Source organism: Vibrio albus (assembly GCF_003144035.1).
Classification (GTDB): Bacteria; Pseudomonadota; Gammaproteobacteria; order Enterobacterales; family Vibrionaceae; genus Vibrio; species Vibrio albus.
In genome coordinates this window covers 1-230,686 of the sequence record NZ_QFWT01000004.1, presented here as the reverse complement: position 1 = coordinate 230,686, position 230,686 = coordinate 1, and the positions used below count along the sequence as shown (strand labels likewise).

The following is a 230,686-nucleotide window of genomic DNA, read 5'->3' as shown; positions in this document are numbered from 1 at the left end:
GTTCTTATCTCTCCACACGTTAACAAGAAAGCTCGTGACCAGTACGAAATCCGTACTCACAAGCGTCTAATCGACATCGTTGAGCCAACAGACAAAACTGTTGATGCTCTGATGCGTCTAGACCTTGCTGCAGGCGTTGACGTTCAAATTAGCCTAGGTTAAGGGAGATTAGAAGAATGATTGGTCTAGTCGGACGTAAAGTGGGTATGACCCGCGTATTTACCGAAGAAGGCGTTTCTATCCCAGTAACAGTTGTTGAAGTAGAAGCTAACCGTGTTGCTCAAGTGAAAACTCTTGAAAGCGATGGTTATGCAGCTATCCAGGTAACTGCTGGTGCTAAGAAAGCTAGCCGTGTATCTAAGCCAGAAGCTGGTCACTTTGCGAAAGCAGGTGTTGAAGCTGGCCGCGGTCTTTGGGAATTCCGTTTAGAAAACGGCGAAGAGTTCGAAGTTGGTGCTGAACTGACTGTTGAACTGTTCAACGAAACTACAAAAGTAGACGTTACTGGTACATCTAAGGGTAAAGGTTTCCAAGGTGCTGTTAAGCGCTGGAACTTCCGTACTCAAGATATGACTCACGGTAACTCATTGTCTCACCGTGCTCCTGGTTCAATTGGTCAGTGCCAAACTCCAGGTCGCGTATTTAAAGGCAAGAAAATGGCAGGTCACATGGGTGCTGAGCGTGTAACGACTCAAAACCTAGAGATCGTACGTGTTGACGCTGAGCGCAATCTGCTTCTTATCAAAGGTGCAGTACCAGGTTCAACTGGCGGCGACGTGATCGTTAAACCAGCTGTTAAAGCATAACGTCTAGGAGTAAGTAATGGAATTGATGGTTAAAGGTGCTGACGCACTAACTGTTTCCGAAACTACTTTCGGACGTGAGTTCAACGAAGCTCTTGTACACCAAGTAGTTGTTGCATACGCAGCAGGTGCTCGTCAAGGCACTCGTGCTCAAAAAACTCGTTCTGAAGTATCTGGCGGTGGTGCTAAGCCTTGGCGTCAAAAAGGTACTGGCCGTGCACGTGCTGGTACAATCCGTAGCCCGATTTGGCGTACAGGTGGTATTACTTTTGCTGCGAAACCACAAGATCACAGCCAAAAAGTAAACAAAAAAATGTACCGCGGTGCTATGAAGAGCATTCTTTCTGAGCTTGTTCGTCAAGAACGTCTAGTTGTTGTTGACAACTTCTCAGTAGAAGCTCCAAAAACTAAAGAGCTAGTAGCTAAGCTTAAAGAACTTGAGCTTAACGATGTTCTAATCGTGACTGGCGAAGTAGAAGAGAATCTATTCTTAGCTGCTCGTAACCTATACAAAGTTGACGCACGTGACGTTGCTGGTATCGACCCAGTAAGCCTGATCGCGTTCGACAAGGTTCTAATGACAGCGGATGCTGTTAAGCAAGTTGAGGAGATGCTGGCATGATCAATGAAGAGCGTCTACTAAAGGTTCTACGTGCTCCACATATCTCTGAAAAAGCAACTATGGCTGCAGAGAAAGCGAACACTATCGTTTTCAAAGTAGCAAAAGATGCAACTAAAAAAGAGATCAAAGCAGCTGTAGAAAAGCTATTTGAAGTTGAAGTTAAGTCTGTAAATACTCTTATCAACAAGGGTAAGACCAAACGTCAGGGTCTACGCGAAGGTCGCCGCAGCGACGTTAAGAAAGCGTACGTGACTCTGAAAGAAGGTCAGGATCTTGACTTCATTGGCGGTGCAGAATAACAGGAGTAGTTGAGAAATGGCTATTGTTAAATGTAAGCCGACTTCCCCTGGTCGTCGTCATGTAGTTAAAGTTGTTAACGCTGACCTGCACAAGGGTAAGCCATACGCACCTCTTCTAGAGAAAAACTCTAAGAACGGTGGTCGTAACAACAACGGTCGTATCACAGTACGTCATATCGGCGGTGGTCACAAACACCACTACCGTGTAATTGACTTCAAACGTACTAAAGACGGTATCCCAGCGAAAGTTGAGCGTCTAGAATACGATCCAAACCGTAGCGCAAATATCGCTCTAGTTCTGTACGCAGACGGTGAGCGCCGCTACATCATTGCACCAAAAGGCATTCAAGCTGGTGATCAGATCCAGTCTGGTGTTGATGCGCCAATCAAAGCAGGTAACACTCTGCCAATGCGCAACATCCCAGTAGGTTCTACTGTTCACTGTGTTGAACTGAAGCCTGGTAAAGGTGCACAAATTGCTCGTTCTGCTGGTGCATACGTACAAATCGTCGCTCGCGACGGTGCATATGTAACCCTTCGCCTACGTTCTGGTGAAATGCGCAAAGTTCTTTCTGAAGGCCGTGCAACAATCGGTGAAGTTGGTAACTCTGAGCATATGCTACGTGAACTGGGTAAAGCTGGTGCTAGCCGCTGGCGTGGTGTTCGTCCAACCGTTCGTGGTGTTGTGATGAACCCAATCGATCACCCACACGGTGGTGGTGAAGGTCGTACTTCGGGTGGTCGTCACCCAGTATCTCCTTGGGGTATGCCAACTAAAGGCTTCAAGACCCGTAAGAACAAGCGCACTGACAAGTACATCGTACGTCGTCGTAACAAGTAATCTATTTAAGAGGATAAGCCATGCCACGTTCTCTCAAGAAAGGTCCTTTTATTGACCTACACTTGCTGAAGAAGGTAGAGAAAGCGGTGGAAAGCGGAGACAAGAAGCCTATTAAGACTTGGTCCCGTCGCTCAATGATCATTCCTACGATGATCGGTTTGACCATCGCTGTCCATAATGGTCGTCAGCACGTTCCAGTATTCGTAACCGAAGAAATGATCGGTCACAAACTGGGTGAATTTGCACCAACTCGCACTTACCGTGGCCACGCTGCGGATAAGAAAGCTAAGAAGAAATAAGGAGTAGATAATGGAAGCTATCGCTAAACATAACTTTGCTCGTATTTCTCCACAGAAAGCTCGCTTAGTTGCAGATCAAATTCGTGGTAAATCTGTTGACCAAGCTCTAGAAATTCTGACTTTCAGCAACAAAAAAGCTGCTGCACTGGTTAAGAAAGTTCTAGAGTCAGCAATCGCTAACGCAGAACACAACGAAGGTGCAGATATCGACGATCTTAATGTTGCTAAGATCTTCGTAGATGAAGGCCCAATCATGAAGCGTATTATGCCTCGTGCTAAAGGCCGTGCGGATCGTATCTTGAAGCGTTCTAGCCACATCACTGTTGTTGTAGCAGACGCTTGAGACTAGGAGAGTAAGCAATGGGTCAGAAAGTACATCCAAATGGTATTCGTCTTGGCATCGTTAAGCCTTGGAATGCTACATGGTTTGCTAACACCAAAGAATTCGCTGACAACCTAGACGGCGACTTCAAGGTACGTCAGTTCCTAACTAAGGAACTACAAAAAGCGTCTCTATCACGCATCGTTATCGAACGTCCTGCTAAGAGCATCCGTGTGACTATTCACACTGCTCGTCCAGGTGTTGTTATCGGTAAGAAAGGTGAAGACGTAGAGAAGCTACGCACAGCTGTAGCTAAACTTGCAGGTGTACCAGCGCAAATTAACATCGCTGAAGTACGTAAGCCTGAGCTAGACGGTCAATTAGTGGCTGATAGCATCGCGTCTCAGCTAGAGCGTCGTGTTATGTTCCGTCGCGCTATGAAGCGTGCAGTACAAAACGCAATGCGTCTGGGTGCTAAGGGTATCAAGGTTGAAGTAAGCGGCCGTCTAGGCGGTGCTGAAATCGCGCGTACTGAATGGTACCGTGAAGGCCGTGTGCCTCTACACACACTACGTGCTGACATTGATTACGCAACTTCTTCGGCTCACACCCAGTACGGTGTGATCGGCATTAAAGTTTGGATCTTCAAAGGTGAGATTCTGGGCGGTATGCCAGCTGCTAACGCAGTAGAGCCAAAAGGCGATAAGCCTAAGAAGCAGCGTAAAGGCCGTAAATAAGGAGTCGACTGATGCTACAACCTAAACGTACTAAATTCCGTAAGGTTCAGACTGGTCGCAACCGTGGTCTTGCTAAAGGTACAGACGTAAGTTTTGGTACTTACGGCCTTAAAGCTGTTGGCCGTGGTCGTATCACTGCTCGTCAGATCGAAGCGGCTCGTCGTGCGATGACGCGTCACGTTAAGCGTCAAGGTCAAATCTGGATTCGTATTTTCCCAGATAAGCCTATCACTGAAAAACCACTAGAAGTTCGTCAGGGTAAGGGTAAAGGTAACGTTGAGTACTGGGTAGCCCAAATCCAACCTGGTAAGGTTATGTACGAAATGGGTGGTGTACCTGAAGAGTTGGCACGTGAAGCGTTCCGCCTAGCGGCACGTAAACTGCCAATCAAAACAACATTTGTAACCAAGCAGGTGATGTGATGAAAGCACAAGATCTACGCGAAAAAAGCGTTGAAGAGCTTAACGAAGAGCTAATGAACTTGCTGCGCGAGCAGTTCAATCTGCGTATGCAGAGTGCAACTGGTCAACTACAGCAAACTCATACTCTGAAAGCTGTACGCCGTGATATCGCACGTGTGAAAACTGTTTTGAATGAGAAGGCAGGCGCATAATGAGCGACAAAATTCGTACTCAGCAAGGTCGTGTAGTTAGCGACAAGATGGACAAGTCTATCACTGTTGCAATCGCACGTTTCGTGAAGCACCCTATCTACGGGAAATTCGTAAAACGTACGACTAAACTACATGTACATGACGAAAACAACGAGTGTGGCATTGGCGACACTGTTGAAGTTCGTGAATGTCGTCCACTGTCTAAGACTAAGTCTTGGACACTGGTACGCGTTGTAGAAAAAGCGAAAAGCTAATTTTCCTTTAGATACAACAACCGAAGCGGCTCCAAATTTTTTTTGGAGCCGCTTGTTTTTTGTCTACCCAATTTAAAAAAAGGGTGGTACAATTCGCAGCCCTTATAAAAGGCAGCCCGACCCGAGAGGGTCTAGTTTTATAATATTTAGCGGAGCACTAACATGATCCAAATGCAAAGCACACTCGAAGCCGCGGATAACTCCGGCGCTCGCAGAGTGATGTGTATTAAGGTTCTGGGTGGCTCACACCGCCGTTATGCACACATCGGTGATATCATCAAAGTTACTGTTAAGGAAGCGATTCCTCGCGGTAAAGTTAAGAAAGGTGATGTCCTGAAGGCGGTTGTAGTGCGCACCCGTAAAGGCGTACGTCGCCCTGACGGTTCTGTCATTCGCTTCGACCGTAATGCTTGCGTATTGTTGAACGACACTACTGAGCAACCAGTCGGCACACGTATCTTTGGTCCAGTGACTCGTGAACTTCGTAACGCGAAATTCATGAAGATTGTTTCACTGGCTCCAGAAGTTCTGTAAGGAGCGGCAAACAATGGCAGCTAAAATCCGTCGTAATGACGAAGTAATCGTTCTTGCTGGTAAAGACAAAGGCAAGAAAGGTAAAGTAACTAAGGTTCTGACAACCGGTAAAGTTATCGTTGAAGGTATCAACCTTGTTAAGAAACACCAGAAGCCTGTACCGGCTCTTGGCGTACAAGGTGGCATCGTTGAACAAGAAGCAGCTATTGATGCTTCTAACGTTGCAATTTTCAATGCGGCTACTGGCAAAGCAGACCGTGTAGGTTTCCGTATCGAAGATGGTAAGAAAGTTCGTTTCTTTAAGTCTAACGGCGAAACCATTTCTAACTAATAGAAGTAATTTGGAGTTCTACTATGGCGAAACTGCATGATTACTACAAGTCGTCTGTAGTTGCTGAACTGACCAAACAGTTCGGTTACTCAAGCGTCATGCAAGTCCCTAGGATTGAAAAAATCACCCTAAACATGGGCGTTGGTGAAGCCATCAACGATAAGAAACTGCTAGAAAACGCAGCTGCTGATATGGCGATCATTTCTGGTCAAAAGCCACTTATCACTAAAGCGCGTAAATCTGTTGCAGGTTTCAAAATTCGTGAAGGCTACCCAATTGGTTGTAAAGTAACCTTGCGTGGCGAACGTATGTGGGATTTTCTTGAGCGTCTGATTTCAATCGCTCTTCCACGTGTACGTGACTTCCGTGGTGTTAGCGCTAAGTCTTTTGACGGACGCGGTAACTACAGCATGGGCGTTCGCGAGCAAATCATCTTCCCGGAAATCGACTACGATAAAGTCGATCGTGTGCGCGGTCTTGATGTCACTATCACGACGTCTGCTGCAAACGATGAGGAAGGCCGTGCTCTGCTGGCTGCCTTTAACTTCCCATTCCGTAAGTAAGGTGAAGGGTTACTGTTATGGCTAAAGAATCAATGAAGGCACGTGAAGCAAAGCGTGCAAAGCTAGTTGCTAAATACGCTGAAAAGCGTGCAGCACTAAAAGCTATCATCAGCGATGTTAACGCATCTGAAGAAGAACGTTGGAACGCAGTGCTTAAGCTGCAAGATCTTCCTCGTGATTCAAGTGCATCACGTCAGCGCAACCGTTGCAACCAAACTGGTCGTCCACACGGTTACCTGCGTAAGTTCGGTCTGTGCCGTATTAAGGTTCGTGAATCTTGCATGAAAGGCGAGATCCCGGGTCTTCGTAAGGCTAGCTGGTAATAATTGCCACTTAATCATTTGGAGAGAAATCTATGAGCATGCAAGATCCGATTTCGGATATGCTGACCCGTCTTCGTAACGGTCAGGCAGCAAACAAAGTTGCTGTTAAAATGCCTTCTTCAAAGCTTAAAGTTGCAATCGCTACTTTGCTAAAAGCTGAAGGTTATATCGCTGATTTCGCTGTTGAAGGCGAAACCAAACCAGAACTGGAAGTGACTCTTAAGTACTTCCAGGCTAAACCAGTAATTGAGCAAATCCAACGTGTTTCACGTCCTGGTCTGCGCGTCTACAAGAAAAAAGACGAGCTGCCATCAGTGATGGGCGGTCTTGGTATTGCTGTGGTATCCACTTCCAAAGGTCTTATGACCGATCGTGCTGCACGTAAAGCCGGTCTTGGTGGTGAAATTATCGCCTACGTAGCGTAATAGGAGTAGAATATGTCTCGTGTTGCTAAAGCACCTGTCGCTATTCCAGCTGGCGTTGAGGTGAAATTAAACGGCCAAGAAGTTACCGTTAAAGGTGCAAAAGGCGAACTATCTCGCGTTCTTAACGAAGCGGTAGTCGTTGCACAGGAAGAAAACAACCTTACTTTTGGTCCTAAAGAAGGTGTTGCTAACGCTTGGGCACAAGCAGGTACTGCACGTGCACTAGTAAACAACATGGTTGTTGGCGTTACTGAAGGCTTTACTAAGAAGCTTACATTGAAAGGTGTTGGTTACCGTGCTGCTGTTAAAGGCAACGCTGTTTCTCTGACACTGGGCTTCTCTCACCCTGTTGAGCATGCGCTTCCAGAGGGTGTTAAAGCTGAATGTCCAAGCCAAACTGAAATCGTGATCACTGGTTGTGACAAGCAAGTAGTTGGTCAGGTTGCGGCTGACATTCGTTCTTACCGGGAGCCTGAGCCTTATAAAGGTAAAGGTGTTCGTTACGCAGATGAATATGTGCGTACTAAAGAAGCTAAGAAGAAGTAAGGTAACACTATGGATAAGAAAGCATCTCGCATCCGTCGTGCTACACGTGCACGTCGTAAGATTGCAGAACTTCGCGTAAATCGCCTAGTTGTACACCGTACTCCTCGTCATGTGTACGCGCAGGTTATTGCAGCGAATGGCTCTGAGGTTATCGCAGCAGCTTCTACTGTAGAAAAAGCGATCCGTGAGCAAGTAACAAATACTGGTAACGTTGACGCAGCTAAAGCAGTAGGTAAAGCTATTGCTGAGCGCGCTATCGAAAAAGGCATTTCTGATGTTGCATTCGATCGTTCTGGTTTCCAATACCACGGCCGTGTTGCTGCGCTGGCAGATGCTGCTCGCGAAGCTGGTCTGAAATTCTAAGGTAGGGTTTGGAAGATGGCTAAAGAACAAGCACAAGCACAAGCTACAGATCTGCAAGAAAAGTTGATCGCTGTAAACCGTGTATCTAAGACGGTTAAAGGTGGTCGAATCTTTACTTTTACTGCATTGACTGTAGTTGGTGATGGTAATGGTCGCGTTGGTTTCGGTTACGGCAAAGCTCGTGAAGTACCAGCGGCTATTCAAAAAGCAATGGAAAAAGCGCGTCGTAACATGGTTACTGTTGCGCTTAACGACGGTACTCTTCACCACGCGGTGAAAGGTCGTCACACTGGCTCAAAAGTTTACATGCAGCCAGCTGCAGAAGGTACAGGTATCATCGCCGGTGGTGCGATGCGTGCAGTACTTGAAGTTGCAGGTGTTCACAACGTACTTTCTAAAGCATATGGTTCTACGAACCCTATCAATATCGTACGTGCGACAATTGATGGTTTGAGTGGCATGAAATCTCCAGAGATGGTTGCTGCTAAACGTGGTCTAACTGTTGAGCAAATCCAGGAGTAAGATCATGGCAACTATTAAAGTAACTCAAACTAAAAGTTCAATCGGTCGACTACCAAAGCACAAAGCTACTTTGCGTGGTCTAGGCCTTCGTCGCATCAACCACACTGTTGAGCTTGAAGACACACCATGTGTACGTGGTATGGTCAATAAAGTTCAATACATGGTTAAAGTTGAGGAGTAATCAGAATGCGTTTGAATACTCTATCACCGGCTGCTGGCTCTAAACCTTCTAAGAAGCGTCTAGGTCGCGGTATCGGTTCAGGCCTTGGTAAAACAGGTGGCCGTGGTCATAAGGGTCAAAAGTCTCGTTCAGGCGGTAAAGTACGTCCAGGTTTCGAAGGTGGTCAAATGCCTCTGAAACAACGTCTGCCTAAATTCGGCTTCACTTCTCGTAAGAGCCTAGTGTCTGCTGAAGTTCGTCTAGCTGAGCTAGCGAAGGTAGAAGGTGACGTAGTTGATCTGAACAGCCTGAAAGCTGCTAACGTTATCACTAAGAACATCGAGTTCGCTAAGATCGTTCTTTCTGGTGAAATTAGCAAAGCTGTGACTGTTAAAGGTCTACGCGTGACTAAAGGTGCTAAAGCTGCAATCGAAGCTGCAGGCGGTAAAATCGAGGAATAATCTCGAGGAACGAGGTACAGGTACAGATGGCTAAGAAACCAGGACAAGATTTTCGTAGTACTCAGAGCGGCTTATCTGAATTAAAGTCGCGTTTACTCTATGTTGTAGTAGCGTTATTAGTATTCAGAGCCGGTTCTTTTGTACCGTTGCCTGGGATTGATGCAGCTGTACTTGCTGATTTGTTCGAACAGCAAAAAGGTACCATCATTGAAATGTTTAACATGTTCTCTGGTGGTGCTCTTTCGCGTGCATCTATATTTGCACTGGGTATCATGCCGTATATTTCGGCATCTATTGTTATCCAGCTGTTGACTGTAGTTCATCCCGCGTTAGCTGAACTCAAGAAAGAGGGTGAAGCAGGGCGTCGTAAGATTAGCCAATATACGCGTTATGGCACACTTGTATTAGCAACTTTCCAAGCTATTGGTATTGCAACAGGTTTACCGAATATGGTCTCTAATCTGGTCGTTATCGACCAAACCATGTTTACCCTGATTGCTACCGTCAGTCTAGTAACCGGCACCATGTTTTTGATGTGGTTAGGTGAACAGATTACTGAGCGTGGAATTGGTAATGGTATTTCCCTGATTATTTTCTCGGGTATCATTGCCGGGTTGCCTTCAGCGATTGGTAATACCATCGAACAAGCGCGCCAAGGTGAACTGCATGTACTTCTTCTGTTGTTAATTGCGGTATTATCTTTTGCTGTTATTTATTTCGTTGTTTTCATGGAGCGTGGCCAGCGTCGTATCGTTGTAAACTACGCGAAGCGTCAACAAGGTCGTAAAGTATTCGCAGCACAAAGCACGCATTTGCCTCTTAAAATTAATATGGCAGGTGTTATTCCAGCGATTTTTGCATCAAGTATTATCCTGTTCCCAGGAACACTGGCGCAGTGGTTTGGTAACTCCGGTGGTGAGGACAGCGCGTTCAGTTGGTTAACTGACGTGTCTTTGGCCCTTAGCCCTGGTCAGCCTCTGTATGTAATGCTTTATGCAGCAGCAATTATTTTCTTCTGTTTCTTCTATACAGCGTTGGTATTTAACCCTCGTGAAACAGCAGATAATCTGAAGAAGTCTGGTGCATTCGTACCCGGCATCCGCCCAGGTGAACAGACGGCGAAGTACATTGATAAAGTAATGACAAGGCTAACCCTTGCTGGTGCGCTTTATATTACCTTTATCTGTCTGATTCCCCAATTCATGATGACCGCGTGGAACGTACGTTTCTACTTCGGTGGTACATCACTGCTTATTGTAGTGGTTGTTATCATGGATTTTATGGCACAGGTACAGACTCATCTGATGTCTCAACAGTATGATTCTGTGTTGAAAAAAGCGAACCTGAAAGGCTACGGTCGCTAATTAGCGGCAATAGACAGGTTCTCATTTACGGAGTTTAGCAATGAAAGTTCGTGCTTCCGTTAAAAAAATCTGCCGTAACTGCAAAATCATCAAGCGCAACGGTGTTGTTCGCGTGATCTGCAGTGAGCCAAAGCACAAACAGCGCCAAGGCTAATTAAGCAGAAATTTTTACTTGAAATATAGAGGTCGGTCGAGTATATTGCTCGGCCTACCTTTTGCGTGCAAAAGAAGTAGTATCCCGCAGCGTATCCTCGACGGGCTTTGCTGCGGATAATTCTTTATTAAAGTACTAGGAGTGAATAGTGGCCCGTATAGCAGGCATTAACATTCCTGATCAGAAACATGCTGTAATCGCACTGACTGCGATCTACGGTATCGGTAAAACTCGCTCTCAAGCTATCCTGGCTGAGGTGGGCATTGCTGAGAATGTTAAGATCAGTGAACTAACTGAAGAGCAGATTGATCAACTGCGTGATGGTGTTGCCAAGTACACCGTGGAAGGCGATCTACGTCGTGAAGTGTCAATGAACATCAAGCGTCTTATGGACCTTGGTTGTTACCGTGGCCTTCGTCACCGTCGCAGTCTACCACTACGTGGACAGCGTACTAAAACCAACGCTCGCACCCGTAAGGGTCCGCGCAAGCCGATCAAGAAATAATCGGATAAGGTAGAGAGTACAATGGCAAAACAACCAACTCGCGCTCGTAAGCGCGTACGCAAGCAAGTAGCAGATGGCGTAGCGCACATTCATGCTTCTTTCAACAATACAATCGTGACCATTACTGACCGTCAAGGTAACGCTTTAGCTTGGGCTACTGCAGGTGGTTCTGGTTTCCGTGGTTCTCGTAAATCTACTCCGTTCGCTGCACAGGTTGCTGCTGAGCGTTGTGGTGAAATGGCTAAAGAATATGGCCTGAAGAATCTGGAAGTTATGGTTAAGGGTCCTGGTCCAGGCCGTGAATCAACAATTCGCGCTCTGAATGCTGCAGGTTACCGCATCACTAACATTGTTGATGCGACTCCTATCCCTCATAACGGTTGTCGTCCACCTAAGAAACGTCGCGTATAACGTTTCGTTTCTAGGAAGATTGGAGAAGAAACATGGCAAGATATTTGGGTCCTAAGCTGAAGCTTAGTCGCCGCGAAGGTACTGACTTATTCCTTAAGTCTGGTGTTCGCGCGATCGATACCAAGTGTAAAATCGATAACGCTCCAGGCGTACACGGTGCTCGTCGCGGCCGTCTGTCTGACTATGGCGTTCAGCTTCGTGAGAAGCAAAAAGTTCGTCGTATGTACGGCGTACTGGAAAAACAATTCCGTAACTACTACAAAGATGCTGCACGCCTGAAAGGCAACACAGGTGAAAACCTGCTTCAGCTTCTTGAAGGTCGTCTTGATAACGTAGTTTACCGCATGGGCTTTGGTGCAACTCGCGCAGAAGCACGTCAGCTAGTTAGCCACAAGGCTATCCTGGTTAACGGTAAAGTTGTAAACGTTCCTTCATTCAAAGTTGCGGCTGACGATGTTGTTTCTATTCGCGAGAAAGCTAAAAAGCAAGCTCGTGTTAAAGCAGCTCTAGAAGTTGCAGAACAACGCGAAAAACCAACTTGGATTGAAGTAGATGCTGGCAAAATGGAAGGTACATTCAAGCGTATGCCTGAACGTTCTGATCTGTCTGCTGACATCAACGAACACCTGATCGTCGAGCTTTACTCTAAGTAAGGTTTAAACTAAAGAGAGGACACAATGCAGGGTTCTGTAACAGAATTTCTTAAGCCACGTCTTGTTGATATCGAACAGATTAACACGACACACGCAAAAGTAACTCTAGAGCCGTTAGAGCGTGGTTTCGGTCACACTCTAGGTAACGCGCTTCGTCGTATTCTTCTTTCTTCTATGCCGGGTTGTGCCGTAACAGAAGTCGAGATTGAAGGCGTTCTACACGAGTACAGTACGAAAGAAGGTGTACAGGAAGATATCCTTGAGATTCTTCTTAACCTGAAAGGTCTGGCTGTACGTGTGGCTGAAGGCAAAGATGAAGTGTTTATTACACTGAATAAGTCAGGCTCAGGCCCTGTTGTTGCAGGTGACATCACCCATGATGGTGATGTAGAGGTCGTTAACCCGGATCACGTAATCTGTCACCTGACAGATGATAATGCTGAGATCGCTATGCGTATCAAAGTAGAACGTGGTCGTGGTTATGTTCCGTCTTCTGCCCGTATCCATACTGATGAAGATGAGCGTCCAATTGGTCGTTTGCTTGTCGACGCTACTTACAGCCCAGTAGACAAAATTGCCTACGCGGTTGAAGCAGCTCGTGTTGAGCAGCGTACCGACCTGGACAAGCTGGTTATCGATATGGAAACCAACGGTACTCTTGAACCTGAGGAAGCTATCCGTCGTGCAGCAACTATCCTTGCTGAACAACTGGATGCATTCGTAGATCTACGTGATGTACGAGTTCCTGAGGAGAAAGAAGAGAAGCCTGAATTCGATCCGATCCTACTGCGTCCTGTAGACGATCTTGAACTAACAGTTCGCTCTGCTAACTGTCTGAAAGCAGAAGCGATTCACTACATCGGTGATCTGGTACAGCGTACAGAAGTTGAACTTCTGAAGACGCCTAACCTTGGTAAGAAATCACTTACTGAGATTAAGGACGTACTTGCATCTCGTGGTCTGTCTCTGGGCATGCGCCTGGAAAACTGGCCGCCAGCATCTATCGCTGAAGATTAATCGAATTAGTTAGAAGGATTAGGTCATGCGCCATCGTAAGAGTGGTCGTCAACTCAACCGCAACAGCAGTCATCGCAAAGCGATGTTCAGCAATATGGCTAGCTCTTTGGTACGTCACGAAGTTATCAAGACAACTTTACCAAAAGCAAAAGAACTACGCCGCGTCGTTGAGCCTTTGATTACACTAGCTAAGACTGACAGTGTTGCTAACCGTCGTCTTGCATTTGCTCGCACTCGTGATAACGAAGTTGTAGCAAAACTATTTAACGAACTAGGTCCACGTTTTGCTGCTCGTCAGGGCGGTTATACACGTATCCTTAAGTGCGGTTTCCGCGCTGGTGATAAAGCTCCAATGGCTTACATTGAGCTTGTAGATCGCCCAGAAGCATCTGAAGAAGCTGCTGCTGAGTAATCGTCAGTTCGTAAGAATAAAAAAGCCGAGCGTAAGCTCGGCTTTTTTGTGTCTATAGAAAGGAAACAAGAGGCCTAGAGGCTATACCGCTTTGCGGCTAGAAACTAGAGACTATAACCCCTTATGCCTTCATCCTCCTTCCCTAAGTGTCAAAAGCTTAAAAAGCCCGCCGGTCTATTAAAACCAGCGGGCTTTATCATCTTTTCTAGTTTCTAGTTTCTAGTTTCTAGTCTCCGGATTATGCGTTCAGCGCTTGTTCCAGATCTTCCAGAATATCGTCGATATGTTCGATACCCACAGAAAGACGGATCATTTCAGGGCTTACACCAGCCTGCTTTTGCTCTTCTTCCGTCAATTGACGGTGGGTTGTAGAAGCTGGGTGACAAGCCAGTGATTTAGCATCACCAATATTCACCAGACGTTTAAACACTTTCAGTGCATCGTAGAAGCGCACACCCGCGTCATAGCCGTCTTTAAGACCGAAAGAAAGAATCGCTGACGGTTTGCCTTTCATGTACTTCTGTGCCAACGGGTAGAATTCTGAATCTTCAAGGCCGGCATAGCTTACCCAGCTTACCTTGTCATGTTTTTTCAGGAATTCAGCTACTTTTATAGCATTTTCACAATGACGCTCCATCCGTAGGGATAGGGTTTCCAGTCCCTGCATCAGCAGAAAGGCATTCATTGGCGACAGGGCTGAGCCGGTATTGCGCAGAGGCACGGTTCGTGCGCGGCCGATAAAGGCTGCCGGACCGAAGGCTTCGGTATAGATAACATCATGGTACGAAGGTTCCGGACTATTCATCGTCGGGAAACGCTCTTTGTGTTCCGCCCATGGGAATTTGCCTGAATCAATAATCATTCCACCCAAGCTGTTTCCATGTCCACCGACGTATTTTGTCAGAGAATGAACCACGATATCAGCACCAAATTCGATAGGCTTACAAACGGCCGGCGATGCGACGGTATTATCGACAATAACTGGAACGCCCTGAGCGTGAGCCAGTTCTGCCACTTTTTCCAAATCAATGATATTACCCGCCGGGTTACCGATAGATTCGCAATATACGGCCTTAGTCTTCTCATCAATCAGCTCAGCCAGGCTTTCAGGCTTGTCATCTTTAGCGAAACGGACTTCGATGCCCATATTCGGGAACATATGCGCGAATAGGGTATAGGTGCCACCGTATAACTGAGGGGTGGAAACAATATTGTCACCGGCTTGAGCAAGGGTCAGAATGGCGTAGTGAATTGCAGAGCTTCCCGCACTAACAGCAAGGCCAGCGATACCGCCTTCCAGCGCTGCCATACGCTTTTCCAGCACATCGTTGGTCGGGTTCATAATGCGCGTGTAGATATTACCCGGTACTTCCAGGTTGAACAGGTCGGCTCCGTGCTGAGCGTTATCAAACTCATAGGCAACGGTCTGGTAAATGGGGGTCGCTACAGATTTGGTTGTCGGGTCTGTTTCATAACCGAAATGGATGGCTAAAGTTTCGTCTTTCATTCGTTTTATACTCGTCCATGGGAAAAGATAAAGAATCGCATAGGGGAAGAGAGGAAACAAGAGAATAGAGGCTGCATAATGACTAAGCCCACATCAGGGGCTCAGTCACGGTTGTGTTTTTATTGCCATAGTGACGTTAGTGAACTCAGCAACCCGGAGGAGGCTCCTTGGCCTGTTAGGTATTGCAGGATAATAGGGGCAAACTGACTGACCATTGAGGAATCCATGCCTAACTGACCGAATATGGTATTAACGGCGTCCATACTGGTACTCAGACTACTGAGACCGGGAACTGAGGATTGTAAGCTATCCATACCGGGGATCAGTGAGGCGAGTTCCGAATTCTCTGAACTGGATAATGAGCCGGACGCGAGAGAGAGCAGTGCACCTGCGCCACCTGTGGCCTGAGAGGGTGTGACATCCAGAGCTCCGGTCAGTGCGCTGACAATAGGGGAGTCATTTTGTGCCACAACCTGGCTGGTTAGTCCGCTTGCCAGAGAGGTGAGTGATTCCGTGTTTATCTGGTTATCAGAATCATCAGAGTCACCGAAACCAAAAAGGGCATAGCTGGGCGTAGTAGTTAAAAGAAGGGATAATGTAAAAACTGAGAGTCCTGTTTTCATGAGTGTCTTCCTTATTGCTGAGCGTATCTTAATTCGCTTATGGTGTTTTTATTATAAGAGGAAAAACAAAAAAGCGACGCTGTTGCGCCGCTTTTAGCATAGTTCTCAATGGCAGACGGTGTGTCAGCCAATGGTCAGAATTAAAGAATATCCAGAAGCTCAACTTCGAATACAAGGGCCGCAAAAGGAGGGATTGCAGCACCGGCACCACGCTCGCCGTAAGCCAGATCGTGTGGTACGTATAGTTTCCATTTAGAGCCAACAGGCATCATCTGAAGGGCTTCTACCCAGCCTTTAATTACGCCAGTTACCGGGAATTCAGCTGGTTGGTTACGAGCAACAGAGCTGTCAAATACAGTACCGTCAGTTAGCTCACCGTGGTAATGAACACGAACCTGGTTGTCGGCAGTTGGTTTCTCACCAGTACCTTCGGTCAGTACTTCGTACTGAAGACCAGAATCAAGAACAGTCACTTCTGGACGTAGTGCATTATCTTTCAGGAAAGCTTCACCATCTGCTGCCGCTGCTTTTGCTGCTTCAGCGCGTGCTGCTTCAGCACGGGTATGGATTTCTTGCAGTGCTGCGTTGATATCATCAACGGCAATCTCAGGCATATCGCCAGACAGTGCAGTTGCGATGCCTTTTGCAATCGCATCAACGTTCAGTCCTTCCAGACCGCTACCTGCAAGTTGCTGGCCCATTTGCAGACCAATACCATAGCTCGCTTTTTGCTCTACAGTTTCTAATTTGATGTCAGACATGATGTCTCTCTTTATTTTGCTGAATAAAGGCGACAGAATAACAGTTATATGGCAATGAAGAAACCGCCGTACTTTACTATGTTTACTGTGAGCTTGCCGGAATTGAAATCCCGGCCATCCTTATGGGAAAATTGATAACCGTGTCAGTCTGAGTCGAATAAAGGAATCCGTGTCGATGAACCGTCGAAACCGTAAAAAAAAGCAGAGCAGTCCTTGGGAAGAATTGATTAATCGCCTGAAACAGGCCGACTTTACACGATTGACGGCAGATAAGTTGACATTCTGGCACAATTTACCGACATTTCACCGGCGGGCTTTACTCGTCCTGATCCCTGTTTTGCTGATATTGTTTGTGATTCCTGTTCCCGAGCCAGAACCAGAACCCGAACCCGAATATGAGCCAGACACACCTTCCAGAGTGGAAGTCAGTGTGAATACAACCAGTCTGAGTGAGCAGCCGAATACCCTGGAGACCTCTCAGTCTCCAGGCACTCAGGTGGATAGCGGTGATCTACCTGCCAAACGCGTGGTCACCAGAAACGGCTCTTGGAAAGAGTATACGGTTCAAACGGGTGATACGCTGGCCAAAGTCTTTCGTGCGAACGAACTTTCTATGTCGGATTTGAATGAGCTGGTCAAAATTGAAGGTCTGGATAAGCCATTGAGTAAAATTCAGGCCGGGCAACTGATTCGCTACAAATTGACGGCTCAGGGACAACTCGACATCCTGCAACTGGAAAAAAATGGGGCATCAGTCATGTTCTTTCGTCTGTCTGATGGCGGGTTTGGTCGCAGTAAGTAGCTAGGGCGCGCCCTGGTATTTATACGATATGATCAACCGAATGAGTCACTTCTGTATGCAGAATGAATTTCTGGCCCAGCAGCGCCACCAGTTGGTCGTAGTATTTCATGTTCGGCTTATTTCCGAGTAGCCTGCACAGTTCATTGCCGGTAGGGCTAAAGCGGTAATAAATCAACCGGGTGCCTTTGCTCATAGGTTGCAGAGACAAGGTTTTCCCCTGGTAATCCAGGGCTAAAGCGGGTTCAAAATCGATTTCACCTGATTCTAACTCAGTGCCAAGAATCAGTCCCAGTTCGGTCAACAGCAGCAGGCTGGAATAAGGTAACTGATAATTACCCAAATTTACCGTGTTGGTTTTATCCCGGCGGTTCAGGCTGAAAATTCCTGCTGGCGTTCTGAAGCCAAGCAGCAGCTTTTTACTGTGATCATGACCAAAACTACAGGCTAGTGCCGCCGCACGTTGCAGGTTATGCGCTTCTTTGGGCGTCATATCCTTCAGAACCTGTAGAGCCTTCATTGAGGTGGATCCCGGGTTGGTGACCTCCAGCTTTAAAACCTGTGCCCATAACCTTTGCATTGAGGCATTGTGAATATCCTGAGCCATATCAAAGAAGCGGTACAACCAATCCTGATCCGGATCGCCGGCGGTCTCATCTTTACAGCTGGAAAAAGATAATTTTATTATCTGCTCGAGGTTTTTCTGCCGTTGTTCCCGGCGTTGCTTTTCTCTTCTGAGAGCTCTGTCCAACAGGGAGTTTTCCGGAGATGTCTTTCTCAGAAGGGCATCCAGTCCATAGGTTTCTGCTATATACGTTACCTTACTGGCACTGTCTTTGATATAGCTGGATTTCCGTTTGCTATGTTGTGACTGTTTCGGGGAGTCGGTCTGATCTATTGTCACAGGTTTGCGTTTTTGGTCCGCCATCGGGTGTCATCCTGTATTACCGATTTGAATAGCAATGTACCCTTAAAACAGGCAATTAGCCACTAAATCGGGTTGATATTCTCTGAGTTTGGGGGCTATACACAGTACATATCGTGATCTTTATTCCAAAAATAAAATGGACAACTATTGGTCCTACCTAAGTGTTGCATAATTGTAACGAAAATTAACCAGCACATTTGTTATTAGTCAATATTCATAACAAATGTGGTGGTAAAATGCCCGATGAATTGACAGCGGTATGATCAATTGGGAGTAAATGACAGATTGTATTGATAATGAAATCATTAAATTTGGAGACACTTACATCATGACTGGGTCGCACGGACGCAAGCTGAGACGACAACTTTCGACGACTGCTCTGTTAATGTTATATATCGGTATACTGGCTTATTTGTCTCAGTATGCGGTATGAAACAAAAAAGCCAGATATCAGACCAAAATTAATATTCTTCGTACTCTTCCAGAGCCGTTCCCTCGATGACATAACCGACTTCAGCCAGGTCATGGCTCACGGCTTCGGTTTTCAGGGTACCGATAATATACACGACATCCCATAACTGCTGTATCGGGGCACCGTCTTTAAACCGGACATAGATAATCTGGTTTGGCGGTGGGGGTGGTACGTGGATGCAGGCTCCGAGAAAAGGGACCAGAAGAAACTCAGTGACGGTTTTATCATCGCCTTCCAGAGGAATAACAAATCCTGCAATTTTTACGGTACTGCCATTCAGTTCCGGACGCACACTGCCTATGGTCGACTGGGCGGGTGCATCACCGCTGTGGTTAAGCGGGACAGGCTGGCCCATTCCCCCCAACACATTTCTCTCCTGTTCCGGGATGAGGTCAAGCCATTCCAGTGTCAGAATATCGGTATCCGTTGCTTGCTCTTCTGCGTAGCCCGGCAGAACAAAACCAGCAAAAAAAATAAATAAAACCAGTATCTTCCTCATTATCGATCCATTTCCTAGATTTTAATTGTCATTCCATCAGACAGAGACTGACGATAGGCTGTGACAGCCGGTATAAAGCCGATCACCGTACCCGCGAGTTGTATCAGACAAAGCAGAAGCCATTCATAACGACTGATGGCTGACAGGCCAATACTGATACCATACATTTGTTGGATAACAGGTTGTGCGATGGCGAGTAAGCCATAAAGTACGGTCACCCCAACGAGAATCCCCGCAAAAGTTAACGCACTCGCTTCACTCACCAGAAGGATAAAAATATGCTTTGGCCGTGCGCCCATCGCTCTGAGAATCGCCATCTCTCGCCGCCTTTCCTGCAGGCTGGTCAGCAGACTGCTTAACATGCCCAGCAATCCGGCTATCACCACAAATACCGATACCGTCATTAAGGCTTGCTCTGCTACTGACATCATTCCCCACAGCTCGTGTAAGGCAATGCCGGGTAAGATGGCACTTAATGGCTCTTTGTTATAGGTATTTATCTGTCTTTGTAAAGCAAAAGTATGAATCTTTGATTTCAGCCCCAGTAAAAATGCCGTAATTTGTTCGGGGTGGATGTTTTGTCCTTGCAGCCAGTTTACATCAGGTGTGCCACCAAGGTGTGCACCGGACTCCCACCCGACATGAATGGCTTCAATCGCGTTGAGTGAGACATGAACGGTTTTGTCGACCGGTGTGCCGGTCGGTGCCAGGATGCCGGTGACGGTAAAGGGCAGGTTGTCGTGCCTGCTGAAACCTACATCACTGAGCCCGTGAGCAATAATGATTTGCGATCCAACATGATATCCCAGTTTTTTGGCAACATCGGAACCGACAACAGTATCAAACAGGCCGGAGAATGGCTTTCCCTGCGCCATTTGTAAGGTTTGTTTATGGCCATAGCGGAAATATCGAAAATAATCGCTGTTGGTCCCCATGACCCGAAAACCCTTGTGTGAATCCCCCAGAGAGATAGGTATCGCCCATTCTACCGAACGGTTCTGCCTGAACTCCTGATAACTTTTCCAGTCGATGTTGTTGGTGGCATTCCCGATGCGGAATACGGAATACAGCAGGAGGTTCACTGAGCCGGAACGGGCTCCGACAATCAGATCGGTGCCGGAAATGGTGTTGGCAAAACTGCTTTTCGCCTCGGTGCGGATGCGTTCTACGCCCATTAGCAGAACGACGGAAATCGCCACGGTCAAAATAGTCAGTATTGCGGTGGTTTTGCGATTAGACAGGCTCTTCCAGGCCAGATGTGAAATAGCGCTAGGACTCATAGGGCTCCCCTTTATCTGCGGCCTGGCCCCGATTCAGGTCGGTTAGGTTGATCGTTCGGGTAAACAGGTTCTCTAATGATGCGTCATGGCTGACGAAAATCAGGGTTGAATTGCTCTGACGAACTTCTTCCATGAGTAACTCGATAAAAGCGGTGCGGTTATCCTGGTCAAGAGCAGACGTTGGCTCATCGGCAATCAGTATCTCTGGATGCCCCATCAGAGCTCTTGCCGCTGCCACCCGCTGTTGCTGACCGATACTGAGTTCTACTACCGGCTTATACAGCAGGGTATCATCCAGACGCAGTCGTTTCAGTAGCTTGATTGCCGTAGATTTAGGCGCATGACCCGCTTTATTTTTGCGGGGAACAGAAAAGTGGCAGGGCAGGATGACATTGTCAATAACCGATAGGTAGGGCAGCAGGTTAAATTGCTGAAAGATATAGCCGATATGGTCAGCCCGGAATCTGTCTCTCTGGTTCTGTTTCAGTTGGTTCAGCTCAGTATTCAGAATAGAAACCTGGCCTTCCTGGGGGGAAAGAATACCGGTCAATAACCCCAGTAAGGTTGATTTCCCACTTCCGCTCGGACCTTTGATAAATACGTGCTCGTTATGTTTGATATTGAGCTGACTGAAGGATAACACCGGAGCCTGAGCCTGACGCCAGGCGAAAGAGATATCCGAGAGTGTTACTATGTGTTCTGATTTGTCAGAAAGTGAATCCATCTGCTTAATCCATTAGCTCAGTGGCGTCACCGGACGCCACTCGATTGTATGTCTTGTATTACCAACTGACGGTATGATTACTGGCATCCAGTTCCGTGGCCAGCATTGCCGAATCCGTGAGAAGGTTAACTTCAATCTCTGCGGTAGCCGGAAAATGTGTAAACCAGTGAGTTTCAATGGCATCAAGTTGATTAACCCGCTGACACTCAAAGTGATATTCAACGGTAAATGCACCATGTTCAGCGGAATGCTGGTGTTCATCGTGCCCGTGATCAGTATGCTGCTCATGCTCATGCTCATGCTCATGCTCATGCTCATGCTCATGCTCATGCTCATGCTCATGCTCATGCTCATCATCGTGACTATTCAGATTATGCCGGACGTCCTGATGTTCAACATGGCAGTTTGCGGCAGCAGACAGTGTCAGAATATTGTCGGCTTGTTGCAGGATTTTTACAGCCTGCGCCAGTTTTTCTTTTTGTTGCGTGTTTTCCGGCGCATGCTCGAAGCCGAGTATATCGGCTCCCGGTGCTGTGAATTCAACCAACAGTTCGTCGGCATCCTGAGCGATGTTCAGTTCAACATGTCCGTGAACATGGGTCGAATGTTGACGAAAATGCTCATCAGCCAGAGAGTAGGTTGACAGGATCAGGCTACTGGTAAGTAGTGAATATTTAAAAAAATTACCCATGCTTTTGCCTCGGTCAGATAAAAAACATAATGTAATAACATAACATGTTATAGGCAAGATAAAAATAATAGTAATTATCAACTGCAGGCTGATCTGTCACTTAACCACCAGCCGTTTGATATTGTTCAATGTCACAAAAACAGTGTCTCATGAAAGAGTTACAGTTATTTTACCTGGTGATGGAATTAAATTTGCTTAAATCCGACCGGTTTTAACAAAAGTTGAATATTTTTCCGTTACAATGCGCGCGTTTGCTCAGGTCTCTGATGCACAGAGACGTAATACATAGCATCGTTGGTTCAGAGAAGGTTTTTATGCTTAAGGAATTCACCACATACCGTCCTCTTCAGGTTGCGAAGTTTGTCAAAACCTTATTTAAAGGGGAATTTTTGATTGCCGGTATAGGGATGTTTTACTTTGATAAAGGTAAGGTGTTGCTTCCAGACGTGACAAATAAACAAATGTTGTCTGTAATGAAAGAAGTTAATATAGCGATAGACTCACTATCCGCTCAGCCCGTCTGAGGCGTTTATTTTTCCGGGGCGGGGTGAGTATTTTAATTCCCGATACCGTCAATGTGCTCCGAGAAGAATGATAAAACGACGACTTTTCTGTCTGCTCTTCCTTCAGTGTATTCCCGCTGCGCGGGCAGATACCTCTTTGACTATTAATGAGTTAGAGGGGGGCTTACGAAGTAATGTGGATACTTACCTGTCCGCTATTAATCCTGAAGAATACTCTACGTCACTCCGATTCCGCTCCCGTCTGGAGAAACGCATTAAACAGGCGCTCCGGGCTATGGGGTATTATCACCCTGATATCCGTTTTCATACTGAAGAGGACGGTTTAGTCGTCACCATTACGTCAGGAGAGCCCGTTATCATTGAGGAGATAGACATTGTTCTGAGCGGGGAGATGACATCTGATGACGATGTCGCTGCGCTTCTGGAACAGTCTGCCCTGCAGCCGGGGAGCGTGCTTAATCATGGGGATTATGAGGCGCTGAAATCCGGTATCCGCAACCTGGCACTGGCGAAAGGGTATTTCGACGGCAGTTTTAGTCTGGCTGAATTGAGGGTCGCTCCGGAGCTCAACCAGGCTTTTATTCATCTGCACTATAATAGTGGAGACAGGTACCACTTTGGTGCAACCAGCATTAAAGGCGGTCAGATAGAAGAAAGCAGGGTGCGCTCCCTGATCCCCTATCAGCAGGGAGATCCTTACCGCGCGTCTGGTATCGCTCAGCTCAATCATAATTTGTCCGACACTGGCTGGTTCTCTTCCGTGTCGGTGGAACCGGATCTGCAGGATATCAACGGTGATGGTGTACTACCGATGCGAGTGACTCTGGTACCGGCAGCCAGAAATCAACTGGAAACGGGGATAGGTTATTCAACAGATGTGGGGCCTCGAGCATCAGTAAACTGGAAGAAACCGTGGGTGAATCCGAGCGGACACAGCTTTGATTCCAGCCTGTCGGTCTCCGCGCCTGAGCAGATCGCTACTTTTGGCTACCAGATCCCACTGGAAGATGCTCTGAACGAGTATTACCGGGTTGAGTTGGGGATCAAAAAACTGGATGACAATGATACACAAAGCCTGGAAAGCAACCTGAAACTGGAGCGGCACTGGCTCCTGGAGTCGGGCTGGAACCAGACTATGTCTGTCCGCTACCTGTATGAAGATTATAAGCAGGGTTCCGAGGAAGATGAGCTTCAGATGGTGTTACCGGGCATCGCTTACTCGCGGACCCGGATCTATGAGAAAGACGGTATGTTGCCTATGCGGGGGAATAAACAGTCGGTATCTGTTGAAGTGGCCGACGACAGTCTGATCTCTCCAGCCTCGTTACTCCGAATGCAGGGCCAGACCGCTTGGATCGGCAGTATCGGGCAGAACCACCGGGGATTTGCCCGTCTGGGCATCAGTGCAAACCTGGTGGATAATATTGAGGATATCCCCCCTTCACTACGTTTTTTCGCCGGTGGTGATAACAGCCTGCGTGGCTATGACTACCAGTCAGTTTCTCCGGTTGATGAAGACGGGGAGCTGATCGGTGCCAAATATATGGCTACCGGAACTCTGGAGTACCAGTACCGCCTGACCGGAAACTGGTGGTTGGCAACCTTTGTCGATGCCGGCGATGCCTGGAGTGAAAGTTCACCTGAATTGAAAAAAGGCCTTGGTGCCGGTATCCGTTGGGTGTCTCCTGTTGGACCGGTACGCCTGGATTTTGCCTGGGGACAGGATGAGTTTGCTGACCATCAGCTTAAGATCCACTTCACTCTCGGGCCAGAACTATGAGCATGGGTAAGCGTCTGATACTGTCCGGGCTCCTGTTACTTAGCCTGCTGGCTGGGCTGCTGTGCACTACTGGCGGGTTGCGTCTGATGGTGTGGGGGGCTGAGAAAGCCGTACCTGAACTGAAGATAGAAAACCTGCAGGGCAGTGTGTGGTCCGGATTTACTCTGCAGCGTGTTCGCTATCATGCTCCCGACGGGCAGCTGGATATTGATTTGCAGCAGGTGGCCCTGACACTGGATCTGGCCTGTCTGTTAAGGCCTGAGCTCTGTATCCACAGCCTGGAGCTTGATGATGTGAAGTTAGTACTGACTCAGCCTGAGAGCCAGGAAGAGAAAAAGGAAGTGAAAGCTGACCCCGTCCCCTTGCCGGAGATCTCTCTGCCCATACCAGTGGATCTGACCCGGTTTGTGCTGCGAGACTTCAGGTTTCTGTCGCAGCCGGGACAAGCTCCGCTGGTCATCAACCAGCTCCATACCTCTGTTCACGCCAGTGGCCATGATATAACCCTCCGGCAATTTGTTCTGGATATGCCTCTGCTGGATGCTGAATTGTCCGGAGGGGTTAGCCTTGAAAGTGATTACCCACTAACACTAAAAGCACTGACTAAGCTGAAGCAAACGGCACTGGCTGGGCAGGAAGTCTCTCTGACAGCGACAGGCAGTGTGGATAAACTGCAGTTTATGTCTCGCCTGTCGGGTCCGGTCTCTGCGTCGGCTCAGGGGGAACTGCAACCGCTGCATACTGACTTGCCATTCGCACTCCGGGTATCGGAAGGCCGGTTACAGTGGCCGCTGGAGGGAGAGGCTGAGTATCAGGTACAGTTGTCTGAGCTGCAGGTTGAAGGGACTTCGGAAAGATATCGTCTTACTGCTCTGGCGGATTTGTCCGGTAAACCGGTGCCGGATGCCCGGATAAGCCTATCCGGGCAAGGGGATCAGCAGCAACTAAATCTGGCCGATATGCTGGTGAATACGCTGGGGGGAGAGATCCGCGGGCAGGTTCATGCGGACTGGAGCGGCCCTGTCAGCTGGCAGGGGCAACTGACACTGCAGCACATTCAGCCCGGGCGGCAATGGGCGCAGGCGGAAGGAGCGCTCAGTGGCTCACTGGCTACTTCAGGCAAGCTGCTGGACTCGGGCGGCTGGCAGGTTGACATGCCAGCGCTGGATATACAGGGGATTATTCGTGAGTACCCGCTTACGGTTAAAGGCAGGCTAACCGCTGAAGACAAAAGTGGTCAGGGGGATATTCACCTGATAACCGACGGGCTGAGTCTGCGTCATGGACGTAATGGGATTAGCCTGACCGGCAGCATGAATGAGGAGCTGGATATTCGGGCCCGTGTTGATATTCCTGATCTGCAGCATTCACTGTCTGATGCCAGCGGACGTATTACCGGTACCCTCGCTTTACAGGGGGCAAGGGATAAGCCTGAGCTGGTGTCCAGCCTGCGGGCAACTCAGATCCGCTATGGTGAGTTCCTTGTCGGAACCGCCAGTTTCAATGCGGATATCGCTGCACAACCGATGATACAGGGTCAGCTTGATTTGCAGGCCGAAGGTGCCCGCTATAACGACCAGGCGATCGACTCATTGTCTCTCGCTCTGTCTGGTCAGCAGGATAATCACCGGTTAAATCTGGATGTGTTGTCTGAGATTGCTGACATCCATATGCAGGTCAGTGGTGGCATTGAAACAACCGATGCCGGCTTTTCTCCGGACAACGTCACCTGGCAAGGTTCGCTGGATAGCGCTCAGGTGGCTAGCCGACAGGGGAAATGGGATCTCGGGCAGCCAGCAAAGCTGGCCTATTCCGGGACAGCACAGCAGGTTTCAGTTCAGGCTCATTGCTGGAAACAGGCGGGCTCCCGTCTGTGTCTTACTGAGGATATGCAGGCCGGTGCTTCTGGTAACGCGCATGTGGCGTTGCAGTCATTTGACTTTAAACAGATAGCCATTTTACTACCTGAGGATATTCAACTGGAGGGTGGCGCGGATCTTACGGGCAGGCTCTCCTGGCTGCCGGGGCAACTTCCTGCTGCACAAGTGGCACTGATTCTGCCTCAGGGTCGCGTTTTGATGAAGGGCAAAAAGGCTATCTCCCAGGGGTGGGAGCAGGCTCAGCTGAATGCCTCTATGAATGCTGGAGGATTAGAATCCGACTGGCAGATACAACTGACGGATAATGGCGATGTCAGCGGAGCACTTGCGGTGACGGACTTACTTTCCGAGAGTAAGGAGGTGTCGGGGCAGGTGAAAATCAATAACATTGATTTAGCAATACTGGATGCCTGGTTGGGTGACTATAGCCATCTGGGGGCCATCGTTAATTCCGATCTCTCGCTGAGCGGGCCTTTGCTGCACCCGATGGTACATGGCAGGCTGCTCATCGACGATATTCTTGCTCAGGGGGAGTTTACTCCGGTAGAGATTAATGCTGGTCAGGTAACACTCGAGTTTTCCGGTTATCAGGCAGAGCTGGCGGCAGAGCTGCAATCGGCCGACGGTACATTATCGGTCAGCGGCGACGGGCAGTGGCAAGATCTGGATGCCTGGGCCAGCCGGGTGAGTATTCATTCTGATGAACTGCAGATCAGTCTGCCACCGACAGCGGAGATAAAAGCCCGGCCGGATTTGCAGATAGAGGCATCTCCCGGGCTGGCAAAAATCAGCGGGGACATTTACCTGCCATGGGCGAGGTTAGAAGTAGAAGAACTGCCGGAAAGTGCTGTCAGCGTATCTTCTGATGAGGTAGTGCTGGATAAAAACCTGAACCCTGTTAAGGAAAAAAAACCGATGACTCTGACAGTGGAAACGGATGTCCGGGTCCATATCGGTGATGATTTCCGGCTCTCCGCTTTTGGTTTAGAAGGGTATCTGAACGGGCTGCTGAATATCAGTCAGAAAGATCAGGCACCTTTTGTAGTAGGAGATGTTGAGATCCGTGATGGTACCTACCGTTCTTTCGGTCAGGATCTGATCATCAATGAGGGCAAGATACTGATGAACGGGCCGGTGGACCGGCCTTATGTCAGCATTAAGGCGATACGTAATCCGGAAAACATTCAGGATGAAGTGACGGTCGGGATCGCCGTCACCGGTCTGGCAAGCCAACCGGAAATCGAGGTTTTTTCGGATCCGGACATGCCACAGGCGAATGCGTTGTCTTATCTGCTCAGAGGGCGGGATCTGGATACCGAATCCGGAGACAACAGTATGACCATGACCTTGATTGGACTGAGTCTGGCACAAAGCGGTAAGATCGTCGGCGAGATTGGCGAGGCGTTCGGGGTGTCGGATCTGCAACTGGATACCGCCGGATCCGGTGATGATTCTCAGGTCACGGTTAGCGGGTATATCTTGCCTGGACTGCAAGTGAAATACGGCGTCGGGATCTTTAATTCTCTCGGCGAGGTCACTATCCGTTACCGGCTGATGAAAGATCTGTATCTGGAAGCCGTATCCGGCCTCACCAGTACGGTGGATCTGCTGTATCAGTTTGAGTTTGACTGAGAGGGAGACTACAGAGCGCTTCGCTTGAGAATATAGAAATAAAAAGGATTAAGGCCTCAATCCCTCTGCCTTAATCCTCTGTTCTCTTAAAGCTAAGCACTTTTGTTAGTTATCCGAAAACGTTTCCAGAAACTCATGTAATTTCTGCATCATATTCTTCGAACCAGCAAAGAAAGGGACTCGCTGGTGGAGTTCTGTTGGTTCCAGATCCAGTATCCGTTTTTTGCCATCAGTCGCCACTCCGCCAGCCTGTTCGGCAAGGAATGCTATCGGGTTAGCTTCATACAGCAGGCGTAATTTTCCTTCCGGGTAGCTCTGGCTGCTCGGGTAGAGGTAGATTCCACCTTTTATCAGATTGCGATGGAAGTCTGCGACCAGTGAACCGATATACCGGGAAGTATAAGGGCGTTTTTCATTCGGTACATTTTCCTGACAGTATTTAATGTACATTTTTACGCCCATCGGGAAACGAATATAGTGGCCTTCGTTGACAGAATAAATGGTGCCGGTTTCTGGCTGACGCATACTTTCATGGGACAGACAGAAAGAGCCCAGTGACGGGTCATAAGTAAAACCGTGTACTCCATTACCTGTGGTGTAAACCAGCATGGTAGAGGAGCCATAAATAACATAGCCGGCCGCCACTTGTTTGTTACCCGGCTGCAGGAAATCTTCCTCAGTCGGAGGCGTACCAATAGGAGAAATGCGGCGATAAATCGAAAAAATGGTCCCAACAGACACGTTTACATCAATGTTTGAAGAGCCATCCAGCGGATCCATCAACACGACATATTTGGCATTTTTATTCAGTTGCTTATTAAAGACAACGGCCTCATCATCTTCTTCGCTGGCAACACCACATACCTGATCCCGGGCTTCCAGCGCTGCCTTAAATTTGTCGTTGGCGTATACGTCCAGTTTCTGCTGATCTTCGCCCTGAACATTTTCTGTACCGATGGCTCCGGTGATATCCACCAGTCCCGCTTTATTGATTTCACGATTAACAATTTTAGCGGCCAGCTTTATTGAGCCAAGTAATGAAGAAAGTTCACCACTGGCATGGGGGAAATCATTCTGTTTTTCAATGATGAATTCACCGAGAGTGCGAGGTTCTCTCATGTTTTGTCCTTAATTAGCATTATATTGAGTGGGTTACCCGTTAATTCCTGGTTTTTTGTCAATGGTGTTTCATTAACTTATGGGGAGTTTTAATTATTAAGTTCACTGAAACTTTTACCACTGTAAACTCTAAATCTTTTTTTTGGAAGTAAAGTAACCAAAAAGTTAACAGGTTGTTTCCTGAGTAAGGGCGCTTTTTTATCGCTGATGATTGGGTTTCAGTACAAGGTGTGATAAGTAAGGGAACAGTAAGAAGAAAAGACCGGATTGAGGTCAGGATACAGTTAGTTATGCATATTCATATTTTAGGTATTTGCGGAACCTTTATGGGGGGCGCAGCCATGCTGGCACGCCAGCTAGGGCACAAAGTGACGGGCAGCGATACGAATGTTTACCCACCCATGAGTACCTTGCTGGAAGAGCAGGGCATTGACATTATTGAAGGGTTTGACCCAAAGCAGCTGGAGCCGAAGCCTGATCTGGTGGTTATCGGTAATGCGATGAGCCGTGGTAACCCTTGTGTGGAATATGTTCTGAATCACAATCTGAAATACACATCGGGCCCGCAGTGGCTGCAGGAATTTTTGCTGCATGACCGTTGGGTATTAGCCGTTTCCGGAACCCATGGCAAAACCACGACCTCCAGTATGCTGGCCTGGATTCTGGAAGCCTGTGGATATGCCCCCGGCTTTCTGGTTGGCGGCGTTCTGGGTAATTTTGGTGTTTCTGCCCGTTTAGGTGAAAGTATGTTCTTTGTGGTGGAAGCGGATGAATATGACAGCGCTTTTTTTGATAAGCGTTCTAAGTTTGTTCATTATCACCCGAGAACGCTGATCATGAATAACCTGGAATTTGATCATGCAGATATCTTCGACGATCTTGAGGCGATCAAGCGACAATTTCACCACTTGGTGCGTACTGTGCCGGGGAATGGCCGGATCATGTTACCGGCAGAAGACAGTGCTCTGCAGGACGTATTAAGCCGGGGATGCTGGAGCGAAATCGAATTTTCCGGTGAGAATGGCGACTGGAAAGCGGAAAAAAATGCCAAAGATGGCAGCAGTTTCCGGATTCTGTTTAAAAATAAGCTGGTCGGAGAAGTTAACTGGGATCTGGTTGGTGATCATAATGTTCAGAATGCACTGATGGCGGTGGCGGCTGCAAGACATGTTGGGGTGGTTCCGGAACTGGCGTGTGAGGCACTTGGACGCTTTATTAACACCAAGCGGCGTCTGGAACTGAAAGGAACCGTTAATGATATTGCGGTATATGATGATTTTGCCCATCACCCGACAGCGATTCACCTGACTCTCGGCGGGCTGAGGAATAAAGTTGGTGACACCAAGATTATCGCGGTGCTTGAGCCCCGTTCCGCTACGATGAAAATGGGGGTACATAAAGAGACCCTGGCGAATTCTCTGCAGGCCGCTGATTCTGTGTATCTTTATCAGCCCGCTAATTTGTCCTGGTCGGTCGGTGAAGTCGCTGAGCATTGTACTCAGGCGGCGTATACGTCCGGCAATATAGATGAGCTGGTCAGTCAAATCGTCGATGAGGCGCAACCGGGAGACACGATTCTGGTGATGAGTAACGGTGGGTTTGAAGGGATCCACGGGAGATTGTTGAATGCCTTAGAGACTAGAGACTAGAGACTAGAGACTAGAGACTAGAGACTAGAAATCAGAAGAATGCTTCACACAAAAATGCTGAAATGAGAAAAATGAGTAAACATACAAAAGCCATCACTCTTGCTTTTACCGGAGCCTCTGGGGCTCCTTATGGTCTGCGGCTGCTGGAATGTCTGCTGGCGGCGGATTATCAGGTTTTTCTGCTGATTTCTTCAGCGGCCAGGGTCGTGTTGGCAACGGAAGAAGAATTCCAACTGCCGGCGGGAACCGATGCCGCTAAGGCAAAACTGGTGGAACGCCTGGGATGTGATCCGGACAAGCTGACTGTTTGTGGTAAAGAGGAATGGTTTTCTCCGGTGGCATCTGGCAGTGCGGCACCGAAACAGATGGTGATCTGCCCTTGCTCTGCCGGCAGCGTCGCAGCCATTGCGCATGGTATGTCAGACAATCTCACGGAGAGAGCGGCTGATGTCGTGATCAAAGAACGCGGGCAGTTACTGCTGGTGGTTCGTGAAACGCCATTCTCCACTATTCATCTGGAAAATATGCATAAGCTGTCTCAGATGGGGGTGACGATCATGCCAGCGGCTCCGGGCTTCTATCATCAGCCGCAGAGCATCGATGATCTGGTCGACTTTATGGTTGCCCGAATTCTGGATCACCTGGGGATAGAACAAGGGTTAGTGCCACGTTGGGGATACTCGGGGAAATAACTGACAGAGACCAATAAAAAGATTACAATTTCTGCTCTCAACACTCATCGGGGTGCTGGTGTGATCACCGGCTGAGACTGGGCATTTGTCCGGAACCCGTGGACCTGAACCAGATAATACTGGCGTAGGAATTGAGTCAGGATTTTTGCTCAGAATTATCCTCCTCAACCCTGTGCCGCTCATAATAAGGAGAGCGACCAGTGAAGAAACTGTTACCCCTAACCTCGCTGGCATTAGCCGTTTCATCTTCCGCCTTTGCCGCAGACAACACCCTGACCGTGTATACCTATGATTCCTTTGCTTCCGACTGGGGCCCGGGCCCGGCGGTAGAAAAGGCTTTTGAAGCTGAATGTGGCTGTGACCTTAAGTTTGTGACGCTGGATGATGGTGTTTCGATCCTGAACCGTCTGCGACTGGAAGGCGGCAGCACTAAGGCTGATATCATTCTGGGGCTGGATAACAGCCTGATTGAAGAGGCGAAAAAAACGGGGCTGCTGGAAACGCATCATGTTGATACCTCTGCAGTTGCGATTCCCGGTGGCTGGAAAGACGATACCTTTGTTCCGTTTGATTACGGATATTTTGCCTTTGTCTATAACAAACAGAAGCTGACTCATCCGCCGAAAAGCCTGAAAGAGTTAGTGGAACAGCGTGATGATCTAAAAGTGATTTATCAGGATCCTCGTACGTCGACTCCGGGACAAGGTCTGTTACTGTGGATGAAATCCGTATACGGAGACGATACCGCAAAAGCGTGGCAACAGCTGGCGGAGAAAACGGTGACGGTGACCAAAGGCTGGTCTGAAGCGTATTCTATGTTCCTGAAAGGGGAATCGGATCTGGTTCTGTCGTATACGACATCACCAGCTTACCACCTGATTGCGGAAAACGATGACAGTTATGCGGCGGCAGATTTTTCTGAAGGCCATTACACTCAGGTTGAAGTGGCGGCTAAAGTCAAAGGCAGTCAGAACCCTGAATTGTCAGAACAGTTTATGCGCTTTATCCTGACGGATAAGTTCCAGTCGGTGATGCCGACGGGTAACTGGATGTATCCGGTGACGGGCGTGGCACTGCCGGAAGGGTTCGAGTCTTTGATTGTCCCATCTAAAGCGCTGTCGTTCAGTTCGGAAAAAGTGGCACAAAACCGCAGAAGCTGGATCCGTGAGTGGCAGGCGGCACTGGCAGAATAATAGACAGGTTATGAACAAAACCCCAAAAGCTGGTTTGGTCGTTGCAGTCTTTATTCTGGCCTTTGTGGGATCAGCTCTGGGGGCATTACTGTTACATGCCCCCAGTCTCAATATTAGCTATATTCTGTCCGATCCGTACTACCGGCATGTGACGGCATTCAGTTTTTATCAGGCTTCCCTTTCTACCTTTATTAGTGTCGGACTGGCGGTTCCGGTGGCGCATGCTCTGTCTCGCCGGGAGTTCAAGGGGAAATCCCTGCTGCTGAAGCTCTTCTCCATGACACTGGTGCTGCCGGTGCTGGTGGGGGTGTTTGGCCTGCTGGCTTTATATGGCAACAGCGGGTTACTGAGTCAGGTATTCAACTGGCTTGGAAGTGAACTGCCTTTTTCCATCTATGGGCTGAACGGTATTCTGCTGGCTCATGTTTTTTTCAACCTGCCTTATGCCAGTCGTTTATTGTTGCAGTCACTGGAAGGAATACCGCTGGAACAGCATAAGCTCTGTGCCCACCTGGGGATGAGCCACTGGTACAAGTTCCGCTGGGTGGAGTGGCCACGACTGCGTCAGCAGCTTCCGCATGTAAGTGCGTTAGTTTTTATGCTCTGTTTTACCAGCTTCGCTACGGTGATGGCTCTGGGGGGCGGGCCAAAGTCCACAACTATTGAACTGGCAATCTATCAGGCGATTAAGTTTGATTTTGACCTGCAGGCTGGGGCTATTCTGGCGTTGTGGCAGATGCTGCTGTGTGGTGTGCTGGCGATGAGTATGCAGAAGCTGGCCAGACCGCTGACGACTGCGGTGAACAGCTCTGACTATACTGCCGCGCTGATCCGCGATGACCGCAAAGCCCGGTTATGGGACGGAAGCTGGATTGGTCTGAGCATTTTTCTGGTGTTGCCGCCGTTGGCAATGGTGGTGTTCAGTGGCGTAAACCGTCAGACGATAGACGTAGTGACCGATGCCCGTTTCTGGGCTGCTCTCGGAGCCTCTTTAAAAGTGGCCGCACTGGCGGCAAGTATCGCGTTGTCTGCTGGTGTCGCGGTTCTATGGTCCAGCCGTATGCTGCGCCTGAAAGAACAACCGGGACAGGCAGATAAAGTGGAGCTTATCGGAACGATTATCTTGGTGACTCCGGGGCTGGTGATCAGTACCGGGTTGTTTCTGCTGCTGCGTAGTGTCACGGATGTGTTTAGTCTGGCACTGGTGATCGTAGTAGCGGTAAATGCATTGATGGCTCTGCCTTATGTGATAAAGACACTGTCTCAGCCAATGTTGCAACTGGGGCAGCAGTATCATCTGTTGTGTGCCAGTCTGGGGGTTCGCGGTTGGTACCGTCTGCGGCTCATCGAGTGGCGGGCGTTGAGAAAGCCGTTCGCTCACGCTTTTGCTATCAGCTTTATGCTTTCCATGGGCGATCTCAGTGCCATCGCCCTGTTCGGCAGTCAGGATTTTCGCACCTTACCTCTGTATCTGTATCAGTTGCTGGGCAGCTATCAGATGGAGGCGGCCGCAGTGGTCTCTTTATGCCTGCTGCTGTTTAACGTAGGCTGTTTTGCCTTAATTGAGAAACTATTTACCCGTAGCAGGAAGGCCCTATAGTGTTAGATATACAAGACGTCAGCTACCGCTATCATCAGGAAGAGTTCCGTTTTGACCTGTCTGTGCAGCAGGGCTCAATTACCGCTTTGATGGGGCCGAGCGGAGCGGGAAAATCGACCCTGCTGGCGCTGATCGCCGGGTTTATTCAGCCTCATGGCGGGGATATTCTGGTGGGAGGAACGTCTCTGCTGAATATGGAACCCTATCAGAGGCCGCTTTCTATGCTGTTTCAGGAGCATAACCTGTTTACTCACCTGACGGTCAGGGAAAATATCGGCTTGGGGTTGCACCCGGGCCTCAAACTCAATAAAGCGCAGAAAGAGCAGATAGAGTATGCGGCTAAGCAGGTCGGTGTTGAGGGCTTTTTAGACCGCCTGCCTGACCAGCTTTCCGGTGGTCAGAAACAGCGGGTTGCGCTGGCCCGCTGCTTTGTCCAGCCGCACCCGATATGGCTGCTGGACGAGCCTTTCTCTGCGCTGGATCCGATTCTGCGCGAAGAGATGCTGGCGCTGGTAAAAACGCTGGCCAGTGAGCGCAATATCACCGTCGTAATGGTGACTCATCATCTTAGTGATGCCAGGGCGATCGCCACTGATTTTGCTTTTATGGCACAGGGGGAGGTACTGGTTAGAGGAAGTATTAATGAACTGAGCGCCACCCACCCGGACGCACAACTGAGTGCGTTTGTCCGGGCGGGGGAGTGAGTGCTTTACAAATTCTCTTCCGCAAACTCTGCCAGACGGCTTCTTACTACGCCATTCAGGTGAATATTGGCGCTGCCTTCAAAGTTCTTAAACCGTTCCACCATGTAGGTCAGGCCGGAGGTCACCGGGGTCAGGTATGGAGAATCAATCTGGGCCAGGTTACCGGAGCAGACCAGCTTGGTGCCCTCACCGCAGCGGGTGATGATGGTCTTGATCTGCGAAGCGGTCAGGTTCTGGCATTCATCCAGTAAGACGAACGCGTTTTGGATAGAGCGACCGCGCATAAAGTTGATCGACTTAAACTGGATATTGGCTTTTTCGCAGATGTATTTCAGCGAGCCTTCCGTGCAGTGATCATTTTTATGCAGGGCCTCCAGCGTGTCGGTCACGGCTGCCAGCCAGGGCATCATTTTTTCTTCTTCACTGCCAGGCAGGAAACCTATCGACTCACCGATATCCGGGGTATTACGGGTGACGATGATCTTATCGAACCGGTTCGTTTCAATTGACTGTTCAAGGGCTGTGGCCATCGCCAGTAATGTTTTACCGCTACCGGCAGAACCGGTCAGGATGACCAGGTCGATCTGTGGATCCAGCAGGGCGTCAATCGCCATCGCCTGATAGATATTTTTCGGCCGGATATCCCAGGCCTGGCGGTTCATGATCCGTTCCCGGCTCAGATCGCGGATCTGCACGCTGTCATTGTCGCTATTGATATAATCAACGCGTCCGGCAAAGTCACTCTCTTCATCGATCACATACTGGTTAATGTACGTCGGTGCCAGTATGGACTTGTTCAGCGTGTGAAAGGTTTTACCTTCAATATTCTGGGTATCGACCCGGTCGATAGACTGCCAGAAATCACCTTCGTAGGTATGGAACCCTTTGGTCAGGTAGCGCACATCATCGATTAGCTGGTCGGTGCGGTAGTCTTCGACATAACGGACACCGGCTCCTTTCGCCCGCAGGCGCATATTGATGTCTTTAGTGACCAGCACGACCTCTCGGGGAGAGCGTTTGTTTTGCAGGTACAGAACCGCATTAAGGATCCGGTTATCGCCGGCCTTATCCGCGAAGGCTCTGACGGTTTCCTGTAGCTCAAAATCAGCGAGTATCGCGAGGCTACCGGTTGCGGCCTGTTCTTTATTGAAGGCAATGCCTTCCGAAATCTGATCTGGCGTGGCATCACGGAAGATATCTTCCAGAGCACGGATAGCAACACGGGCATCGCGGGCAACATCCCGTTTGCTGTCTTTGATTCTGTCGAGTTCTTCGAGGACGGTCATAGGGATGACCACGTCGTGTTCTTGGAAGGAGTAAATTGCGAAAGGTTCGTGCAGAAGAATGTTCGTGTCTAAAACAAAGATTTTCCGGTCAGTATCGCCCATAAGCGTCTCCTTTTTTGTCCGCAGATACAGCATCATTTCCATCTGATACCAGATTTAGTGTCAGTTGCTGTACTCTAAACCCTATATCTATTATAGATGACAGATGTTCTTTCGTTATCTAGATGTCTCATACCTTGTTTACCGTTTTATGTCAGCCGAAAAAAATGGGAAAAACTCTGGGTTTTGAGCGTGATCTCTCTGGCTGCTTCAAGTAAGATTAGCGCCCCCTAAAACCCGAGAAATATTCTAAGATTGGTACAATACTTATATTGATACTCGTCACTCCAACCAAGAGGTATTCCCCCCTATGACATTTGCTTTGGGACAACGCTGGATCAGCGATACAGAGAGCGATTTAGGACTAGGAACTGTTGTTGCAATGGATGCAAGAACCGTCACCCTGATGTTTGCCGCATCAGAAGAAAACCGTTTGTATTCGAGAACGGATGCACCGGTGACTCGGGTAGTCTTTAATGTTGGGGATGTGGTGGAGTGCCAGGAAGGCTGGTCACTGAAAATTGCTGAAGTGCTTGAAGAAAATTCTCTATTTACCTATATCGGCACCCGGCTGGATACCGAAGAAGACGGTGTGGTTCTTCGCGAAATCTTCCTCAGTAACCAGATCCGTTTTAATAAGCCTCAGGACAAGCTGTTTGCCGGTCAGGTAGACCGTATGGACAACTTTGTGCTGCGCTACCGTGCTCTGCAGAACCAGTATCAACAGCACAAAAGCCCGATGCGTGGTTTGTGTGGTATGCGTGCGGGCCTGATTCCGCACCAGTTGTTTATCGCCCATGAAGTGGGCCGTCGTTATGCTCCGCGAGTGTTGTTGGCGGATGAGGTTGGTCTGGGTAAGACCATTGAAGCCGGTATGATCATTCACCAGCAGGTATTGTCCGGCCGCGCGGAACGTATTCTGATCATCGTGCCTGAAACCCTGCAGCACCAGTGGCTGGTGGAAATGATGCGCCGCTTTAATCTGCACTTCTCTATCTTTGATGAAGAACGCTGCGTTGAGGCGTATGCGGAAGCCGACAACCCGTTTGATACCGCGCAGTACGTGCTCTGCTCGCTGGACTTTATCCGCAAGAGCAAGAAGCGTTATGAACAGGCGCTGGAAGCGGAGTGGGATCTGCTGGTCGTGGATGAGGCCCATCACCTGGAGTGGAGCCCGGAAAAACCGAGCCGTCAGTATCAGGTGATTGAAGGACTGGCTGAACAGACCCCGGGTGTACTGTTGCTGACAGCAACGCCGGAACAGCTGGGCCACGAGAGCCATTTCGCCCGTTTACGCCTGCTGGATTCCGACCGTTTCTATGATTATGAAGCCTTTGTACAGGAAGAGCAGCAGTATGCGCCGGTGGCCGATGCCGTATCTTCCCTGTTTTCCGGTGAGAAGCTGACCAATGATGAGAAGAATCTGATCACTGAACTGTTGTCTGAGCAGGACGTAGAGCCGCTGTTCCGCATTATCGAAGGCAATGTGGATGAGGAAGACAAAGCCAAAGCCCGCCATGAGCTGATTGACGACCTGATGGACCGCCACGGTACCGGCCGGGTGCTGTTCCGTAATACCCGTGCGGCAATAAAAGGATTCCCGAAACGTAATGTCCACCTGCTGCCGATGGAGATTCCTAAGCAGTACACCACCGCGATGCGGGTTGCGGGCATGCTGGGCGGCAAAATGCCGGCAGAAGCCCGGGCGATGAAGATGTTGTATCCGGAAGAAATCTTTCAGGAATTTGAAGGTGATGCCGGCTCTTGGTGGCAGTTTGACTCCCGGGTTGACTGGTTGATCGAAAAAGTTAAAGAAAAACGCAGCGAAAAGATTCTGGTCATTGCTTCCCGCTCTGCAACCGCGTTGCAGCTGGAGCAGGCACTTCGTGAGCGAGAAGGTATCCGGGCAACGGTATTCCACGAAGGCATGTCTATTCTGGAGCGCGACAAAGCGGCGGCTTACTTCGCTCAGGAAGAGGGCGGTGCACAGGTGCTGCTCTGTTCTGAAATTGGCTCGGAAGGGCGTAATTTCCAGTTTGCCAATCAGCTGGTGATGTTTGACCTGCCGTTTAACCCGGATCTGCTTGAGCAGCGTATCGGTCGTCTGGATCGTATCGGTCAGCTGCGTGATATCGATATCCATGTTCCGTATCTGAATGGTACGTCTCAGGGTATTCTGGCCCGCTGGTTTAACGAAGGCCTGAACGCCTTTGCCGAAACCTGTCCGACAGGCCGTTCAGTGTACGATAAGTTCTCTGATTCCTTAATTGAACTGCTGGCGGCAAACAGTGACGAAGGGCTGGATGAGATTATCCATGACTCCGCTGAGCTGAACCTGCTGCTGAAATCTCAACTGGAGCAGGGCCGGGATCGTCTGCTGGAAATGCATTCCAATGGCGGTAAAGAAGCCGAAAAAATCGTAGACGACATCGCCGCGACAGACGGTGATACCAATCTGGTGACCTTTGCGCTGAGCCTGTTTGATACCATTGGCCTGAATCAGGATGACAAGGGTGAAAACGCGCTGGTGGTAACGCCGTCTGAGCATATGATGGTGCCGAATTATCCGGGCCTGCCTTATGAAGGGGCCACCATTACCTTTGACCGTGAAACGGCGCTTTCCCGTGAGGATATGCACTTTATCAGTTGGGAACACCCGATGATTCAGGGCGGTATCGACTTGCTGCTGAGTGAAGGGGTGGGCACGTCAGCCGTTTCTCTGCTGAAAAACAAGGCCCTGCCGGTCGGTACTATCCTGTTGGAAATGGTGTATCTGGTGGACGCTCAGGCTCCGAAACGAAGCGGTATCAGTCGCTTCCTGCCACAGACACCGATCCGAATGATGATGGATGCCCGTGGTAATGACCTTTCCGAACAGGTAGAGTTTGAAAGCTTCAACCGTCAGCTCAGTCCGGTTGGCCGTCATATTGCGACTAAGCTGATCGCCTCGGTACAAAAAGAGGTGCATACCCTGATTGAGGCTGCAGACGCCAGTGTTGAGCAGAAGCTGCAGGCGGTACGTCAGCAGGCTCAGCAGGATATGCAAGCCAGCCTGAACAGCGAACTGGAACGCTTACAGTCGCTGAAAGCGGTGAACCCGAATATTCGTGATGAAGAACTGGAAGTGATCGAAGAGCAGATAACAGAACTGAGCGGTTATATCGCTCAGGCTCAGATCCAGCTGGACTCTCTGCGCCTGATTGTGGTGAGTCACAATTAATCTTATGGCCCTATTAGAGTATACCCCACCTACCGATCCCTGGCTGGATATCACCTATCAGGATGACCATATCCTGATAGCCAATAAGCCCGCCGGCCTGCTGTCTGTGCCCGGGCGTTTGCCTGAGCACTACGACAGTTTGTGGAGCCGGGTCGTGGAAGAGTTCCCGGAAAGCCAGGTGGTGCACCGTTTGGATATGGCGACATCCGGGCTGATGCTGTTTGCCCTGCATAAGGACGCTGAGCGGCATCTGAAGAAACAGTTTCAGTATCGGCTGACTCATAAAATCTATTATGCCCGGGTATGGGGTCTTGTTGAGCAGGACGAGGGGATGATTGATCTGCCTTTGATCTGCGATTGGCCTAACCGCCCACGACAGAAAGTCTGTTATGAGCATGGCAAGCCTTCCCAGACCCGCTTTCGGGTGGTCTGCCGGGAGGCGAATACCACCGTTGTACAGTTATTCCCTATTACCGGCCGTTCTCACCAGCTCCGGGTACATATGATGGAGCTTGGGCATCCGATTCTGGGGGATGAGTTTTATGCTCATGAAGACGCTCGTGAGCAGTCTGACCGTTTGCAACTCCATTCTGCGGAGCTGAGTTTCTATCATCCGCAGAATGGGGCACTGACCGATGCCTTTGTTCCCTGCGATTTTTACCCGCAGGCCAAGCCGGAGATCCTCAGCCACTTCTCCCCTGAAGAGGCCTTACCGGACTATAAGTTACTGCCAAGAGCCTGAAATAAACAAGGTTCTGAAATAAATAGTACAGAGCGCTTCGCTTGAGATGACAGAATACAAAAGTGTATTCTGTAATCTTCAGGACGCTTGCGTCCGCTCTGTATTCTATTATTCATAAGGCACGGACAGCATGACTACACCAAAGATCGTTTTTCTTGACCGGATCACCATTCCTGAACACGTCAATATACCCTCTCCTTCCTTTGACCATGAGTGGATCAACTATGATCTCACTTCCCCGGATCAGGTCGCTGAACGGATAAAAGATGCGGATATCATTGTGACGAATAAGGTGCCGCTGAACGCCGAAACGCTTGCTGGCCATGAAAAACTAAAGCTGATTGCCCTGACGGCAACGGGGTTTAACAATGTAGATACGGCATACTGCCGGGCCAATAATATCGCAGTGACGAATATCCGCGGCTATGCCACGCAGTCTGTGCCGGAACATGCCATGGCGATGATCTTTACCCTGATGCGTAACCTGCGCGGCTATCAGCAGGATATTGAGGCCGGTGAGTGGCTGCGTCAGGGACTGTTCTGTTTCTTTACCCACCCAGTTAAAGATATTGCCGGTGCGACCATTGGTCTTGTGGGGTCTGGTGCATTGGGACAAGCGATGGCTGAGCTGGCCAGAGCGGTGGGGATGAATGTGATCTTTGCTGAGCGCAAAGGGGCGAAAGACTGCCGGGAAGGCTATCTGCCGTTCGAAGAGGTTCTGGCTGTAGCGGATGTTATTTCTCTGCACTGTCCTCTCAATGATGACACCTGCGATCTGATTGCTGAACCGGAACTGAAAGCCATGAAATCCAGTGCTATCGTCATTAACACCGGTCGTGGTGGTCTGGTGAACGAGCTGGCGTTGGTTGAAGCATTAACACGTGGAGAGATAGCCGGGGCTGCAACGGATGTATTTACTCAGGAACCGGCGGACAAGAGTAACCCGCTGATAGCGAATGCCGGTTTGCCAAATCTGATCCTGACGCCTCATATTGCATGGGGAAGTGATTCTGCTCTGGAAAAGCTGGTGAAGATATTAACAAACAATATTGATGCGTTTCAGCGCGGGGAAGCGCTGAATAGGGTGGTATAGAAGTATAAAGAACAAGAATACAGAACGGTCGCATGCTCCCTGACAGATTACAGAGGTGGAATTTGTTACCCTCTGTATTCTAGAAGCGTAGCGCTCTGAATTCTAAGAAACAAAAACCCGCTGGCGTATCAAGTACAACGGGCTTTATCGTCTAGTCTTAGCCCTGCGGCTTCACCACCAGTACATTTACCGGCGATTTTTGTACCACTTTGTTGGCGACTGAGCCGAGAAGAACCTTATCAACCTTTGAGCGTTTGTGGCTTGGCATAACAATCAAATCGGCACCAAGCTGAGAAGCATACTTAAGAATCATGCTGGAAGGCTTACCTTCCGCTACGTGTGTTTTGTAGACCACGTCATCTGGAATATGCGCCTCTGCGAACTTATCTAACTGGTGTTTTACATCTTCTTTCATTTGATGCGCGGCATCTTTTGGAAAGTAAGTGGCGACCATCGACATATGGATCCCCGGAAGTACTTTCAACAGATGTATTTCAGCGTTGGCGTGTCTGGCGTGCCAGACAGCTTGTTCTACGGCTTTATCTGAAAAGCCTTTTTCGTTTAAGTCTACTGGAACCAGGATCTGCTTATACATACTTTTCTATTCTCCACTGTGCACGTCGGGGAAGAGAGCGGCCCCTTATTGTGCGTGAACCTGAAATCCCTTTCTGGTTAATACTCTCTCTGTCGAGATCAGATAAAGACAGAGAGAGCGGTCTGTTATGCGCCGATGCCTTCCTGACGAGCGCGACGTTTCTGATTAAAGCCTAGTCCAATTAGCAGTAACAGGGCAGGGACAAATACCCATTCTTTCATCGGTCTGTCCGCATCAACGATGATCGATTGGATCTCCCAGTCAAAGTCGATACCCGATGTTTCTGCCGGGCTGCCAAATTCAACCATATCGACGATCATCTTGTTATCAACCTGATTCAACATCAACCCCATAGAGTCTATGCGATCCTGGCCTGTTTTGGCTCGCTCATCGAAAGGCAGACGTACGGTTTTTTCTACAAAGTCACCTTCCAAGGTTTCACCTGATACCCGAAGCTTTAGTGACTCTCCGGTGTGGAGTCGCTCAGCCATCTGAGTAATTTCAGTGCCTGGATGAAGTTCTTGTGCCGGATAAATCATGTCCCACCAGAAACCAGGGCGGAAGAATGAGAATGTCAGCAGAAGCAACAGAACGGTTTCCCACCATTTGTTGCGGGTAAACCACCATCCCTGTGTTGCAGCTGAAAATATCAGCATCGCCAGAACCGCGGAAATCACTGTGAGAGCCAAATGCCACCAGGTATCAATACCGATCATTAGCAATTGGGTATTGAAGATAAACATAAACGGCAGAATTGCGGTACGTATATCGTAGGTAAAGCCCTGAATACCGGTACGAATCGGATCGGATTTCGCGATAGCGGCAGCAGCAAACGCCGCCAGACCCACCGGAGGGGTATCATCGGCCAGAATTCCGAAGTAGAACACAAACAGGTGGACAGCAATCAGCGGAATGATCAGCCCGTGAGCGGCTCCCAGTGTCACGATAACCGGAGCCATCAGAGTGGATACTACAATATAGTTTGCTGTAGTCGGCAGACCCATCCCCAGCACCAGACTGATCACTGCGGTGAACAGCAGCATCAGAATAACGCTACCACCTGAGATGAATTCAACGAAGTCGGTCATAACCAGACCGATACCGGTCAGTGTCACGACACCAACAACGGTACCAGCCGCCGCAGTCGCGACACCAATACCAATCATGTTCCGTGCGCCGGAAACCAGACTTTCTGCCAGATCAACGAAGCCTTTTTTGACCTCTTCACTGATAGTGCCTTGTTTCGACATGAGTGCCAGCAGAGGGCGCTGAGTGATCAGGATAAAGATCATAAACACGGTTGCCCAGAAAGCGGACAGGCCCGGAGAAAAACGCTCGACAGTCAGACACCATACCAATACCACTATCGGCAGCAGAAAGTGCAGACCGGATTTGATCGTCGGACCCGATTCCGGTACCTCTGTCAGCTCTTCATCAATCGCCATACCCGCGTGTTCCTGATATTTCGCTGAGATACTTACCAGACCGATATACACCAGCAGCAGAAGAACAGTAACGATTGGTGTTGCGGCAGCGCCAAATACATCTTTTGTCCAGCCCACACCGTAGTAGACAATGGCGCTGATGACACACAACCCAACGATAGTACCGGTAAAGGAAAGCAGGCTGTTGACCAGTGATGGTTTTACCCGACGGGGCAGACCTGTCATGCCCGCTTTACAGGCTTCTAAGTGAACGATGTACAGCAGTGCTACGTAAGAGATCAGTGCAGGAAGCAGAGCTGCTTTAATCACTTCAACATATGAAATACCTACGTATTCCACCATCAGAAATGCGGCAGCACCCATGATTGGCGGAGTCAGCTGACCGTTGGTCGATGCGGCAACTTCAACCGCACCCGCTTTTGTGCCAGGGAAGCCAACCCGTTTCATTAGCGGAATCGTAAAAGTACCGGTCGTCACTACGTTCGCAATAGATGAGCCAGAGACCAGACCAGACAAGCCTGATGCAACCACAGCGGCTTTTGCAGGGCCTCCGCGCATATGACCGAGCAGAGAGAAGGCGACTTTAATAAAGTAAGCCCCGGCTCCGGCTCGTTCCAGCATGGCACCGAACAATACAAACAGGAATACAAAAGAGGTGGATACCCCAAGAGCCACACCAAATACCCCTTCTGTCGTCAACCACAGGTGAGACATGGCCTTATTCAGGCTCGCTCCTTTGTGGGCAATAACATCCGGCATATAAGGGCCGGCAAAGGTATAAGTCAGGAACACGGCGGCGACAATCATGAGTGGTGGACCCAGAGCCCGTCGTGTGGCTTCCAGAAGCAGTAACATGCCCATAGAGGCTGTCACGATATCAAATGTGGTCGGTGCACCGGCCCGCCCCGCCAGATCCGCGTAAAAAATGTAGATATAGGCGGCTGAGAAGCTCCCCGCGAGTGCCAGTATCCAGTCGATAACCGGAACGTGATCCCGTGGTGAATGGGTTAACGCAGGGTAGGCGGTAAAGGCCAGGAAAATGGCAAATGCCAGGTGAATGGATCTGGCTTCTGTGTCATTAAGTACGGCAAAATCAAAAATGAACGGAAGTGGTGATGCGTACCAAAGTTGGAATAATGACCAGCAAAGAGGCACAAACCATAAAATGCGCCCTGGGATGCCTGAAGGGTTGCGGGCTCCTGTATCGGCCTGCGCCACCATGTCCTGCACATCTTGAGACGGTGTATTTGTCTGCGTCATGTACTGTTATCCTTATTATTGATGGTCGTGTTAAACAAAAAACCTGGAGAAACCACAAGCAAAATCAGGTATGAGCCTGCTTTGTCTGGTCGCTTATTTTCCAGGTGAGTCACAGCAAACGTATATCAAATTGTTAAACAACAAAAATAGCCCGCTTATTATTTTTATTTAATTTCAGAAACTACTAAGGAGGCTTTCGCCTCCTTAGTTATGAAGATTAAGCGAGTCATTATGCTTATCTTACTTAAGAAGACCTACTTCACGGTAGTATTTCTCTGCTCCCGGATGAAGAGGGATAGACAGACCAGCTTTCACCATGTCTTCTTTCTTCAGGTTAGCGAAGGCTGGATGCAGGCGTTTGAAGGTATCAAAGTTTTCAAACACAGCTTTTGCTACATTATAGGCAACGTCATCGGAAACATCGGTTGTGGTTACCATGGTAGCGGCAACGCCGAAGCTATTTACGTCATAATCGGTACCGCGATACATGCCCGCTGGAACGGTGCTGTAAGCGTAGTAAGGGTTCGCCGCTACGATCTTATCGATTTCCGGCCCGGTTGCTGAAACCAGTTTAGCATCACAAGATGTGGTTGCTTCTTTAATGGAACCGTTTGGATGGCCGACCATATAAATGAAGGCATCAATCTTGTTATCACACAGAGCTTGTGAGCGTTCAGAACCTTTCAGTTCAGATGCCAGTTTAAAGCTGTCGTTCGTCCAGCCAAAGGCATCCATGACTACGCCCATGGTTGCACGGTCACCAGAACCCGGGTTACCGATATTCACGCGTTTGCCTTTCAGATCGGCTACGTTTTCGATACCCGAATCGGTACGAGCGATGATGTTAAATGGTTCAGTATGCAGAGAGAACATTGCGCGCAGTTTTTTATACGGGCCCTGTTCTGCGAATTTACTTGTACCGTTATAGCCGTGGAATTGCCAGTCAGACTGAACAATACCGAAATCCAGCTCGCCAGCACGGATGGTATTGACGTTGTAGATAGAACCACCTGTAGATTCAACTGAACAACGAATGTTATGTTCTTTACGGCCTTTATTCACTAGTTTACAGATTGCACCGCCTGTAGGGTAATAAACACCTGTAACTGAGCCAGTACCGATAGTAATGAAATCTTGAGCCTGAACAGAACCCGCTCCCATTACAGCTGCGGCAATAGCACCTATCTGGACAAGTTTTTTAAATGCCATGAATTTCCCTTCCTTTTATTAATTGTTGTTCGGTATCAGTATAGTACGAACCGAAATTTCCTAAGTTAGAAACGGCATCTTTTCCGGTTCTGCGACCTGGAAAAGTGGCTGAATAATACCAAAAAAATGGTACATAATTATATAAAAGTCCTTTTTTGCAGGGTAAAAGGCTATCGAAATAAAGAGAAAATAGGATGGCGTAAGGATAAAATGGTTTTAAAATCAGCCAGTTATCAGGCTGGCTGATTTTTGCATTAATTTTTAATAAAGTGTGATATATATCACAGAATTATTACTCTATTCTTTTCTGCAATCTTAGTTACTGGGCGTATTCAAACAGAGTACAGACTGATTTAAAGAGCTCTTCCGTAGAGACGTGTAACGTTGGCGTGATAAAGATGGTATCGTCACCCGCGACAACCCCCAGAATCCCTTCCGATTTACCCAGAGAATCCAGTAACCTTGCTATTAATTGTGCGGCACCCGGGCCGGTGTGGATAACGACGACCGCATTATTATGATCAATATCCAGAACCAGCTCTCGCAGTGGGCTGGATACCGTTGGAACGCCCAGCTCAGCCGGCAGACAGTAGACCATTTCCATCTTTGCATTACGCGTGCGTACGGCACCAAATTTAGTCAACATGCGGGAAACTTTCGACTGGTTGATATTTTCAAAGCCTTCCAGCTTTAACGCGTCAACAATTTCACCTTGTGAGCCGAACCGCTCTTCTTTTAGCAGGGCTTTAAATGCACGGACTAGGCTGTCCTGTTTTTCTGAATTACGCATGATCTTCATATTCGTATAGAAACATATAGAGCAGGCATTTTCTCATATATGACATAACTGCGCCAAGTCATCCCCTGAAAAATGTAAGAGGTATCACTTGGTTCGAGCCGAAAACCTCATATTGGGGAAACATATATGAGGCTGTTTTTTAAGGCTAACATTATGAAAATTAGACGAATAATTGAGTTTTTAACTTGTGCGTTGCGCTAAGTCTCAAAGCTGACGTTAAATAATTGTAATCAAACAAGGCATCAACTAACGTGGAGACATGTTGTTTATAAAATATCCAAAAATAATCGTGAAATTTATATAAAAGCTTAAACTTACTCTTAAAAGGAGAACTACTATGAAAGTAGCTGTAATTGGTGCCGCCGGAGGCATAGGACAGGCTTTAGCCTTACTATTGAAACTCCGCTTACCGGGTCATGCAGAGCTGGCTCTGTATGATATCGCTCCTGTTACTCCTGGTGTTGCCGTGGATCTGAGCCATATACCGACAACGGTATCAATTACAGGTTATACGGGGGATGATCCCAGCCCGGCACTGGAAGGCGCAGACGTAGTTCTCATTCCGGCCGGCGTCGCCCGCAAACCGGGGATGTCTCGGGCCGATCTGTTTAATGTTAATGCATCAATTGCAAAATCAGTGATCGAAAAGGTGACTGAGGTATGCCCGAATGCTTTGGTGGCGATTATTACCAATCCGGTTAATACCCTGGTACCTATTGCTGCGGAAATCATGAAAAAAGCCGGTGTTTATGACAAGCGTAAACTATTTGGTGTTACCGCGCTGGACGTGTTGCGTGCAGAAGACTTTGTTGCAGAATTGAAAGAGGTCGATGCTGACAAAGTGTATGTTCCGGTTGTTTGTGGCCATTCTGCTACCACAATTTTACCGCTGTTGTCTCAGGTGGAAGGGCTGTCTTTTACTGAAGAGGAAATTCTTTCTCTGACTCAGCGTGTCCAGAATGCGGGTACAGAGGTAGTTGAAGCTAAAGCGGGTGGGGGCTCGGCGACACTTTCCATGGCAGAAGCCGGTTGTGAATTTGCTTTATCTCTGGTTAACGGCCTGATGGGAAAAGAAGATGTGCTGTGTGCCTATGTGGAAGGAAATACTCAATATGCTCGCTTTTTCTCCCAGCCAGTCAGGTTAGGTAAAAATGGTATTGAGGAATTTATGGATCTTGGTCCGCTTAGCGATTATGAATCCGCTGAACTGGACAAGATGGCAGATATTCTACAAGCAGATATCCAGAAAGGGGTCGATTTTATTGAGTAGCCGTTTCTGAAAGTGGAGACAGAGATAAAAAGCAGATGAATGATGCTCATCTGCTTTTTTTATCGTTATTTATTCCGCTTTACGGCAAGGTGTGCCAGTGCAATCAGCGCCTCTTTATATTCCGAATCCGGAATAATAGTCAGTTCAGCAATGGCTTTATCTGCTTCTTCAAGTGCTTTTTGTGTGGTGTATTCCAGCGCACCAGTGTTCTTCAAAATAGTCAGTATCTGATCCAACTTATCCATACCATTGGCTTTCTCTATGGCTTCACGGATTATTGCCGATTCTTCTTCATTACCGTTCTGCATAGCATAAAGAAGGGGAAGGGTAGGTTTTCCCTCTGCCAGATCATCTCCGACATTTTTTCCCATCTCTTTGCCGTCAGCGGTGTAATCGAGCACATCGTCGATCAATTGAAATGCGGTACCCAGGTATTTACCATAGTTCTGCATTGCCGTTTCGATCTTTTCAGGTGACTCTGTCAGCAGTGCTCCCATTTGTGTCGCAGCTTCAAACAGGCGAGCCGTTTTCGAGTAGATAACCTGCATGTAGATCGCTTCAGTGGTATCAGGATCGTTACAGTTGATCAACTGCTGTACTTCACCTTCAGCAATGACATTCACTGCGTCACTCATGACCTCAAGGATCTTTAACGATCCAAGGCTGGTCATCATCTGAAACGAGCGGGTGTAGATAAAATCGCCGACAAGTACGCTGGCCGCATTGCCAAACATTGCATTCGCAGTCGCTTTACCTCTTCGCATGTCAGATTCATCTACTACGTCATCATGCAGCAGAGTGGCGGTATGCAGAAACTCGATAAACGCAGCGGCGGTAGTGTGCTTTTCTCCCTGATAACCTAAAGCTCGGGCAGATAATACCGCCAGAAGAGGGCGCAGACGCTTTCCGCCTCCGCTTATAATATAAAAACCTAACTGATTGATTAAGCTAACATCCGAATCCAGTTGAGCGAGGATCGTTTCATTCACTTTTGTCATATCATCAGCGGTAAGAGCCTGGATGGCTTTAAAATCCATGATAAATCCAGTCAAGGTTAGGCCTGGTAAAGGCTATAAGTTTGTAATTATTGATAGAGCGCAAAGATAATTACGCCCTCATATTAGACTAAAAATTATTGCCAAATGCACCACCAAAAGGCATGATCCAACCACTTTTCTTTGGCGATTAGGTTTTCGCCAATTTTTTAAAAATATGGCTTGTCATAGGACACTCATTCGAGTAGAATCTGCGCCCTATTGATGATTAGTTTAGCGCACACCCGAATTGCATGACATTGCTAAGGCTGTGCGGAAAAAGCGGAGTAAAAAATGTACGCTGTTTTCCAATCTGGTGGTAAACAACACCGTGTAAGCGAAGGTCAAACTCTTCGTTTAGAAAAATTAGACGTTGAAACTGGTTCAACTGTTGAATTCGACAAAGTTCTTCTTGTAGCTAATGGTGAAGAAATCACTGTTGGTGCTCCTCTGGTAGAGGGTGGCAAGGTAACTGCTGAGGTGGTTAAGCACGGTCGTGGCGATAAAGTTAAAATCGTTAAGTTCCGTCGTCGTAAGCACTCTCGTAAGCAACAGGGTCACCGTCAGTGGTTCACAGAAGTGAAAATCACTGGCATCAACGCTTAATAGTTAGTTAGGAGAGTTTAACAATGGCACACAAAAAAGCTGGCGGTTCTACTCGTAACGGTCGTGATTCAGAAAGTAAACGCCTAGGTGTTAAGCGTTTCGGTGGTGAATCAGTTCTGGCGGGTAACATCATCGTTCGTCAACGTGGTACTAAGTTCCACGCTGGTAGCAACGTTGGTATCGGTAAAGACCATACTCTTTTCGCTCTATCTGACGGTAAAGTGAAATTCGAAGTTAAAGGTCCTAAGAACCGTAAATTTGTAAGCATCGAAGCTGAGTAATTTTAGTTTCTCGCTGAATTCAAAAGCCCTGCCGATTCGGCAGGGTTTTTTATTTATGGGTAAAAAAGAGGCTAGAAACTAGAACGCTTCGCTTCTAGAAGCTATACATTCATATACGCCTCAGTATTTCTGTGCTGACAGGAAATTGGGGTAGAATATCGATTATGTTAAGTCGATCTCTGCCTTGGTAGGGATGGCAAGATAGTTTTAGCCTCTAGTCTCTAGTCTCTAGTCTCTAGTCTCTAGCTGGCTGGTGAGAGTAGTAGATGAACATTCGCACTAAACGCGGAGTAAAAAATGAAGTTTGTTGATGAAGCGGTAGTGAAAGTAGACGCTGGTGATGGCGGTAATGGCGTTGTTAGCTTCTGGCGTGAAAAATTCGTTGCTAAAGGTGGTCCGGACGGTGGTGACGGTGGTGATGGTGGTGATGTCTATATTGAAGCCGACGAGAACCTGAACACCTTGATTGATTACCGCTTTCAGCGCTTTTATGCAGCTGAACGTGGTGAAAATGGCCGTGGGGGTAACTGTACCGGTAAGCGTGGTAAAGATAAAATCCTGAAAGTGCCGGTTGGTACACGTGCCGTCGACATTCACACCAATGAAATTGTGGGTGAAGTGGCTGAACATGGTAAGCGGATCATGGTTGCCAAAGGTGGCTGGCATGGCTTGGGGAATACCCGTTTCAAATCATCCGTTAACCGTGCACCACGCCAGAAGACATTAGGTACGAAAGGTGAAGTACGCGAACTGCGTCTTGAGCTACTGCTGCTTGCTGACGTTGGGATGCTTGGCCTACCAAATGCTGGTAAATCTACCTTCATTCGTTCAGTGTCTGCGGCGAAACCTAAAGTCGCTGATTACCCGTTTACGACTCTGATCCCAAGCCTTGGGGTAGTCAGTGTGGTACCGGAAAAGAGCTTTGTTGTGGCGGATATTCCTGGTTTGATCGAAGGTGCGGCTGATGGTGCTGGTCTGGGCATTCGCTTCCTTAAACACCTGGAACGCTGTCGGGTGCTTCTGCATATGATCGATATTTTACCGATTGATCAAAGTGATCCAGTGCAAAATGCTTTAACTATTATCGATGAGCTGGAGCAGTACAGTGAGAAACTGGCAGAAAAACCACGCTGGTTAGTCTTTAATAAGACCGATCTTCTGCCGGAAGATGAGGCGGATGAAAAAATCCAGGAAATCCTGGATGCGCTGGGCTGGGAAGATCGTTATTTTAAGATCTCTGCGATTAACAAGCAGGGAACCAAAGAGCTTTGTTATCAGTTGGCCGATTTCATGGAATCACTGCCAAGAGAACAGATCGAACAGTCTGAAGAGGATAGAGTCGACTTTATGTGGGATGATTACCATAAAGATGCGATGTCCGGTAAAGATGTTGTGACGGAAGACGACTGGGACGATTGGGATGATGATGATGACGACGATGATGACGATGGACACGTTATTTATGTGAGGGAGTAAGTGGAAAGCAAGCAAAGGATGATATCCCGTCTGATTGCTCAGGCGGGTCAGATGTTGCTGGCGCATGGCGCGGAAAGTGCTCTGGTTGGCGGCATTATGCATAGAATTGGTTTGGCGGCTGGCATGGATGAAGTCGAAGTGTCTCTCTCTTCGAATTCACTGGTGGTGACGACGCTGGCTGACGGGCACTGTATTACTACCGCCCGACGGTGCGCGGATCGTGGGATCAATATGTGGGTTGTCACAGAAGTACAACGTACCTGCATCATGATGGAAAAAGGGATCTTTAATTATAAGATGGCGCAGGATCGCCTGAATCAGATCTCTCCTAAACGTTATAACCGCTGGCTGGTTGTTTTTATGATCGGCCTCTCTTGCGCCTCTTTCAGCCATCTTCAGGGAGGGGACTGGACGATTTTTGCTGTAACCTTTATCGCTTCAGCTTGTGGGATGATTGTCCGGCAGGAGGTTGGTCACCGGCATTTTAATCCAATGCTGAACTTTGCGGTGACGGCATTTGTGACGACATTAATTTCCTCTCAGGCCATGATTTATGGCTGGGGAAACCAGCCCTTTATTCCGATGGCATCAGCAGTATTGATGCTGGTCCCCGGTTTCCCTCTGATTAACTCCGTCGCCGATATACTTAAAGGCTATATCAATACGGGGATCGCTCGTTTTGTTATGGCCAGCATGCTGACTTTGGCAACCTGCCTTGGTATTGTCGGGGCGATGACGGTTATGAATGTCTGGGGGTGGGTAAGCTAATGGAACTGTTATTCGCACTGTTAAATGATATGTTTTTTGCGGCCATTCCTGCCGTTGGGTTCGCGCTGGTGTTCAATGTTCCACACAGGGCATTAATCTATTGTGCTGTCGGGGGCGCGTTAGGACACGGTAGCCGTTTTCTGTTTATGAAGTTCGGTATTCCTATCGAATGGGCTACCTTCTTTGCTGCTACCACTGTTGGTACGATTGGTATTCACTGGTCGCATAAGTTCCTGGCGCATCCTAAGGTGTTTACTGTTGCTGCTTTGATCCCTATGGTGCCCGGTGTGTTTGCTTATAAGTCAATGATTGCGCTGGTAGAGATTAATCATATTGGGTATTCACCTGAACTGGTGTCTACTATGGCCGAGAACTTTCTGAAAGCGATGTTTATTATCGCGGGATTGGCTCTTGGGTTGGCATTCCCCGCCATGATTTTCTATCGACGTAAGCCAGTGATTTAAGACTTCAGAAGACAGAGCGCTTCGCTTTGAGAATACAGAAAAGGGCACCTCTGGGTGCCCTTTAAAATACAGAATAGCTGTTACTGGTTTCGTTCAAGGATCACAAAGTGCATATCGTAAGGGTTTTTTTCGTCAGCCTGATAATCTTCCGTATGAGAGCATTGCCACCCTTCTGAGCCCCATGACGGGAACTTAGTATCACCGTCAATATCTGCCTCAATAAAGGTTAGATATAAACGATCGGCTTTTGGTAAGCAGTATTCGTAAATAGAGCCACCACCGATAATCATCAGTTCTTCACATTCACCTGCGGCAGAAATCGCTTCGTCCACAGAAGTGACAGTGGTTACCCCTTCAATGGCGAGATCTTTATCTCTGCTAATCACTATATTCAGACGGCCAGGCAGCGGGCGACCAATCGATTCATAGGTTTTTCGTCCCATGACCACAGGTTTGCCCATAGTCTGCTTTTTAAACCAGATAAAGTCAGCAGGTAAGTGCCACGGCATCTGATTGTCGTTACCAATAATCCGTTTACTTGCTTCTGATGGATAAAATTTCTGATCTTTATCGATCTTCCCACCATGAGCCATTGCGGCAATCATACTGATTTTCATTACTGCAACCTTATTTGTTAATGATGCTTTATGCGTCATCCCTGCGAAGGCAGGGATCCGGTTAACCGTTATCGACTAGAAGGCAAGATTCCTGCCTTCGCAGGAATGACGAGAGTCTTTCTGTATTCTTTCTCTAGTCTCTAGTCTCTAGTCTCTAGTCTCTAGCGATGCCTGAGTAAAATACTGCTTATCTTCCCAGCGCAGCATGGTCAGTTCTCCGCCCCAGACGCACCCGGTATCCAGTCCGATAAAGTTTTTACCATGGTAACCGTTTAATGCCGCCCAGTGACCAAATATAATGGTTTTATCACAATGCTGCCGGTTTGAAAGCTTAAACCACGGAAGCAGTTCTTTTTCATCAACTTCTTCCGGAGGGAGTTTGCATTTCATATCCAGACTACCGTCAGGAAAACAGAACCGCATACGAGTGAAAGCGTTGATAGTATAGCGGTAACGCTCGATACCACTCAGGCTGTCCTGCCAAAGCACCGGGCTGTTGGCGTACATTTCTTCGATAAGCCATTGCCATTCATTACTCTGCAGAATCGTTTCGACTTCGCGGGCAGCGGATAAGGCCTGTTTTCGATCCCATTGGGGAGAAATCCCCGCATGGCAGACAATAAATTCTTCATGTTCTGCTATCAGCGGCTGGTGGCGTAACCAATTCAACAGTTCGTCCCGGTCTGGGGCGTTGAATATATTGGCGGTCCGGTCTTTTTTCTTGAGTGGATGGACTCCCAGGCCGACAGCCAGCAGGTGCAGGTCATGGTTACCCAGAACGGTTACGGCCGACTTTCCAAGAGACTTTACCAGTCTCAGTGTTTCAAGGGATTTCGGACCTCGGGCCACCAGATCACCTGCGAACCAGATGGTATCCTTAGCCGGATCAAATTGTACGATGTCCAGCAATTGCTGTAATTCATCAAAACAGCCCTGAATATCGCCAACAATATAGTTTGCCACTTTTCTCCCCGGTTAGTTCAGAACGTTAGGAACAGCAAGACGAAAAGGATCAATTTCTGTAATGAATTCATTGCCCTTTTCATCTTGCATTATATATTGGCCCTGCATGACCCCGACAGGAGTTTCCAGTGCTGTCCCACTGGTATAGGTATACTCATCGTTACTGTTTATGACGGGTTGTTTGCCAACAACACCGTCACCTTCGACACTCATTTGTTTACCATTAGAGTCGGTGATCAGCCATCGACGTCCCATCAGTTGTACCGTTTGGGTACTCAGGTTCTTGATAGTAATCACATAGGCAAAAATATAACGATTGTTCTCCGGTTGGGACTGTTCAGCGACATACTTCGTATGGATCTGACATTTAACACAGGGTTGAGATACATCCATGTTCATCTCCTTCCGGTTGAGTTATCCGTTAACTATGATGCTTATCCAGCCAGTTTGCCATCGCAACAAACTGTTCCAGAGCCAGGTTTTCCGGGCGCATCGATGGGTTGATGCCGAGCTCTTCCAGTTCTTCGGCTGTTAACAGGCTTTTATAGCAGTTTCTGACCGTTTTCCTGCGCTGGTTGAAGCCTTCCCGGCATACCCGGTCCAGCCATTTCAGGCTTGTTGCCGGATGCGGCAGATCTTCATAAGGCACCAGACGTACGACGGCCGAATCCACTTTCGGTGGTGGTACAAACGCGGTTGGCGGCACTTCCAGTACAGGAACGATTTTACAGAAATACTGAGCCATTACGGTAAGGCGGCCATATGCTTTGCTGCCAGGTCCTGCAGCCAAGCGGTTTACCACCTCTTTTTGCAGCATAAAGTGCATGTCCAGAATGTCTTTATGAAACTCGAACAGGTGGAACATCAATGGCGTAGAGATGTTGTATGGCAGATTACCGAAAATGCGCAGTTTATTGTTTGGCTTCACCAGTTGAGTGAAGTCAAACTGCATGGCATCACCTTCATAAATGGTCAGTTTACTGCCCAAATCAGGGTGGTTACGCAGTCGCTCGGCAAGGTCCCGGTCAAGCTCGATAACCGTGAACTTATCAACTTCACGGCCGACAGGCTCGGTCAGAGCGGCCAGGCCTGGTCCAATCTCGACCAGATTCTGCCCCGGTCTGGGATTAATCGCTGAAACGATTCCATCGATAATATATGGGTCATTCAGGAAGTTCTGACCAAAACGTTTACGCGCTTTGTGTCCTAAGTGGACATCATTTCTCATTCTATATTCTCTACTAAGTCTATTGCGTATTGCAGAGCAGTGCGGAGGCTTCCTGTATCCGCCACGCCTTTACCTGCAAGATCTAATGCTGTGCCGTGATCGACAGACGTACGTATAAAAGGCAGTCCCAGGGTGATATTCACCGAGCGGCCAAAGCCTTTATATTTTAGTACAGGCAGTACCTGATCATGGTACATACCCAGAACAGCATCAGCATCACGCAGGTATTTATCATTAAAGATAGTATCTGCCGGTAATGGACCGATAAGCTGCATATCGTCGTCATTCCGGAGCTTTTCCATGGTCGGAATGATGGTGTCGATCTCTTCTGTGCCCAGGCAGCCATCCTCTCCAGCGTGAGGGTTAAGGCCACAGACGTAAATTTTAGGCTTGTCTATGGCAAATTTTGTGACCAGGTCCTGATGCAGGATGCGGATTATACTCTCCAGACGTTCTTCTGTAACGGCTTTTGATACGTAAGCCAGAGGAATATGGGTCGTGACCAGTGCGGTTCGCAATCCTTCTGTCGCCAGCATCATGACAACCAGTGGGGTGTCAGATTTTTCGGCAAAGAACTCAGTATGGCCGCTGAAGGCAACGCCAGCTCGGTTGATAATGCCTTTATGTACCGGGCCGGTGACAACCGCATCGAACTCGCCCTGCATACAGCCGGTTGCCGCTCTTTCCAGTGTGTTCAGCACATAATGGCCATTTGCAGGGTTAAGCTCGCCTGCAACCACTGGCTCAGCAAGAGAGATATGGTCTACCAGCAGAGTCCCTGCTTTCTGTTTTACCGGAGGCTGGCTGGCATCGAATTCCTGGATATCAATATCCATTTGTAACTCTACGGCCCTTTCTGCCAGCAGGTGTTTGTCTGCACAAACGACAATCTGATGTGCCCAGTCGTGCTGAGCAATCGAAAGGACTAAGTCAGGTCCGATACCTGCCGGTTCGCCCGCGGTGACGATGATTCTTCTGATTGACTCAGTCATTACCTGTCTCACTTGTCATGTCTTCGATAAACGCACTGGCTCGCATTTCCTGAATCCATGCTCCAGCTTCTTCGTTGAATTTCCGGTTAAACAAAATCCGGTAGGCTTTATTCTTAAGTGCTGCATCGGTTTTGTCGATCTGACGGCGATCCAGTACTTCGACGATATGCCAGCCATGTACCGTTTTAAAAGGCTGACTGATCTGACCCACAGGGAGTGTTTCTACCTGATGTTTAAACTCCGGAACATACAGATCAGGGGTCTGGTAGCCCAATTCACCATTTTGTGATGCAGAGCCCGGGTCCTGGCTGTACTGACGAGCCATTTCTGCAAAGCTGGCATCACCATTCTTAATTTTTGCGGTGATTTCGCGCAGAAGGCGCTGTGCACCTTCGTCACTCATAATAACCGAGGTATTGAGCAGTATATGCCGGGCATTGACTTCGGTCACCGCGACCGTTTCCAGGCCTTTTACATCGGTAATTTTCAGAATATGATAGCCGACGCCGCTTCTGAAAGGACCGATAATAGCGCCCTTACTCTGGGTGCTGATCTGATCGGCAAAAATGGTTGGCATCTCTTCTTTGCGCATCCATCCCCAGTCACCGCCACTGAGTGCTTTCGGGCCTTTTGAATAGGTGATGGCCATTTCAGAAAAATCGGCACCTTTGTTCAGTTTATCAGCCAGTTCATCCGCTTTTCGGGCGACGGCCTCTTTACTGTCGGCATCGTCAAAACGCAGTTGAATATGCTGGATATGATACTGAACGGTGGCGTTGGATTCATTGGCCAGCATTTTTGCCAGGTTGTCGACTTCAGCGGGAATGATATTGATACGTCGACGTACCATGGCATTGCGCACTTCGGATATGGCCATTTCTTTACGAATTTGCTCACGGAATGTGGCATAAGTAAGGTCGTTGTCTGCCAGTTCAGCCTGCATCTCTTCCTGTGTTTGCTGGCTTTCTTTTGCAATATTACTAATGGCGCTGTCCAGGCGGTTATCGTCGATCTTTACTCCAATGCGATCCGCTTCCTGTAGCTGGATGGTATCCAAAAGCAGCTTTTCGATGACCTGATCTTTTAACACAGATTCATCAGGAAGAGACTGATGTCTTTGGTTGGCGTTCAGTTTTAGCATTTTTACTGCGGTATTGATATCGCTTTGCAGAATAACACCATCATTCACGATAACGACCACTTTATCCAACTCAACCGGAGCGGCGATAGCGGATGCCACATTGAAAAATAGAAAAAAGCTAAGAAGAGTGTGTTTCCACATGTTCATTTATATATCCAAATCCGTATTTCATGATTGAAGCCCCGCTCATTTCAGGCGGGGAGTGTAGAGCCTTAGTTATTCAGGTAGAACGGACGGCTGTATCCCAGCGCATTGTCAGAACTGTTGATATCTGTTGCCGGTATCGTGTTGGTGGCCAGTCCCACGAGACCAAAGTTCAGGCTGAAGTTTCTTTCATAGTCAGGGTTACCGTTACCTATAGTCTGCCAGTCATAAATCTGGTTACTGTAGGTAAAGCCAATGTACCAACAATCACTGACATAGGTTAGCCGGGTAAACCATTCCAGGTTTTGGCTTTCCCGGGTATCATAAAAATACTGACCGCTGGCTTTCCAGTTTCTGTTGATATCGTAGCTGGTAATAAAACCTAGCTGGGAAATACCATAGCGAGTGTATGAGCTGCTGTCCTGATCGCCGAAATCGCGGTTCTGCTCAATATAGTCCAGTGAAACATAGCGGTAGTTTAGCTGGCTAAAGCCATTCGGATAGCGGTACTCAAAGGTGCTGTCTGCCAACTGAACCTGATCTGACGCCGTATCAAACTGTATGCCTCCTTGGTAGAAGAACGTATCGTCGTAGTTAAATTCACTCTCAATCGCCCAGGCAGAAAAAGAAGAAGGCGAATCGCTTGATGCGCTTTCTGAATATGAAGAGTCGATATAAAAAATTTGCCCGAAGGAAAGATTCATCCGCTCACGGTAATTGCCATCATAGAATCGGGTTGTTGCCCCATAGCTGACCTGATTCGCGGGGGCGATATAGTCGATGCTGCTGTATTTGTCGCTGCGGAACAGGCCGTAGTAATCCAGCTGCAGGTTTGTCGTGTCATAACCGCTGTAGATGCCAGACTGGTCTTCTTCGGCGATATAAAGGTATTGGACCTGAGGCTCGAGGGTATGCGTATAGCCTTTCAGGCTATCCAGAATAGCGGTATCTCTTTCCAGAAATAATCCTGAATGCAGGCGGAACTGAGGTATGGTGCGATCAACGGTCTTGTCATACTCATTCGTCCCGATGATATGGTCGGTATCCTGCTGATAGTGCGTATAGTACAGCTTACTTTCCGCTGTAAAGGTTCCCCAAGTGCTGGTCAGAGGCAGAGCCAGAGTCGGCTCTATGTGTGAACGAAGCGCATTGGGCAGTGAATCCGAATCGGTTTCAAACTGGCTGAACTGACTGTGCAGGTTAAACTCTAAATTAGAGTACAGCTCTGGAGAGTAATAGTTAAATTCCAGCTGAGGCATCAGGCGGTATGGGTAGCTGTCTTCAGACAGAACCTGAAAGTCTTTCACCTGCAAGGAGGTATCCCACGTTTTACTTCGATAAGCCACTGAGCCGGCCTGCAGCAACTGGCCATCTTCCCGGCTGCCGATGTCAGAATCCAGATTTTTAAAATACTCGATATCACTGACTTTGGAATAATCGGTTGTAAATTTCCAGGTTTGGTGATAAATGCCATTATGGCTCCAGTTAACGCCCCAGCGCTCTTTCAGCTCTTCGTAATCCCGGTCTTCAGGCAGATACTCAAGATTAACCGAGCCGCTGCTGGTTGTAGTCAGGTAGCGGAACTTATTGTTTATCTGAGTTCCTCGTTTTTCCATATAATTGATGGTCGTCAGCAGATCGTAATTAGGGGCCAGGTTCCAGTAAACCGGCACCTCAACACTGACGCCATCGCGGGTGTCTACCGATACGGTCGGATATAGCATCCCGGTTTTTCTGGTGTCACCCACAGGAACAATCAGGTACGGCATATAAAAAACCGGGACATCCAGAACTTCGATTCTGGAGTTGTACAGGGTTGCCTGTTCTTCGTTCTGATCAAGCGTGATTGAGGAAGCTTTCAGTCGCCAGGAGTTATCGCCTTCCGGGCAGGAGGTCAGTGAGCCGTCTTCCATCTCATAAAATGCTTTTCCCGAACGATGAATGTATGCGGCCTCCCCGCGACCGGGAGTGCAAATAAACCGGTATTCCGTTTGTTCTAACGTTGTTTCGTCCGTATCCATCTTGGCGGTGATTTTGTCTGATGTCGCTTTGAACTGGCCATCAGACAAGCCCACATGGCCTTCAGCAATGATGGTCTTCTCTTTTTGATGAAGGGTCAGGTTATCAGCGGTAATACGTCGGTTGCCCTGAGTCACCACCACATTGCCCTGGTAGGTGGTTTTCTCGCCATTAATACCTTCCACACTATCCGCCTCAACCTGAACGGGAAGTTGAGAGTTATCCTGACGGTTACCAGCAGAGTTATCGACCAGGCATTGATCTGAACCGGGCATTTCCTGCACACTAGTAGTGCTTTCTGAGGTTTCTGCCTGTGCTACTGACATAAAGAGCGCTGCACTGATTGATGTGGCTAAAAAAGTGCGAGGAAAATGTGACATCGAGTTGTACTATCCTGTTAACTTGATTCATTCGGTGTAATATCAAGCCGAATTTAGCAAAAGATTCCTTATCATAAAGGAAATTAGCGCGTCCGACACTATCAGACCATCAGACACAATAAAAATTCATAGTAGAGAACACAATAATGCATATTTTTGGCAAAATCTTGGGGTTATTTTTTGGATTTTTGTTTGGAGGACCATTTGGTGCCATTCTGGGATTAATTCTTGGGCATCAGTTTGATAAGGCTCGTCGTTTAAGTCAGGCCGGGTTCCGGGCATCCAGTGCCTTTGCTGGAGGGCCAAACCAGGCGGAGAGACAGGCTGAGTTCTTTAAAACTGCGTTTGCAGTGATGGGGCATGTGGCCAAAGCCAAAGGGCAGGTGACCAAAGAAGAAATTCAGCTTGCCAGCACCATGATGGAAAGAATGAACCTGCACGGAGCTCAAAAGCAAGCGGCACAGGAAGCCTTCCGTAGCGGGAAGTCGGCAGGTTTTCCTCTGGAAGAGACTCTGGAGAAAGTACGTATTTCAGCGGCAGGACGGTTCGATTTGTTGCAGTTCTTTCTGGAGCTGCAAATTTCGGCGGCATTTGCTGATGGCAGCCTGCATCCAACAGAAAGAAGTGTACTGCATACTATTGCTCGTGGATTAGGCTTTTCGTCAGAACAACTTGAGCAACGTTTACAGATGCAGGAAGCGGCATTCCGGTTCCACCAGGGCGGGGGTAGTTTTGGTGGTCGTCAGGGGTCTCAAAGGGGGCAGAGTTATGGGGGCTGGCAACATCAGCAAGCTGAAGATAGTCTGGCTGATGCTTATAAAGTCTTGGGGATCAGTGATGATGCCGATGCTAAGGAAGTAAAGCGAGCTTACCGGAAGCTGATGAACGAGCACCACCCGGATAAACTGGTCGCAAAAGGGTTGCCTCCTGAAATGATGGATATGGCAAAAGAGAAGGCCCAGGAAATCCAGGCTGCCTATGACCTGATAAAAAAAGAGAAAGGATTTAAATAAAGGCGTGATTTTTTGTGGCAGGAGGCACAGTCTTTAATAGTAAACTGAGTGCTTATTGGTGTGTTTGTTCTTCATATCCAATTGATTTTTATTGATTTATTGGTTGGTTCGCGAGTTGGCTTTTTAGTGGCCTTTTTGTTTAAAAAATAGCTTATTCTTTGCTAGAATAGCCAACCCTTGTGTATGCTCTTTATAGTAATGTGTGTTCTTTGTAGTGGGTCATAATGGTTAATAAGCACTGGATTGGCTATCTATTAGCTGTATGCCTGTTTTTAGGGGCCGTTGTGGTGCTCTTCTACATGGCAAAATATGAGAACATTTATCAGAAGAATGTCTCGGCCATTACTGAGCGGGCGAAGACCCAGATTGCCTATACCAGACACCAAATCACTCAGTCTGAAAACGAAATCGATGCCATGCTCGAGCTACTGAGCCAAAGCCACCTGTTGCATGACTTTGTGTCAGATCCCACTGATGCCAATCGTCAGACTGTGGAGGCATCGTGGAGCACATTTCCAGCAAGACAGTACTCTTTAGAACAAATCACATATATTGATGCAGATGGTCAGGAGATGGCGAAAGCGTCCTTTCTGCACCATGCTTCTGTCACTCAGAATCAAGCCTATCAGGACGTGAGTGAAGCCAGCTATTTCATAAGGGCACGTCAGTGGCCGGATAAAACTCAAAGCCCAAGGCAGCTAGAGCTTCAACAAATGGGGGAAGAATATATTCCCCACTTATATACCGTACATCCGTACTCTATGCACGGCGTACTTCAGGGGTATCTGGCGGTTCGCAGAAATTATGCAGATATACAGTCTGATAGGGAGAGTGCGCTCAAACAACAGTACATCGTGAGCATTATTACAGCCGATGGAGATTTTCTTCAGGGGCGGTATCGTGAACGATTGTATGGCTTTGCGTTAAAAGAAAGACACAAATATAACCTGAGTAAAACGCATCCTGCGCTCTGGAAGAAAATGCATGACAGAGAGTCAGGTGTATTCTTGTCTGAAAACGGGAGCTTACATATATACAGTACGGTAAAGGTTAATTATATCGAAGACCTGTTTCTGCTGATCAGCTTTCCCCAGTCAGAGTTGGTGGCTCAGGTCGAAGACGACCGGTCCAGTGCCGTACAACATGCTCTGGTCATGATTATCCTTATCGTGCTGTGTGCATTACCCACCGCTTATCTTATTTTTATCTATCAGAGACGCAGTCTGGAAAGCAAGCTGGCAACGGCGGCACTGAATGGTATGTCAGCCGTTCTGATTACCGATAAAAATCATCATATGGTGAAGGTTAACCGGGAGTTTGAAAGTATGACCGGCTATACCGAGCACCAGATCCGTTATGGCAATGTCCGTAAGCTTCTGTTTGATAAGCGGGATCCTAGTGGGTGGTTTAATATCTGGGAGCACGTCTCCCGGGAGCATCTCTGGGAAGGTGAGCTTAAAGTGCATGGTCGTGCAGGGGTGGAGCTTACGACGATTACCCGAATTCAGGCCTTGTGTGATCAGGATGGAAAAATAACCAATTATATTATTTCTCTGGTCGACATCACTGAACGGAAAGAGCTGGAAGAGAGGTTACGTTATCTGAGCGAGCGTGATGGACTGACTCATTTATGGAACCGGAGAAAGTTCGAAGAAGAGCTACGGAATGAAACGGATCTGATACAACGTTATCCGGAGAACCATATCAGCTGTCTGGCGCTGGTGGATATCGATAACTTTAAACGTATTAATGATGAAAGAGGGCATGATGAAGGGGATAGAGTTATCCGCCTTGTTTCCCACCTTTTGTCCGAGAATACGCGAACCACGGACTTTGTTGCTCGTATCGGAGGAGAAGAGTTCGCGATTATTATGCCGCATACCGGACTTAGCGAAGCTGAGCGGGTGTTAAACCGAATTCGCTCTTGCATCGCGACAGACCCAAGGGTTTTTACCACGATCAGTATCGGGGTTACGGATCTGACTTCTGATGGTACCCGTTCTTATAAATGTGCGGATATTGCACTGTATGAATCGAAAGCGATAGGCCGAAACCGAACCTCGGTTTGTCACAGTAGCGATGAGATTGCCTAGCAAGGAAGAGCACGGTAGAGATGTGATGACGAATAAGCCTGAATGACAGGCAATAAAAAAGAGGGCTGACGCCCTCTTTTTTGATCTTAGTACTTAAACAGAGTCTTACAGTACGTGTACAGATGCTGTGTTAGTTGTACCAGAAGCAACCAGCGCACCAGATACCATTACTACGATATCGCCTTTCTTACCAAGGCCAGTGCTTAGTGCAATTTCTTTACCGTTACGGTAGAAATCATCAGTGCTGTCGATAGAATCAACAACGATAGGACGAACGCCTTTAGTCAGTACCAGCTGAGCAGCAGTTTTCTTGTTGGTAGTCAGAGCAAGAATGTTTGCAGTTGGGAAGTACTTACGTACAGAACGTGCAGACTTACCACCTTCAGTAGCAACAACAATCAGAGGAGCAGCCAGTTTTTCAGCTGTATCTACCGCGCCTTTACATACCGCTTCTGTGATGCGCAGACGAGGGCTGTCAAGACGAGAGCCAAGTTCTGCTTTCAGAGCCGCATCAGTACGATTAGCGATTTGAGCCATGATAGTTACCGCTTCAACTGGGTATTTACCTTTTGCTGTTTCGCCAGAAAGCATTACTGCATCAGTACCATCCATTACGGCGTTCGCAACGTCACCCGCTTCAGCACGAGTTGGACGAGGGTTTTTGATCATAGAATCCAGCATTTGAGTCGCAGTGATAACCATCTTACGTGCACGGTTACATTTCTCGATCATCATTTTCTGAGCGAAGATTACTTCTTCAGCTGGGATTTCAACACCAAGGTCACCACGAGCAACCATGATACCGTCAGAAAGCTCAAGGATTTCGTCAAAGTTGTCCACACCTTCTTGGTTCTCAATTTTTGAGATGATGTGGATGCTTTCGCCGCCGTTTGCGTTTAGCAGTTCACGGATTTCTTTAACATCAGCTGCTTTACGGATGAAAGAAGCAGCAACGAAGTCAACGCCTTGCTCACAACCGAACTTAAGGTCAGCTTTGTCTTTTTCAGAAAGCGCTGGAAGCTGAACAGAAACGCCAGGTAGGTTAACACCTTTGTTTTCGCCCAGAGCACCGTTGTTAAGTACTTTACACTTAACTTCAGTTTCTGTTTTAGAGATAACTTCCATTTCAATCAGGCCGTCATCAACAAGGATAGTGTTACCTTCGTTAAGGTCTTTTGCAAAACCTGCGTATGTAACAGCAACGATATCTTTGTTACCAACTACAGTTGCGTCTGTAGTGAAAGTGAATTCTTGACCAGCAACCAGATCAACGTCATCGCCGTTTTCCAGTTTGATAGTACGGATTTCAGGGCCCTTAGTATCAAGAAGGATAGCAAGTTGCTTGCTTTTCTCTTCCATTACCTGACGGAAGTTTGCAATACGAGTACCGTGTTCTGCAAAGTCGCCGTGAGAGAAGTTTAGGCGCATTACGTTCATGCCAGCGTCTACTAGCTTGCCTAGCATCTCTACAGATTCAGTTTTAGGGCCAATCGTACATACGATTTTGGTCTTTTTCATGGGAAAATACTCTCCGGTAAGTATGGTTACAATTTTAAATCAGTTTTGTTTCGGCAGAGGAACATAAGAAAGAAAATGACAACATTTTTTCATTGTGACGTTTTTCTTTCAGTGTCGTTTATCTCCGCCTGTCTATAGTCAATTTTATTAGAAAGCCCAGTATAGCTGCTGTTGGGCTCTATTTCTCTGTCTACAAATCTACCAACTCAGTACAGTATAACTCGACAAAGTTGCAAAAAAATAACGGTGATTTCTGTAATTTTTTTTCTTTTCGGCGCGAATTCTACCACTGAATGTGTTCAATATCACGGTCAAGAATTGTTTTAGGACAAGATTTTCTCTTAAAAATTTTATTTTTTGGACTGAAATAAATAGACAAACAAGTTTCGTATTGAATATAATTCTTTCGTTTCGAAATTTATATCTTTCATATTATGTCCAAAAGAAATACACAGCTAAGACGCCATATGATTTCCAAACTGGTGGATGAGTTAGGAGAGGTCAGTGTTGACGAGCTGTCTCACAAATTTGATACCTCAGAAGTCACCATTAGGAAAGATCTTGCCTCTTTAGAGGCGAATGGCTTGTTATTACGTCGATACGGCGGGGCTATTGCGCTGCCAAAAGAGGTTGTTAATGACGAATTGATGGCTGATGTTTCGAATCGAAAGAAAATGCTTGCGAAGTCTGCCGCAGAGCTGATCCGGGATCATAATCGTATTGTGATAGACAGTGGCAGTACCACCGGAGCCATGATCCCAGAGCTGAATAATAAACATGGCCTGGTTGTCATGACGAACTCTCTCCATGTCGCTAATGCTCTGAATGCATTAGAAAATGAACCAACACTGCTGATGACTGGCGGAACCTGGGATACACGTTCAGAGTCGTTTCAGGGGCAGGTGGCGGAATCCGTACTGCGTTCTTATGACTTTGACCAGTTATTTATCGGCGCTGACGGGGTTGATCTCGAGAGAGGAACGACGACATTTAACGAGTTGGTAGGGTTAAGCAAAGTGATGGCTGAGGTATCGCGGGAAGTCATTCTGATGATCGAATCCGATAAAGTCGGACGTCGTATCCCGAACCTGGAACTGTCCTGGCAGCAGATTGATGTTGTTGTGACGGATGTCCGCCTGACTGACGAGCAAAAACAGCAAATTGAATCTAAAGGCGTGCGGGTGATCCGCGCTCCTGAGTAACATCATTCAGATACTTACCAAAAGGGCATTGCTTGCAGCCGGTAAGTTGAAATACAGATAACAGTGGAGAATACCATGTGTGGAATAGTTGGCGCGGTTGCACAGCGTGATGTAGCAGAAATTTTAGTGGAAGGATTACGTCGTCTGGAATACCGGGGTTATGACTCAGCGGGTGTTGCTGTCGTCGATGCCGATAAAAATCTGACCCGGGTGCGCCGTCTGGGTAAAGTTCAGGAACTTGCTGATGCGGTTGAACAAGCCAACGTCACCGGCGGTACTGGTATCGCACACACTCGCTGGGCTACCCACGGTGAACCGTCTGAAGCGAATGCGCACCCCCACGTTTCTGGTGATATTGCCATCGTACACAATGGTATTATCGAGAACCATGAAGAGCTGCGTGCTCTGCTGCAGAGCCGTGGTTATGAATTTGTGTCTCAGACCGACACTGAAGTTATTGCTCACCTGGTAGAGTGGGAACTGCGTACCTCTGATTCTCTGGTTGAAGCTCTGAAAAAGACCGCAGCACAACTGGAAGGGGCTTATGGTACTGTTGCTTTGGATCGTAATGATCCTGACCGTATTGTCGTCGCTCGTTCAGGCAGCCCGATTGTTATCGGTCTGGGCATTGGTGAAAACTTCCTGGCATCGGATCAGCTGGCTCTTCTGAGTGTGACTCGCCGCTTTATGTTCCTGGAAGAAGGAGATGTGGCTGAGATTACCCGTCGCGACGTGACTGTTTATGCGGAATCTGGCGAACAGGTTGAGCGTGAAGTGATCGAATCCAGCATCGAACATGATGCTGGTGATAAAGGTCAGTACCGTCACTTTATGCAGAAAGAGATTTTTGAACAGGCAACGGCACTGAAAAGCACCATGGAAGGCCGTGTGACGCAAGATTCTGTGATCACGGAAAGCATTGGTGTCAACGCGGTCGAGATCCTGAGTAAAGTGGAACATGTGCAAATCATCGCGTGTGGTACCTCTTATAACTCTGGTATGGCCGCCCGTTACTGGTTTGAGGACATTGCTGGTGTTAGCTGCGATGTCGAAATTGCTTCCGAGTTCCGTTACCGTAATTTCGTTACCCGTCCGAACAGCCTGCTGATCACTCTGTCTCAGTCAGGCGAAACCGCAGATACTCTTGCTGCTCTGCGTATCGCGAAAGAGCGCGGCTATATGGCGGCCATGACTATTTGTAACGTATCCGGTTCTTCTCTGGTACGTGAATCCGATATTGCCTTTATGACTCGTGCCGGTACCGAGATTGGTGTTGCATCAACGAAAGCCTTTACCACTCAGCTTGCTGCGATGCTGATGCTGGTGACCGCTATTGGTAAAGAGCAGGGCCGTATCGATAAAGCCAAAGAAGCGGAAATCGTGGAAGCGATCCATGCGCTACCGGTACAGATCGACAGTGCACTGGCGTTTGATAAAGAGATCGAAGCGCTGGCGGAAGATTTCGCAGACAAGCACCATACTCTGTTCCTTGGTCGTGGTGAGTACTACCCGATTGCCATGGAAGCGGCTCTGAAACTGAAAGAGATTTCTTATATCCACGCAGAAGCTTATGCGGCGGGTGAACTGAAGCATGGCCCTTTGGCTCTGATTGATGCGGATATGCCGGTTGTCGTTATTGCCCCTAATAATGACCTGCTGGAAAAACTGAAATCCAACGTGGAAGAAGTACGTGCCCGTGGTGGCCTGCTGTATGTCTTCGCGGACGAAAAAGCCGGCTTTGAAGCAGACGAAAGCATGAAAATCATCTCCATGCCACATGTCAGTGAAATCACCGCACCAATCTTTTATACCGTTCCAATGCAGCTACTGGCTTATCACGTTGCGCTGATCAAAGGCACTGATGTGGACCAGCCGCGCAACTTGGCAAAAGCGGTGACAGTCGAGTAATTACATCACATACAAAAATGGCGGCTGTGAGATAGTAAAAAAGTCTCATACTATAGTGGCGGATAACTCATGAGTTTCCGCCATTTCATATTTTATTTGACTGCTGTTTCCATAATGTTTTAGTGAGAGAAGTCGTTGTCCAAGGCACAGAAGTGGCTCCCGATTTTTGGACATGGCTTTAAGTGATTGATCTGTTTTGATAGTACCCAGAAATACGGGAACAGACTATGACTAGAAAACGCTGCCATGATTTTTGCCCAAAGTGCTCGGTCGCTAGACCGAGCACAGCGAAAGAGTTCGCTGGATAAATTCACCCAACTACCTTATCGAGGCTCTAGAAAAGGCGCTTCAACACTACGGGTCGCCCGATATCCTTAACTCCGACCAGGGCAGTCGGTTTACCAGCACTGAGTTCACACAGAAGCTGCTCGACCATGACATAAGGATAAGTATGGATGGGAAAGGTCGCTGGGTCGACAACGTTTTCATTGAGCGATTATGGCGAAGTCTGAAATATGAAGAGGTTGACTTAAAAGCTTACACCACGCCCCGAGAAGCAGAGCTTGAAATCGGCCACTATACATGGTGTTTTATAATGAAGAGCGTAACCATCAAGGACTCAATGACCTCACCCTTGATGAAGCCTACTTCGGAAGGCAGAGATACGCTGCATGAGCTGGATCAACCACTTAAGGAATTAGCTTATGTGTCCAACCATTGGGGGGCCACTTCTCTTTGCGTATAGCAGGCTTTCGGCAGTGTGTAGATGACTATAGTGATATGCTGTTATTGACGATTTCTTAGTCATGAGTGGCGTTGTTTTGTGTTTAAAAACATAAGCTTAAGATAAATCGTTCCGCCTGTAAAATCCCCTAGAATGACACTTTCCTGATGCATTTATTGCATGCGTAAATAATGTTTTTATGCAAATCATGCATGAATTAAATGCAAACGTTTCATTTACCCGTAAAAAATATCCATAGTATCTTTGTGTGAAATTCAGTTGATGACATTTTTCTTATATGAAAAATCCCTTTGTTAGCAAGCTCGCTCATTGAGGAATATTTCATATAAGAATTAATATGTGTAAGGAATATTAACTAATGACAAAGTTAATCGAAGAAATAAAGCTTGGGTTATCTGAAGCCAAGCTAAAAAACCGTATTGTTATGGCTCCAATGACCATTCAATCCGCGTTTTTTGATGGTGGTGTGACTCAAGAAATGGTGGACTATTATGCATCTCGTTCAGGAGACGCCGGTGCAATTATCGTTGAGAGTGCTTTTGTAGAAAATTATGGACGAGCTTTCCCCGGAGCACTCGGCATCAACAATGACAGCAAGATTGCAGGTCTTAAAAAACTGGCTACCGCGATTAAAGCCAAAGGCTCTAAAGCTATTTTGCAAATTTATCATGCCGGTCGTATGGCAAATGGCGAATTCAACGGTGGTCATCAGCCCATCTCGGCCAGTCCTGTTGCGGCCCTGCGCGATAATGCAGAAACGCCACTGGAAATGACCGAGGAACAGATTGAGGGCATGATCGAGAACTTTGGTCATGCTGTTAATCGTGCTGTTCTAGCAGGCTTTGACGGTGTTGAAATCCATGGTGCGAATACTTACCTTATCCAACAATTCTTTTCTCCTCACTCTAATCGGCGCACGGACAAGTGGGGCGGTGATATTGAAAAGCGTACCGCATTCCCACTTGCTGTTTTAGAAAAGGCGAAGCAAGCGGTGGCGTCTCATCAAATGACGGATTTCATTATTGGCTACCGTTTCTCTCCAGAAGAAATAGAAGAGCCGGGTATCCGATTTGAAGAAACGATGTATCTTCTTGATAAATTAGCTCAAAGTGGTCTTGATTATTTGCATTTCTCAATGGGTAACTACGCACGAAACTCCATTGTTAATCCTGAGGACAAAGAGCCACTGATTCGCAAGTTTCATGCGTTGAAGTCTGAAAACGTTGCGAAGATTCCGGTAATCGGTGTGGGTGGTATTGCCCAACGTCGTGATGCAGATGCTGCCCTTGATCATGGTTATGACATTGTCAGCATAGGTAAAGGTTTTCTCGTCGAGCCAACATGGGCGACGAAAGCGATGAACGATGAAGTCTGCGCTGAGTTTGCCGATATTGCTCAGCAAGAAGCGCTGATGATTCCGACACCACTGTGGGAAATAATGGATTACATGATTATCGACAGTGCCGCTGAAGCGTTAAAACATCAGCGTATCAAAGAACTTCAAAGCATTGAGATTAAGTTTGAGCCGGGCGAATACACAGCGTATGGCTATGGTCATAACGGTAAACTTCCTGTCACGGTGAGTTTCTCTGAAGATAGAATTCTTGATATTTTAGTGGACTCATCCAAAGAGTCTGATGGTATTGCTAACCCTGCATTCGAACGTATTCCTCAACAAATACTGGATGGTCAAACGCTTAATATTGACGTTATTTCTGGTGCGACGGTGAGTAGCCAGGCCGTTCTTGATGGCGTATCTAATGCTGTTGATTTGGCTGGTGGTAATTCAGAAGCATTACGGTGTAAAGCTCGAGAAGCGGTTGAGTGGTCGACTGAAACCGTTGAAGAAACGGTTGATGTTGTCGTAGTCGGTGGTGGTGGTGCCGGTTTGAGTGCAGCGCTGACCGTACTAGACAATAATAAATCAGTTATTGTCCTAGAGAAGTTCCCTGCTATCGGCGGTAATACGGTTCGTACCGGTGGTTGGGTTAACGCTGCAGAACCTAGATGGCAAAAAGACTTCCCGGCTTTAGCTGGTGAGGCTGACTATTTAAGATCGATTGCCGAGACACCAGAATCTGAAATTGCTCAAGAATACCTTTCAGACTTCCGTGCTTTGAAAGATCAGTTAGAAAATTACTTTCTTGATGTGGACAGCGGTAACAACTATCTGTTTGATTCAACAGAGCTGCATTTAATCCAAACTTATCTTGGTGGTAAACGAACTAACTTAGATGGCGAATCAATCTATGGTCAGTATGATCTTGTTCATACACTGACTAGTCGTGCTATGGAATCGATTGATTGGCTGACAGAGAAAGGGATCGACTTTAACCGAGGCATGGTTGATATTGCAGTTGGGGCATTATGGCGCCGTGCGCACAAACCAAATCGTCCAAAAGGTGTGGAGTTTGTTGAAAAACTTCAAAAACACATCATTGCTCAAGGTGGTCGCATTATCACTGATACACGCGCCGATGATCTGATTATTGAAAATGGTCAAGTGGTGGGTATCAATGCGACGCACTCAAATGGTACCAGATACAAACTCACGACTAATCACGGTGTGGTGTTAGCATCTGGTGGGTTTGGTGCGAACACAAAGATGCTTCAGAAGTACAACAACTACTGGAACGAGATTGCCGATGACATCAAGACAACTAACTCACCTGCTCTAGTTGGTGATGGTATTGCGATTGGTGAAAAAGCTGGGGCAGATTTAGTAGGTATGGAGTATATCCAACTGATGCCAATTGGCGACCCTAAATCGGGCGCTTTGCTAACGGGGCTTATTGTTCCACCCGAAAACTTTGTTTTTGTTAATCAGCAAGGTAAGCGATTTGTCAATGAATGTGAGAGTCGAGACAAGCTGTCTAATTCATTCTTCGACAACGGTGGCGTCATTTATATGATTGCTGACGAAGAGATTCGTAAAACCGCAGCGAATACCACGCACGAAACCATCGAGCGTGAAATCGAGGAAGGCATTATTATTAAGGCTGACTCTCTTGAAGAGTTAGCACACAAGATCAATGTTCCAGAAGCAGATCTCTGCGAGACCATTTGTCGCTACAACTCATATGTTGATGATGGATGCGATCCAGAGTTCCAAAAAAGCGCACTTGGTCTAAAAGTAGAGCAAGCACCGTTCTATGCAACGCCTAGAAAGCCATCTGTACACCATACAATGGGTGGTCTAAAGATCGATACTAAAGCTTGTGTTCTGGATAAGCACGGTGTCCCTATTCCTGGACTTTACGCAGCAGGGGAAGTGACCGGTGGTATTCACGCAGGGAACCGTCTAGGCGGTAACGCCTTGATTGATATATTCACTTACGGCCGTATTGCGGGCGACAGCGTTTCTTATAGAAACTAGTGAGTAAAAGGGAAGCATTAGGCTTCCCTTTCTTCATTCAAATGCGGGAACAGAAAATGCCAAGCTATAAAACTCGCTTTCAAATGATGGGTACTTTTATTGACCTCGTGATTCATCATCACGAGGGCGAGCAGTTGTTAAAAGAGTGCTATCTTCAACTGCAGAATTTCGCCCAACGCTTTACGGTTAATCAGCCAAATTCAGAACTGATGAGCGTTAATCACAATGCAGGTATTCGCCCTGTTCGTGTTAAAGCGGACTTGTATGAGTTACTTAAAAGTGCCAAAGCGGTTAGTCTGGATAGAGCGAACCCTTTTAATGTCGCTATTGGACCTCTGATAAAAACTTGGTGCATCGGGTTTAAAGATGCAAAGTTGCCAACCGATTCTGAGCTTAATGATAAGCTCGATATTGTGGATCCTTCACAGATCGTATTTGATGATGTTTACCAAACCGTGTTCTTGACCAAAGCCGGTATGCAAATTGACTTAGGTGCCATAGCCAAAGGCTACTTTGCCGATCGAATAAAAGAATACTTGGTAAGTCAGAATGTTAAGTCTGGCTACATCAACTTAGGAGGAAACGTTTTAACCCTTGGGTACTCTCTTGATAACCCAGAAAAAGCATGGAATGTCGGGATTCAAGATCCGCTCAGCACTCGAGGACAAGTATGCCGAGTCGTACCGCTTCGAGATCAGTCTATGGTTACCTCAGGCATCAATGAACGATACTTCGAGCATAATGGCGTTCGATATCATCATCTGCTTGATCCAAAAAATGGCAAACCCATCGTTACCGACATTGCGAGTGTCACCATTATTTCTAATCTTTCTGTTGACGGAGAAATTTGGAGTACGGCGGGCTTTTTGTCTTCTATTGGTGAGGCATTGGCCTATTTGAATCTGCAGAGTGGCATTGAAGCCATACTGATTTCAAATAAAGGGGATGTTTTTGTCACTCATGGCCTTGAAGATAATGGACTTACTATACGTCAGCGCCAAGAAAGTACCTAACCTTCGAAGATAAAGCACTTACAGTACGTTATGATTGAAGCTATTCAAAATAGTGGTGGAATACGAAAAGTTATCTGTAGGGTAGATTTCGTGCGGAAAGGCCAGTTCACATTAGTCCACCTTCGAGTTTGACTTGTAAGTATTGGCTTTTTTAAAGCATGGTGTTACAGAAAGTATGATGGCTTTTTGTGAATTTACAGCGGCGAAATAGCATATTCGCCGCCGTTTACTTCACAGTTTATAAACAAAAACGTCTTATATCGCCTGATTTTATTGGGTGAAAAGATACGATAATTCAGCAAATTGCCACTGACTTTACCTGAGCCCATACTTCTATGCCTGTAGAAAGGCCTAACTGTCGCAATGAGCGCTCGGTGATCAGTGATAAGAACCGATTACCACTTTTTGTTTCCAATACTAAGGTCACTTCCCCGGTTTTAGCCGCCGGTTCAATTTGCACTATTTTGGTCAGAACTTCATTGGAGATAGAACTGTCTTTTGGCCGGCTCAGACAGACACTGACATCAGAGGCCAGAATACGGCAACGATACTGCTCTCCGACCACGCCGTAATGGGAGCGGATCCAAAAATCAGTATTCCCGCCAATATCCAGACGGGTCATATGATCGTCGCAGTGTTCCGCAATGGTGGTATCAATAATGCTGCCAAGCCCGTCACCAAACAATTCCTGATATTGCGGATCCGACATAATACTGATGGCATTATCTGAGGCCACGATCGTACCTTTGTCAAACAAGACAATATGGTCTGCCAGCCGGGCCAACTCTTCCACCGAGTGGGTGACATAGATAACGGGAATCGACAGTTCTTTATGCAGCTTTTCCAGATACGGCAGAATTTCCGCTTTGCGTCTGTTATCCAGCGCGGAAAGCGGTTCATCCATGAGTAATAAATCGGGCGAAGTGAGCAACGCTCTGGCAATGGAAATTCTCTGCTTTTCACCACCGGATAGCCGGGCTGTGGAACGCTCGAGCAGATGATTGATCCCCAGCAGAGCGCAGATACTCTCCATATCGACTTTCTGCTTAGCGCTCTCGATTCTCTTTAATCCATACTCCAGGTTTTTCCGCACAGATAAATGAGGAAACAGTCCCGCCTCCTGAAATACATAGCCAATATTACGACGATAAGTCGGCACAAATAGCCCTTGTTCCGAGTCCTGCCATACTTCGCCGCCAGCTGAAAAATAGCCGTGGCTTAGCTTTTCTAACCCGGCCATGGCTCGCAGACATGTCGTTTTCCCAGAGCCTGAATGCCCGAACAAAATGGTGACTCCCTTCGCGGGAAGCGTGAGGTCCAGGTTAAGAGAAAAATCCTCATAACGAATATCAAACCTGGCGACAATGCTGTCCTTATGCATCACTTTTCTTTCCTTAGAATGTGTTATGTTAGCTGATTCTGGAACGGTGTTTGTTATTTAGCCAGTACATTCCAAGCAGAGCAACAAAAGAGAAGAGTACCATACCGCCAGCCAGCATATGGGCCTTGCCATATTCCAGCGCCTCTGCGTAATTGTATATTTCTACCGAGATGACTCTGGTTTTTCCCGGTACATTGCCACCGATCATCAGAACCACACCAAATTCACCTAATGTATGACAAAAGCCCATGACAGCTGCGGAGAAAACCCCGGGCCAGGCCAGTGGCAGCGTTACGGTAAAAAAGGTATCTCTGGGAGACGCTCTGAGAGTGGCCGCCACTTCCTGCGGCCGTTTTCCGATGGCATCAAAGGCATTCTGCAAAGGCTGAATGACAAAAGGAAGCGAATGGATAATACAGGCAATGGCAATGCCGGAAAATGAAAACGGCAGTTGTTCCATCCCCAGCCAGTGTACCAGTTGCCCTACCGGTCCGTTTGGCCCCATCAATAACAGAAGATAGAAGCCCAGTACGGTTGGAGGCAGTACCATCGGCAAGGTACAAACGGCGACAACGATACCTTTAAACCGACTTTGGGTGCTCGATAACCACCAGGCTACCGGGACAGCGATAAGCAATAGCCAGAAAGTCACCACCACTGCCAGCTTCAGGGTGGTGGTGATGACGGTAAAATCCAATTCCATTTGGATTACTCCTTCACGATTATAAGTAACCGAATGAAGATATCAGTGTTTTCGCACGGTCGCTATTCAGATATTGAATCAAGCGTTGAGTTGCTGGTGCATCTTTGGCTTTATTGAGAACGACAGCATCTTGTTTAATCGGTTCATATAAGTCCGCCGGAACTTCCCAGTGTGAGCCTTCTGCAAACTGACCGTCTTTATAAACCTGAGACATCGCCAGGAAGCCTACATCAGCATTGCCGGTTACGACAAACTGATAGGTTGGGTTCAGGCCCTTACCTAACACAAATTTTGAGCCAAGCTCTGAATAGATGCCCAGTTTTTCCATCACCTGTTGAGCTGCAAGGCCATATGGTGCCAGCTTGGGATTTGCCATGGCAATATGTTTTACTTGTGGTTCAAGCAGTACTTTCTCACTGCCTTTCAGCAACTCTTTGTTGGGTGACCAGAGTACTAATCTCCCCTGAGCGTAAGTAAACCGTCCTGTTGCCAGCCCGGATTCTTCCAGTTTTGCCGGACGCTTGGTGTCTGCGGCCAGAAAAACATCAAAGGGTGCGCCATTAACGATTTGTGCATAAAGCTGACCGGTAGAGCCCGTACTCAGAACAACATCATCACCGGTTACCTGTTTGAAATCCTGAGCAATGGCCTGCATCGGACGATAAAAGTTATTGGCCACGGCAACCGTGACTTCTTCCGCGTGTATCGATGCTGATAATACAGCAGTAGCAATAGAAAAGAGGGTGGTTAGTTTTGTCATAATAAATTCTTCCTTGAATAAATATCAGAGACGCCTGCAGTGATGATTCGGTTTGTCCTATTTCGCTTTATTTCGTGTTTTTCATTTTTTCTGTGTACAGAATGATACGAAATTGAACGAAATGGGTGAAAAGTTAACCGTTACTGTTAATATATATACATATCTGTGCATTTTCGTCAACAGTAAGACAATCACTCAGACAAGGAACGAAAGGAAAATAGTATGGAAAAGGACACTGCACTGTCGGTACAAGATGTTGCTGATCTTTTAAATGTCAGCAAAAGTATGATTTACAATCTGATCAAGAAAGGGGAGATCAACTCTTACACTGTTGGCCGGAAAGTTCGCCTGAGTGAAGAAGATGTTCAGGAGTATATCGCTCGCTCCAAAAGAGGGCTGGTTGCCGGCAAAGAGGGGAGGACAATGCCCGCGAGTGCCGGCCTTTCAACCCCGGAAAAAAAAGGAAACGGGTTTATTATTTGTGGGCAGGATTTGATCCTGGATGTGCTGTCTAACTATATGCGTCTGTATGATGTACAGGCACTGAGAGCGTATATCGGCAGCTATGACAGCCTGGTATCGCTCTATAAAAACAAGATTGACGTCGCATCGGTTCACCTTTGGGATGCTGACTGCGATACCTACAATACCCCTTATGTGAAAAGGCTGCTGCCTGGTATTTCTTCTGTTGTGGTTCATCTGATCTGCCGTATGCAAGGGCTGTATGTCGCCAAAGGAAATCCGAAAAACATCACCTGCTGGGAAGACCTCGGGCGCGAAGATATCACGATGATCAACCGTGAACCGGGGGCGGGTTCAAGAGTACTTCTGGATCAAAATTTGAAACGGCTTGGTATCTTTGGCAGCACCGTCAAAGGCTATAACAAGGAACTCCAGTCCCATTTGGCTGTCGCCAGCGCGGTCAGTGGCGGAGAAGCCGATGTTGCTGTCGGCAGTGAAAAGATTGCCAGGCAGGTTGATAATATTGAGTTTATTCCCCTGAAAAAAGAGCATTACGATTTGGTCTTTAAAAAAGAGGATATGCAGAAGCATGAAGTTCAGACCATGCTAAAAGTTATCCAGTCTACCGCATTTAAAAATGAGTTTACCCATATCGGCGGGTATGACACTTCAGATATGGGTAAGATTATTGCCGAGCTGTAATGTCAGGAAACGCTCATACATGTTGCTTAATAAAATCGAGAAAAACACGTGTTTTTTCAGGTAAGTAAGTCCTGTTTGGAAAAAGCGCGCTAAGCTGGAACTGTATGGGCGGGTGATGGGGTAATAGCCTGACCAGTGTGCCGGATAGGACATGTTCTGCAACGATACTGTCTGGCAGGAAGGCGATGCCGGTACCATCAATAGCCAGCTTTCGGATCACGCGAGGGTTGTTGCTCCTGAATACCGGAGTGACCGGAAGATAAAACACATCTCCATTCCCCTGCCTGATGGGCCAGCGGCAGTCTGCGTGCATATTGGTATCTATCAGGCAGGGAAGCCTGTTCAGATCACTCGCTTCTATTGGTTTTTCGATACGTGTCAGCAGTTCAGGGACGGCGTATAGCGAGTAAGACAGGGTTTTAATCGGGCGGTAATTCAGGCTGGAGTCGACCAGTTCACCCGCTCTGATGGCGACATCAATACCATTTTCAATCAGGTCGAGCTTTTTATTGGTGACGATCAGGTCAAGCTGTATGTGCGGGTAGCACTGCATAAAGTCAGACAGCCTGGGGTACAATATTTCTTCGGCGAAGGTTTGTGATGCCGTGACTCTCAGACTACCCGAAGTGTTATGCTGGCCCGCTTGCAGTGTATCTTGCAGGGCATCGAAACGGTCCAGTAAATCCAGAGCCAGCTCATAGTACTCTTTACCCGCCTGAGTAATGGCTATTCTGCGGGTCGTGCGGTTAAAAAGCCGGACCGACAGATCAGACTCTACCTGGCTGACGTACTTGGAAACCAGAGCTTTTGAGGTTCCTAACCGATCCGCTGCCAAAGTGAAAGATCCGGTTTCTACGACCGCCACAATGGTTTTCAAACCATCTAAAGTATCCATATTATTGTCAACGAGTAAGAAACAATGAGTCTATGTTAGCCCGGTTTTTTTCTGTTGCAAGGTAGGGTTAAATATCCCTCAGGACACGCCCCAAAACTGGAGATATTATGAGTAAGATGAAGCTGTATGGTTATCCGACGTCTGGTCACACACACAAAGCTCAGCTGTTTTTATCGCTGTTAAAACTGGACTTTGAATTCGTCAACGTAGATTTGTTATCCGGAGAGCATAAGCAGGCCTCATTTCTGGCTCTGAACCCGTTTGGTCAGGTTCCGGTGCTGGTAGACGGGGAGGATGTGATTGCAGATTCCAATGCTATTCTGGTGTACCTGGCGAGAACGTATGATCCAACCGGGCAGTGGTTGCCGGAAGATCCAATGAAGCATGCCCGGGTCGAGCAGTTTCTTTCTACCGCAGCACACCGGCTGGCGGGGTCAGCGGCCTTGCTCCGGGCGGCGAATCTTTTTTCAAGGACGGTCAATAAACCCGCCTTACTTGAGAGCGCCCATCTGTTATTCAGCCAGTTAAATGATTATCTGCAGGGAAAAGACTGGCTGGTGGATGAGCGGGTGACGATTGCGGATGTCGCTTTTTATACGTACACCAAAGTTGCACCGGAAGGGGATGTGGATTTAAGTGGTTACCCGAGTATTTTGTCCTGGCTGAACAATGTCGAGGCACTGGATGGGTTCGTTGACATGCCGTCCTCCGGGGTCGGGCTGCGGGCATCGTGATCATCTCTGTGTTATTGCTGATCGCGGTTGGTGTCTGCCTTCACCGGGATATGGCTTGTCACTAAAACTTGGCTATCAGATTCGGGATCTGTTCCAGAGAAATTTCATACATGGCGGCTCCCTGTCTGATCGCCTCTTTGGGCATGCCGTAGACGACGCATGAGGCTTCGTCCTGAGCATAGGTTGAAGCGCCGGTTTTGCGCATTTCCTGCATGCCTTTTACTCCGTCATCCCCCATTCCGGTCATGATAATACCCAGCGCGTTCTGCCCGGCTGCGTTGGCAACAGAACGGAACAGGACATCGACAGAGGGTCTGTGCCGACTGACCAGAGGACCATCTTTGGTGACAACAGTATATTGAGCCCCATTACGCTTGAGCAGCATATGTTTGCCTCCATTCGCAATCAGTACGGTGCCGGAAATGACCCGGTCTCCGTCCTGAGCTTCTTTGACGGTGACATGACTGAGCTGATTGAGTCTGGCGGCAAAGGCGGCGGTAAAGTGTTCTGGCATATGCTGCACCACAACGATACCCGGAGCGGTAAGGGGGAGCCGGGTTAATACTTTTTCCAGAGCCTGTGTGCCACCGGTAGAGGTTCCAATCGCGACCACTTTATCGGTTGTCGTCATTGTTTTACTTTCAGTACGGGAAGGCAAGACCGCATCGGCGGACAGCTTTTGAGTGGCGAGCTGTGGTTTCGGCGTTGGGCGGGAGGCGGCAGAGACTCTGGCCAGAGCCGCGGCTTTTACTGACTGGACAAGCCTTTCTTTGGAGCTTTCAACAAACGCACGCAGCTCGCTTTCAGGTTTGGTGATAATATCCACCGCCCCGGCGGACATGGCCTGCATGGTGGTGTCGGCCCCTTTTTGAGTCAGGGTTGAGCAGATAATAATCGGTGTAGGCCGCTCTGCCATGATTTTTTTCAGAAAGGTGATACCGTCCATTCTCGGCATTTCAATATCCAGAATGATGACATCCGGCCACTGCTTTTCCATGTTGCGCATAGCGAAAATAGGATCTCGTGCCGAGCCGGAAATGCGGATTCCGGATGTTTGTTCAAGCTGTTCCTGAAGGAGTTTTCTGACCAGCGCTGAATCATCAACTAACTGAACATTGATCATAGCGAATTTCCGGTTTGTGTCTTTGTTATTGAATACATTACCTTGCTACCAGTTTAATACTGAGAGTTAGCCCAGCTTCCTGAAAATAGAAGGACGGATAATTCTCAGACCGGCATCAATGCCCTGAAGGTTTTCGGTGTGGCTGATAAACAGGTAACCCCCCGCTTTTAGTTGATTGGCGATCCTTTTTACAATGTCGGCCTTTTTCTCCTGATTGAAGTAAATTAATACGTTACGCAGAAAAATAATGTCAAATTGGCCCATTGTGGTTAATTGGGCATTCAGGTTGACCTGACGGAATTGTATCCGTTCCCTCAGTGCTTTATTGATCAATAGGGTGCCATCCTGAGAGCCGGTTCCGCGCAGGCAGTATTTTTTCAGATAGGGCTGAGGTATCCCTTCGTGGCGTATCATTTGATAATGGCCGGTTTTCGCTTTTTCCAAAACTCGCTGACTGATATCAGAGCCGGTCAGCTCCCAACTGGCTCCTTCATGCTGATCGTGTAGCAGCATGGCCAGGCTGTAAGGTTCTTCGCCGGACGAGCAGGCGGCACTCCAGACCCGTAATGGTATATAGCGGTACTGCGGCAGTATTTTTTCCCTGAGATAATCGAAGTGGGCGGGCTCCCGGAAGAAAAAGGTTTCATTGGTCGTCAGAAGGTCGATCAGGGTTTGAAGTTCGTTTTCTCCCTGTCCACTGAGGACGAGCTGGTAGTAGTCAAAGAATGTACTCAGTCCCAGACGAACCAGGCGACTGCTTAGACGGGTTTCCAACAGGCTTTTTTTGGCCGGGGTCAGATTGATGCCTACCTGATTGTAGAGAAGATCCCTGAACAGTAGAAATTCATACTGTGTGATTGGGTTGATCTCTGCAAGGCGGCCACCCGCTGACTCCAGCCTCCATCCGTCGTTATCTGAGAGACTGAGATTTGAGAACAAATTACGTACCGGCTTTTTCAATGGTGATAACTACTCTGCAATTTTTCCGGTTACCCTTTAATAAAGCTGAGTAACCGGAGAAACACGAACACATTTCAGAACACTGATCCTAGAAGCTGACAAATTCAGCGTTATCCAGATCGACATTTTCTGCCCTGCGTGCTGATGTCTGTGGTATCGACTGCGTCATGATATTGGGGGACACACCTTTTATCAGATCTTGTACTTTAAAGAAGGCGACAGCCTGAATGAGCTGAGTTGCCTGACCACTGAGTTCTTCCGCTGTTGCGGCCAGCTCTTCAGATGCGGAAGCATTCTGCTGAGTGGCTTTATCCAACTGCATCATAGACTCATTAATCTGGGCAATCCCCGATGCCTGTTCTTCAGACGATGCGGTAATTTCTTCCACCAGATCCGCCGTTTTCTTAATACTCGGTACAATTTCGGCTATCAGGTTACCGGCATTTTCCGCGATACCTACGCTGCGGGTCGCCAGTTCGTTGATCTCCTGAGCCGTCGTTGAGCTGTTTTCTGCCAGCTTACGGACTTCAGAGGCCACCACGGTGAAGCCTTTACCGTGCTCTCCTGCCCGTGCCGCTTCGATGGCGGCGTTCAGAGACAGCAGATTGGTTTTGTAGGCGATATCTTCAATAAGGCTGATTTTGTCTGCGATTTTTTTCATCGCTTCGACGGTTTGCACCACGGCCTGCCCACCTTCTTCTGCCTGTTGGGCGGCGGTGGTGGCCATATTATTGGTTACTCGCGCATTTTCAGTATTTTGCTGTACGGAAGCATTAAGCTGTTCGACGGCCGCTGTGGTTTCCTCTACGCCGGATGCCTGTTCTGTCGCGGCCTGGCTGATACCTTGTGCGGTCGCGTTGACCTGTTGAGAGGCGGTGCTGAGGTTATTGGAGCCGGAACGAACCTGCTGGATCACTTCGTTCAGGCCATTGGTCATATCCATCATGGCACCGTACACGCCCATCGCTTTATCCGGGTTGGTGAATTTAATGGTCAGATCCCCGTCAGCGATTTTACGGGCAATATCCTGCATTTCTCTTGGTTCACCGCCAAGAGGACGTCGGATGATCCGGGTAAGTATATAACCGAGGATGATGCCGGCCAGAACCGCGACGCCACTGACCCAGAGCACGGTATTAATCGTGCGGGTGTTCACCTGATTCACCTGATTTCCCAGGTCGATTTGCTCAACCTGAATCGAGGATTTCACCGCTTCAGCATCTGCAGCAACAATAGGACCAATCCTTTCCAGCTCACTTTGTACCAGGTTATTGCGATCAATCACAATCTGATTGATCTCTTTTGTGCCGGTAACGTACTCTTCACGTGCCCGGCTGAAGATATTCAGTTGATCACGTCTGTCCCGATCGTGGATTAATGTATCCAGAATCCTGACTTTATCGGCCAGCGTGCCATTCAACTCAGCGAAGGCTCTGTCCAAATCGGCCTGTTTATTGGCATCAAGGTACTTCATAATCTGCAGCCGTGCCCTTAGCAGGGAGGTGTTGGCCTGAAGGGCCTGGACCGTGATATTGGTTTCACCGTCCAGATAAGATGAATCGGCAATACTGGCCAGGGCATCGGTCATTTCCCAGCCCAGAGGGGTAAGAATGTCGTATAGAAGCTCATCATGGCGGTTATTCAATCGGCTGACTTCAACAAAGGCCTGTTGATAGGTCTTGAACAATGTATCAACCTGAGTAATCTTTTTGGCCCGTTCCGGATGAGTAATATTTCTTTCACTTTCATGGATGATACCTTCCAGGCTCTGGAGATGATTTTCAAACGCCTTTTTGCTTTTATCTGAATGGGTGCGCAGGTAGTCAAGTGCGTACAACCTGGCTTCCAGCATGCTCGACTCCATGGTAGAGGCGAGGTTCGTGTTCTGAGCCAGCCCCTGAAAGTTACTGAACCCTTGTACTGCATTGGTTAGTCCGAGGTAGGCGGAAGAGGAGACAATCACCAGCAGGATAATCAGTAAGCCATATCCTGAGCCGATTTGTGTGCCAAGTCTGAGTTTGTTTAACATAGTTATTACTCCAGAGCGTTATCTATCATTCTACGTTGATATAACCTTTTTACTTCAATGTGTTATAACTGTTCCTGCTGTTTCACCGAGGGAGTCTGGTCCGGTCGGTATTCTGGCTGACTGCTTTGGTGAGCAAGCGCTTCCAGTGAGGATAACTCTTCAACCGACAACACCTTATCGATCGCCAGCAGGATAATAAATTCCCCGTTAACATTGCCCATCGCACGGATAAAGTCGGTACGGATATGAGCGCCAAAGCTGGGTGGTGGCTGAATATGGTTGGAATCGATTTCCAGTATTTCGCTCACCTCATCGACCAGCATTCCCAGTATCTGTGTATGTTCATCCTGCGTGACTTCTACCAGCACAATAGAACTGCGTTTGGTGAGTGAGCATACTTTTCCGGTCAGACGGGCAGAAAGATCGACAACCGGAACGACACTGCCGCGCAGGTTGATTACCCCACGGATAAATTCTGGCGTCATTGGCACCCGGGTCATGTTCGTCATTTCCAGCAGCTCTTTGACATCGAGAATTTCGACAGCAAGCCTTTCACCGGAACAGATAAAAGTCAGGTACTGTGTCACGCTGGCGGCGGCGGACACTGCGGTTGGGTCACGGGTATCTGTTATTTCTTGGGTCACGATACAGAGTCCTTATGGTTAATGATGGTACAGAGATGGCTTACAGGAACCGGATTCAGAGGTATGGATCTGTTCAGCGTACTGTTCAGCCCGTTCTATCAATTCCTGAACACTCAGAATCAGTGCAATATCTCCGGATCCAAGTACGGTGGCTCCGCTGATACCGGACAAGTTCTGGAATACCGCTCCCAGCGGCTTGATGACGGTTTGCTGCTCACCCAGCAGAGCGTCAACCACCAGAGCTGCACGGGTACGGCCGAAGCGGACAATAACCAGTGACTCCCGTTGTTGCCGATCCGCTGGTGGTAGCCCGAAGAAATGCCTCAGGTGAATAAAGGGCATCACTTCTCCGCGAAAGTTCACGTAGTTGCCCTGGTGCTCCAGTTGTTCTGCGCCGAACTCAACGCATTCCTGAACCATACTGAGTGGAATAATGTAGGATTCTCGTTCAATACCGACCAGAAAACCGTCAATAATCGCCAGGGTCAGAGGCAGGCGAATGGTCACTCGAGTGCCTTTGCCCCGCTCACTTTCCAGTTCAATGGCTCCGCGTAACGATTCGATATTTCGTTTCACGACATCCATGCCGACCCCGCGTCCGGAGAGGTTAGAGGCTTCTTTCTTCGTGCTTAAACCGGGTTCAAAGATCAGTTGTAGTTGCTCCCGATGACTCAGGACCTGATCTGGCGTGACCAGCCCGATAACCTCGGCTTTTTCGCGTATTTTCTTTACGTCCAGACCAGCCCCGTCATCGGACACTTCGAGCACAATATGCCCGGAATCATGATAAGCATTCAGGGTTAAAGTGCCTTTGGCGGGTTTTCCGGCAGCCACACGTTGATCCGGAGGCTCGATACCGTGATCGAGGGAGTTCCGCACCAGATGAGTCAGGGGATCATTGATCTTTTCGACCACGGATTTATCGAGTTCACTTTCGCCACCGCTGATCACCAGTTCGATCTCTTTCCCCAGTTCTTTACTGACATCCCGGACGACACGTTTAAAGCGGGAAAAAGTATCGCCAATCTGGACCATGCGCAGCTGAAGGGCGGTATCACGGATTTCCTCAACCAGCACTTCCATACTGGAAGCGGCATCGTTAAGGGTCGGGAGACTTAATGCCCGTATCTGGGTACGGATGGCCGCACTGGAAATAACCAGCTCCCCTACCAGATTGATCAACTGACCAAGCTTTTGTGCATCGACCCGAATGGATCGGGCTTCTTTCGTGACTTTTTCTTTAATTTGCTCTTGCTTATGCAGCGCTTCTTTCACTGTGCTCTTGTCTACGGATTGCTGCTCAACCAGGATCTTACCAATCTGTTTTTTTGCTGCTTCCGGCTGGCTGCTGCTCTGAGTGCTCAGTGCCTGATCCAGTTCCGCCTGAGTCAGGCTTCCGATACTAAGGAGAAGCTCACCTAATAACTGACAACTGCTGTCCGGTATATTATCGAGCAGATTAAGATATTCAGATTGTTTCGATTGTGGAGAAAGGATCCGAATGGAACAGTCTTCCTGCACAAATTCGAATACGTCATAGATTTCGCTTTTGCTGGCGGTACTGCTAAATGCGATACGAAATGACAGGTAGCAGCTTTCCGGATCCATCTCTTCACCGGTTTCGTCCAACTGGTAAATGGTGATGACCTTGATCACCTCGCCAAGGTTACTCAGATAGCGGATGAAAGAGAGCGGATCGAATCCGTTTCTGAACGTATCAGGCTTAAAATCAAGAGAGATCAGCCAAAGGCTGTCGGTATCTTCCCGCTCTTTAAACAGAGTTTCTACCGGACTTTCCGTGCTAGCGGCGAGTGCCGTTCCATCCGGAGAGGGGGAGTGTCCTGTTCCATTGAGCTGATCGATAAGGTGATCTCCGGCTCTTTGTAGTTCCAGAGGAAGGGGGGCATCAGCGGACTGAGCAGCAAATTCGACCAGAGCGGCAGTATGATCCTTACATTTCAGTAACAGGGCGATCAGCTCCTGATCAACCGCACGTTCTCCCGTGCGGGCTCTGTCTAATTCACTTTCCAGCGGGTGAGTAAAGCTGACGATAAAATTAAAACCGAAGATTCCGCCCGATCCTTTGATGGTATGCATGGCCCGGAAAACGCTGTTCAGGTGCTCGGCGTTATCCGGATCTTCTTCCATCATCAGCAGAGCGTCTTCCATTTCCTGAAGCAGTTCTTCTGATTCCTGAACGAATATCTGTTTGGCTTCCTCACTCATGCTGATGTCTCCATGTTATCTGCCGGCAGAATGATTGGATCCGCAAAACGGCCAATCAGATTCAGCATTTCAAGAACCTCCAGTACCACGGGGCTGTGGTCGACAAAACGTACGGGTTTCCGGGCATGCTCGCTGTCTGATTTCATTTGCAGAAGTAACTGAACGCCAGCACTGTCCAACTCATCAACTATGGACAGATCCACTTCGATCTCCCGGGCATGATTCCAGTCTTTATACAGTGTCTCTTTTAGCTCTGAAGCGGTATAGATCGTCATCTCGCTACCGGGAGAGACCTTTATTGTTGCTTCCTGTTGTGTCACCACGTTGCCCATGTTGTTCTCCGGCGATTGTTCAGGGGGATTCTGCCTGTCTCCCCCGGCTGATGTGTCCTGCATGGTCTGTCTGACTGATCAAGCCATGATCAATTTAGAAACGGCATCCAGCATCTGTTTGGGCTGGAAAGGTTTTACCACCCATGCTTTAGCTCCGGCGGCTTTACCTTCAGACATCTTTGCCTGGCCTGACTCTGTAGTGAGCATAATGACGGGGGTGAATTTGTAGCGCGGATTGGCCCGGACTGCTTTCAGAAAAGTAATACCATCCATGTTTGGCATGTTGACATCGCTGATGATCAGGTGAATTTTTTGTCCATCAAGCTTAGCTAACGCATCTTTTCCATCTATACCTTCGAGTACGTTGTAGCCCGCTCCTTTCAGCGTGATACCGACGACATGGCGTATAGACGCTGAATCATCAACGACAAGAATATTCTTTGACATTTACTGACTCCCTTATCTGATAGGAAACTAAAAAAATGAAACAGACGATGGGGCGGCATCATTCGTGTTGCGTCTGGATCCATCGTTACTATGATTAATGAACTGCTCTGAGGTGACATAGTCTTCTTTCATCGAATCAATGAGCTCCTGCACATTCAGAGGTTCTGGTATTCTGTCAGTTGAACGGGACTGGTGGCGCTCTTCTGCCAGAGCCTCCATCTGGCTCATACTAGACACCACCTGACCGAGGATCTGGCTGATCCTATCCTGAAACTGGAAAGCCACCAGCATCTGCTCGATTTCACCATGCGCCTGAAGGCTAAGGGTCAGCAGCTTATTACCTTCGTCTTTGAGCTTATCACCGCGGGTAGTCAGGTGATCGATCACTCCATCGACCACGGTTTGGCTGGAGGCGATTGCATCAGTGATAGACTCGTTAGTTTGTTCGGACACCTTGCTCAGTTCTTGAACAATACCGGCAACTTCTTCCATTTTTTCAATGATATGAGATCCAGTTTCTCCTGACTGAGCTGAAAGCTTTCGGACTTCATCAGCCACCACGGCAAATCCGCGTCCTGATTCACCCGCGCGCGCAGCTTCTATAGCAGCGTTAAGTGCCAGCAGACTGGTCTGATCGGCAATAGCACCCACGTCGCTGGCCATGGATTCCAGTTCCGTGGTGTATTGAGTCAGATTGCTGATACGGGTCGATAGTTGACGGTTGGAGTTTTCTATTTCAATAAATTGACCTTCAACATTTTCCAGTTGATGCCGATCCAGCTCGTCTTCGTGCAGAACGTGACCTTCATCACTCAGGTGAGAGGCCTGAGTCACCTGACCTATTTCCGTAGCCAGCACGGCAAATTTTTCTGTCAGGGTTGAGATATTGTCTTCCATCTGGCTGGAACAACTGCGCAACTGGCGCTGCCAGATAGGGGCTATCTGGCTGAAAAAAGAATAGGTATCGTTTAACTGTTGCTTTAATGAATGGACAGAATCGGAAAGTTTTTGATTTTGTTCACTGTCTTCTTGCTGTTGCAGACTCAAATCCCGTGTGGCGCTGAACTGCTGAAATGCCAGCCCCAGGCTGAAGACGAATAACAGGGCATTGATCGACCACATGATCGATGGGGATCCGGACAATACAATAAGGTTGAAGAAAATTACAAGCGCAATACCTGGCTGAATATAGGCTGAATAGCTCTTACCCATAAAGTTACCTGCTGACGTTAGTTTTTATGTCATGGTTATTTTTGTGTTTACACTTTGTTTATAGTGCCTAGTGCCTAGTGCCTAGTGCCTAGTGCCTAGTGCCTAGTGCCTAGTGCCTAGTGCCTAGTGCCTAGTGCCTAGTGCCGTAACACTCTATTTAAAGTTAGTCGAATATTTTTGGAACGAGGGATCTTTTTGGAGCAAAAATATCGGGGCTAAAGTTGATCTGTGGTTAGGTGATTGAAATAACAAGGACAAAAAAACGGAGGCAGGTGGCCTCCGAGAAAAAAGGGAGGTCAGAAATGAGATCCTGACCCGGTTTCAGTCTGACGGTTTACCGTTCTGATGGCTTACTGGGCGGTATGGTAGTGCAGATAATGTTCAGCCTGCTCAAATCCCATATAGCGGCCCAGTGTTTTTTTCGGAACATTTCTGAGGTCGACGACGATCAATCCGTCCAGCGCATTATTAAACGCGGGATCTACGTTAAAGCAGACCAGTTTGCCATTCAGTCCGAGGTATTGTCTGAGCAGAACGGGAACGCCTTTACCATCGTCCAGTCTCGAGATAACCCGGGACAGTAGCTGCAGATCCCCCAGAGCGGTCAGCAGGCTGGTATTCCATGCCGATGTTTTATTTTCCAGAGGATTCGAGGCCGTCACACATTTCGCACTTTCAACATCATAGTGGTGCAGTGTCATGGTCTCTGCAAGCAGTTGCCTTGCTTCATGACTGTAGTCGTTACTGATGCTGACCGGGCCAAACAGATGAGTATACTGAGGGTTGCGCTGGATATAAGCAGCAATACCTTTCCAGAGCAGAAGCAGGGCGCTCATGCTACGCTGGTACTGCTCGGCAATCACGGAACGCCCCAGCTCTATGGCCATGCCGCTGTTCATTCGGTTCAGAAAACGCTGATCATAATTGAACAGCGTCCGGGAGTAGAGGCCGTTCAGATTCTGGTGACCGGTAATCATGTCGACAGCGCCTAAACGATACGCACCCACCAGCAGTTTTTGTTCTCTGTCCCAGACAAAGAGGTGCAGGTAGTGCCGGTCAAACTCATCCAGATCCAGTGCCATGCCTGTGCCTTCACCGACCTGACGGAAGTTGATTTCCCGCAGCCGTCCAATCTCATGCATTACCGATGGGATGTGGCTGGCGTCGGTGCAGTAGACTTCGAACTCCCCACTGGTCAGCATATGGTGTTCTGCCGGAAGCGCGCGCAGTTCGGCTTCCAGCTCTTCCTGTGGCAGAGCGGCTGCAACCGGTTCGGCGTTGATATTTTCCTGATAGGTCTCACGAGTGGTTTCCCGGTGGCGGTTCAGCAGGTAGGTGTTCAGCCGCAGATAATTCACCAGATGTTGATCGGACAGGGTGTTGACCTCTTTGTACCTGATGGTATCACCGATAGCGATAGAGATGCTTTCCTGTTTTTTATTCAGCAGTTCCCGGCCCAGCATCAGGGTACGCAGCAGTGGGTGGATCTTGCCAGCCATATAGAAACGGCGGGAATTATGACCGTTGATAAACATTGGCACGGTCACGGCCTTGTTCTTTCGTATCAGCGAGCTGACAGAACGGCTCCACTCTTTGTCTTCGAGTTTTTTCTGCTTTCTGTCGACCAGCTGAGAGACCTCTCCGGCCGGGAACATCAGCAGAAGTCCGCCGTCGGCAAGGTGTTTGTTGGCCGCGCGCAGGGCTTTCATATTGGCTTTATGTGCATGTTGTCCTTCAAACACGTCCACACCAATAAACAGCTGATCCAACTCAGGAACGGTTTTCAAATACTGGTTCGCTAAGATCTGAATATCACTACGAACGGTAAGCAGCATTTCCGCCAGGATGACGCCTTCGACACAGCCCAGAGGGTGGTTGGCAACCACGACGGTGGCTCCTGTTTCCGGGACATTATTCAGTGAACCGCGAACCACCTGATAATCAATATTCAGAATATCCAGCGTAAAACGGAGAAAGCCCTGGGTATCGAGTCCCGCAGGGCGCTGGGCATAAAATTTGTCTAATTTACTTAATCCGGTTGCCCACTCGGCAAAGCTTTCACCTATACCAAATGGTGTTTTTCTTGGAAGACGAAATGGACTTGCGCAATGCATAGTAACCTCAGTGTTTCATATTTAACTGAGTCGATCCTATGAAGCTAACATTGCAAATTGGCGTCAGAAAGATGAGGAAGAAGTGACAAGTGTGTGACGGTTTAATGTCTGGAAATGAAAAATGGCCTGAAGTGATGCTTCAGGCCATGGAATGACGACTTCGCTTGTCGCATTACGGATTAGTCGAAATTGTAATCCGTCAGGATAGACTCACGTCCGGTTGTCTGGTCATTGAAGTATTCATAGAAGCTCAGTCCCATGTAACCGCCAGAGACATTATAGACATCTCTGAAACCAAGGTTGCTCAGAACCAATGCGGCATTGTAGCTGCGCTGACCACTGCGGCAGTGCAGATAAACCGGCTTGTCTTTTGGCAGCTCGTCAGTACGCTGGCGTATCTGGCTCAGAGGAATATTCACAGCGCCTTTGATATGGCTTCGTTCATATTCATGCACTTCACGGACATCCACAATGCAGGCGTCTTTTTCTGCCAGCGGGCGGATATCTGAAGCGTGAACCTGTTTAAAGTCACCGTTCATCAGGTTGGTTGCCACATAGCCGGCATAGTTCACGACGTCCTTCGCCGTACCAAATGGCGGCGCGTAGCACAGTTCCAGATCTTTCAGATCATAGATGGTTCCGCCGAACTTGATCACGGTAGCAATAACGTCGACACGCTTATCAATGTTGCCCTTACCAATGGCTTGTGCGCCCAGAATGCGACCGGTCGGCACTTCAAACAGTAGTTTAAAGTGCACCAGACCACCGGAAGGCATCAGTCCGACTTTATCGTTCGGGATAATCTTCACCGTGTCATAAGAGATATTCAGACCCAGTGCTTTGATCATGCCTTCATTCAGGCCGGTAGAGGCCGCGTTATAGTCAAAGACTTTCACCACTGAAGAGCCGATATAGCCACGGTTATCAATGGTCATGCCGTTAATGTGGTCAGCCACGCTGCGAGCCTGTTTCTGAGCCGGTCCTGCCAGCGGCAGCTGGTAGTAGTCGTTGTACAGGTAGCTGTAGACTTCAATCACATCACCGACCGCGTAGATATCCGGATCATTGGTCATGTAGTTCTGGTTAACTTTCATCGCGCCGGTTTTACCCAGTTCCAGACCGGCTTTGATGGCCAGATCCGTTTCCGGTTTCACGCCAATCGCAAAGACCACCACGTCGGAGTCAACCGAGCGGCCATCTTCCAGCTGAATTTTCCCTTCTTCAAACGCACTGACACGGCTGTTGACCATCAGATTGATGCCGTGATCGTGCATTTCTTTGTGCAGGATCTGCACCATACTGTAATCAAACGGCTTCATGATCTGAGGCATCGCCTCGATAAGGGTTACGTTATAGCCCGCTTCGATCAGGTTTTCTGCCGCTTCGACACCGATAAAGCCACCGCCAACAACAGTGACGTTGTTCGGCTTGGTCCCTTTCAGGTGCTGGTTCAGACGGTCGATATCAACAACGTTACGGATAGAGAAGTTCGGGATTTTATCCAGACCCGGAATCGGCGGAACAATCGGTTTCGCGCCCGGAGAGAGGATCAGTTTGTCATAGCTTTCTGTATAGGTCTCTCCGGTTTCATGGTTTTTCACTTCAACCGTTTTCTCTGCGCGGTCAATGGAGACCACTTCACTGCTGGTACGTGCGTCAATGGCGTACATATTGGCGAATTTTTCCGGGCTCATCAGAACCAGATCTTCCGCATTAGGAATGGTGCCGCTCAGGTGATAGGGCAGACAGCAGTTAGAAAAAGAGACGTGTGGCCCTTTTTCGAACATGATGATCTGATCATCTTCACTGTGTCGGCGCAGACGGGCAGCAGCAGAAGCACCACCAGCAACGCCACCAACGACTAAGATTTTTTTACTCATGGCTTAGACCTTATAACTAGAGTTTTGTAACTGAATAAGAACGAATAGGTAAAGTGTAGAAATAAAAGGAATGTATACGTCTTAATGTCAGAACTCTTTTTGTTTAGAAAATGGTTTATTAGAAAGTGTTAATATAAATGGGATAGAATGGGATTGCAATAGGGAGATTAACAGGCTGACGCGGTAGGGGGCGTCAGGTCATATTAATGCTGATCAGGAACCCGCGTAAGTGCTGAATTTTCTGTTCGAAAAGATGCCGGGATACTTTCTGCGCAGATGACGCTGTTCCATCGTCATGCGTTTCAGGCTCGGGCCTTTTGAGAGCTTAACCACCAGTTCATTGCCATCCTGACGCAGGGTTGTGCCTTCCAGAATAATTTCTTCGCCATCGGCAAAACGGCAGGAGCCGGAGAGTATCATTCCTTTCACCACGGTCTGTTTTTGCAAAAACAGCAGACGTGCGCCACCTTCTGATATCTCACAGATTGGATAGGCATGGTTGTGCAAAGCGGCTCTGGGCCGGTCTTCTTTTCGGGGATACCGTAATCGGTAAAACTGACGTCTTTGCTGCTCTGGGCTGGCTATATCGGACATACTCTTACGCTGTTTGCTCACTTTCTGGATTAGCTGAAAGAGTATCATCCCGTACCTTGTGCGGTTAACTCATTTTTGAGACCAGCCGTTTTTAAACACGCCTCTGGAATCTAATGATGCTTCAGGTGCTGCTGTTCTTCATCTATGCGTTCGGATGAAATGCCTTTGGTCAGTTTTACCGCGACTTCGTTTGCATGCTGGCGCAAAGCGATACCTTCGATAGGCACATCCTCTTTGTCACTAAAGTGCACGGTACCGGAAAAAGGAACGCCAAGAGAAAAGCGGTCAGTGCTTCTGAATAACAGGCGCATCCCCTGTTCTGATATTTCACATACCGGATATTCTTGCCCGTCTAACTCAACCGTCGGGCGTTCAGTGTGAGGATAACGCAGCCGGAAAAATTGCCGTCTTTCATGAAAATGTTGTTGTGTCATGGAGGCCCCTCAACACACTTATTGATAATTGTTATGAATGTTATTTATACAAGTATAGTCAACGAAAAATCGATTCGCTGTATCAATATTCCGGTTCAGAAAACTGGTACAGAGCCGATTCTGCCGGCATAGGCTTATAAAAATAAAATCCCTGAATGGTGTCGACATTTAATTGGGTAAATGTTTTTCTTTGTCGCTCGGTTTCTACACCTTCGATGACGGTGTTTAACTGCATATCTTTGGCTAATTGCACAATGTTTCGGACCAGTGCATAGCCTTTTTCATTATGCTCTAATTGCAGGACAAAGTTACGGTCCAGTTTTATGACGTCAACAGGAAACGAACTCAGTGTACTCAGAGAAGAGAAGCCGGTGCCAAAATCATCAATCGCAATGCGAATATGTTTTTTACGTAGCTGAGTCAGCAGCTCTGTTACGTCACTGACAGAATCAATCAGAATACTTTCGGTCAGTTCAAGTGTCAGCAGATGCGGCTCAATATCAAACCGTTTCAATAAACTGTCGATATAGGGCAGCAGCCCGTGGTGCTGGAGATGCGGGGCGGAAAGGTTTACATGAATCGTCATTGGAGGCAGCCCATGTTGTTGCCGCTCTCGGTTGAGCTGAGAGATAAACCGGCATGACTGTTCCAGTATCTGTTCGCCTAGCGTAATAATAAAGTTTCGTTCTTCCGCCATTGGTATGAAGATACCGGGAGAAATCATACCTAACTCTGGATGTGTCCACCTGGCAAGTGCTTCAAACCCGACGGCTTGTCCGCCTTTTGCGTCAACAATAGGCTGGTAATAAGGGGCAATGGCTTTGGTTTTAATCGCGGAGGCCAGATCTTTCTGTAACTGCTGATGTTGAGTAAACTGTCGAATGACGCTATCAGAAAAACGGGTGATGCCATGCTGGTGGGGGGCCCCCGATATCTGCGCCGTATATTTACCGCAGGTTAACGTTTCTTCTGCGCCGTTCAGTACAGAAGCGTCTTCCAGATAACCAATCGACACCGCCAGTTGGATATCCAGATCGTCGATAATAGTCTGCCGACGGTACAGGTTAGCGATATTTTCTGCGCAGGCCATCAGAGCCTGACCCGACTGAGTATGAGGACAGGCAATCACAAAGTCACTTTCAGTAACCCGGCCAACAATGGCTGAGCCGGGCGCATAACGAGTAAAAGACTGAGCGAGATGGCGAATAATAGTCTCAACCGTACGGTGGCCAAAAATCTGTGACAATGGTTTCAGGCGGTCAACACTGATGTACAGCAGAGAAAAACTCAGATCTGGCTCAGACAGCAGCTTATGTAGCTTCATGAGTACAGACTGGCGGTTGTGTAGCCCTGATACCTGATCCTGGCTGGAGAGCGAGTCGATAATGCCGGTTTGTGTTTGGTGTTCTTCTTCCAGCCGGGTGAAACTGGTCCCTATTTTTGTCCGGAACAGATAGAGGACAACAAATAGAGTAATGACAGTCGCGACGCCCAGTATCAGTGAAATCGTATTAATAATATGGTTGGCATGTTGATAGAGTACCCTTTCTGTGGTGGTGTGTATCTGAGCAACCGGATTGCCATCAATACCAGTGAGCCAGTCAGTTCGGGTAATGGCATGTGGGGTTCTGACAATAACGGGCTGGGTCTCCTGCGTTGTCTCCGGCAGCCCGGTTATCTCATATTTATCAGACAGCAGTGGTTTAAGTTTAGAAGGAAATTTACTGGAAAGAGGCGTCCCCCAAATCATCCATCCATTGGTATCCTGCTCTTCCAGACTGTCTGTGACATTGGTGACACTGATGAGCCAGGGAGTACCAGCCATATTCAGCAATCCGGAGGTACTGGTGGTATCAGTGGCTGGGGAAGTAAACAGTCGATTCAGGGCTTGAGAACGGAACAGCACCGATAGGTATGAATCAGGTACAGCGGTGATAGCGTCGCCACCGGCAGAGTCTGGCGGAATGAATGCGCTCTCAATAATGTCTTTGTCTTTATTCACAAACATCATGAGTGACAATTTCAGTGTTGTCAGGCCGTTATAACCGAGGTTTCGGCCTGCATAAGTGGGGTCAGACTCTTTCAGAAGCAGATACGTTTCATCCCAGTGAGCCCAGTCATAGGAGTATTCTTCCTGCTCGGTGGCAAGACTGCTGATTGCCGTTTTCGCCAAGCGGGCGCTGTCGTTAAGCTGTGTTTGTTCTATGGTGTCTATCTGCTGGATGTAGAAATAGCGTGTCAGCAGTAAGCAAACAAATACAACCAATAGAATGCCAGATGAAAACAGAAAGCTGGCTTTATCAGCAAGATTAAAACGAGTCATTATGTAATTGGAGTTGTCATTCAACAGAGAATATTTCCGGGACTGCTTCGGGTCCGTCTAAGATAGCTGAAAAAGATACAGAACAGTGTCAGCTTAGCGAAAGTTCCCTCTTTAGTTAATAGCAGAGTAGAAAAATGTGAATCAATAATCACTAATTTAGCTATAAACGAAAGATTGTCTGCCTCTCTCCTTTTTAGAAAGAAGTTTCTGCTTAACCTGTTCACTATGATAAATCGCACAGTTTTTCTGCCGAATCTTACTCAAAATGGTGAAATAACTAGATGGAAAGGCGGAAAAATGCGTATAGGAATTGATCTGGGTGGGACCAAAATTGAAGTCATTGCATTATCCGATGACGGAAATGAGCTGTTTAGAAAACGGGTATCGACACCCAGAGGCTCATATGAGCAGACGTTAGCGGCAATTAAAGGTCTGGTGGACGATGCTGAACAGGCGACGGGGCTGAGCGGGACAGTCGGTATTGGTATTCCGGGTACGATTTCTCCGTATACGAAGGTCGTGAAAAATGCCAACTCTGTCTGGCTGAACGGTCAGCCACTGGATAAAGATTTGGCTGAGTTGTTGGCGCGGGAAGTCAGAATTGCGAATGATGCGAACTGTATGGCTGTGTCAGAAGCGACTGATGGTGCCGGTGCCGGGAAAAAGGTTGTGGTGGCACTGATCCTTGGCACGGGGTGTGGTTCCGGTATTGTCATTGATGGTAAACCGCACATTGGCGGAAACGGTATCGGCGGAGAGTGGGGACATAATGCACTGCCCTGGATGGACAAGGAAGAGCGGGCCTTTGCTGATGCCACGCCTTGTTACTGTGGAAAACATGGCTGTATCGAGCAGTTTGTTTCCGGTACCGGATTGTGTGCTGATTATGAGCGCCGAAGCGGACAGACACTGACGGGCAAAGAGATCACAGAGCTGGCCGAGGCGGGGGATGAAACGGCGAACCAGTCACTGGAAGCCTATGAAAGAAGGCTGGCAAAAGCATTGGCCGGATATATTAACGTGCTGGATCCGGATGTGGTCGTGTTTGCCGGAGGCGTGTGTAATATCCAGCGTCTGTATGACAATGTGCCTAAGTTGCTGGTGGAATATGTGTTTGGGGAAGAGTGCTTTACTCCGGTAGTGCCGGCACTGCATGGTGATTCCAGTGGTGTCCGCGGTGCCGCCTGGCTGTGGCCAAAAGTGTAACTTTTACCGGCTTTCCAGCCACTCTTTTACTTGCTGGTAGTTGCCCCGGAAAATGATTCGCTCAGCTTTCTTACTGAGCTGATAGGTGTACATCGGGTCGTAATATTGCTCTAAAAGCGGTACCAGCCAGTCCCGGTGATGATCCAGTGAACCGGAATCCTGCATCACTTTCACAGCGTATTGCTGGGCATCAGCCAGAGACTGATACCGTTGCATGCCCAGTCGTTTACGGATATTGAACATGCCTTTTTTCAGGTACTCAGCAAAGTTTATCCAGCCCAGTTCTTCTCCGTAGTGAGCGACAAAATCACGCTGCATATTTACGACATATTCATCAATGAGCCGGGCCAGCCGGATCTCAAACGGATCGTCGATGACGGCAATATCTGCGCCCGGCATGGTACGACTCAGTGAAAGCGGCAGTTTGGCGGAGCCGATATGGTTGCTTTCATCTTCATAGACAAAATGGCGAATGTTTTGATCCTGTTTTTTGACCATCTGGATCGCCAGTTCGTTTTCGAAGTTGATCTGGGTACGCTGCTGAGTGACAAACCGGCCGAAGGAGGATCCCCGGTGATGAGCGGCACCTTCCAGGTCGATGCCATTTTTTAATTCATTGATCAAGATGGTTTTACCACTGCCGGTGTTACCACCTACGATGGTCATTGGCTGAGTGGCGACATCATCAATAGTATCAATCAGAAACCGGCGCAGGGCTTTGTATCCACCAATAACGAAGGGGTAATCGATTCCGGCTTCTTTCAGCCATTGCTGAGTGATCTGCGAACGCATACCGCCCCGAAAGCAATACAGATACCCTTCCGGGTTCGCTTCACAAAAAGTCTTCCAGAGAGCGACACGTTCTGCTTTTATATTGCCATTCACCAGTTTATGACCGAGTTTCACGGCGGCTTCCGGACCCTGCTGTTTATAGCAGGTCCCTACGGCAGCGCGTTCATCATCCGTCATCAGTGGCAGATTGACCGAATTCGGAAAGGCACCCTGAGTAAATTCGATTGGAGCCCTTGTGTCGATCATGGGGACATCATTCGCGAACAGGTGGCGATAATCATTACTATTGGCGCGTAGCATCAGCAGACCTCGATCAGCGTTTTGCCATCCATCGGCATCAGTTCACCAATGGCTTCCAGCTCGATATCATGCTGACGGGCCACGGCTTTAACCTCTTCCGCCGATTCTGGCGTGATAGCCAGCAGCAGCCCACCTGAGGTTTGTGGATCACACAAAATGGATTTTTGCATGTCTGTCATTGGCCCAATTTTTTCACCATAACTCATAAAGTTTCGTCCGGTACCACCCGGCACACAGCCCATTTCAATATAATTGGTTACTCCCGGCAGGGTAGGTATGTTGTCAAACCACACTTTGGCCTTTAACTGACTACCTTCGCAGATTTCCGACAGATGCCCCAACAGGCCAAACCCGGTGACGTCCGTCATGGCTTTTACGCCTTCCAGTTCAGCAAAGTCTTGGCCCGGCCGGTTGATTTTACACATCCAGTCCCGCGCCAGTCCTTTATGGGCTTCAGCCAGTTTGGATTGTTTTTCCGCTGTGGTAAGAACACCGATACCCAGAGGTTTAGTCAGATAGAGCTGACAACCACTTTCGGCCCGGTTGTTCTGTTTCACTTTATCGGTATCGACTATGCCGGTTACCGCCAGTCCAAAGATCGGTTCCGGTGCATCAATCGAATGTCCTCCCGCCAGAGAAATGCCTGCTTCACGGCATACCGCGCGGCCACCCTCAATCACCTGCTGGGCAATTTCTGGTGATAATATATTGATTGGCCAGCCAAGAATCGCGATAGCCATAATAGGCTTACCACCCATGGCATAGATATCACTGATGGCATTGGTGGCGGCAATACGGCCAAAGTCATACGGGTCATCGACGATAGGCATAAAGAAGTCGGTGGTACTGACCACGGCACTGCCATTACCCAGATCGTACACCGCTGCATCATCTTTACTTTCATTCCCGACCAGCAGGTTGGGGTCGGTAAAAGGGGTTAACTGAGTCTGCAAAATGGTATCAAGTACCTGAGGTGAGATTTTACAACCACAACCGGCTCCGTGGCTGTACTGGGTAAGGCGAACAGATTCCATATGACGCTCCGCTGATAAGGAAAGAGTTTAAATTCTACTCCCGCCAGGGGCTTCCGTCATTATTCGGGATCAGATAAACATAGGGTATAAACAGAAGGTTGGGTGTATCACAACGAAAAAACCCATCCTGAACATGCACAGGATGGGCGAAAAATGAAAAGGCAGTGAGCAGCGGTGGTTGAATGGCCGACAGGGGGAGATGCGCTCAGATTCTGTGCTTTTGCTCGCTTTTGTAATGGTCTTTATCGATGTTGTATTTTTTCATCCTTAAATACAGCTTCTTACGCGGTACCTGCAGGTAGGTCGCGGCATCAGACACATGACCGGAGTGCAGAAACAAGGCGTCTTCGATCACCCGTTTTTCGTAATCTTCCACCAGTTCATCCAGTGGTGAGCTGATTTCATCTTTCCGGTAGACGCTCTCCTTGCCGGTTAGCTTAATGATACCGATGGCGAACAGTTCGGCCACATTCCGGAGCTCACGTACGTTACCCGGCCACTGGTGGGCGCGCAGCAGTGACAGGTAGTTGGATTCTACGCTCGGCAGCGGTTTCCCCAGCTTGATGCAGCTCTGCTTTAGGAAATGGTGGAAAATAGCGGCAATATCATCCGGTCGCGCTCTTAACGGTGGCATCTCGACCACACCCTGATTGAGCAGATAGTAAAGCTCCGGAATGATATTCTGGCTGTTGAGCAGCATCTCCGGTAAATCGGTAAAAATACTGATGATACGGGGGCGGTGATGAGTGTCCCTTTCCTGCTCCAGCAGGCTCTGGGTCAGATAGCGTTGCACTGGTTCAGTCAGGTGATGTAAATCATCAATAATCAGTGTTCCGCCCTGAGTCTGTCTCAACTGATCTTCCAGCATGTCCACGGAAACCGTACTGTTGCCGGTTAAGTACTGCAGCGGGCGATCTTCCGTTTCGGGTGCGCTGGCTGAGTGGAGCAGTTCTGCCACGATATGCCGTCCGGTGCCTGATTCTCCATGGATCACCACATGAGTATTCAACAGGGCATACTGGGCGATATGTTCGCGGATCCGTTTCAGTTGAGCCGACTTGCCGATCAGTACGTGACTGATTTCACTGGCAACACTCTGTTTCTGTTCAACAAAGGTTTTCCGTATCCGGATGTGCTTGTTCAGCATCGGCAGGAGTTTGGCCGGATCAATGGGTTTTTCGATAAACTCGCTGGCCCCTTGTTTGACCGCTTCCACTGCCATCGGGATATCCCCGTGCCCGGTGACGACGATGATTGGAATATGCTCATCGACGGCTTTGATCGCCTTTAGCAGCTCCATACCATGCATTTGTGGCATATACATATCCAGCACCACCACACCAGCCCAGTCGCTGGTGATATAGCTGAGCGCCTGAGTCGGATCGCTGATCGATCTGGCATGCAGCCTGGACAGGTTCATTAGGTGCTGATAAGCGTCCAGTACATCCTGATCGTCATCAACCAACAGGACAGAATAATTAATGTGGCTCATAAGGCAGTTCCAATACGACTAATGCGCCCCCGCTCAGGTTCGAGGCGAGGTAGATGTTTCCTGAATAACGCTCCATCAGCGAGCGGCAGATACTCAGTCCCAGTCCTAGTCCGATTTCTTTCGAGGTAGTAAAGGGGGTAAAAAGCTGGTGGATAATATGTTCATCAAAGCCGTCACCGGAGTCAGACACGGTGAAAGTGACTCTGTTCTCGGTATAGTTTAGCAGCTCAATAGTGACTCGTTTATCGTCTGTCCGGTCTTTCTCTTGCAGAGCGTCGCAGCTGTTCACCAGCAGGTTGATCAGTACCTGCTCCAGAGAAACGGCATTCGCAGACAGCCAGATCGGCGTGTAAATATAGCTCTGCAGCTGGATCTGCTCGCGCCGGGCGCGAGTGTTGACGATCGTCATGGCGTTCTCAATCACAGCGGTGAGTTCGACGGCTTCCGGTTGTGCCCGGGCATCGGTTTTTCTGGCGAAGTTTTTCAGGCTGTTGATGATCTTACCCATTCGGATCATTAGATTATCAATGTGATCGAGCGATTCCCGGGTTTTGCTCGGGTCCTGTTCGCACAATAGCCGGGCACTATATATGTAGCTCGACATAGCATTTAATGGCTGGTTCAGTTCGTGCGCCAGACTGGTCATGGTCTGGCCGACCACCGCCATTTTAGCCGCCTGGATCAGTTCGTTCTGGGTCGCCTGCAAGTGGGCTTCTGCCCGCTCCCGCTCACTGATCTCTTCCTCAAGGTGTTGGTTTTTCTGCACCAGATCGGCGGTCTTCTGCTGGACTCTGAACTCCAGCAGCCGGTTAGCCAGCTCCTGCTGAGTGATATCAGTGATGGTAACAATGACCTTGTTATGCAGGCCCTGAGTAAACAGACGAAAATCGCAGTGCAGGTAACAGGGCTCACTGCCGGTTTCTATCGACAGGGTGGCTTCGGCCCGGCGCAGACTCAGCAGCTCGGAGTCGGCGGCAAAAAGCGCTTTAATATGATCCTGGCTCTTGGTGGGGAAGCAGTGCCAGATAAGCCGGGCAATAGTCATATCGTCGAGTCCCAGCCGGTTCCGGGCACTGAGGTTGGCGGATTCCACGCCGCCGGAGAGATCACAGGTGATCAGGCTGGCGGTGGTGTTGTTGATCAGGTTGAGCGCATTGGTCCTTTGTACCTCGCGCACCTTATTGCCATATTCGATCAGTTTACCGCTGAGCCGGCCTATTTCATCGTTGCCGTCGATACGGATCGGCTGGCTGAGATCGTTCTTGATTATGGCGTCGATACTGCGGCTGAGGTTATTCAGCCGGCCGACAATGCGTTTATTGACAAAATAGTAGGTCAGAAATAGGCTGATAAGAATAGACAGAATAAAGCAGGCCAGTAACACCTGGTTACCGTACTGAGTTAGCCGGGTGGTCTGGTTTTTTATCTGCAGGAACTGGTTGTCGGCATCATCCACTAAGACGGCAATCTGCTGGTGAATGGTTTGAAGTTGTTCCTCTATCGACACCTGTTTGGTTTGAATCAGTTGATTATGCAGCAGAACATCCTGTGTCAGTTGCTGAAACTGCCCCTCTGGTGAGAGCAGGCTGGTCAGCTCTGCCAGCAACTGCCTATATGCAACGGCGGTGGGGTTGCTGAACAGGGGCTGGCTCAGTGTCGACAGGTTTTTCAGCCGGATCTGCACCACTTTCATACCATTGGTTAGCTGACTAATGGTCTGTGAGGCCATGACACTGAGTGTCAGTTCATAAAGGGTAGATTCGAGATCCAGTATTGCCTGAATATCATTCAGCCGAGAGAGAGCCTCCTCAACCTGCTGCGAGTCCGGAGCCCGCTCTGTCTGCCAGTGGTACTCCTGTCTCAGCGGGATCAGCTCTGAGCGGATATCCTGATGCAGCCAGTCCAGCTGTTCGACCACTAGATCACGCTGACGCTTCAGGTCGATGCGTTTAAAGACATCCTGTGAGTAGTATGAAACTTGTTGAGATAGCAACTGATAGGCATCCGTCAGGCGGGCGATGTCGCCTTCAGACGATGAGCTATCCGGGGTCTTGTCTGGCACTGCTTTACTTATCTGTGCCAGCTGTTCGTCCAGTTTCCTGCTCTGCTCTTCCAGTTCGACTTTGCTGGTGATGGTTCTCAGCCGCTGTACTTTACGGCGAATATCACTGCTGCGGCTTTCAAGCTGATAACTGGCATTGTATTTGGGTACGCTGGTATCGAGCAGACGGGCAACCTGATTGTCCAGTTGATGCCATGTGCCTCCGGCGACGATGGTCACGATGGCCAGTAACAGGGTGCTGCAACTGAATGCCAGTACCAGTTTGGCACCGATTGTCTGGTGATGTTTTAACTTCATCGCTGACCTGCCTGTCTGATTGCCCGTAGTTCTGCGGCTACCTTGGCTCCTTGTTCAGTGAGCTTTCGGTTTAATTCGTGGTCGAACTCGGTCAGCATCAGCCGGATCATCGCCTGGTCGACGTCGGAGCTGTTATCTAGGTGGTTCAGTTTGTTACCCAGTTCGGTTATCTGCGCTTCGGTTACCGGCAGGGAAAACATCTGTTGTTTTAACTTATCCAGTTTTCGTAATGTATCAACATCACCTCTGGCCGATACTCTGCGGTTAATGAGTGACTGCCAGCTGTCTTGGAGCTCCGGCAGACGCCGGGTAATGGCGGTATCGAAGATATGATCCACCAGTTTCTCCCGCTGTAACACAGTGGCAAGCGATAACTTTGGCAGCCCTTTGCTCAGTAACAGGTCATCATCGAGCGCCATTTTGGCAAAACTGATGGTATCTATTTTATTCTGTACGCTCGGGGACAGCAGCAGACGAATAAAGGCCTGGGCGTAGGGGGTATGACCGTCGCTGAGCTGGGCCACATAGGTTGGCATGGCGGTAAAGTCGTTGTCGTAGCGGAATTTGATGTGCCCCATTTTTCGCTGCAGCAGGAACGCGTAACTGTCGATAGTAGGGCCGATACCGAGTTGCCCTTTGGCAACGTAGTCACTTACCCCAAAACTGCGTGAAGACACCGTTGCCAGATTGGCCCCGACATTCATAATGATCCGCCAGCCGTCTTCCCAGCCGTACCGCGCTAAGAGGCTCTCCAGCATCAGTCGTGTGGTCCCCGAACGGGACGGCGTACTCATTGTCAGGTGCCCTAAGTACTGGCTGTCAGTCAGTGAGGAGAACGACGTGGGCAGCGGGAGATTGTGAGCGTGTAAATAGTCGCTGTTCCAGATGATCCCTGCACCGGAATAGCCGACGGTCACCACCTGATCGGCCGGTGGTAACACGAACCCCTGCAGGGCTTTAGGCAGCGTATATATCACAGGGTTTGCGGACAGACGATCTACATCTGATAAGTGCTGCATCAGTACCGGAGAGGAGCTCAGAACCACATCAATATCATGTATATAACGTTTATTCAGTAGCTGAATAATAGACTGGGTCCGGCGGTGAACCAGGCGTACGTTTACGTCAGGGTAGCGCTGGTTAAACTCTGAGACCAGTTCACTCATCGGTTCGCTGGAGAAGGTGGTCAGAATAACCAGCTCGTCGGAGTGAGCCTGAGTCACCACAGCATACAGTCCACAACAGGCAAGTAGCAGCCGCTGCCATGCTTTTTTCCGTATCGGGTTCATATAAATCTCCCTAAATGTGCGCTATCGCAAATATTCAGCATGTTGGTGTTATTACCTGTGTGGCGCTGTTGAGTCACTTATGACTCTGAACTGCTATTGATAAGCTCTATATTATCAACTTACTGGGGCCGTAAAAGGCCAGAATAGTCAGTTTTGACGCATGAAAATAAATGGTTTGAGTCAAAACTACCCCAAAAGAGGTGTTTTGCTATAAATCACCTAAATTCGCATGATGCTCCCGACCAAGATGTATCACTTGTTATTTTAGACAAACGAATGGAGAGCAGAATGCTTAATTTCTTTAAAACACGGCCCGACTTACCACTGTCGGACACAAATAAGGCAGCGATGCAATCGCGCTTTAAGCTGTATCAATGGCAGGTTTTCCTCGGCCTGATGACGGGTTACGCTGTATTTTACGTTGTACGTATGAGCCTTGGTGTGGTGAAAAAACCAATGCTTGACGCTGGTATCGTATCACTGGAAGAACTGGGTCTGATGGGCTCGGCGTTCTTCTTTACTTACGCTATCGGTAAGTTCTCTAACGGTTTCTTGTCCGACTATGCCAACATTGGCCGCTTTATGTCGTTCGCACTTTTCTTGTCAGGTTTAACGGCTCTGGCTATGGGCATGAATACCGCCGGTCTGTTCTTCGTTATCCTATGGGGTCTGAACGGTTGGTTCCAGTCTGTGGGGTCTGCACCTTCTTGTGTGTCTATCTTCCAGTGGTTTTCGCCAAAACAGCGTGGTAGCCGTTACTCTATCTGGGGTGCCTCAAGAAGTATCGGTGAAGGTATTACCTGGATCCTGACTGCAACACTGGTTAGCTATCTGGGTTGGCGTGCAGGCTTTATCGGTGCGGGTATTGCCGGACTGGCTGCTGCTATCACCATGTTCTTCGTGCTGAAAGACCGTCCGCAAACTTATGGCCTGCCTGATGCTGCGACTGCATTTGATGAAGAGCCGGAAGTAAAGAAAGTGGCTGATCCGAAAGAGACTCGTCGCGCTCAGTTCTTTGTGATTAAACAGCCTGTGGTATGGCTGATCGCTCTGTCTTGTGCGGCTATGTACACCTCGCGTTACGCCATGTCTTCATGGGCGGTACTGTACCTGCAGGAAGTGAAAGGTTACTCGCTGATTGACGCTGGTTTTGCCATGTCGGCTTACCCGATTGCCGGTCTGTTTGGTGCTGTTCTGTCGGGTATCGTTTCGGACAAGATTTTTGGCTCGAACCGTCATATTCCGACCCTGATGTATGGTCTGGCCAACATAGCTGGTATGTGCCTGATGTTCTTCGGCCCTGATAACCGCGTTGTTGATGCTGTGGCGCTTGGCATGGTTGGTTTTGCTATCGGTGGTCTGGTGGTATTCCTGGCGGGTCTGACGGCTTGTGACCTGATGCCGAAAAACGCCGTAGGTGCGGTAAAAGGCTTTATCGGTCTGTTCTCTTACATGGCGGCTTCGGCACAGGAAGTTATCTCAAGTAATCTGATTGCCATCACTACCATTGATGGCGTGGAAACATACGACTTTACTCAGGCTCAGTACTTCTGGCTGGGTGCGAGCGTAGTTTCGCTGCTTCTTGCCTTGACAGTATGGAATGCCAAGAAAGTGGTGGATATTGATGAAGGTACAACAAAGCAGGTACCTCAGGAAGCTAAATAAGCATAACCGCTGATTACGATTGAGCTACCGGCTTTGGGCCTGTAGCTCTCTTCCTTTCTTTTTACCTTTACAGGTCAAACAGGAACTCTTATGTGTAAAACCAAAATAGTGGCGACGCTAGGACCGGCGACGGCCAGCGAAGAGACGCTGACACAACTTATTCAGTCTGGTGTGAATGTGGTTCGCCTGAATTTTTCACACGGTACGGCAGATGAGCATATCGCCCGGGCGCATTTGGTTCGGGATATCGCCACGCGCCTTAATCGTCAGGTCGGTGTTCTGGTTGATTTACAAGGGCCAAAAATTCGTACTTCATGCTTTGAAAACCAGTTTGTCAATTTAACCGCTGGTGATGAGTTTTATCTCGACAGTCGGATGGATGAATTTGCGGGAAACCAGCAGCGTGTTGGGCTGGACTACCCAGAGTTAATTGCCGACCTAGTACCGGGTAACCAGCTACTGCTGGATGACGGCCGGATTAAGCTGGAAGTGCAGGATGTCTGTGCTGATGAAGGATGGGCTAAAACCCGAGTGGTCAGCGGCGGTAAACTATCCAACCGTAAAGGGATTAACCTGCTGGGCGGCGGTTTATCCGCACCGTCACTGACGGATAAAGATAAGCAGGACATCAAGACGGCAGCAGAGCTTCAGGCTGACTTCTTAGCGGTGTCTTTCCCGAGAAATGCCGACGATATTGAGTATGCACGTGAGCTGGCTGTCGCTGCTGGCTGCGATGCCCATATTATTGCCAAAGTAGAACGCGCCGAAGTGGTGGAAAACCAAAATGTGATGGACGAGGTGATCAAAGCTTCCGATATCATTATGGTGGCTCGCGGCGATTTGGGGGTTGAAGTTGGTGATGCTCGTCTGCCTGCCGTGCAGAAACAGCTGATCAACCGCGCCAGATACTATGGCAAGCCAGTCATTACCGCGACTCAGATGCTCGAATCGATGATCGATAACCCGACACCAACCCGTGCCGAAGTGCTGGATATTGCCAATGCTGTGATCGACGGTACGGATGCGGTGATGTTGTCAGCGGAGTCTGCGGCGGGGAAATTCCCGGTAGAGTCGGTGCAGGCCATGGTACGCATTGCCCGTGGTGCGGAAGAAAGCCTGGATGAGCGACTGGATAACTGGGAACAGCTACACCATTTATGTACTACCCCCGGAAAAAGCTTTGCCCTTTCTTCGGTGATGTCAGCTTCTCGCTCACATCAGACGCTTGGGGTGGCTATCCTGACGGAACAGGGTGAAACACCACGCCTGATGTCGCGATGCCAGACCCGCGCGGTTATCTGGGCGCTGAGCAACAAGCCACGTCTGCTGGCTAAGCTGACGCTGTTAAGAGGTGTAGAGCCGATCTATTTTGCCGAAGCCGGTGGTTGTTCTGATAAAACCGATGGGGTACTCGGTCTGCTGACGCAACGAGCTGCTCAGTATGCTATTTCCTCTATTCTGCTGACCCAGATTGATTCCGTTGATGGTTCAGGCAAGCGCAATATCTGTCAACTGGTCGACATTCCCTGTGATGCTATCGCAGCATAGCAGGATATAAAGATTAAACGATACCTCCATATACGTTAACAGCTGTAATACCCTCGTCCTGTGCTCCACATAGGATTTTGATCTGCGCAACTGCGCAGATCTTTTTTTATTCTGACTTGTGCCTCTTTTCCAAGAGCTTTGGGGCTCCTTGGGATAGTGACAACGAAAAAACCCATCCTGAACATGCACAGGATGGGCGAAAAATGAAAAGGCAGTGAGCAGCGGTTTAGAAGATGTATTTAACTCGTAGACGAGCACCGTTGTCTTTGTTGTCAGCTTCTTTGGTTTCAGAGCTGTATGCACCTAGGTACAGAGCCAGATCTTCCACATCCATTACGTTAGCGAATTTGTAAGATGCATAAACAGTGTTTACTTCATCATTTGATGAATCTGTACCATCGTTTTCTGCGTGAACATAGCCGATAAACGCATTGCCAAACTGGGCGTTGGCACCGTACGTCATATCGTCTTTATCATCAGTATCAAACTCACGAGCGGCGTAGCTCACATTGACGCTTACGCTGTCAGCTGCATAGTTCAGAGTTGCGCCGTAGCCAGTGAAATCGTTCGCAGCATCATTATCATCAGAAGTTGCATTCAGTTCTGCACCAGCAGACAGTTTCAGTGAATCAGTCAGTGACAGAGCCACTACAGGACGTAGGAACACAGCGTTATCATCTGCAGCACCTGCTGGCATGAAGTTAGCACTTACTTCGAAGTACACTTTGTCCATGGTTTTAGCCAGGTTAATCTGACCGTTAGCACTACGGCCACGAGCATAGCTAGTGGTGTATACATCAACGCCAGCAGCGTGGTTCAGGTAAGTATCCTGACCTGCAGGGAACAGGTTATAGGCTTCAAAACGACCCAGTTTCAGTTCCCAGTCTTGCTTAGCGCCCATTGCGATCCATGCATCATCGGCAGAAACGTCACCGCTCATGTTCAGCAGGATTTGAGCATTCGCGCTGATATAGTTATCTGCACCCACATCACGCATACCGGATACACCTACCAGCAGGCGGCCATTTTGATCGTAGTTAGTTTTGTCTGTTGTTGCTGTTTCAGTGTTGCGAACATCGTTGTTAAATTCAACGTCGCCGCTGATGGCGAAAGTGCCCATTTCATTGCTGACAGTAGTGCCGGCTTGTGCGCCTAGTGCCATAGAAGTTAGTAGAGTAAGAGTAGATAGTTTTAAGATACCACTTGCTTTCATTATTTTTTGCTCCATAAGAGTTATATGTTTTTTCCTGTTGAGAGACACGTCTGTGCGCTGTCTTCTCTCAGACATTACATTCATTGACTGAATGCAGTTCATGTCAACGATGGGATAAAAGAATATATTTATGGAGCGAATTAAACTTTCGGTTGGATCACCTTTTGGGAATGTCCCGAATTTCATCACGTGGACTTTGAAACCAATCAAAAGTTCCATTCGTTTTGTGAATATGATCGCGAAAAAAAAGAGATATCGATCATGTTTTGTATGAATTTAATGGATTATTTGCGGTGTTTTTTAGTTTATTCTGAATTTTATTATTTTAATTGATTTTATTTTATGGGAACGATCTCGATTTTTATGAGGAGGAAATCAGGCTCAGATCTTCCTAAATCTACCCTGTTGTCTTAAACCTGTACATTGAGCTTATTTATGTTCTGACTGCTTTATCCACACCATTTCCTCATTTAATGCCATGTCGCAAATCGACTCCCGCTAGACGCTACTAAGCATATTGGTCAGCTTCGCTATCTATAACATCTAGTTTCATCAAGGAAGAAAGGCCCTGTAGGACAAGGTCAGCAAGGAGAGAAGCGATGTTTACAAAAAATGATTCGATTGCAGGTTTCGATGATGTTATCTGGGCGGCGATGCAACTCGAAGCGAAGCGTCAGGAAGAGCACATTGAACTGATTGCATCAGAAAACTATACCAGCCCGAGAGTAATGGAAGCTCAGGGCTCAGTCTTAACGAATAAGTACGCTGAAGGTTATCCGGAGAAGCGTTATTACGGAGGCTGTGAGTACGTCGATCAGGTTGAAAAGCTGGCCATTGAACGCGCATGTCGTCTTTTTTACGCAGATTACGCGAATGTGCAGCCTCACTCAGGTTCGCAGGCCAATGCCGCTGTATATGCGGCGTTATGTGAGCCGGGAGACACCATTTTAGGCATGAGCCTGGATCATGGCGGGCACTTAACGCACGGCGCGAAAGTCAGCTTTTCCGGCAAGTTGTACCACTCAGTCCAGTATGGACTTAACCCAGAAACAGAAGAAGTCGACTACGAACAGATTGAGCGTCTGGCACTTGAACATCGTCCTAAAGTGATCGTAGCCGGCTTCTCTGCCTATTCCCGAAAAATGGACTGGTCACGTTTTCGCGAAATTGCGGATCGCGTCGATGCTTACCTGTTTGTTGATATGGCACACGTCGCGGGATTAGTGGCGGCAGGGCTTTACCCTAACCCGGTTCCATGGGCGGACGTGGTGACTACCACTACCCATAAAACGCTGCGCGGACCTCGTGGCGGACTGATCCTGGCTCAGCAGAATCCAGAGCTAGAGAAGAAACTGAATTCGGCAGTATTCCCCGGCGGACAGGGTGGCCCACTGATGCACACCATTGCCGCAAAAGCGATTGCCTTTCAGGAAGCACTACAACCTTCATTCAAGGAATATCAGGAGCAGGTATTGATTAACGCCCAGGTGATGGCAGAAGTACTTAGCAGCCGGGGCTATGACATTGTGTCCGAAGGGACAGACAACCACCTGTTTTTGCTGAGCCTGGTGAAGCAGGGACTGACGGGTAAAGCGGCCGATGCAGCACTGGGTAAGGCGAATATTACCGTGAACAAAAATGCCGTACCGAATGATCCTCAGTCACCTTTTGTGACCTCAGGACTGCGTATCGGATCACCGGTCGTCACGACCCGTGGCTTTAAGGAAGCAGAGTGTACCCTTCTTGCCGGGTGGATCGCCGATATCTTAGATGTTCTCGACGATCAGGAAAAGCTGGCAGAGAAAACAGAAGAAGTAAAATCGCAGGTTCTTGCCCTATGTGCTGAGTTTCCAGTGTATAGCTAAACCTTGATAAGGAAAGTCCGGGAGCAAAATATTATGGAGCGTTATTCAGGATTCGGTCTGTTAAAACATAGCCTCGAATATCACGAAAACTGGCAAAAAGTTTGGCGCAATCCAAAGCCAAAGAAAAAGTACGATGTGATCATTATTGGCGGTGGCGGTCATGGTCTGGCGACCGCCTACTACCTGGCTAAAGTACATGGCATCACCAATGTTGCTGTGATTGAAAAAGGGTACCTTGGTGGTGGTAACACCGCACGAAATACCACCATCGTGCGTTCAAACTATCTATGGGATGAGGCGGCTCATCTGTATGAGCACTCGATGAAACTGTGGGAAGGTCTGTCGCAGGATCTGAACTACAACGTGATGTTCTCGCAACGTGGCTGCCTTAACTTAGGCCACACCCTGCAGGATATGCGGGATATCGAACGGAGGGTGAATGCAAACCGTTTGAACGGGATTGATGGCGAAGTGCTGGATGCCCAGCAGGTGAAGGAAATTGTTCCTCATATGGATTGCTCGGCCAATCGCCGTTATCCGGTACTTGGCGCTTCATGGCAGCCTCGGGCTGGTGTAGCCAGGCACGATGCGGTGGCATGGGGCTTTGCCCGCGGAGCAGACAGCTACGGTGTCGATTTGATCCAGCAGGCGGAAGTGGTCGGCATGGAGATAGAGGACGGTGCGATTGTTGGGGTGAAAACCGATAAATACGGTGTCATCAAGGCCGACCGAGTGGGGTGTGTCACGGCGGGGCACTCAGGTGTTATGGCTAAAATGGCCGGTTTTGAACTGCCACTGGAATCTCATCCGCTTCAGGCTCTGGTATCCGAACCGATTAAACCGATCCTGGACACGGTGGTCATGTCGAATCACGTACACGGTTATGTGAGTCAGTCTGACAAAGGGGATTTGGTCATTGGTGCCGGCATTGATGGTTACAACGGATACGGTCAGCGAGGCTCTTACGCCACTATCGAACATACGCTTCAGGCTATCGTGGAGCTGTTCCCGATATTCAGTCGGGTAAGAATGAACCGTCAGTGGGGCGGCATTGTCGATACGACCCGTGATACCAGCCCGATCATTTCCGCCACACCGGTGGAGAATTTATTCTTCAACTGTGGATGGGGAACCGGTGGGTTTAAAGCAACCCCGGGGTCAGGACATGTGTTTGCTGAGACACTGGCACATGGAGAAGCGAGTGCGTTAGCTAAACCATTCTCGATGTTTCGTTTTCATGATGGTGCTCTGGTTGATGAACATGGTGCCGCAGGCGTTGCCCACTAAGCAAAGGAGAGCATTATGTTTCATATTTATTGCCCGTATTGTCAGGAAATGAGGGAAGAAGAAGAGTTTCATGCACAAGGTCAGGCACATATAGCCCGTCCGGTTGATCCTGACAACTGCAGTGATAAGGAATGGGGGGAATTTCTGTATTACAGAAAGAACCCGAAAGGGCTGCATGAGGAAATGTGGTACCACTCAGCCGGATGCAGGAAATTCTTCAATGTGACCCGCAATACCGCGACTTACGAAATTAAGCGGGTCTACAAAATGGGCGAGAAGCCACAGGATGTAACAAGTTCGGTGCAAGGAGCGGAACTATGAAGCAGAAAAATCGCTTATCATCAGGGGGACGAGTTGACCGTTCCCAACCCCTGACATTTACTTTTAACGGAAAGCAGTACCAGGGTTATCAGGGGGATACCGTTGCTTCAGCCCTGCTTGCTAATGGCATTGATGTTGTCGGCCGAAGCTTTAAATACAGTCGTCCAAGAGGCATTATTGCTGCCGGGGCGGAAGAGCCAAATGCGATCTTACAGGTAGGGGCAACAGAAGCCACGCAAGTACCGAATGTACGGGCGACCCAGCAGGAGCTGTATGATGGGTTGGTTTGTTCTTCCACCAACGGCTGGCCAACAGTAGAAAAAGACGTCATGAGTGTCGTGGGCAAAGTCGGTGGAAAGATGATGCCTCCGGGTTTTTATTACAAGACCTTCATGTCACCGGCAAAAATGTGGCCGACTTATGAAAAATTCATTCGTAAAGCGGCGGGTCTGGGTCGTTCACCGTTGGAAAATGATCCTGATATCTACGATCACATGAACCAGCATTGCGATCTTTTAGTCGTGGGGGCTGGCCCGGCAGGTTTGATGAGCGCTCTGATTGCAGCCCGCTCCGGAGCCAGAGTGATCATCGCGGACGAGCAGAACGAACTGGGTGGCAGTCTGCTGTCTGCCCATGAAGTTATTGATAACAAACCTGCGGCAGAATGGGTGGATAACGTCGTGGCAGAACTGTCTGTCTGTGAGAATGTTATGTTGCTGAATCGCTCTACCGTGAATGGCTATCATGACCATAATTTCCTGACCATTCATCAGCGGCTAACCGATCATCTGGTGGACAGAGCCGGAGAAGATCAGATTCGTCAGCGGATGCACCGTGTCCGGGCTAAGTGGGTGATTCTGGCAACAGGGGCGCATGAACGTCCTCTGGTTTACGCGAATAATGATGTTCCCGGATGTATGCTGGCATCGGCCGTGTCGACCTATATTAATCGTTACAGTGTTGCACCGGGTAAGAATCTGGTGCTGATGACAACTAATGACGATGCGTATCAGACGGCCATAGACTGGCTGAACTCTGGACGGAAAGTGGCCGCCATTGCCGACACGCGTGCCAACCCTGACGGTGAGCTTGTGGAACAGGCTCGTGCGCTGGGTATTGAGGTTCTGACCAAAAGCGCAGTTATTGATGTGAAAGGTTCCAAACGGGTATCCGGTGCTGTTGTGGCTGAGCTGGATACCACGGGCGACAGCGTGACGGGGCATGTACGCACGATCAAATGTGACACCATTGCCAGTTCCGGTGGCTGGAGTCCGGCGGTTCACCTGTCCTGCCACACCGGCAGTCGTCCGGTCTGGAGTGATGAGGCTATCGGATTTATTCCGGGTGAAACGGTACAGAAACAACTGACTGCAGGCTCGATTAACGGATTGCAGACACTGAAATCGGTTCTGAAAGACGCGCATATGGTCGGCCTGAAAGCGGTGGAGATGCTTGGTCTGAGCGCAGGTAATGTGGTGTGCCCGGATGCGGCAGAGCGCAAAACAAGTCCGGCAATGGCATTATTCCATATTCCGCATGTTAAACCGACATCACGCGCCCCCAAGCAGTTTGTTGATTATCAGAATGATGTGACGGCTTCTGCCATTGAACTGGCGACCCGTGAAGGCTTTGAGTCGATAGAGCACGTGAAACGTTATACCGCCATGGGCTTTGGTACCGATCAGGGCAAACTGGGTAATATCAACGGAATGGCGATTACGGCGAAAAAGCTGGGTAAAAGCATCCCTGAAACCGGAACGACCATCTTCCGGCCAAACTATACACCTGTGACATTTGGTGCCATAGCAGGGCGAAACTGTGACGAGCTGTTTGATCCGGAACGTTATACCGCGATGCACGAATGGCATGTTGCTCAGGGCGCGAAGTTTGAGGATGTCGGCCAGTGGAAACGCCCGTGGTATTACCCGCAAGGCAATGAAACAATGCAGGAATCTCTTGACCGTGAATGTAAAGCGGTTCGCGAAAGTGTCGGTATTCTGGATGCATCGACGCTGGGTAAAATTGATATTCAGGGTAAAGATGCGCGTGAGTTTATCGGACGTGTCTATACCAACCCATGGGCCAAACTTGCCGTCGGTAAGTGCCGGTATGGCCTAATGTGTGGCGAAGACGGAATGGTCTTTGACGATGGGGTTACCTCTTGCTTGGGAGAGAATCACTTCTTAATGACGACCACTACCGGTGGTGCGGCTCATGTATTGGAGTGGCTGGAGCTTTATCATCAGACCGAGTGGCCTGAGCTGGAAGTGTACTTCAATAGTGTGACGGATCATTGGGCGACCATGACTCTGGGTGGTCCCGATAGCCGTCGACTGCTGGCTGAGTTGACTGACATCGATCTCAGTAATGACAGCTTTAAGTTTATGGACTGGAAGGAAGCGAAAGTCGCAGGCGTGCCAGCCCGGATTTTCCGGATTTCATTTACTGGTGAACTGTCGTTTGAAATCAATGTACAGGCTAACTATGGCCAATATGTCTGGGATAAGATTTTTGAGCACGGCAAAAAATACAACCTGACCCCTTATGGTACGGAAACTATGCATATCCTGCGTGCAGAAAAAGGCTTCATCATCGCTGGACAGGATACGGATGGCTCGATGACGCCGTTTGACCTGGGTATGGGCTGGTGTGTCGGTAAGACGAAACCATTTAGTTACATCGGCAAAAGGGGGATGGCCCTCGAAGCCAACCAGAAAAGTGATCGTAAACAGTTAGTTGGGCTCAAAACCGTCGATCCTAAGGTGGTATTACCCGAGGGTGCTCAGGCGGTAGATGATCCGAATCAACCTATCCCGATGACAATGTTAGGGCATGTCAGCTCCAGCTACTGGAGTGCTAACCTGAACCGGAGCATTGCGATGGGGTATATCCGGAACGGCCAGCAGCGAATGGGTGAGAAAGTGTTTTATCCACTGACGAACGGACAGGTAATTGAAGCTGAAATCTGCAGTCCGGTATTTTTTGATCCAAAAGGAGACCGTCAAAATGTCTGAAGTATTAACTCCTGAAAAGCACACTTCTACTATGGGTAGTGAGTTGACTAATAATGTCGCGGTTATGGATCAATATTCGACAGTAACCGCAGAGTCTCCGGTACTTGAACGTCATAAGGCTCCGGTCAGCCGAGCGGCGATATCTAGTGTCACTCTGAAAGAGGTCGCGTTGATGGGCCATATGATCCTGAGAGGAGACAGCGACAATCCGCAGTTTGTGAATGAGGTATCAAAAGTGCTTGGCGTACCGTTACCAACAGAGCCTTTAACCTCATCTGAGACAAACGAACTGAGTGTTTCCTGGGTGAGTCCTGATGAATGGCTGATTATTTTACCTGCCGAAAAGGCGTTTGATCTGGAAGTGGCGTTGCGAGCGAGCCTGTCTGGTCACTACTCAATTGTGAACCAGAGTGGCGGACAGACCATTCTGGAACTGAGTGGTCCGGATGCGGTGAATGTGCTGAAAAAGAGTACACCGGTCGATGTCCATTCGAGTGCTTTTCCGGTCGGGAAGGTGGTGACTTCGGTGTTGGCAAAAACCACAGCATTAGTCCGTCGGGTGGATGACTCTCGCTGGCAGCTTATTGTTCGTCGTAGCTTTGCAGACTATGCATGGCGATGGTTGGCGGATGCCGGTAAAGAATACGGTTTGGTCATTGAAAAATAGCAACGATAGCCGGGGATATTTCCCCGGCTATTTTATGGAGTAAAGTATGAGTAACCCTTCAGACTCTTGGATCTTTACGGCGACCTGTCCCAGCCTTTTGGGAACCGTTGATGTTGTCACCCGTTTTATGGCCGAGTCCCATAACTACATAAATGAAATCCATTCTTTTGATGATCATGTACAGAGTCAGTTTTTTATTCGCATTGAGTTCATCCCGGAAAAGGACGATTTCTCCCCGGAGCAGTTCAATGGTGATTTCAGTAGCAGAGCTGCCCCTTTTGAGATGAACTGGGCGTTAACGCCACCATGGAAAAAAGAGAGAGTCGCGATACTGGTCTCTAAGTTTGACCATTGCCTGAATGATCTGCTGTTTCGCTACCGGACCGGGCAACTGAACATCGAAGTGCCGGTAATTATCTCCAATCATCCTGATCTGGAGCATTTGGCCCAGTGGCATGGCATTCCTTATTACCATCTGCCGATTACGGCCGAAACCAAGGCTCAGCAGGAGGCGCAGATCCTGGCATTGCTGGATGAATATCACATTGATTTAGTGGTGTTAGCGAGGTATATGCAGGTGTTGTCGCCAGAGATGTGCTCGGCGCTGGATGGCAAAGCCATCAATATCCATCATTCCTTATTACCGGGCTTTAAGGGAGCCAGACCTTACCATCAGGCTTGGGAAAAAGGGGTAAAAATGGTGGGAGCCACGGCGCATTATGTGAATAACGATCTGGATGAAGGGCCTATTATTACTCAGGGCATTCAACCGGTGAATCATACGGATTATCCGCAAAGCCTGATCTCAAAGGGACAGGATATTGAACGTATCACGCTTTTTAACGCCGTCCGGTACCACATTGAGAAGCGTGTATTTCTTAGCGGAAACCGTACCGTGGTATTCAGCAACTAAGTTTTTATTTGTGGCTCCACCTCGATTGAGAACCTACTGAAACGTCAACTCATTTTAGGGTTCTTTCCATGGGAGAGTAACGATCTCCCATGATTTACAATAACAATAGAGAAAAGTCATGTTTTATCACACGCAGTTTCATCCTTTCTGTAACACAAAATTGGACATTTCTGTTTTATAAATCATCAAATAGAAGTTTCATTCGGATTAGAAATCCTAAGTTTAGAATCATACTATCTAGATAAATTTCATCTCAATTCACATCCCATAACTTTGAAAATATCACCAAATTCAGCCATATTTTTTATAAGAACAGTTACATTCGAGAGGTGTGTTATGTGTGAGCTATGTGCCATATCCAGCCTAATAAAAACCTCGCCTACAACTTCATTACATAAATTTAGTCAGCATGGAGGAAAAACTGGACATCACAGTGATGGATGGGGGCTTGCTGAATATGAAGGAACTACAGCCCTAATACACAAAGAGTCTAAAGCAGCTGCATTCAGCCAGAGATTAAAATATCTTAAAAATTACGAAAACAAAACTCAATGTGCTATTTGTCATATCCGCAAAGCAACCGTTGGTGAAATAGCTCTTCGGAATACCCAGCCATTTGTCTATGAATTACAAGGACACAGTCACGTATTCGCTCATAATGGCGACTTAAAAAATATATGGGAAGAAATTATATTTCCAGGAGAAAAGCCTGTTGGAGAAACAGATTCTGAATACGCGTTTTATTATTTAATGTCGTTTATAAAAGAATTATGGCATAACAGCGTTCCTACTCTGGATCAAAGGATTAACACCATTGCGCAGGTATTTACTGAGCTTGAAAAGTTAGGACCAGCGAATTTTATCTACAGCGATGGCAATTATCTTTATGCTTTTGCTAATAAACGGATTCAGCATAATGGAAAAATTGAACCTCCAGGTATGTATTGGTTAACTCGACAATGCAATGACGTAGAAGACAATTCTCAAGAGATTGTGCTCTTTTCTAGTGTTCCATTAACTAAAGAAAACTGGCAACCCGTTCCATCAGGACAATTGTTTGTAGTCCAAACAGGAAAACTTATCACACCATCATCATGAAATACGCGAAGATAACCTCAGATACAAAAATCCACCTACTTTTTCAGATGGACTTTACGTACTCTCTGGTAACATTAACTCATAATTTCATTACTAATTAATTTTTACCAGTTCTCTCCTAATAACTCAAAATGTGCCTGTGGATGTAGGCACGCAGGGCAAACTTTTGGAGCACCCTCAGCTTCATGCAGATATCCGCAATTTCTACAACGACATACTACCTTGCCATTTCTTTTAAAGACTTTGCCAGATTCAAGATTATCTGTGAGATCTTTAAATCGTTTATTTCACTATTCAGCCTTCTACTTGCTTTAAACCTTCAATGAAGCTAATTCATTAATTAAACTTGGTCAAACTATAGTCAAATAAAACGAGAGCCAAACGAGTCGTAAAAAGGAAAGGGGCAAAACTTAGTTATAAATTTTGCCTATAAAGAGAGAACCCCGCCAATATTCAGCCTGAATATTGCCAAGTACATTTCTAAAAATATTGATGGCAGCGATCAAAATTCCGGCATTTATGGCGAAGACCCACAAGGTGTAGCAGTCAGAGTGGATGCCTGGGCGGCATACAGGGGCATTCGTCACTTGGAAGGCGTCTGCTTACTCTCGACTGCCTAGGGCGTGCAGATTTATATTTACGAGTTGTGCCTCGAGAAAATAGTTTGATCAATAGGTTATAGTTAAGTATTCGCCTCTTCAATGAGCCCAACTTAGACAGCAGTATGAAAATAAATAGACTATTAATGCATAAGGTTAACTGGGTAATTATTACTGCCTTATTGGTTATATTGTTAAATATTTATCAGAATAATGTATTGAATAAGAAACCTTTTCGTTGGACCCAAGAAGCGACACAAAGCGATTGGAAAGTAAGTTCTCCGGAGCGAGAAGGTTTTAACCCAAGTGAACTTATCAAGTTGCACAAAAATGTAGAACGAAACTCAGCTAAAAAAGTGCAATCCATGTTAATAGCGCGAAATGGAAAGCTGGTTTTCGAACGATATTATTTGAATAGAAGTTCATCAGATGGCACCCCAATGCCCGATCCATACCCACCGGCACCTGATACATTTCATCACATGAAGTCTGTAACGAAGACAGTCACAGCGACCCTGATTGGCAGCCTACTCTATCAAAAAGCCATCCCTAGTATTGATACACCGCTATTCGACTATTATCTGGAAGATGATGTCCCAAATCTTGATTCAAAAAGAAACATCCTTATAAAGCATGCTCTTGATTTCAATAGTGGCCTTGATTGGTCTGAATGGAATGAAAGAAATAGCGACGCTATGAACATGTGGCTATCTGACGATCCATACAGATATATCTTTGAGAAGGACGTACTTCATACTCCGGGTGAAAAATATGTCTATCAAGGCGCGATGAGTGTGCTGTTAGGAGGATTAGTTGAAAGAGTAACAGGAAAGGAATTGAGAACCTACACGAGTGAAGTGCTTTTCGCTCCTTTAAATATTGTCAATTACCATTGGTTTCCTCATGAAGTCACTGGGGACTTCTTAGGCTCCTCAGGACTATATTTAAGGTCTAGAGACTTTGCCAAACTAGGACAACTTTATTTGAATAAAGGGCTTTGGAATGGTCAGCGTGTTTTTTCTGAACAGTGGGCGGAAGAGTGTTTAGTACCCAAAGGACAGTTTTGGAAGGATAGAACGATTCAGTATGGCCATAATTGGTGGTTTCCATTAATTAAAGTAGGTGATGAAAAAATATTGATCGCTGCGATGCGGGGTGCTGGTGGACAAGACATGTTCATCATACCTGAGTTACAGCTTATTTTTCTGATCACATCAGGAAACTATCAACAACAAGACGAGCACTATCCACTAGATCTTATTGCGGACTACGTTCTTCCTTCTCTTAATATCACTCATGCCAAACACTATCCTTTTGCCCTTTAGTTGGGCGTTATGTGGTTAAGAGGAAATATGGAAATAACTTTACTCGCGGATTATCCGCATGAAGCAAAGCAGATTGCCCAATGGTATTACGATGAGTGGGCTTGTCACGCTCCTAATGTTTCAAAAGAAATGGTACTTGAAGATGTTGCTAAAAAATCGGTTAGCAGCAGTCAAATTCCTTTGGCTATTATCGCCCGCGAAGATAATAAGCTTGTTGGTGTAGCTGAGCTGAAGTATAACGAAAATAAAAATTACCCTGATTATGTTCATTGGTTGGGTGGTGTTTTTGTTGCGCCAGAACATAGACGTAAAGGTATTTCAAATCGTCTAATTGAAAAATCTAAAAATAAAGCTGTAGAGCTAGGCATTAAAAAGCTCTATTTACAATGTGAAAGCCACAATATAAAGCTTTATCAAAAACATGGTTTTCAAGTTTTACACTCAGAAGGTGAATCAAGCTTCATAATGGTTTTGGGAACCAGTTATTATTCTCACAATTAACTTGTTACACATTAGACGACACATAACATCTTTTCCTCTTTCCTCTCCTTTTCTTCTTACTGGCTATCGAGTCGACATTAGTGGTGGAGATGTCGTTTTAGAACACTTCAGGCAACGCCAAATTACCAATAATCAAGTCTACGAACGTGAAATGGATTTTGCTAGGAGCTGTTATGAGCATCAGTGTCTTTGATTTATTTAAAATTGGGATTGGCCCGTCCAGTTCTCATACTGTTGGCCCCATGAGAGCTGCCTGTGAGTTTGTTACTGAGCTAGGTGAAAGTAATCGGCTAATGGATGTTGAATCTGTCAACATTACGCTATTTGGTTCTCTGAGTGCGACAGGCTCAGGACACAATACCGACAAAGCGGTATTAATGGGGCTAATGGGACATCAGCCCGATACCATCGATCCTGACGTGGTGGAGCCGGCTATCAAGGCCATCTGTGAAACCGGAAGTCTGATGCTGGCGCAAAAGAAAAACATTGAGTTCGACTGGGTGGAACAACTGACATTTGATGATCGGGTTCTGCCTTATCACCCGAACGCCATGACACTGGCCGCTTATGGCAGTGAAAACAAGCTGCTGGCAGAGAAAACCTACTACTCCGTGGGGGGAGGCTTTGTCGTTGATGACACGATGGTAGGCAATGAGGAATCTGGTGATGATCAGCCAGTATACCCTTACGACTTTAACAGTGGGGCCGAGCTGCTGAGGTTATGCCATCAACATGAATTAAGGATCAGTGAACTGGTGATGGAAAATGAGCAGTCCCTGCGTAGTAAACTCAGCATCAAATCCAGTTTGTATAAGCTTTGGCAGGTGATGGAAGAGTGTATTGCCTGCGGTATAGAGAAGGAAGGCATATTACCCGGCGGGCTAAATGTCAAAAGGCGGGCAGCATCGCTTTACCGTTCTCTGGTTCATGCTGAAGGTGATTCGGTGATTTATTCCTCATTGAGTGGCATGGACTGGGTTAACCTGTTTGCCCTTGCCGTGAATGAAGAAAATGCCGCCGGCGGACGAATGGTTACCGCGCCAACCAATGGTGCCGCAGGGATTATCCCGGCGGTATTGATGTACCACATGCGCTTTCACCCCAAATCCAAGCCGAAAGATATTATCCGGTTTTTCCTGGCGGCGACGGCAATTGGTACCTTATGTAAGAAAAATGCGTCTATTTCAGGTGCGGAAGTCGGTTGTCAGGGAGAAGTCGGTTCTGCCAGTGCCATGGCCGCAGCCGGGTTGACGGAAGTGCTGGGCGGCACACCGGAACAGGTTGAAAATGCGGCGGAAATCGCGCTGGAACATAACCTGGGCCTGACCTGCGATCCGGTCGGCGGATTAGTTCAGGTACCTTGTATAGAGCGTAATGCCATTGCTGCGGTCAAAGCCATCAATGCTGCCAATATGGCGCTCCGGGGGGATGGTCAGCATTTCATTTCTCTGGATAAAGTTATCCGAACCATGAGAGAAACCGGGCTTGATATGCAGGATAAATACAAAGAGACCTCCCGAGGAGGGTTGGCGGTGAACACCATTGAGTGTTAATACGGCCTGATGCCATAAGAATGCGGACATAGCGTGCCTTATTGGTGCTGTTGCCAGCTGTTGGTGCAAAAAGAGCGGACTATTCACAGAATTGTTGCTGCTCTTTTTTTTATGTATTTTTTCTATGGTTTTCATGATCTACATCAAAGTGATAATAAAAACGACATTTTTGTATCTATTTGCGACACATTCAGAAGCTGGGATCAAACATGATATTTTAGGGTACAGATGTTGCTCTGCCGTTTATATCTAACCCGATATGGTTAGCTGAAAAGGAAGTCTCCGCCACTATTATATTATGGAGTATGCGATGTCAGCCTCAAAAACCGCATTCAATAATAACAATACACAAAACGCTCAAAAGGAAGTTAACCGTATCGGTTTTCTGTTATTAAACAATTTTACCATGCTGGCACTTGCCTCTGCTGTTGACCCGTTAAGGATGGCCAATCAACTGAGTGGTAAGGAGTTATACGATTGGTACACAATCAGCGAAAACGGGGAATCTGTCGTGGCGAGTGATGGTATTACGCTTGCGCCGGATACGTCGATGAGTGCCGCTCCCAAGCTGGATACCCTGATTGTGGTGGGAGGGGTGAACATTACCCGCAGTTATACCGGTCGGCAAATCAGCTGGATCCAGTCCTTAGCCCGTAAGCATGTGCGTTTAGGCGGCGTGTGTACCGGCCCTTACCTGCTGGCCGAAGCCGGGGTAATGGACGGGTACCAGTGCAGCGCCCACTGGGAGTGTATTGCTTCACTGCAGGAATCTCACCCGAGAGTACATTGTTCTAATCACCTGTTTGTCGTGGATCGGGACCGAATGACCAGCAGTGGCGGTTATGTTCCACTGGATATGATGATTAACATGATTCAGCGTGACTTTGGCCGGGAGCTTGCTTCCAGCATTTCCGACATGTTCATTTGCGACAGGGTTCGGGGCGAGAGTGACTATCAGCGCATTCCGTTACGCCATGTGCTTGGAACCGCGCAGCCTAAGCTGGTGGAAGCCATCAGTCTGATGGAGGCCAATATCGAAGAAACCATCGAACTGGGTGAGCTGGCGATGTATGTCGGGTTATCCCGGCGTCAGCTGGAGCGCTTATTTCAGAAGTACCTTCAGTGCTCGCCATCGAAATATTACCTGAAACTGAGACTATTCCGGGCAAGGCAATTGCTGCGTCAAACGTCCATGTCGATCATTGATATTGCGACCGCGTGTGGCTTTGTGTCCTCTCCTCATTTCAGTAAATGTTATCGCGTGCATATCGGGCTTTCTCCACGCGCCGAGCGTCTGGGGCAACGAACCACAGAGTTGAACGATCTTGTTAATTCGACGCAAGTTCCGGCGAATATGGAACCATTTGAAGACACTTCTCTGCATTCATCCAAGGTGTTGTTTGAAGCCCAGAGCGAACCGACCTACGGTTCTGTGATGGTGTAGCCTGTCAGGCAGTACTAGAGCATACCCCAGAAAAACCGCTGCTGTTCAGGCAGCGGTTTTTTTATCTTTACGCATTAAGAAAGGGTACGCAAAAGGTCATTGGTATGACGTTTTCAGAACACTTTTAGGCAGCAGTAATACCTATTCTGGACACAAGGTCATAATCAGTGAAGCAGGTGTAAAAATGAACGCAAAGGAACTGCATGATGACGCTATCGTCATTGATGGATTGGTTATCGCAAAATGGGACAGAGCGTTATTTGAGGATATGAGAAAGGGTGGGCTGACTGCCGCAAACTGTACGGTCTCCGTATGGGAGGGCTTTCAGAGTACGGTAAACAACATCGTAGAGATGAACGCCCTGATTGAAGCAAATAGCGATATAGTGACGAAAGTTCATACCACACAGGATATTCGACGAGCCAAAGCAGAAGGCAAAACCGGAGTGATGATGGGGTTCCAGAACGCCAATGCCTTCGAGGATCAACTTGGCTATGTTGAGGTATTCAAAGACCTGGGCGTGGGCGTTGTACAGATGTGTTACAACACTCAGAACTTGGTAGGAACCGGCTGTTATGAGCGTGATGGCGGACTATCCGGATTCGGACATGAAGTGGTTGCCGAGATGAACCGGGTTGGCGTTATGTGTGACCTTTCTCATGTCGGAGAAAAAACCTCGAAGGAAGTGATCCTCGCGTCAGAAAAACCGGTGTGTTATTCCCACTGTCTGCCGAGCGGACTGAAAGATCACCCTCGAAATAAATCGGATGAAGAGCTTAAGTTCATTGCCGACCACGGTGGTTTTGTAGGTGTGACGATGTTCGCTCCGTTCCTGAAAAACGGGATTCATTCCACCATCGAAGACTATGTCGAAGCCATTGAGTACATTTTCAATCTGGTTGGTGAAGATCAGATTGGTATTGGTACCGACTTTACGCAAGGCCACGGCCAGCCGTTCTTTGAGTGGCTCACTCATGATAAAGGCTATGCCCGTCGTCTGACTAACTTCGGCGAAATCATTAACCCGGAAGGCATCCGTACTCTGGGTGAATTCCCTAACCTTACCGATGCGCTACTGCGCCGTGGTTTTACTGAACCGCAGGTCAGAAAAATCATGGGGGAAAACTGGTTACGAGTGTTAGGCGATGTCTGGGGTGAGTAGCCCCGTTCAAACAGAACAAATCGGAATATAAAGGAATAGAAAGGGAGTATTCAACATGAGTGTACACGCACCTGAAATGCCAATTTTGGTGGACGATGAAACGGGCGTATGGACAACCGACGCCTTACCGATGCTTTATGTACCAAGACATTTTTTTGTGAATAACCATATGGCTATCGAAGAAGAAATCGGAGCGGAACGTTACGCCGAGATTCTTTATAAAGCCGGCTATAAATCCGCTTACTACTGGTGTGAAAAAGAAGCGGAAGAACATGGTCTGGCAGGAGAGGAGATCTTTGAGCACTACATGAAACGTCTGTCTCAGCGTGGCTGGGGGCTGTTCACGATAGAGTACCTCGATATTGAGAAAGGCGAAGCTGAGGTTCGTTTAGATAACTCATGTTTCGTTTATCAGTACGGGAAAGTGAACCGTAAAGTCGAATACATGTTTACCGGATGGTTTGCCGGCGCACTGGATCAAATCGCGGAAAGCATGGGGAATTCCATTAAAACCAAAGCTGTTCAGGTGCAAAGCGCTGCCGAGGAAGGTTGTTCGCATGGCCTGTTTACTGTTGCTCCCGTGGCGTCTTAGGACGCCTTAATCACGAAGCTAAAAATATTATAAATATTGTCAAGGAAGACGGTCCTTATCCTGAAAAGGGTAAGACTGGTACAGAGGTGAAGTATGTCTCAGTTTGATATTCTGTTCCAACCATTAAAGATTAACAAAACGACCATCCGTAACCGGGTTGTCAGTACAGCGCATGCAGAGGTGTATGCGACTGATGGCGGTATGACTACCGACCGATACGTTAAGTACTACGAAGAGAAGGCCAAAGGCGGGTGCGGCCTTTGTATTTGTGGCGGCTCCAGTGTCGTATCTATCGACAGTCCTCAAAGCTGGTGGAGTTCAGTTAATTTGTCTACCGACAGAATCATTCCTCATTTCCAGAATCTGGCGGATGCGGTGCATAAGCATGGCGGCAAGATCATGATCCAGATCACCCACATGGGGCGTCGCTCACGCTGGGACGGTGAGCACTGGCCAAACCTGATGTCACCATCCGGTATTCGCGAGCCGGTACACCGCGCCACCTGTAAAACCATTGAGGAAGAAGAGATCTGGCGCATTGTCGGGGATTTTGCCAAAGCGGCAGTCCGCGCCAAAGAAGGTGGTCTGGACGGTGTAGAACTGTCTGCCGTACACCAGCATATGATTGACCAGTTCTGGTCGCCTCGGGTAAACAAACGTACCGACCAGTGGGGCGGGAGCTTTGAAAACCGAATGCGCTTTGGTATGGAAGTGCTGAAAGCGGTGCGTGAAGCTGTAGGCCCGGATTTTGTGGTGGGTATGCGAATTACCGGTGATGAGTTCCACCCTGATGGCTTGTCGCACGATGATATGAAAGAGATCGCGGCGTACTACGATGCCACTGGCATGGTCGACTACTTTGGTGTGGTGGGCTCCGGCTGTGATACTCACAATACACTGGCTAACGTCATCCCGAACATGAGCTATCCGCCAGAGCCTTTCCTGCACCTGGCCGCCGGCATTAAAGAGGTGGTGTCGGTTCCGGTTATTCATGCGCAGAATATCAAAGATCCTAATCAGGCCAAGAGGATACTGGAAGGCGGCTATGTCGACTTTGTCGGTATGACAAGGGCGCATATTGCTGACCCGCACCTGATTACCAAGATCAAACTGAATCAGACGGATCAAATCCGTCAGTGCGTCGGGGCAAACTACTGTATTGACCGTCAGTATATGGGGCTGGACGTACTGTGTATTCAGAATGCGGCCACCTCCCGCGAGCATATGGGCATGCCTCATATCATCGAAAAAACGACAGGTCCGGTACGTAATGTTGTGGTGATCGGCGGTGGTCCCGGTGGTCTGGAAGCGGCTCGTGTTGCCGCAGAGCGAGGCCATAAGGTGACGCTTATCGAGAAATCCGAAGAACTGGGCGGACAAATTAATATTGCGGCCAAAGCACCACAGCGTGATCAAATGGCCGGTATTACCCGCTGGCTGGCAATGGAAATTAACCGTTTAGGGGTTGATGTTCAGCTAGGCATGGCAGCCGATGCCGGAATGATCCGGGAGCTGAAACCGGATGTCTGTATTCTTGCCACGGGTGGAACGCCGTTTATTGAACAGAACCCTGAATGGGGCGCGGAAGAAGGGCTGGTGGTGTCTACCTGGGACATCCTGAACGGAACCGTGGAACCGGGCAAGAACGTACTGATATTCGATACCATCTGTGAATTCTCAGGCATGTCAGCGGCAGATTATCTGACCTCTAAAGGAGCCAAAGTTGAGCTGGTGACGGATGATATCAAACCGGGTGTCGGCATTGGTGGTACTACCTTCCCGACTTACTACCGCAGCCTGTATGAGAAAGAAGTCATCATGACCTCCGATCTGGCTCTGGAGAAAGTGTACCGGGAAGGTGAGAACCTGATTGCGTTACTGGAGAACGAGTACACCGGTCAGAAAGAGGAGCGGGTGGTTGATCAGGTTGTGATTGAAAACGGCACCCGTCCTAACGAAGCGCTCTACTACGAGCTAAAGGCCGAGTCAGTCAATAAAGGGCAGATTGATACTGAAGCCTTGTTTGCGTCAGCGGTACAGCCTGTTTTATCTGAGCAGAAAGAAGGGATGATCCTGTGGCGTCTGGGGGACTGCGTATCACAGCGTAATACCCATGCTGCAATCTATGATGCCTTACGTTTGTGCAAGGATTTATAAGGAGGGCGTATGAACCTGGAGTTACTTCCCATCCTGCTTATGACCGCCATTGCGCTGACGGTCATTGGAATGTGGCGACGCATTCGAATGTGGCGTCGGGGCCAGAAAGAGCGAGTAGCGTTCTGGTCTGGTCTGGCTTCAATGCCCCGTCGGTATCTGGTGGACCTGCACCATGTAGTGGCCCGCGATAAAGTGATGTCTAATACGCACGTTGCGACGGCGGGGGGATTTGTCTTATCGGTGGTACTTATTTTAACTGTACACCTGTTTGGCGTTACTTCGGACATCGTCTCCTGGCTGCTGCTCGGGTCACTTGCTCTCATGTTTGTGGGAGCACTATCCGTATATCGCCGTAGAATGAATCCTCCGTCCAGATTGTCCAAAGGACCATGGATGAGGCTTCGTAAGAGCTTGCTGGTCTTTTCTGTCAGCTTCTTCCTGATGACCCTGCCGGTATCCGGTCTGCTTCCTGAGGGATCGTTAAACTGGGTGGTTAATGCTGTCTTAATCGCCGGCATTATCTGGGGCATTGGTGAAATGTTCCTCGGCATGGGCTGGGGTGGCCCGATGAAACACGCCTTTGCCGGTTCGTTACACCTGGCATTTCACCGCCGTCCAGAGCGGTTTGGCGGAGGCCGTTCAACCGGTCTGAAGCCGGTGGACCTTTCCGCAGCAAAACTGGGTGTAGAGAAGCCGGAAGACTTTAAATGGAACCAGCTGCTCGGTTTTGATGCCTGTGTTCAGTGTGGCCGGTGTGAGGCGGTGTGTCCCGCCTTTGCTGCCGGGCAACCGCTGAACCCGAAAAAACTGATTCAGGACATGGTGGTCGGGCTTGCCGGCGGCACGGACAAACGCTATGCCGGCAGTCCGCACCCAGGCAAAGAGGTCGGGTGTGGTTCCGGCGGTGCTCATAACCCTATCGTCGGTGGTGTCGTGAATGCTGACACCTTGTGGTCATGTACGACCTGCCGGGCCTGCGTTGAAGAGTGTCCGATGATGATCGAGCATGTGGATGCCGTGGTGGATATGCGTCGTTTCCTCACTCTGGAGAAAGGCGAAACACCGGAAAAAGGTGTCGAGGTGCTGGAGAACCTGATATTTACGGACAACCCTAACGGACATGCGCCGAAGAAACGCTCTCACTGGGCGGTCGATCAGGACCTGAAACTGATGTCGGAAGTGAAACGGGCTGATGTACTGTTCTGGGTCTCTGATGGCGCATTTGACATGCGTAGCCAGCGCATCCTGAAAGCCTTTGTGAAAGTGATGAAGGCGGCTAATCTGGATGTGGCTATTCTTGGCGATGAAGAGCTCGACAGTGGTGATGTCGCACGCCGGTTAGGTGATGACGCGACATTCCAGCGTCTTGCAAAGCGCAATATCGCTACGCTGTCGAAGTATGAGTTTGACTGTATCGTGACAACCGATCCACACGCCTTCCACTGCCTTAAAAATGAATACCCGGACTTTTATCCAGCGGATGAAAAGCCCGGGTATCAGGTATGGCATCACACGACATTTATCAATCAACTGGTTGAGAAAGGTCTGATTCATCTGCGTCCGTATCAGGACATCAAAGCAACCTACCATGATCCCTGTTACCTCGGCCGCTATAACGGAGAGTATGAATCGCCTCGTTCTCTGCTGAAACAACTGGGCATTGAAATCTCTGAAATGGAACGCTCCGGGTTCCGCTCCCGCTGCTGTGGCGGTGGTGGAGGCGCACCGATCAGTGACATTCCGGGCGAACAACGTATCGCTGACATGAGAATGGAAGACATCCGGGAAACCGGGGCGGAACTGGTCGCCGTTGGTTGTCAGCAGTGTACCGCCATGCTCGAAGGGGTCGTAGAGCCAAGACCAGAGGTGAAAGATATTGCTGAGCTGGTGGCTGAGGCACTGATAGACGTTTCTGAAAGTACGGACAGTGTGGATGTCTGGTCTCCGGAAAAACAACCGGAAACCGTGTAGGGGGAGAAAGGAATGAATGACATCATAATTCGTCGCGATCGCCGCGCAGAATGGATCCTCCGTAACCGGCTGCACCCGGAACATGCCAGCCTGGTGACGCTACCGACACAAGAGCGTGGGCCTGGCGGAGTGATCCGCCGCTACCCTCACCGGGAAGGGTTTATCGGTCCCAATGGTATTAAACGTATCGACAGACTGAATGGCAGCAATGTGTCTTCCTTGTCGGGATCGGCTCGTACGATTGCCCGTCAGGAAGTGCTCCTGCCGCTGCATCAGGTAACGGAACCGGATTTCTATATTACGGTGGTGCCTGATATGTCCGGAGGACGCCTCACCAGTCATGACCGGGATATCTTAGGGCAGGCCCATAAACTGGTTAAGGAGTATCAGGGGCAGGGTGAAGGAGCCGTCATGGCGATTATCTTTGGTCCGCATAAAGAAACCCAGTTTGATACGGCCGGTGTTGACCGTTTGCTGACTATTCCTGATGAGCGTTTTGCTGATTACTGTCCGGAAGACAAAGTGCAGATGCTTAAGGCAGTTGATGATCGCTTTGCGCCGAAGCACTGGCTGTTCCCGGACAGCATCAGCGGCGGGTTTGAACTCGGTGCCCGTCTTGCGGCGGAACTGCATGAACGGCCGGCGACGCAGGCCTGGCAGGTCACGACGGAAGAAACGGTTTGCCGTGCTTCCGGCGGGCGGCATGACATTAAGCGTGAGACACCAAGAATGCTGTTGCTGGCTGAGGAGTGTGCGCTTCCGATCGATGAAACCCGGCATGAGGCGGCTCCGGTTGAGCTTGATATCACCGTTGAACCTGAGAACCATATCGACGATCTGGGACAGATCGCAGTGGATCCTCAGTCCATACCTCTTACCGAAGCTGAATTCATACTCTCGGCAGGTAATGGTATTCATGACTGGGAACAATTCCATCGTGCCGCGGACGTACTGGGCGCAACTGAAGGGGCCAGCCGTGTGGCGGTCGATGATGGGTTTATGCCAAGACACCGGCAGGTCGGGGCAACCGGTAGCTGGGTTAGCGCTCGTCTCTATTTAGCCGTCGGTATCTCCGGTGCGATCCAGCACCTGCAGGGGATTGGTGCCTGTGAAAAAGTCGTGGCAGTGAATACCGATCCTGGCTGTGACATGGTGAAACGCGCCGATCTTAGCGTGATTGCCGACAGCAATGAGTTGTTGTCTGAGTTAATCAGCCTGATGGAACGCTATCAACGGGAGGAAGTGAAAGATGCCGCATAACGATGATGTACAAGCATTGAAAATCAGTGCTCTGGTATCGGTTGGGGCCCATCCTGATACCGGAAGACCGCGCAGGGCAATGAGTGATGCCCGTGCTGTCGAGCTTGGGCTGGCAATGGAAAACGGATCACTGGAAGTGGTGCATGCCGGAAGCCCCGAAGACCCGGCTCTGGCTTATTACGCCGGTATGGGCTTACCCGCTATCCGGGTGTTAGGCCAGCCGGAGGAGGCCGATGCAGTCGTGACCCTGACGCAGTATTTTCAGGACAACATGCCCGATATTCTGCTGACCGGCGGGCGCTCAGAGAGCGGTGAGTCATCAGGCTTACTGCCTTTCTTTCTGGCTCAGAGACTGAATTGCCCGATTGTAATGGGCATTGCTGAAATACTTTCCATTGAAAACGGCAGGGCCAAAGTGCTTCAGGCGCTACCCAGAGGGCAACGCCGGGCCGTTAGCGTGACGCTACCCTTTGTCGCCAGTGTCGATATGGCCGCAAAGGCTCCACGGCAAAGTGCTTACGGCCGGGCACGCCACTGTGACATAGAAGCGCGCATGGTTGGGGAAGCAGTGCCTGATCAGGTGCGGCAGAGCTGGGAAGAAACAGAAGCAAAACCAAAATTAAAACGCCTGAAAGTGGTTAAGGCGAAAAGCGCCGCCGATCGCTTCAAGGCGGCTACGGCCAAAACAGAATCATCAGGAGGACGCGTACTAAAAGATAAACCGGTGAGTGAAATGGCTCAGGCAGTGTTCGACCTGCTGCTTGAAGAAGGCGTTATTCACCGATGACGTGAGCTCATTCAGGATTACAGGAAGTACCGGAATGAGTTTGTATTTCTAACTCTTAGTTAAACAAACATTTGTTAAACAGATAATGTAAAGAGGGATCGAATGAAAAGCATACTCGATTATTCAGAAGGTGACGTTGCTGTCACCCAAATAAAGTACAACACGGATTATTGTACCGGTCAGGATAACGTTAAGCTTTGGGGGATGGATATCCACAACCCGGTATTCGGAGTGAGCGCCGGGCTGATCTTATTGTTCATTGTTTTAACATTAAGCTTCCCGGAAGGTGCAAAAGACGTTTTTACGCTTTCCCGGAACTGGTCAATTAATAATTTTGACTGGTTGTTTATGGCAGGGTGTAACCTTTTTATTGTTTTTTGCTTATTTTTGCTGGTTTCACCTGTCGGCAGAATTCGTTTGGGCGGAGTTGATGCAAAACCGGAGTTTTCTTTCCTGTCGTGGTTCAGTATGTTATTTGCCGCCGGGATGGGTATTGGCCTGATGTTCTGGAGTGTGGCTGAACCTGTGGCTTACTACACCGACTGGTATGGAACGCCGCTGAATGTGTCAGCCCGTACAGAAGAAGCAAGACAGATGGCGCTGAGTGCCACCATGTACCACTGGGGGCTTCATCCCTGGGGGATTTATGCCGTCGTAGGTTTGGCTTTGGCCTTTTTCACCTATAATAAAGGGTTACCATTAACCATCCGATCCGCTTTTTTCCCTATTTTTGGTGAACGAGTCTGGGGAGGCATTGGGCACTTTATTGATATTCTGGCAGTGCTGGCGACTATTTTCGGGCTGGCAACATCGTTAGGCTTTGGAGCCCAGCAGGCCGCCGGGGGGTTAAATTACCTGTTCGGTATTTCTAACGGCCTGTCTACGCAAATCACCTTCATTGTCATCGTAACCGGAATTGCTACATTTTCCGTGGTCCGCGGGCTGGACGGGGGCGTAAAACTGCTCAGTAATATTAATATGCTTGTTGCCGTGGGGCTGGTGGCGATTATTGTCGCGGTTGGGCCGACACTCAGCATCTTTGACACCGTTGGAGATATTACCGCGGGTTACGCTGAAAACTTTGTATCTTTGTCATCCTGGATAGGACGTGAAGATACGGACTGGTTCCATGGCTGGACGGTCTTTTACTGGGCATGGTGGGTATCCTGGTCACCATTTGTGGGTATGTTTATCGCTCGCGTATCAAAAGGACGGACCGTTCGCGAATTTATTACCGCAGTACTGCTGGTTCCGACTATCGTCACGCTTATCTGGCTGAGCATCATGGGTGGTACGGCGTTAGACCAGGCAACTTCAAGCGTGGGTGAATTAGCCAACGGCATCAGTGATGTTTCTGTGGCTATGTTCCAGATGTTTGATAACCTGCCGATGTCTGGCATGCTTTCTATGGTTGCCATTCTGCTGGTGCTGGTGTTCTTTGTGACCTCTTCTGACTCGGGTTCTCTGGTTATTGACAGCATTACCGCCGGAGGCAAACTGGAAGTACCTGTGGTACAGAGAATATTCTGGGCAATAGCCGAAGGTGTGATCGCGATTGCTCTGCTGCTTGGTGGGGGCGCTGATGCGTTGTCTGCACTTCAGGCCGGAGCCATTACCACAGGGCTGCCATTTACCTTTGTCCTGATTGCGATGTGCTGGAGCTTATATATTGGCCTGAAAACTGAGAAGCACTTATACCGATAAGTACCGGCCAGTAAAAAACTCATATTAGGGCGTGCCCTAATAAGTATCATTCTAAAAAGGCAGTGACGTCAGCGACGCACTGCCTTTGCTCGTATGAAAGGGGAGTGAACTTAAAAACGTAACAAGATCTCATGAGGATGAGCTGTGAGGTGGCGTCATTGCATATTTGTGTAAATGTATACCAGCTCCAGCAATGCAACAGTGATAGCCATTAACGTGGTTGCTTTCCAAAACAGTACTGGACGCCGCTGTATCAGCGGGCTCTCTTTTACTTCATTTTGCAGTAACTTATTGGGTGTGTAGAGATCGGCCGTAAACTCACTCAGTGCCGGGTAGCGTCTTTGCGGCAAATGATGAGTGGCTTTTTTAAATGCCAGGTCTATCCAGTGCGGGATGTCATCACGACATTGACTGATCGGTCGGTATTCCCATTTGGTATGTCTGGCGGATTGTAGGTTCTGCCCCCTGACTTCCTTATAGGGTAACTGACCGGTTAACATCTCATAGCCGATGACCGCTACAGAAAACAGGTCGGAGATGGTTGTGGCATTGCCGGTCTGTATGTACTCCGGTGCAATATAATTAACGGCACCAAGCGGAATCGTTTCGGGGCTTTCTGGCAGGATCTCCTCTAATCCCGATACTTTAACGGCACCCAGGTCGATAATTTTGACCGAACCAGAGTGGCTTATCATAACGTTTTCCGGTTTTAGATCTCTGTGTACCATATCGGCTCGCTGAAAAACGCGGACCGCTTTTACTAGCTCATCTATGATCACACGCACGCTGTGCAGATCAGGTCTGGGGTTGTCGTACATCCACTGGCGCAGGGTGATACCTTCGATCAGCTCACATAACTGATAGATAAACTTGGATTCCCTGGGCGTCGGGTACATCTTCATTACCCGCTCACTATTTATCTGGGAACCAACCCAGGCCTCGTTGGAAAAGTGTCTCAGGTACGATCTGTCCTCACTGTACTGCATCGATGGCGCTTTCAGAACCATCTGTTTATCGCTGGATAGCTCCGTTACCTGGTACACATGGCTTCTGGCACCTTCATACAGCACTTTGTCTACCCGGTAGTTATCAATCTGGTTACCGGTTTTCATCGCCGGAGGGATGGTTCGCGACAAGATGCGCTGCTGGTGCTCCAGTGCAGAATGGCGCGGAAGATGCGTGACATCCAGGATCAGACAGCTCAGGTTATCCTGGCTGCCGTTCACCAGGGCCTGGTTACAGATCTCCCGGCTCAGCTCATCCAGGTCGATATTGTGTGAGGTTCGGGTAAACTCAGCTAAGGAGCGTTCATCAATAAAGTCGTGCACGCCATCAGAGGTCAGGATAAAACGGTCACCTTCCCGTAGAGATAACATCTGATAGTCGACTTCCAGTTTACTGTCCATGCCCAAGGCGCGGGTCAGATAGGCACTTTTGCCAAAATTGATGCGTTGATGGTCTTGAGTCAGCAGTCTGAATTTGTTGTCCCGCAGGCGATATATACGGGTATCACCGACATGAAACAGGTGCGCGGTATTCGATTTAAAAATGAGGCAGCTAAAGGTGGTCACCAGCCCGTTATGGGAAAGCCCCTTCTTGGCTCCTTCTACATACAACCAACTGTTAAGCGAGGTTAATATCTTTCCGGCGGCGTGTTTGATGCTCCAGCTATCGGGTGTGGCGTAGTAGTCGTTGATAAACTGAACGACGGCGGTATGGCTGGCTTTCTGACTGTGCTCGCTACAGCTTACGCCATCAGCGATACAGGCAACGATTCCTTTATGGACCAACGCATCCTGCTGCTCAGGAACCTTTACCAGGATGGCGTCCTGATTTTCTTTGCGTGCCCCCGTCAAAGAGCTGCCGGCATGGGTCACACTCAGTTGTGGCTGTTTCTCTTTTTGTGATGGCATAGGAGCATCGATTCCTTAGCGCTTATTCCGTTTTTTAAGGAGAAATGCCTGATCCGGCATTAACCGGATCAGGCAGGTGATACATTCTCGTTTTAAGTCAGGCTTACTATCAAGGCTACAATATCGACAGGAATCTTAGTGTGATACGTCAATCAGAGTGACACTGCCGTCTTCATTGACCTCGGCAATCTTACCGCTCGGTTCTTCCATATACAGTAGTGCGGCAAAGCCAAGAACGGCGGTACCGGCAATGACATAGAAGAAGGTCTGGTAATCAACAAACGACAGAATGGTTAAGTAAGTAACCGCGCCAACGTTGCCATAGGCACCGGTCATACCGGCGATTTGTCCCGTCATTCGACGTTTGATAAGTGGTACGGTAGCAAACACGGCACCCTCACCGGCCTGTACGAAGAAAGAGCACGCCATAGCGGCCAGTACTGCCAGCCAGACAGGCCACTCGCTGTTCACCTGTCCCATCAGGAAGTACCCAACGGCAAGGCCTGCTGTCAGGATCAGCAAGGTAGGCTTACGACCAAAGCGGTCTGATATCCAGCCACCACCCGGACGCGACATCAGGTTCATGAAGGCGTAAGCGGACGCCACCATACCGGCAAGTACCGGGGACAACTCAAAGGTTTCAGAGAAAAACAGCGGTAGCATGGATACTACAGCCAGCTCGGAGCCAAACGTAGCAAAGTAGAGCACATTCAGCACGGCCACCTGCTTAAATTTGTACTGATGGATCTCATCAACCGGTTTCTCAAATACGGTTTTATTGACCTTCCATACCTGACTTGCTTCGAGTAGGTAGAGTGCAGCAAGTCCCGCGTAAATAGCGTTTACAGCAAGGTCAGGCAGCATGCTGATCCCCTTTGGAGAGAGTTTCCAGGCAAGCAGGGCAAGTACCGCATACATAGGCACCTTCATCAGCAACAGGAAGAAAAAGTCGCCTTTCGAGGTCACTTCCATGGCGGTCAGATGCTTAGGCTTAAAGTAGGTTGAGCCTTTTGGTGTGTCCGATACATTGCGATAAAAAATAACAGAGAACACCAGGCTCATCAGGCCGGTTGTGGCAATAGCATAGCGCCAGCCATCTTCACCGCCGAGCAGCAGGGCTAGTGTCGGCAGGGTGAAAGCGGCAGCCGCCGAGCCAAAGTTACCCCAGCCACCGTAAATACCCTCAGCCGTACCCAGCTCATTGTGCGGGAACCATTCAGAGACCAGACGGATACCGATGACAAAACCGGCACCGATAAAACCGAGCAGGAATCGGGCGATCGCCGCTTGCAAGAATGAATCTGCAAAGGCAAACATAAAACATGGGATAGAGCAGATCGCCAGCAATGCAGAATAGACCAGTCTCGGACCGTATTTGTCTGTCAGCATACCGATGAGGACACGCGCCGGGATGGTGAGTGCCACGTTCAGTATCAGCAGGGTTTTGATTTCCTGTGTGCTCAGGCCAAGTGTCTCTTTCACCATTTGCAGCAGAGGCGCAAAGTTAAACCACACCACAAAGGTGATAAAAAAGGCCATCCAGCTCATGTGCAAGATCTTCATCTTGCCCTTAAATGAAAACAGGGAGAATTTGGTCTCTTCCATTTTAAAATCCTTTTTACTAACTCTTTAGTTTGCCACACCACGGTTAACATGTTGGTGTGGTGTAATTATGGGGTTTATTATCAGACTGCCGAATTAAGCCGCCACGGCCTCTGCGGCCTGCACCTGAATCTGTCCGTCTTGCTCACGTACCGGATAAACCTCTATCTTGTGAACCGGTTCTTCCAGGCATTCGCCGGTTTCCAGATTGAAGTGCTGCTTATAAAGTGGCGACGCCACATATGGCTTATCCTCAAGCGAGCCGATGATGCCGCGGGACAATATGTTCGCTTTGCCGATAGGGTCGTAGTTAGATACCGCATACAGTGAGCCTGTTCGGGTGCAGTTAAAAACAGCAACCTGTTTGCCCGCCACCAAAGCGCAGATGCCTATGTTGGGTACGAGGTCTTTTTCCGAACAGATGGTGTGCCAGTTGTCCATATTGAATCTCCTTAACTATAAACTTGTTCATCCGGTGTCTTAACGTTGCGGTTAAGACACCTCAACGATCTCAATCTCTTGTGCCTTTTCTGGTTCAGGGAAGCGCTGATCCCGCAGGGAAATAAACCGCAGACCTTCATCACGCTGGTCACTGTTGATGAAGTGGCTGAAGCGTTTCAGTTTTTCCGGTGACTCGATGGTGGTTTTCCACTCACACTGGTACTTGGCAATATTGGCGGCCATGTCAGCTTCCAGCTCTTCACACAGGCCCAGCTTGTCTTCGATGACGACCTGTTTGAGGTAATCAAGTCCGCCTTCCAGGTTCTCCATCCACACAGAGGTACGCTGCAGACGGTCTGCGGTGCGGATATAGAACATAAGTATGCGGTCGATATATTTGATCAGCGTTGCTTCATCCAGGTCAGAGGCAAACAGATCAGCATGACGCGGACGCATACCGCCGTTACCACACACGTACAGGTTCCAGCCGTTCTCGGTGGCGATAACACCGATGTCCTTTGACTGCGCCTCTGCACATTCGCGAGTACAACCGGATACTGCAAACTTAAGCTTGTGAGGCGAGCGCAGGCCCTTGTAGCGGTTCTCAATATCGATAGCGAAGCCAACGCTGTCGCCCACACCGTAACGGCACCATGTGCTGCCGACACAGGACTTAACGGTACGTACTGACTTGCCGTAGGCATGGCCGGTTTCAAACCCTGCGTCTACCAGTTTCTTCCAGATAAGTGGCAGGTCGTTGAGTTGCGCACCAAACAGGTCGACGCGCTGACCACCGGTGATCTTGGTGTACAGGTCGAACTCTTTGGCCACTTCACCCAGTACGATAAGTTTGTCAGGCGTGATCTCACCACCGGCGATACGTGGTACCACAGAGTAGGTACCGTCTTTTTGCATATTACCCAGGTAAATGTCGTTGGTGTCCTGCAGCTCGGTATGCTCATCCTGCAGGATGTAGTCATTCCAGAAGGAAGCCAGAATAGAGCCTACCGCCGGTTTACAGGTGGCACAGCCCAGCCCGGTACCGTATTTTTCCAGCAGCTCGTCAAAGGTTTTGATCTTGTTGACGCGGATGATGTCGCTCAGCTCCTGACGCGAATAAGCAAAGTGCTCACACAGATCGTTATTGACTTCAACACCCAGGCTAAGCAGTTCATTGTCCAGCACTTGTTTTGCCAGGGCTGAACAGCCGCCACAGCCAGTCGAGGCGTTGGTGGTTTCTTTTAGCGCAGCCATCGTGGTGCAGCCAGATGCCACTGCCTGTTTGATATCGCCTTTAGTGACATCAAAACAGGAGCAGATCATGGCGCTGTCTGGCAGGGCATCGATACCCATGCCCGCAGATTCGTCCTCTGCTGCGTTAGGCAGGATCAGTACCGACGGGTTGGAAGGCAGCGGCATGTCATTTTGTTTTAACTGAAGAAGAGTACCGTAAGCGTCAGCATCACCGACCAGCACAGCCCCCACGATCTTTGAGCCGTCAGAAGAGACGATCAGACGTTTGTAAACCTGCTCAATTTCGTCGTTATAGGTATAAGATTGTGCACCCTCGGTTTTTCCGTGTACTTCACCGATACTGGCCACATCGACACCCAGTAGCTTAAGCTTGGTACTCATGTCAGCACCCAGAAACTCACTTGGGGCTTCGTCTTCAAGCATGTGGCCGGCAGCAACTTTTGCCATCTGATAGCCAGGCGCGACCAGGCCAAAAATCTGGTTGTTCCACAGAGCACACTCACCAATGGCGTACACATCCGGCTGGTTAGTCTGACAGTGGTTATTGATCACGATGCCACCACGCTCGCCAATCTTGATATCAGAGCTACGTGCCAGCTCATCCTGAGGACGGATACCAGCAGAGAAGACGATCATATCGGTTTCCAGGTGCGTGCCATCAGCAAAGTTCATGCGATAGCGCGCGCTTTCACCCGCGACGATCTCCGTGGTTGCCTTTTCGGTATGTACCGATACGCCCATATTTTCAATCTTGCGGCGTAGCAGAGCACCCCCACCTTCTTCCAGCTGCACGGCCATCAGGCGTGGTGCAAACTCAACAACATGGGTTTCCAGTCCCAGATTTTTAATCGCGTTGGCAGCTTCAAGGCCCAGCAGACCGCCACCGACAACGACACCGCTTTTACTGGCTTTGCTGGAAGCTTCAATGGCATCCAGATCTTCGATGGTACGGTAAACAAAGCAGTGCTCCTGATCGTTGCCGGGAATAGGTGGAACAAACGGGAAAGAGCCTGTCGCCAGAACCAGTTTGTCGTAGGCTTCTTCACGGCCGGAGGCGGTGATCACTTTTTTCGCCTTGGTATCCAGTTGGGTGACTTTTTCGTTTACGACATAGCTGATACCGTTAGCCCGATAATAGGGCTCATCGGTCATCGCCAGATCCTCGGCGGTTTTGCCGGTCAGGTAAGAGGTTAGCTGTACCCTGTCATACGCCAGTCGCGATTCTTCTGAGAAGGTGATGATATCCAGGTCATCACGTTCGCTCTGAATTAATGTGTCGATAAATTTGTGGCCAACCATGCCGTTTCCCACAACGATAATTCTTTGTCTGCTCATATGGTTATCTTCCTGATAGTAAAGTTGTTTCCAATGTCGCCGCATTTCAACCGTCTGATTTATGCCGACATCTTTAATTTGTGTTCTGCTAATTCCTGAGTACCGGCACGCTCAGCAAGCTGCTCTAGCCATTGCATCTGGTTAGCGACCGATACCACCTGACCGATGACAATCAGAGCTGGCGACTGAATCTGGTGTTGCTGTTTAAGCTGAGAAAGTTGCTTTAGCTGACCGGTAAAGATGCGCTGCTCAGGTGTGCAGCCGTTTTCGATGAAGGCAACCGGAGTCTCTGCATCCATGCCGCCTTCAATTAACTGATTAGTGATCATGTCGGTCTTGCTCAGGCCCATGTAAATCACCAGTGTCTGGTTGAGCTGTGCGAGAGCGGGCCAGTTCAGATCTAACTTTTTGTCTGCATGGGCTGTGATGAAAGTGCAGCCTTGTGCCAACCCTCTGTGAGTCAGCGGGATCTGAGCATAGGTAGTACATCCGGATGCGGCTGTGATGCCAGGGATGACGTCCACCTTGATCCCTTTTTGTGCCAGCAGCAGCATCTCTTCGCCACCGCGACCAAACACAAACGAGTCTCCACCCTTGACGCGACACACATCGATACCGGACTGTGCGTATTTGATCAGGATGTCATTAATTTCATCCTGAGTAGAGCTGTGTTGTCCTTTGGACTTGCCTACATACAGCGTCTCGGCGTGAGAGGGAAAAAGCGCTCGAATCTCTTCGCTGACCAGATTATCGAAGACAATAAATCCCGCCTGCTGGATAGCTCGTGCAGCTTTGACGGTTAACAGCTCTGGGTCACCAGGCCCCGCACCAACCAAAGTGACGGTGCCTTGTCGTGTAAATGTTCCGGGATGGGTATGGCTTATACTCATAGTCCTGATTCCTAAACTTTAACTTTTCATCACGCTTCTCACGTAGCAAAAGCGATGCCTGTTCGTTGATTTGTATCAATAAAAATTTATTAATCCTTATTATTCAATTTGTTATTTTTATGTCTTGGGGGGTTTTATGATGAGTAAAAACTGGTTTGGTAGTGTAATGTAAGGATAAATGAACTCTTGTGGTGCATTTGGTGTTTTTGTGGTGCAAATTTAAGATTAAGTGGAGTGTTTGTGTGTTATTTTTATCTACTACTTTAGTGGTAGGTTATGTTTTATCTTATTGATATTAATAAATAAAAAATATGAAAACATTAATAATTCCTTATTGGTGTGTATATTGCAGTGTAACCCTTATTAGGTAGTGTTTTTCTGGTTTGAGGGTGGATTGTGATGCAATCAAATGATGGATGGATCAAGACAACATGCGCGTACTGTGGTGTAGGGTGTGGAGTAGAAGCACGTCCAAATATGTCTGGTGAATTAGAGGTTAGAGGGGATAAAAGTCACCCGTCCAACTATGGCAAACTGTGTACCAAAGGTATCGCGCTTGGTGATACGGTGATTCATGATGGTCGTTTACTTGCTCCTATTGATAAGAGAACAGCCGGGGGCGAAGAGCTGGACTGGCATAGCGCAACACAGATCATCGCAGACAACTTCTCCAAAGCGATTAAGGAGCATGGCCCTGACTCCGTGGCCTTTTATGTATCCGGCCAGCTTTTAACAGAGGACTACTATGTCGCCAACAAGCTGATTAAGGGTTTTTTAGGCACCGCCAATATAGACAGTAATTCGCGTCTCTGTATGGCATCGTCGGTTGTTGGTCATAAGCGTGCTTTTGGCTCAGATACGGTGCCTGTTTGTTATGACGATCTGGAGCAGGCCGAGCTGGTGGTGCTGGTAGGCTCTAACCTGGCCTGGTGTCACCCGGTCTTGTTTCAGCGCCTGCGCAGTGCAAAACAGAATAATCCATCGCTGCGGGTTGTGGTGATCGACCCGCGTCGTACTGACAGTTGCGATATTGCTGATGAACATCTGGCGTTGAATTCGGGGTCGGATGTGGCCCTGTTTAATGGCCTTTTGACCCATATTGCTGAACATGGCTGCCTGGATGACGAGTTTGTCAGCAACCACACCAATAACGCTAAACAGGCATTGGATCAGGCCGCTCAGGAATCAGATATCGAATCATTAACCGGGCTGTCACAGGAGCAGTTGCAGCGCTTCTATCAGGACTTCGTTACCACAGATAAGGTTATTACCGTCTATTCGCAGGGGGTAAACCAATCCACGACAGGCTCAGATAAGGTGAACAGCATCATCAACTGCCACCTGGCAACAGGTAAAGTAGGTAAAGAAGGAACCGGACCCTTCTCTGTTACCGGTCAGCCAAACGCCATGGGCGGGCGAGAGGTTGGTGCCCTCGCTAATACCCTGGCTTCTCATATGGAGTTTGATAAGCCTGAGCATCTGGCGCTTGTCAGCAATTTCTGGGGAACAGAAAATCTTGCCTCGAAGCCGGGGCTGAAAGCTGTGGACATGTTTGATGCTATGGCGGAAGGGAAGATCAAAGCGGTCTGGATAATGGCAACCAACCCGATGGTCAGCCTGCCGGATAGCGAAAAGATCCGTAAGGCACTGGAAACCTGTGAGTTTGTCGCGGTGTCAGATTGCATTGCTGATACCGAAACCACCCGTATGGCCGATATCGTATTACCTGCACAAGGCTGGAGTGAGAAGTCGGGTACGGTCACCAACTCAGAGCGGCGTATATCACGCCAGCGCCGGGTTATGCCAAGCCCGGGTATGGCAAAACCGGACTGGTGGATCATCAGCCAGGTAGCGCAAAAGATGGGCTTTGGTGAGGCTTTTGATTACCTTCATGAAGGCGAGATCTTCCGCGAATATGCCGCGCTTTCAACGCAGGGTAACCAGAACGGTGAGCGTGACTTTTCGCTTATCGGCCTGACACAGCTGGACGATAAAGGTTACAGCCAGTTGCTGCCTCAGCAGTGGCCGGTGACCGAATTGCAATCTGAGGTCGTGAACCAGCGTTTGTTTAGTGACAAGCAGTTTTATACTCCGGATAGAAAAGCCAATTTTGTGCCTGTTCGTCACTCAGCCCCGAAAAGTGTAACCAGTGAGGCATACCCACTATTGCTCAACAGTGGGCGTACCCGCGACCAATGGCATACCATGTCCAGAACGGGCCTGTCGGCACGGTTAGGTGAACACAAATCAGAGCCGTATGTGCAGATCCATCCGCACACCGCAAATGAATATCGTGTGCAGAACGGTCAACTCGTTCTGGTCAGCAGTGCGCAGGGGAAATGTCAGGTGCGTGCTGAGGTAACCAGTGAAGTTTCTCCCGGTCAGCTGTTTATACCTATCCACTGGAATAATCTGACGGCAAAAGACGCCAAACCGTGCGATCTGATCGCGCCATATACTGACAATGCGTCAGGTCAGCCTGAGTTTAAACACACACCGGTTACACTACAGCCGTGCCTGTATCAAAGCGCCGCCCTGTTTACATCTCGCCATGTTATGGACTTTGATAAACTGGATTACTGGGCAAGGCAGAAGATTGAGCATGGCTACCTGTACCGTATTGAATCGACGCTTTCCGTGTATGAGTTAGCGCAGCAGCTGAAGAGTCACTTAACAGGTGAGAGTGATCGTATCGCAAGTTATGAGTCCGGTATGTCAGGCCTCAAGCACCGGTTTGTTTCTGTCGTTAATGATAAGGTATCGCAGGAGGTGTATGTGCAGCCACGCCTTTCAGAGACCGATATCAGCAGCATTATCGAGAATTTCAATCGTCATGTTGATAGTGCACAGGAATCTGTGTTTCCGGATGAATCACAACTTGTCAGCTAACCGATAATTCCTGTTCTCGCTGATTGATAGCCGTTCACCCAGCAGGTTTACTTGCTGGGCTTTTGGGTTGCCGGTGATGTTTACGGGCTCCCTGCGTTTGAGTTTGAAAATGCGGTAATAAAAAAGGCCCCGAATGAGGCCTTAGAGATAGGTTTATTTTCCAGAAAGATTTTGCTGAATTTTTTCTGAATACCAGTTAATAAAATCGATAACACCGAACTCATAGGTTTTCGAGTAAGGGCCTGGTTCATAACTGAGTGAGTTGATTCCCCGCTGGTTCTCTTCGCCAAGAATACGGTCCTGATCATTGGTGGCATCCCATACCTGACGCAGTTTTTCCGGATCGTAATCCACGCCTTCAACGGCATCTTTGTGCACAAACCATTTTGTGGTGACCATGGTTTCCTGTGCGGAGATTGGCAGAACACGGAACACAATGAAGTGGTCACTCTGCATATGGTTCCAGGAGTTAGGCAGGTGCAGAATACGCAGTGAACCCAGTTTGTTGTTCTTGATGCTTCCCATCAGCTTGTCACAGGCCGCAGAACCATCAATGGTCATTACATCTGTGCCTTCCTTAAGCGGCATCCGGACCAGTCGGTTTCTCGCACCAAAGTTTTTATGTTGGTGAGGAATATTCTCTGCGTCCCACTCTTTAGCCATACGGTCACAATAGGCTAAAAAGTCAGCTGGTGCCCTTGGGTCGGTAGTATCGTCCCACTCCAGGATGGTATTAAGAAGTTCTGGATGACTGCCGGCGCAGTGATAACATTCCCGGTTATTCTCAATGACCAGTTTCCAGTTGGCTTTTTCGTACATATTGGATTCGACGGCAAGCTTGGTCTCTTCAATGTTGTATGGGGCCATATACTCTTCGAGAGTCGACAGAAATTCGTCAAAATCAGACTCAGGAGGATTGTCTGCTAAACAGATAAAGATAAACCCTCCGGCGGTTTTGCAGTTAACCGGACGCAGACCGTGAGCCTTGGTGTCAAAGTCATCTCCCATTTCGGTTCCGGCGTAAAGCAGGTTACCTTTCGTGTCATAGGTCCATTGGTGATACGGGCATACCAGGTTGGCCACTTTACCTCGGTGCTCAAGACAGATTCGGGAACCACGGTGGCGACAGGTATTGTGAAAAGCATTCACGGAACCGTCGGCATCACGCACAATAAGCACGGGACTTTGTGCGATTTCAACGGTGAAGTAGTCTCCTTTTGCTGGAATTTCACTGGTCATCCCGACAAATAACCATTCCTTATGAAAGATCTCTTCTACGTCAATGCGAAACAATAAAGGATCATTATATAAGGGGCGTGGCAGTGAATAATCGGGTTTGCGTTCACTTAGCAGTTTGGTCATTTCTTCACGAGCGACGTCCATGCTAGGGTAGCTTACATTGAGTAAATCAGTCTGTGTCATTGCTACTATCTTCTTCTCGGAAATGTTGAAAAATACGCCCGAGTGGGCTTCCATGCGTAGTACCTGACGCCTAAACCTTACGTTATGTGCGTGTTAGTCAGGAGTCAGGCTTATCCTGCCATCATTACTATTAACCAGAAGAGTCTATTCGCGACACGGAGTGATGTTATTTAAGACAAGCGGAAAAAAAGATTCGGGTTTGTGACACTTTTGGATAATCAAATGTCGTAAAGGGATAACTGCTTATTAGTGTATCGCTCAAAAATACGGACAAGCCCATGGAGGGGTGCAACACTTAATACCGCTACGGAGAGTCCGGCCATGAATACCTCGATTGATACTTTTACCCCTAGTGGGTCTTTTACTCCGGTTACCACGCAAGTCTGGAGTAATGGACGCCATGCAGTCCGGTGTGTAAAAACCATTAAGGAAACCTTCGATACCAAAACGTATTGCTTTATGGCTGACCAGCCGATCATGTTCTTTTTCAAGCCGGGACAGTTTGTCACGCTGGAGCTTGAAATTGATGGTGAGCAGGTATTCCGCTCGTACACGATTTCGAGCTCGCCTTCGGTGCCTTACAGTTTTTCGATCACGGTAAAGCGAGTTCCGGGCGGGTTTGTGTCCAACTGGATTCATGACAATATTGAGGAAGGTGCAGAGCTAGCGGTCCACGGACCGGTCGGTGACTTTAACAGCATCGATTTTCCGGCTGAAAAGATGTTATTGCTGTCCGGTGGCGTTGGGATTACCCCTGTTATGTCCATGGCGCGCTGGGCCTACGATACCAATACGGATGTTGATATCGTGTTTGTTCATAGTGCCAGAACGCCGCAAGACCTTATCTTCCATCGTGAATTAGAGTTTATGTCTTCCCGGATATCTAATTTCCATCTGCACCTGATCTGTGAGCGGCTGGAGTCCGGTCAGAACTGGGCGGGATACCGGGGAATGCTGGATGAAGCCAAACTGCTGATGACCACACCGGATCTGATGGAACGGGAAGTGTTCTGCTGCGGGCCAACACCGTATATGCGAGCGGTAAAACGGATGCTGGAAGGCCTTGGTTTTGATATGAATCATTACCATGAAGAAGCCTTTGGTCCGACACCGGACGAGATCGAAGAGCAGGCAACACAGGATGCCGAGATTGCGGCAGAAGAAGCGGAAGCGATTCTGCCTAGTGAGTTGATAGAAGTCGCCTTTACCGAAAGCGATAAAACCGTTGAAGTTGCACCAGGTGAAACGGTACACGCCGCCGCGGCGAAAGCCGGCCTGACGATCCCTAAAGCTTGTGGTATGGGCATCTGTGGTACCTGTAAGGTGAAGGTTGTCAAAGGCGATGTCGAGATGACCCATAATGGCGGGATTACTGACGAAGATGTGGAAGAGGGATACGTGCTTTCCTGCTGTAGTGCACCTAAGGGTGATTTGGTCGTGGAATATTAAGTCCGTTCTCTTATGGGGGAAATGGTTCTCTAACTATAGTTTTCTAAGAAAGGCTCTCTAAGCATAAGGCGCAGCAGGGTAAACCGGCTGCGCTTTTTGGTTCAAAACGGTTATTAAGTGTAGAGCTGGGCGAATCGGGTCTACGGTGCTATCGGTTACCCCCAAAGATTGTGTTGCCTGCACTATCACACCTTTTAGCGGCCCGCTTTAGGGTGTTATTATCTGCGCATTGATTCCGCTACCTCACTTTATCTGATGCAGTTAAACGAAATTATTGCGCGACAAATCGTCGCTCGCACAATGAAAATCATCTCTTATTCCATTAACGTGATGGATGATAAAGGCCGGATTATTGGTTCCGGTGATCCAGCGCGTTTGCATCAGAAACATGAAGGCGCGGTACTTGCCATTACAGAGTGTCGGGTTGTCGAGATTGACCAGGCCACAGCAGAGAACCTTAAAGGCGTCAAACCCGGAATCAACCTGCCGATTTTCCACCTTGGCAAAATCATCGGTGTCATTGGCATTTCAGGTATGCCGGAAGAAGTGCATCATTACGGCGAACTGGTAAAAATGACGGCCGAATTGATTGTCGAGCAGGCGGCGCTCATGTCAGAGGTTCAGTGGAATAAGCGTCATCGTGAAGAGCTGGTATTGCAGTTGATCCAGGGAGTCAGACTTAATGATGTGCAACTGAGCTCTATTGCGGAACGTCTGGGGCTTGACCTGTCACAGCCCCGTATTGCTGTCCTTGTTAAAGTCATTCCGGACAAAAATATCTCTTTTTCGTTAGAGCATCTTCAGCATCTTGTTCACCTCCTTGAATACCCGGAACGGGATAACCTTGTCGGGATACTGTCGGTTTCGAAAAAAGAAGTTGTTGTGCTAAAGCCCATCACTTTAACCCCGGACAACTGGTCACGAGATGTCGAGACGAAACGTATTAATCAGCTACTGAAACGGATACGTAAAGAAGGTAAATTCACCATCAAAATGGCCCTTGGTGACTACTTTCAGGGCGTTGACGGGCTGGCAAAATCGTTTGAAACCGCTCAGCTTACTATGCAGACCACAGCCAACAAAACCGGGGATGTTTTCTTTTATCAGGACCATAAGTTACCTGTGCTGATGAGCAGTATTATGGCTGAACCCTGGAAAGCGGAGCAGTTGAGACAGCCTTATCAGCGCCTTCAGGAATATGATACTAAAGGAGTATTAATCCGGACTCTGCAAGAATATTTCGAACAAGATTGTGACGCATGTCGAACTTGCCAAACGCTGCATATTCACCGAAATACGCTCAGATATCGGTTAGACAAAACTGAACAGGTTACCTCTTTAAATATCAATCGCTTAAATGATTTATTTCAGCTTTATCTTGCGGTGAATCTTTTCGCTGAAAAATAGTATTTTTGTTCAGGTGCACAAAAAAGGGTGGCCTTCGGTGCGGAAAATTTGTAGTAACCTCTAAAGACTCTTCTGACGTTAGCCCCTATATTCGACACAAAATTACTCTTACATATGTTGTGGAAATAGAAAATGATTGAAGTCTCTACTCTGGGTGCTCTCGCGGCGTTGGTTGTTGCTATCGCTCTTATTCTGAAAAAAGTTCCGCCAGCCTATGGCATGATCATCGGTGCTCTCATTGGTGGTGTGGTCGGTGGCGTGTCTCTGACCGATACCGTGGGCCTGATGATTGGTGGTGCGCAAGGCATTGTGACATCGGTACTTCGTATTCTGGCTGCGGGTGTTCTGGCTGGTGTTCTGATTGAGTCCGGTGCGGCGACTTCCATTGCAGAAACGATCGTTAAGAAAGTCGGTGAAACCCGTGCTTTGTTAGCGCTCGCGCTGGCAACCATGATCCTGACTGCCGTTGGCGTATTTGTTGACGTTGCCGTTATTACCGTCTCTCCAATTGCATTGGCGATAGCACGCCGTGCCGATATCTCTAAGACGGCTATCCTGCTGGCGATGGTCGGTGGCGGTAAAGCGGGTAACGTGATGTCACCAAACCCGAATGCCATTGCTGCAGCGGACGCATTCAATGTTCCTCTCACTTCTGTTATGGCTGCTGGTGTGATTCCGGGCTTATGTGGTCTGGTACTGGCTTACTTCATTGCGAAGCGTCTGGTACACAAAGGCAACAAGGTAACGGAGCATGAAGTCGTTGCGGTTGACTATACCAAACTGCCAAAATTTGGCGCAGCGATTATTGCACCACTGGTTGCCATTGCTCTGCTGGCGCTTCGTCCTATTGCTGGTATCAGAGTTGATCCTCTTATCGCACTGCCACTGGGTGGTCTGATTGGTGCTGTTGTGATGGGTCGATTCAATGATACCAACCACTTTGCGGTATCGGGCCTGACTCGTATGGCTCCGGTTGCTGTCATGTTGCTTGGTACTGGTACTCTGGCTGGTATAATTGCTAACTCTGGCTTAAAAGGTGGTTTGATCGACCTGCTGACCGCTTCTGGTCTGCCTTCTTTCCTGCTGGCACCCATCTCCGGTGCGATGATGTCACTGGCTACTGCCTCTACCACTGCCGGTACCGCGGTTGCGTCTAACGTTTTCGGTCACACCATTCTGGAATTGGGTGTTCCTGCACTGGCCGGGGCTGCAATGATTCACTCTGGTGCTACGGTACTGGATCACATGCCACATGGTAGCTTCTTCCACGCCACGGGCGGTGCTGTTCATATGAATATTCATGAACGACTGAAACTTATTCCTTATGAATCGGCTGTCGGTCTGATGATCGCGTTCGTTTCGGTAATGATGTTTGGTGTGTTCGGACTGTTTGTATAACGCTATTGAGGTTTAAATATGAAAATTGTAATTGCTCCTGATTCTTATAAAGAAAGCCTGACTGCAATGGAAGTTGCGACAGCGATTGAAAACGGATTCAGACAGGTTTTACCCAATGCTGAGTACATTAAGTTACCGATGGCAGACGGCGGTGAAGGTACTGTACAGTCACTGGTGGATGCCACTGGCGGTGACATTATCAGCCATCCAGTTACCGGCCCTTTAGGTGAACTCGTTGACGGCTTTTATGGTCTGTTTGGTGATGGTAAAACGGCAATCATTGAGATGGCAGCCGCATCGGGGTTACACCTTGTTGACCCCGCATTACGTAACCCGCTAAAAACCACCACCTACGGTACCGGTGAACTGATCAAAGCCGTACTGGATAAAGGAGTGGAGCATATCATTATCGGTATTGGTGGCAGCGCCACTAACGATGGCGGGCTGGGTATGGCTCAGGCTCTGGGTATTCGCATGCTGGATGGCGAAGGTAACGAGCTGGGTTATGGTGGCGGTGAGCTGAATAAACTGGTCACCATTGATATGTCGGATCTGGATCCTCGTCTGGCGGCTACTCGTCTTGAGGTTGCTTGTGACGTGGATAACCCGTTATGTGGTCCGAAGGGCGCGTCGCATGTCTTTGGTCCCCAGAAAGGGGCGACTCCTGAGATGGTGAAGAAGTTGGATGAGAATCTGGCTTACTATGCTCAGGTAATGAAGTCTCAACTGAATCGCGATGTCGCCGATATGGCCGGCGCAGGCGCAGCAGGCGGACTGGGTGCTGCGCTGTTGGGTCTGTTAGAAGCGGAACTTCGCCCGGGGATCGAGATCGTAATGGATGCGGTTAATCTGAGTGAAGTTGTGGCCAGTGCCGATTTGGTGATTACGGGTGAAGGGCGTATCGACAGCCAGACAATCCATGGAAAAACGCCAATTGGTGTTGCACGCACAGCGAAGAAATATGATGTGCCCGTTATCGGTATTGCAGGCTCTCTGTCTGCCGACTGTGGGGTTGTGCATGCTCACGGCATTGATGCCGTCTTCTCGGTAGTCAATCGGGCGGTTGAGCTGACGACGGCTCTTGCAGAAGCGGCTGAGAACGTTGAGCTGACCTCTCGCAATATCGCAGCCGTTTATTGCATGAAGAGTTAACGTCTAAATGTTGAAGAGGAGGCCTTACGGCTTCCTCTTTCCCAACCTGAACGCTATTTTTTAATACAGAAAATGAGGTTGTTTCGCCTGTCAGCAGAATAAAACATGTCTATTCACGGTTGCTTGTCATGAGAGAAGGTATCGTAAACACGGTGGTGTCATTGACCTCTGGGTATTGACGTTAAAATAGAATGGTTATTTACATAGCTTCCTAGCTAGTCGCAGTAGCGTCTTCACCTAATTGAACCTGAGCATCCTCAACTCTCCGTATGAGTACGGGCAAATCATTGCGATAAAAGCTTGCATTGTAGCCGCTCGCAGTGGAAGGCAAAGAGGAAACGAGTTGATTTAGCAACTTCTGTAGGAAAGAAGAACGATCGTCTTCTTCCGGGGCAGATAACAATTTACTATTAATAGCGTTACGCAAGTTTCCTAATAACAGCTCATAGTGTTCCACATTTTCCGCTGTGACTGGTTGAAAAACGAAATAGTAGTTAGGCAACCTGTTTACAGTGTCCAGCCCGCTTGGGGACAGAACCCCTAAAGATACAAGCTCTTGTAAATCACTTTTAAAGCTGTTTTTCAACTTCTCGATACGCGTGGTAAGTGTTTTTCTGGCGGCCTGTGAAGCCTTTTTGCTCTGAGCCTCCTTACGCAAGTAGTATGAAAGGAGGGCCAGTAATGCAAGAAGCAATGAAGTAATGGTAAAAACTAACATATAAACTCGTTACGATGTTTGGGTTTAACTCTAACAAGGTAGCGATTATATATATCAATAGTCATATTCGGCAATAAATCAAACCTCAGATTAGCCTTTGCCAGTAAGTTGGTGATGGCTGGGGTTGATTTAAATACGGTTCGCGAACGGCTTGGTCACACAGAGCCGAAAATGACCCTTAGGTACGCCCACCTAGCACCGGAACATAAAGCCTCCGCCGTCAGTTTAATCGGATAAACCGTAAAAATGAACATGATCGCGACTATGTACCGATCAAGCTAGCGATCAAGTAACCGATCAAGTTAGATCAACTAATCGCTGGTCTACGGGAGGCTAGCCGATTCAAGACCGCAAGTTTACGCCTTTACTAAACCATCCGTGAAAACGGGGTAGAACCCGAGTGAGTTAAACACGGCTTTTAGCCAGTAGTAGGTTTACTTTCCCTTTTGCTGTTTTACTAACGGTTTGCATAAACTCAAAGCTTGGATTGACGATTCCTGACAGCTCTAAGTCCTCTACCATTTGAAGCCAAAGTTTGGCTGTCATTTGCGCATCTGCTAATGCTCGGTGAAAAACACCGTCGTTATCGATGTTTTTGTAGCGAACAAGCTCACCTAGTTTGTGTGATGGTGCCTCTTGAATCAGTCGTCTTGCCACCAGTAAGGAGCAAGCGAACTCTCCTGCATAACCACAGTTGATTCTCTCAAGCTCTGCGTCTAAAAATCGTTTATCGAACGAAGCGTTGTGAGCTATAAGATTATCATCGGCAATGAATTCACTAAACGATGCCATCACCTCATCGCAGCTTGGCGCTGTACGTAACATGTTATTGGTGATGCCGGTATAACTTTCAATGAATGAGCTTACTCTGAAGCCAGGATTCATTAATTGCTGAAAACTATCGACAACCTCACCATCGACTAATTTAACTGCACCAATTTCAATAGCGCGGTCACCAAGATTAGGAGATAGGCCAGTGGTTTCAAAGTCGAGTACGACAACGGAGTTTGCTTGAGGCATGAAGTTTTCCAACTAAACAATAATGCGCAAGAGTATCATCGAAGGCGATAGAAAAAGAAAGTCTATTAGGGGGGGCAGTTGTAATAGCTGTCGTGGTACACGGGTTAGTGTCAGGATAAGGTGGTGAAAGGAGTGCTACACAAAAAATCCGCTACACATTTGCTACACAGAAGCCAGAAAAGTAAAAGGCCTGAGAAGCGAAAATGCTCTCAGGCCTTGGTATATCTGGTGGCCCCTCCCAGACTTGAACTGGGATCAATCGATTATAAGCTGCTTTTATTTGTCGAGAAGCATCACTATGACGAGATGGTGAGCATTATGCGTGACTATGCCATGCGCGAAGATAGCGAAGAACAAGGGGCTTCTGAGCACCGATTTACAGAAGTAAAAATTGATCCGAAAAAAGGGTCTGCTACCGGCTATATCGCCAAGTACATTTCAAAGAATATTGATGGTAGCGATCTGGATTCTGGCATCTATGGAGAAGACCCATTAGACGCAGCAGCTAGGGTTGATGCTTGGGCGGCATGTTGGGGTATCCGTCAGTTTCAGCAATTAGGTGGTTGTTCTGTCACTGTGTGGCGTGAACTACGCAGACTGAAAGATATTATGGGGTTGGGGGACTTAGCAAAAGAAATCGTTTCTGCGGCTGATACCGGTAACTGGAAAGAGTTTATCAAGAAGATGGGTGGTGTTTTCTGTAAGCGTAAGGAACAGGTTTTTAAGCCACATTACGAGCTTTCCGTTGATAAGACCACCGGATGTGTAAAAACCAGCCCCTATTGTGATAATGAGCTTGTGAGAGCTTTGAAAGGCGTAGCCACTGCTGGACGTGAGTTTATCACTCGTATCTATGAGTGGCGCATCGATTCTCAACTACGCCATGCTTTTTAACTTGGAGTTCTGTGAATAAGTGTATTTTGACGATAGTTCTAAAACGAAATGCCCCATTACATTACGGTTTAGAGTGATTGCTATTACCAAAAGTGTATATCTATTTATTGATCTAATTTATCTAATACATCACTATGTGCTTAGTTGACTATTTGTGTGGCTGGTTTGTGTCTACTAACTTAGGTAGTTTTTCAATATGTCATAGTTTTGATATCTAAAAAGAACAATCACGGAACAAATAATGAGAAATAGAAGCGCCGTTGACACTATACGTGGGTATTTTTACCAATTTGATCTATCTATCCTCAGCATCTTGCAACTGGGAGCGCTAGAAGACTCTGTTGAGATAGAATGCATAGAGGATATAGATATCCGAACTGCGACTGAAGTTACAGCTACACAGTGTAAATATTATGCTAAGACGGAATACAACCACTCTGTAATCAAGGATGCTGTTAAGCATATGGTTTCTCATTTTAAGGAAAGCTTGCTAGGGACAAAACCCGAGGTATCGTACTCTATTAAGGGACATTATGCCTCAGGTCAAGAAAAGTTGGACGGCGGTGTAGATGTTAATTTCTTAAAAAAACACTTCCTAACATACTCAAAAGGTAAAAGTTCTTCCAAAATTACACACTACCACCATACCGACCTTGGTCTTTCCGATGCTGATCTTGGCGAATTCCTAAAACGACTAACCATCGACGTCAGGGCAAAAGAGTTTGACGAGCAATACCGCGAGATACTTGACGCTATCCAAAAAAATGTCGGAGCAACACAATTTTCGGCAGAGTACTTCTACTACAATAATGCTCTTGCTGTTATCCGAGAGCTATCAATCCAATCTGCTCCGGCAGACAGAACTATCACCAAAAAAGAGTTTCTAGCAAGGATTAACACTTCAACCGTCCTGTTCAATGAATGGTTCATCGAGAAAAAGGGTAAGAAGGCTCATCTTGCAGCTCTCCGTAAGGAATATTTCACCGAGCTTAATATATCTCCATATGAGCGATTTTTTTTAGTTGAAGTGAACCCAAGCTGTTATGTCCGTAGTGATCTTAAAGATATTTTTTTTCAGCTAGCCAAAAAATGGGCCAAGTTGTCTGAACGAGAACCATCCCCTTTTTGTCCTTACATCTATGTACACGGGGTGTCTAGCGACGAACTAATTGCGTTGAAGACAGAACTCATCTTGGAAGATTTTAAGATCATAGATGGCCACGATTTTCAAGGAGCGGACTTCAGCTATCGCTCTATCGTGCGGAAGGCCACACATGGCAATGAAATAAAGATCAAGGTACTGAACACACTTTTAAACATTGAGCAAACTGTGAGTGCAATCTCTACAACCCGACGCATCTACCAGTTTTACATAAGCAACAGCTATTTCGACTACGACGACCCAGCGGTTCGACACGTCAAGATTCAGGTTGAAAATTTGTCGGACATCCAATCCATCATCTAAATAGTAGGCGCAGAACATGAGAAATGAACAACAGGAACAAATTAACGCCCAAGTTATCGCAGTGTTCCCTGATAAGGTACGAATCGTCGTGGACGACCTTGAAGACTTCAAGATAGCGGAAGAATCACTGAAGGTCGGTTCTTATGTAAAGATCGCTGATAACGAGAATGCAATACTTATTGCTATTATCGAGAACTTCCAGATCGCTGTTAGTGCAGACGGCAAGCGGGACCACATTATCGAAGCTTTTCCACTAGGCATACTAAGGGACGGAAAATTCGAGCGCGGTGGTGATTCACTCGCGATACCGCCCAAAGAAGTCAAGCCAGCAACTATAACGGATATTATGAAAATTTACGGCGATTCGGTTCCTGAAGTGGAGCGGTTCCGCTTTGCGACGCTGGCGTCAAATCGGGATGTCCCCGTACCTGTAAATGGCAACAAGTTCTTTAATAAGCATATCGCTGTAGTTGGTTCCACCGGCTCTGGTAAGTCTCATACCTTGGCAAGTGTCATCCAGAAGGCTGTGGTAGAAAAGGATGGTGAATTTTCACTTAATAACTCACATGTGATTATTTTCGATATTCATTCTGAATATAAGTCCGCTTTTCCTTCTGCTAACCACATAGATATATCTAATCTCGTTTTGCCTTACTGGATGCTGAACAGTGAGGAGTTGGAAGAATTTTTCCTCGACACTGAAGGCAACGATCACAATCAAAGGAATATATTCAAGGAAGCAATCATCAGGGATCGTCGAGCAAAATTTGGTGGTTCAGCGGATGATAAGCAGAAAATTCACTTGGACACCCCGCTTCAGTTTGATATCCGTAAAGTACTTGAATATGTTGTCGAGAAAAACAGTGAAGTCATAGACTCGGGCGAGGTCTATGCGACTGGTGCGAAAAAAGGCCAACCAAAGCTCACACAAGGAAGTCTCTTTGGGAAACTAACTAACTTTGTGAACCGATTGGAAAATAAGCTCTGCGACAGCAGACTCGATTTTTTCCTTGGTGATAAATCGAAGGACGTTACTTTTGAGGAAACCCTTCAGACTCTACTGGGATATTCATCGAGCAACAAGTCGAACGTGTCTGTCATTGACCTCAGTGGCGTTCCATTTGAAGTGTTAAGTATTACAGTATCACTCATATCTCGTTTGGTGTTCGAGTATGGATACATCTATAAACGCATTCGATGCGCTAAGCAACCAGATGAAAAAATCAATAATGACGCTCCCATCTTGCTGGTTTATGAGGAAGCGCATAAGTACGTCCCGAACAGCAACCTTTCTAAATACCGTTCGTCTAAGGCCTCTATTGAGCGAATAGCAAAAGAAGGTCGAAAATACGGAGTGACGCTACTATTAGCGAGCCAGCGTCCATCTGAGATATCAGAAACAATTTTTTCCCAGTGTAGTAACTTCATTGCAATGCGTTTGACCAATCCTGCTGACCAAGGATATGTGAAGAAGTTACTTCCAGATTCACTCGGTTCGTTAATCGACAAGATGACTTCATTTCGTCAAGGTGAAGCCTTGTTGGTGGGGGAATCCATTATTCTTCCATCAATTGTCCAGATAGATCCATGTACAAGTGCCCCTTCCTCCAACGACATCCCTTACTGGCAGCTTTGGAAAGAAGAATGGAAAGACTTGGATTTCAGTGCAATCAAGTCGGAGTGGTATAAGTAAGCATCGATATTATTTTTGTTGCGCCAGCAATCAATACTTTCAAACATCAAAGCCGTTTACTTCATTTTGCCCAATTACAGCTAATCCGAAGTAGACGGCTTTGAACCGAAATTCTAACGTACTTTTATCCAGATACCGGGGGTCAGGTCATCAGCTACTTCGAGGACATTATTTCAATAGAGCCGGTTAGAGTGTAGATAAAAAATATATCAATTTTTTCTCTTCGATTGTTTATCCTTTTCTAATAATTGAATAAAGTCATTAAATAAATCAGTAGCATTCAGTTCATACGTCACTTCTGAGTATCCATCACTTGAATCTATATAGGATACATAAGCAAATCGTAATGGGTTAATCCAGAACCCGGTAGATTCTCTGTTCTTGGACCAATCAATTAAACTACCTCTACGCCGGAACTTAGTTTCTAAGGCATTTTCTAGGGTGTAATGAAATTTGTCGCTACTTTTGGTCTTGTAGGTAAAGGTAAGATTTGCAAGTTTTCCGTCGAAAAATCCCGCATATGATGCAGAAGGACAATGAGCATGAAAGCAAGGAGCTTCTTTGTATGTGGAGTCGAGTTTTTTTACTTGGGCTCTTTTGTTAGTTGTAGAAAAAACAATGTCACCGTTTAGTTCTGCTATTTTTGTTTTACCTAAAACAACACCATGTGTAACTTCTTTAGACGTTAGTTTGTTTTCTTGCTGTTTAACTAAAAATTCGTACTCAAAGCTTGATGATTGTTTAAGGCCATTAATCCCTATTAGGGTTAATTGTCCATACATATCTAAAAGATAAGCGGTCTTACCGTTCCTTTTTTCCACTGTGCCAATGTATTTTCCAACATCGCCATCTTGGGGATACATTATTGAATCACCGTAGGATTTAAACGCTTTTGTCGCTGCTTCATCTAATGTATCCCCAAATTTCTCTGCCTTTACAAATCGTTCAGAGCGCTTATTGGCCCAGTTATAGTGTTCACCTGAGTTAGTGACTTTGAAATAACTTCCGTTTGTACTAGCAAATGAGGAGGTTGCAATTAAAGCGAACGAGAAAATAAATAATGTTTTCATATCCTTCCTTTTTTGATGATGCATATCATTTGTGTCAGTTGCTAAACTTGCTGTGTAGCATCTACGATTAATTATCATCCTGTAGAGGGCGAGCACTTGTAAAGGTGTTGTATGTTTCTGGCAGTCTTGGGAGGTCCAACCCAATACCTGAGATTATCCTTAAGATGTTAGCTTAGCAAAGCTGCTGACAAAGTTATGTCCAGAAACTACTTAGAAATCGCATACCGGCACTTAGGATAGTTCTTAACAAGTATGGATTTCTTCTAGCCATAACCTATAACCTAACCATTTTGTTTTTAGGTTATTTAACCACTTAGCTTATCAGTATGAAAGTGATTTTATAGGTGGGGATGGTAGGATTGCTATAAATACTGTGTAGCAGAAAGTTGCTATAAATATGCTATAAATAGATTTCTAACAAAAAGGCCTGAGAAGCGAAAATGCTCTCAGGCCTTGGTATGTCTGGTGGCCCCTCCCAGACTTGAACTGGGGACCAATCGATTATGAGTTTTAGGTTGATGGTTTTGATGAAAATTCCCCTAGATTGATTTTTTAGAATATTTTGTTATATAACAATAGTTTATTTTATTTATCGGTGTTGATGTTGATTGATTTATGTAAGCCAATATTGATTTTGGATGTAGCACACTCGTAGCACGGGCCTACAGTGAGAAGGATGGATACTATATAATTGAAGTACAGTTTCTTGATAGGGAAAGGTAGCTGTAGAGCGCCTAAAGCATTATGAAAAACTCTCTTCGATTTACGGTTAAGGAGCTAACTGCTCTGGAGCCAAAAGAAAAAAGAATACGTTATCACGATACAGGTGTAGATGGACTTATCCTCGAAGTTTATCCCTCCGGTACAAAATCATTCCGTGTTTATAAACGCGCTAAAGGAGCTAAGTCACCTTCTCAGGTTACACTTGGTACATTCCCGAGTTTAACTATCGATCAAGCAAGAACCAAAGCTCGTGAAGCTATAAATGAGTTAGCTATGGGGATAAACCCCAATGAACGAGCAAAAGCTGAGCAGAATGAGTATGTCTCACTTCAGACCGTATTTGACGATTATGTCCGTTCCAAGTCTCTAAGGGACACTACAGTAAAAGGCTATCAGCAGGCGTTGAAGTGCTATTTTACCAACTACCTGAACAAGCCATTGATTAACTTGACTGAAGAAGCAGTTAAGAAACTCCATACTGATATCTCCGATGGACGTATAGAAGGTATGAGGGATGGAAGCCAAGCTCAAGCTGACCTATGCATGAGAATACTAAGAGCACTATTTAACTTTGCTAAGTATGAATATCGAGGGTTTAACAATCAGATGATCTTTGCTGAGAATCCGGTGAAAATACTCAGTCACCAACGTTCATGGCATAACGTAGAGCGCAGAAGAACCTATATTCGCACTCGCCAGTTAAAAGAATTTTTCGATGTCTTGCATTCGAAGCGTGAGAGGTATCTGATTGAAAAAAATGACTTTGCTGCAACAGTGTGCGATATGGTTGAGATGGCTAGCCTTACTGGCCTAAGAAGGAACGAACTGCTTACACTAGAGTGGAAGTTTGTGGATCTAACGGCAAAGACTTTTTACGTTAGTAAAACGAAAAATGGTGTACCGTTGGAACTACCGATTAGTAGCTATTTGCATCGACTACTTCACCATAGAATAGATCAAAAAGATGATAGAGGATTCGTTTTTAATGTGGACAATGTTCAGGGACGGATCGTTGACCCAAGAAAGGTATTGGATTCTATCAACGATGAGCTGAGCTTCAGGTTTACGCTTCATGACCTTAGACGAACTTACACAACTGTTGCAGAAAGCTTAAGCCTTGGTACATATACGATAAAACGCTTATTGAACCACAAGTCAAGAAGAGATGACGTAACAGAAGGTTATACAATCCTTACTCCGGAAGAGTTACGAATACCCGCTCAAAGAATTGAAGACTATATTCTCGAAACTGCGGAAGTGTTGGTTAAACTGGATGAAAAGCCAGAAAAACAGCCTTCTGATAATAGCTTAGATATGTTTATTGGAGGGTTGAAAATGGAAGAAAAGAAAAAGCTAATGAAAATGTTGATGGATTCGTTTTAGTTTTAGCTGAGCAAACCAAGTGCTCCTTGCGGAGCCTTGCTTGCTTGAGCCAGCATAGAAGTGTTTACTTGTTTGAGTATAGATTGTTTGGTTAACTCACTGGTTTCTTTGGCAAAGTCAGTATCTCTAATCTGGCTATTGCTGATTGCTACGTTTTCTGAAGATTGGGAGAGGTTATTTATGGCGTGGTTAAGACGGTTTTGTGATGCGCCAAGGTAAGCCCTTGCAGAATCAATAAATTCCAGAAGCTCATCTATTGCAGCTATCGAGTCATTGCTGCCACCTTCGAGTGTCGGAAGCTTATGCTCTATAGAACTATCTTCGATATATGATCGCCCAGAGCCATACCAAAAAGGGTTGTTTACTCTTGTTGCTCCTGAGGCGTTTCGTAGTTGAATAGTGATGTATACATCTTCGTCTGAAGTGTAACAAAGCCTTACTTGATCGGCCTTTCCAATATCACGCTCCTCTAAAGTGCTCTTGTCAATAGAGCCATCTAGATAGAAGTTAATCTTATCCCCATATTTATCATTTAAATTCTCTACAATATCTTCCATTGTAGCCCCATCTATAGCGTCCGAAATCAAGTACTCTGTGCGATTTTTATTATCCTCGGAATAAACTACCTTAACTCCTATACGTTGCCCAGGATCTGCTCTCCAGTTATCAACCTTATGATTCATAATTGGAGCGTAGAATACCTTTTGAGCATTGTTCCCTGTTTGCTCTCGTACGCTCTCTAAATCAGGAAGCTCAACTAGTACAGCCTCACCACTAGCAGGACCAACTTGAAAAGAACGTGAACTATTGCTTCCGTTAAGCAATCTATCTCCAGCAAAACTTGTAGATTGAGTAATTCTACCTAACTCTTCTTTCAGAGCTTCAAACTCAACTGAAATTGCATTCCGGTCTTCTGAATCAAGAGAACCATTGGCATACCTTAATGTCAGATCTCGCATTCGCATTAGATTTTCCGTGTATTCAGCTAAAGCTCCTTCAGCTGTTTGTAGCATAGAAATCCCATCGTTAGCATTTTTTATAGCTACATCCATTCCACGGCTCTGCGCTCGCAGTCGATTAGAAATCTGAAGCCCAGCAGCATCATCCTTCGCGCTATTAATTTTTTGACCCGATGATAGGCGCTCCATAGACGTAGCTTGTCTGTCGGTAACCCGACTGAGGTGATGTTGCCCATGCATTGCTGATACGTTTGTATTGACGTTAACTGCCACGAGATATACCTAGTTTCTTTTTATCTGAACTTATATCGGTATTTTGGAAGACCAAGCAACCAACTTGACGTGTTTCTAGTATCGGCAGAATATGCAAAAGGTTTAGTTTTATTGATTTAACTTATTGATAAATCGAACGGCTAAAGTGGTGGGTTATGGCTCTAATTGCAATTTCATCAGCTACTTAACTATAAAGTTGAATATTAAGACGTGTGTTAAACACTTACGATGTTAACTGTGTAGCTGTAGATTTCATTGACCGCTCATTAATTGACAAAAATCATTTTATATCATTAGGTTATAATACCTTGCCGTTTTCTGTCGCAAAGCTGTATGATTATTTAGGCAGCCATACGGAAAAGTATAACTATGTTAGCTAGACTCATTTCCCGGCTTCGTCATAACAAAAAAGGAAAGGTATTCAATTGGCTAGATATTGCGGCGATGGAAATGCAGAGAACCTATTGGCAAATGCAGAACAATTTAAAGAGCTATGCTTTATCAATGGTAATTCTCTGTTGATAGACGATACTGTTTGGACGGTAGAGTGTTGTGCGGAGTTAATGGAATACTTCGTAGAAAACCTAGATGAAGGGAATGGGGACTTCTTCGAAAAACTAGAAGCACAATTAGCGAAAGCATCCGCAAAGGCAAAAGTACTTGCTGCGGAGATGCTATGGCTGATGTTTTTATGTCCAAGCAATATTGGTCCAGTATCTAAACGAATCGGCATTGAGCGTGTTTTTTCATGGAGTGGTTATCAAGTAGAGCCAAGAAGAAAAGAGTTATACCTTTCAGACAAGGCACTCACCGGAGTAGGCAGTGCTGGCACAGCATATAATACCCTTCGTTGGAAAGAGTTAATCTATTGCATTCGTCTTACCGAATCTTTATTGAAGTTAGAGCCAGATGATCGAGAGCAATTATTAAATGAGCATGTTCGATTCTCGGAGTGGCTGGAGCAATTACCCGAGAATAACTCTCGTCAGTTGCGCCATATGATTTTGTTCCTCTTCTTTCCCGACTTTCATGAACGTATATTTGGGAATACAGATCGTAGAGCAATCTTGGCAAAGTGTTCCAATATTAGCGGGAGTCAATTTAACCGTATGACAAGCGGGGAAGTTGATGCCAACTTATATGAACTCAGAACAAAGCTTGAAGAAGAGTACGGAACGAAGGAGCTAGATTTCTACGTTGAGCCACTGAAAACATTGTGGAAAGAGGATAAATTACTAAAGAAATCCCATATAGCTGAGCAAGAAGAGATATACCAAGTGGAAGAAAAACATCCAATATCTAGCAGCTTAAACCAAATTCTATATGGCCCACCAGGAACGGGGAAAACTCATGCGACAATTGATAAGTCATTGCAGATTGTCGATCCTGAGTTTTATGTATCTAACAGAGCAAACAGAAGTAAGCTCAAGGTTCGTTTTGACGAGCTAGTATCGAACAATCGTATTGGTTTTGTTACTTTTCACCAGAGTTTTAGTTATGAAGATTTTGTTGAAGGCTTGAAAGCAACAACAGAAGACAAACAGATCAGTTATGAGGTCGAGGATGGAATCTTCAAAAGAATGTGTGAGTCTGCAAGTGCTAGACCGAAATTGAAATCCGCACAGAATCAATTGGATATATCAGGACGTACTATTTGGAAAATGTCGTTAGGTGAGGTGGCTGGTGAAGATTCATTTATTTATCAACAGTGTATAGAGAATAATTATGTTCTTCTTGGGTACGGTTATGATATTGACTTTTCAGCAGCATCAAATCGAAAAGACGTTGTTGGTATATATCGTGCGGAAGGAGTATCTATTGAAAATGAAAGTAGTGAGTATAAAGTTAACGTTGTAAATCGTTTTAAAAATGAAATGGTCATTGGAGATCTAATTATTGTATCCGACGGTAACCGTAAATTTAGAGCAATAGCGGAGATCACTAGTGACTACTTCTTTGATGACTCGCTAGTCAATAGCTCCGGATACTCTCAGGTTAGGAACGTTATTTGGCACAGAGTATATGAACCTTCACTACCAGTTGAAGAGCTATTTAAAAAGAATCTAATTCAAAAAACTCTTTATCGGCTATACGACACAACGATAGATCTTTCAAAGCTGCAAACAACTCTTACTGACGGTAATAAAAGTGGGAGTATTGGTCCAGGTAGTCAAATTTCCAGTTATCAGATTGAAGCTATTACCGAGGAGCTCATAACACTCCGTAAACCCAATGGTTCAATATTACCTATGCCAAAGGTTATTGTTGATGAACTAGTTGAATTGGTGAAGCTCAATCGAATAACGGTCGATGACATAAAGAAAAAGCGCGTATTCGATATTGTTAACACTACTATGGAAAAGCATATCGTCAATGGTTATCAAAATGTGTTGTCGACGCTGGTTCAAGCCGTTATTTCTTCAGGCATTTTATCTAGTGGTGGCTCAAGTTCAACGGATTCACGTGTGCTGATTATCGATGAAATCAATAGAGGTAACATTTCAAATATATTTGGTGAGCTAATCACTCTCATTGAGCCAAGTAAGCGTTCTGGTGGCAATGAAGCGCTATCAGTGAAACTACCATATTCAAAAGATACGTTTTCAGTACCATCAAACTTACACATCATAGGTACTATGAATACCGCTGACAAATCATTGGCTCAATTAGATATTGCGCTACGTCGACGATTCGAATTTGTTGAAATGATGACTGACTACAATCTTTTGGCGGAAATACCGGAGATTGAAGGGATCAACGTGTGTTTATTGGTAAAAACTATAAATCAGCGTATTGAGCTTCTTTATGACCGAGAGCATACGATTGGGCATAGCTTTTTTATCCCTCTTAAAGATAACCCTTCTGTAGATTTGCTTGCTGAAATATTTGAGTTACAAATACTCCCCTTGTTGGAAGAATACTTTTTTGAAGACTGGGAGCGAGTAGGGCAGGTTCTAGGTGATCATCTGAAAGAGCAAGATGAATTTTGTTTTGTCGTTGAACAATTCGATTCTGAAAAGATCGTTGAGTTAATGGGGGTAGACTGGGAAGCACCTGGAACACTGCCATATAAACGGAATTTAGATGCTCTGAGAGTACCTGAAGCATACATAAGTGTTTACACTCGATGATCAACAAAAAATTGCCTTCAATGATCCAAATTCGTGAATTTGGCTTGTTACTTAATGGTGGTGACAAGTCAGATATCGACTGTCATTCAATTACACCGAGTGCTTTCAATTGGTTACTGTCTAATGGACAAAGCTCCAATGAAAAGTCGGTAGAACTGGTGAGAATTAAAAAATATGGGAAAGGAATAGCGCTCCAAGTAGTTAATTATGTCGGGGTGTTAGAGACACCTTGTGGAACACGCATAGAAATTTTACCAAAGATATCTGATTCAGATGAGTCTGATATTATTAAAAAAATTTTGATAAAAATGCTAACGACAGTAAATAAGCTATCTCTGCAACAATTCGAAGATTCATCACTTCAAACACTAAAACAACCTTTATTCGAAATCTTGATTGGTTACTTTTTACATGAAATAGCTTCTATCATAAAAAAGGGAGTTCGTAGCGACTACAACCGCATGGAGGAAAGAAAATCCTATTTAAAAGGTCAACTGAATACATCCAAGCAAATTCGTCAGAGACCTGGATACCAAAACAGATTTTATGTTTCCTACGATAAATTTACATCAAATAGACCGGAAAATAGATTAATACATACAGCGCTAAAACAAGTACTTTCTTGGGTGAAAAGCAGTGAAAACCTCCAGTTAGCTAAGGAACTATTGTTTGCTTTAAGTGATGTTCCGTTGTCTGCCAACTACGAAAATGACTTAAAGCGCTGGTCAAAAGACAGATCTTTAGTTCATTACAGAGAAGCAAAACCTTGGTGTGAACTAATTTTGAGCTATCAGTCACCATTAGTTACATCTGGATCATATAGGGGAATATCCTTTCTTTTCCCAATGGAAGTTCTATTCGAAAAGTATGTCGCTGAGCGATTGAAGAAAGCCGTTTTACCTGACTTACGGTTAAATATTCAGGTTAGTTCTCATGCATTGGTTGAGCATCGTTCAGCCAGAATTAATAAAACTGAAGGATGGTTTAAGCTGCGGCCTGATATTGTTGTAAAAGACGTTGCTAGTGATAAGGTGGTTTTTGTTGCCGATACTAAATGGAAAAGAATTGATGAGCGCCTTGATACAGCTAAACATAAATATGGTATTAGCCAATCAGACATGTATCAACTACTCGCATATGGTAACAGCTACTTGGGCGGTTGTGGCACTATGTACTTGATTTATCCCAAGCAAAACAAGTTTACAAACCCATTACCGCCATTCAATTATAGTGCTGAGCTAAGAGTCATTGCTATTCCATATGACCTTTTAACTGATGATTGTGAGATAGTACATCTAATCTAATCTGTGGTCGATTTGAATTGTTTTGTAAATTCTAAATTAGATATCACTGAAGCAATGTAAATCTTTACTAGCTGTAAACTCAGAACCTTTAGCTACTTGCCGTGGCATCTTTTATACTTTTTACCAGAGTTACAGTAAGGACAGATATCATTCCGGCCAATCTTCTTCTTGGGAAGGGTGGTAACAGGCAGTGACTTTGGTGAGGGCAAAACATTGTTCCTCTTAGGCATGTATGACTTAGGTTGGGTGATTTTTGGCCGAGCATCAGTAATCCTGCTTAATTCGGCAAGCATACTCTTACTGGTATCAAAAGGGTGACCACTAGCCTTGAAGGAAGCATAGAATCTACTCCAGCTACTTTCCTCTTCTACGCTGAGTTGCATAGTACTCAATAAGTTGTCAATCGATTCAAGATAACTGGGGCATAGGTTTTCAATTTTAGTCTTTACATCAGAAGGGCAGCTAGGATCCCAATAGCTAAATACGAAGTTATTTAAGCCCTCTTTAATCTCATACGGATTGTTTCCAGCATTTTTTAGTATTAGTGAACCGAGCTCATATCTAACATTTGGATCTCCCTTAAAACTTTGTGCATCTTGAGTAAGCTGGATATAGCTATAATAATAAGAAAAAGCCTTTTTCAGTTGCGCTCTGTTCGTAGAAGTATGACTTAATGTTCGGCCAGCACTAAGAAGAGCGTTAACATGGCCATTATCAATGGCTTTGTAAATGAAGTGCCAATATTTCTCTAAATTGTCCTGCTGTAAGAACAATTCAGCCACCTTATACTGGGATTCTGGATAACCTAAATTAGCTGCTTCGGTAAGCAGCTTCGTTGCACGGTGAATATCTTTCTCAACGATCTCGCCTTTAGCATATTCTGCACTAAGTATATCAAGTGCTAATGGGTGACCGTGTTCCGAAGCCTCTTCTAAAAATTGGATAGCTTCTTTTTCGTCTCCTTCATTCCTGTCCTTGAGATTAAGTAGTTGACAACCATAGTACGCTTTAGCATTGAGGTTTCCTCCGTACGCAGCAGAGCTGAAATGGCAAAGTGCTTTGTCTTCGTTTGGCTTGCAACCTAAGCCTCCCAAGTATGCAATTCCAAGCTGAAATTGTGAATCTGCGTGATTGCTATTGTCAGGAGATTCCAATAAATGCAGGGCATGCCTCATTTCTTCACCATCATAAAACCTTGCATAAGGTTCTGCATCAGGTCCGAATAGAGTGTCATGAAGCCTTTGGTTACGCATTTGAATTAGAGCCATAGCAACCTCATAATTAGCATCAGGTTCGTTTTTAAACAGAGCCTTATATGCATTTTCTTTTAAGTCTGACTCTGAATCTGCGGAATGGTTAAACTCGTAAGATAAGGAAGTCCTACCTTGGATCGAAGTTAGAATCATCTCAATGGCTCTACATAATAGTATCAGCGACTCTTTCGCTAACTTTTTTAGGTTTAACTCATTCTTCTTTGGAAATTGCTCTGGGTGTGCTGCCCTGTTTCCATTCAAGCGGATTTGATGTAGCGAGTCTACGATTCCACTATTGAATTCTCCTGTTGATTTAAGTTTTTCAACTAGGTCATATAGTTCTGCCTTGGGATTCACTTCCCCGTACTCACTTAGTAAATCCCTACAAAGTTCAACCAATAGTGCTCTGATAAGAATTAGAGTTTGCCCAGGTGCAATGTTGTAATAACTTTTTGCCTGTTTATACTTGAGGCCTATCTCTTCATCAAAGCTACAAATAAACTCAATATCATCTAACGTGTTCAACGAAGCTCTTCCTCAGTTTGTGATAATTCACTCTGATAGTCACAATTGCACTAGATTTGTTTTCCCGACTAGTGCAAGAGTGGAAATGACTAACTTCGGTGAATATGCATCAATCAATAACCATCAATTGCTGGATGGTAATCAACGTCATTGTAAGAGTCCCACTTGGCATGCCACTCTTTGGATATATGATTTTCGACTAATTTGCCGTCTAGATAGAAAAATTCACGGTAGTTACGCCCTATCGCCTTTCCCACTTTTTCCATCACCAACTTATCAGCATCTTCGATAGTCCAAGGATTATCTTTAGCTCTGAGAAACTCAATACAAACATAACCCCATTCATGAAGATAATCTCTATCACCAGTTTCCATACTGCCTGGTGCTAGCAAACGGAGTTGTTTGAGTTCCTCGGCATTCACTAAACGAGCACCAATCTGTTCAGCGAAACCTTTATTTAAGTATTCAGTCTGGAAATTTTCCTTAGTGGTTATAATTTCGCCGTTTATGTCCTTGTAGTTCCGGATTTCTAAATCATCATTGAACACGACAAGTAATGAGCTCTGTAGTTTGGGGATTAACGTCTTTCTGGCTATATCAGATTGGTTTTTGTTTAATCTTTTTAAATACGTGTCTAGAGCGTGATAAGAGGGGTAACCTAACTCTTGAGCAGCCAACTCAAGGGCTTTCATATGCGGAATTTGGTTTTCTTTTTTAAGGGCTTTCGCACGGGCTTTTACTTTAGAAAGGGATGGTCGGATCGTTGTAGTCATGCTCTTATTTCCTATGCGGTTATTCCTGTAGATTCACTCCTAGTCATCAGTCATCCCGCTTATCAAAATAAGATCGGTTAAACGACAGATATATTCATGGTTCCAATGTGGAGTTTGCCGTCTGGAGTGGGCAGGCTTCCATATAGCCGAGATGATAAGGTATCTAATGCATAATGAGTTGTCAAAAAATTTTAGCAATTTTCTACACATTGGCGTGTAGTTACTATGGATATTAAAGGTTTTTATCCAATGTGGTTCGAATGTGTATTAAGTCAGTATATTTAATTTAATCTATCAATAAACTCATGCAATTCTTCTTTTTCAGCAAGTATATCAAGCATATATTTCTCTTTAGTGTCTTTGTATATACGTTTTCCTGTCAAAGACCTACAGATATACAGTTCTTCACTTGCACGTGTTAACGCCACATACATTAGTCGAAGGTCATTATCTTTGGTATCTGGTATACAGTGCCAAAATCGAGGATCAATGACATAACAGACTTTGCACTCAATACCCTTTGCTTTATGCATGGTTATGACTATTTGATCAATGTCTTCTGCCGAAAGAAAGTTGCTGGGTTTGAAGTATTCCATTAACAGACGCTTTATATGCTTTGCAGCTCTATTGGTTCGTATGAGTATTTTTATCTCTTTAGTTCGTGTTCCATCACGCAGTTGATTGGCGATGTAAGGAATTATCCAATCGGTAACCTCGTGTAAGCTACTAAATTCTGCAATGAATGGCTTTTGTCCACTCTTTTTAAGTGCATAAGAGGGATGGTAACCAAGTTGTGTACGTATTTCATTGCTTACATTTATGATTTCTGAAGGTAGACGATAAGAATGGTCTAGATGAAAAACTTTTCCACCTTTGGCATATTCCTCAAAGTTTTCGAGGTGTTGATATGATCCACCACGAAAAGAAAAGATAGCCTGAGCGGGATCTCCGACACAGAACAGACGGATTCCACTATTTATTAGCTGATCAATTATTCTCCACTGTATGATGTTGGAATCTTGCATTTCATCCATGATCAAATACGTATTGGCATCAGCGACTCTCTTGGCAAGCCCCTTTTTCTTTAAGTTTTTATATACCAAGTACAGCATATCATCGTAGTCAATGACTCCAAGATTCTGCTTTTTCTTTTTATAGAGTAGATGGCTGTTTTTTGCCTCGGCTAATGTACAGTTAAGCTTAAAAGCAGGATCGCCCATCAGTTTCTCAAAGGATTTTAATAGGTTAACATGTGCGCTAAAGATGTTTTTTAGCTGTATCGTTGTTGCTGATTCTGTTATTTCTAGTTCATCAATTACTTCTAATAGCAGTTCTTTTTGTCCTTCTTTATTCAGAACATCGATATCTGCATATTCTTCAGGTAGATATATTTTTAATAGAGATAGACACCATGCACTGAATGTACTGATATTGGGCATCGAAGAGTAGGTCATACGTAACTTCATTTCATTGACAGCAGTATTAGTGAAAGCCAGAACCGTGATGATTCGGGGATCTATCTGTTTTTCATTGACTAAGAAGTTTACTCTTTCACTAATAACTCTCGTCTTACCGGAGCCAGCACCGGCAATAATAGCAATGTATTGAGATTTACCTTTGATTGCTGCATTTTGAGCTTTTTGAGCAATCTGAAGGGGAGGGTTCCCCACATTAGATGTCTTAGGTTTATTTTCTGGTATGAATTCCTGAAGGTGTCGACCTGTAGCGCAGTATTCTTTGACTTCCTCTGATTTAGGTTTGTCTGCTTTTTGGATAAGGTTAAGATAATGAGTTAACATTCTTTTACAAGCTCTATTAAACCAACGTGTATCCAGACTAAGCTCTTTGAATTTTATGCCGGTTTCTTTAAGGTATGTTTTAAAGCTCTTAACAGCATCATTAGTCTTATCTACTAATAGATCTCCAAGCGTGTCATTGGAAACTGATGGCAAAACTTTCGGATCAATAAACCTCAGCTTGGGTAACGGAAGAGTGATATTTGGTAACTGTTTGAGCATTAAAGATTTGGGGGTGGAGCTATATGGGCGATATCTTAATTCAATACGTGTTGTAAGAGGAGTTGAATCTAAATTCTTCTTGACTAACTCTCTATTCAGACCGATTTTAAGATCTCTTTTTGATTCTTTGAGTCCCTTATCGTAGACAATCGTGTGAGTATATCTGGTATGTTTACCAATGTATGTCGTTTCTTTAAGGCTATGTGTGCCAGTTGGAAAGCAGCAGCTATGTTTCACTTTGGAATTTGTGGTATATGCATAGACGAATGGAGACATGACTCCGGGCATATTAAAACCGACATCAACACGAGTTACTCTGGCATTTCTGATTATCTGGTCGTATCTTCGGTGTTTTAGCACATATTTTAGGTGTCCAAATATGGCTCTTAATTCAAAATCTGTAAACCTGTTGGGAATGAAGTCAATCCTAAGAGAAGTCAGGTTTTCGGGATGGTTTTTGCCATCAGCAACATACACATTAAAAAAACGACGCTGATCACCATTAATAGCTATCTTGAAAGCATGTTTATATAGAGGACGAGTAGAGCTCCATCCTCTATTATTTCCTCTATCGCTACTGCCATTAACGGAACCAACAGTTGTTTTCCTTATGGTTAGAAGTTGTCCGGTGGACATCGGAGAAAAGGTCAAAATTCCTTTCATAACTCTTTCAATATCCTTCTTCTGACATCTCATAGTTATAAAAAGACGATCAAGATCGAGCTTAAGATGCTCCTCTGGATTTCCGATATATTGGTTGAGCAATTGACTTTGATATTCAGCATTCTCTTCGCTCTTTAGAGCAGAAATAAAACTCTTAGAGCTATCTATATATGCATATTTATCAGTATCAAATAGTTTTAACAACTTATCGTTTTTCTTCTTACTAAAGCTATTACTTCTATTGTCATTAATTTTGTTACGCCAATGGTGCTTCTTAAAATTCTTATATTGGTTATATTTTCGTTTATTCATGGAAAACAATCCTCTATACGTATCATAGATACATATTGGTATTTATATAATTATACAGTGATAATTATACTGATAGGTGTATTGTTACTAACTATATTTTATATGATATGGTCTTATTTTATTTTTCTAGTTTATGAAAATATCTTCAATAGTAATTAATGCACTTATAACTCTTTCGTTGATATAATTTTCATCAATATCCAGTTTGTGTTCTTCTAGAGCTTGTTTAAGTTGTTTGCTTTCTTCTTCTTGTAGTGATTCCAGAGCTTCAGTGACACCAACCAAGTTAATCATGTAAACATAAGATTTTGATATGGAAGATGTGATTGAGTTTTTTAAAACAAAAAACTTATCTATTCTAAATGGTGTTGTACTAATATCCTTAATTGGTGTGGTGTTTAATTTTGGATTTAGAATTATATTTACCTTTGAAACGGGAATATCATGTGATTGATTATTACTTTCTATTAACTGACAGTGCTTATTAGTTTTCACACTTTCTTCATAGATCTTTATATGGTCGCTCTTCTTGCTTCCAATTAGTTTATAAGAAGAGTATCCATTTGAGTTTCTATGGTATTGATATGTCCTTACTTTCTTCATTTTTATAATTACTTCCTCTACATGAATACCTGTCATTTCAAATGAGAGCTCAATTTTCGTTACTCTACTTTTTTCTGACATAAACACTTTTAAGTAAGAGGAACCATAGATCTGACGTAAGAAATATTGAATTTCCTTTATGCAATCAGGAGATAGTTTTGATATGTAAACTTCAAACCGAGTATAGTTCAGTCCTTTTTTCTTTGGCTCCCAAGCCATGTATAAACTGGCACCAGATTTTGTTGTATAGATGCAGGTTTTTCGGTAGTTGTTATCGGATTTGTTTGCTGGTTCTGCTTGAACCATCTTTCCCATAATCCTTGACATTCTGTTGTCAAAATTCGCTGCATACTTTGATGGAAATGGGCAAGTGAAACACACTCTATCGGCTGAGATAGATATCTTGTCCTGCGAGCAGTATCGTTCAGCTACATGATCCCTCGTTTTGTGAGGTTTTGTTTTTGCGCTGGTAGCTTCTGTAGCTTGATTTGATGATACAGTTCTCTTTTTATGGGAATTGAGCTTGGCAGTACAGATAGTAGCGTTAGCTCCCATATTATCAGTAGCCAATTCGTTATGAGCATGTATAGCTCCCGACTTATGGGGATTTACGTTGATATCATTTCCATTCGGTTCCGTATTCTGGGGATTTGCTTTTTCTACTCTTTTAAGTGTTCGCAACTTAGGTTTTCTGGATTGAATTTTCTTATTCATAAGGCAATCTACCGTTGGTTCTTTTCTAGGAATGCAGAGATTGACTCCTGCGAGTAGAGGATCTTTGAGCCAACTTTGATCCAATGCAGTTCTGGATGTTTTCCGGTACACCGCCATTTGGCTAATGTTTGTGTCTTCAGCCTCAAAAAACGGGCAGCTTCGGTTGTTGTATACAATGGGTTTGGGTATTCGGTATGTAGTGTATTCATCAGTACTCTCTTCTTGAGTGGTAATCAGTGAGTACTAGGTTACAACAGTGCTTAAACCGCAAGATTTGGCCCTATATGGTGTGTAGGGCCATTGAATGTGTTTTGAGGGTGCTTAAAGAACGCTGTAGGGCCATTTTTTAGTAAAAAAATACTTTGAGTTAAAAGTGTGATGAAGTTCAAATTTATGTGTGAGTTGTCGATAAAGAATAGGCGAAATTTGTCTAGGAGAGCGGTGACAGTTCATTGCATTTATATAATTGTTTGCTATTTCCATAGTAGTTAACAAGATTACTAACGATTCATTGTCCTACGATTTCGGGTACAGCCCTCCCAAAAAATAGGTGTATGGACAGTCCCGAAATCGTTAGCTTGATTACTTATCAGTCTTGGATAACTCGCCAATTACATCTACGACATACTTAGAAAAATACTGGTTTTTATTATATGCAATTAGAGGTATACATTTGTCTCTTAGCTCAGGCCAAGTGCGACATCCATGTGATAGCTTTTCTGAACTAACATAGTCCAGCACCCAGCCAGCAAAACGAATTTTATTATTAATAAGATACTGAAGAAGATCCTTTGAGTCGGCAAGACCACCGCCAGTACCTTCAAAGGCCATACGACCTTTAGAAAAAACGTACCACTCTTTTGATTCCATATCTTCGACAACAACAAGTGGCAAATGCCAAGCAGTAGAAGGATGGTCTTCAATGACAATATGAACCATTGGCGACTTGACTAAGCCAATTACATCGTACAGATCATTTACGATGTCGAAGGTTCTGAAGTTTCTCTTGTAATAGACGTTAGGACCAAATTGATCCTCAATATCGGGGTCATGTGGATCATGTAATGGCTTCACAACGCCACTTTCGGGTATGTCTTCTAGGTTTTCTTCAGTTTCATCTTGTGGTGTACTCAATAGTGATTTTACTCGTTTATAGCTGAAGTTTCCGACGATACCGGAAAACACCATCTCTAAAAGCTTTTCGAACATAAATACTCCATTTTTTGATTTTGCTATAGCCTACTGCTTGCTTGAATGCCGCTATACATCTTCTCGATGTACTGCATTTTGGTACTTGAGCACTAATTTATATTGATAGCAATGGGTTAGCAAAGGAGTTTAATGCTGGATCGCACCGTTTTTATTGTGTTCTAAGCTTTGCTCAATAGCATCAAATGGTTTTGATGCTATTGAGTCATATTCTGAGATTAGTTAAGTCTAAAAGGCTGTATCTGGTGGGAGTATTCGTCCCTCGTATTGTGAGGCCTGTTCTCTTTGAGCCCAAAGCTTGTGTACTTTTTGTAAAGCAGAATAAGTTGCATAGCGAACAATCAATTCAATGTTGGTATCTGGAGTTTCTGACATTGTTTTTCCTGTTAGGTCTTTCGAGAATTTCCAGTACATAGCACACATATCGAATGTCCAACTGGGACGGTTTTTTCTTAAGGCGTTGAAGTCTTCGTTATTATCTATCGGTGGATCGCTGTCAAGATAATCCAGCCATAGCACCATAGCCATCATCAGAGAAGCCTTAATATCAACAGGTCGATTCCGCATTCCGGGCATATTGGAGTGAACTACAACATCTGGAGCAAGAACGCTATGAAAGCTTCTCAAGTCATTTGGAATGTAATCCTCTTTTAAAGGGTAGAATCCTTTCTCATATAAGCCGTGGTGAAAGGCGTATGAATCCTCAAAAGCATTAATTTCTACAGTTCGGTATAGCTCATGCTTCTCATTAAGGATTGCAACGTCAAGTTTTCTTTTAGTACCAAGGCTAGCAAGAAGCTCCTTAGCGAAAGTCGGTGGATCTAGTTTTTTAATGAGAGCAATGACATCACATTCATTTTTAGGTGGTTTGACATTTTCGATATTTCTTGAAATGACGACTCCGTTGGGAGAGCTCACTGTTACTACAGGATAAATATTAAGGGAGGCTCGAGTCTTTAGGACCTGAACAGCTCTACTCCAACCGCAATCCATTCCATTTTGCTCAGCAACTTTATCAAGTGCTTTGCTTGTACTTAGCTTAACACTTTGGGATAGAGCATCCTTCTTCAGCTTTTTAGCATCTTGACGACAGTCTTTTACTGTTCGTCCAGATGGAAAGATTAAAGAGTCTGTCTTGAGTTTGGTACTTTTGGGCATATTTAACTCCAACTATCGGCAATTCGTGCAGCCACCAACACACCGACTTTTAAAGTCAAATAAGGGATAAATATCTTTAGAAAAATTGTTGACCTGATGCGGTCTTCGCCTTGGGTGGCTAGCGAGGTACATTTGGATCCTCTGAACCTATTCTACCTAAACGCGTTGGTTGTGCAACAAGTGTTGTGATTAGAAAGGGGGATCTCTGACGACCATCGACTTTTCGAATAGACAGTGGCTCAGAATTAAAGGACAAATTCTCAGTTGCGTGAAGAATCAGGTATTAGTCGGTCTGGTAGTATTCTCGTATGAATTTGCCAAATATCGATGAATTAGATACTTTGAAGTGTTCTTTACCAAAAATCTGTTTGTCTTCCTATAGAGCGCCCATAATATTTAACTATGATTCAACTGCTCTGAATAATTTAACTCAGATAAATTTGGCTAAATGTAGCACATGTGTAGCACAAGGGATGAAAATGAAAAAGGCCTGAGAAGCGAAAATGCTCTCAGGCCTTGGTATATCTGGTGGCCCCTCCCAGACTTGAACTGGGGACCAATCGATTATGAGTCGACTGCTCTAACCACTGAGCTAAGGGGCCGATAGGTGGATGATTATAGGTGAAGCTTTGCAGACTGTCTAGATGCCTGATAGGCCAATTGCGCTTAGTTTTTATCCACTTAAATCATTTTTATAAAAAAAAGGTGAGCCATAGCCCACCTTTTATACGATTAAAGTCTTATTACTCTGAGAGTTACTCGTCCAGGAAGCTGCGCAGGGTTTCTGAGCGGCTTGGGTGACGTAGCTTACGCAGAGCTTTCGCTTCAATCTGACGGATACGTTCACGGGTTACGTCGAACTGCTTACCCACCTCTTCAAGAGTGTGGTCGGTGTTCATGTCGATACCAAAGCGCATACGCAGTACTTTTGCCTCACGCGGTGTCAGACCGGCCAGAACGTCTTTGGTGGCCACTTTCAGGCTGGTAGACGTTGCTGAGTCCAGAGGCAGTTCCAGAGTCGTATCCTCGATAAAATCACCCAGATGCGAATCTTCATCGTCACCGATAGGGGTTTCCATGGAGATAGGCTCTTTTGCGATTTTCAGTACTTTACGGATCTTGTCTTCCGGCATCTGCATGCGCTCTGCCAGCTCTTCCGGAAGTGGTTCACGACCCATCTCCTGAAGCATCTGACGGGAGATACGGTTCAGTTTGTTGATGGTTTCGATCATGTGTACCGGAATACGGATAGTACGAGCCTGATCCGCGATAGAGCGAGTGATCGCCTGACGGATCCACCAGGTAGCGTAAGTCGAGAACTTATAACCACGACGGTATTCGAACTTGTCTACCGCTTTCATCAGACCGATGTTACCTTCCTGGATCAGGTCAAGGAACTGCAGGCCACGGTTGGTGTATTTCTTCGCGATAGAGATAACCAGACGCAGGTTCGCTTCTACCATCTCTTTCTTCGCACGGCGAGCTTTTGCTTCACCGATAGACATACGGCGGCTGATATCTTTGATGCTCTGAACCTGAAGAGAGGTTTCTTCTTCAATGGCTTTCAGTTTCTGGATACTGCGGCGAATGTCTTCTTCGTTACGTTTGATCTTTTCTGCGTATGGCTTGTCAGAGGCAAGCACTTCGTCCAGCCATGCTTCAGAAGATTCATTACCGGTAAACAGGGCAACGAAAGATTTCTTTGGCATTTTGCCGTATTCCACACACTGACGCATGATCAGACGTTCCTGAGTACGAACGCGATCCATCGATGTGCGCAGTTCACCGACCAGGTAGTCGAACTGTTTTGGCAGCAGGCGGAACTCTTTGAATACATCTGTCAGCGTTTCAATCGCTTGCTTGGACTGCTGGCTATCGCGACCATGTTCGTTGATCGCCAGTTGCATGTCCTGATAGTTATTGCGTAGTTCGGTAAATTTCTCCAGAGCCATTTCTGGGTCAATACCGGTATCTTCTTCATCTACGCTGTCATCATCTTCGTCGATGTCTTCTTTGTCTTCATCTTCCAGATCGGTTTCTGAAAGCTCTGAACCGATGTGAGTCGCTGTTGGTGCTGCGGTTTCTTCGTCATTCGGGTCGACAAAACCGGAGATAAGGTCAGTCAGGCGCAGTTCTTCTGCCTGAACTTTATCAAATTGTTCAAGAATGTAAGGGATGGTTCCCGGATATTCAGCGACTGAGCATTGAACCTGGTTGATACCATCTTCAATACGTTTAGCAATGTCGATCTCGCCTTCACGAGTCAACAGTTCAACCGTACCCATTTCACGCATGTACATGCGAACCGGGTCGGTTGTCCGGCCAATTTCATTTTCAACGCTGGAAAGGGCGGCAGCTGCAGCTTCCGCTGCGTCTTCGTCAGTGATGACATTGTCATCATTGAGTGACATCTCATCTGCATCCGGGGCAGTTTCAACGACTTTAATGCCCATGTCGTTGATCATTTGAATGATGTCTTCTACCTGCTCAGAATCTACGATTTCTGCAGGCAGGTGGTCATTTACTTCGGCGTAGGTCAGATAGCCTTGTTCCTTGCCTTTGATAACAAGGGACTTTAGCTGTGACTGCGGATTTTGATCCATAGACGATATCCAACTTCAGGTCTGAGTGATATGTAGGAATGCGAAATGCAAACCGCCAATTATAACAAATCGATTAACTTTTGACTACGAATCAGGGGTTCGCTTTTAAGTCTAGCATCAAAGCTAGCAGCTCCCGCTTTTCATCGGTTGATAAACCGGTGCTTCTTTCTTTCGCCTGCAATGTTTCGATCTGCTTTTCGATGCATTGAGCAATAATGTTGTCCATTGCATCCAGAAATATTTCTTGCTCGTTATTATCGTCCTGCAGCGGGATTTCCCAGGCTGCCAGACGGGAAAGTAATTTTCCGTTACTGTTGTCTCGCCAATGCTCAAGCAATAGGCCTGTGGTGATATGGGGATTAATTCGACACTTATCAACCACGTCAAGTAATAAAGTTAGTCCCGGTAGTGGGATTTCGCTAACACTATTTAAATCTGGCACCTGCTCCACATAGGAAGGGTGCTGTAATAAGAGCGCGATCACTTCACGCATCGGGGTTCGTTTGATTTCCCGGTGCGGTTTTAGCGTCGTGTTCTCTTCTTTTTGTGCACTTTTACTTAATGCGCTCTGGACTTGTTCAGAACTCAGCCCTGTTTTCAGGCTTAGCTCTTGCCATAAGTATAGTTTTAATGATTCATCCCGCACGGAATTAATCAGTGGTTCTGCGAGGTGGACAACTCGGAACCGTCCTTCCCGGCTGCTGTTGTCGACCACTCTGGCCATCAGACCGCTAAACAGGAAGTCGGTCAGTGGAGTCGCGGAAGCCACTTGCTCTTCAAACTGTTCTTTGCCGAAATTCCGGATGTAGGAGTCCGGATCTTCTCCGTCCGGCAAAAACATAAACTTCAGCGTCTTGTTCCCGTTCAGGTACACAAGTGCATTTTCCATCGCCCGCCACGCGGCTTCCCGTCCGGCGTTATCGCCGTCATAGCAGCAGACGACGGTGTCTGTCTGTCGGAACAGTAACTGCAGGTGTTCGCCGGTTGTCGAGGTACCCAGCGAAGCGACAGAGTAATCCACCCCATACTGCGCCAGTGCCACCACATCCATATAACCTTCCACCACCAGAACCTGCGGAGGCTCACGATAGGCTTGCAGTACTTCATACAGGCCGTACAGTTCCTTACCTTTGTGGAAGATAGGGGTTTCCGGCGAGTTGAGGTACTTTGGTGTACCGTCTCCGAGTACCCGGCCACCAAAGCCGATCACTCTGCCGCGACGATCGCGTATCGGAAACATGATGCGTCCACGGAAGCGGTCATAACGGTTGCCTTTGTCGTTTTCGATCAGCATACCGCCACTGACCAGCATGTCTTGCGTCTGCTTCTGCTGGCCAAAGTTTTTGCGAATGCTATCCCACTCATCCGGCACGTAACCGATACTGAATTTCTGGACGATCTCTCCTGAGAGGCCGCGCTGTTTCAGGTAGTCGATAGCGTGGGTGTTAGTACTCACTTTCAACTGAGAGCGATAATACTGGGCAATACTGCCCATTAAATCGTACAGGCTGCGCTTTTCCTGGCTGCTGGCCTGAGGGCCGCTGCTGAATTTTCCGCTGCTTTGTTCTCTGGGAACCTGAAGGCCCACGCCGGAGGCAAGGTCTTCAATCGCTTCAACAAAGTCGAGACGGTCAAATTCCATCAGAAAATCAATGGCGTTACCGTGTGCGCCACAACCAAAGCAATGATAGAACTGTTTTTCCTGACTGACAGAGAAAGACGGGGTTTTCTCATTGTGGAAAGGGCAGCAAGCGCCGTAGTTTTTCCCCTGCTTTTTTAGTTTTACCCGGGCATCCACGATGTCGACAATATCGACTCGCGTAAGCAAATCATCAATAAAACTACGGGGAATACGACCAGCCATAGGGTTGCTTGTTCTCTAATTGATTAAGTGAATGTCAATTTACGATAAGCAGGTACGAACAAGCCGTGCACTCCATCGGATAGCACGGCTTGCTGGAACTTGGGTGGGTGATTAAGCTAGCTTAGCGCGAACTAATCCGCTTACTTTACCCATATCTGCACGCCCTTGAATTTGTGGCTTAAGCACGCCCATTACTTTACCCATGTCTTGCATGCCCGCAGCTCCGGAATCGGCAATCGCTGTTTCAATCAGCGCTGCGACTTCCTCTTCGGTAAGCGGTTGAGGCATAAATTCCTCAAGTACAGCAATTTCAGCTTGCTCGACATCAGCTAAATCCTGACGGCCAGCGGTTTCATATTGAGCGACAGAATCGCGACGCTGTTTAACCATTTTAGTCAGCACAGCAATGATGTCGTCGTCGGTCAGAGTGATCTTCTCGTCAACTTCACGTTGCTTGATAGCTGAAAGGGCCAAACGAATAGTGCCAAGGCGCGGTTTGTCCTTGGCTTTCATCGCAGATTTTTGCTCTTCTTTGAGTTGTTCAATAAGAGCCATAACTAAATTCCTTTCTGAATTCAGTTATTAGTACAGGCGAACGCGACGTGCGTTTTCGCGAGCTAGCTTCTTAGCGTGACGCTTTTGAGCAGCTGCTTTAGCGCGTTTGCGAACTGTAGTAGGTTTTTCATAGTGCTCGCGACGGCGAACTTCAGAAAGGATACCTGCTTTTTCGCAAGAGCGTTTGAAACGACGTAGTGCAACGTCGAACGGTTCGTTTTCACGTACTTTAACTACTGGCATATGCCTTTCACCTCAGGGGTTATTCGTTAATGCTGGTGTGATTCATACCTGTTCATTATGGAACGGTCTTTAACCAGCTTGATCAAAAATGGTGCCGAATTTTAATCCGATCAGGCACCCTTTGTAAAGCTTTATCGTGGTCAAATTTTACTGAATTAGGTAATATTGCGGCAAATTTATTTTACGAAGAAGGCGTGCAGATAAGATATGCGCATATTAGGTATTGAGACCTCGTGTGATGAAACCGGGGTTGCCATCTATGATGACGAGAAAGGATTGCTTGCACATCAGTTATATAGCCAGGTTAAGCTGCATGCGGATTATGGCGGTGTGGTACCGGAACTGGCCTCCAGAGACCATGTGAAAAAGACCATTCCGCTGATTAAAGCGGCACTGAAAGAGGCCAATCTGACTCAGAAAGATATCGACGGTGTGGCGTATACGGCGGGCCCGGGGCTGGTTGGGGCTCTGATGGTGGGAGCAACGATTGGTCGTAGTATTGCGTATGCCTGGAATGTGCCGGCAGTGCCTGTTCATCATATGGAAGGCCATTTGCTGGCACCGATGCTGGAAGAGACGCCACCGCCATTCCCGTTTATCGCGCTGCTGGTGTCCGGCGGTCATACGATGATCGTGGAAGTGAAAGGCATTGGTGCGTATCAAATTCTGGGTGAGTCTATTGATGATGCGGCCGGCGAAGCTTTTGATAAGACGGCCAAATTAATGGGACTGGACTATCCGGGCGGGCCTCTGTTGTCTCGTCTGGCAGAGAAAGGCACGCCGGGCCGGTTTAAATTCCCACGGCCAATGACGGATCGTCCCGGGCTGGATATGAGCTTTTCAGGCCTGAAGACCTTTGCGGCGAATACGATTGCGGCCAACGATAATGATGAACAGACGCGCGCGGATATCGCGTATGCGTTTCAGGAAGCCGTGTGTGCGACACTGGCCATTAAATGTAAACGTGCACTGCAACAGACGGGCATGAAACGCATTGTGATTGCTGGCGGGGTGAGCGCGAACAAGCAACTGCGCGCGGAACTGGAAGGGCTGGCGAAGAAAATCGGCGGTGAAGTGTATTATCCTCGAACTGAGTTCTGTACTGATAACGGTGCGATGATCGCCTATGCCGGAATGCAGCGTCTGAAAAACGGGGAAACGTCGGATTTGTCGGTACTGGCACAACCAAGGTGGCCGATTGATCAACTGGATCCGATTAAATGATCTTAAGGCTAGAAACGAGATCGCTTCGCTTCTAGAGACTATAAAACCCAATGATTGATCCGAAAATGCAATTATTGGGTCTTCTGTACTCTCAAAGCGAAGCGCTCTGTATTCTTCTCTAGTCTCTAGTCTCTAGTCTCTAGTCTCTAGTCTCTTGTGCCCTATTTTCGGCTCGTTTCCTTCACACAAGCGGCGGATGTTCTTATGGTGTCTGAGTATAATCAGACAGCAGAGCATCGCCACAGGCAGAGTAAACTGCGGCCTGACCAGCCAGGTATAAAAAGGGGCCAGCAGGGCGGTAATCAGCGCGGACAGTGAAGAGTAACGAGAGGTAAAAGCCGTGAGAAGCCAGGTAGCGGTGAGCATGCCGGTCAGATCCCAGCCGATAGGGGCGATAGAGCCGATAGCAGTGGCGACCCCTTTTCCCCCTTTAAAGCGAAAGAATATCGGGAACATGTGTCCAAGGCAGGCCGCAATGGCAATAATGCCCAGCATAAAAGCGTCAATCCCCAGGAAGTAGCTAAACCAGACGGGAATCGCGCCTTTCAGCATATCGCATAACAAAACGGCAATCGCCGCCCCTTTCCCGCCGATTCTGAGAACATTCGTTGCTCCCGGATTATGAGAGCCTTTTGATCTGGGATCCGGAAGCCTGTATAAACGACATATCAGGACAGCACTTGAGATCGAACCTAGCAGGTAGGCCGTAATGATCATGATGGGAGCAAGTGGTGTCATATCTATCCTATTGTTTTTACATGATACTGAGTGTTACATGGTATGGAGTTCTACCTGGTTCTGAATGTTGCCGGCCAAATTTGTTATTCATTTTCTTCGTGATGCGCAAAAGTGATACAGAATAAGAATATTTCTTTGTTATGATAACGGCCTCAAACAGCGATGGATTCCATCTACATTCGATAGTGATTGTATTTTTATAGTACGTGTTTTTCAGAGGTATGGGTATCCGACCTCTGCTTTAGGGAAATTATGGATAAAGTATTTATAGAACAACTGGAAGTAATTACCACTATTGGTGTTTATGACTGGGAGCAGGAAATAAAACAGAAGCTGGTTCTGGATATTGAAATGGCGCACGATAACCGCCCGGCAGGTAAAAGTGATGATGTAGCGGACGCGCTGGATTATGCTCAGGTCAGTCAGGCGGTACTGGAGCATATTGAAAACGGACGCTTTTTACTGGTCGAGCGTGTTGCAGAAGAAGTTGCAGAGCTGCTGATGGAACGTTTTTCGGTTCCTCAGGTCAAAATTCGGCTGACCAAACCGGGTGCCGTTCCTCAGGCTCGTGGTGTGGGTGTGGAAATTGAAAGAACCCGCTCATGACAACGGTATATGTTGGCGTAGGAAGTAACGTTGACAGAGAGAAGCATGTAAAAGCCGCTTTTACGGCGCTTTCTTCGGTCGCGAGTGAATTGCGATCTTCCCGCGTTTATGAGTGTGATCCTGTCGGGTTCGATAGTCAGCCTTTCTATAACCTGGTATTTGAGGTTGAAACAGATCTGTCTCTGGTGGAGTTTTCCCATTTCTTACGTGAAACGGAAATAACATGGGGGCGGGAAAAGCAGGCGCAGAAGTATCAGGACCGTACGTTGGATCTGGATATTCTTTTATTTGGAGACTTAGTTTCCACGGCTTCTCCTCAGATACCCAGAGATGATATTTTCAAATATCCATTTGTGATTCAGCCGTTATATGAGTTGTGCCCTGAGAGAGTGGTGCCTGGTGACGGGCGGACGGTACAACAGATATGGTGGCAAATGGATGGGTATGACACCTTGTCGCCGGTGGATTTTTTATAACAGATAAGCTTTTTAACAACGGACAAGTTTTACTAACGGATAAATAATAATGAATTACTTTGAAGCGTTTGCGCTAGCTTTGATTCAGGGGTTTACGGAATTCCTGCCTATTTCGAGTTCGGCACACCTTATTCTTCCTTCTGCCATTCTGGGCTGGGAAGATCAGGGTCTGGCATTTGATGTTGCCGCTCATATCGGGACGTTGGCGGCAGTGGTGATTTATTTCCGCAAGGAAGTGGTCAGTCTGCTATCGGCGCTGTTTGGCTCCATATTTAAAGGTGAGCGCAGTAAAGAATCAAAGCTGGCCTGGATGATTGTTCTGGCGACGATCCCTGCCTGTGTGTTCGGCTTCCTGATGAAAGATATCGTGGAGCTGTACCTGCGTAGTGCATGGGTGATAGCGACCACTACCGTGGTCTTTGGTGTTCTGCTCTGGTGGGCGGATAAAAATCCAAACCTGAACGATTCGGAATACAGTGCAGACTGGAAAAAATCGCTGTTTATCGGTATTGCTCAGGCGTTGGCTGTTATTCCCGGCACATCCCGTTCTGGTGCAACCATTACCGCAGCACTGTATCTCGGTTTTACCCGTGAAGCGGCCGCACGATTTTCGTTTCTGATGTCTATTCCGATTATTGTACTGGCTGGTGGTTATCAGGGGCTGAAGCTGGCGACCAGCTCTGAGCCGATTCATGTTGGTTTTCTGCTGACCGGGATCATCACGTCCTTTATTAGCGCTTATATCTGTATCTATTTCTTTCTGAAACTGATTTCCCGGATGGGAATGACGCCGTTTGTGATTTACCGTCTGATCCTGGGTTTTGGGTTGTTCGGTTATCTGTTGATGGGAAGTTAAGAGTGCAGAACGGTCGCTAGAAACTAGATCGCTTCGCTTCTAGAGACTATAAGAGCTGCTTATAAAAACTTAATCTATCGTCATTCCTGCCTGCGCAGGGATGACGAATATGTTTTGGAATAATGAGGTTTTCTGTACTCTCAAAGCGTAGCGCTCTGTATTCTTCCTCAAGCCTCAAGCCTCAAGCCTCTAGAACTCTTCTGTCTCCATCTCTTTCAGCAGCTGGAAAATCTCCCGGGACGCTTTTGGCGGTTTATTGCCTTTCTTTTCCCGGTTAGCCTGAAGGTAAAGCTGGCGCAGGCGCTGGCGGTCAGCCTGAGGGTAGGCTTCCATTACCTCATTAATCGCGGAATCACCTTCTTCTACGACACGATCTCGCAGTTGTTCAAGCTTATGCAAAACCGCAGTCGCCTGAGAATGCTTATTGCGCAGCTTGTCGAGCGCAGCCTGAATAGGTTCAGAATCAATGTTACGCATCAGACGGCCGATGTATTGCAACTGGCGGCGCTTCGCTTCCTGTTTAAAGCGCTGGGCATCTTTGATTGCGTCATAGAGATCTTCCGGAAGCGGGAACTTTTCCAGTACCGCCGGTTTCAGCTCTACCAGTTCCTCTCCAAGCTTTTGCAGCTCTTCCATGTCGTTTTTCATCTCGGTTTTACTTACCCAGATGATCTCTTCTTCCTCTTCCCAAGGGGCTTTCTGATTTTTTCTTGCCATGTCTTATCTGTGTCTCGTCTGTATCTGAATAGTGGCAGTAGTGCTTCAACTATTTCGGGTATATTGCACTATTTTAGCAAGATTTATGGGGAGAATGCGAAATCCTTGTTATCCTAGGGCTATTGAACTTAGAAAATAAATACAGTTATGAATGTAAAACAGCAGGTTGCTCAACAGAAAATTGAGCTGGAAGCAGCAGTAGAAAAAGCGCTGAAGCTAGCGACATCAACGGCAGACGCGGCCGAGGTTGCGATTACAAAAACAACCGGTATCAGTGTATCCACCCGTATGTGTGAAGTGGAAAATGTTGAATTTAACAGCGATGGTGCACTGGGAATTACCGTATACCGGGGGCAGTGCAAGGGCAGTGCTTCCACGTCGGATCTGAGTGAGAAAGCGATTCAGCAAGCGGTAGAAGCGGCTCTGGATATTGCTAAATATACATCAGAAGATCCTTGTGCAGGACCTGCACCGGAAGAGCTGATGGTCAAGGAAGTGCCGGATCTTGATCTGTTCTATCCGGACGAACCGGAACCGGATCATGCCGCTGCCATGGCGATCCGTGCAGAAAAAGCAGCACTTGAATACAGTGACCGAATTAAACAGAGTGACGGCGCAAGTTACGACAGCCACTATGGCCTGAAGGTGTATGGGAACAGCCATGGCTTGCTCGCCAGCTACGCCTCTAGCCGACATAGTCTGAGCTGTGTGTTGATTGGTGAAGGTGATAACGGTGTGATGGAGCGTGATTACGACTATACCATTGCCCGCTGTCGTGACGATTTGTGGACGCCTGAGACCGTTGGCCTTAAAGCCGCGGAAAAAACAGTAAGTCGACTGGATGCACGCAGGATTCCTACCGGACAGTTTCCTGTGATGTTCCTGGCCGATGCAGCGACGGGATTGCTTGGGCATCTGGTTATGGGGATCAGTGGTGGTAACTTGTATCGTAAGTCTTCTTTCCTGCTGGATAAGCTGGGAGAGAAGATCCTGCCGGACTGGTTTAATATTGCGGAAAAACCGCATGTCCTGCGCGGGCTGGCTTCAAGCCCGTTTGACAGCGAAGGGGTTGAGACTCGGGATCGCCAGATCATTACCGATGGTGTTCTGTCGACTTATCTTCTGACCAGCTATGCCGCTCGCAAAATGAATATGATGCCGACTGGTCATGCTGGTGGTATCCATAACTGGTATGTGCAGTCTACCGGGCAGGATTTTGAGCAGATGCTGAAAGAACTGGGTACCGGACTGCTGGTGACAGAGCTGATGGGGCAGGGCGTGAATGTGGTGAATGGTGACTATTCCCGAGGAGCCGCTGGTTTCTGGGTGGAAAACGGTGAAATTCAGTATCCGGTGTCTGAAATTACCATTGCGGGTAATCTGGCTGATATGTATCAGAACATTGTGGCGGTAGGCTCGGATATCGAAACCCGTTCGCAAATCCAGACTGGTTCGATTCTGATTGAGTCGATGAAGGTGGCTGGAGAGTAAGAGGCAAAGTCACTAGAAACTAGATCGCTTCGCTACTAGAGACTATACAAGAAAGCCCGCTAGCTTATTGAAGTTGCGGGCTTTATTATATCTTCTAGTCTCTAGTCTCTAGTCTCTAGTCTCTAGTCTCTGGTCTCTGGTCTCTAGGTAATCAACAGCGTTGCCAATCCGAGGAACACCGACAACCCGATCACATCCGTGACTGTCGTTAACGCCATCCCTCCGGCGAGAGCCGGGTCGATATTCATCTTTTTCAGTAATACCGGAATGAGTACTCCGGCGATACCCGCCACAATCAGGTTCGTCATCATGGCGGCGGAAATAATGCCGCCCAGCATCCAGTTGCCTTTCCAGACAACGACAATACCGCCGATCAGAAGCGCCCACAGAATACCGTTCAGCAGGCCGATAGCGGCTTCTTTCAGCAGTAGCTCCCGTTTGTTACTGTCACCGATTTGTCCTAAAGCCAGGCCCCGGATCACCAGCGCGACGGTCTGGTTACCCGCAACACCACCCATGGATGGCACGATGGTCATCAGGACAGCGATAGCTGCCATTTTATCCAGTGTCGCTTCAAACATATTGGATACAGAAGCGGCAGCCAGAGCGGCAAGCACGTTGGCACCTAGCCAGATACTGCGCCGACGGGCAGACTTAAATACTGGTGCAAAGGTATCTTCATCGTCATCCATACCGGCCAGGCTCATCATTGAGTGGCTGGCGTCTTCCCGGATAATGTCCACCACGTCATCGATGGTGATACGGCCGACCAGTTGCTGATTCTCATCCACCACCGGAGCCGAAACCCAGTCCCGGCGTTCAAACAGGCTGGCAACGTCGGTATCACTGGTATCCACCTGAATGGCCTCATCAGGGTCATCCATAATATCACTGACAGTGGCATCCGGTTGGGAAGTGATCAGCGTGGTCAGAGACAGATGACCGATCAAACGGCTGTCCTGATCTATCACATACAGGGCATCGGTGGCTTCCGGCAGCTCGCCTTTCATTCTCAGGTAACGCAGTACCACGTCGACTTCAACGTCACCTCGAATGGTGATCACGTCGGTATTCATAATACTACCGGCGGAGTCTTCAGGGTAAGACAGAGCGGCTTCGATGCGTGCCCGGTCAGCGGCATCCATCTGCTCTAGTACGCCACGGGACACATCATCCGGCAGGCTTCGCAGTACGTAGGCAAGGTCATCGGTGTCCATGCCTTCTGTTGCTTCTGCCAGTTTTTCCGGAGCCATGGTGGTAACAATGGCGTCTTTGACATCCTCGTTCAGTTCATCGAGGATTTCACCGTAGTCTTCCGGGTCGGTCAGCTCCCAGAGAACATTACGGACTTTGCGTGGAGAGGATTCGAGAAGGTGGGCAATATCTTCCGGCTCCATGTCCTGCAACTGACGGCGGGCATGGACAAAACGCCCATTATCAAGGGCTTCACTTATCTCTTGGAGGGTTTCATGAGACTGTTGAGCTTGCTCGAGTTCTTGTGGCTCTGCCATCCTCTTTCCTCCTGAGCTGAGATTACTTTTGCTGGGCTGAAATACTAACTTAATTCTATACCTTATTTAATAACTTCTTATGACGAAAGGTAAAATATTTGTCATATCAGGAAGGAATTACTCGTCTTCTTCAAATTTGGCTTCGATCAACTCGCACACGGCATCCAGTGCGGGTTCGGCTTCCGGCCCTTCTGCTGCGATGGTGATGTACTGTCCCTGTGCCGATTCCAGCATAAGCAAGCCCATGACACTATCCGCGGTCATTTCCCGGTTTTCTTCATTGCTGACGGTCAGGGTGGCATCATAGCTCTGTGCAAGTTCAACCAGTTTGATGGCGGCTCTGGCGTGCAAGCCAAGTTTATTCTGGATTAAAACTTTTCTACTGCAATCCATGTTGTTATTACCTTATGAGTGATGTTCTTCCAGAGATTTATGCCGGATGTGGACTTGTTTTCCCTGACCTTTGAAATGCTCTCCCAGCTTCTGAGTGATATACACCGAGCGGTGTTTGCCTCCGGTACAGCCAATGGCTACGGTCAGATAACTTCGGTTGTTTTTTTCCAGCATTGGCAGCCAGTTCGTAATGAACTCCTGAATCTCCTGACGCAGTCGGGTGACTTCCGGGTAGCTTTCCAGAAATTCGTGGATGGGTGTATCCAGCCCGGTGAGCGGTCGCAGGTTGGGCTCCCAATGAGGGTTGGGAAGAAAACGGACATCAAAAACATAGTCGGCATCGGTAGGCAGGCCATACTTAAAACCAAAGGACTCAAATACCATCACCAGTTCCTGGCTTTCTCGTCCCAGTACCCGCATACGAACCGTTTCGCTCAGTTCATGCAGTGAACGGTTACTGCTGTCAATAACCAGATCGGCTTGCTCTTTCAGGGCAGAAAGCTGATCGATCTCCCGATCAATGGCCTGAGTAAGAGAAAGCTTATCCTGACCGATAGAAAGGGGGTGGATGCGACGGGTTTCACTGTAACGTTTAAGCAGAGTTTCTTTATCGGCATCAAGGAAGAATACGGTAACGTCCAGGCTGGTTTTAAGTTCCTGCAGTGTGTGAGTAACACTGTCGGGATCCTGTGGCAGATTGCGGATATCGATACTGACCGCGACATTTTGCTGGCTTTCTCTGACGGAATCGACAAACTGGCTTAACAGGTTAACCGGAAGGTTATCAACGCAATAGTAGCCAAGGTCTTCCAGTACCCGGAGCGCCACGCTTTTTCCCGCACCAGACTGCCCACTGATCACGATAAGGCGTGAACTGTTGGGGTGTTCAGGTGCGTTTGCCGGAGTTTCAGGAGTCATGACCATGAATCATGATGTCGAACAGTTCCTTATCACTTTCTGCGTGACGGAGCTGTTTCAGGATTTTCTTATTGTTCAGGCGTTCAGCCATACTGGAGAGGGTCTTTAAGTGCTCTTTGCACTGAGCCTCCGGAACAAGAAGAGCAAAAAGAAGGTCGACAGGGCGGTTGTCGATAGCATCGAATTCAATAGGATCTTTACACTGAATCAGTACTGCGACGGCTCTGTTACTGGAGAACATTCGAGCATGAGGAATGGCAATACCGTTGCCTATTCCGGTACTGCCCATTTTTTCTCTGTTGAGCATAGACTCAAACAGCTCTGTCGAGTTTTGTCCTGTGTGCTCTGCAGCGACTTGGCTGATAATTTCCAGAGCACGCTTTTTACTTGTGCACTGGACTGCACTTTTTGTGCAGTCCAGTGAGAGTACTTCGCTAATTTGCATGATTAATGGCTGGCGAGCTTTTCTTTATGTTTATTTAATTGACGAACAAGTTTATCGACTAAAGAGTCGATAGAGGCGTACATGTTGTCGTCCTCTGCAGTCGCATGGATGTCCCCCTGACTGACTCGTAACGTCGCTTCGGCAATATGGTGCACTTTTTCGACGCGTAATACCACACTAACATTAGTGATATGATCAAAAAATCTCTCTAGTTTTTGGAACTTCGAATTAACGTAGTCTTGCATTGAATCGGTAAGATCAACGTGATGGCCTTGAATATTGATTTGCATAGACTTTCCTTCTTGTTGTGGCCTAGAGCAGGCGTTTACGCTGGCTGGAAGGCGCGATGCCCAGAGATTCCCGATATTTGGCTATCGTACGTCTTGCGACCTGAATCCCCTGGTCAGCCAATAATGCGGCAATCTTGCTGTCACTCAACGGTTTTGCGGTATTCTCCGCTGCCACCAGTTTTTTGATCAGAGCACGAATTGCCGTAGATGAACACTCTCCGCCGTTGTCAGTACTGACATGGCTGGAGAAGAAATATTTAAGCTCAAAAATACCCCTTGGTGTGTGCATGAACTTTTGCGTTGTTACCCGGGAAATGGTCGATTCATGCATATCGACAGCGAGCGCAATATCGTTTAACACCATAGGTTTCATCGCTTCTTCTCCATACTCGAAGAAATCTTGCTGGTGTTCAACAATGCAACGCGCAACTTTGAGCAGGGTCTCGTTTCTGCTCTCCAGACTTTTGATCAGCCACTTCGCTTCCTGAAGATTAGAGCGAATAAACTGGCTGTCAGCACTGTTGCCTTTACCCAAAGAGGCGTAGTGCTGATTCACTTTCAGTCTGGGTACACTATCCGGGTTAATAGCGACGACCCATTTCCCTTTGTCTTTAAACACGGAAACATCAGGAATAACATACTCGGTCTCATCCGGAGTGATAGTGCTTCCGGGACGAGGATCCAGTTGCTGGATAAGAAGCATAACTTCACGTAGTTCAGCTTCTTTCAGGCGGCTTTCTTTGATGATCAGTTTGTAATCACGATTACCTAGCTGATCGATGTAGTTTTCCAGCACCATTTTGGCTTCATTTAGCCATGGGGTCTCATCCGGGAAAGTGGCTAATTGTAATAGCAGACACTCCTGAAGGTTGCGGGAGGCAACGCCAAGAGGGTCAAACTGCTGGATACGTTTTAACACCGCTTCGACTTCATCCAGTTCGACTTCTTCGCTATCCATACTGTCCAGAATGTCTTCGGTCGATAGGGTCAGATAACCGTAGTTATCGACAGCGTCAATAATGGCAGTCGCAATGGTGCGGTCGGTGTCAGAGAATGGGGTCAGATCCAACTGCCATAACAGGTAATCCTGCAGGCTTTGAGTGGTTTCACCCTGATAGATGGGCATGTCGTCATCCAGCGCAAGGCCGGTACTGCCGGTGTTGGCGCTGTAGACATCATCCCAGGAGGCGTCAATTTCGAGATCGTCACTGAGATCGGATTTCTCGATGACTTCCGAGCTGTCTGGAGCATCGACTTCGCCGCTTAACTCGTTGTCTGCGTTCTGACTGTCACCGGCTTCGGCTGAAGCGGTTTCTGTCTGTTGATTGTCTGGTGTGGCATCAGTCTCTTGAGCACCGATATTCTCGTCTTGCCCTTCATCAACATCCAACAGAGGGTTAGATTCCAACGCTTCCTGAATTTCCTGCTGGAGATCCAGAGTTGACAACTGCAACAAACGGATTGCTTGCTGCAACTGCGGTGTCATTGCTAATTGTTGGCCTAGCTTGAGTTGTAATGAGGGTTTCATTCAGTATTTACTACCTTGTCTTCAATAATGTTGTATCAGCATTTATGACTATTTTGGTTGTTTGCTGACAAAGTCCTTTTTGATTGCCTTTCCTCTATATAATCATAGACGGAATTGTTCACCGAGATAAACTTGTTTTACCTGTTCGTTATTTAAAACCTGATCTGGTGTTCCTTCGGCAATTAAATGTCCCTGACTAACAATGTATGCTCGTTCACACACATCCAATGTCTCCCTGACATTGTGGTCTGTAATAAGTACGCCCAGCCCCCGGTCTCTTAAATGTTCAATGATTTTCTTTATGTCGATAACAGAGATAGGATCAACCCCGGCGAAGGGTTCGTCAAGCAGAATAAATTTTGGATTTGCTGCCAGTGCCCGGGCGATTTCTACCCGGCGGCGTTCACCACCTGACAGGGCCATTCCTGCGCTTTTGCGTATGTGCTGGATATTGAACTCGTCCAGCAGGTCTTCCATTTTGTCCTGTTTATCTTCCCGGCTCAGCTCTTTGCGGGTCTGCAGAACGGCCATAATATTGTCTTCAACGGAAAGCTTGCGAAAAATGGACGCTTCCTGAGGCAGATAACCGATCCCCATTCTGGAGCGGTCATGCATCGGCAATATACTGATGTCTTCGTCATCAATCAGTATTTTCCCTTCGTCACGAGCCACCAGACCAACAATCATATAGAAGGAGGTGGTTTTTCCGGCACCGTTAGGACCAAGCAGGCCAACTATCTGACCTGCTTTCACTTTCAGGCTGACATCGGCAACCACTTTTCTGTTTTTGTAGCTTTTCGCCAGGTGTTCTGCTTTTAAAACGGCCATAAAGTTAATTACTGATCCTGTGAATTAAGTTGTGCAGGCTGTAGTACTGTTGTTACCCGTTCGTTTTTACCACCATCAGCGATTAACTTCTGTGAGGAAATCTTGTAAGTGATGGTTTTTCCCCGGATCAGGCTTTCATCCTGCGCCAGTTCAGCATCGGTGATCATCGTCAATTGATCGCCTGAGACCAAGTAGTGAAGCTCTTTTGCCTGCCCCTTTAGGGTTTTTCCTTCGTCAGTTAACTGAGAGAAAGTGGCAGGGTTGCCGAATGCTTCAATTTTTTCCAGTGCATCATTTTCAGTGCTGCGGGTGACAATCACTCTGTCCGCGTTAATATTAATACTGCCTTGTTTCAGCTTTACATCACCGCTGAAGGTGACCTGGTGGCTTTTCATATCAAGGCTCTGACTGTCAGAATCAATATAAATAGGTTGTTCTGTATCAGTCGTCAGTGCCAATGCACTGGGCGCTGCAAACAGGCAAGCAATAAGACTAAGGTGTGAGAGTTTCATATCTGCCTTGTACTCTGTCATAAAGGGTGGCGGTATTATCGCTGAAGTTTCCTTTCATCTTCTGTCCTTTCGTTTCAAAGTCAGGACCTGCGAGTAAAACCTGGCTGTCAGCCCAAAAATTTCGGTTTGTTAGATGAATAAGCAGTTTTTCTGTCGCCATTGTATCGAAGCTGGCTTCAGGTAAAAGGTTTTCTGCTAATACATTGCCGTATAATGTAAGAATCTGGTTTTTATCCAGTACGCCATGGTCAGCGGTAATCCGCCATTCTTCTGTTTGTCCGTCACGGTAGACGGAAAGAGCCGGAAACTCAAATACAGTGTCTCCGCTTTTTGCATAATGTTCGAGTAACTTAGAAACGACTCGGTAACTTCGGATGCCATCTTCGTTATAAGTAATATTCTCTATATCATGGCCGCTTAGTGCAGGTAGTTCAGAGCTGGACGGAACCTGAACTAACTCTTCACTCTGTCCATTATACAGGTAGTACACAGAGTATCCGGCAACTATCATCAGTATTAAGTAAATAATACGTTTGAAACTCATATGCTTAAGCCTTTGTGCACATCCAGTTCATTACGTGCCTGAAGGATAAGATCACACACCTCACGAACCGCACCGTGACCGCCTTTAATGGTGGTTACGTAGTTGGCACGTTTTGCCAGTAAAGGGTGTCCGTCTGCCACGCAAACTTGTAATGCCACTTTTTCCATAACAGGCCAGTCGATCAGATCATCGCCAATATAGCCCGTATGTTCAGGGGATACGCCCAGTTTGGTACAGATATCCTGATACGCCTGAAGTTTGTTGTCCTGACCTTGATAGATAAGGGATATGCCCAGCGCCTGCATTCGATTTTCTACAATCTGAGAGCGACGTCCGGTGATAATCGCAATGTCGATTCCGGCCTTCATCAGAGATTTTACTCCGTAGCCATCCCGGGTATGGAAGGTTTTTAACTCTTCTCCCTGATTACCCATATAGATTAGGCCGTCAGAAAACACACCATCAACATCACAAATCAGCAGCTTAATGTTTCTGGCGATGTCGAATACTTGTTTATCAACAGATCCATAAAGGGTCGAAACTATTTCGGACATAGTCTTTCTCTTATTTTCTGGTGTTGCCGGTCACATTACGCCTGCTTTCAGCAGGTCATGCATATGAACGATGCCCACCAGTTTATCGTCTTCACTCAGCAGAAGGGAGGTAATGCTTTTGTCCTGCATAATGTTGACCCCTTCCACGGCCAGTAATGAGGGGGAGGCAACGGTTGGGTTACAGGTCATGACTTCACTGATTTTGGTGGTATGAATATCGATTTGCTTATCCAGCATCCGGCGTAAATCACCGTCAGTGAAAATACCAATCACAGCATCATTATCATCAACAATAGCCGTCACACCGAGCCCTTTCTGCGATATTTCCATTAATGCGTGTTTGATCAGCGCATCTGGCGACACTTTTGGCAAAGCGTCTCCGGTATGCATGATGTCTTCCAGCTTCATCAGCAGCTTGCGTCCCAGCGCGCCGCCCGGGTGTGACAGGGCAAAATCTTCCGCAGTAAATCCTCGAGCCTGAAGCAGGGCAACGGCCAGAGCATCCCCCATCACCAGTGTCGCTGTCGTGCTGCTGGTGGGAGCCAATCCCAGAGGACAAGCTTCTTTTGGTACTGTGATTTGTAAATGCACATCCGCCAGCTTAGCCATATTGGATTGTGGATTGCCAGTCATACTGATAATACGGATATTCAGTCTTTTCAGCACAGGGAACAGCGACAGTATTTCGTGAGATTCACCGGAGTTAGAGATGGCGATAACAATATCTCCCGCCTCGATCATCCCCAGATCACCGTGTGCGGCCTCTCCGGGATGGACAAAAAACGCTGAAGTGCCGGTACTGGCCAGCGTGGCCGCCAGTTTATTGCCGATATGACCGGATTTACCCATACCCATCACAACGACCTTGCCTTTGTTATGCAAAATAAGGTCGCATGCCTGACAGAAATCATCGTTGATATACTGGGACAGCTGCTGAAGTGCATCAATTTCGGTATTCAGAACCTCGTTTGCTGCACTGATATAGTCAAAAGAAGACGTTGAATCACAACCTGACATTCAATGACACTCCTAATTATGCGGTCATATGTAAGAATAGATAAGCCTGATAGCCTACAAAACAGAGGAACAGCAGGCCACCTTCAATACGGTTGATGCTGCGGGATTTGCCCAGAGCAAAGAGAACCAGAAGCATGGACACAGCCAGCATAACCCAGAAGTCGCGTCCCATTGCGTGTTCACTTAACAGGGAAGGGTTTACGATGCCCGGAATCCCCATCACGGCAAGTATATTAAATACGTTGGAGCCGATAATGTTACCGACAGCCATATCGTCTTCGCCTTTCAGAACCCCCGCAAGCGACGCTGCCAGCTCTGGAAGGCTGGTGCCGATGGCGATAATGGTCAGACCGATCACCAGATCGCTCATACCGAAATATTTGGCAATGATGACCGCATTATCGACAAGGACGCCGGCGGCAACCGGAAGAATAATCAGACCAACGATCACCCAAAGGACGGCCATAGGGTTACTGACTCCGTCAGGGATTTCTGATTCCTGTTCTTCCAGAAAGGCGTCTCCCTGCGTCTTTTCCTTACGGCTGATATTCAGCATAGTAAGAATAAAAGTAGCAAACAGAACGAACAGTAAAACCCCTTCATAGAAACCGAGATAACTGTCCCACAGCAGAGCCCCTGCCGTTAACGTGACAATAATCATTAATGGCAACTCCCGTCGAATGACGGCAGAGCTGATCGAAAGCGGCTTTATTATGGCAGTAATACCCAGTATTAAGGCGATATTCGCGATATTCGATCCCAGAACGTTACCGACAGCAGTGTCTGATTTATCACTCAACGCCGCGGTTGCAGAAACCATCATTTCCGGCGCAGACGAACCCATCGCCAGAATAGTCATACCGATAACCAGGGGCGAAATACCGACATTACGCGCCAGTGCTGCTGCACCATAGACGAGTTTGTCCGCACTCCATACTAAAAAAATTAAGCCAACAATAAGAAGCGCAACGGCTTGAAGCATGGTGATTCCTACAAATTTATATCGTTAAACATGTGACCGCTAATTTTGACGTCTAGCGTTATAAAAAGGAAGATAAGTTTGGAAAAACCAACACGCCTTAGTCATTATAACCTGATAAAGAGAGCGCATTCTAACCGAATTAGGGGTAGAATCGAAACCTTTACTTTACTCTTTTGTCATAGTGCATATGATGATATTTGCTCTATGTGCCGGTATATAGCAGGATGAATCAAATTAAGTGAAGCTATGACAACAACGAACTTAGTCACAATAAAAGACCTGACTTTTTCCCGGGGGGAAAGGGCAATCTTTGACAACGTCAGTCTGCAGGTTCCCAAAGGAAAAGTCACTGCGATTATGGGGCCTTCCGGGATTGGTAAAACAACCTTGTTGCGTTTGATTGGCGGACAGATTTACCCGGAAGCCGGGGAGATCTGGTTTGATGGCGAAAATATCCCAACGCTGAGCCGGCGAAAGCTTTATCAGGCCCGGAAAAAGATGAGCATGCTCTTCCAGTCGGGGGCTTTATTCACGGACCTGAATGTCTTTGATAACGTCGCTTTTCCGCTGAGAGAGCATACGCAACTGCCTGAAGAACTGATTCGTACTCTGGTTAAGTTAAAGCTGGAAGCGGTTGGCCTGCGTGGGGCGGATACCCTGATGCCGAGTGAGCTGTCTGGCGGTATGGCAAGAAGGGCTGCACTGGCCCGGGCTATTGCGCTTGATCCGGAAATGATCATGTACGATGAGCCGTTTGTCGGCCAGGATCCGATCACTATGGGGGTCCTGGTGGAGCTGATCCGCAATTTGAATCACGCGCTAGGTGTCACGTCTGTTGTGGTATCCCATGATGTGCCAGAGGTCATGAGCATTGCGGATCATGTTTATCTGCTGGCCAACGGAAAGATCATTGCGTCTGGTTCTCCTCAGGAATTAAGAGAAAACCCGGATCCGATGGTGCAGCAGTTTCTACAGGGGGAAGCCGATGGACCTGTGCCTTTCCGCTTCCCGTCTGAAAGTATAGGTAAGGACCTGTTTGGTCATGAGTAATAGATTGTTAGATTATCTGGAAAATCTCGGCAGCAGAACGCTCCACTTATGTCGGGCCTGGGGAAAGGCATCCCTGATGTTGTTCGGGGCGACGGTGTATAAACCTCAGCCAGTCAAAAACTTTCCGCTATTGCTGACGCAGCTACACAGTGTCGGGGTACAGTCGGTTGCTATTATTATGGTATCAGGCTTGTTTATCGGCATGGTGCTGAGCCTGCAAGGGTTTGTAGTGCTGATCGATTATGGAGCGGAAGGCAGCCTGGGGCAAATGGTGGCTTTATCATTGCTGCGTGAACTCGGGCCTGTCGTGACGGCATTGCTGTTTGCCGGACGGGCGGGGTCGGCTTTGACTGCCGAAATTGGTCTGATGAAAGCAACAGAGCAACTTTCCAGCCTGGAAATGATGGCGGTTGACCCTCTGAAACGAGTTATTGCTCCTCGTCTCTGGGCCGGGCTGATATCGATGCCTTTGTTGGCAATGATTTTCATGGCTGTCGGTATTTGGGGCGCGCAACTGGTCGGTGTGGACTGGAAGGGTATTGATCACGGCAGTTTCTGGTCATCCATGCAAGCCTCTGTTGAGCTAGGGTATGATATTGGTAATAGTTTGGTTAAATGTATTGTATTTGCCATCACGGTGACTTGGATTGCGCTTTTTAATGGTTATGATGCAGTGCCGACTTCTGAAGGTATCAGTAAAGCAACCACGAGAACCGTGGTGCACTCTTCGTTAGCTGTATTAGGGTTAGACTTTGTTCTGACCGCATTGATGTTCGGGAATTAAACATGCAACAGACAAGAAAATTAGAATTGATGGTGGGCGGATTTGTTCTGGCTGGTGTCATTGCTGTACTGGTTATGATCTTCAAAGTCGCTAACGTAACAGGGCTGGGCTCGAACGACAGTTATCAGTTAAAAGCGTATTTTGATAATATCGGCAGCCTGAAAGTACGGTCACCCGTTAAAATCGGTGGCGTTGTGGTTGGCCGGGTCAGTCAGATTTCTCTGGATTCAGAAAATTATGTCCCTGTTGTCACTCTTGATATTAGTGAAGAGTATGGACATTTCCCTGAAACGTCCAGTGCAGAGATCCTGACTTCCGGTCTGATTGGTGAACAGTACGTGAGCCTGATTCCAGGTTTTGTGATGGACGATATTGAGATGCTTGGTGATGGCGATTTCATCGAGGACACTAAATCCGCTCTGGTACTGGAAGATCTGATTGGCCAGGTACTCTACAGTATAAATGGCTCCGGGGAGGCATCAAAATGATGAAATGGTATAAGCGGGCGGTGAGATTTTTAGCTTGCATTGCGTTGTTATCGGCCAGCACACCGCTGTTGGCTCAGCAGGTGGTGGATAAAACCCAGCCTTATGAAATGATCAAGATCGTGGCAGAAAAGACCTTTGATCGTCTGAAGTCTGAGAAGGAACAAATTCAGGCTGATCCTAATCTTCTGAAAACCGTCGTGAAAGAAGAGCTGATGCCGTACGTTAACTATCAGTATGCGGCTCTGAAATTGCTTGGACCTCATCTGAAAGGTGCAGACCGCTCCGACGTAAAAGAATTTATCACGGCATTTGAGAAGTATTTAGTCACGACTTATGCTCAGGCGCTGACGCTATACACCGATCAGTCAGTTGAGTTTGAACCTAAACCGTCCATTCCTGACGACAGACGAATTGTGACGATTAAGCTGGATATCATTGATGCTCCAAGACCCAATATCAAAATTGAGTTCAAGCTGCGTAAAGATAAAAAATCCAGTGAATGGGAAGCGTTTGATATGGTGGCTGAAGGTATCAGTATGTTGTCCAGTAAGCAGTCTGAATGGAATGGTGTGATCCGTAAAGACGGGATTCCGGCGGTAAGCAAAGAGCTGGCGCGTCTTGCCGCTTTACCCATTAGTTTTGACAGTAAACAGGACAGTCAGCAATGAGTTGCACTCAGTGGCAGCAGAAGTCCCCTCATTTGTATTGGCTTTCCGGTGAACTCACCCGGGAAACGATTCCTGCACTCTGGGCGCACCTAAATACCTGGAAGCCGAAGGGTTATGAAGTAGAAATATCTATGGAGCAGGTAAATCGGGTAGATTCTGCTGGAATGGTGATGTTACTCCATTTGATTGAGCGTGCGAAAACTGACAGTTGTCATATAATACTGAGCTTTGTGCCTGAACAGATGCATACACTGTTTCAGCTCAGTAACATCGAAGGTATGATGTCAGAACATATCAAAACAACAAACATATCCAAAGAATAAAAGGTTAGTAAATGGAACCCGCTGTAGTTAAGCAAGTTTTAGATGCTGCACTCTCGTTGCAGGAAATTCATGTAAAAGGTGATGGCAGTCAGTTTGAAGTGATTGCCGTAGATGCCTGCTTTGAAGGAATGAGCCGGGTCAAAAAACAACAATTAATTTACGGCCCGTTGATGGAACATATCCAGAACAATGATATACATGCAGTCTCTATAAAAGCGTTCACTCCGGAAGAGTGGGAGCGCGACAAAAAACTGATGTCTCTTTAAGGTTTTTTAATGGATAAGTTTCGAATTACGGGCTCAGATGCTCCACTTACAGGTGAAGTATCCATTTCCGGAGCCAAAAATGCCGCTTTACCAATTCTGTTTGCTTCTATTCTGGCAGAAGGGCCGGTAGAGGTAGCGAATGTACCTAAGTTACGTGACATCGATACCACGATGGAGCTGCTTAAGCGTTTAGGTGCCAAAGTTGAACGTAATGGCTCCGTCCATGTCGACGGCAGCACGATTAATGAATACTGTGCGCCATACGATTTAGTCAAAACGATGCGAGCCTCCATATGGGCTCTTGGACCACTGGTCGCCCGTTTTGGTCAGGGACAGGTTTCTTTGCCGGGCGGCTGCGCTATAGGGGCGCGTCCGGTGGATTTGCATATTAACGGGCTGGAACAGCTTGGTGCGACCATTACTTTGGATGAAGGCTATGTTAAAGCTGAGGTAGACGGGCGTCTTAAAGGGGCCCATATCGTGATGGATAAAGTGAGCGTTGGTGCCACCATTACCATCATGTGCGCCGCCGTTCTGGCTGAAGGCAAAACCGTGCTGGATAATGCAGCCCGTGAACCAGAGATTGTGGATACCGCTGACTTCCTGAACACACTGGGAGCCAAAATATCCGGTGCCGGCAGTGACACCATTACCATCGAAGGTGTCGAACGTCTTGGTGGTGGTCAGCACACAGTGCTGCCTGATCGCATTGAAACCGGAACCTTTCTGGTGGCAGCGGCGGTATCCGGTGGTAAAATCACCTGTCGTAATACCCGCTCTTATCTGCTGGAATCTGTTTTGTCTAAGCTGGAAGATGCGGGTGCGAAGGTAGAGACCGGCGATGACTGGATTAGCCTGGATATGACCGGACGCGAGCTGAAAGCCGTGAATATCCGTACGGCTCCGCATCCGGGGTTCCCGACGGATATGCAGGCTCAGTTTACCCTGCTGAATATGATGGCCAAAGGTGGCGGTGTGATTACCGAGACCATCTTTGAAAACCGCTTTATGCACGTTCCTGAACTGCAACGTATGGGGGCGAAAGCTGAAATTGAAGGTAATACGGTGATCTGCGGTGATGTCGCGACGTTAAGTGGTGCTCAGGTCATGGCCACGGATTTGCGGGCATCGGCCAGTCTGGTTATTGCCGGCTGCATTGCTGAAGGGGAAACGATCGTAGACCGTATCTACCATATTGATCGTGGCTACGATAAAATTGAGGATAAGTTATCTGCTCTGGGCGCAAGTATTGAGCGCATCCACGACGCAGGTTAACATTCTTTCATAGTGAAAGCCGAAATCTTAAGGTTTCGGCTTTTTTAGTTTGGACCATTGGTATAGTTCTCCTGGAGAATGAAAATGATTGCTCTGTTGCGTATTGTTGTTGTCGCAATTTTTGCCGTGCTTATGTTTATTTTTGGCTGTGGATACTGCCTGTTAAGCCCGCGCAATCCGAAAAACGTCTTTGTTATCGGTCGCCTGTTTAGCCGGATAGCTGGTGTTCTGGGGTATAAGCTGCACCTCCGCCTTCCGGAAGACGCCTATGAGCGTGGACAGCACCTGTATATTGCGAATCACCAGAATACCTGGGATCTGTTTACTGTATCCGCGGCTGTGACACCTAAAGTAGTGACGGTGGGTAAAAAAAGCCTGTTATGGATCCCTCTGTTTGGGCAAATTTACTGGCTGACAGGTAATATTCTGATCGATCGCTTTAATCGTACTAAAGCCGTTGGCACTATCGAGCAGGTAATCCAGAAAATGAAAGAGAGCGATCTGTCTGTCTGGATGTTCCCTGAAGGCACCCGTTCACGCGGACGTGGTTTACTGCCGTTTAAGACCGGGGCTTTTCATACCGCGGTTGGTGCCGGTGTACCTATTATTCCTATCGTATGTAGTACGACGCAAGGGAAGCTACATCTGAACAAATGGAATAATGGTCATGTGATTGTTGAAATGCTACCGCCTATCAGCACTGAAGGCTGTACTAAAGCTGATGTACGTAAGCTGGCAACACAATGCCGCAATGAGATGAAGGAAAAACTGGCAGAGCTGGATGCTGAGGTTGATAAGCTGAATGCGGGCGGGAAATAACGAAGACTTCAGATTACAGAAACTAGAAAACCCAATAATTGATCCGAGGACTCTATTATTGGGTTTTCTGTATTCTTAAAGCGAAGCGCTCTGTATTCTTTCTAGCCTCTAGCCTCTAGCCTCTAGCCTCTAGCCTCTAGCCTCTAGCCTCTAGCCTCTAGCCTCTAGTCTTATTTACGAACCGCGATGGCTTCAATCTCGATCTTCACATCTTTCGGCAGGCGGGCAACTTCGACACAAGAACGAGCCGGGTAGTTCGCGACGCCGTGCTCGTCAAAGAAGTTTCCGTATACTTCGTTAACTGTACCGAAATCACCCAGATCTTTTACAAATACTGTCATTTTTACAATGTCACCGACAGACAGGCCTGAAGACTCAACCACCGCTTTCACATTATCCAGAGACTGACGAGCCTGTTTAGCCACATCTTCCGATACGATTTCACCGGTTGTCGGGATCACCGGGATTTGACCTGAGGTCATCACCATATTACCCAGATCCACGCCCTGAACATATGGGCCAATTGCAGCTGGTGCCTGATCAGTATGTAAAACTTTAGTCATTATTTTTCCTTTTTCAATGTCCTTATACCAATTCCAGCAAGAATGATTAGGTCAGTGCCGGAATTGCTATTTCTTCTCCGGCAGACAGTTTGCAACCACAGGCCTGACAGGTCAATGGCTTTTTATATAGAAGGAAAATTATCAGTTCGGAATGCCAAGCCTTACCCGGACGACTTTTTCACAAGCCTCAATACGGTTGATATCTTTGGGGGCGACCATCACGGTGTCGTTGCCGCCGACGGTGCCTAATATCTCTTGGTGCGGCTCTACGTCAATGAGTCGTGCGACCAGCTGAGCGCAACCTGGATGAGTCCGGACCACAACAACCAACTGGTTATGAGTGATGAATTCTATCTGTGATGAGATGGAAGAGTTGACTCTGACACCTTCATTTTCCACTGTAAGGCAGTAGACTTTTTTGCCGTAAGCGTTAGGCACTTTCGCGACGCCCAGACGGGATAACAGACGGGAGACCGTCGACTGGCTGACATCATGAAACCCCTGTTTAATCAGGGCCTCACGAATATCGTCCTGAGTAGTGAAACTTTGTTGTTGTAACAGGCGTTTGCAGGCTGCGGTAATATTATCATCGTGGAGTGTATCCTGATGGGCAGCATGGGTCAGATCAGAAATATCTAAGCAAGACATTGTCGATTCCTTGTAGCCGAAATAAACGCTGTGAATACGATTCAGGCAGCTTGAGTACAGTGGTATATAGAGTGCGCTGTTAAGATTCTTTGTTATGTTTGATGGCGCATTTTTAACAACTTGTTAATTGTATCAGTGGGGTGACAGGGATTTATTGATATAGCTCACCAAATAATATGCTGTACTTTTTATTTTTATCGGATGAATAAACTGAATTGTTATGCGCTGTCTAGTGAGTTTTATCCGGAAGGGGGAAGGAAAAGAAGACAGAGCCCCTGGCAGAGCTCTATCTGACTGGCATTAATTTTCAGTCATGATCTCGCGGGAGAATACTTTTTCACAATATTTGCATTTCAGGCGGATATCGTCCTGTTTTACAATAACACTAAAGCTGCTTTCTACTGGTTCACCGTGCGTAATGCAGTTGGTGTTCGGGCATTTGAACACCCCTTTAATCTGATCAGGAAGAGAAAGAACCAGCTTTTTCGTTACTTCATAGTTTTCTATCTGGTTGACGGTAGCATGAGGCGCATACAACGCGAGTTGATTAGCCTGCTCTTCAGTCACATACGTATTTTCAACTTTGATCAGGTCTTTTGCTCCAAGAGCAGAAGAAGGCAGGTTTAAGCCCATAGTGATGCGCTGATTGCTGGTATCCATACCGAATAGCTTCAGTACTTTAATACCAATATGGGCTGGAATATGGTCGATAACGGAACCATTTTTAATCGCTTCAACCTGTAGTTTTGTTTTATTCGCCATGATGATTCCTCCGACTTAAAGTTCTTCATTGAGTACGAGTGCCAGAAGAGCCTGGCGGGCATACACACCATTTTGAGCCTGCTGGAAGTAGTAGGCGTGTGGTGTTTTGTCTACCGCAGTCGTGATCTCATCGACGCGAGGAAGCGGGTGCAGTACTTTCAGGTTTTCTTTTGCCTGTTCCAGCATATCCGCATCAAGGATAAAGGCTGACTTGATATGAACATATTCAGATTCATCAAAGCGCTCTTTCTGTACCCGGGTCATATACAGAATATCCAGCTCTGGGATCACGCTTTCCATGTCCTTATGCAGGCTGTAAGGGATACCCGCTTCATCCAGTTCTTCATAGATGTAGTCAGGCATCGCCAGAGCGTCCGGGGCGATAAAGAAGAAGCGGTTATTATCAAACTTGGCCAGAGCCTGAGTCAGAGAGTGAACGGTACGGCCGTATTTCAAATCACCCACCAGGGCAACGTTCAGGTTATCCAGACGCCCCTGAGTTTCGTAGATAGAGAAGAGGTCCAGCAGGGTCTGGGTTGGGTGCTGGTTCGCACCGTCTCCGCCGTTCACGACGGGAACCCCGTTGGAGAACTCAGAAGCAAGACGGGCCGCCCCTTCCTGAGGGTGACGCATAACAAAGGCATCCACATAAGAAGAGATGACCTGAACAGAGTCAGCCAGGGTTTCGCCTTTTTTAGCCAGAGAGGTATTACCACCGCTGTCAAAGCCGATTACGGTGCCACCCAGACGCTGAATCGAGGTTTCAAATGAGAGACGGGTGCGGGTTGAAGGTTCAAAAAAGCAACTGGCAACCACTTTGTTTTTTAACAATTCTGGATTGGGTTCTGCTTTTAATTTACCTGCCGTCTTGACGATTAATTCAAGCTCGTTTCTTTCTAATTCCGGGATGGAAATAATATGTTTCTGAAACAGCGAGTGCGCCATGGTTCTCTTCCCTATTGTTATCGGTTAAAAGAAGTTTGTCCTGTCTGGTTCCTATAGCTCAAGCTAAAGCATAGAGCAAAAAAAAGCCCCCTTTTAAAAAGGAGGCTTATTTTTCTGATAAAGAAAAATAGAAACGAACGACCAAAGATTTTGGTCGGTAACCAGCTGTATTGTGTTGATACACAAGGTTCATTTTCTATCTCTCTCCAGACAAATTGCGGAGGATTATACCCCGATTTCTTGTGAAGGCAAGCGATTGCGTGGCCTATTCAGAAACTGAAAAGTTATGCATTCTCTAGCCTCTATAAGTATCCGTTTTTATCTTTATATATTAGCTGGTTAATGTGGGTTGTGTTGTGTCGGTGTGAAAAAAAATGCCGGCCCAGTGAGCCGGCAGTTAATATAAGGGTAGGTACTTTAACTCAGGGGTGGATTAGTCACCCAGAGTTGCGACCATCACTGCTTTAATGGTGTGCATGCGGTTTTCTGCTTCATCAAAGACAATGGAGTAGTCCGATTCGAAGACATCTTCGGTGACTTCCAGTCCTTTCATGCCGTATTTTTCCGCGACTTCTTTTCCGACCGTGGTTTCATCGTTATGGAAAGCCGGCAGACAGTGCATAAATTTCACATGTGGATTACCGGTGGCTTTAATCATATCCATATTGACCTGATATGGTGTCATCAGCTTAACGCGCTCATCCCATGCCTCTTTAGATTCACCCATGGATACCCATACGTCGGTGTAGAGGAAGTCACAGTCTTTCACGCCTTCTGCGACATCTTCAGTCAGGGTGATTTTTCCGCCGGTAGCGGCTGCAATTTCCTGGCAGGTTGCCAGCAGTTCTTCTTCCGGCCAGAACTGTTTTGGTGCGACAAGGCGAATATCCATCCCCATTTTTGCAGCACCAACCATCAGAGAGTTACCCATGTTGTTGCGGGCATCGCCAAGGTAAGCGAACTTGATTTCATGCAGCTGTTTGCCGCGGGAGAACTCCTGCATGGTCAGAAAATCGGCCAGAATCTGAGTTGGGTGGAATTCATCTGTCAGGCCGTTCCATACCGGAACGCCAGCGTACTCACCCAGTTCTTCAACAATAGACTGACCAAAACCACGATATTCAATACCGTCGTACATACGACCCAGCACGCGGGCGGTATCTTTCATAGATTCTTTGTGGCCGATTTGTGAGCCTGATGGGCCTAAGTAAGAAACCTGAGCGCCCTGATCAAATGCTGCCACTTCGAATGCACAACGGGTTCTGGTGGAGGTCTTTTCAAAGATAAGAGCGATGTTTTTACCTTTCAGACGAGGCTGTTCAGTGCCCGTATATTTTGCTTTTTTCAGCTCAGCGGACAGGTCCAGCATATGTTGAATTTCACGAGGGGTGAAGTCCAGCAGCTTCAGAAAGTTACGGTTGCGAAGATTGAAAGCCATATTGTTTTCCTCTTATTAAAACTTTTGTAGTTACCGCTGATAAGCCATCAGGGTAATCGAAGCGGTAACCAAATTCATTAGTCTGTATTTATTGTTACTATGTGTATCGTATTTGCACTTAAAAGTGAATAAATATTCTTTTATTTTGCAATAATATTTGTTCCTGCGTTGCCTTTAAGGATGCTCAGTCCATCTTTCAGGGCCCCGATACCGACCAGGTTTCCGCCTGCTTTAATGAATTCACAGGAGGCCTGGATCTTTGGTCCCATCGAGCCTGCGTCAAATTCATACCCTGCCAGCTGAGCTGGTGTGGTGGTATGCAGCGCTTCTTGTGTTGGGGTTCCCCAGTCGACATACACTGCGTCAGCGTCAGTCAGAATCAACAGTGCATCGGCATGCAGCTGTTTGGCCAGAAAAGCCGCTGACATATCTTTATCTATTACCGCTTCTACACCTAACAGCTTACCATGTTCCTGTTTGACAGGAATGCCTCCACCGCCGGTACAGATCACAAGATGGTTCTGTTTGATCAGGGCATCTATAGCGTCCTTTTCAATAATGCCGGTAGGTTGCGGGCTGGGTACGACACGGCGGAAGTGCTGACCATCCGGTTTCACCGTCCAGTGGTATTTCTCTGCCAGTTCACGGGCTTCTGCTTCTATATAAACCGGACCAATAGGCTTGGTCGGGTTGGCAAAAGCCGGATCCTCTGGGTCGACGCTCATCTGAGTAAGCATGCAGGTGACCTCTGTTTTCGGCAGGATGTTTTTCAGCTCCTGCATAAGCATATAGCCGATCATACCCTGCGTTTCAGAACCGAGCACATCAAGCGGGTAAGGATTCACTTTTTTGTACTCCAGCCCTTGAAGTGCCAGCAGGCCAACCTGCGGACCATTTCCATGCACCAGAACAACATTATATTCTTCGGCAATGTCGGCGATGGTTTGTGCGGCAATAGCGATATTGTGGCGCTGGGTTTCTGCTTCCAGCGGCTCTCCCCGGCGTAGCAGGGCGTTGCCGCCCAGTGCTACGACAACAGTTGGTTTAGTCATAATGTATCTCTCTGTTATTGTTTTTTTATTACGGCGTTCACGGGTTTGCTCAGATACCATCCCGTTCGATAGGGCAACTCATGCAGCGGGCACCACCACGTCCCCGGCCCAGTTCATCGCCCGGAATCGGCAGTACGGTAATGCCGGCTTTGTCGTATTTTTCATTGGTGTAGATATTGCGTTCATAACCGACGACAACTCCCGGTCTGATGGTCAGCACGTTGTTGGCATCATTCCATTGCTCACGTTCGGCTTCGAAACTGTCGCCGCCGGTGGTGATAAGATTGAGTTGGCCCACACCCAGTGCTTTTTCTATCGCCGAAACGAAGTAGCCTTCTTCTTTCACATTCACGGTACCGGATTCGTCTCCGGTCAGGCTCCAGCATTTCACGTCTTTACGAACGACTTCCGGATAAATAGAGAAGGTATCCTCCCGCATATGGGTCATCACGGTATCCAGGTGCATACAGGAGCGATGTTTTGGCAGTTCCATGGCGATAACCTGTTTCGCCTGCCCATGTTTAAACAACCCGGAAGCCAGTTGCTCTACGCCTTGTGGTGTGGTGCGCTCTGACATACCGATCAGTACCGCGCCTTTACCGATAACCAACACGTCACCGCCTTCTATGGTGGAGAGATCGTAATTTTTCTCTTCATCACCGAAGTACTTGATAAAGCTCTCTCCGGCAAAAGTCGGATGCCAGCGGTAGATGGCGCGCAGATGGTTCGTCTCACGCTGACGAGCCTGTTTCGCCATCGGGTTGATGGATACCCCGCCGTATACCCAGCATGAGGTGTCGCGGGTAAACAGGTGGTTTGGCAGTGGCTTGATGATAAAGTCGTCTTTGTCATGCATGCCCCGCATCATAGAGCTGGAAGGGATTGGCAGCTCACCATAGCTGAGACCGCCCAGCAGAACAGATGCTAGTTCCTGATGGCTTAAATCCCCCATGTAACAGCGCACATCATTGGCAAAGCGTGGTCCGAATCGATGTTCTGAGACTTGTCGGGAAAGCAGCCATTCTTTTGCTTCCGGAACCGCCAGGGTTTCTGCCAGCAACGTGTGTAGCAGCAGAACTTCTACACCTTCTCTGCGAAGGGTGTTGGCAAACGCATCGTGTTCTTTACCGGCAGACTCAACGGACAGAACATCATCGAACAGTAAATCCTGACAGTTTGAAGGCGTTAAATGGCTTAATGCACGTTCAGGACGATGTAATAAAACGCGGCGTAGTTGTCCGATTTCGGAACCCACATAAAAATTACTCATAATGTAATCTCTCTCTTTTCTAATCGACAATTTTAGTTGTTGATGTATTTAATAAAGGTTACAGGCTAAATAAATATTTTTGATTCTTTTTTGTTCATTATTAATTCAAAGAGTAATTAATTTATCTCTCAGTGATAGAAATATTAGTTACTAATTTGGAATGTTTATTTAACCTGATAGAAGCTAATAATTGTGGTTTAAATCATGGCTCCAACACTCAGCATCACCATAATAAACAGAGTCAGGATACCCAGCAGAGGAGCGACCCATTTTACCCAGCGGACATAAGGTACCCGTGCAATAGCCAGTCCACCCATCACCACGGCGGAAGTCGGGGTCATCAGGTTAACCAGTCCGGAAGCTGACTGATAAGCGGTAACGACCAGTTCACGACCTACTCCGGCAAAATCTGCCAGTGGTGCCATTATCGGCATAGTAAGGACAGCCAGGCCCGAAGAGGATGGCACCAGGAAGGACAGCAGTACTTCCAGCCAGTACATCACATTAATAAAGATAACTGAGGACAGGCCTGTGACCGTTTGTTCGGCAGAATACAGAATGGTGTCGGTGATCATGCCTTTATCCATGACGACGACGATACCGCGGGCAATACCAATAATCAGGGCAACACCAAGTAAGTCACGGGCTCCGTCAATAAAACTAGAGGTAAACTCTTCTTCGCTCATACGGGCGATCAGGCCGATAGTAATGGTTGAGGCCAGGAACATGGCGGAGATCTCTGCCATCCACCATCCGGCTACGGCCACACCGTAAATCATGATGCCGAAAGAGGCACCGAAGACCAGCAGAATGATTTTGTGTGTGGTGGTGAATGTCAGTTTTTCACCGGTTTTGTTACCAAGAAAATGCTGTTTATTTTCCTCATATTTATCGTAGACGATGGATTTGCTCTGGTCCTGGCGAACCATTTTCGCGTAGCGCATCACATAAGCGACACAGATAACCCAGCCAATCGCCAGCACAGCTATCCGCAGTAGCATGCCATCGGTAAAGGGGATACTGGCGGCATTAGCTGCAATCACTGTGGCAAAAGGGTTAATGGTCGAGCCAAGAGTACCAATTCCCGCCCCCAGTAGAACGGTGGCAGCCGCGACAACGGGATCAAAGCGCGCAGCCATCATGACTGGTACCAGCAGGGTATAGAAAGGCAGTGACTCTTCCGCCATGCCGTAAATGGTGCCGCCTGCGGCGAACAGGGCCATGAGTATCGGGATCATCAGCTCTTCCCGACCTTCGAGTTTATGTGTTACCCGCTCTATACCGGCATCGATAGCGCCTGTTTTGGTAACCAGACCAAGAAAACCGCCGATAACCAGAATAAACAGTGAGACATCAATGGCTGCTGCTTCGTAAGAGTTATGGTCATAGAAACCGTCTATTGGAGCCAGAAGCACATCCACGATGCCTTGTGGGTTGCTGTCTACTGCCTGGTAGGTACCGGTGACAGGCACTTCCCGACCTAACTCTTCATTCATTGCCCTGTCATATTGACCCGCAGGGATTAGCCATGTCATCAGAGCGACCAGAGCGATCAAAATAAATAAAATCGTATAGGCAGAAGGAAATTTAAAGTTGGCTAATAAGCCAGACTTTCCTTCATTGTTAACTGTTTGTGTGGTCATAATTTCTCCTTTCCCTGATTTTTATATTATTTTCAGGGTGTAGTGAGCTGCACTAAATATTTATTTAGCGTGAATTCAGACAGTGTTTATTAAATCGGTATATTTAAACTTATTAAATTTTCTCTATTTATATTTCAGAGTGGTTTAATTGATGTGTTGATCTTAGCGTTATCATTTATGGTGAACTTTGGGTTTAATCACATTTTTATTGAGGTGAAAATAGTGCCCAAAATTTAGCAAGGCTACCGGCTGGTGGATTATTCATGCATAAACAGGAAAATATGTGGTGATTATTTTTTGAATAATTCAGGAAAATATGCAGGCACAGAAACAGAAAACACCGCTATTGCGGAGAAAGCAGGGGGGGGAACCGGGGATATTATTGGTATTTATTCTGTTTTTTGCGAAAAATCCGCATGGGTGGGGGAAGAGAAAGCAAAAAGCCGGGAATATTATGCATATTCACCCGGCTTTATGATTAAATCCCCGCAACAACTTAATGTTTTAAAATGTGATATTTATCACACTCATATACCATCTCTTTCTACGGGGCAGCTCATACAACGGGCTCCACCACGGCCCCGACCCAGTTCATTACCGGGAATCGTCAGCACTTCAATACCGGCTTTATCATATTTTTCATTGGTATAGACATTACGCTCATAGCCGATAACGGTGCCGGGTTTGACGGTTAGTACATTATTTGCATCATTCCACTGTTCCCGCTCTGCTTCATAGTTATCACCGCCTGTGGTGATAATTTTCAGCTGATCCAGTCCCAGAGCCAGCTCGATAGCCTGCATATAGTTAGGCATGGCTTTTACTTCCATGTCTCCGTTTCCTTTAGGCGTTAGCCGCCAGGTTTCCAGTGCATGATTAATCACCTCTGGATACACAGAGAAAGTATCAATATCGATATGCGTCATCACCGTATCCAGGTGCATACAGGAGCGGTGTTTGGGCAGGTTCATGGCGATAACCTGAGTGGCCTGCTGAGACTCAAACAAGCTGGCTGCCAGGTTTTCTACTCCCTGGGCAGTGGTACGCTCTGACATACCGATCAGCACTGCACCTTTACCGATAACCAGAACGTCTCCTCCTTCGATGTTGGCGTTATCATAGAAGCGGTTATCGTTATCGAAGTAACGGATGAAGTCGTTGTTTGCAAAATCGGGATGCCAGCGGTAGATAGCACGCAGGTGATTAGTTTCACGCTGGCGCGCCGGCATCGTCATTGGATTAAGAGAGACGCCTCCATAGATCCAGCAGGACGTATCGCGGGTAAACAGGTGGTTGGGCAGCGGCTCGATGACAAAATCGGCAGGGCGGTGCATCTTGGGAAGCATTGAGGCGGAACGTATCGGCACTTCAGCATAGGCCAAACCGCCAAGCAGTATTGCTGCCAGATGTTCGTTATCCATATCAGACAGGTAAGCCCGAAGATCCCGCGCAAATATTGGTCCATAGCGAAAATCAGAGATCTGATTATTCAGCAGCCACTGTTTTGCTTCGCTGACCGCCAGTGTTTCTACCATTAATTCGTGGAGCTGTAATACGTCCACGCCCTGAGAGGTCAGCGTATTGACGAATCGGTCATGCTCCTTTCCCGCATCTTCTACCGACAGTACATCGTCAAACAGGAGATCCTGACAGTTTGACGGGGTCAGGTGGGTGAGGGACCTTTCCGGACGGTGTACCAGAACCCGGCGCAGCTGACCGACTTCGGAGCCAACGTATAACTTACTCATTTTGTTTCCTTACAGCATAGTATTAAGTTAGTTATGACAAGCTTAAGAATAAGATGCAAGAGGTAATCACTTTAGCCTGTGGTGAATAAGGAAGACTTTGGGTAGATAATTATTCACTGAGAATATCTGGCATTTATGACTAAACCGTGCCATATTTCCGGCAAATTATCTGTCTGTAGGGCGAACCACCGATAGGCCCGAATAACTTTAACTATCTGGAGCACCATTATGTCTCATGAAGATGAATACATGTCCGTTGAAGAACTGATCGAGATGCAGAAAGAAGAGACGCGAGAAATCATTGCTGCTCTTATTGAAGATGGCAGTGAGCCGGACGCCTTATATGAGATTGAACACCATCTTTTCGCGGAAAGTTTCGAGGCGCTTGAAAAAGCGGCAGTAGACGCCTTTAAAATGGGTTTCGAAGTGCTTGAAGCGGAAGAAACAGAAGACGAAGACGGGAACCGCCTGCTGTGTTGTGACGCAACCATGGAATCAGCTCTGGATGCAGAACTGATCGATGCTCAGGTAGAGAAGCTGGTCAATCTGGCTGAAAAATACGACATCATCTACGATGGCTGGGGCACTTTCTATGAAGGTGAGGATGCTGTTTATGATGAGGATGAGCTGGAAAGTGAAGAAGATTAATCTGCTGTTATAACGGTAGAATGCTGTACCGTATAGGTTAATCGGCTGTTGGGTTGGTTGATTTGTAAAGTTATTACTGTAAAGTGAGCCTCCTGAAAAAGTTATGGGATATCGATCAAGTTATTGCCTTTATCGCCGATAGGATAAGGTAACCTGAAGATATCCGCTAACCATCCGGGGTTGATTATGTATTTATCTCTCATCCAGCGAGTGATCGTTGGTTTCGCCGTTATGATCGTTTTGGTTTTGTCCATCAGTGGTTCAGCTTACTTTTCTGAGGTTAGGATGGCTGATCAACTGAAGTTAACGGCTTCCACGCTGACCGGGCTCCTTGACCGCTCTAATACCATGGTTTTGCACATGCAAGACGCGAATCGTCTGATGCTGGTACATGCCAACAATCCCGATCAAGAAAAACGAGAGCAATTACGCTCTGAGTTTGGTTCGGCAGTTTCTGCTTTTAACCAGACATTTCAGCAATTGATGGTGGCCTTGCAGGATTATCCGGATCTGTCAGAAAAGCTGGCTTCAGTCGGCGATGACAGTCAGTCTTTTATCTCTATGGCCTCGAAACATCTGGATATCCAGGATCAAAGAGTAGAAGCCAGAGAGGCGTCGTCGGCAGAGCTGAATAAGTATGATGATGAGTGGATTTTCTTTGATCAGGATATCGCAGATTTAAAATCGGATGCTGAATTTGATGGCATTCAGCAGGCCGTCTGGGATCTGGATGTTATCCAGGCTCAGGGAATTGGTGCCAGAGGATATCTGCAGAAGGTCCTGGCGGTGGATAAAGAAGATGACATTCAATCTCTGACTTCAGAGGTTGCTCAGCACCTTAAAGCATTTACTGAAAAATCGAATCGAGTGATGAAGGCGATGCCTTCCAGTAAGGAGTCTCTGAAGGTTTACCTTGATTTGCTAACCCGCTCTATCTCAGAACCTGAGGGTTTGCTGCAGCAACATCTGCATTATCTTGAGTTACAAAAGACCAGTATGCAGAGCATGCAGGAAAGTGCCCGGAAAATGGATCAGATTATTGCTGATGCCAATATCATCACCACGAAAATCCGGGATATGTCGGAAACTGCGCTGAAGCAGGCTCAGGCGGCATCATCTTATTCGGTTGCTCTGAATATCATTCTTGCAATTGTTTCTATGGCAGTGGCTGTCGTTGTTGCTATTACCGTCGTTATATCCATCAGAAGGCCATTATCAGCGATTACTAAGGCTTTAGGCGAACTGGCAAGCGGGAACCTGTCATACCGTATTACTGCTGATTTTCGTTCAGAAATGGGCATTGTAGTTCGCAATATCAATGAGCTGGGTGGTCAGCTCAACAATCTGATTGGTAAGATTCAGACATCAGCACAAACGGTCAGCAATGTGGCCGATGACAGCCATGCGATGAGTGAAAAAACTAATCGTGACATTGAACAGCAGAGAAGACAGACGGATTCTATTGCTACGGCAGTGACTGAGATGGAGTCTGCGGTGCATGAGGTCGCGAGTCACGCCGTGGAAACCAGCACCGAAGTAGAGCAGGTAACCACGCTGGCGAATGCCAATATGGCTAATATGCAGAGTAACCTGGAGTTTGTCAGTCAGTTAAAAAGCTCTCTGGATGAAGCAACCAGTATTATCCAGAATTTGTCCGGAGAAACGCAGCAGATTGGTGATGTACTGACAGTCATTCAGGCGATTACAGAACAGACCAACCTGTTGGCTCTGAATGCGGCGATTGAGGCGGCTCGTGCCGGCGAGCATGGACGAGGCTTTGCTGTGGTGGCTGACGAAGTTCGTTCTCTGGCGAACCGTTCCCGTGAGTCTGCCGATGAGATTGGTAACATGATAGCCAGCCTACAGGAAAAAGCTCAGGCGGCTGTATCTGTAGTTGAGGATAACCAGTCCTATGCCGACCAGTCGGTCACCCAGACGACAGAGACCAGTGAATCACTGCAAATTATGGTTGAGCGTCTGGGGGCAATTAATGACATGAGCCGTTCAATTGCTACAGCCTGTGAAGAGCAGAGCGTAGTCGCCAAAGATGTGGCAGAAAATGTGGTCGGCATTTCCGATATGGCGACCAATATTGCTCAGGATGCACAGAAACTGGCCCGCAACAGTGAATCTTTAAACCAGTTATCCAGTGAGCAGAGCGAGCTGGTATCGCAGTTTAAGATTTGATTTTTGTATTTTTAACATAGATGTCAATGTGAAAAGGCAGAGTACGGATACTCTGCCTTTTCTGTTTTGTACTGCCTGTTTTTAAGCGGATATCCGCAATATTTTCCTGCTAGAGGATCCTCGGCCTTACCGATATCACAGTTTTACCGTCCAAACCTCAATATTAACAAAAGTTAATCTTATGAAAACAGTGGATTAATCCGCCCCTCCTTACTCTGTTTCTGTGAAAGCAAAAAGTTTGACGCTTTTTCGCTTACACCCTACATAAATCATTTTAAATCCGGCTCTTATAAGGGCCGGAAAACAGTTTGAGAGGAATACTTGTGAATATATTAGGATATATGCAAAGGGTTGGTAAGGCGCTGATGGTGCCAATTGCGGTACTGCCGGCGGGTGGTTTGATGCTAGGTATTGGCTATGCCCTTGATCCTACGTGGGGAGGCGGTGGTAATATACTGGCTAGCTTCCTTATCTTTGCCGGTAAAGCGATTATGGACAACCAGGCTTGGCTATTTGCGGTCGGTGTTGCCTTTGGTATGGCGAAAGATAATAACGGTGCGGCGGCTCTGGCTGGTCTGATAGGCATGTTTATTGTTAAGACTCTGGTTTCTGATCCTGCTGTTGTTTCCATGCTGACGGGAACAGCCGTGGCAGACATGAGTCAGGAATCGGTAATTGCATATGGCGCAGTCGTCAATGCCTTTACCGGTATTCTGACCGGTATTATTGCCGGTGAACTCTATAACCGTTTCCATAATATCCAACTGCCGGCGGTCTTTTCTTTCTTTGGCGGACGCCGCTTTGTGCCGATCATCACTTCTGCGGTAATGCTTGTAGTGGCTTACATCCTGATTGCAGTCTGGCCGGTGATTTATGTTGCGCTGGTTAATTTTGGTAAGAGCTTTATTGATCTGGGTCCGGTTGGAGCGGGTCTGTACGGCTTCTTTAACCGTTTGTTGATCCCGCTGGGTCTGCACCATGCGTTGAACCAGGTATTCTGGGCCGATCTTGCCGGCATTAACGATATCTTCAACTTCTGGAGCAACACTGGTGAGTTGGGTGTTACTGGTCGTTATATGGCGGGCTTCTTCCCTGTTATGGGTTATGGTCTGCCGGCAGCTGGTCTGGCGATCTATCACTGTGCTAAACCAGAAAATAAAGCCAGAGTGGGTTCTATGATGCTGGCCGCTGGTGCTACGGCAGTTGTCACTGGTGTGACAGAGCCTCTGGAGTTTGCATTCATGTTTGTTGCACCAGTACTGTTTGTGATTCACGCAGCACTGACAGCGGTTTCAATGATGATTGCTGCAAGCTTCCAGTGGATTGCAGGTTTCACGTTCAGTGGTGGGCTTATCGACTTCTTCCTGTCAATGAGTCTGCCGCTGGCTAACAAACCATATATGCTGGTAGTGCAAGGTCTGTGTTTTGCCGTGGTGTACTATGTTGTGTTCCGCTTCACCATCATTAAGTTTGACCTGAAAACACCAGGTCGTGAAGATGCCGAAGATGAAGAGTCTTCAGCTGTATCTGCAGGTACCGGTATAAATGACAAAGCACCGTTGTATCTGAAAGCGCTGGGCGGTCACGCTAACCTGGTAAGCATTGATTCCTGCATTACTCGTCTGCGTCTGACGCTGAAAGATCCTGCGCTGGCTGATGAGAAGGCGCTGAAAGCTCTGGGTGCTGCTGGTGTGATAAAGGTTGGTGAGAAAAACCTGCAGGTTGTTGTCGGCACAGAAGCGGAATTAATCGCGACAGCTATGAAACAGATTCCGGCTTCGCAAAATCTGGATGCGGTTGAGTTACCGAGTACATAACTTGAGGAATACTGATAGTTAATGAATAACTGTCAGAAATCGGAAAGGGCTGAGTGATCACACTCAGCCCTTTTTTATTTAGTGAGCGGTCATAAAACCGGTTGAATGATGGGAGCAGGTGGCTTTGCGTAACCAGGCCTTCTCATGAAAATAGTAAGCGAAGGAGTTAATGGTTGGCTCAATAAGCGCCATCAAACCACCAATAAGTGCATTACCCGTCAGAACATAGGCTACGGTGAAAGCGACGCTGAAATGGATAACAGCAAAGCTGATGGTTTTAACCTGAGTATTTGCCTGACGTCTGCGCAGGAAAGGTATTTTTTGCCATGCTTTTTCATGGAAATAGAAAGCGACAGTATTGATTGAAGGCTCGATCATAGCGATTAGGCTGCCGATCAAGATATCACCGGTTAACAGATATGCAACCGTAGTAGCAATAGAAAAATGAATGGCGGCAAAAGTGATGGTCTTGATCATAATGGCTATCCTCGCTAACGAAGTATTTCGTCTTGTTGAAGATAGTATTGATAATTATTCTCAATTAGTAAAGGGGATTTTAGTAATTATTTTGATAGGAAATAACTATGAATAGACCGCATCATTGAGGTGACCAGAGACTTTATCAGAATAATAAATGGCTTGAGACAAAAAAAAGCAGGTGCCGTGGCACCTGCTTAGAGAAAGGTTTCAAGAAAAGAGCAAATTACAGAGCGGCAATCGCAGTTTTCTGTTCTTCCAACTTAACCAGCGTCTCTTTGTAGCCTTCCAGTTTTTCACGCTCTTTGGCAACAACTGCTTCTGGGGCTTTAGCCACGAAACCTTGGTTGTTCAGTTTGCCTTCGATACGCTTGATTTCGCCCTGAGTCTTAGTCATTTCTTTGGCCAGACGTTCCAGCTCGGCTTCTTTATTGATCAGACCGGCCATCGGGATCATCAGCTCAGACTTACCTACCAGTGCAGTCGCACAGGCTGGAGTTTCTTCATCGATTGCCAGAACACGTACGCTTTCCAGCTTCGCCAGAGAGACCAGTACCTGTTGGTTAGCGGCCAGACGGCTAGCTTCGGTTTCGTCCGTCGCTTTCAGCATCACTTCCAGTGGCTTACCAGGGTTAATATCGTATTCAGCACGCAGGTTACGGATGCTGGTGATAAAGGTTTTCACCCATTCGATATCGTCCAGTGCTTCCTGATGGAAGTTGTCTGCATCGTACTGAGGCAGGCTCTGAAGCATGATTGTGTCACCTTCCACTCCGTCAACCAGAGGCTTGATGCTCTGCCAGATGGTTTCAGTGATATACGGAATCACCGGGTGTGCCAGACGAAGTGTTTTCTCCAGTACCGTAATCAGTGTACGGCGGGTTCCGCGTTGCTGGGCTTCTGTGCCTTTCCACAGTACCGGCTTGGTCAGCTCCAGATACCAGTCACAGAACTGGTTCCAGATGAATTCATACAGCGTGTTGGCCGCCATATCCAGACGGTAGCTTTCGATGTGCTCGTTGAAGGCTTTTGCCGCCAGTTCAAACTGAGATTCGATCCACTTATCTGCCAGTGAGTATTCCAGCTCCGCGCCGGCAGCAAAGCCACAGTCTTGCTCTTCTGTATTCATCAGCACGTAACGGCTGGCGTTCCATAGCTTGTTACAGAAGTTACGGTAACCTTCCAGACGCTTCATATCCCAGTTGATATCACGACCGGTTGATGCCATTGCCGCCAGAGTAAAGCGCAGTGCATCGGTACCATAGGCCTCAATACCATTTTCAAACGTCTTACGGGTATTTTTCTCGATCTTCGCCGCCAGTTTAGGCTGCATCATGTTACCGGTGCGTTTCTCTACCAGAGACTCAAGATCGATACCGTCGATCATGTCGATCGGATCCAGTACGTTACCCTTCGATTTTGACATCTTGTCGCCGTTTTCATCACGGATCAGACCCGTCATGTATACGGTTTTAAACGGAACCTGCGGCTTACCGTTTTCGTCCTTCACAAAGTGCAGCGTCATCATCATCATCCGCGCTACCCAGAAGAAGATGATGTCAAAGCCTGAAACCAGTACTTCTGAAGGATGGAAAGCCTTCAGTGCTTCGGTGTCTTCCGGCCAGCCCTGAGTACCGAATGTCCATAATGCTGACGAGAACCAGGTATCCAGTACATCATCGTCCTGGCGCAGCACTACAACCGGTGCCAGGTTGTTGTTTTCACGTACTTCTTCTTCGGTGCGGCCGACGTAGACGTTGCCATCGTTGTCGTACCATGCCGGGATACGGTGTCCCCACCACAGCTGACGGGAAATACACCAGTCCTGCACATCGCGCATCCACGCGAAATACATGTTTTCGTATTGCTTAGGTACAAACTTAATATCGCCGTTTTCAACCGCTTCCACCGCCGGTTTTGCCAGAGGGGCAGTACGTACGTACCACTGGTCGGTTAGCATTGGTTCGATAACCACGCCGCCACGGTCACCGTAAGGGACGGTCAGTTCGTGATCTTTGATTTCGTCCAGCAGGCCAAGTTCTTCAAACTCAGCGACAACTGCTTTACGTGCCGCGAAACGTTCCATGCCCTGATATTTTTCAGGCAGCTCAGAGCTGTAAACATCACTGGCTTCACCATTGCTGGTGAACACTTCTGCAGTATCACGGATGTTGGCATCAAACGTCAGAATATTGATCATTGGTAGCTGGTGACGCTTACCAACTTCGTAGTCGTTAAAGTCGTGAGCTGGCGTGATTTTCACACAGCCGGTACCTTTTTCCATATCAGCGTGTTCATCGCCAACGATAGGAATTCGGCGGTCAACCAGCGGAAGAATAACCTCTTTACCAATCAGAGCCTTGTAACGTGGATCTTCAGGGTTTACCGCTACGCCGGTATCACCCAGCACGGTTTCCGGACGGGTTGTTGCAACGACGATGTAGTCTTTGCCTTCTGCTGTTTTAGCACCGTCTGCCAGTGGGTAACGGAAGTGCCACATGTAGCCTTTTTTGTCTTTGTTTTCCACTTCCAGGTCAGAGATCGCAGTATGAAGTTTTGGATCCCAGTTAACCAGACGTTTACCTCGGTAGATAAGATCTTCTTCGTACAGACGAACAAACACTTCTTTCACGGCATTAGACAGACCGTCGTCCATAGTGAAACGTTCACGATCCCAGTCTACAGATGCACCTAAGCGGCGTAGCTGCTTGGTGATCGTACCGCCGGATTCACCTTTCCATTCCCAGATCTTGTCGATGAAAGCATCACGACCGTAATCGTTCTTGGTCTTGCCTTCTTCTGCGGCGATCTTGCGCTCAACAACCATCTGAGTGGCGATACCTGCGTGGTCGGTACCCACTTGCCACAGGGTGTTTTTCCCCTTCATTCGCTCACAGCGGATCAGAGTATCCATGATGGTGTCCTGGAAAGCATGCCCCATATGCAGGCTACCTGTGACGTTTGGTGGCGGGATCATGATGCTGTATGCGTCTTTTGATGTGTCACCGTGTGGCTTGAAGTAGCCGTTCTCTTCCCATGTCTGGTAAAGAGATTGTTCAATTGATTGTGGGTTGTATGTCTTTTCCATAGCGCTCTTAATGGATACTTTTTCGTTAACTCTGTAGTGAAAATGCCAAACCTTATAAGTAAATGGCTTAATTTGAAGCTCTTTTACTTATAAGGATTGGCTATGGATGTTTTATGTCGATGGTCTGCAGCTGATAGCCCGACTGGCGATAGATTTTATATCTTTCTCGCGCAATTTGCTTCGCTTTTTCATCGCAAGGGACGAAGTCTATCACTTGTGTAAAGGTTCCCGCAAAATTTGTCGTATCTTTCGCAAGATTTATTACCAATTGGCGATTCCAGCTTGGTTTCAGTTTGGAGTAACCGATTTCTACCGGGGTACCTGAACGGGGGCCTTCGCCAATCAGGTGATGAGGAAGAAACTGGTCTGGTGGTTGCTGCCAAAGAAGGTCATCCCATGCTTCTGCCTCTTGTTTGTCTTGTGCGTTGAGGTAGATCCGGGCACCTTGCTGAACAAAATGTCGGATCAGAAACAGAATATACTCCTCAAACCCTTCTGGAGAGGCTTGAGGAGAGTCGGGAGCAACGATGTAGAAAGTGGCTGTATTCACCTTCTTTCTAATACTTATTCTTCAATATTCATGCCGCTGCGGTTCAGCAGGAACTGAACCAGCATAGACACCGGACGTCCTGTTGAGCCTTTGGACTGACCTGATTTCCATGCTGTACCCGCGATGTCGATATGGGCCCAGTTATATTTCTTGGCGAAGCGTGACAGGAAGCAACCCGCTGTGATGGTACCTGCCGGACGGCCACCGATGTTCTGCATATCGGCAAACGGGCTGTTCAGTTGTTCCTGATACTCGTTCGTGATAGGCAGACGCCATGCGCGGTCACCAGACTGTTCAGAAGCATTGATCAGCTCATGGGCAAGAGGGTTGTGGTTAGACAGCAGGCCACTGATATGATGACCCAGAGCAATAACGCAGGCACCAGTCAGAGTCGCTACGTCAACCACACAATCGGGTTCGAAACGTTCAACATAGGTAAGGGCATCACACAGCACCAGGCGACCCTCAGCATCGGTATTCATTACCTCTACGGTTTGCCCTGACATAGTGGTCAGGATATCACCGGGACGATAGGAGTTACCGCCTGGCATATTTTCACAGCCAGCCAGAATAGCGACGACATTGATAGGCAGGTTCAGTTTTGCCAGTGCTTTCATGGTACCGAAAACAGAAGCTGCGCCGCACATGTCGTATTTCATTTCATCCATCGCTTCACCCGGCTTCAGCGAAATACCGCCCGAGTCGAACGTCAGTCCTTTGCCGACCAGAACAATGGGCTTAGCGTCAGAATCCCGGCTGCCTTTATACTCGATCACCGACATCATCGATTCATTTCGAGAGCCCCGGCCAACCGCAAGGTATGATGTCATACCCAGTTTTTCCATCTCTTCTTCACCGATAACCTTAGCAGTGACAGTGTCGAAATCATCAGCCAGACGACGAGCCTGAGAGGCAAGGTAAGCCGGGTTGGCAACATTTGGCGGCATATTGCCCAGATCTTTAGAGGCTCTTACCCCGGCTGCAACAGCCAGTCCGTGAGAAATGGCTTTTTCACCCAGGTTCAGTTCACGGCGGGTCGGTACATTAAACACCAGCTTGCGTAATGGGCGGCGGGTTTCCGGTTTATTACTTTTAAACTGATCAAAGATATACAGGCCGTCTTTGGTGGATTCAACCGCCTGGCGTACTTTCCAGTAGGTATCTCGGCCTTTTACATGGAGTTCGGTCAGGAAGCAGACGGCTTCCATGGAGCCGGTTTCGTTAAGTGTACTGATGGTTTTCTGGAAAATATCTTTGTACTGGCGTTCATCCAGTTCCCGCTCTTTACCACAGCCTACCAGCAGTACCCGCTCGGAAAGTACCCCGGGAACCTGATGCAAAAGCAACATCTGCCCTGGCTTACCTTCTAAATCACCACGGCGAAGCAGCGAGCTGATATAGCCGTCACTGATTTTATCCAGTTGTTCTGCCACGGGAGAAAGGCGGCGGGGCTCAAATACACCAACAACGATACATGCACTGCGTTGCTTCTCAGGGCTGCCACTTTTTACGCTGAACTCCATGAGTACTCCTACATCCTAAAGACAAATAGAACTAAATGTTAGATAATCAGAGTTTAATTCTCGAATCAGTTGATCTGGTATCGGATTGAAACCTTTGGGCTAACAATTAGTCGAAGTGTTAATTAGTCAAAGTTTTAAAAAATATAAGCTTTAACTGAAAATTATAGTGATTCGACCAAAAAAACAAGTTTTGTATAGGTAATTTTAGCGTGATTATTGTTAGATATTTGATCCGCGAGACAGTCAAAAGCCAATTTGCGATTTTTTTCATCCTGTTTCTGGTGTTTGTCAGCCAGAAGTTTATCAGTGTGCTGGCTGATGCGTCTGATGGTGATATCCCCGCTAGCCTGATTTTTTCTATCGTTGGCCTGAATATGCCATCGATGGGGCTATTGATGCTGCCTCTGAGTCTGTATGTCGGTATTCTTATCACTTTTGGTCGTCTTTACGCGGAAAGTGAGATTACCGTGATGAATGCAACGGGAATAGGGAATAAGTTCCTGATTCGAGCTGCACTTTATCTTGCTTTAATTACATCCGCTCTGGCTGCGTATAATACGCTTTTTCTTTCTCCCTGGACTCAGGACAGAGTGGCTGGACTGATGGAGGAAGTCGCGGCAGAAAACAGCGTTGAACTGCTGCAAAAAGGCCAGTTTCAGCGTACGCCGGACGGTTCCGCTGTGGTGTTTATTGATGATGTGGAAAATAAACAGCTGAACAGCGTCTTTGTGGCACAACTGGTTCCGAGAGACTCTATCCGCCCGAGTGTGGCGCTGGCGAAATCAGGGGTAGTAAAAGAGCTGCAGGATGGACGTCAAATCCTGTCGTTGCAGGAAGGCGCTCGCTACGAGGGGATCCCGACCCGTCTGGATTATATGGTGACTCACTTTGAGAAGTATGATGCCCTTATCGGGCAACGGAAAATTCAGAAAAAAGACCGGGAGTGGGAAGCGTTATCGACGCTAAGCCTGTTGAGTAACCCGGATACTTATGCTCAGGCAGAGCTGCACTGGCGTATTGCCCTGGTGGTGTGTATTCCGCTCTTGACCCTGCTGGTGATTCCTCTGTCTGCGGTGAACCCTCGACAGGGGCGTTTTGCTAAGATGGGGCCCGCTATTGTGCTTTATATGGTGTACTTTCTGGCTCTCAGTGCGTCTCGGGCTGCCATCGAAGATGGCTCAGTTCCGACTGAGGTTGGAATGTGGCCCGTACATGCGGCACTCTTAATGGCTGGCGTTATGCTGAATTTTATGGACAGCGTAACGGTAAGGCGATTCCGAGATAACTTGAAACAGAAGAAAATAAGAAGGGCTGCATAATCCGTGTTTAAGATCATTGATATCTATATTGGCAGAACCATTATTGCGACCAGTGCTTTATGTCTGGCGACGTTGATCGGGCTATCCAGCATTATTAAATATGTGGATCAACTGCGTAAGGTGGGTGAAGGTTCGTATGATCTTCTCCATGCTCTGTTTTATGTATTGCTGACAATCCCTCGGGATATTGAAATGTTTTTTCCTATGGCTGTCCTGTTGGGGGCTCTGATGGGATTGGGTATGCTGGCGACCAGTTCGGAACTGACGGTTATGCAGGTTTCTGGTTATTCTAAGCTGGATATCGGGTTTTCTGTATTGAAAACCGCGCTACCTCTGATGCTGTTTATCCTTGCTCTGGGGCAATGGGGTGCCCCTCAGGCGCAGAAAATGGCGCTTGAGCTGCGGTCATTTTCTCTTTCCGGTGGTCGGATTGTTTCTCTTCTCCGCGGCGTCTGGGCGAAAGATGCCAATGACTTTATTTATATCGGCAGAGCGGAAGATGAGCATCTTACGGCCATCAGTATCTGGAAATTTAATGATAAGAAAGAGCTTTTTTCTGTGGTGACGGCGAAAGAGGCGGACTATTTGTCAGATAACTTGTGGCAGATGAATGATGTGATTGTCACTGACATGGAAAATGGTGTTCAGTTGAGCCGTGTCCACTACGATGCGTATGAGTGGAAGACCTCTCTGGCTCCGGACAAGTTAGCTGTCGTATCGGTGAAACCAGAGGAGTTAGCGCTTAGTGGGCTGTATGACTATGTCTCTTATCTGAAAGATTCAGAACAGGACCCTTCCCGTTATGAACTGGCTTTTTGGCGTAAGGTTTTTCAGCCCGTTTCTATTGCAGTGATGATGTTACTGGCGCTGTCGTTTGTATTCGGACCCCTGCGTAGTGTGACCATGGGGGCTCGTATTTTGTCGGGGGTTATTGCCGGTTTTGCGTTTTATATCTCCAGTGAATTTTTCGGTCCGTTAAGCCTGGTCTATCAGGTACCTCCCGTACTTGGCGCTCTGGCACCCAGCATCGTTTTTATGTTGGTGGCGGTTTTGTTGTTGAGACGAAAATTGTAAACACAAAAAACAGGGAGCCTTGGCTCCCTGTTTTGTTTATGGGGCTGGCTGCCCTAAGCCGATATTATCTGACCTGATCGGTCAGAACCACCACATCTGTTTTCGCCCAAACATCATGGAAGCCCCGCTTTTGCCGATCGAAAGGGGAAGAGAGATTCGATAAACCAAACGCTGAAGTACCAATGCGTATCAATGCCTGAGTAATGCTGACCAGGCTGCCATCTGGATTTTGTAGCCTCAGCTTCCGCGCCCGCATTCCGGGTGTCTGCCCTGTTGTTGTCCAGAAATAAACAAAAAAGCTGATCCATATTCCGCCAAGGTAAAGGGTATACAGGTTTCGGAGTATCGGATGGCCACCGAGCAGGTCGCTGGCTCCGGAGTAAGGGGCATAGGTCATCAGTCCGGCAGCGACCAGAGCTTTAAGGATGGCAACCACTATGCCTGCTGCGAAGAATTCCAGCGCAAGGACAAGGATTCCATCATAAATCAGGGCATACAGTCGCGAGCCAAGACCCGCTTTAGGATATAGAGTTCGGTTGTTCATTATGGCTGAGTTCATAGTTTTCATTAAGTGCAGCATAGCGTTATGTGTGGCGACAGAAAAGAGATAAGGCGCACATAGCCGCGGATAAATCATCCTGACGCGTTATTCATTCGGTTTATTCCACAATTAAGGGTTTATTACACAATTAAGGTCAGAATGTTTTAGAAGGGCAGGAAGTCTTGGTCGCATTGGTGGTCGAAAACTCAGTCAGGTACTAAAGTTTAAAGTACATTGATCCGGATGTTAGACAGTATGAGAACAAATAGGAAACGATTAAAGCGATTACTATACGTATTGCTGCCTGCCATAGTTTTCATCATGTATTTTACTATAAGCAGCACTGACGATTCTCTGATGAATGAAAGAGAACCGGTTCGTATTGGTATTTCTCTGACGCCACTGAGCTCTCCTTTTCTTATTGCGGAACATTTACAGCTGTTCAGGGAGAATAATATCAACCTGAGTTATGTTACCTGTCTGGGAGGGGTAAAGTGCACCAATTTACTGAAGAAGGGGAAAGTTGACTATGCCACGGCATCGGAGTCTGTCGTGATGTTTAATAGTTTTACCGATGATGATCTGGCTCTGGTGGTCAGTTTTGTTGAATCTGCTAATGATTTGAAGTTGCTTACTTTGTCTTCGAGCGGGGTGTACTCCGTTAATGATCTGAGGGGAAAGAAAGTTGGTGTAGTCAAAGCCAGTGCCAGTGAGTTTTATTTTGATACCATGCTGATAGTAAACAAGCTGAAAGATATGCCGGTAACCAAAGTTTATCTGGCTCCCGAAGAACTGGTTCATCAGCTTATTTCTTTTCAGGTGGATGCGGTTTCGATATGGGAACCATACGGCTATAGAGCCCATCTTCAGGCCGGCAGCGATGTCGTTAATCTGGGTATCCCGGGTATTTATCAGCTTTCGTTTAACCTGTTGTCGTATAAGTCATACCTACAGAGTCGAAATGACCAAACCGGGCAGATTATTCAGGTGTTAGGACGTGCGATCGATTGGATTCATACTCATCCCGAGCAGGCAAAGCAAATTGTGGCGGAAAAACTGAATATCCCGCTGAATGAGCTTGAATGGTCATGGAATGACTATGTTTTTCGTTTATCCCTGGGGAGCTCACTGCTGTCAAATTTGCAGCTTCAGGCTCGCTGGGCACTTGAGCGAGGTCTGGTGGAAGGAGAGTTGCCTGACTGGCGGTCGGTGATTTATCGTCAGCCTTTTGATGCAGCAAATAAGGTGGAATGATCGAATGATTAACTCCATGTATAAAAAATTGCTCATCCTTTTTGCGATCAGTTTTCTGTTAACCATTTTGATCATGGGGTCGATGATCAAAATCTACCGGGAACAAGAGGTAACAGGAAATGAACTCAGGCATCTGACGGAGATCCAGTTAGGGATAGACTTGCTGAGAAGCCAGTTGTGGTTTTTTTCGCAGCGCGGGGATACGGAAAGTTTTAGGCAGGTAGAGATCGCTCAGCAGGAATTATCTCATGTATTACAGCCGGGAAAGGCTCATAACCTTCAGTTGGCGAACCTGATAAAAATGAATGATAGCCTGGCCAACTTACTGAAACAGGAAATGCGTTTAAAGAAGCTGGATACATCCCCTGATAAGCCTCAAGGGGCGATCAGTTCTTCCGGCCTGTTGCACGCCCGCTACAATATGTTGATCCAGAGTATGTCGGAAGAGATTGCTTATGTGCATAAAACGATCGTAAATAACAATGAAGCAGAGACCCGTGTGATGCTCTATTACACATCTATTGTGCTTATCCTGAGCTCGGTTATGTTGAGCAGCATTGCATTATCGATATTGCGTCGTTTCAGGCGAGGATCGCAGATCTTTCAGAATGCGATTTACCACCTCAGCCAGGGAGTGCTTGGCAGACAAATCATATACGATAACCTTGATACAGAGTTTGTTGATTTAGCGAAATTTTTCAATCGTATGACCAGTTCTCTCAGAATGTCGATGGTGACAAAAAAAGAACTGGAAACGGAGGTTACCCGTCAAACGGCTGAGCTGGAAAAGCAAAAGAATCAGTTGGAGTTTTTGTCTGAACATGATTCGCTCACTAACCTGCTTAACCGCAGAGCACTGGAAAACGCTATCGACAGAGCCATATCCAGAGCGGATCGTACCGGCACGAAAATCGCGCTCTTATTTATTGATCTGGATAACTTCAAACCGATCAATGATGAAAAAGGGCATGACGCCGGAGATCTGGTATTAAAATCGATTGCAAGACGGTTAGAAGAGTCTGTCAGGGAAACGGATCAGGTTGGACGGCAGGGAGGGGATGAGTTTTTGGTTTGCCTGGATTTGCTGGACAGTTTTGACATTGTGGCGCATAAGGCTCAACAACTGATCGATGAGCTGGAAAAGCCGATCATTTTCGCCGGAGAAGAGCTATATATCGGTGTGAGCATCGGTGTCTCCTATTTTCCTGGACAGGCGGAAAATAGAAATGAACTGATACATAAAGCTGACATGGCGATGTATCAGGCGAAAGAGTTGTCGGAAAGTGTTTGTTTCGACGGAGAAACGGTATTGGCAAAATCAAAAAACGCAAAGGCATTTGGTTGTGAAATATAACCCGGCAGAGTGTGGTTAGACATTGAGAAATATGGGGCAGATTTGGACTGTCTGCCTTTTTTCATATATGTTCAGGTATCTTTGATATCCGGGGTAGGGTCGTGAGCATATCGTTAAAGCAGCTAAAAGTGTTTGTCTCTATTGCGCAGGAAAAAACCATTACCGGTGCCGCAGATAAACTGTTTCTGTCTAAAGCAGCTGTCAGTATGGCTTTGTCTGAGCTGGAAAAGCAGCTAGGGCATAAATTATTTGATCGCAGCAACAATCGACTGATGATTAATGAGCAAGGTAAGCGCTTACTACCCGTTGCTGATGAGATGCTGTCGCGCTCGCATACTATCGAGAAAATGTTTGATCAGGAAGGTCCGGTGAGCGGCAGGCTCAGAATCGGATCCAGTGATACGGTCGGTATACAGGTTACCCCCTTTCTGTTGCAGGATTTTCGGGAGCATTCCGGTCATACAGAGCAGTCGATGTTTATCTCTAATACCGCGGAAATATGCCGGAAACTGAGTGAGTTTGAACTGGATATCGGCCTGGTTGAAGGTCAGATAAGGCAGAACGACCTGATGATGTTGCCATGGCTGCAAGATGAGATGGTCATTGCCTGTCCTCCGGAACACCCACTGACCCAACTTGAGCATTTAACCTTTGCTGATCTGGAGCACTCTGAATGGATATTAAGAGAACAGGGCTCTGGTACCCGGGACTTTTTTCTGAATCATGTGGCTTCTCACCTGAGAGACTGGCACCAGGTTTTGGAATTAAATAAAACGGAGGCTATTTTGAATTGTGTGGCAGCCGGAATCGGGGTGACCTGTATTTCTGACTATGCCATCGCTCATGCGGTTAAGGATGGTCGGGTGGCGGCTTTAAGCTTGCCGGTGGAAATCAAGCGACAATACTGGCTGATTTACCATAAAGAAAAATACCGCAGTCCGTTAATGGAAACCTTTATTCACTTTAGTCAGGCCTGGGAGATGCCTGACTATCAGTAAGCTGCAGTTTCAGAGGAAGCCAGTCACTATTCCCGCTCAGGAGCGGACATATAATTGATCTCCGGCCCTTCCGGTACCACCTGAGTCGGGTTGATCATCGTATGGCTGAAGTAATAATGACGTTTTATGTGGTAGAAATCGACGGTGTCAGCAACACCGGGGTACTGATATAACTCTCTCAGATAACCGCGGATATTTTTATATTGCTCCATTTGCCGTTTATTACACTTAAAGTGGCCGAAGTATACGGCATCAAAACGGATCAATGTGGTAAACAGACGCCAGTCAGCCTCGGTAATGTCATCTCCCGTCAGGTAGCGGTTATGCTCGAGTTTATTTTCAACGGTATCCAACGAGTTGAACAGGGCGTTATACGCCTCTGAGTAGGCTTCCTGTGTCGTCGCAAATCCGGCTTTATACACGCCATTGTTGATGTTGTCGTAGACAAATGTGTTTATCTCATCAATGAATGCTCTGTTCTCCTCCGGATAGAAATCGAGAGTATTACCCGTTAATTCATCGAAAGCCGAATTGAACATGCGGATGATTTCAGAGGATTCATTACTGACGATGCGGCCTAGTTTTTTATCCCATAACACCGGTACCGTGACCCTGCCCGTGTATTTGGGGTGGTTACGGGTGTAAACCTGATGAAGGTAGTTATAACCAAATAGCGCATCACCAGTGCTGTGGTTATCGGTATCGAACGTCCAGCCGTTCCCCAGCATATCGGGGCTGACCACAGAGACGGATATATGTGCTTCCAGCTCCTTTATACGGCGGAAAATCAGTGTGCGGTGGGCCCAGGGGCAGGCCAGTGATACATACAGGTGATAACGTCCGGATTCGGCTTTAAATCCCCCGTCTCCACTTGCTCCGGGAGTTCCATCGGCTGTAACCCAGTTTCTCAGTTGTGCGTCTTCGCGCTTAAACTGACCTTTACTTGATTTAGTGTCGTACCATTTATCGTGCCATACACCATCGATCAGTAACCCCATTTGGCCTCCATATCATTGTGCTACAAAGAATGCCTCTGTATGCCTTAGTTTAAGTGTAGAGGGATAAGCGTTATGAAAAAATCGAAAGGTTTTTAATGGTAGCTTCAAATAATTTGAAAGGTTGGAGATTAGCCGTTAAGGGCGGTCTGTTGCTTATTTGCCCACCTTATTTGGAAGTATGAATGAAAAACACGCCCCACCAAGATGTGAGGTGGAGATATTCAACTCACCATCGTAACTGCTCAATATGTCTGTCACGACAGCTAGCCCCAGCCCCTGACCCAGGCTCGCGGTATCAGAGCGGGCACCGCGTTTTAGTATTGAGGTGCGAAGATGCAAATCGATACCCGGCCCGTCATCTTCTACGCTGATTTTCAATCCTTTGTCTGAATTCATTGCTGAAATCTCAATTTTGCTTTTTCCGTACTTGCAGGCATTTTCGATAAGATTTCCCATGATCTCCATTAGATCGCCATCTTCACCATGAAAGTGGACGTCGTCAGCGATTCTGAGCTGAATATCCATGTTCGAATACCTATCCAGTTTGGTTATAGCCCCAGTGAGCCGGGAAATAAGCGGAAGCACGGCAACGTGCCCTGCGAGTGGTTGATAGCCTAAATGAGCACGACTTAGATGATGACTAATGATGTTATTCATACGGGTCACCTGTTCATCAATGATCCGATCATCTGTTGTCTGGTAATTTGACTTAATAATTGCCAGCGGTGTTTTCAGGCTATGAGCAAGGTCGGCAAGCGTATTTTTAAAGCGCTCTCGCTGCGTACGCTGGACTGTCAGCACCTGATTCAGGTTGTTGATCACCGGATTTAGCTCTTTTGGATAATTGCCCTTAAGTAACTGGATTTTTCCAGACTCCAGACGAGATAGGTCTACCGCTATTTTGTCCAGAGGCTGTAGTCCCCAACGGGTTATCAGGTACTGAATGATCAGCAGCAGCAGGGTTAATCCGGATATCCAGAATATAATTTGCCGGCTAAAGCTGTCCAATTCAGCTGATAGGGCTGAAGGGTCATGAGCAACGACAAATCTCAGAAATTGCTCGCCATTCTCCGATTGCCAACGGGTATCATAGATAAGCTGATAATATGGGAAATGGTCCGATGGTACCTCAAAATGAATCTCACCAGGTGTCACCGGGGAGGTGGGCTGTAACATCGGTTCATCCAGCAGAATGCTGGAGGGTGAACGCCATAGAGGTTGGTTTTGATCGGTTATCCATGCGAATTGACCACTGCTCGTCTGTTGAAAGCTGGGGTCGGCCATCCGTTCCGGCATCCACAATCCCTGTTTCTCAAGCTCAGCATCACTCATCAAGGCATAAGCCTGACTCTGCATCTGGTTTTGTAGCGAGGTTTCGAGGCTTGCTTTGAAAGCGGTATACAGTATCAGTGAGCCCAGGCTCATAAATACCGGCAGGAATACCAGCGAGGTTAGTAACAAGCGGTTTACTAATGACAAGCGGTTTACTAACAAATAGTTATTTGCCAGTGAAGGGCTTTTTTTTGAACGGTTTCGCTTAGTCATCGATTACGAACTTATATCCTTGTCCACGCACAGTCGCAATCGGTTTGATCTTATTTTCCGGATCGAGTTTTTTCCTTAACCGGCCGATGAATACCTCAATAACATTGGAATCTCGGTCGAAATCCTGATCGTAAAGATGCTCAGTCAATTCTGTTTTAGAGACCACCTGTTGAGGTTTCAGCATCAGATATTCCAGAGTGCGATATTCGTAACTGGTTAGATCCACTAATTGATCATTCAGCGTCACGGTTTTCGCTGAGAGATCAATGCGAATAGGCCCTTCTTGTAGTTCTTTGGAGGCGCTTCCATTGGCTCGTCTAAGCAAGGCATTGGCTCTTGCCTTAAGCTCTTCAAAATGAAAGGGCTTGGTGAGGTAATCATCGGCACCAGCTTCAAGTCCTTCGACTTTGTCTTGCCAGAGTCCGCGAGCGGTAAGAATCAGAATCGGGAAATCAACCCCATGTTTTCGTAACCTGCTGGTCAGTTGAATGCCATCTATTTTGGGTAATCCCACATCGATAATCGCAAGGTCATAGTCTATCTCAGCCCCCAAAAACCAGCCGCTTTCACCATCTTCGGCTGTGTCCACCGCGTATTTTTCTTCAGAGAAAAACTCTTTGAGCCGCTCAAGCATCAACCGTTCGTCTTCAACAATGAGGATGCGCATGACTACTTTTCCTTTTTCGGGCTGGCCATAATGGTGACGACTTTGACAGTGCCATCTTCGGTTAACAGCTTCACTCTGTATTTAGCCGGGCTTTTTCGGCTGTCTAGCTGAACTTTAAGTACCTTGCCGCCAAAGTGTTGTCTGGCAACTTGCGCAGCCTCAGATTGACTGGATGCACTTATACCATCACTGTTGTTCGCTGATTTGGCGTTAGCCACCGAAGCATATGACAGTGTTATTGAAATGAGCAAAATCTGGATAATTGTTCGCATTACTGTCCTCAACATAGTAGGTAACCTGAGCACTGGATAAGTGACGTTAGTGATAGTTTTTTCATCCTTTTCCTGCTTACTGCTCAGGTTAGATATCCATTAATATTATGCGAACTGGTTTAAGTTGGCAGCTTAAATTTCAAATCGCTCCGGACGCTATTTCAACTATTAATACCGCTTATCATGATGTCTCGGATTCATAGCGACATTGCCCGGATGTCCCTTTATATGTTTTCTGCCAGGACGACCCTTTACAGGTACTTGGATTCTTTTGTTCGGACGATGTTTGGTATGAGTATGGTATCTATGACCATGATATTGATAAATAACGTCAAATCCAATCAGTACCTGTTCATATTCAACCTGGTATGTTGTGGAGCACTGATGACCAGGAGCTTGATGATGGTGTTGGCCACCTTGCTCTATATTTGCGCCAATAGTCGCTCCGATTACGGTACCGGCAATCATGCCTATTTGTTTATCGGTTCTGCTGGAACCGATAGAGTGTCCAACAGCGCCACCGATAACGCCGCCAACGACAACAGGGACCACTGAGCTGTCCTTTGGCCTTGGTGAGTGATACCTGTGATCATTATTTCGACAGGTCTGAATTGGTACTCTACGTGCAATATGATCATAAACAGGGGTAGAACTAACGACTCTTGCATAATCATAGCGTGCGTGTTCTCTGGCCATCACATTTGTACTTAAGCAAGCCGTGATGATAATTGCAGTAACTGTTAGCTTTTTCATCTCTTTCTCCAAGTGAGTAACTACCTTTCACTTTCATAATAAGAAACCGAAGCTGAACAGAACCTGAACGGGATTGTTTTGCCAGCAAGAAAACGGCTAGCGGGTCTTTGTCCTGTTTCTTTGAGAGTTGATAGAGTGAAAAATCGCTGGAAACCAGAAAGGAAAGCGGAGTAAGCTTTTGATTATACCAATCGCACTAATTTTATGATCTAATATCAGCTTCAAATAGGAGCTGATATGACAATCCCAGACTTCCCCAAACTCATTCGTTCAGCATCCGATGCTAGGATGCGCACGAGACTTCTCGC

At 47.3% G+C, this 230,686-nt stretch carries 208 protein-coding genes, 1 tRNA gene, 3 pseudogenes and 1 riboswitch (1 of these 213 cut by a window edge); of the genes and pseudogenes, 109 read left to right on the top strand and 103 right to left on the bottom strand.

Annotated features, from left to right (window positions below; translation table 11 throughout):
* From rpsJ to rplQ, 28 genes are all read left to right on the top strand, one after another.
* Positions 1-162, top strand: partial view of a 30S ribosomal protein S10 gene (gene rpsJ, locus DI392_RS09420; protein WP_109319658.1) — the 3' portion only. Its footprint begins 150 nt before the window's first position; the window shows 162 of its 312 coding nt (coding positions 151-312); its start codon lies beyond the left edge, outside the window; its stop codon occupies positions 160-162.
* Between the two features lie 14 nt (positions 163-176).
* Entirely contained in the window at positions 177-806 is a 630-nt protein-coding gene (rplC, locus tag DI392_RS09415; protein WP_109319657.1) for a 50S ribosomal protein L3, read from the top strand.
* A gap of 16 nt (positions 807-822) precedes the next feature.
* Entirely contained in the window at positions 823-1,425 is a 603-nt protein-coding gene (rplD, locus tag DI392_RS09410; protein ID WP_109319656.1) for a 50S ribosomal protein L4, read from the top strand.
* Positions 1,422-1,724 carry a 50S ribosomal protein L23 gene (gene rplW, locus DI392_RS09405; RefSeq protein WP_109319655.1) on the top strand — a complete coding sequence of 101 codons (303 nt, stop codon included), beginning with the start codon at positions 1,422-1,424 and terminating at the stop codon, positions 1,722-1,724. The genes rplD and rplW overlap by 4 nt, the downstream gene beginning before the upstream one ends.
* A gap of 16 nt (positions 1,725-1,740) precedes the next feature.
* Positions 1,741-2,565: a 50S ribosomal protein L2 gene (rplB, locus tag DI392_RS09400; RefSeq protein ID WP_109319654.1), complete on the top strand. Its 825-nt coding sequence runs from the start codon at positions 1,741-1,743 to the stop codon at positions 2,563-2,565.
* 20 nt (positions 2,566-2,585) lie between these two features.
* On the top strand, positions 2,586-2,864 hold the full coding sequence (rpsS, locus tag DI392_RS09395) for a 30S ribosomal protein S19 (protein WP_004736729.1): 279 nt from the start codon (positions 2,586-2,588) through the stop codon (positions 2,862-2,864).
* A gap of 10 nt (positions 2,865-2,874) precedes the next feature.
* Positions 2,875-3,207 (top strand): 50S ribosomal protein L22, encoded by a 333-nt coding sequence (rplV, locus tag DI392_RS09390; protein WP_109319653.1) that lies wholly within the window; start codon positions 2,875-2,877, stop codon positions 3,205-3,207.
* A 17-nt stretch (positions 3,208-3,224) separates the two neighbouring features.
* A complete protein-coding gene (rpsC, locus tag DI392_RS09385; RefSeq protein WP_109319652.1) occupies positions 3,225-3,923 on the top strand; it encodes a 30S ribosomal protein S3 in 699 nt (232 codons plus the stop codon).
* An 11-nt stretch (positions 3,924-3,934) separates the two neighbouring features.
* The gene (rplP, locus tag DI392_RS09380; RefSeq protein ID WP_109319651.1) at positions 3,935-4,345 is read left to right on the top strand and encodes a 50S ribosomal protein L16; all 411 of its coding nucleotides are present in this window, start codon (positions 3,935-3,937) and stop codon (positions 4,343-4,345) included.
* Positions 4,345-4,536, top strand: coding sequence for a 50S ribosomal protein L29 (gene rpmC / locus DI392_RS09375; protein ID WP_109319650.1), 192 nt, complete (start codon positions 4,345-4,347; stop codon positions 4,534-4,536). Before rplP ends, rpmC begins: the two co-directional genes overlap by 1 nt.
* Positions 4,536-4,790: a 30S ribosomal protein S17 gene (gene rpsQ, locus DI392_RS09370; protein ID WP_109319649.1), complete on the top strand. Its 255-nt coding sequence runs from the start codon at positions 4,536-4,538 to the stop codon at positions 4,788-4,790. Before rpmC ends, rpsQ begins: the two co-directional genes overlap by 1 nt.
* Before the next feature lie 162 nt (positions 4,791-4,952).
* Entirely contained in the window at positions 4,953-5,324 is a 372-nt protein-coding gene (gene rplN / locus DI392_RS09365; protein WP_109319648.1) for a 50S ribosomal protein L14, read from the top strand.
* Positions 5,325-5,337: 13 nt separating this feature from the next.
* Positions 5,338-5,655, top strand: a complete 318-nt coding sequence (rplX, locus tag DI392_RS09360; protein ID WP_109319647.1) for a 50S ribosomal protein L24 — start codon at positions 5,338-5,340, stop codon at positions 5,653-5,655.
* A 23-nt stretch (positions 5,656-5,678) separates the two neighbouring features.
* Entirely contained in the window at positions 5,679-6,218 is a 540-nt protein-coding gene (gene rplE / locus DI392_RS09355; RefSeq protein ID WP_109319646.1) for a 50S ribosomal protein L5, read from the top strand.
* 17 nt (positions 6,219-6,235) lie between these two features.
* Positions 6,236-6,541 carry a 30S ribosomal protein S14 gene (rpsN, locus tag DI392_RS09350; protein WP_109319645.1) on the top strand — a complete coding sequence of 102 codons (306 nt, stop codon included), beginning with the start codon at positions 6,236-6,238 and terminating at the stop codon, positions 6,539-6,541.
* Between the two features lie 32 nt (positions 6,542-6,573).
* On the top strand, positions 6,574-6,966 hold the full coding sequence (gene rpsH / locus DI392_RS09345; RefSeq protein WP_109319644.1) for a 30S ribosomal protein S8: 393 nt from the start codon (positions 6,574-6,576) through the stop codon (positions 6,964-6,966).
* Between the two features lie 12 nt (positions 6,967-6,978).
* Positions 6,979-7,512: a 50S ribosomal protein L6 gene (rplF, locus tag DI392_RS09340; protein WP_109319643.1), complete on the top strand. Its 534-nt coding sequence runs from the start codon at positions 6,979-6,981 to the stop codon at positions 7,510-7,512.
* Between the two features lie 9 nt (positions 7,513-7,521).
* A complete protein-coding gene (rplR, locus tag DI392_RS09335; protein WP_109319642.1) occupies positions 7,522-7,875 on the top strand; it encodes a 50S ribosomal protein L18 in 354 nt (117 codons plus the stop codon).
* Positions 7,876-7,890: 15 nt separating this feature from the next.
* On the top strand, positions 7,891-8,397 hold the full coding sequence (gene rpsE / locus DI392_RS09330) for a 30S ribosomal protein S5 (protein ID WP_109319641.1): 507 nt from the start codon (positions 7,891-7,893) through the stop codon (positions 8,395-8,397).
* Between the two features lies 1 nt (position 8,398).
* Positions 8,399-8,578: a 50S ribosomal protein L30 gene (gene rpmD / locus DI392_RS09325; RefSeq protein WP_219930896.1), complete on the top strand. Its 180-nt coding sequence runs from the start codon at positions 8,399-8,401 to the stop codon at positions 8,576-8,578.
* Between the two features lie 5 nt (positions 8,579-8,583).
* Positions 8,584-9,018 carry a 50S ribosomal protein L15 gene (rplO, locus tag DI392_RS09320; protein WP_109319639.1) on the top strand — a complete coding sequence of 145 codons (435 nt, stop codon included), beginning with the start codon at positions 8,584-8,586 and terminating at the stop codon, positions 9,016-9,018.
* Positions 9,019-9,044: 26 nt separating this feature from the next.
* A complete protein-coding gene (secY, locus tag DI392_RS09315; protein ID WP_109319638.1) occupies positions 9,045-10,382 on the top strand; it encodes a preprotein translocase subunit SecY in 1,338 nt (445 codons plus the stop codon).
* Positions 10,383-10,422: 40 nt separating this feature from the next.
* On the top strand, positions 10,423-10,536 hold the full coding sequence (rpmJ, locus tag DI392_RS09310) for a 50S ribosomal protein L36 (RefSeq protein ID WP_039969906.1): 114 nt from the start codon (positions 10,423-10,425) through the stop codon (positions 10,534-10,536).
* A gap of 148 nt (positions 10,537-10,684) precedes the next feature.
* A complete protein-coding gene (rpsM, locus tag DI392_RS09305; protein ID WP_005383154.1) occupies positions 10,685-11,041 on the top strand; it encodes a 30S ribosomal protein S13 in 357 nt (118 codons plus the stop codon).
* 21 nt (positions 11,042-11,062) lie between these two features.
* Positions 11,063-11,452 (top strand): 30S ribosomal protein S11, encoded by a 390-nt coding sequence (gene rpsK, locus DI392_RS09300; RefSeq protein WP_102523187.1) that lies wholly within the window; start codon positions 11,063-11,065, stop codon positions 11,450-11,452.
* A 32-nt stretch (positions 11,453-11,484) separates the two neighbouring features.
* Positions 11,485-12,105, top strand: a complete 621-nt coding sequence (rpsD, locus tag DI392_RS09295) for a 30S ribosomal protein S4 (RefSeq protein ID WP_109319637.1) — start codon at positions 11,485-11,487, stop codon at positions 12,103-12,105.
* Positions 12,106-12,129: 24 nt separating this feature from the next.
* Complete coding sequence (locus DI392_RS09290; protein WP_109319636.1) at positions 12,130-13,122, top strand: DNA-directed RNA polymerase subunit alpha; 993 nt, start codon at positions 12,130-12,132, stop codon at positions 13,120-13,122.
* Positions 13,123-13,147: 25 nt separating this feature from the next.
* Complete coding sequence (rplQ, locus tag DI392_RS09285; protein ID WP_100800718.1) at positions 13,148-13,534, top strand: 50S ribosomal protein L17; 387 nt, start codon at positions 13,148-13,150, stop codon at positions 13,532-13,534.
* Positions 13,535-13,772: 238 nt separating this feature from the next.
* Here rplQ and DI392_RS09280 read toward each other — a convergent pair whose 3' ends face one another.
* From DI392_RS09280 to bamJ, 3 genes are all read right to left on the bottom strand, one after another.
* A complete protein-coding gene (locus DI392_RS09280; protein ID WP_109319635.1) occupies positions 13,773-15,041 on the bottom strand; it encodes an O-acetylhomoserine aminocarboxypropyltransferase/cysteine synthase family protein in 1,269 nt (422 codons plus the stop codon).
* Between the two features lie 119 nt (positions 15,042-15,160).
* Positions 15,161-15,664, bottom strand: coding sequence for a DUF2780 domain-containing protein (locus DI392_RS09275; RefSeq protein WP_109319634.1), 504 nt, complete (start codon positions 15,662-15,664; stop codon positions 15,161-15,163).
* Positions 15,665-15,804: 140 nt separating this feature from the next.
* Positions 15,805-16,425 carry a BamJ family beta-barrel-assembly machinery protein gene (bamJ, locus tag DI392_RS09270; RefSeq protein ID WP_109319633.1) on the bottom strand — a complete coding sequence of 207 codons (621 nt, stop codon included), beginning with the start codon at positions 16,423-16,425 and terminating at the stop codon, positions 15,805-15,807.
* Between the two features lie 175 nt (positions 16,426-16,600).
* Between bamJ and DI392_RS09265 the strand changes: the two genes are divergently transcribed.
* Complete coding sequence (locus DI392_RS09265) at positions 16,601-17,227, top strand: LysM-like peptidoglycan-binding domain-containing protein (protein WP_109319632.1); 627 nt, start codon at positions 16,601-16,603, stop codon at positions 17,225-17,227.
* 19 nt (positions 17,228-17,246) lie between these two features.
* Here the strand turns inward: DI392_RS09265 and DI392_RS09260 are convergent, their stop codons facing one another.
* The 5 genes from DI392_RS09260 to zrgA form a co-directional block, all read right to left on the bottom strand.
* The gene (locus DI392_RS09260) at positions 17,247-18,152 is read right to left on the bottom strand and encodes a TIGR03899 family protein (RefSeq protein WP_109319631.1); all 906 of its coding nucleotides are present in this window, start codon (positions 18,150-18,152) and stop codon (positions 17,247-17,249) included.
* A 461-nt stretch (positions 18,153-18,613) separates the two neighbouring features.
* Positions 18,614-19,123 (bottom strand): DUF3299 domain-containing protein, encoded by a 510-nt coding sequence (locus tag DI392_RS09255; RefSeq protein ID WP_109319630.1) that lies wholly within the window; start codon positions 19,121-19,123, stop codon positions 18,614-18,616.
* A gap of 14 nt (positions 19,124-19,137) precedes the next feature.
* Complete coding sequence (locus DI392_RS09250; RefSeq protein ID WP_109319629.1) at positions 19,138-20,403, bottom strand: ABC transporter permease; 1,266 nt, start codon at positions 20,401-20,403, stop codon at positions 19,138-19,140.
* Positions 20,393-21,127, bottom strand: a complete 735-nt coding sequence (locus DI392_RS09245; RefSeq protein WP_109319628.1) for an ABC transporter ATP-binding protein — start codon at positions 21,125-21,127, stop codon at positions 20,393-20,395. The genes DI392_RS09250 and DI392_RS09245 overlap by 11 nt, the downstream gene beginning before the upstream one ends.
* Positions 21,128-21,185: 58 nt before the next feature.
* Positions 21,186-21,818 (bottom strand): zinc uptake protein ZrgA, encoded by a 633-nt coding sequence (zrgA, locus tag DI392_RS09240; protein ID WP_109319627.1) that lies wholly within the window; start codon positions 21,816-21,818, stop codon positions 21,186-21,188.
* A 314-nt stretch (positions 21,819-22,132) separates the two neighbouring features.
* On the opposite strand from zrgA, the gene DI392_RS09235 reads away from it, so the two are divergent.
* From DI392_RS09235 to tamB, 3 genes are all read left to right on the top strand, one after another.
* Positions 22,133-22,342, top strand: coding sequence for a DUF1107 family protein (locus tag DI392_RS09235; RefSeq protein WP_109319626.1), 210 nt, complete (start codon positions 22,133-22,135; stop codon positions 22,340-22,342).
* Positions 22,343-22,409: 67 nt separating this feature from the next.
* The gene (tamA, locus tag DI392_RS09230) at positions 22,410-24,122 is read left to right on the top strand and encodes an autotransporter assembly complex protein TamA (RefSeq protein WP_109319625.1); all 1,713 of its coding nucleotides are present in this window, start codon (positions 22,410-22,412) and stop codon (positions 24,120-24,122) included.
* The gene (tamB, locus tag DI392_RS09225) at positions 24,119-27,634 is read left to right on the top strand and encodes an autotransporter assembly complex protein TamB (protein WP_109319624.1); all 3,516 of its coding nucleotides are present in this window, start codon (positions 24,119-24,121) and stop codon (positions 27,632-27,634) included. The genes tamA and tamB overlap by 4 nt, the downstream gene beginning before the upstream one ends.
* A gap of 105 nt (positions 27,635-27,739) precedes the next feature.
* On the opposite strand, the gene fbp is transcribed toward tamB, so the two are convergent.
* On the bottom strand, positions 27,740-28,753 hold the full coding sequence (gene fbp, locus DI392_RS09220) for a class 1 fructose-bisphosphatase (protein WP_109319623.1): 1,014 nt from the start codon (positions 28,751-28,753) through the stop codon (positions 27,740-27,742).
* A gap of 290 nt (positions 28,754-29,043) precedes the next feature.
* On the opposite strand from fbp, the gene mpl reads away from it, so the two are divergent.
* From mpl to thiQ, 5 genes are all read left to right on the top strand, one after another.
* The gene (gene mpl, locus DI392_RS09215; protein WP_109319622.1) at positions 29,044-30,402 is read left to right on the top strand and encodes a UDP-N-acetylmuramate:L-alanyl-gamma-D-glutamyl-meso-diaminopimelate ligase; all 1,359 of its coding nucleotides are present in this window, start codon (positions 29,044-29,046) and stop codon (positions 30,400-30,402) included.
* A gap of 71 nt (positions 30,403-30,473) precedes the next feature.
* Positions 30,474-31,094, top strand: a complete 621-nt coding sequence (locus DI392_RS09210; RefSeq protein WP_109319621.1) for a flavin prenyltransferase UbiX — start codon at positions 30,474-30,476, stop codon at positions 31,092-31,094.
* Between the two features lie 38 nt (positions 31,095-31,132).
* A riboswitch (TPP riboswitch) is annotated at positions 31,133-31,242 on the top strand.
* Between the two features lie 52 nt (positions 31,243-31,294).
* Positions 31,295-32,287, top strand: coding sequence for a thiamine ABC transporter substrate binding subunit (gene thiB, locus DI392_RS09205; RefSeq protein ID WP_109319620.1), 993 nt, complete (start codon positions 31,295-31,297; stop codon positions 32,285-32,287).
* Positions 32,288-32,297: 10 nt separating this feature from the next.
* The gene (gene thiP / locus DI392_RS09200; protein WP_109319619.1) at positions 32,298-33,887 is read left to right on the top strand and encodes a thiamine/thiamine pyrophosphate ABC transporter permease ThiP; all 1,590 of its coding nucleotides are present in this window, start codon (positions 32,298-32,300) and stop codon (positions 33,885-33,887) included.
* Positions 33,887-34,591 (top strand): thiamine ABC transporter ATP-binding protein, encoded by a 705-nt coding sequence (gene thiQ, locus DI392_RS09195; RefSeq protein ID WP_109319618.1) that lies wholly within the window; start codon positions 33,887-33,889, stop codon positions 34,589-34,591. The genes thiP and thiQ overlap by 1 nt, the downstream gene beginning before the upstream one ends.
* Before the next feature lie 5 nt (positions 34,592-34,596).
* On the opposite strand, the gene DI392_RS09190 is transcribed toward thiQ, so the two are convergent.
* Positions 34,597-35,979, bottom strand: a complete 1,383-nt coding sequence (locus DI392_RS09190) for a PhoH family protein (protein WP_109319617.1) — start codon at positions 35,977-35,979, stop codon at positions 34,597-34,599.
* 307 nt (positions 35,980-36,286) lie between these two features.
* Between DI392_RS09190 and rapA the strand changes: the two genes are divergently transcribed.
* The 3 genes from rapA (at position 36,287) to DI392_RS09175 (ending at position 41,031) form a co-directional block, all read left to right on the top strand.
* The gene (gene rapA, locus DI392_RS09185; protein WP_109319616.1) at positions 36,287-39,196 is read left to right on the top strand and encodes an RNA polymerase-associated protein RapA; all 2,910 of its coding nucleotides are present in this window, start codon (positions 36,287-36,289) and stop codon (positions 39,194-39,196) included.
* Positions 39,197-39,200: 4 nt separating this feature from the next.
* Positions 39,201-39,938, top strand: a complete 738-nt coding sequence (rluA, locus tag DI392_RS09180) for a bifunctional tRNA pseudouridine(32) synthase/23S rRNA pseudouridine(746) synthase RluA (protein ID WP_109319615.1) — start codon at positions 39,201-39,203, stop codon at positions 39,936-39,938.
* Positions 39,939-40,068: 130 nt separating this feature from the next.
* Positions 40,069-41,031 carry a D-2-hydroxyacid dehydrogenase gene (locus tag DI392_RS09175; RefSeq protein WP_109319614.1) on the top strand — a complete coding sequence of 321 codons (963 nt, stop codon included), beginning with the start codon at positions 40,069-40,071 and terminating at the stop codon, positions 41,029-41,031.
* Positions 41,032-41,188: 157 nt separating this feature from the next.
* Here the strand turns inward: DI392_RS09175 and DI392_RS09170 are convergent, their stop codons facing one another.
* From DI392_RS09170 to argR, 4 genes are all read right to left on the bottom strand, one after another.
* Positions 41,189-41,626, bottom strand: coding sequence for a universal stress protein (locus DI392_RS09170; RefSeq protein ID WP_109319613.1), 438 nt, complete (start codon positions 41,624-41,626; stop codon positions 41,189-41,191).
* Between the two features lie 125 nt (positions 41,627-41,751).
* Positions 41,752-44,331, bottom strand: coding sequence for a TRAP transporter permease (locus DI392_RS09165; RefSeq protein ID WP_109319612.1), 2,580 nt, complete (start codon positions 44,329-44,331; stop codon positions 41,752-41,754).
* Positions 44,332-44,571: 240 nt separating this feature from the next.
* Complete coding sequence (locus tag DI392_RS09160) at positions 44,572-45,540, bottom strand: TAXI family TRAP transporter solute-binding subunit (protein WP_109319611.1); 969 nt, start codon at positions 45,538-45,540, stop codon at positions 44,572-44,574.
* 319 nt (positions 45,541-45,859) lie between these two features.
* Positions 45,860-46,330 carry a transcriptional regulator ArgR gene (gene argR, locus DI392_RS09155; protein ID WP_109319767.1) on the bottom strand — a complete coding sequence of 157 codons (471 nt, stop codon included), beginning with the start codon at positions 46,328-46,330 and terminating at the stop codon, positions 45,860-45,862.
* A 346-nt stretch (positions 46,331-46,676) separates the two neighbouring features.
* Between argR and mdh the strand changes: the two genes are divergently transcribed.
* Entirely contained in the window at positions 46,677-47,609 is a 933-nt protein-coding gene (gene mdh, locus DI392_RS09150; protein WP_109319610.1) for a malate dehydrogenase, read from the top strand.
* A 65-nt stretch (positions 47,610-47,674) separates the two neighbouring features.
* Here mdh and ispB read toward each other — a convergent pair whose 3' ends face one another.
* Positions 47,675-48,646, bottom strand: coding sequence for an octaprenyl diphosphate synthase (ispB, locus tag DI392_RS09145; RefSeq protein ID WP_109319609.1), 972 nt, complete (start codon positions 48,644-48,646; stop codon positions 47,675-47,677).
* Positions 48,647-48,937: 291 nt separating this feature from the next.
* Between ispB and rplU the strand changes: the two genes are divergently transcribed.
* From rplU to DI392_RS09120, 5 genes are all read left to right on the top strand, one after another.
* Complete coding sequence (gene rplU / locus DI392_RS09140; protein ID WP_109319608.1) at positions 48,938-49,249, top strand: 50S ribosomal protein L21; 312 nt, start codon at positions 48,938-48,940, stop codon at positions 49,247-49,249.
* A 23-nt stretch (positions 49,250-49,272) separates the two neighbouring features.
* Complete coding sequence (rpmA, locus tag DI392_RS09135; RefSeq protein ID WP_109319607.1) at positions 49,273-49,530, top strand: 50S ribosomal protein L27; 258 nt, start codon at positions 49,273-49,275, stop codon at positions 49,528-49,530.
* Between the two features lie 297 nt (positions 49,531-49,827).
* Positions 49,828-51,006 (top strand): Obg family GTPase CgtA, encoded by a 1,179-nt coding sequence (gene cgtA / locus DI392_RS09130; protein WP_109319606.1) that lies wholly within the window; start codon positions 49,828-49,830, stop codon positions 51,004-51,006.
* The gene (locus tag DI392_RS09125; protein WP_109319605.1) at positions 51,007-51,774 is read left to right on the top strand and encodes a threonine/serine exporter family protein; all 768 of its coding nucleotides are present in this window, start codon (positions 51,007-51,009) and stop codon (positions 51,772-51,774) included. It abuts the gene before it with no gap.
* Entirely contained in the window at positions 51,774-52,238 is a 465-nt protein-coding gene (locus DI392_RS09120; protein ID WP_109319604.1) for a threonine/serine exporter family protein, read from the top strand. Before DI392_RS09125 ends, DI392_RS09120 begins: the two co-directional genes overlap by 1 nt.
* Positions 52,239-52,318: 80 nt before the next feature.
* Here DI392_RS09120 and folA read toward each other — a convergent pair whose 3' ends face one another.
* From folA to lptD, 7 genes are all read right to left on the bottom strand, one after another.
* A complete protein-coding gene (folA, locus tag DI392_RS09115; RefSeq protein ID WP_109319603.1) occupies positions 52,319-52,855 on the bottom strand; it encodes a type 3 dihydrofolate reductase in 537 nt (178 codons plus the stop codon).
* A gap of 147 nt (positions 52,856-53,002) precedes the next feature.
* Complete coding sequence (locus DI392_RS09110) at positions 53,003-53,818, bottom strand: symmetrical bis(5'-nucleosyl)-tetraphosphatase (RefSeq protein WP_109319602.1); 816 nt, start codon at positions 53,816-53,818, stop codon at positions 53,003-53,005.
* Between the two features lie 12 nt (positions 53,819-53,830).
* Positions 53,831-54,211 carry a Co2+/Mg2+ efflux protein ApaG gene (gene apaG / locus DI392_RS09105; protein ID WP_109319601.1) on the bottom strand — a complete coding sequence of 127 codons (381 nt, stop codon included), beginning with the start codon at positions 54,209-54,211 and terminating at the stop codon, positions 53,831-53,833.
* Between the two features lie 28 nt (positions 54,212-54,239).
* Entirely contained in the window at positions 54,240-55,046 is an 807-nt protein-coding gene (gene rsmA, locus DI392_RS09100; RefSeq protein WP_109319600.1) for a 16S rRNA (adenine(1518)-N(6)/adenine(1519)-N(6))-dimethyltransferase RsmA, read from the bottom strand.
* Positions 55,043-56,038, bottom strand: coding sequence for a 4-hydroxythreonine-4-phosphate dehydrogenase PdxA (gene pdxA, locus DI392_RS09095; protein WP_109319599.1), 996 nt, complete (start codon positions 56,036-56,038; stop codon positions 55,043-55,045). The genes rsmA and pdxA overlap by 4 nt, the downstream gene beginning before the upstream one ends.
* The gene (gene surA, locus DI392_RS09090; RefSeq protein WP_109319598.1) at positions 56,031-57,326 is read right to left on the bottom strand and encodes a peptidylprolyl isomerase SurA; all 1,296 of its coding nucleotides are present in this window, start codon (positions 57,324-57,326) and stop codon (positions 56,031-56,033) included. Before surA ends, pdxA begins: the two co-directional genes overlap by 8 nt.
* Positions 57,327-57,391: 65 nt before the next feature.
* Positions 57,392-59,722, bottom strand: a complete 2,331-nt coding sequence (gene lptD, locus DI392_RS09085) for an LPS assembly protein LptD (protein ID WP_109319597.1) — start codon at positions 59,720-59,722, stop codon at positions 57,392-57,394.
* A 146-nt stretch (positions 59,723-59,868) separates the two neighbouring features.
* Here lptD and djlA point away from each other — a divergent pair, with 146 nt between their 5' ends.
* A complete protein-coding gene (gene djlA, locus DI392_RS09080) occupies positions 59,869-60,735 on the top strand; it encodes a co-chaperone DjlA (protein WP_109319596.1) in 867 nt (288 codons plus the stop codon).
* Between the two features lie 224 nt (positions 60,736-60,959).
* Positions 60,960-62,828 carry a sensor domain-containing diguanylate cyclase gene (locus tag DI392_RS09075; protein ID WP_109319595.1) on the top strand — a complete coding sequence of 623 codons (1,869 nt, stop codon included), beginning with the start codon at positions 60,960-60,962 and terminating at the stop codon, positions 62,826-62,828.
* Between the two features lie 105 nt (positions 62,829-62,933).
* Here DI392_RS09075 and pykF read toward each other — a convergent pair whose 3' ends face one another.
* Positions 62,934-64,346: a pyruvate kinase PykF gene (gene pykF, locus DI392_RS09070; RefSeq protein ID WP_109319594.1), complete on the bottom strand. Its 1,413-nt coding sequence runs from the start codon at positions 64,344-64,346 to the stop codon at positions 62,934-62,936.
* 434 nt (positions 64,347-64,780) lie between these two features.
* Between pykF and DI392_RS09065 the strand changes: the two genes are divergently transcribed.
* From DI392_RS09065 to DI392_RS09045, 5 genes and pseudogenes are all read left to right on the top strand, one after another.
* Positions 64,781-65,548: a DeoR/GlpR family DNA-binding transcription regulator gene (locus DI392_RS09065; RefSeq protein WP_109319593.1), complete on the top strand. Its 768-nt coding sequence runs from the start codon at positions 64,781-64,783 to the stop codon at positions 65,546-65,548.
* A gap of 75 nt (positions 65,549-65,623) precedes the next feature.
* The gene (gene glmS / locus DI392_RS09060; protein ID WP_109319592.1) at positions 65,624-67,456 is read left to right on the top strand and encodes a glutamine--fructose-6-phosphate transaminase (isomerizing); all 1,833 of its coding nucleotides are present in this window, start codon (positions 65,624-65,626) and stop codon (positions 67,454-67,456) included.
* Between the two features lie 316 nt (positions 67,457-67,772).
* Positions 67,773-68,131: pseudogene (locus DI392_RS09055) on the top strand (transposase); the annotation flags it as partial.
* Between the two features lie 428 nt (positions 68,132-68,559).
* Positions 68,560-71,577 (top strand): NADH-dependent flavin oxidoreductase, encoded by a 3,018-nt coding sequence (locus tag DI392_RS09050; RefSeq protein WP_109319591.1) that lies wholly within the window; start codon positions 68,560-68,562, stop codon positions 71,575-71,577.
* Between the two features lie 56 nt (positions 71,578-71,633).
* On the top strand, positions 71,634-72,590 hold the full coding sequence (locus tag DI392_RS09045) for an FAD:protein FMN transferase (RefSeq protein WP_109319766.1): 957 nt from the start codon (positions 71,634-71,636) through the stop codon (positions 72,588-72,590).
* Between the two features lie 295 nt (positions 72,591-72,885).
* Here the strand turns inward: DI392_RS09045 and modC are convergent, their stop codons facing one another.
* From modC to modA, 3 genes are read right to left on the bottom strand one after another with little or no spacing between them, the layout of a single operon-like run.
* Positions 72,886-73,971, bottom strand: a complete 1,086-nt coding sequence (gene modC, locus DI392_RS09040; RefSeq protein WP_109319590.1) for a molybdenum ABC transporter ATP-binding protein — start codon at positions 73,969-73,971, stop codon at positions 72,886-72,888.
* A 28-nt stretch (positions 73,972-73,999) separates the two neighbouring features.
* A complete protein-coding gene (modB, locus tag DI392_RS09035; protein ID WP_109319589.1) occupies positions 74,000-74,674 on the bottom strand; it encodes a molybdate ABC transporter permease subunit in 675 nt (224 codons plus the stop codon).
* A gap of 19 nt (positions 74,675-74,693) precedes the next feature.
* Positions 74,694-75,434, bottom strand: coding sequence for a molybdate ABC transporter substrate-binding protein (modA, locus tag DI392_RS09030; protein WP_109319588.1), 741 nt, complete (start codon positions 75,432-75,434; stop codon positions 74,694-74,696).
* A 222-nt stretch (positions 75,435-75,656) separates the two neighbouring features.
* On the opposite strand from modA, the gene DI392_RS09025 reads away from it, so the two are divergent.
* Entirely contained in the window at positions 75,657-76,598 is a 942-nt protein-coding gene (locus tag DI392_RS09025; protein ID WP_109319587.1) for a helix-turn-helix transcriptional regulator, read from the top strand.
* Positions 76,599-76,611: 13 nt separating this feature from the next.
* Here the strand turns inward: DI392_RS09025 and DI392_RS09020 are convergent, their stop codons facing one another.
* Complete coding sequence (locus tag DI392_RS09020) at positions 76,612-77,493, bottom strand: LysR family transcriptional regulator (RefSeq protein ID WP_109319586.1); 882 nt, start codon at positions 77,491-77,493, stop codon at positions 76,612-76,614.
* A 107-nt stretch (positions 77,494-77,600) separates the two neighbouring features.
* On the opposite strand from DI392_RS09020, the gene DI392_RS09015 reads away from it, so the two are divergent.
* Positions 77,601-78,227, top strand: a complete 627-nt coding sequence (locus DI392_RS09015) for a glutathione S-transferase family protein (protein ID WP_245884010.1) — start codon at positions 77,601-77,603, stop codon at positions 78,225-78,227.
* Between the two features lie 61 nt (positions 78,228-78,288).
* On the opposite strand, the gene DI392_RS09010 is transcribed toward DI392_RS09015, so the two are convergent.
* The 13 genes from DI392_RS09010 to DI392_RS08950 all read right to left on the bottom strand — a co-directional run bounded on the left by DI392_RS09010 (position 78,289) and on the right by DI392_RS08950 (position 94,545).
* Positions 78,289-79,350 (bottom strand): protein-glutamate methylesterase/protein-glutamine glutaminase, encoded by a 1,062-nt coding sequence (locus DI392_RS09010; protein WP_109319585.1) that lies wholly within the window; start codon positions 79,348-79,350, stop codon positions 78,289-78,291.
* Positions 79,351-79,416: 66 nt separating this feature from the next.
* The gene (locus DI392_RS09005) at positions 79,417-80,289 is read right to left on the bottom strand and encodes a CheR family methyltransferase (RefSeq protein ID WP_219930894.1); all 873 of its coding nucleotides are present in this window, start codon (positions 80,287-80,289) and stop codon (positions 79,417-79,419) included.
* 109 nt (positions 80,290-80,398) lie between these two features.
* Positions 80,399-82,339, bottom strand: coding sequence for a methyl-accepting chemotaxis protein (locus DI392_RS09000; RefSeq protein ID WP_109319584.1), 1,941 nt, complete (start codon positions 82,337-82,339; stop codon positions 80,399-80,401).
* A 62-nt stretch (positions 82,340-82,401) separates the two neighbouring features.
* Complete coding sequence (locus DI392_RS08995; RefSeq protein WP_219930893.1) at positions 82,402-82,983, bottom strand: chemotaxis protein CheW; 582 nt, start codon at positions 82,981-82,983, stop codon at positions 82,402-82,404.
* Positions 82,984-83,001: 18 nt separating this feature from the next.
* The gene (locus DI392_RS08990; RefSeq protein ID WP_109319583.1) at positions 83,002-85,209 is read right to left on the bottom strand and encodes a chemotaxis protein CheA; all 2,208 of its coding nucleotides are present in this window, start codon (positions 85,207-85,209) and stop codon (positions 83,002-83,004) included.
* Positions 85,206-85,604, bottom strand: coding sequence for an STAS domain-containing protein (locus tag DI392_RS08985; protein ID WP_109319582.1), 399 nt, complete (start codon positions 85,602-85,604; stop codon positions 85,206-85,208). Before DI392_RS08985 ends, DI392_RS08990 begins: the two co-directional genes overlap by 4 nt.
* A 15-nt stretch (positions 85,605-85,619) precedes the next feature.
* Entirely contained in the window at positions 85,620-85,988 is a 369-nt protein-coding gene (locus DI392_RS08980) for a response regulator (RefSeq protein WP_109319581.1), read from the bottom strand.
* Positions 85,989-86,015: 27 nt separating this feature from the next.
* A complete protein-coding gene (locus tag DI392_RS08975; protein WP_109319580.1) occupies positions 86,016-87,200 on the bottom strand; it encodes a methyl-accepting chemotaxis protein in 1,185 nt (394 codons plus the stop codon).
* Positions 87,201-87,550: 350 nt separating this feature from the next.
* On the bottom strand, positions 87,551-89,314 hold the full coding sequence (locus tag DI392_RS08970; protein ID WP_109319579.1) for a bifunctional lysophospholipid acyltransferase family protein/GNAT family N-acetyltransferase: 1,764 nt from the start codon (positions 89,312-89,314) through the stop codon (positions 87,551-87,553).
* A gap of 179 nt (positions 89,315-89,493) precedes the next feature.
* Positions 89,494-91,194 (bottom strand): FAD-dependent oxidoreductase, encoded by a 1,701-nt coding sequence (locus DI392_RS08965; protein WP_109319578.1) that lies wholly within the window; start codon positions 91,192-91,194, stop codon positions 89,494-89,496.
* A gap of 213 nt (positions 91,195-91,407) precedes the next feature.
* Entirely contained in the window at positions 91,408-91,836 is a 429-nt protein-coding gene (locus DI392_RS08960; protein ID WP_109319577.1) for a PilZ domain-containing protein, read from the bottom strand.
* A gap of 62 nt (positions 91,837-91,898) precedes the next feature.
* Complete coding sequence (locus DI392_RS08955) at positions 91,899-92,222, bottom strand: PilZ domain-containing protein (protein WP_109319576.1); 324 nt, start codon at positions 92,220-92,222, stop codon at positions 91,899-91,901.
* Between the two features lie 82 nt (positions 92,223-92,304).
* Complete coding sequence (locus tag DI392_RS08950; RefSeq protein ID WP_109319575.1) at positions 92,305-94,545, bottom strand: bifunctional diguanylate cyclase/phosphodiesterase; 2,241 nt, start codon at positions 94,543-94,545, stop codon at positions 92,305-92,307.
* Positions 94,546-94,842: 297 nt separating this feature from the next.
* Here DI392_RS08950 and mak point away from each other — a divergent pair, with 297 nt between their 5' ends.
* Positions 94,843-95,751, top strand: a complete 909-nt coding sequence (mak, locus tag DI392_RS08945) for a fructokinase (protein WP_109319574.1) — start codon at positions 94,843-94,845, stop codon at positions 95,749-95,751.
* A 3-nt stretch (positions 95,752-95,754) separates the two neighbouring features.
* Here mak and mnmH read toward each other — a convergent pair whose 3' ends face one another.
* From mnmH to DI392_RS08920, 5 genes are all read right to left on the bottom strand, one after another.
* Positions 95,755-96,843, bottom strand: coding sequence for a tRNA 2-selenouridine(34) synthase MnmH (gene mnmH, locus DI392_RS08940; RefSeq protein ID WP_109319573.1), 1,089 nt, complete (start codon positions 96,841-96,843; stop codon positions 95,755-95,757).
* Entirely contained in the window at positions 96,843-97,877 is a 1,035-nt protein-coding gene (selD, locus tag DI392_RS08935; RefSeq protein ID WP_109319572.1) for a selenide, water dikinase SelD, read from the bottom strand. Before selD ends, mnmH begins: the two co-directional genes overlap by 1 nt.
* Before the next feature lie 205 nt (positions 97,878-98,082).
* A complete protein-coding gene (locus tag DI392_RS08930; protein ID WP_181388396.1) occupies positions 98,083-99,360 on the bottom strand; it encodes a sigma-54-dependent transcriptional regulator in 1,278 nt (425 codons plus the stop codon).
* Positions 99,356-101,728, bottom strand: coding sequence for an ATP-binding protein (locus DI392_RS08925; protein WP_109319570.1), 2,373 nt, complete (start codon positions 101,726-101,728; stop codon positions 99,356-99,358). Before DI392_RS08925 ends, DI392_RS08930 begins: the two co-directional genes overlap by 5 nt.
* On the bottom strand, positions 101,725-103,017 hold the full coding sequence (locus DI392_RS08920) for an ABC transporter substrate-binding protein (protein WP_109319569.1): 1,293 nt from the start codon (positions 103,015-103,017) through the stop codon (positions 101,725-101,727). Before DI392_RS08920 ends, DI392_RS08925 begins: the two co-directional genes overlap by 4 nt.
* Before the next feature lie 288 nt (positions 103,018-103,305).
* On the opposite strand from DI392_RS08920, the gene DI392_RS08915 reads away from it, so the two are divergent.
* On the top strand, positions 103,306-104,682 hold the full coding sequence (locus DI392_RS08915) for an MFS transporter (protein WP_109319568.1): 1,377 nt from the start codon (positions 103,306-103,308) through the stop codon (positions 104,680-104,682).
* Between the two features lie 90 nt (positions 104,683-104,772).
* Positions 104,773-106,230: a pyruvate kinase gene (gene pyk, locus DI392_RS08910; RefSeq protein WP_109319567.1), complete on the top strand. Its 1,458-nt coding sequence runs from the start codon at positions 104,773-104,775 to the stop codon at positions 106,228-106,230.
* Positions 106,231-106,456: 226 nt separating this feature from the next.
* Here pyk and DI392_RS08905 read toward each other — a convergent pair whose 3' ends face one another.
* Positions 106,457-107,443 (bottom strand): carbohydrate porin, encoded by a 987-nt coding sequence (locus DI392_RS08905; RefSeq protein WP_109319762.1) that lies wholly within the window; start codon positions 107,441-107,443, stop codon positions 106,457-106,459.
* Positions 107,444-108,042: 599 nt separating this feature from the next.
* On the opposite strand from DI392_RS08905, the gene glyA reads away from it, so the two are divergent.
* From glyA to DI392_RS08870, 7 genes are all read left to right on the top strand, one after another.
* Positions 108,043-109,308 (top strand): serine hydroxymethyltransferase, encoded by a 1,266-nt coding sequence (gene glyA, locus DI392_RS08900; RefSeq protein WP_109319566.1) that lies wholly within the window; start codon positions 108,043-108,045, stop codon positions 109,306-109,308.
* Between the two features lie 33 nt (positions 109,309-109,341).
* Positions 109,342-110,595 (top strand): sarcosine oxidase subunit beta family protein, encoded by a 1,254-nt coding sequence (locus DI392_RS08895; protein ID WP_109319565.1) that lies wholly within the window; start codon positions 109,342-109,344, stop codon positions 110,593-110,595.
* Positions 110,596-110,610: 15 nt separating this feature from the next.
* The gene (locus DI392_RS08890) at positions 110,611-110,916 is read left to right on the top strand and encodes a sarcosine oxidase subunit delta (protein WP_109319564.1); all 306 of its coding nucleotides are present in this window, start codon (positions 110,611-110,613) and stop codon (positions 110,914-110,916) included.
* Positions 110,913-113,930 carry a sarcosine oxidase subunit alpha gene (locus DI392_RS08885; RefSeq protein WP_109319563.1) on the top strand — a complete coding sequence of 1,006 codons (3,018 nt, stop codon included), beginning with the start codon at positions 110,913-110,915 and terminating at the stop codon, positions 113,928-113,930. The genes DI392_RS08890 and DI392_RS08885 overlap by 4 nt, the downstream gene beginning before the upstream one ends.
* On the top strand, positions 113,923-114,597 hold the full coding sequence (locus tag DI392_RS08880) for a sarcosine oxidase subunit gamma (protein ID WP_109319562.1): 675 nt from the start codon (positions 113,923-113,925) through the stop codon (positions 114,595-114,597). The genes DI392_RS08885 and DI392_RS08880 overlap by 8 nt, the downstream gene beginning before the upstream one ends.
* 46 nt (positions 114,598-114,643) lie before the next feature.
* Entirely contained in the window at positions 114,644-115,510 is an 867-nt protein-coding gene (purU, locus tag DI392_RS08875; protein ID WP_109319561.1) for a formyltetrahydrofolate deformylase, read from the top strand.
* A 336-nt stretch (positions 115,511-115,846) separates the two neighbouring features.
* Positions 115,847-116,608 (top strand): class II glutamine amidotransferase, encoded by a 762-nt coding sequence (locus DI392_RS08870; protein ID WP_109319560.1) that lies wholly within the window; start codon positions 115,847-115,849, stop codon positions 116,606-116,608.
* Positions 116,609-116,712: 104 nt separating this feature from the next.
* Here DI392_RS08870 and DI392_RS20015 read toward each other — a convergent pair.
* Positions 116,713-116,808, bottom strand: a pseudogene (locus DI392_RS20015) (rubredoxin-like domain-containing protein); the annotation flags it as partial.
* A gap of 524 nt (positions 116,809-117,332) precedes the next feature.
* Between DI392_RS20015 and DI392_RS08860 the strand changes: the two are divergent.
* The 11 genes from DI392_RS08860 to DI392_RS08810 all read left to right on the top strand — a co-directional run bounded on the left by DI392_RS08860 (position 117,333) and on the right by DI392_RS08810 (position 131,663).
* Positions 117,333-118,532 carry a serine hydrolase domain-containing protein gene (locus DI392_RS08860; protein WP_109319559.1) on the top strand — a complete coding sequence of 400 codons (1,200 nt, stop codon included), beginning with the start codon at positions 117,333-117,335 and terminating at the stop codon, positions 118,530-118,532.
* A 27-nt stretch (positions 118,533-118,559) separates the two neighbouring features.
* Positions 118,560-119,033 (top strand): GNAT family N-acetyltransferase, encoded by a 474-nt coding sequence (locus DI392_RS08855; RefSeq protein ID WP_109319558.1) that lies wholly within the window; start codon positions 118,560-118,562, stop codon positions 119,031-119,033.
* Between the two features lie 173 nt (positions 119,034-119,206).
* Positions 119,207-120,586: an L-serine ammonia-lyase gene (locus tag DI392_RS08850; RefSeq protein ID WP_109319557.1), complete on the top strand. Its 1,380-nt coding sequence runs from the start codon at positions 119,207-119,209 to the stop codon at positions 120,584-120,586.
* A 310-nt stretch (positions 120,587-120,896) separates the two neighbouring features.
* Positions 120,897-122,030, top strand: coding sequence for a choline metabolism transcriptional regulator GbdR (gene gbdR / locus DI392_RS08845; RefSeq protein ID WP_219930892.1), 1,134 nt, complete (start codon positions 120,897-120,899; stop codon positions 122,028-122,030).
* Positions 122,031-122,214: 184 nt separating this feature from the next.
* Positions 122,215-123,192 (top strand): dipeptidase, encoded by a 978-nt coding sequence (locus DI392_RS08840; RefSeq protein ID WP_109319555.1) that lies wholly within the window; start codon positions 122,215-122,217, stop codon positions 123,190-123,192.
* Positions 123,193-123,247: 55 nt separating this feature from the next.
* Positions 123,248-123,784 carry a DUF5943 domain-containing protein gene (locus tag DI392_RS08835; protein ID WP_109319554.1) on the top strand — a complete coding sequence of 179 codons (537 nt, stop codon included), beginning with the start codon at positions 123,248-123,250 and terminating at the stop codon, positions 123,782-123,784.
* Between the two features lie 93 nt (positions 123,785-123,877).
* Positions 123,878-125,941: a dimethylglycine demethylation protein DgcA gene (dgcA, locus tag DI392_RS08830; protein ID WP_109319553.1), complete on the top strand. Its 2,064-nt coding sequence runs from the start codon at positions 123,878-123,880 to the stop codon at positions 125,939-125,941.
* Between the two features lie 9 nt (positions 125,942-125,950).
* Positions 125,951-127,912 carry a (Fe-S)-binding protein gene (locus tag DI392_RS08825; RefSeq protein ID WP_109319552.1) on the top strand — a complete coding sequence of 654 codons (1,962 nt, stop codon included), beginning with the start codon at positions 125,951-125,953 and terminating at the stop codon, positions 127,910-127,912.
* Positions 127,913-127,924: 12 nt separating this feature from the next.
* Positions 127,925-129,172 (top strand): electron transfer flavoprotein subunit alpha, encoded by a 1,248-nt coding sequence (gene etfA, locus DI392_RS08820; RefSeq protein WP_109319551.1) that lies wholly within the window; start codon positions 127,925-127,927, stop codon positions 129,170-129,172.
* Entirely contained in the window at positions 129,162-129,959 is a 798-nt protein-coding gene (etfB, locus tag DI392_RS08815; protein WP_109319550.1) for an electron transfer flavoprotein subunit beta, read from the top strand. The genes etfA and etfB overlap by 11 nt, the downstream gene beginning before the upstream one ends.
* A gap of 102 nt (positions 129,960-130,061) precedes the next feature.
* Positions 130,062-131,663 (top strand): BCCT family transporter, encoded by a 1,602-nt coding sequence (locus DI392_RS08810; RefSeq protein WP_109319549.1) that lies wholly within the window; start codon positions 130,062-130,064, stop codon positions 131,661-131,663.
* 155 nt (positions 131,664-131,818) lie between these two features.
* On the opposite strand, the gene DI392_RS08805 is transcribed toward DI392_RS08810, so the two are convergent.
* The 5 genes from DI392_RS08805 to cobA form a co-directional block, all read right to left on the bottom strand.
* Positions 131,819-133,576 carry a bifunctional protein-serine/threonine kinase/phosphatase gene (locus tag DI392_RS08805; RefSeq protein ID WP_109319548.1) on the bottom strand — a complete coding sequence of 586 codons (1,758 nt, stop codon included), beginning with the start codon at positions 133,574-133,576 and terminating at the stop codon, positions 131,819-131,821.
* A 135-nt stretch (positions 133,577-133,711) separates the two neighbouring features.
* Entirely contained in the window at positions 133,712-135,181 is a 1,470-nt protein-coding gene (locus tag DI392_RS08800) for a NarK family nitrate/nitrite MFS transporter (protein ID WP_109319547.1), read from the bottom strand.
* 93 nt (positions 135,182-135,274) lie between these two features.
* Positions 135,275-135,619, bottom strand: coding sequence for a nitrite reductase small subunit NirD (gene nirD, locus DI392_RS08795; RefSeq protein WP_109319546.1), 345 nt, complete (start codon positions 135,617-135,619; stop codon positions 135,275-135,277).
* A 51-nt stretch (positions 135,620-135,670) separates the two neighbouring features.
* Entirely contained in the window at positions 135,671-138,208 is a 2,538-nt protein-coding gene (nirB, locus tag DI392_RS08790; RefSeq protein ID WP_109319545.1) for a nitrite reductase large subunit NirB, read from the bottom strand.
* A gap of 59 nt (positions 138,209-138,267) precedes the next feature.
* Positions 138,268-139,098 carry a uroporphyrinogen-III C-methyltransferase gene (gene cobA / locus DI392_RS08785; RefSeq protein ID WP_109319544.1) on the bottom strand — a complete coding sequence of 277 codons (831 nt, stop codon included), beginning with the start codon at positions 139,096-139,098 and terminating at the stop codon, positions 138,268-138,270.
* A gap of 396 nt (positions 139,099-139,494) precedes the next feature.
* Here cobA and DI392_RS08780 point away from each other — a divergent pair, with 396 nt between their 5' ends.
* Positions 139,495-141,987, top strand: a complete 2,493-nt coding sequence (locus DI392_RS08780; protein WP_109319543.1) for a molybdopterin oxidoreductase family protein — start codon at positions 139,495-139,497, stop codon at positions 141,985-141,987.
* Between the two features lie 153 nt (positions 141,988-142,140).
* On the opposite strand, the gene DI392_RS08775 is transcribed toward DI392_RS08780, so the two are convergent.
* Complete coding sequence (locus DI392_RS08775) at positions 142,141-143,409, bottom strand: aromatic ring-hydroxylating oxygenase subunit alpha (protein ID WP_109319542.1); 1,269 nt, start codon at positions 143,407-143,409, stop codon at positions 142,141-142,143.
* Between the two features lie 321 nt (positions 143,410-143,730).
* On the opposite strand from DI392_RS08775, the gene DI392_RS08770 reads away from it, so the two are divergent.
* From DI392_RS08770 to DI392_RS08755, 4 genes are all read left to right on the top strand, one after another.
* The gene (locus DI392_RS08770; protein ID WP_109319541.1) at positions 143,731-144,858 is read left to right on the top strand and encodes an FAD-binding oxidoreductase; all 1,128 of its coding nucleotides are present in this window, start codon (positions 143,731-143,733) and stop codon (positions 144,856-144,858) included.
* A 255-nt stretch (positions 144,859-145,113) separates the two neighbouring features.
* Positions 145,114-146,265: a sugar diacid recognition domain-containing protein gene (locus tag DI392_RS08765; protein ID WP_109319540.1), complete on the top strand. Its 1,152-nt coding sequence runs from the start codon at positions 145,114-145,116 to the stop codon at positions 146,263-146,265.
* 132 nt (positions 146,266-146,397) lie between these two features.
* A complete protein-coding gene (locus DI392_RS08760) occupies positions 146,398-147,663 on the top strand; it encodes a GntP family permease (protein ID WP_109319539.1) in 1,266 nt (421 codons plus the stop codon).
* A gap of 18 nt (positions 147,664-147,681) precedes the next feature.
* Entirely contained in the window at positions 147,682-148,815 is a 1,134-nt protein-coding gene (locus DI392_RS08755) for a glycerate kinase (protein ID WP_109319538.1), read from the top strand.
* A 211-nt stretch (positions 148,816-149,026) separates the two neighbouring features.
* Here DI392_RS08755 and DI392_RS08750 read toward each other — a convergent pair whose 3' ends face one another.
* The gene (locus DI392_RS08750; protein WP_109319537.1) at positions 149,027-149,533 is read right to left on the bottom strand and encodes a hypothetical protein; all 507 of its coding nucleotides are present in this window, start codon (positions 149,531-149,533) and stop codon (positions 149,027-149,029) included.
* Positions 149,534-149,614: 81 nt separating this feature from the next.
* On the opposite strand from DI392_RS08750, the pseudogene DI392_RS19920 reads away from it, so the two are divergent.
* A pseudogene (locus DI392_RS19920) lies at positions 149,615-149,770 on the top strand (tyrosine-type recombinase/integrase); the annotation flags it as partial.
* Between the two features lie 168 nt (positions 149,771-149,938).
* Here the strand turns inward: DI392_RS19920 and DI392_RS08740 are convergent.
* Entirely contained in the window at positions 149,939-150,553 is a 615-nt protein-coding gene (locus DI392_RS08740) for a 3'-5' exonuclease (RefSeq protein WP_109319536.1), read from the bottom strand.
* 228 nt (positions 150,554-150,781) lie between these two features.
* On the opposite strand from DI392_RS08740, the gene DI392_RS08735 reads away from it, so the two are divergent.
* From DI392_RS08735 to DI392_RS08725, 3 genes are all read left to right on the top strand, one after another.
* A complete protein-coding gene (locus DI392_RS08735; protein ID WP_245884008.1) occupies positions 150,782-151,447 on the top strand; it encodes a replication endonuclease in 666 nt (221 codons plus the stop codon).
* A 241-nt stretch (positions 151,448-151,688) separates the two neighbouring features.
* Positions 151,689-152,912, top strand: a complete 1,224-nt coding sequence (locus DI392_RS08730) for a DUF4297 family anti-phage-associated protein (RefSeq protein ID WP_109319534.1) — start codon at positions 151,689-151,691, stop codon at positions 152,910-152,912.
* Between the two features lie 16 nt (positions 152,913-152,928).
* Positions 152,929-154,605 carry an ATP-binding protein gene (locus tag DI392_RS08725; protein WP_109319533.1) on the top strand — a complete coding sequence of 559 codons (1,677 nt, stop codon included), beginning with the start codon at positions 152,929-152,931 and terminating at the stop codon, positions 154,603-154,605.
* Positions 154,606-154,814: 209 nt separating this feature from the next.
* On the opposite strand, the gene DI392_RS08720 is transcribed toward DI392_RS08725, so the two are convergent.
* The gene (locus tag DI392_RS08720) at positions 154,815-155,675 is read right to left on the bottom strand and encodes a hypothetical protein (protein WP_109319532.1); all 861 of its coding nucleotides are present in this window, start codon (positions 155,673-155,675) and stop codon (positions 154,815-154,817) included.
* Between the two features lie 744 nt (positions 155,676-156,419).
* Between DI392_RS08720 and DI392_RS08715 the strand changes: the two genes are divergently transcribed.
* Positions 156,420-157,781, top strand: a complete 1,362-nt coding sequence (locus DI392_RS08715) for a tyrosine-type recombinase/integrase (protein WP_109319531.1) — start codon at positions 156,420-156,422, stop codon at positions 157,779-157,781.
* 2 nt (positions 157,782-157,783) lie between these two features.
* Here the strand turns inward: DI392_RS08715 and DI392_RS08710 are convergent, their stop codons facing one another.
* Positions 157,784-159,013 (bottom strand): flagellin N-terminal helical domain-containing protein, encoded by a 1,230-nt coding sequence (locus tag DI392_RS08710; protein WP_109319530.1) that lies wholly within the window; start codon positions 159,011-159,013, stop codon positions 157,784-157,786.
* A gap of 464 nt (positions 159,014-159,477) precedes the next feature.
* On the opposite strand from DI392_RS08710, the gene DI392_RS08705 reads away from it, so the two are divergent.
* Both DI392_RS08705 and DI392_RS08700 read left to right on the top strand, forming a co-directional pair.
* Positions 159,478-162,144, top strand: a complete 2,667-nt coding sequence (locus DI392_RS08705; protein WP_342749703.1) for an AAA family ATPase — start codon at positions 159,478-159,480, stop codon at positions 162,142-162,144.
* Positions 162,141-163,448 (top strand): McrC family protein, encoded by a 1,308-nt coding sequence (locus DI392_RS08700; protein ID WP_109319529.1) that lies wholly within the window; start codon positions 162,141-162,143, stop codon positions 163,446-163,448. Before DI392_RS08705 ends, DI392_RS08700 begins: the two co-directional genes overlap by 4 nt.
* Positions 163,449-163,540: 92 nt before the next feature.
* Here DI392_RS08700 and DI392_RS08695 read toward each other — a convergent pair whose 3' ends face one another.
* The 12 genes from DI392_RS08695 to rpsU all read right to left on the bottom strand — a co-directional run bounded on the left by DI392_RS08695 (position 163,541) and on the right by rpsU (position 177,941).
* Positions 163,541-165,226: a DUF4145 domain-containing protein gene (locus DI392_RS08695; RefSeq protein ID WP_109319528.1), complete on the bottom strand. Its 1,686-nt coding sequence runs from the start codon at positions 165,224-165,226 to the stop codon at positions 163,541-163,543.
* 113 nt (positions 165,227-165,339) lie between these two features.
* Positions 165,340-165,999 (bottom strand): hypothetical protein, encoded by a 660-nt coding sequence (locus DI392_RS08690; RefSeq protein WP_109319527.1) that lies wholly within the window; start codon positions 165,997-165,999, stop codon positions 165,340-165,342.
* Positions 166,000-166,280: 281 nt separating this feature from the next.
* Entirely contained in the window at positions 166,281-168,992 is a 2,712-nt protein-coding gene (locus DI392_RS08685) for a DEAD/DEAH box helicase (protein ID WP_109319526.1), read from the bottom strand.
* A 126-nt stretch (positions 168,993-169,118) separates the two neighbouring features.
* Positions 169,119-170,309 (bottom strand): hypothetical protein, encoded by a 1,191-nt coding sequence (locus DI392_RS08680; protein ID WP_109319525.1) that lies wholly within the window; start codon positions 170,307-170,309, stop codon positions 169,119-169,121.
* 8 nt (positions 170,310-170,317) lie between these two features.
* Positions 170,318-170,518, bottom strand: coding sequence for a helix-turn-helix domain-containing protein (locus tag DI392_RS20010; RefSeq protein ID WP_109319524.1), 201 nt, complete (start codon positions 170,516-170,518; stop codon positions 170,318-170,320).
* A gap of 373 nt (positions 170,519-170,891) precedes the next feature.
* Entirely contained in the window at positions 170,892-171,518 is a 627-nt protein-coding gene (locus DI392_RS08670) for a hypothetical protein (RefSeq protein ID WP_109319523.1), read from the bottom strand.
* A gap of 228 nt (positions 171,519-171,746) precedes the next feature.
* Positions 171,747-172,676 carry a hypothetical protein gene (locus DI392_RS08665; protein ID WP_109319522.1) on the bottom strand — a complete coding sequence of 310 codons (930 nt, stop codon included), beginning with the start codon at positions 172,674-172,676 and terminating at the stop codon, positions 171,747-171,749.
* Positions 172,677-173,202: 526 nt separating this feature from the next.
* A tRNA-Ile gene (locus tag DI392_RS08660) sits at positions 173,203-173,278 on the bottom strand.
* A gap of 153 nt (positions 173,279-173,431) precedes the next feature.
* A complete protein-coding gene (gene rpoD, locus DI392_RS08655) occupies positions 173,432-175,279 on the bottom strand; it encodes an RNA polymerase sigma factor RpoD (protein ID WP_109319521.1) in 1,848 nt (615 codons plus the stop codon).
* A gap of 91 nt (positions 175,280-175,370) precedes the next feature.
* Complete coding sequence (gene dnaG / locus DI392_RS08650; RefSeq protein WP_109319520.1) at positions 175,371-177,143, bottom strand: DNA primase; 1,773 nt, start codon at positions 177,141-177,143, stop codon at positions 175,371-175,373.
* Between the two features lie 111 nt (positions 177,144-177,254).
* Positions 177,255-177,698 carry a GatB/YqeY domain-containing protein gene (locus tag DI392_RS08645; RefSeq protein ID WP_109319519.1) on the bottom strand — a complete coding sequence of 148 codons (444 nt, stop codon included), beginning with the start codon at positions 177,696-177,698 and terminating at the stop codon, positions 177,255-177,257.
* Positions 177,699-177,725: 27 nt separating this feature from the next.
* Entirely contained in the window at positions 177,726-177,941 is a 216-nt protein-coding gene (gene rpsU, locus DI392_RS08640; protein ID WP_001145625.1) for a 30S ribosomal protein S21, read from the bottom strand.
* Positions 177,942-178,148: 207 nt separating this feature from the next.
* On the opposite strand from rpsU, the gene tsaD reads away from it, so the two are divergent.
* The gene (gene tsaD, locus DI392_RS08635; protein ID WP_109319518.1) at positions 178,149-179,165 is read left to right on the top strand and encodes a tRNA (adenosine(37)-N6)-threonylcarbamoyltransferase complex transferase subunit TsaD; all 1,017 of its coding nucleotides are present in this window, start codon (positions 178,149-178,151) and stop codon (positions 179,163-179,165) included.
* 132 nt (positions 179,166-179,297) lie between these two features.
* On the opposite strand, the gene plsY is transcribed toward tsaD, so the two are convergent.
* The gene (gene plsY / locus DI392_RS08630; protein ID WP_109319517.1) at positions 179,298-179,903 is read right to left on the bottom strand and encodes a glycerol-3-phosphate 1-O-acyltransferase PlsY; all 606 of its coding nucleotides are present in this window, start codon (positions 179,901-179,903) and stop codon (positions 179,298-179,300) included.
* A 252-nt stretch (positions 179,904-180,155) separates the two neighbouring features.
* Here plsY and folB point away from each other — a divergent pair, with 252 nt between their 5' ends.
* Genes folB through DI392_RS08615 form a run of 3 tightly spaced genes read left to right on the top strand, consistent with a single transcriptional unit; the run spans position 180,156 to position 181,841 of the window.
* Positions 180,156-180,509, top strand: coding sequence for a dihydroneopterin aldolase (gene folB, locus DI392_RS08625; protein WP_109319516.1), 354 nt, complete (start codon positions 180,156-180,158; stop codon positions 180,507-180,509).
* On the top strand, positions 180,506-180,985 hold the full coding sequence (folK, locus tag DI392_RS08620) for a 2-amino-4-hydroxy-6-hydroxymethyldihydropteridine diphosphokinase (protein WP_109319515.1): 480 nt from the start codon (positions 180,506-180,508) through the stop codon (positions 180,983-180,985). The genes folB and folK overlap by 4 nt, the downstream gene beginning before the upstream one ends.
* Positions 180,986-181,034: 49 nt before the next feature.
* Positions 181,035-181,841, top strand: coding sequence for an undecaprenyl-diphosphate phosphatase (locus DI392_RS08615; RefSeq protein WP_109319514.1), 807 nt, complete (start codon positions 181,035-181,037; stop codon positions 181,839-181,841).
* A gap of 189 nt (positions 181,842-182,030) precedes the next feature.
* Here the strand turns inward: DI392_RS08615 and yjgA are convergent, their stop codons facing one another.
* A complete protein-coding gene (yjgA, locus tag DI392_RS08610) occupies positions 182,031-182,558 on the bottom strand; it encodes a ribosome biogenesis factor YjgA (RefSeq protein ID WP_109319513.1) in 528 nt (175 codons plus the stop codon).
* 147 nt (positions 182,559-182,705) lie between these two features.
* On the opposite strand from yjgA, the gene pmbA reads away from it, so the two are divergent.
* Positions 182,706-184,049: a metalloprotease PmbA gene (pmbA, locus tag DI392_RS08605; protein ID WP_109319512.1), complete on the top strand. Its 1,344-nt coding sequence runs from the start codon at positions 182,706-182,708 to the stop codon at positions 184,047-184,049.
* Between the two features lie 143 nt (positions 184,050-184,192).
* Here pmbA and mgtE read toward each other — a convergent pair whose 3' ends face one another.
* The 12 genes from mgtE to DI392_RS08545 form a co-directional block, all read right to left on the bottom strand.
* Positions 184,193-185,560: a magnesium transporter gene (mgtE, locus tag DI392_RS08600; RefSeq protein ID WP_109319511.1), complete on the bottom strand. Its 1,368-nt coding sequence runs from the start codon at positions 185,558-185,560 to the stop codon at positions 184,193-184,195.
* 117 nt (positions 185,561-185,677) lie between these two features.
* The gene (locus DI392_RS08595; RefSeq protein ID WP_109319510.1) at positions 185,678-185,953 is read right to left on the bottom strand and encodes an HPr family phosphocarrier protein; all 276 of its coding nucleotides are present in this window, start codon (positions 185,951-185,953) and stop codon (positions 185,678-185,680) included.
* 12 nt (positions 185,954-185,965) lie between these two features.
* Positions 185,966-186,871 carry an RNase adapter RapZ gene (rapZ, locus tag DI392_RS08590; RefSeq protein ID WP_109319509.1) on the bottom strand — a complete coding sequence of 302 codons (906 nt, stop codon included), beginning with the start codon at positions 186,869-186,871 and terminating at the stop codon, positions 185,966-185,968.
* The gene (gene ptsN / locus DI392_RS08585) at positions 186,861-187,316 is read right to left on the bottom strand and encodes a PTS IIA-like nitrogen regulatory protein PtsN (protein ID WP_109319508.1); all 456 of its coding nucleotides are present in this window, start codon (positions 187,314-187,316) and stop codon (positions 186,861-186,863) included. Before ptsN ends, rapZ begins: the two co-directional genes overlap by 11 nt.
* Before the next feature lie 2 nt (positions 187,317-187,318).
* Positions 187,319-187,606 carry a ribosome hibernation promoting factor gene (gene hpf / locus DI392_RS08580; RefSeq protein ID WP_109319507.1) on the bottom strand — a complete coding sequence of 96 codons (288 nt, stop codon included), beginning with the start codon at positions 187,604-187,606 and terminating at the stop codon, positions 187,319-187,321.
* A gap of 22 nt (positions 187,607-187,628) precedes the next feature.
* On the bottom strand, positions 187,629-189,134 hold the full coding sequence (locus DI392_RS08575; protein WP_109319506.1) for an RNA polymerase factor sigma-54: 1,506 nt from the start codon (positions 189,132-189,134) through the stop codon (positions 187,629-187,631).
* 102 nt (positions 189,135-189,236) lie between these two features.
* Entirely contained in the window at positions 189,237-189,962 is a 726-nt protein-coding gene (lptB, locus tag DI392_RS08570; RefSeq protein WP_109319505.1) for an LPS export ABC transporter ATP-binding protein, read from the bottom strand.
* An 8-nt stretch (positions 189,963-189,970) separates the two neighbouring features.
* Entirely contained in the window at positions 189,971-190,474 is a 504-nt protein-coding gene (gene lptA, locus DI392_RS08565) for a lipopolysaccharide transport periplasmic protein LptA (protein ID WP_109319504.1), read from the bottom strand.
* On the bottom strand, positions 190,455-191,018 hold the full coding sequence (gene lptC / locus DI392_RS08560) for an LPS export ABC transporter periplasmic protein LptC (protein WP_109319503.1): 564 nt from the start codon (positions 191,016-191,018) through the stop codon (positions 190,455-190,457). The genes lptA and lptC overlap by 20 nt, the downstream gene beginning before the upstream one ends.
* Positions 191,015-191,572: a 3-deoxy-manno-octulosonate-8-phosphatase KdsC gene (gene kdsC, locus DI392_RS08555; protein WP_109319502.1), complete on the bottom strand. Its 558-nt coding sequence runs from the start codon at positions 191,570-191,572 to the stop codon at positions 191,015-191,017. The genes lptC and kdsC overlap by 4 nt, the downstream gene beginning before the upstream one ends.
* A gap of 30 nt (positions 191,573-191,602) precedes the next feature.
* Entirely contained in the window at positions 191,603-192,589 is a 987-nt protein-coding gene (kdsD, locus tag DI392_RS08550) for an arabinose-5-phosphate isomerase KdsD (protein ID WP_109319501.1), read from the bottom strand.
* Between the two features lie 16 nt (positions 192,590-192,605).
* Positions 192,606-193,571, bottom strand: coding sequence for a calcium/sodium antiporter (locus DI392_RS08545; RefSeq protein ID WP_109319500.1), 966 nt, complete (start codon positions 193,569-193,571; stop codon positions 192,606-192,608).
* A gap of 246 nt (positions 193,572-193,817) precedes the next feature.
* On the opposite strand from DI392_RS08545, the gene mlaF reads away from it, so the two are divergent.
* The 8 genes from mlaF to DI392_RS08505 all read left to right on the top strand — a co-directional run bounded on the left by mlaF (position 193,818) and on the right by DI392_RS08505 (position 199,244).
* Entirely contained in the window at positions 193,818-194,621 is an 804-nt protein-coding gene (mlaF, locus tag DI392_RS08540) for a phospholipid ABC transporter ATP-binding protein MlaF (protein ID WP_109319499.1), read from the top strand.
* A complete protein-coding gene (gene mlaE / locus DI392_RS08535; protein WP_109319498.1) occupies positions 194,614-195,405 on the top strand; it encodes a lipid asymmetry maintenance ABC transporter permease subunit MlaE in 792 nt (263 codons plus the stop codon). Before mlaF ends, mlaE begins: the two co-directional genes overlap by 8 nt.
* A 2-nt stretch (positions 195,406-195,407) precedes the next feature.
* Positions 195,408-195,893, top strand: coding sequence for an outer membrane lipid asymmetry maintenance protein MlaD (gene mlaD / locus DI392_RS08530; protein WP_109319497.1), 486 nt, complete (start codon positions 195,408-195,410; stop codon positions 195,891-195,893).
* Positions 195,890-196,561: an ABC transporter substrate-binding protein gene (locus DI392_RS08525; RefSeq protein ID WP_245884004.1), complete on the top strand. Its 672-nt coding sequence runs from the start codon at positions 195,890-195,892 to the stop codon at positions 196,559-196,561. The genes mlaD and DI392_RS08525 overlap by 4 nt, the downstream gene beginning before the upstream one ends.
* A complete protein-coding gene (locus tag DI392_RS08520; protein ID WP_109319496.1) occupies positions 196,558-196,884 on the top strand; it encodes an STAS domain-containing protein in 327 nt (108 codons plus the stop codon). The genes DI392_RS08525 and DI392_RS08520 overlap by 4 nt, the downstream gene beginning before the upstream one ends.
* Positions 196,885-196,895: 11 nt before the next feature.
* Positions 196,896-197,150 (top strand): BolA family iron metabolism protein IbaG, encoded by a 255-nt coding sequence (gene ibaG / locus DI392_RS08515; RefSeq protein WP_109319495.1) that lies wholly within the window; start codon positions 196,896-196,898, stop codon positions 197,148-197,150.
* Positions 197,151-197,159: 9 nt separating this feature from the next.
* Positions 197,160-198,425: a UDP-N-acetylglucosamine 1-carboxyvinyltransferase gene (gene murA / locus DI392_RS08510; protein WP_109319494.1), complete on the top strand. Its 1,266-nt coding sequence runs from the start codon at positions 197,160-197,162 to the stop codon at positions 198,423-198,425.
* A gap of 84 nt (positions 198,426-198,509) precedes the next feature.
* Positions 198,510-199,244: a 1-acylglycerol-3-phosphate O-acyltransferase gene (locus tag DI392_RS08505; protein WP_109319493.1), complete on the top strand. Its 735-nt coding sequence runs from the start codon at positions 198,510-198,512 to the stop codon at positions 199,242-199,244.
* Between the two features lie 170 nt (positions 199,245-199,414).
* Here DI392_RS08505 and DI392_RS08500 read toward each other — a convergent pair whose 3' ends face one another.
* The 9 genes from DI392_RS08500 to arcA (DI392_RS08460) form a co-directional block, all read right to left on the bottom strand.
* The gene (locus DI392_RS08500) at positions 199,415-199,807 is read right to left on the bottom strand and encodes a RidA family protein (protein ID WP_109319492.1); all 393 of its coding nucleotides are present in this window, start codon (positions 199,805-199,807) and stop codon (positions 199,415-199,417) included.
* 141 nt (positions 199,808-199,948) lie between these two features.
* Positions 199,949-200,455: an arginine repressor gene (locus DI392_RS08495; RefSeq protein ID WP_109319491.1), complete on the bottom strand. Its 507-nt coding sequence runs from the start codon at positions 200,453-200,455 to the stop codon at positions 199,949-199,951.
* Positions 200,456-200,755: 300 nt separating this feature from the next.
* Complete coding sequence (pyrI, locus tag DI392_RS08490) at positions 200,756-201,217, bottom strand: aspartate carbamoyltransferase regulatory subunit (protein ID WP_109319490.1); 462 nt, start codon at positions 201,215-201,217, stop codon at positions 200,756-200,758.
* A gap of 15 nt (positions 201,218-201,232) precedes the next feature.
* Complete coding sequence (pyrB, locus tag DI392_RS08485; protein ID WP_109319489.1) at positions 201,233-202,162, bottom strand: aspartate carbamoyltransferase; 930 nt, start codon at positions 202,160-202,162, stop codon at positions 201,233-201,235.
* Between the two features lie 433 nt (positions 202,163-202,595).
* A complete protein-coding gene (locus tag DI392_RS08480; RefSeq protein WP_109319488.1) occupies positions 202,596-203,600 on the bottom strand; it encodes an ornithine carbamoyltransferase in 1,005 nt (334 codons plus the stop codon).
* Between the two features lie 140 nt (positions 203,601-203,740).
* A complete protein-coding gene (gene arcC, locus DI392_RS08475) occupies positions 203,741-204,652 on the bottom strand; it encodes a carbamate kinase (RefSeq protein ID WP_109319759.1) in 912 nt (303 codons plus the stop codon).
* A gap of 49 nt (positions 204,653-204,701) precedes the next feature.
* On the bottom strand, positions 204,702-205,922 hold the full coding sequence (gene arcA / locus DI392_RS08470) for an arginine deiminase (protein ID WP_109319487.1): 1,221 nt from the start codon (positions 205,920-205,922) through the stop codon (positions 204,702-204,704).
* A 197-nt stretch (positions 205,923-206,119) separates the two neighbouring features.
* The gene (locus DI392_RS08465) at positions 206,120-207,565 is read right to left on the bottom strand and encodes a YfcC family protein (protein WP_109319486.1); all 1,446 of its coding nucleotides are present in this window, start codon (positions 207,563-207,565) and stop codon (positions 206,120-206,122) included.
* A 527-nt stretch (positions 207,566-208,092) separates the two neighbouring features.
* A complete protein-coding gene (arcA, locus tag DI392_RS08460; RefSeq protein WP_109319485.1) occupies positions 208,093-209,313 on the bottom strand; it encodes an arginine deiminase in 1,221 nt (406 codons plus the stop codon).
* 228 nt (positions 209,314-209,541) lie between these two features.
* Between arcA (DI392_RS08460) and rraB the strand changes: the two genes are divergently transcribed.
* Positions 209,542-209,961, top strand: a complete 420-nt coding sequence (rraB, locus tag DI392_RS08455; RefSeq protein WP_109319484.1) for a ribonuclease E inhibitor RraB — start codon at positions 209,542-209,544, stop codon at positions 209,959-209,961.
* A gap of 101 nt (positions 209,962-210,062) precedes the next feature.
* Here the strand turns inward: rraB and DI392_RS19595 are convergent, their stop codons facing one another.
* Positions 210,063-210,215 (bottom strand): hypothetical protein, encoded by a 153-nt coding sequence (locus DI392_RS19595; RefSeq protein ID WP_181388394.1) that lies wholly within the window; start codon positions 210,213-210,215, stop codon positions 210,063-210,065.
* Between the two features lie 31 nt (positions 210,216-210,246).
* Here DI392_RS19595 and DI392_RS19590 point away from each other — a divergent pair, with 31 nt between their 5' ends.
* Together DI392_RS19590 and nagE are read left to right on the top strand one after the other, a co-directional pair.
* The gene (locus tag DI392_RS19590; protein WP_181388393.1) at positions 210,247-212,148 is read left to right on the top strand and encodes a methyl-accepting chemotaxis protein; all 1,902 of its coding nucleotides are present in this window, start codon (positions 210,247-210,249) and stop codon (positions 212,146-212,148) included.
* Between the two features lie 323 nt (positions 212,149-212,471).
* A complete protein-coding gene (nagE, locus tag DI392_RS08445; RefSeq protein ID WP_109319482.1) occupies positions 212,472-213,965 on the top strand; it encodes an N-acetylglucosamine-specific PTS transporter subunit IIBC in 1,494 nt (497 codons plus the stop codon).
* 78 nt (positions 213,966-214,043) lie between these two features.
* On the opposite strand, the gene DI392_RS08440 is transcribed toward nagE, so the two are convergent.
* The 4 genes from DI392_RS08440 to pepA form a co-directional block, all read right to left on the bottom strand.
* Positions 214,044-214,442, bottom strand: a complete 399-nt coding sequence (locus tag DI392_RS08440; RefSeq protein ID WP_109319481.1) for a DUF2061 domain-containing protein — start codon at positions 214,440-214,442, stop codon at positions 214,044-214,046.
* Positions 214,443-214,668: 226 nt separating this feature from the next.
* The gene (locus tag DI392_RS08435; RefSeq protein WP_109319480.1) at positions 214,669-217,530 is read right to left on the bottom strand and encodes a valine--tRNA ligase; all 2,862 of its coding nucleotides are present in this window, start codon (positions 217,528-217,530) and stop codon (positions 214,669-214,671) included.
* 100 nt (positions 217,531-217,630) lie between these two features.
* Positions 217,631-218,080 (bottom strand): DNA polymerase III subunit chi, encoded by a 450-nt coding sequence (locus tag DI392_RS08430; RefSeq protein WP_109319479.1) that lies wholly within the window; start codon positions 218,078-218,080, stop codon positions 217,631-217,633.
* 14 nt (positions 218,081-218,094) lie between these two features.
* Entirely contained in the window at positions 218,095-219,603 is a 1,509-nt protein-coding gene (gene pepA, locus DI392_RS08425) for a leucyl aminopeptidase (RefSeq protein ID WP_109319478.1), read from the bottom strand.
* Positions 219,604-219,812: 209 nt separating this feature from the next.
* Between pepA and lptF the strand changes: the two genes are divergently transcribed.
* Together lptF and lptG are read left to right on the top strand one after the other, a co-directional pair.
* On the top strand, positions 219,813-220,922 hold the full coding sequence (lptF, locus tag DI392_RS08420; protein ID WP_109319477.1) for an LPS export ABC transporter permease LptF: 1,110 nt from the start codon (positions 219,813-219,815) through the stop codon (positions 220,920-220,922).
* A 3-nt stretch (positions 220,923-220,925) separates the two neighbouring features.
* Positions 220,926-221,996, top strand: a complete 1,071-nt coding sequence (lptG, locus tag DI392_RS08415; RefSeq protein ID WP_109319476.1) for an LPS export ABC transporter permease LptG — start codon at positions 220,926-220,928, stop codon at positions 221,994-221,996.
* A gap of 64 nt (positions 221,997-222,060) precedes the next feature.
* On the opposite strand, the gene DI392_RS08410 is transcribed toward lptG, so the two are convergent.
* Positions 222,061-222,540 carry an RDD family protein gene (locus DI392_RS08410; protein ID WP_109319758.1) on the bottom strand — a complete coding sequence of 160 codons (480 nt, stop codon included), beginning with the start codon at positions 222,538-222,540 and terminating at the stop codon, positions 222,061-222,063.
* Positions 222,541-222,858: 318 nt separating this feature from the next.
* Here DI392_RS08410 and DI392_RS08405 point away from each other — a divergent pair, with 318 nt between their 5' ends.
* The 3 genes from DI392_RS08405 to DI392_RS08395 all read left to right on the top strand — a co-directional run bounded on the left by DI392_RS08405 (position 222,859) and on the right by DI392_RS08395 (position 226,143).
* Complete coding sequence (locus DI392_RS08405; RefSeq protein ID WP_181388392.1) at positions 222,859-223,791, top strand: ABC transporter substrate-binding protein; 933 nt, start codon at positions 222,859-222,861, stop codon at positions 223,789-223,791.
* Positions 223,792-223,795: 4 nt separating this feature from the next.
* On the top strand, positions 223,796-225,145 hold the full coding sequence (locus tag DI392_RS08400; protein WP_181388391.1) for a GGDEF domain-containing protein: 1,350 nt from the start codon (positions 223,796-223,798) through the stop codon (positions 225,143-225,145).
* A gap of 101 nt (positions 225,146-225,246) precedes the next feature.
* Positions 225,247-226,143: a LysR substrate-binding domain-containing protein gene (locus DI392_RS08395; protein ID WP_109319473.1), complete on the top strand. Its 897-nt coding sequence runs from the start codon at positions 225,247-225,249 to the stop codon at positions 226,141-226,143.
* Positions 226,144-226,169: 26 nt separating this feature from the next.
* Here the strand turns inward: DI392_RS08395 and DI392_RS08390 are convergent, their stop codons facing one another.
* From DI392_RS08390 to DI392_RS08370, 5 genes are all read right to left on the bottom strand, one after another.
* On the bottom strand, positions 226,170-227,141 hold the full coding sequence (locus DI392_RS08390) for a glutathione S-transferase family protein (RefSeq protein ID WP_109319472.1): 972 nt from the start codon (positions 227,139-227,141) through the stop codon (positions 226,170-226,172).
* A gap of 153 nt (positions 227,142-227,294) precedes the next feature.
* Positions 227,295-228,686, bottom strand: coding sequence for an ATP-binding protein (locus tag DI392_RS08385; RefSeq protein ID WP_109319471.1), 1,392 nt, complete (start codon positions 228,684-228,686; stop codon positions 227,295-227,297).
* Complete coding sequence (locus DI392_RS08380) at positions 228,679-229,353, bottom strand: response regulator transcription factor (protein ID WP_109319470.1); 675 nt, start codon at positions 229,351-229,353, stop codon at positions 228,679-228,681. Before DI392_RS08380 ends, DI392_RS08385 begins: the two co-directional genes overlap by 8 nt.
* 2 nt (positions 229,354-229,355) lie before the next feature.
* A complete protein-coding gene (locus tag DI392_RS08375) occupies positions 229,356-229,625 on the bottom strand; it encodes a PepSY domain-containing protein (protein WP_109319469.1) in 270 nt (89 codons plus the stop codon).
* Between the two features lie 168 nt (positions 229,626-229,793).
* On the bottom strand, positions 229,794-230,378 hold the full coding sequence (locus DI392_RS08370; protein ID WP_109319468.1) for a glycine zipper 2TM domain-containing protein: 585 nt from the start codon (positions 230,376-230,378) through the stop codon (positions 229,794-229,796).
* Positions 230,379-230,686: the final 308 nt, after the last annotated feature.

Coding starts and splice junctions, on each gene's coding strand:
- argR (WP_109319767.1), bottom strand. CDS start 46,330: ATGCGTAATTCAGAAAAACAGGACAGCCTAGTCCGTGCATTTAAAGCC.
- DI392_RS08905 (WP_109319762.1), bottom strand. CDS start 107,443: ATGAAAGCAAGTGGTATCTTAAAACTATCTACTCTTACTCTACTAACT.
- nirD (WP_109319546.1), bottom strand. CDS start 135,619: ATGGACAACTGGCACACCATCTGTTCGGAAAAAGACCTCGTACCCAAC.
- mlaD (WP_109319497.1), top strand. CDS start 195,408: ATGCAACAGACAAGAAAATTAGAATTGATGGTGGGCGGATTTGTTCTG.
- rraB (WP_109319484.1), top strand. CDS start 209,542: ATGTCTCATGAAGATGAATACATGTCCGTTGAAGAACTGATCGAGATG.
- DI392_RS09190 (WP_109319617.1), bottom strand. CDS start 35,979: ATGGGCGATACTGACCGGAAAATCTTTGTTTTAGACACGAACATTCTT.
- DI392_RS08505 (WP_109319493.1), top strand. CDS start 198,510: ATGATTGCTCTGTTGCGTATTGTTGTTGTCGCAATTTTTGCCGTGCTT.
- rplW (WP_109319655.1), top strand. CDS start 1,422: ATGATCAATGAAGAGCGTCTACTAAAGGTTCTACGTGCTCCACATATC.
- DI392_RS09175 (WP_109319614.1), top strand. CDS start 40,069: ATGACTACACCAAAGATCGTTTTTCTTGACCGGATCACCATTCCTGAA.
- DI392_RS09245 (WP_109319628.1), bottom strand. CDS start 21,127: ATGGATTCACTTTCTGACAAATCAGAACACATAGTAACACTCTCGGAT.
- DI392_RS09160 (WP_109319611.1), bottom strand. CDS start 45,540: ATGGCATTTAAAAAACTTGTCCAGATAGGTGCTATTGCCGCAGCTGTA.
- DI392_RS08990 (WP_109319583.1), bottom strand. CDS start 85,209: ATGAGTGAGGAAGCCAAACAGATATTCGTTCAGGAATCAGAAGAACTG.
- DI392_RS08870 (WP_109319560.1), top strand. CDS start 115,847: ATGTGTGAGCTATGTGCCATATCCAGCCTAATAAAAACCTCGCCTACA.
- apaG (WP_109319601.1), bottom strand. CDS start 54,211: ATGGATGTATCTCAACCCTGTGTTAAATGTCAGATCCATACGAAGTAT.
- DI392_RS08800 (WP_109319547.1), bottom strand. CDS start 135,181: ATGGAAGAGACCAAATTCTCCCTGTTTTCATTTAAGGGCAAGATGAAG.
- DI392_RS08825 (WP_109319552.1), top strand. CDS start 125,951: ATGAACCTGGAGTTACTTCCCATCCTGCTTATGACCGCCATTGCGCTG.
- yjgA (WP_109319513.1), bottom strand. CDS start 182,558: ATGGCAAGAAAAAATCAGAAAGCCCCTTGGGAAGAGGAAGAAGAGATC.
- DI392_RS08760 (WP_109319539.1), top strand. CDS start 146,398: ATGATTGAAGTCTCTACTCTGGGTGCTCTCGCGGCGTTGGTTGTTGCT.
- folK (WP_109319515.1), top strand. CDS start 180,506: ATGACAACGGTATATGTTGGCGTAGGAAGTAACGTTGACAGAGAGAAG.
- DI392_RS08500 (WP_109319492.1), bottom strand. CDS start 199,807: ATGACTAAAGTTTTACATACTGATCAGGCACCAGCTGCAATTGGCCCA.
- DI392_RS09065 (WP_109319593.1), top strand. CDS start 64,781: ATGTCCAAAAGAAATACACAGCTAAGACGCCATATGATTTCCAAACTG.
- DI392_RS09000 (WP_109319584.1), bottom strand. CDS start 82,339: ATGTTAAACAAACTCAGACTTGGCACACAAATCGGCTCAGGATATGGC.
- DI392_RS08410 (WP_109319758.1), bottom strand. CDS start 222,540: ATGAACAACCGAACTCTATATCCTAAAGCGGGTCTTGGCTCGCGACTG.
- tsaD (WP_109319518.1), top strand. CDS start 178,149: ATGCGCATATTAGGTATTGAGACCTCGTGTGATGAAACCGGGGTTGCC.
- rplD (WP_109319656.1), top strand. CDS start 823: ATGGAATTGATGGTTAAAGGTGCTGACGCACTAACTGTTTCCGAAACT.
- DI392_RS09075 (WP_109319595.1), top strand. CDS start 60,960: ATGGTTAATAAGCACTGGATTGGCTATCTATTAGCTGTATGCCTGTTT.
- modC (WP_109319590.1), bottom strand. CDS start 73,971: ATGCATAAGGACAGCATTGTCGCCAGGTTTGATATTCGTTATGAGGAT.
- DI392_RS08525 (WP_245884004.1), top strand. CDS start 195,890: ATGATGAAATGGTATAAGCGGGCGGTGAGATTTTTAGCTTGCATTGCG.
- rpmC (WP_109319650.1), top strand. CDS start 4,345: ATGAAAGCACAAGATCTACGCGAAAAAAGCGTTGAAGAGCTTAACGAA.
- DI392_RS09165 (WP_109319612.1), bottom strand. CDS start 44,331: ATGACGCAGACAAATACACCGTCTCAAGATGTGCAGGACATGGTGGCG.
- DI392_RS08385 (WP_109319471.1), bottom strand. CDS start 228,686: ATGACTAAGCGAAACCGTTCAAAAAAAAGCCCTTCACTGGCAAATAAC.
- DI392_RS08860 (WP_109319559.1), top strand. CDS start 117,333: ATGAAAATAAATAGACTATTAATGCATAAGGTTAACTGGGTAATTATT.
- DI392_RS08840 (WP_109319555.1), top strand. CDS start 122,215: ATGAACGCAAAGGAACTGCATGATGACGCTATCGTCATTGATGGATTG.
- DI392_RS09265 (WP_109319632.1), top strand. CDS start 16,601: ATGAACCGTCGAAACCGTAAAAAAAAGCAGAGCAGTCCTTGGGAAGAA.
- etfB (WP_109319550.1), top strand. CDS start 129,162: ATGCCGCATAACGATGATGTACAAGCATTGAAAATCAGTGCTCTGGTA.
- DI392_RS08955 (WP_109319576.1), bottom strand. CDS start 92,222: ATGACACAACAACATTTTCATGAAAGACGGCAATTTTTCCGGCTGCGT.
- rplN (WP_109319648.1), top strand. CDS start 4,953: ATGATCCAAATGCAAAGCACACTCGAAGCCGCGGATAACTCCGGCGCT.
- DI392_RS08980 (WP_109319581.1), bottom strand. CDS start 85,988: ATGTCAAAGAATATTCTTGTCGTTGATGATTCAGCGTCTATACGCCAT.
- DI392_RS08400 (WP_181388391.1), top strand. CDS start 223,796: ATGATTAACTCCATGTATAAAAAATTGCTCATCCTTTTTGCGATCAGT.
- DI392_RS08855 (WP_109319558.1), top strand. CDS start 118,560: ATGGAAATAACTTTACTCGCGGATTATCCGCATGAAGCAAAGCAGATT.
- DI392_RS08835 (WP_109319554.1), top strand. CDS start 123,248: ATGAGTGTACACGCACCTGAAATGCCAATTTTGGTGGACGATGAAACG.
- DI392_RS09290 (WP_109319636.1), top strand. CDS start 12,130: ATGCAGGGTTCTGTAACAGAATTTCTTAAGCCACGTCTTGTTGATATC.
- DI392_RS08700 (WP_109319529.1), top strand. CDS start 162,141: ATGATCAACAAAAAATTGCCTTCAATGATCCAAATTCGTGAATTTGGC.
- rpsD (WP_109319637.1), top strand. CDS start 11,485: ATGGCAAGATATTTGGGTCCTAAGCTGAAGCTTAGTCGCCGCGAAGGT.
- mnmH (WP_109319573.1), bottom strand. CDS start 96,843: ATGCTACGCGCCAATAGTAATGATTATCGCCACCTGTTCGCGAATGAT.
- pyrI (WP_109319490.1), bottom strand. CDS start 201,217: ATGGCGAATAAAACAAAACTACAGGTTGAAGCGATTAAAAATGGTTCC.
- lptC (WP_109319503.1), bottom strand. CDS start 191,018: ATGAGTTTCAAACGTATTATTTACTTAATACTGATGATAGTTGCCGGA.
- rpmJ (WP_039969906.1), top strand. CDS start 10,423: ATGAAAGTTCGTGCTTCCGTTAAAAAAATCTGCCGTAACTGCAAAATC.
- DI392_RS08925 (WP_109319570.1), bottom strand. CDS start 101,728: ATGAAGTTAAAACATCACCAGACAATCGGTGCCAAACTGGTACTGGCA.
- DI392_RS09210 (WP_109319621.1), top strand. CDS start 30,474: ATGAGTAAACATACAAAAGCCATCACTCTTGCTTTTACCGGAGCCTCT.
- modB (WP_109319589.1), bottom strand. CDS start 74,674: ATGGAATTGGATTTTACCGTCATCACCACCACCCTGAAGCTGGCAGTG.
- nirB (WP_109319545.1), bottom strand. CDS start 138,208: ATGAGCAGACAAAGAATTATCGTTGTGGGAAACGGCATGGTTGGCCAC.
- DI392_RS08575 (WP_109319506.1), bottom strand. CDS start 189,134: ATGAAACCCTCATTACAACTCAAGCTAGGCCAACAATTAGCAATGACA.
- pyrB (WP_109319489.1), bottom strand. CDS start 202,162: ATGGCGCACTCGCTGTTTCAGAAACATATTATTTCCATCCCGGAATTA.
- plsY (WP_109319517.1), bottom strand. CDS start 179,903: ATGACACCACTTGCTCCCATCATGATCATTACGGCCTACCTGCTAGGT.
- folA (WP_109319603.1), bottom strand. CDS start 52,855: ATGAAAATCAGTATGATTGCCGCAATGGCTCATGGTGGGAAGATCGAT.
- DI392_RS08810 (WP_109319549.1), top strand. CDS start 130,062: ATGAAAAGCATACTCGATTATTCAGAAGGTGACGTTGCTGTCACCCAA.
- DI392_RS09280 (WP_109319635.1), bottom strand. CDS start 15,041: ATGAAAGACGAAACTTTAGCCATCCATTTCGGTTATGAAACAGACCCG.
- rpsU (WP_001145625.1), bottom strand. CDS start 177,941: ATGCCAGTAGTTAAAGTACGTGAAAACGAACCGTTCGACGTTGCACTA.
- DI392_RS08850 (WP_109319557.1), top strand. CDS start 119,207: ATGAGCATCAGTGTCTTTGATTTATTTAAAATTGGGATTGGCCCGTCC.
- fbp (WP_109319623.1), bottom strand. CDS start 28,753: ATGAGAGAACCTCGCACTCTCGGTGAATTCATCATTGAAAAACAGAAT.
- arcA (WP_109319487.1), bottom strand. CDS start 205,922: ATGAGTAATTTTTATGTGGGTTCCGAAATCGGACAACTACGCCGCGTT.
- DI392_RS08985 (WP_109319582.1), bottom strand. CDS start 85,604: ATGCAGGACACATCAGCCGGGGGAGACAGGCAGAATCCCCCTGAACAA.
- rplX (WP_109319647.1), top strand. CDS start 5,338: ATGGCAGCTAAAATCCGTCGTAATGACGAAGTAATCGTTCTTGCTGGT.
- DI392_RS09045 (WP_109319766.1), top strand. CDS start 71,634: ATGCCAAGCTATAAAACTCGCTTTCAAATGATGGGTACTTTTATTGAC.
- etfA (WP_109319551.1), top strand. CDS start 127,925: ATGAATGACATCATAATTCGTCGCGATCGCCGCGCAGAATGGATCCTC.
- DI392_RS08645 (WP_109319519.1), bottom strand. CDS start 177,698: ATGGCTCTTATTGAACAACTCAAAGAAGAGCAAAAATCTGCGATGAAA.
- hpf (WP_109319507.1), bottom strand. CDS start 187,606: ATGCAAATCAATATTCAAGGCCATCACGTTGATCTTACCGATTCAATG.
- pdxA (WP_109319599.1), bottom strand. CDS start 56,038: ATGACTGAGTCAATCAGAAGAATCATCGTCACCGCGGGCGAACCGGCA.
- mlaE (WP_109319498.1), top strand. CDS start 194,614: ATGAGTAATAGATTGTTAGATTATCTGGAAAATCTCGGCAGCAGAACG.
- DI392_RS08805 (WP_109319548.1), bottom strand. CDS start 133,576: ATGCCATCACAAAAAGAGAAACAGCCACAACTGAGTGTGACCCATGCC.
- DI392_RS08685 (WP_109319526.1), bottom strand. CDS start 168,992: ATGAATAAACGAAAATATAACCAATATAAGAATTTTAAGAAGCACCAT.
- DI392_RS08545 (WP_109319500.1), bottom strand. CDS start 193,571: ATGCTTCAAGCCGTTGCGCTTCTTATTGTTGGCTTAATTTTTTTAGTA.
- mgtE (WP_109319511.1), bottom strand. CDS start 185,560: ATGGCAGAGCCACAAGAACTCGAGCAAGCTCAACAGTCTCATGAAACC.
- lptB (WP_109319505.1), bottom strand. CDS start 189,962: ATGGCCGTTTTAAAAGCAGAACACCTGGCGAAAAGCTACAAAAACAGA.
- rplO (WP_109319639.1), top strand. CDS start 8,584: ATGCGTTTGAATACTCTATCACCGGCTGCTGGCTCTAAACCTTCTAAG.
- DI392_RS08520 (WP_109319496.1), top strand. CDS start 196,558: ATGAGTTGCACTCAGTGGCAGCAGAAGTCCCCTCATTTGTATTGGCTT.
- DI392_RS09120 (WP_109319604.1), top strand. CDS start 51,774: ATGGAACTGTTATTCGCACTGTTAAATGATATGTTTTTTGCGGCCATT.
- DI392_RS09275 (WP_109319634.1), bottom strand. CDS start 15,664: ATGAAAACAGGACTCTCAGTTTTTACATTATCCCTTCTTTTAACTACT.
- DI392_RS08970 (WP_109319579.1), bottom strand. CDS start 89,314: ATGCATTGCGCAAGTCCATTTCGTCTTCCAAGAAAAACACCATTTGGT.
- DI392_RS08730 (WP_109319534.1), top strand. CDS start 151,689: ATGAGAAATAGAAGCGCCGTTGACACTATACGTGGGTATTTTTACCAA.
- kdsD (WP_109319501.1), bottom strand. CDS start 192,589: ATGTCAGGTTGTGATTCAACGTCTTCTTTTGACTATATCAGTGCAGCA.
- DI392_RS08880 (WP_109319562.1), top strand. CDS start 113,923: ATGTCTGAAGTATTAACTCCTGAAAAGCACACTTCTACTATGGGTAGT.
- DI392_RS08495 (WP_109319491.1), bottom strand. CDS start 200,455: ATGTCTTGCTTAGATATTTCTGATCTGACCCATGCTGCCCATCAGGAT.
- DI392_RS09050 (WP_109319591.1), top strand. CDS start 68,560: ATGACAAAGTTAATCGAAGAAATAAAGCTTGGGTTATCTGAAGCCAAG.
- DI392_RS08715 (WP_109319531.1), top strand. CDS start 156,420: ATGAAAAACTCTCTTCGATTTACGGTTAAGGAGCTAACTGCTCTGGAG.
- DI392_RS19590 (WP_181388393.1), top strand. CDS start 210,247: ATGGCTGATCAACTGAAGTTAACGGCTTCCACGCTGACCGGGCTCCTT.
- DI392_RS08390 (WP_109319472.1), bottom strand. CDS start 227,141: ATGGGGTTACTGATCGATGGTGTATGGCACGATAAATGGTACGACACT.
- DI392_RS08465 (WP_109319486.1), bottom strand. CDS start 207,565: ATGACCACACAAACAGTTAACAATGAAGGAAAGTCTGGCTTATTAGCC.
- DI392_RS08965 (WP_109319578.1), bottom strand. CDS start 91,194: ATGAGTAAAAAAATCTTAGTCGTTGGTGGCGTTGCTGGTGGTGCTTCT.
- glyA (WP_109319566.1), top strand. CDS start 108,043: ATGTTTACAAAAAATGATTCGATTGCAGGTTTCGATGATGTTATCTGG.
- DI392_RS08405 (WP_181388392.1), top strand. CDS start 222,859: ATGTATTTTACTATAAGCAGCACTGACGATTCTCTGATGAATGAAAGA.
- DI392_RS08895 (WP_109319565.1), top strand. CDS start 109,342: ATGGAGCGTTATTCAGGATTCGGTCTGTTAAAACATAGCCTCGAATAT.
- rplV (WP_109319653.1), top strand. CDS start 2,875: ATGGAAGCTATCGCTAAACATAACTTTGCTCGTATTTCTCCACAGAAA.
- DI392_RS08370 (WP_109319468.1), bottom strand. CDS start 230,378: ATGAAAAAGCTAACAGTTACTGCAATTATCATCACGGCTTGCTTAAGT.
- tamB (WP_109319624.1), top strand. CDS start 24,119: ATGAGCATGGGTAAGCGTCTGATACTGTCCGGGCTCCTGTTACTTAGC.
- rapA (WP_109319616.1), top strand. CDS start 36,287: ATGACATTTGCTTTGGGACAACGCTGGATCAGCGATACAGAGAGCGAT.
- kdsC (WP_109319502.1), bottom strand. CDS start 191,572: ATGTCCGAAATAGTTTCGACCCTTTATGGATCTGTTGATAAACAAGTA.
- djlA (WP_109319596.1), top strand. CDS start 59,869: ATGCATATTTTTGGCAAAATCTTGGGGTTATTTTTTGGATTTTTGTTT.
- zrgA (WP_109319627.1), bottom strand. CDS start 21,818: ATGGGTAATTTTTTTAAATATTCACTACTTACCAGTAGCCTGATCCTG.
- DI392_RS08665 (WP_109319522.1), bottom strand. CDS start 172,676: ATGCCCAAAAGTACCAAACTCAAGACAGACTCTTTAATCTTTCCATCT.
- DI392_RS09015 (WP_245884010.1), top strand. CDS start 77,601: ATGAGTAAGATGAAGCTGTATGGTTATCCGACGTCTGGTCACACACAC.
- rplQ (WP_100800718.1), top strand. CDS start 13,148: ATGCGCCATCGTAAGAGTGGTCGTCAACTCAACCGCAACAGCAGTCAT.
- DI392_RS20010 (WP_109319524.1), bottom strand. CDS start 170,518: ATGAATACACTACATACCGAATACCCAAACCCATTGTATACAACAACC.
- DI392_RS08480 (WP_109319488.1), bottom strand. CDS start 203,600: ATGGCTTTCAATCTTCGCAACCGTAACTTTCTGAAGCTGCTGGACTTC.
- pyk (WP_109319567.1), top strand. CDS start 104,773: ATGTGTAAAACCAAAATAGTGGCGACGCTAGGACCGGCGACGGCCAGC.
- DI392_RS08920 (WP_109319569.1), bottom strand. CDS start 103,017: ATGAACCCGATACGGAAAAAAGCATGGCAGCGGCTGCTACTTGCCTGT.
- rplF (WP_109319643.1), top strand. CDS start 6,979: ATGTCTCGTGTTGCTAAAGCACCTGTCGCTATTCCAGCTGGCGTTGAG.
- arcC (WP_109319759.1), bottom strand. CDS start 204,652: ATGACTAAACCAACTGTTGTCGTAGCACTGGGCGGCAACGCCCTGCTA.
- pykF (WP_109319594.1), bottom strand. CDS start 64,346: ATGAAAAAGACCAAAATCGTATGTACGATTGGCCCTAAAACTGAATCT.
- DI392_RS09235 (WP_109319626.1), top strand. CDS start 22,133: ATGCTTAAGGAATTCACCACATACCGTCCTCTTCAGGTTGCGAAGTTT.
- rpsE (WP_109319641.1), top strand. CDS start 7,891: ATGGCTAAAGAACAAGCACAAGCACAAGCTACAGATCTGCAAGAAAAG.
- DI392_RS08690 (WP_109319527.1), bottom strand. CDS start 165,999: ATGACTACAACGATCCGACCATCCCTTTCTAAAGTAAAAGCCCGTGCG.
- murA (WP_109319494.1), top strand. CDS start 197,160: ATGGATAAGTTTCGAATTACGGGCTCAGATGCTCCACTTACAGGTGAA.
- rpsN (WP_109319645.1), top strand. CDS start 6,236: ATGGCTAAAGAATCAATGAAGGCACGTGAAGCAAAGCGTGCAAAGCTA.
- ispB (WP_109319609.1), bottom strand. CDS start 48,646: ATGGATTTTAAAGCCATCCAGGCTCTTACCGCTGATGATATGACAAAA.
- DI392_RS08750 (WP_109319537.1), bottom strand. CDS start 149,533: ATGTTAGTTTTTACCATTACTTCATTGCTTCTTGCATTACTGGCCCTC.
- DI392_RS09025 (WP_109319587.1), top strand. CDS start 75,657: ATGGAAAAGGACACTGCACTGTCGGTACAAGATGTTGCTGATCTTTTA.
- rpsH (WP_109319644.1), top strand. CDS start 6,574: ATGAGCATGCAAGATCCGATTTCGGATATGCTGACCCGTCTTCGTAAC.
- purU (WP_109319561.1), top strand. CDS start 114,644: ATGAGTAACCCTTCAGACTCTTGGATCTTTACGGCGACCTGTCCCAGC.
- ibaG (WP_109319495.1), top strand. CDS start 196,896: ATGGAACCCGCTGTAGTTAAGCAAGTTTTAGATGCTGCACTCTCGTTG.
- arcA (WP_109319485.1), bottom strand. CDS start 209,313: ATGAGTAAGTTATACGTTGGCTCCGAAGTCGGTCAGCTGCGCCGGGTT.
- DI392_RS09020 (WP_109319586.1), bottom strand. CDS start 77,493: ATGGATACTTTAGATGGTTTGAAAACCATTGTGGCGGTCGTAGAAACC.
- DI392_RS08680 (WP_109319525.1), bottom strand. CDS start 170,309: ATGAATAAGAAAATTCAATCCAGAAAACCTAAGTTGCGAACACTTAAA.
- rluA (WP_109319615.1), top strand. CDS start 39,201: ATGGCCCTATTAGAGTATACCCCACCTACCGATCCCTGGCTGGATATC.
- DI392_RS08770 (WP_109319541.1), top strand. CDS start 143,731: ATGAATACCTCGATTGATACTTTTACCCCTAGTGGGTCTTTTACTCCG.
- DI392_RS09250 (WP_109319629.1), bottom strand. CDS start 20,403: ATGAGTCCTAGCGCTATTTCACATCTGGCCTGGAAGAGCCTGTCTAAT.
- cgtA (WP_109319606.1), top strand. CDS start 49,828: ATGAAGTTTGTTGATGAAGCGGTAGTGAAAGTAGACGCTGGTGATGGC.
- DI392_RS09170 (WP_109319613.1), bottom strand. CDS start 41,626: ATGTATAAGCAGATCCTGGTTCCAGTAGACTTAAACGAAAAAGGCTTT.
- DI392_RS08615 (WP_109319514.1), top strand. CDS start 181,035: ATGAATTACTTTGAAGCGTTTGCGCTAGCTTTGATTCAGGGGTTTACG.
- DI392_RS08890 (WP_109319564.1), top strand. CDS start 110,611: ATGTTTCATATTTATTGCCCGTATTGTCAGGAAATGAGGGAAGAAGAA.
- cobA (WP_109319544.1), bottom strand. CDS start 139,098: ATGAGTATAAGCCATACCCATCCCGGAACATTTACACGACAAGGCACC.
- DI392_RS08435 (WP_109319480.1), bottom strand. CDS start 217,530: ATGGAAAAGACATACAACCCACAATCAATTGAACAATCTCTTTACCAG.
- rpsC (WP_109319652.1), top strand. CDS start 3,225: ATGGGTCAGAAAGTACATCCAAATGGTATTCGTCTTGGCATCGTTAAG.
- rplB (WP_109319654.1), top strand. CDS start 1,741: ATGGCTATTGTTAAATGTAAGCCGACTTCCCCTGGTCGTCGTCATGTA.
- pepA (WP_109319478.1), bottom strand. CDS start 219,603: ATGGAGTTCAGCGTAAAAAGTGGCAGCCCTGAGAAGCAACGCAGTGCA.
- tamA (WP_109319625.1), top strand. CDS start 22,410: ATGATAAAACGACGACTTTTCTGTCTGCTCTTCCTTCAGTGTATTCCC.
- glmS (WP_109319592.1), top strand. CDS start 65,624: ATGTGTGGAATAGTTGGCGCGGTTGCACAGCGTGATGTAGCAGAAATT.
- DI392_RS08960 (WP_109319577.1), bottom strand. CDS start 91,836: ATGATACTCTTTCAGCTAATCCAGAAAGTGAGCAAACAGCGTAAGAGT.
- DI392_RS08885 (WP_109319563.1), top strand. CDS start 110,913: ATGAAGCAGAAAAATCGCTTATCATCAGGGGGACGAGTTGACCGTTCC.
- lptD (WP_109319597.1), bottom strand. CDS start 59,722: ATGTCACATTTTCCTCGCACTTTTTTAGCCACATCAATCAGTGCAGCG.
- surA (WP_109319598.1), bottom strand. CDS start 57,326: ATGAACATGTGGAAACACACTCTTCTTAGCTTTTTTCTATTTTTCAAT.
- rplP (WP_109319651.1), top strand. CDS start 3,935: ATGCTACAACCTAAACGTACTAAATTCCGTAAGGTTCAGACTGGTCGC.
- mlaF (WP_109319499.1), top strand. CDS start 193,818: ATGACAACAACGAACTTAGTCACAATAAAAGACCTGACTTTTTCCCGG.
- mak (WP_109319574.1), top strand. CDS start 94,843: ATGCGTATAGGAATTGATCTGGGTGGGACCAAAATTGAAGTCATTGCA.
- bamJ (WP_109319633.1), bottom strand. CDS start 16,425: ATGTCTGACATCAAATTAGAAACTGTAGAGCAAAAAGCGAGCTATGGT.
- thiP (WP_109319619.1), top strand. CDS start 32,298: ATGAACAAAACCCCAAAAGCTGGTTTGGTCGTTGCAGTCTTTATTCTG.
- gbdR (WP_219930892.1), top strand. CDS start 120,897: ATGTCAGCCTCAAAAACCGCATTCAATAATAACAATACACAAAACGCT.
- DI392_RS08440 (WP_109319481.1), bottom strand. CDS start 214,442: ATGATCAAGACCATCACTTTTGCCGCCATTCATTTTTCTATTGCTACT.
- DI392_RS08755 (WP_109319538.1), top strand. CDS start 147,682: ATGAAAATTGTAATTGCTCCTGATTCTTATAAAGAAAGCCTGACTGCA.
- modA (WP_109319588.1), bottom strand. CDS start 75,434: ATGACAAAACTAACCACCCTCTTTTCTATTGCTACTGCTGTATTATCA.
- pmbA (WP_109319512.1), top strand. CDS start 182,706: ATGAATGTAAAACAGCAGGTTGCTCAACAGAAAATTGAGCTGGAAGCA.
- rpsS (WP_004736729.1), top strand. CDS start 2,586: ATGCCACGTTCTCTCAAGAAAGGTCCTTTTATTGACCTACACTTGCTG.
- rsmA (WP_109319600.1), bottom strand. CDS start 55,046: ATGAGAAATGATGTCCACTTAGGACACAAAGCGCGTAAACGTTTTGGT.
- DI392_RS09010 (WP_109319585.1), bottom strand. CDS start 79,350: ATGATCAATGTTCAGTTAGTTGATGATTCAGCGCTGGTCAGAAAACTC.
- DI392_RS08915 (WP_109319568.1), top strand. CDS start 103,306: ATGCTTAATTTCTTTAAAACACGGCCCGACTTACCACTGTCGGACACA.
- DI392_RS08975 (WP_109319580.1), bottom strand. CDS start 87,200: ATGGGTAAGAGCTATTCAGCCTATATTCAGCCAGGTATTGCGCTTGTA.
- rplC (WP_109319657.1), top strand. CDS start 177: ATGATTGGTCTAGTCGGACGTAAAGTGGGTATGACCCGCGTATTTACC.
- mdh (WP_109319610.1), top strand. CDS start 46,677: ATGAAAGTAGCTGTAATTGGTGCCGCCGGAGGCATAGGACAGGCTTTA.
- DI392_RS08380 (WP_109319470.1), bottom strand. CDS start 229,353: ATGCGCATCCTCATTGTTGAAGACGAACGGTTGATGCTTGAGCGGCTC.
- rapZ (WP_109319509.1), bottom strand. CDS start 186,871: ATGACTCCTGAAACTCCGGCAAACGCACCTGAACACCCCAACAGTTCA.
- ptsN (WP_109319508.1), bottom strand. CDS start 187,316: ATGCAAATTAGCGAAGTACTCTCACTGGACTGCACAAAAAGTGCAGTC.
- rpoD (WP_109319521.1), bottom strand. CDS start 175,279: ATGGATCAAAATCCGCAGTCACAGCTAAAGTCCCTTGTTATCAAAGGC.
- rplU (WP_109319608.1), top strand. CDS start 48,938: ATGTACGCTGTTTTCCAATCTGGTGGTAAACAACACCGTGTAAGCGAA.
- DI392_RS08595 (WP_109319510.1), bottom strand. CDS start 185,953: ATGGATTGCAGTAGAAAAGTTTTAATCCAGAATAAACTTGGCTTGCAC.
- DI392_RS08720 (WP_109319532.1), bottom strand. CDS start 155,675: ATGAAAACATTATTTATTTTCTCGTTCGCTTTAATTGCAACCTCCTCA.
- dnaG (WP_109319520.1), bottom strand. CDS start 177,143: ATGGCTGGTCGTATTCCCCGTAGTTTTATTGATGATTTGCTTACGCGA.
- DI392_RS08670 (WP_109319523.1), bottom strand. CDS start 171,518: ATGTTCGAAAAGCTTTTAGAGATGGTGTTTTCCGGTATCGTCGGAAAC.
- DI392_RS19595 (WP_181388394.1), bottom strand. CDS start 210,215: ATGGACAAAACCAAAACGATCATAACGGCGAAACCAACGATCACTCGC.
- rpsQ (WP_109319649.1), top strand. CDS start 4,536: ATGAGCGACAAAATTCGTACTCAGCAAGGTCGTGTAGTTAGCGACAAG.
- dgcA (WP_109319553.1), top strand. CDS start 123,878: ATGTCTCAGTTTGATATTCTGTTCCAACCATTAAAGATTAACAAAACG.
- rpsK (WP_102523187.1), top strand. CDS start 11,063: ATGGCAAAACAACCAACTCGCGCTCGTAAGCGCGTACGCAAGCAAGTA.
- rpmA (WP_109319607.1), top strand. CDS start 49,273: ATGGCACACAAAAAAGCTGGCGGTTCTACTCGTAACGGTCGTGATTCA.
- rplR (WP_109319642.1), top strand. CDS start 7,522: ATGGATAAGAAAGCATCTCGCATCCGTCGTGCTACACGTGCACGTCGT.
- DI392_RS08375 (WP_109319469.1), bottom strand. CDS start 229,625: ATGCGAACAATTATCCAGATTTTGCTCATTTCAATAACACTGTCATAT.
- DI392_RS08740 (WP_109319536.1), bottom strand. CDS start 150,553: ATGCCTCAAGCAAACTCCGTTGTCGTACTCGACTTTGAAACCACTGGC.
- lptA (WP_109319504.1), bottom strand. CDS start 190,474: ATGAAACTCTCACACCTTAGTCTTATTGCTTGCCTGTTTGCAGCGCCC.
- DI392_RS08775 (WP_109319542.1), bottom strand. CDS start 143,409: ATGACACAGACTGATTTACTCAATGTAAGCTACCCTAGCATGGACGTC.
- DI392_RS09260 (WP_109319631.1), bottom strand. CDS start 18,152: ATGGCGGACCAAAAACGCAAACCTGTGACAATAGATCAGACCGACTCC.
- secY (WP_109319638.1), top strand. CDS start 9,045: ATGGCTAAGAAACCAGGACAAGATTTTCGTAGTACTCAGAGCGGCTTA.
- DI392_RS09255 (WP_109319630.1), bottom strand. CDS start 19,123: ATGAGGAAGATACTGGTTTTATTTATTTTTTTTGCTGGTTTTGTTCTG.
- selD (WP_109319572.1), bottom strand. CDS start 97,877: ATGGAATCTGTTCGCCTTACCCAGTACAGCCACGGAGCCGGTTGTGGT.
- DI392_RS08725 (WP_109319533.1), top strand. CDS start 152,929: ATGAGAAATGAACAACAGGAACAAATTAACGCCCAAGTTATCGCAGTG.
- DI392_RS08950 (WP_109319575.1), bottom strand. CDS start 94,545: ATGACTCGTTTTAATCTTGCTGATAAAGCCAGCTTTCTGTTTTCATCT.
- folB (WP_109319516.1), top strand. CDS start 180,156: ATGGATAAAGTATTTATAGAACAACTGGAAGTAATTACCACTATTGGT.
- DI392_RS08765 (WP_109319540.1), top strand. CDS start 145,114: ATGCAGTTAAACGAAATTATTGCGCGACAAATCGTCGCTCGCACAATG.
- mpl (WP_109319622.1), top strand. CDS start 29,044: ATGCATATTCATATTTTAGGTATTTGCGGAACCTTTATGGGGGGCGCA.
- rplE (WP_109319646.1), top strand. CDS start 5,679: ATGGCGAAACTGCATGATTACTACAAGTCGTCTGTAGTTGCTGAACTG.